Annotated in this window: 200 protein-coding genes, 1 tRNA gene and 1 other RNA gene (2 of these 202 running past the window's edge); 120 read left to right on the top strand and 82 right to left on the bottom strand. The window is 43.8% G+C overall.

Annotated features, from left to right (window positions below):
• From EO130_RS11130 to EO130_RS11105, 6 genes are all read left to right on the top strand, one after another.
• A protein-coding gene (locus EO130_RS11130) for a glycosyltransferase family 2 protein (RefSeq protein ID WP_127141583.1) crosses the window boundary here: on the top strand, positions 1-882 show its 3' portion. 66 nt of this gene lie to the left of the window's left edge; 882 of the gene's 948 nt are visible here — the last part of the coding sequence; its start codon lies beyond the left edge, outside the window; its stop codon occupies positions 880-882.
• A 58-nt stretch (positions 883-940) separates the two neighbouring features.
• A complete protein-coding gene (locus EO130_RS11125; protein WP_127141582.1) occupies positions 941-2,647 on the top strand; it encodes a phospho-sugar mutase in 1,707 nt (568 codons plus the stop codon).
• 4 nt (positions 2,648-2,651) lie between these two features.
• A complete protein-coding gene (locus tag EO130_RS11120) occupies positions 2,652-4,478 on the top strand; it encodes an ABC transporter ATP-binding protein (RefSeq protein WP_127141581.1) in 1,827 nt (608 codons plus the stop codon).
• Positions 4,479-4,825: 347 nt separating this feature from the next.
• Positions 4,826-5,368, top strand: coding sequence for an RNA polymerase sigma factor (locus tag EO130_RS11115; protein WP_127141580.1), 543 nt, complete (start codon positions 4,826-4,828; stop codon positions 5,366-5,368).
• Positions 5,369-5,401: 33 nt separating this feature from the next.
• Positions 5,402-5,929, top strand: a complete 528-nt coding sequence (locus tag EO130_RS11110; RefSeq protein ID WP_127141579.1) for a hypothetical protein — start codon at positions 5,402-5,404, stop codon at positions 5,927-5,929.
• Positions 5,926-6,369 (top strand): hypothetical protein, encoded by a 444-nt coding sequence (locus tag EO130_RS11105; RefSeq protein WP_127141578.1) that lies wholly within the window; start codon positions 5,926-5,928, stop codon positions 6,367-6,369. The genes EO130_RS11110 and EO130_RS11105 overlap by 4 nt, the downstream gene beginning before the upstream one ends.
• A gap of 14 nt (positions 6,370-6,383) precedes the next feature.
• On the opposite strand, the gene EO130_RS11100 is transcribed toward EO130_RS11105, so the two are convergent.
• On the bottom strand, positions 6,384-7,415 hold the full coding sequence (locus EO130_RS11100; protein WP_127141577.1) for a WD40/YVTN/BNR-like repeat-containing protein: 1,032 nt from the start codon (positions 7,413-7,415) through the stop codon (positions 6,384-6,386).
• Between the two features lie 59 nt (positions 7,416-7,474).
• Between EO130_RS11100 and EO130_RS11095 the strand changes: the two genes are divergently transcribed.
• Positions 7,475-8,689, top strand: coding sequence for an RsmB/NOP family class I SAM-dependent RNA methyltransferase (locus EO130_RS11095; RefSeq protein WP_127142077.1), 1,215 nt, complete (start codon positions 7,475-7,477; stop codon positions 8,687-8,689).
• A gap of 114 nt (positions 8,690-8,803) precedes the next feature.
• Here EO130_RS11095 and EO130_RS15475 read toward each other — a convergent pair whose 3' ends face one another.
• From EO130_RS15475 to EO130_RS15470, 3 genes are all read right to left on the bottom strand, one after another.
• Positions 8,804-8,971, bottom strand: coding sequence for a hypothetical protein (locus EO130_RS15475; protein WP_164732921.1), 168 nt, complete (start codon positions 8,969-8,971; stop codon positions 8,804-8,806).
• A gap of 87 nt (positions 8,972-9,058) precedes the next feature.
• The gene (locus EO130_RS11090; RefSeq protein ID WP_127141576.1) at positions 9,059-10,651 is read right to left on the bottom strand and encodes an amidohydrolase; all 1,593 of its coding nucleotides are present in this window, start codon (positions 10,649-10,651) and stop codon (positions 9,059-9,061) included.
• A 74-nt stretch (positions 10,652-10,725) separates the two neighbouring features.
• Complete coding sequence (locus EO130_RS15470; protein ID WP_164732920.1) at positions 10,726-10,884, bottom strand: hypothetical protein; 159 nt, start codon at positions 10,882-10,884, stop codon at positions 10,726-10,728.
• Between the two features lie 195 nt (positions 10,885-11,079).
• Between EO130_RS15470 and purL the strand changes: the two genes are divergently transcribed.
• The 9 genes from purL (at position 11,080) to EO130_RS11045 (ending at position 27,443) form a co-directional block, all read left to right on the top strand.
• A complete protein-coding gene (gene purL / locus EO130_RS11085; protein ID WP_127141575.1) occupies positions 11,080-14,802 on the top strand; it encodes a phosphoribosylformylglycinamidine synthase in 3,723 nt (1,240 codons plus the stop codon).
• A 126-nt stretch (positions 14,803-14,928) separates the two neighbouring features.
• Complete coding sequence (locus EO130_RS11080; protein WP_127141574.1) at positions 14,929-16,698, top strand: AMP-dependent synthetase/ligase; 1,770 nt, start codon at positions 14,929-14,931, stop codon at positions 16,696-16,698.
• 304 nt (positions 16,699-17,002) lie between these two features.
• Entirely contained in the window at positions 17,003-17,452 is a 450-nt protein-coding gene (locus EO130_RS11075; protein ID WP_127141573.1) for a MarR family winged helix-turn-helix transcriptional regulator, read from the top strand.
• 15 nt (positions 17,453-17,467) lie between these two features.
• Complete coding sequence (locus tag EO130_RS11070) at positions 17,468-19,873, top strand: 3-hydroxyacyl-CoA dehydrogenase/enoyl-CoA hydratase family protein (protein WP_127141572.1); 2,406 nt, start codon at positions 17,468-17,470, stop codon at positions 19,871-19,873.
• A 40-nt stretch (positions 19,874-19,913) separates the two neighbouring features.
• Positions 19,914-20,267 carry a four helix bundle protein gene (locus EO130_RS11065; protein ID WP_127141571.1) on the top strand — a complete coding sequence of 118 codons (354 nt, stop codon included), beginning with the start codon at positions 19,914-19,916 and terminating at the stop codon, positions 20,265-20,267.
• A gap of 39 nt (positions 20,268-20,306) precedes the next feature.
• Complete coding sequence (locus tag EO130_RS11060) at positions 20,307-21,497, top strand: acetyl-CoA C-acyltransferase (protein ID WP_127141570.1); 1,191 nt, start codon at positions 20,307-20,309, stop codon at positions 21,495-21,497.
• Positions 21,498-21,519: 22 nt separating this feature from the next.
• Entirely contained in the window at positions 21,520-23,328 is a 1,809-nt protein-coding gene (locus EO130_RS11055) for an acyl-CoA dehydrogenase family protein (protein ID WP_206513147.1), read from the top strand.
• 258 nt (positions 23,329-23,586) lie between these two features.
• Complete coding sequence (locus tag EO130_RS11050; protein WP_127141568.1) at positions 23,587-24,357, top strand: outer membrane lipoprotein-sorting protein; 771 nt, start codon at positions 23,587-23,589, stop codon at positions 24,355-24,357.
• Between the two features lie 53 nt (positions 24,358-24,410).
• Positions 24,411-27,443: a WD40/YVTN/BNR-like repeat-containing protein gene (locus EO130_RS11045; protein ID WP_127141567.1), complete on the top strand. Its 3,033-nt coding sequence runs from the start codon at positions 24,411-24,413 to the stop codon at positions 27,441-27,443.
• A 99-nt stretch (positions 27,444-27,542) separates the two neighbouring features.
• Here the strand turns inward: EO130_RS11045 and EO130_RS11040 are convergent, their stop codons facing one another.
• Positions 27,543-29,342, bottom strand: coding sequence for a glycoside hydrolase family 15 protein (locus EO130_RS11040; RefSeq protein ID WP_127141566.1), 1,800 nt, complete (start codon positions 29,340-29,342; stop codon positions 27,543-27,545).
• Positions 29,343-29,444: 102 nt separating this feature from the next.
• Between EO130_RS11040 and EO130_RS11035 the strand changes: the two genes are divergently transcribed.
• Genes EO130_RS11035 through EO130_RS11020 form a run of 4 tightly spaced genes read left to right on the top strand, consistent with a single transcriptional unit; the run spans position 29,445 to position 36,195 of the window.
• Entirely contained in the window at positions 29,445-31,655 is a 2,211-nt protein-coding gene (locus tag EO130_RS11035; RefSeq protein ID WP_127141565.1) for a bifunctional alpha,alpha-trehalose-phosphate synthase (UDP-forming)/trehalose-phosphatase, read from the top strand.
• Entirely contained in the window at positions 31,652-33,175 is a 1,524-nt protein-coding gene (locus tag EO130_RS11030; protein ID WP_127141564.1) for a nuclear transport factor 2 family protein, read from the top strand. Before EO130_RS11035 ends, EO130_RS11030 begins: the two co-directional genes overlap by 4 nt.
• A 32-nt stretch (positions 33,176-33,207) precedes the next feature.
• Positions 33,208-34,539: a M28 family metallopeptidase gene (locus EO130_RS11025; protein ID WP_127141563.1), complete on the top strand. Its 1,332-nt coding sequence runs from the start codon at positions 33,208-33,210 to the stop codon at positions 34,537-34,539.
• A 45-nt stretch (positions 34,540-34,584) separates the two neighbouring features.
• On the top strand, positions 34,585-36,195 hold the full coding sequence (locus EO130_RS11020; protein ID WP_127141562.1) for a M1 family metallopeptidase: 1,611 nt from the start codon (positions 34,585-34,587) through the stop codon (positions 36,193-36,195).
• Positions 36,196-36,283: 88 nt separating this feature from the next.
• On the opposite strand, the gene EO130_RS11015 is transcribed toward EO130_RS11020, so the two are convergent.
• The gene (locus EO130_RS11015; protein WP_127141561.1) at positions 36,284-39,667 is read right to left on the bottom strand and encodes a ThuA domain-containing protein; all 3,384 of its coding nucleotides are present in this window, start codon (positions 39,665-39,667) and stop codon (positions 36,284-36,286) included.
• 170 nt (positions 39,668-39,837) lie between these two features.
• Complete coding sequence (locus EO130_RS11010; protein ID WP_127141560.1) at positions 39,838-41,106, bottom strand: MFS transporter; 1,269 nt, start codon at positions 41,104-41,106, stop codon at positions 39,838-39,840.
• Between the two features lie 98 nt (positions 41,107-41,204).
• Here EO130_RS11010 and EO130_RS11005 point away from each other — a divergent pair, with 98 nt between their 5' ends.
• From EO130_RS11005 to EO130_RS10965, 9 genes are all read left to right on the top strand, one after another.
• Complete coding sequence (locus tag EO130_RS11005) at positions 41,205-42,614, top strand: amidohydrolase family protein (RefSeq protein ID WP_127141559.1); 1,410 nt, start codon at positions 41,205-41,207, stop codon at positions 42,612-42,614.
• Between the two features lie 14 nt (positions 42,615-42,628).
• Positions 42,629-43,885 (top strand): metal-dependent hydrolase family protein, encoded by a 1,257-nt coding sequence (locus EO130_RS11000; protein ID WP_127141558.1) that lies wholly within the window; start codon positions 42,629-42,631, stop codon positions 43,883-43,885.
• 160 nt (positions 43,886-44,045) lie between these two features.
• A complete protein-coding gene (locus EO130_RS10995; RefSeq protein WP_127141557.1) occupies positions 44,046-47,255 on the top strand; it encodes a WD40/YVTN/BNR-like repeat-containing protein in 3,210 nt (1,069 codons plus the stop codon).
• Positions 47,256-47,261: 6 nt separating this feature from the next.
• Positions 47,262-49,181 (top strand): S9 family peptidase, encoded by a 1,920-nt coding sequence (locus tag EO130_RS10990; protein WP_127141556.1) that lies wholly within the window; start codon positions 47,262-47,264, stop codon positions 49,179-49,181.
• A complete protein-coding gene (locus EO130_RS10985; RefSeq protein WP_127141555.1) occupies positions 49,178-49,876 on the top strand; it encodes a DUF2490 domain-containing protein in 699 nt (232 codons plus the stop codon). Before EO130_RS10990 ends, EO130_RS10985 begins: the two co-directional genes overlap by 4 nt.
• A 76-nt stretch (positions 49,877-49,952) precedes the next feature.
• Positions 49,953-50,540 (top strand): superoxide dismutase family protein, encoded by a 588-nt coding sequence (locus EO130_RS10980; protein ID WP_127141554.1) that lies wholly within the window; start codon positions 49,953-49,955, stop codon positions 50,538-50,540.
• Positions 50,541-50,646: 106 nt separating this feature from the next.
• A complete protein-coding gene (locus EO130_RS10975; protein ID WP_127141553.1) occupies positions 50,647-51,276 on the top strand; it encodes a YceI family protein in 630 nt (209 codons plus the stop codon).
• 76 nt (positions 51,277-51,352) lie between these two features.
• Positions 51,353-51,880 carry an RNA polymerase sigma factor gene (locus EO130_RS10970; RefSeq protein WP_127141552.1) on the top strand — a complete coding sequence of 176 codons (528 nt, stop codon included), beginning with the start codon at positions 51,353-51,355 and terminating at the stop codon, positions 51,878-51,880.
• Positions 51,881-51,882: 2 nt separating this feature from the next.
• Positions 51,883-52,680 (top strand): anti-sigma factor, encoded by a 798-nt coding sequence (locus EO130_RS10965; protein WP_127142076.1) that lies wholly within the window; start codon positions 51,883-51,885, stop codon positions 52,678-52,680.
• A 69-nt stretch (positions 52,681-52,749) separates the two neighbouring features.
• On the opposite strand, the gene EO130_RS10960 is transcribed toward EO130_RS10965, so the two are convergent.
• On the bottom strand, positions 52,750-53,397 hold the full coding sequence (locus EO130_RS10960) for an OmpW/AlkL family protein (protein WP_127141551.1): 648 nt from the start codon (positions 53,395-53,397) through the stop codon (positions 52,750-52,752).
• Positions 53,398-53,531: 134 nt separating this feature from the next.
• Entirely contained in the window at positions 53,532-54,512 is a 981-nt protein-coding gene (locus EO130_RS10955; protein ID WP_127141550.1) for a CorA family divalent cation transporter, read from the bottom strand.
• 71 nt (positions 54,513-54,583) lie between these two features.
• On the opposite strand from EO130_RS10955, the gene EO130_RS10950 reads away from it, so the two are divergent.
• The gene (locus EO130_RS10950; RefSeq protein ID WP_127141549.1) at positions 54,584-55,123 is read left to right on the top strand and encodes a mechanosensitive ion channel domain-containing protein; all 540 of its coding nucleotides are present in this window, start codon (positions 54,584-54,586) and stop codon (positions 55,121-55,123) included.
• Positions 55,124-55,215: 92 nt separating this feature from the next.
• Here the strand turns inward: EO130_RS10950 and EO130_RS10945 are convergent, their stop codons facing one another.
• Positions 55,216-56,505, bottom strand: coding sequence for a tetratricopeptide repeat protein (locus EO130_RS10945; protein ID WP_127141548.1), 1,290 nt, complete (start codon positions 56,503-56,505; stop codon positions 55,216-55,218).
• Positions 56,506-56,667: 162 nt separating this feature from the next.
• Here EO130_RS10945 and EO130_RS10940 point away from each other — a divergent pair, with 162 nt between their 5' ends.
• The gene (locus EO130_RS10940) at positions 56,668-57,858 is read left to right on the top strand and encodes an LETM1-related biofilm-associated protein (RefSeq protein WP_127141547.1); all 1,191 of its coding nucleotides are present in this window, start codon (positions 56,668-56,670) and stop codon (positions 57,856-57,858) included.
• A 91-nt stretch (positions 57,859-57,949) separates the two neighbouring features.
• Here the strand turns inward: EO130_RS10940 and EO130_RS10935 are convergent, their stop codons facing one another.
• From EO130_RS10935 to EO130_RS10905, 7 genes are all read right to left on the bottom strand, one after another.
• Positions 57,950-58,705 (bottom strand): LytR/AlgR family response regulator transcription factor, encoded by a 756-nt coding sequence (locus EO130_RS10935; protein ID WP_127141546.1) that lies wholly within the window; start codon positions 58,703-58,705, stop codon positions 57,950-57,952.
• A gap of 53 nt (positions 58,706-58,758) precedes the next feature.
• Positions 58,759-59,091: a 2TM domain-containing protein gene (locus EO130_RS10930; RefSeq protein ID WP_127141545.1), complete on the bottom strand. Its 333-nt coding sequence runs from the start codon at positions 59,089-59,091 to the stop codon at positions 58,759-58,761.
• Positions 59,081-59,401, bottom strand: a complete 321-nt coding sequence (locus EO130_RS10925) for a 2TM domain-containing protein (protein WP_127141544.1) — start codon at positions 59,399-59,401, stop codon at positions 59,081-59,083. The genes EO130_RS10930 and EO130_RS10925 overlap by 11 nt, the downstream gene beginning before the upstream one ends.
• Before the next feature lie 2 nt (positions 59,402-59,403).
• Positions 59,404-59,748, bottom strand: a complete 345-nt coding sequence (locus tag EO130_RS10920; protein WP_127141543.1) for a 2TM domain-containing protein — start codon at positions 59,746-59,748, stop codon at positions 59,404-59,406.
• 2 nt (positions 59,749-59,750) lie between these two features.
• Entirely contained in the window at positions 59,751-60,029 is a 279-nt protein-coding gene (locus EO130_RS10915; protein WP_127141542.1) for a 2TM domain-containing protein, read from the bottom strand.
• 180 nt (positions 60,030-60,209) lie between these two features.
• Entirely contained in the window at positions 60,210-61,538 is a 1,329-nt protein-coding gene (locus tag EO130_RS10910; protein WP_127141541.1) for a 2TM domain-containing protein, read from the bottom strand.
• Between the two features lie 6 nt (positions 61,539-61,544).
• Positions 61,545-62,168: a hypothetical protein gene (locus EO130_RS10905; protein ID WP_127141540.1), complete on the bottom strand. Its 624-nt coding sequence runs from the start codon at positions 62,166-62,168 to the stop codon at positions 61,545-61,547.
• A 663-nt stretch (positions 62,169-62,831) separates the two neighbouring features.
• On the opposite strand from EO130_RS10905, the gene EO130_RS10900 reads away from it, so the two are divergent.
• Both EO130_RS10900 and EO130_RS10895 read left to right on the top strand, forming a co-directional pair.
• Positions 62,832-63,353: a nuclear transport factor 2-like protein gene (locus EO130_RS10900; protein WP_127141539.1), complete on the top strand. Its 522-nt coding sequence runs from the start codon at positions 62,832-62,834 to the stop codon at positions 63,351-63,353.
• A gap of 125 nt (positions 63,354-63,478) precedes the next feature.
• The gene (locus EO130_RS10895) at positions 63,479-64,114 is read left to right on the top strand and encodes an FMN-binding negative transcriptional regulator (protein ID WP_313781393.1); all 636 of its coding nucleotides are present in this window, start codon (positions 63,479-63,481) and stop codon (positions 64,112-64,114) included.
• Between the two features lie 5 nt (positions 64,115-64,119).
• Here the strand turns inward: EO130_RS10895 and EO130_RS10890 are convergent, their stop codons facing one another.
• Positions 64,120-65,907, bottom strand: a complete 1,788-nt coding sequence (locus EO130_RS10890; RefSeq protein WP_127141538.1) for a PorP/SprF family type IX secretion system membrane protein — start codon at positions 65,905-65,907, stop codon at positions 64,120-64,122.
• A gap of 275 nt (positions 65,908-66,182) precedes the next feature.
• On the opposite strand from EO130_RS10890, the gene EO130_RS10885 reads away from it, so the two are divergent.
• Together EO130_RS10885 and EO130_RS10880 are read left to right on the top strand one after the other, a co-directional pair.
• On the top strand, positions 66,183-66,656 hold the full coding sequence (locus EO130_RS10885; RefSeq protein WP_127141537.1) for a GNAT family N-acetyltransferase: 474 nt from the start codon (positions 66,183-66,185) through the stop codon (positions 66,654-66,656).
• 122 nt (positions 66,657-66,778) lie between these two features.
• Positions 66,779-67,201, top strand: a complete 423-nt coding sequence (locus EO130_RS10880; protein ID WP_127141536.1) for a DoxX family protein — start codon at positions 66,779-66,781, stop codon at positions 67,199-67,201.
• A 1-nt stretch (position 67,202) separates the two neighbouring features.
• On the opposite strand, the gene EO130_RS10875 is transcribed toward EO130_RS10880, so the two are convergent.
• The gene (locus EO130_RS10875; protein ID WP_127141535.1) at positions 67,203-69,368 is read right to left on the bottom strand and encodes a TonB-dependent receptor; all 2,166 of its coding nucleotides are present in this window, start codon (positions 69,366-69,368) and stop codon (positions 67,203-67,205) included.
• A gap of 213 nt (positions 69,369-69,581) precedes the next feature.
• Here EO130_RS10875 and EO130_RS10870 point away from each other — a divergent pair, with 213 nt between their 5' ends.
• The gene (locus EO130_RS10870) at positions 69,582-70,001 is read left to right on the top strand and encodes a DUF2141 domain-containing protein (RefSeq protein ID WP_127141534.1); all 420 of its coding nucleotides are present in this window, start codon (positions 69,582-69,584) and stop codon (positions 69,999-70,001) included.
• 252 nt (positions 70,002-70,253) lie between these two features.
• Complete coding sequence (locus EO130_RS10865) at positions 70,254-71,195, top strand: LysR substrate-binding domain-containing protein (protein ID WP_127141533.1); 942 nt, start codon at positions 70,254-70,256, stop codon at positions 71,193-71,195.
• 34 nt (positions 71,196-71,229) lie between these two features.
• Here the strand turns inward: EO130_RS10865 and EO130_RS10860 are convergent, their stop codons facing one another.
• Entirely contained in the window at positions 71,230-71,427 is a 198-nt protein-coding gene (locus EO130_RS10860; protein WP_127141532.1) for a hypothetical protein, read from the bottom strand.
• Positions 71,428-71,655: 228 nt separating this feature from the next.
• Here EO130_RS10860 and EO130_RS10855 point away from each other — a divergent pair, with 228 nt between their 5' ends.
• On the top strand, positions 71,656-72,831 hold the full coding sequence (locus EO130_RS10855) for a D-alanyl-D-alanine carboxypeptidase (RefSeq protein WP_241244343.1): 1,176 nt from the start codon (positions 71,656-71,658) through the stop codon (positions 72,829-72,831).
• Here the strand turns inward: EO130_RS10855 and EO130_RS10850 are convergent.
• The 3 genes from EO130_RS10850 to EO130_RS10840 form a co-directional block, all read right to left on the bottom strand.
• Positions 72,825-73,412: an NUDIX domain-containing protein gene (locus EO130_RS10850; protein WP_127141530.1), complete on the bottom strand. Its 588-nt coding sequence runs from the start codon at positions 73,410-73,412 to the stop codon at positions 72,825-72,827. The genes EO130_RS10855 and EO130_RS10850 overlap by 7 nt on opposite strands.
• Positions 73,399-73,761, bottom strand: a complete 363-nt coding sequence (locus tag EO130_RS10845; RefSeq protein WP_241244342.1) for a DUF4406 domain-containing protein — start codon at positions 73,759-73,761, stop codon at positions 73,399-73,401. The genes EO130_RS10850 and EO130_RS10845 overlap by 14 nt, the downstream gene beginning before the upstream one ends.
• 66 nt (positions 73,762-73,827) lie before the next feature.
• Positions 73,828-74,385 (bottom strand): Crp/Fnr family transcriptional regulator, encoded by a 558-nt coding sequence (locus EO130_RS10840; protein WP_127142073.1) that lies wholly within the window; start codon positions 74,383-74,385, stop codon positions 73,828-73,830.
• 147 nt (positions 74,386-74,532) lie between these two features.
• Between EO130_RS10840 and EO130_RS10835 the strand changes: the two genes are divergently transcribed.
• Positions 74,533-76,089, top strand: a complete 1,557-nt coding sequence (locus tag EO130_RS10835) for a M81 family metallopeptidase (RefSeq protein ID WP_127141529.1) — start codon at positions 74,533-74,535, stop codon at positions 76,087-76,089.
• Here EO130_RS10835 and EO130_RS10830 read toward each other — a convergent pair.
• Positions 76,086-76,739, bottom strand: a complete 654-nt coding sequence (locus EO130_RS10830) for a DUF2461 domain-containing protein (RefSeq protein WP_127142072.1) — start codon at positions 76,737-76,739, stop codon at positions 76,086-76,088. The genes EO130_RS10835 and EO130_RS10830 overlap by 4 nt on opposite strands.
• A 761-nt stretch (positions 76,740-77,500) precedes the next feature.
• On the opposite strand from EO130_RS10830, the gene EO130_RS10825 reads away from it, so the two are divergent.
• Positions 77,501-78,706, top strand: a complete 1,206-nt coding sequence (locus EO130_RS10825; protein WP_127141528.1) for a BspA family leucine-rich repeat surface protein — start codon at positions 77,501-77,503, stop codon at positions 78,704-78,706.
• 1,089 nt (positions 78,707-79,795) lie between these two features.
• Here EO130_RS10825 and EO130_RS10820 read toward each other — a convergent pair.
• Together EO130_RS10820 and EO130_RS10815 are read right to left on the bottom strand one after the other, a co-directional pair.
• Positions 79,796-80,596 carry a TIGR00266 family protein gene (locus tag EO130_RS10820; protein WP_127141527.1) on the bottom strand — a complete coding sequence of 267 codons (801 nt, stop codon included), beginning with the start codon at positions 80,594-80,596 and terminating at the stop codon, positions 79,796-79,798.
• Positions 80,597-80,761: 165 nt separating this feature from the next.
• Positions 80,762-81,217 (bottom strand): DUF4442 domain-containing protein, encoded by a 456-nt coding sequence (locus tag EO130_RS10815; RefSeq protein WP_127141526.1) that lies wholly within the window; start codon positions 81,215-81,217, stop codon positions 80,762-80,764.
• 169 nt (positions 81,218-81,386) lie between these two features.
• Between EO130_RS10815 and EO130_RS10810 the strand changes: the two genes are divergently transcribed.
• From EO130_RS10810 to EO130_RS10780, 7 genes are all read left to right on the top strand, one after another.
• A complete protein-coding gene (locus EO130_RS10810; RefSeq protein WP_127141525.1) occupies positions 81,387-81,869 on the top strand; it encodes a DUF4870 domain-containing protein in 483 nt (160 codons plus the stop codon).
• A gap of 261 nt (positions 81,870-82,130) precedes the next feature.
• Positions 82,131-82,460, top strand: coding sequence for a PadR family transcriptional regulator (locus tag EO130_RS10805; protein ID WP_127141524.1), 330 nt, complete (start codon positions 82,131-82,133; stop codon positions 82,458-82,460).
• A gap of 9 nt (positions 82,461-82,469) precedes the next feature.
• Positions 82,470-84,206, top strand: coding sequence for a PspC domain-containing protein (locus tag EO130_RS10800; RefSeq protein ID WP_127141523.1), 1,737 nt, complete (start codon positions 82,470-82,472; stop codon positions 84,204-84,206).
• A 148-nt stretch (positions 84,207-84,354) separates the two neighbouring features.
• Positions 84,355-85,077, top strand: coding sequence for a head GIN domain-containing protein (locus EO130_RS10795; RefSeq protein WP_127141522.1), 723 nt, complete (start codon positions 84,355-84,357; stop codon positions 85,075-85,077).
• A 107-nt stretch (positions 85,078-85,184) separates the two neighbouring features.
• On the top strand, positions 85,185-86,195 hold the full coding sequence (locus tag EO130_RS10790; protein WP_127141521.1) for a dipeptide epimerase: 1,011 nt from the start codon (positions 85,185-85,187) through the stop codon (positions 86,193-86,195).
• A complete protein-coding gene (locus EO130_RS10785; protein WP_127141520.1) occupies positions 86,195-87,238 on the top strand; it encodes an aminotransferase class I/II-fold pyridoxal phosphate-dependent enzyme in 1,044 nt (347 codons plus the stop codon). Before EO130_RS10790 ends, EO130_RS10785 begins: the two co-directional genes overlap by 1 nt.
• A 196-nt stretch (positions 87,239-87,434) precedes the next feature.
• Complete coding sequence (locus EO130_RS10780; RefSeq protein ID WP_127141519.1) at positions 87,435-87,878, top strand: hypothetical protein; 444 nt, start codon at positions 87,435-87,437, stop codon at positions 87,876-87,878.
• A 163-nt stretch (positions 87,879-88,041) separates the two neighbouring features.
• Here EO130_RS10780 and trxB read toward each other — a convergent pair whose 3' ends face one another.
• The 12 genes from trxB to EO130_RS10720 form a co-directional block, all read right to left on the bottom strand.
• On the bottom strand, positions 88,042-89,013 hold the full coding sequence (gene trxB / locus EO130_RS10775) for a thioredoxin-disulfide reductase (protein ID WP_127141518.1): 972 nt from the start codon (positions 89,011-89,013) through the stop codon (positions 88,042-88,044).
• A gap of 545 nt (positions 89,014-89,558) precedes the next feature.
• Entirely contained in the window at positions 89,559-90,929 is a 1,371-nt protein-coding gene (gene rimK, locus EO130_RS10770) for a 30S ribosomal protein S6--L-glutamate ligase (protein ID WP_127141517.1), read from the bottom strand.
• An 11-nt stretch (positions 90,930-90,940) separates the two neighbouring features.
• Positions 90,941-91,726, bottom strand: a complete 786-nt coding sequence (locus EO130_RS10765; protein ID WP_127141516.1) for an RMD1 family protein — start codon at positions 91,724-91,726, stop codon at positions 90,941-90,943.
• Positions 91,727-91,752: 26 nt separating this feature from the next.
• A complete protein-coding gene (locus tag EO130_RS10760; protein ID WP_127141515.1) occupies positions 91,753-92,067 on the bottom strand; it encodes a hypothetical protein in 315 nt (104 codons plus the stop codon).
• 2 nt (positions 92,068-92,069) lie between these two features.
• Positions 92,070-93,044, bottom strand: coding sequence for a deoxyhypusine synthase family protein (locus EO130_RS10755; protein WP_127141514.1), 975 nt, complete (start codon positions 93,042-93,044; stop codon positions 92,070-92,072).
• Positions 93,037-93,972: an agmatinase gene (speB, locus tag EO130_RS10750; RefSeq protein ID WP_127141513.1), complete on the bottom strand. Its 936-nt coding sequence runs from the start codon at positions 93,970-93,972 to the stop codon at positions 93,037-93,039. Before speB ends, EO130_RS10755 begins: the two co-directional genes overlap by 8 nt.
• Positions 93,973-93,992: 20 nt before the next feature.
• Positions 93,993-95,444: an arginine decarboxylase gene (locus tag EO130_RS10745; protein WP_127141512.1), complete on the bottom strand. Its 1,452-nt coding sequence runs from the start codon at positions 95,442-95,444 to the stop codon at positions 93,993-93,995.
• A gap of 463 nt (positions 95,445-95,907) precedes the next feature.
• Positions 95,908-98,109 (bottom strand): xanthine dehydrogenase family protein molybdopterin-binding subunit, encoded by a 2,202-nt coding sequence (locus EO130_RS10740; RefSeq protein ID WP_127141511.1) that lies wholly within the window; start codon positions 98,107-98,109, stop codon positions 95,908-95,910.
• An 18-nt stretch (positions 98,110-98,127) separates the two neighbouring features.
• On the bottom strand, positions 98,128-98,583 hold the full coding sequence (locus EO130_RS10735; protein ID WP_127141510.1) for a (2Fe-2S)-binding protein: 456 nt from the start codon (positions 98,581-98,583) through the stop codon (positions 98,128-98,130).
• Positions 98,584-98,765: 182 nt separating this feature from the next.
• Positions 98,766-99,596: an endonuclease/exonuclease/phosphatase family protein gene (locus EO130_RS10730; RefSeq protein WP_127141509.1), complete on the bottom strand. Its 831-nt coding sequence runs from the start codon at positions 99,594-99,596 to the stop codon at positions 98,766-98,768.
• A 94-nt stretch (positions 99,597-99,690) separates the two neighbouring features.
• Complete coding sequence (locus EO130_RS10725; protein ID WP_127141508.1) at positions 99,691-100,302, bottom strand: alpha-ketoglutarate-dependent dioxygenase AlkB family protein; 612 nt, start codon at positions 100,300-100,302, stop codon at positions 99,691-99,693.
• Between the two features lie 10 nt (positions 100,303-100,312).
• Complete coding sequence (locus tag EO130_RS10720; protein ID WP_241244364.1) at positions 100,313-101,275, bottom strand: helix-turn-helix transcriptional regulator; 963 nt, start codon at positions 101,273-101,275, stop codon at positions 100,313-100,315.
• A gap of 226 nt (positions 101,276-101,501) precedes the next feature.
• On the opposite strand from EO130_RS10720, the gene EO130_RS10715 reads away from it, so the two are divergent.
• Both EO130_RS10715 and EO130_RS10710 read left to right on the top strand, forming a co-directional pair.
• Positions 101,502-101,999 (top strand): DinB family protein, encoded by a 498-nt coding sequence (locus EO130_RS10715; protein ID WP_127141506.1) that lies wholly within the window; start codon positions 101,502-101,504, stop codon positions 101,997-101,999.
• 9 nt (positions 102,000-102,008) lie between these two features.
• A complete protein-coding gene (locus EO130_RS10710; protein ID WP_127141505.1) occupies positions 102,009-102,227 on the top strand; it encodes a hypothetical protein in 219 nt (72 codons plus the stop codon).
• Positions 102,228-102,304: 77 nt separating this feature from the next.
• Here the strand turns inward: EO130_RS10710 and EO130_RS10705 are convergent, their stop codons facing one another.
• The 10 genes from EO130_RS10705 to EO130_RS10660 all read right to left on the bottom strand — a co-directional run bounded on the left by EO130_RS10705 (position 102,305) and on the right by EO130_RS10660 (position 112,301).
• Entirely contained in the window at positions 102,305-105,316 is a 3,012-nt protein-coding gene (locus EO130_RS10705) for a VPS10 domain-containing protein (protein ID WP_127141504.1), read from the bottom strand.
• A gap of 190 nt (positions 105,317-105,506) precedes the next feature.
• A complete protein-coding gene (locus EO130_RS10700; RefSeq protein ID WP_127141503.1) occupies positions 105,507-105,959 on the bottom strand; it encodes a GNAT family N-acetyltransferase in 453 nt (150 codons plus the stop codon).
• A gap of 10 nt (positions 105,960-105,969) precedes the next feature.
• Positions 105,970-106,896, bottom strand: coding sequence for a TolB-like translocation protein (locus tag EO130_RS10695; protein ID WP_127141502.1), 927 nt, complete (start codon positions 106,894-106,896; stop codon positions 105,970-105,972).
• The gene (locus EO130_RS10690) at positions 106,893-108,584 is read right to left on the bottom strand and encodes a serine hydrolase domain-containing protein (protein ID WP_127141501.1); all 1,692 of its coding nucleotides are present in this window, start codon (positions 108,582-108,584) and stop codon (positions 106,893-106,895) included. Before EO130_RS10690 ends, EO130_RS10695 begins: the two co-directional genes overlap by 4 nt.
• 46 nt (positions 108,585-108,630) lie before the next feature.
• A complete protein-coding gene (locus EO130_RS10685; RefSeq protein WP_127141500.1) occupies positions 108,631-109,017 on the bottom strand; it encodes a hypothetical protein in 387 nt (128 codons plus the stop codon).
• 22 nt (positions 109,018-109,039) lie between these two features.
• Positions 109,040-109,333 carry a hypothetical protein gene (locus EO130_RS10680; RefSeq protein ID WP_127141499.1) on the bottom strand — a complete coding sequence of 98 codons (294 nt, stop codon included), beginning with the start codon at positions 109,331-109,333 and terminating at the stop codon, positions 109,040-109,042.
• 92 nt (positions 109,334-109,425) lie between these two features.
• Complete coding sequence (locus tag EO130_RS10675; RefSeq protein ID WP_313781390.1) at positions 109,426-110,274, bottom strand: NmrA family NAD(P)-binding protein; 849 nt, start codon at positions 110,272-110,274, stop codon at positions 109,426-109,428.
• Between the two features lie 2 nt (positions 110,275-110,276).
• The gene (locus EO130_RS10670) at positions 110,277-110,687 is read right to left on the bottom strand and encodes a DUF5367 family protein (RefSeq protein WP_127141497.1); all 411 of its coding nucleotides are present in this window, start codon (positions 110,685-110,687) and stop codon (positions 110,277-110,279) included.
• A gap of 23 nt (positions 110,688-110,710) precedes the next feature.
• Positions 110,711-111,208 (bottom strand): anthrone oxygenase family protein, encoded by a 498-nt coding sequence (locus EO130_RS10665; protein WP_127141496.1) that lies wholly within the window; start codon positions 111,206-111,208, stop codon positions 110,711-110,713.
• Between the two features lie 103 nt (positions 111,209-111,311).
• Positions 111,312-112,301, bottom strand: coding sequence for an AraC family transcriptional regulator (locus tag EO130_RS10660; protein WP_127141495.1), 990 nt, complete (start codon positions 112,299-112,301; stop codon positions 111,312-111,314).
• Positions 112,302-112,796: 495 nt separating this feature from the next.
• Here EO130_RS10660 and EO130_RS10655 point away from each other — a divergent pair, with 495 nt between their 5' ends.
• From EO130_RS10655 to EO130_RS10635, 5 genes are all read left to right on the top strand, one after another.
• Positions 112,797-114,608, top strand: coding sequence for a sensor histidine kinase (locus tag EO130_RS10655; RefSeq protein WP_127141494.1), 1,812 nt, complete (start codon positions 112,797-112,799; stop codon positions 114,606-114,608).
• A 9-nt stretch (positions 114,609-114,617) separates the two neighbouring features.
• Entirely contained in the window at positions 114,618-115,031 is a 414-nt protein-coding gene (locus EO130_RS10650; RefSeq protein ID WP_127141493.1) for a response regulator, read from the top strand.
• Positions 115,032-115,139: 108 nt separating this feature from the next.
• Entirely contained in the window at positions 115,140-116,225 is a 1,086-nt protein-coding gene (locus EO130_RS10645) for an efflux RND transporter periplasmic adaptor subunit (RefSeq protein WP_127141492.1), read from the top strand.
• On the top strand, positions 116,222-117,484 hold the full coding sequence (locus EO130_RS10640; protein ID WP_127141491.1) for an ABC transporter permease: 1,263 nt from the start codon (positions 116,222-116,224) through the stop codon (positions 117,482-117,484). The genes EO130_RS10645 and EO130_RS10640 overlap by 4 nt, the downstream gene beginning before the upstream one ends.
• A 9-nt stretch (positions 117,485-117,493) precedes the next feature.
• Positions 117,494-118,171, top strand: a complete 678-nt coding sequence (locus tag EO130_RS10635) for an ABC transporter ATP-binding protein (protein ID WP_127141490.1) — start codon at positions 117,494-117,496, stop codon at positions 118,169-118,171.
• Positions 118,172-118,263: 92 nt separating this feature from the next.
• Here the strand turns inward: EO130_RS10635 and EO130_RS10630 are convergent, their stop codons facing one another.
• Positions 118,264-120,684: a TonB-dependent receptor gene (locus tag EO130_RS10630; protein ID WP_127141489.1), complete on the bottom strand. Its 2,421-nt coding sequence runs from the start codon at positions 120,682-120,684 to the stop codon at positions 118,264-118,266.
• Between the two features lie 559 nt (positions 120,685-121,243).
• Here EO130_RS10630 and EO130_RS10625 point away from each other — a divergent pair.
• On the top strand, positions 121,244-123,628 hold the full coding sequence (locus tag EO130_RS10625; protein WP_241244341.1) for a TonB-dependent receptor: 2,385 nt from the start codon (positions 121,244-121,246) through the stop codon (positions 123,626-123,628).
• 26 nt (positions 123,629-123,654) lie between these two features.
• Complete coding sequence (locus EO130_RS10620) at positions 123,655-124,131, top strand: thioredoxin family protein (protein ID WP_127141488.1); 477 nt, start codon at positions 123,655-123,657, stop codon at positions 124,129-124,131.
• Between the two features lie 212 nt (positions 124,132-124,343).
• Here the strand turns inward: EO130_RS10620 and EO130_RS10615 are convergent.
• Both EO130_RS10615 and EO130_RS10610 read right to left on the bottom strand, forming a co-directional pair.
• A tRNA-Pro gene (locus EO130_RS10615) sits at positions 124,344-124,417 on the bottom strand.
• A gap of 188 nt (positions 124,418-124,605) precedes the next feature.
• Entirely contained in the window at positions 124,606-132,912 is an 8,307-nt protein-coding gene (locus EO130_RS10610) for a T9SS type B sorting domain-containing protein (protein WP_127141487.1), read from the bottom strand.
• Between the two features lie 155 nt (positions 132,913-133,067).
• On the opposite strand from EO130_RS10610, the gene EO130_RS10605 reads away from it, so the two are divergent.
• Entirely contained in the window at positions 133,068-134,186 is a 1,119-nt protein-coding gene (locus tag EO130_RS10605) for a PQQ-dependent sugar dehydrogenase (protein WP_127141486.1), read from the top strand.
• A gap of 1 nt (position 134,187) precedes the next feature.
• On the opposite strand, the gene murQ is transcribed toward EO130_RS10605, so the two are convergent.
• Together murQ and EO130_RS10595 are read right to left on the bottom strand one after the other, a co-directional pair.
• The gene (murQ, locus tag EO130_RS10600; protein WP_127141485.1) at positions 134,188-135,003 is read right to left on the bottom strand and encodes an N-acetylmuramic acid 6-phosphate etherase; all 816 of its coding nucleotides are present in this window, start codon (positions 135,001-135,003) and stop codon (positions 134,188-134,190) included.
• A 7-nt stretch (positions 135,004-135,010) separates the two neighbouring features.
• Complete coding sequence (locus tag EO130_RS10595; protein WP_127141484.1) at positions 135,011-135,760, bottom strand: DeoR/GlpR family DNA-binding transcription regulator; 750 nt, start codon at positions 135,758-135,760, stop codon at positions 135,011-135,013.
• A gap of 184 nt (positions 135,761-135,944) precedes the next feature.
• Between EO130_RS10595 and nagB the strand changes: the two genes are divergently transcribed.
• The 5 genes from nagB (at position 135,945) to EO130_RS10570 (ending at position 143,539) form a co-directional block, all read left to right on the top strand.
• On the top strand, positions 135,945-137,882 hold the full coding sequence (gene nagB / locus EO130_RS10590) for a glucosamine-6-phosphate deaminase (protein ID WP_127141483.1): 1,938 nt from the start codon (positions 135,945-135,947) through the stop codon (positions 137,880-137,882).
• A gap of 89 nt (positions 137,883-137,971) precedes the next feature.
• A complete protein-coding gene (locus EO130_RS10585; RefSeq protein ID WP_127141482.1) occupies positions 137,972-139,456 on the top strand; it encodes a glycoside hydrolase family 10-like protein in 1,485 nt (494 codons plus the stop codon).
• Positions 139,457-139,547: 91 nt separating this feature from the next.
• A complete protein-coding gene (locus tag EO130_RS10580; protein ID WP_127141481.1) occupies positions 139,548-140,828 on the top strand; it encodes an MFS transporter in 1,281 nt (426 codons plus the stop codon).
• Positions 140,821-142,407, top strand: coding sequence for a glycoside hydrolase family 3 protein (locus tag EO130_RS10575; protein ID WP_127141480.1), 1,587 nt, complete (start codon positions 140,821-140,823; stop codon positions 142,405-142,407). Before EO130_RS10580 ends, EO130_RS10575 begins: the two co-directional genes overlap by 8 nt.
• Before the next feature lie 43 nt (positions 142,408-142,450).
• Positions 142,451-143,539 (top strand): anhydro-N-acetylmuramic acid kinase, encoded by a 1,089-nt coding sequence (locus tag EO130_RS10570; RefSeq protein ID WP_127141479.1) that lies wholly within the window; start codon positions 142,451-142,453, stop codon positions 143,537-143,539.
• On the opposite strand, the gene EO130_RS10565 is transcribed toward EO130_RS10570, so the two are convergent.
• The gene (locus EO130_RS10565; protein ID WP_127141478.1) at positions 143,536-144,750 is read right to left on the bottom strand and encodes a multidrug effflux MFS transporter; all 1,215 of its coding nucleotides are present in this window, start codon (positions 144,748-144,750) and stop codon (positions 143,536-143,538) included. The two genes, EO130_RS10570 and EO130_RS10565, sit on opposite strands and share 4 nt — an antisense overlap.
• A gap of 185 nt (positions 144,751-144,935) precedes the next feature.
• Here EO130_RS10565 and EO130_RS10560 point away from each other — a divergent pair, with 185 nt between their 5' ends.
• Positions 144,936-145,997 carry a Gfo/Idh/MocA family protein gene (locus tag EO130_RS10560; protein ID WP_127141477.1) on the top strand — a complete coding sequence of 354 codons (1,062 nt, stop codon included), beginning with the start codon at positions 144,936-144,938 and terminating at the stop codon, positions 145,995-145,997.
• Positions 145,998-146,133: 136 nt separating this feature from the next.
• Here the strand turns inward: EO130_RS10560 and EO130_RS10555 are convergent, their stop codons facing one another.
• From EO130_RS10555 to EO130_RS10545, 3 genes are read right to left on the bottom strand one after another with little or no spacing between them, the layout of a single operon-like run.
• Positions 146,134-147,675 (bottom strand): acyl-CoA carboxylase subunit beta, encoded by a 1,542-nt coding sequence (locus EO130_RS10555; RefSeq protein WP_127141476.1) that lies wholly within the window; start codon positions 147,673-147,675, stop codon positions 146,134-146,136.
• Between the two features lie 4 nt (positions 147,676-147,679).
• Positions 147,680-149,122, bottom strand: coding sequence for an acetyl-CoA carboxylase biotin carboxylase subunit (accC, locus tag EO130_RS10550; protein WP_127141475.1), 1,443 nt, complete (start codon positions 149,120-149,122; stop codon positions 147,680-147,682).
• Between the two features lie 6 nt (positions 149,123-149,128).
• Positions 149,129-149,614 (bottom strand): acyl-CoA carboxylase biotin carboxyl carrier protein subunit, encoded by a 486-nt coding sequence (locus EO130_RS10545; protein WP_127142070.1) that lies wholly within the window; start codon positions 149,612-149,614, stop codon positions 149,129-149,131.
• Between the two features lie 194 nt (positions 149,615-149,808).
• On the opposite strand from EO130_RS10545, the gene udk reads away from it, so the two are divergent.
• From udk to EO130_RS10490, 11 genes are all read left to right on the top strand, one after another.
• Complete coding sequence (gene udk, locus EO130_RS10540; protein ID WP_127141474.1) at positions 149,809-150,417, top strand: uridine kinase; 609 nt, start codon at positions 149,809-149,811, stop codon at positions 150,415-150,417.
• A gap of 1 nt (position 150,418) precedes the next feature.
• Positions 150,419-150,751: an FtsB family cell division protein gene (locus EO130_RS10535; protein ID WP_127141473.1), complete on the top strand. Its 333-nt coding sequence runs from the start codon at positions 150,419-150,421 to the stop codon at positions 150,749-150,751.
• Positions 150,744-152,126 carry a methylmalonyl-CoA mutase subunit beta gene (locus tag EO130_RS10530; protein ID WP_127141472.1) on the top strand — a complete coding sequence of 461 codons (1,383 nt, stop codon included), beginning with the start codon at positions 150,744-150,746 and terminating at the stop codon, positions 152,124-152,126. Before EO130_RS10535 ends, EO130_RS10530 begins: the two co-directional genes overlap by 8 nt.
• Positions 152,119-154,212 carry a methylmalonyl-CoA mutase gene (scpA, locus tag EO130_RS10525; RefSeq protein ID WP_127141471.1) on the top strand — a complete coding sequence of 698 codons (2,094 nt, stop codon included), beginning with the start codon at positions 152,119-152,121 and terminating at the stop codon, positions 154,210-154,212. Before EO130_RS10530 ends, scpA begins: the two co-directional genes overlap by 8 nt.
• A 134-nt stretch (positions 154,213-154,346) precedes the next feature.
• Positions 154,347-155,120 carry a ParA family protein gene (locus EO130_RS10520; RefSeq protein ID WP_127141470.1) on the top strand — a complete coding sequence of 258 codons (774 nt, stop codon included), beginning with the start codon at positions 154,347-154,349 and terminating at the stop codon, positions 155,118-155,120.
• Positions 155,121-156,026 carry a ParB/RepB/Spo0J family partition protein gene (locus EO130_RS10515; RefSeq protein WP_127141469.1) on the top strand — a complete coding sequence of 302 codons (906 nt, stop codon included), beginning with the start codon at positions 155,121-155,123 and terminating at the stop codon, positions 156,024-156,026.
• Positions 156,019-156,675 (top strand): DUF5683 domain-containing protein, encoded by a 657-nt coding sequence (locus tag EO130_RS10510; RefSeq protein WP_241244340.1) that lies wholly within the window; start codon positions 156,019-156,021, stop codon positions 156,673-156,675. The genes EO130_RS10515 and EO130_RS10510 overlap by 8 nt, the downstream gene beginning before the upstream one ends.
• A 3-nt stretch (positions 156,676-156,678) precedes the next feature.
• Complete coding sequence (dapB, locus tag EO130_RS10505; RefSeq protein ID WP_127141468.1) at positions 156,679-157,380, top strand: 4-hydroxy-tetrahydrodipicolinate reductase; 702 nt, start codon at positions 156,679-156,681, stop codon at positions 157,378-157,380.
• A 49-nt stretch (positions 157,381-157,429) separates the two neighbouring features.
• Complete coding sequence (lepB, locus tag EO130_RS10500) at positions 157,430-159,172, top strand: signal peptidase I (protein ID WP_127141467.1); 1,743 nt, start codon at positions 157,430-157,432, stop codon at positions 159,170-159,172.
• Positions 159,173-159,192: 20 nt separating this feature from the next.
• A complete protein-coding gene (locus tag EO130_RS10495) occupies positions 159,193-159,825 on the top strand; it encodes a WbqC family protein (RefSeq protein ID WP_127141466.1) in 633 nt (210 codons plus the stop codon).
• Positions 159,818-160,126 (top strand): DUF6122 family protein, encoded by a 309-nt coding sequence (locus EO130_RS10490; RefSeq protein WP_127141465.1) that lies wholly within the window; start codon positions 159,818-159,820, stop codon positions 160,124-160,126. Before EO130_RS10495 ends, EO130_RS10490 begins: the two co-directional genes overlap by 8 nt.
• Here the strand turns inward: EO130_RS10490 and EO130_RS10485 are convergent.
• The 7 genes from EO130_RS10485 to EO130_RS10455 form a co-directional block, all read right to left on the bottom strand.
• A complete protein-coding gene (locus EO130_RS10485) occupies positions 160,115-161,152 on the bottom strand; it encodes an endonuclease/exonuclease/phosphatase family protein (protein WP_127141464.1) in 1,038 nt (345 codons plus the stop codon). The genes EO130_RS10490 and EO130_RS10485 overlap by 12 nt on opposite strands.
• Positions 161,153-161,155: 3 nt before the next feature.
• Positions 161,156-162,019: a rhomboid family intramembrane serine protease gene (locus tag EO130_RS10480; protein ID WP_127141463.1), complete on the bottom strand. Its 864-nt coding sequence runs from the start codon at positions 162,017-162,019 to the stop codon at positions 161,156-161,158.
• A gap of 3 nt (positions 162,020-162,022) precedes the next feature.
• Positions 162,023-162,757: a rhomboid family intramembrane serine protease gene (locus EO130_RS10475; RefSeq protein WP_127141462.1), complete on the bottom strand. Its 735-nt coding sequence runs from the start codon at positions 162,755-162,757 to the stop codon at positions 162,023-162,025.
• On the bottom strand, positions 162,758-164,608 hold the full coding sequence (mutL, locus tag EO130_RS10470; RefSeq protein ID WP_127141461.1) for a DNA mismatch repair endonuclease MutL: 1,851 nt from the start codon (positions 164,606-164,608) through the stop codon (positions 162,758-162,760). It lies immediately after the preceding gene.
• Positions 164,608-164,892, bottom strand: coding sequence for a riboflavin synthase subunit beta (locus tag EO130_RS10465; RefSeq protein ID WP_127141460.1), 285 nt, complete (start codon positions 164,890-164,892; stop codon positions 164,608-164,610). Before EO130_RS10465 ends, mutL begins: the two co-directional genes overlap by 1 nt.
• Positions 164,893-165,108: 216 nt before the next feature.
• A complete protein-coding gene (gene ribH, locus EO130_RS10460) occupies positions 165,109-165,591 on the bottom strand; it encodes a 6,7-dimethyl-8-ribityllumazine synthase (protein WP_127141459.1) in 483 nt (160 codons plus the stop codon).
• A 3-nt stretch (positions 165,592-165,594) separates the two neighbouring features.
• Positions 165,595-166,356, bottom strand: coding sequence for a tetratricopeptide repeat protein (locus tag EO130_RS10455; RefSeq protein WP_127141458.1), 762 nt, complete (start codon positions 166,354-166,356; stop codon positions 165,595-165,597).
• A 127-nt stretch (positions 166,357-166,483) separates the two neighbouring features.
• On the opposite strand from EO130_RS10455, the gene recF reads away from it, so the two are divergent.
• From recF to EO130_RS10440, 3 genes are read left to right on the top strand one after another with little or no spacing between them, the layout of a single operon-like run.
• On the top strand, positions 166,484-167,563 hold the full coding sequence (gene recF, locus EO130_RS10450; protein ID WP_127141457.1) for a DNA replication/repair protein RecF: 1,080 nt from the start codon (positions 166,484-166,486) through the stop codon (positions 167,561-167,563).
• A 1-nt stretch (position 167,564) separates the two neighbouring features.
• On the top strand, positions 167,565-167,990 hold the full coding sequence (locus EO130_RS10445) for a hypothetical protein (RefSeq protein ID WP_241244339.1): 426 nt from the start codon (positions 167,565-167,567) through the stop codon (positions 167,988-167,990).
• Positions 167,990-168,286 (top strand): DciA family protein, encoded by a 297-nt coding sequence (locus EO130_RS10440; protein WP_127141456.1) that lies wholly within the window; start codon positions 167,990-167,992, stop codon positions 168,284-168,286. The genes EO130_RS10445 and EO130_RS10440 overlap by 1 nt, the downstream gene beginning before the upstream one ends.
• A gap of 189 nt (positions 168,287-168,475) precedes the next feature.
• On the opposite strand, the gene EO130_RS10435 is transcribed toward EO130_RS10440, so the two are convergent.
• Together EO130_RS10435 and EO130_RS10430 are read right to left on the bottom strand one after the other, a co-directional pair.
• Positions 168,476-168,895 (bottom strand): nucleoside-diphosphate kinase, encoded by a 420-nt coding sequence (locus EO130_RS10435; protein WP_127141455.1) that lies wholly within the window; start codon positions 168,893-168,895, stop codon positions 168,476-168,478.
• 48 nt (positions 168,896-168,943) lie between these two features.
• Positions 168,944-169,978 (bottom strand): alkaline phosphatase D family protein, encoded by a 1,035-nt coding sequence (locus EO130_RS10430; RefSeq protein WP_127141454.1) that lies wholly within the window; start codon positions 169,976-169,978, stop codon positions 168,944-168,946.
• Positions 169,979-170,052: 74 nt separating this feature from the next.
• On the opposite strand from EO130_RS10430, the gene EO130_RS10425 reads away from it, so the two are divergent.
• The 6 genes from EO130_RS10425 to EO130_RS10400 all read left to right on the top strand — a co-directional run bounded on the left by EO130_RS10425 (position 170,053) and on the right by EO130_RS10400 (position 178,201).
• Positions 170,053-171,069, top strand: coding sequence for a DHH family phosphoesterase (locus EO130_RS10425; RefSeq protein WP_127141453.1), 1,017 nt, complete (start codon positions 170,053-170,055; stop codon positions 171,067-171,069).
• Positions 171,066-171,614, top strand: coding sequence for a gliding motility-associated peptidyl-prolyl isomerase GldI (gldI, locus tag EO130_RS10420; RefSeq protein WP_127141452.1), 549 nt, complete (start codon positions 171,066-171,068; stop codon positions 171,612-171,614). The genes EO130_RS10425 and gldI overlap by 4 nt, the downstream gene beginning before the upstream one ends.
• A gap of 11 nt (positions 171,615-171,625) precedes the next feature.
• Positions 171,626-172,732: a peptidylprolyl isomerase gene (locus EO130_RS10415; protein WP_127141451.1), complete on the top strand. Its 1,107-nt coding sequence runs from the start codon at positions 171,626-171,628 to the stop codon at positions 172,730-172,732.
• A gap of 81 nt (positions 172,733-172,813) precedes the next feature.
• Complete coding sequence (locus tag EO130_RS10410) at positions 172,814-173,896, top strand: DUF3810 domain-containing protein (protein WP_127141450.1); 1,083 nt, start codon at positions 172,814-172,816, stop codon at positions 173,894-173,896.
• A gap of 50 nt (positions 173,897-173,946) precedes the next feature.
• On the top strand, positions 173,947-176,892 hold the full coding sequence (locus EO130_RS10405; RefSeq protein ID WP_127141449.1) for an amidohydrolase family protein: 2,946 nt from the start codon (positions 173,947-173,949) through the stop codon (positions 176,890-176,892).
• Positions 176,893-176,902: 10 nt separating this feature from the next.
• Positions 176,903-178,201 (top strand): amidohydrolase family protein, encoded by a 1,299-nt coding sequence (locus tag EO130_RS10400; protein WP_127141448.1) that lies wholly within the window; start codon positions 176,903-176,905, stop codon positions 178,199-178,201.
• Positions 178,202-178,367: 166 nt separating this feature from the next.
• On the opposite strand, the gene EO130_RS10395 is transcribed toward EO130_RS10400, so the two are convergent.
• Positions 178,368-179,171 carry a DUF6503 family protein gene (locus EO130_RS10395; protein WP_127141447.1) on the bottom strand — a complete coding sequence of 268 codons (804 nt, stop codon included), beginning with the start codon at positions 179,169-179,171 and terminating at the stop codon, positions 178,368-178,370.
• 70 nt (positions 179,172-179,241) lie between these two features.
• Here EO130_RS10395 and EO130_RS10390 point away from each other — a divergent pair, with 70 nt between their 5' ends.
• The 15 genes from EO130_RS10390 to EO130_RS10320 all read left to right on the top strand — a co-directional run bounded on the left by EO130_RS10390 (position 179,242) and on the right by EO130_RS10320 (position 197,902).
• Positions 179,242-180,042 carry a TrmH family RNA methyltransferase gene (locus tag EO130_RS10390; RefSeq protein WP_127141446.1) on the top strand — a complete coding sequence of 267 codons (801 nt, stop codon included), beginning with the start codon at positions 179,242-179,244 and terminating at the stop codon, positions 180,040-180,042.
• Positions 180,043-180,045: 3 nt separating this feature from the next.
• Positions 180,046-181,278: a M48 family metallopeptidase gene (locus EO130_RS10385; RefSeq protein WP_127141445.1), complete on the top strand. Its 1,233-nt coding sequence runs from the start codon at positions 180,046-180,048 to the stop codon at positions 181,276-181,278.
• A gap of 44 nt (positions 181,279-181,322) precedes the next feature.
• Entirely contained in the window at positions 181,323-183,527 is a 2,205-nt protein-coding gene (locus EO130_RS10380) for a RelA/SpoT family protein (RefSeq protein ID WP_127141444.1), read from the top strand.
• Between the two features lie 41 nt (positions 183,528-183,568).
• The gene (locus EO130_RS10375; protein ID WP_127141443.1) at positions 183,569-184,024 is read left to right on the top strand and encodes a Fur family transcriptional regulator; all 456 of its coding nucleotides are present in this window, start codon (positions 183,569-183,571) and stop codon (positions 184,022-184,024) included.
• A 12-nt stretch (positions 184,025-184,036) separates the two neighbouring features.
• Positions 184,037-185,305 (top strand): adenylosuccinate synthase, encoded by a 1,269-nt coding sequence (locus EO130_RS10370; protein ID WP_127141442.1) that lies wholly within the window; start codon positions 184,037-184,039, stop codon positions 185,303-185,305.
• 96 nt (positions 185,306-185,401) lie between these two features.
• Complete coding sequence (locus tag EO130_RS10365; protein ID WP_127141441.1) at positions 185,402-187,516, top strand: glycoside hydrolase family 97 protein; 2,115 nt, start codon at positions 185,402-185,404, stop codon at positions 187,514-187,516.
• A gap of 81 nt (positions 187,517-187,597) precedes the next feature.
• Complete coding sequence (locus EO130_RS10360) at positions 187,598-188,077, top strand: Dps family protein (RefSeq protein WP_127141440.1); 480 nt, start codon at positions 187,598-187,600, stop codon at positions 188,075-188,077.
• A 5-nt stretch (positions 188,078-188,082) separates the two neighbouring features.
• Complete coding sequence (locus EO130_RS10355) at positions 188,083-188,529, top strand: DinB family protein (protein WP_127141439.1); 447 nt, start codon at positions 188,083-188,085, stop codon at positions 188,527-188,529.
• 35 nt (positions 188,530-188,564) lie between these two features.
• A complete protein-coding gene (locus EO130_RS10350) occupies positions 188,565-190,313 on the top strand; it encodes an OstA-like protein (protein ID WP_241244338.1) in 1,749 nt (582 codons plus the stop codon).
• A 2-nt stretch (positions 190,314-190,315) separates the two neighbouring features.
• On the top strand, positions 190,316-191,512 hold the full coding sequence (locus tag EO130_RS10345; protein WP_127141437.1) for an aspartate aminotransferase family protein: 1,197 nt from the start codon (positions 190,316-190,318) through the stop codon (positions 191,510-191,512).
• 86 nt (positions 191,513-191,598) lie between these two features.
• Positions 191,599-192,999 (top strand): tetratricopeptide repeat protein, encoded by a 1,401-nt coding sequence (locus EO130_RS10340; RefSeq protein ID WP_127141436.1) that lies wholly within the window; start codon positions 191,599-191,601, stop codon positions 192,997-192,999.
• Between the two features lie 22 nt (positions 193,000-193,021).
• Entirely contained in the window at positions 193,022-193,939 is a 918-nt protein-coding gene (locus tag EO130_RS10335; RefSeq protein WP_127141435.1) for a polyprenyl-phosphate transporter, read from the top strand.
• Positions 193,940-193,958: 19 nt separating this feature from the next.
• Positions 193,959-194,996: a DUF368 domain-containing protein gene (locus EO130_RS10330; RefSeq protein ID WP_127141434.1), complete on the top strand. Its 1,038-nt coding sequence runs from the start codon at positions 193,959-193,961 to the stop codon at positions 194,994-194,996.
• Positions 194,950-195,702, top strand: a complete 753-nt coding sequence (locus EO130_RS10325) for a shikimate dehydrogenase family protein (protein WP_164732919.1) — start codon at positions 194,950-194,952, stop codon at positions 195,700-195,702. The genes EO130_RS10330 and EO130_RS10325 overlap by 47 nt, the downstream gene beginning before the upstream one ends.
• Before the next feature lie 142 nt (positions 195,703-195,844).
• A complete protein-coding gene (locus tag EO130_RS10320) occupies positions 195,845-197,902 on the top strand; it encodes a DUF349 domain-containing protein (protein WP_127141433.1) in 2,058 nt (685 codons plus the stop codon).
• Positions 197,903-197,965: 63 nt separating this feature from the next.
• Here the strand turns inward: EO130_RS10320 and EO130_RS10315 are convergent, their stop codons facing one another.
• The 5 genes from EO130_RS10315 to EO130_RS10295 all read right to left on the bottom strand — a co-directional run bounded on the left by EO130_RS10315 (position 197,966) and on the right by EO130_RS10295 (position 200,856).
• A complete protein-coding gene (locus EO130_RS10315; RefSeq protein WP_127141432.1) occupies positions 197,966-198,391 on the bottom strand; it encodes a CBS domain-containing protein in 426 nt (141 codons plus the stop codon).
• 77 nt (positions 198,392-198,468) lie between these two features.
• Positions 198,469-200,040, bottom strand: a complete 1,572-nt coding sequence (rny, locus tag EO130_RS10310; RefSeq protein ID WP_127141431.1) for a ribonuclease Y — start codon at positions 200,038-200,040, stop codon at positions 198,469-198,471.
• Between the two features lie 53 nt (positions 200,041-200,093).
• A non-coding RNA gene (gene ssrS / locus EO130_RS10305) (6S RNA) lies at positions 200,094-200,203 on the bottom strand.
• A gap of 54 nt (positions 200,204-200,257) precedes the next feature.
• Positions 200,258-200,551: a cell division protein ZapA gene (locus tag EO130_RS10300; RefSeq protein WP_127141430.1), complete on the bottom strand. Its 294-nt coding sequence runs from the start codon at positions 200,549-200,551 to the stop codon at positions 200,258-200,260.
• A gap of 14 nt (positions 200,552-200,565) precedes the next feature.
• Complete coding sequence (locus tag EO130_RS10295; RefSeq protein WP_127141429.1) at positions 200,566-200,856, bottom strand: hypothetical protein; 291 nt, start codon at positions 200,854-200,856, stop codon at positions 200,566-200,568.
• 169 nt (positions 200,857-201,025) lie between these two features.
• Here EO130_RS10295 and EO130_RS10290 point away from each other — a divergent pair, with 169 nt between their 5' ends.
• A complete protein-coding gene (locus EO130_RS10290) occupies positions 201,026-202,717 on the top strand; it encodes a M23 family metallopeptidase (protein ID WP_127141428.1) in 1,692 nt (563 codons plus the stop codon).
• A 136-nt stretch (positions 202,718-202,853) separates the two neighbouring features.
• Positions 202,854-203,501, top strand: a complete 648-nt coding sequence (locus EO130_RS10285; RefSeq protein ID WP_127141427.1) for a hypothetical protein — start codon at positions 202,854-202,856, stop codon at positions 203,499-203,501.
• 4 nt (positions 203,502-203,505) lie between these two features.
• Here the strand turns inward: EO130_RS10285 and EO130_RS10280 are convergent, their stop codons facing one another.
• Positions 203,506-204,654: a cysteine desulfurase family protein gene (locus EO130_RS10280; protein WP_127141426.1), complete on the bottom strand. Its 1,149-nt coding sequence runs from the start codon at positions 204,652-204,654 to the stop codon at positions 203,506-203,508.
• Positions 204,655-204,765: 111 nt separating this feature from the next.
• On the opposite strand from EO130_RS10280, the gene EO130_RS10275 reads away from it, so the two are divergent.
• Complete coding sequence (locus EO130_RS10275; protein ID WP_127141425.1) at positions 204,766-205,287, top strand: hypothetical protein; 522 nt, start codon at positions 204,766-204,768, stop codon at positions 205,285-205,287.
• On the opposite strand, the gene EO130_RS10270 is transcribed toward EO130_RS10275, so the two are convergent.
• Positions 205,284-205,826 (bottom strand): Smr/MutS family protein, encoded by a 543-nt coding sequence (locus EO130_RS10270; RefSeq protein WP_127141424.1) that lies wholly within the window; start codon positions 205,824-205,826, stop codon positions 205,284-205,286. The genes EO130_RS10275 and EO130_RS10270 overlap by 4 nt on opposite strands.
• Positions 205,827-205,848: 22 nt before the next feature.
• Here EO130_RS10270 and EO130_RS10265 point away from each other — a divergent pair, with 22 nt between their 5' ends.
• The 3 genes from EO130_RS10265 to EO130_RS10255 are packed head-to-tail and all read left to right on the top strand — an operon-like array spanning position 205,849 to position 206,877.
• A complete protein-coding gene (locus EO130_RS10265) occupies positions 205,849-206,220 on the top strand; it encodes a DUF2752 domain-containing protein (RefSeq protein ID WP_313781373.1) in 372 nt (123 codons plus the stop codon).
• An 11-nt stretch (positions 206,221-206,231) separates the two neighbouring features.
• A complete protein-coding gene (locus tag EO130_RS10260; RefSeq protein WP_127141423.1) occupies positions 206,232-206,555 on the top strand; it encodes a CCC motif membrane protein in 324 nt (107 codons plus the stop codon).
• Between the two features lie 10 nt (positions 206,556-206,565).
• Positions 206,566-206,877, top strand: a complete 312-nt coding sequence (locus tag EO130_RS10255; RefSeq protein ID WP_127141422.1) for a CCC motif membrane protein — start codon at positions 206,566-206,568, stop codon at positions 206,875-206,877.
• Here EO130_RS10255 and recQ read toward each other — a convergent pair.
• A complete protein-coding gene (gene recQ, locus EO130_RS10250) occupies positions 206,874-209,075 on the bottom strand; it encodes a DNA helicase RecQ (RefSeq protein ID WP_127141421.1) in 2,202 nt (733 codons plus the stop codon). The two genes, EO130_RS10255 and recQ, sit on opposite strands and share 4 nt — an antisense overlap.
• Before the next feature lie 195 nt (positions 209,076-209,270).
• Between recQ and EO130_RS10245 the strand changes: the two genes are divergently transcribed.
• From EO130_RS10245 to lptB, 4 genes are read left to right on the top strand one after another with little or no spacing between them, the layout of a single operon-like run.
• Complete coding sequence (locus EO130_RS10245) at positions 209,271-210,236, top strand: KpsF/GutQ family sugar-phosphate isomerase (RefSeq protein WP_127141420.1); 966 nt, start codon at positions 209,271-209,273, stop codon at positions 210,234-210,236.
• Positions 210,236-211,078 carry a twin-arginine translocase subunit TatC gene (tatC, locus tag EO130_RS10240; RefSeq protein ID WP_127141419.1) on the top strand — a complete coding sequence of 281 codons (843 nt, stop codon included), beginning with the start codon at positions 210,236-210,238 and terminating at the stop codon, positions 211,076-211,078. The genes EO130_RS10245 and tatC overlap by 1 nt, the downstream gene beginning before the upstream one ends.
• Positions 211,068-211,418 carry a carboxymuconolactone decarboxylase family protein gene (locus tag EO130_RS10235; RefSeq protein WP_127141418.1) on the top strand — a complete coding sequence of 117 codons (351 nt, stop codon included), beginning with the start codon at positions 211,068-211,070 and terminating at the stop codon, positions 211,416-211,418. The genes tatC and EO130_RS10235 overlap by 11 nt, the downstream gene beginning before the upstream one ends.
• A 57-nt stretch (positions 211,419-211,475) precedes the next feature.
• Positions 211,476-212,216 (top strand): LPS export ABC transporter ATP-binding protein, encoded by a 741-nt coding sequence (gene lptB / locus EO130_RS10230; RefSeq protein ID WP_127141417.1) that lies wholly within the window; start codon positions 211,476-211,478, stop codon positions 212,214-212,216.
• Positions 212,217-212,223: 7 nt separating this feature from the next.
• Here the strand turns inward: lptB and EO130_RS10225 are convergent, their stop codons facing one another.
• Positions 212,224-212,589 (bottom strand): PH domain-containing protein, encoded by a 366-nt coding sequence (locus EO130_RS10225; protein ID WP_164732918.1) that lies wholly within the window; start codon positions 212,587-212,589, stop codon positions 212,224-212,226.
• A 67-nt stretch (positions 212,590-212,656) separates the two neighbouring features.
• Complete coding sequence (locus EO130_RS10220; protein WP_127141415.1) at positions 212,657-213,388, bottom strand: CDP-alcohol phosphatidyltransferase family protein; 732 nt, start codon at positions 213,386-213,388, stop codon at positions 212,657-212,659.
• Positions 213,389-213,491: 103 nt separating this feature from the next.
• Here EO130_RS10220 and EO130_RS10215 point away from each other — a divergent pair, with 103 nt between their 5' ends.
• The 8 genes from EO130_RS10215 to EO130_RS10185 all read left to right on the top strand — a co-directional run bounded on the left by EO130_RS10215 (position 213,492) and on the right by EO130_RS10185 (position 223,077).
• On the top strand, positions 213,492-214,661 hold the full coding sequence (locus tag EO130_RS10215) for a lipoprotein N-acyltransferase Lnb domain-containing protein (protein ID WP_127141414.1): 1,170 nt from the start codon (positions 213,492-213,494) through the stop codon (positions 214,659-214,661).
• 21 nt (positions 214,662-214,682) lie between these two features.
• Positions 214,683-216,554, top strand: coding sequence for an ABC-F family ATP-binding cassette domain-containing protein (locus EO130_RS10210; protein WP_127141413.1), 1,872 nt, complete (start codon positions 214,683-214,685; stop codon positions 216,552-216,554).
• A 39-nt stretch (positions 216,555-216,593) separates the two neighbouring features.
• Positions 216,594-217,058, top strand: a complete 465-nt coding sequence (locus EO130_RS10205; RefSeq protein WP_127141412.1) for a hypothetical protein — start codon at positions 216,594-216,596, stop codon at positions 217,056-217,058.
• 17 nt (positions 217,059-217,075) lie between these two features.
• Positions 217,076-217,237, top strand: a complete 162-nt coding sequence (locus tag EO130_RS15465) for a DUF3810 domain-containing protein (protein WP_164732917.1) — start codon at positions 217,076-217,078, stop codon at positions 217,235-217,237.
• 55 nt (positions 217,238-217,292) lie between these two features.
• On the top strand, positions 217,293-217,850 hold the full coding sequence (locus EO130_RS10200; protein ID WP_127141411.1) for a cob(I)yrinic acid a,c-diamide adenosyltransferase: 558 nt from the start codon (positions 217,293-217,295) through the stop codon (positions 217,848-217,850).
• Between the two features lie 125 nt (positions 217,851-217,975).
• Positions 217,976-218,200, top strand: a complete 225-nt coding sequence (locus EO130_RS10195; protein ID WP_013551418.1) for a DUF2795 domain-containing protein — start codon at positions 217,976-217,978, stop codon at positions 218,198-218,200.
• 135 nt (positions 218,201-218,335) lie between these two features.
• Positions 218,336-221,698: a preprotein translocase subunit SecA gene (secA, locus tag EO130_RS10190; RefSeq protein WP_127141410.1), complete on the top strand. Its 3,363-nt coding sequence runs from the start codon at positions 218,336-218,338 to the stop codon at positions 221,696-221,698.
• Between the two features lie 158 nt (positions 221,699-221,856).
• Positions 221,857-223,077 (top strand): sensor histidine kinase, encoded by a 1,221-nt coding sequence (locus EO130_RS10185; RefSeq protein ID WP_127141409.1) that lies wholly within the window; start codon positions 221,857-221,859, stop codon positions 223,075-223,077.
• Between the two features lie 162 nt (positions 223,078-223,239).
• Here the strand turns inward: EO130_RS10185 and EO130_RS10180 are convergent, their stop codons facing one another.
• On the bottom strand, positions 223,240-223,476 hold the full coding sequence (locus EO130_RS10180) for a hypothetical protein (protein ID WP_127141408.1): 237 nt from the start codon (positions 223,474-223,476) through the stop codon (positions 223,240-223,242).
• Between the two features lie 400 nt (positions 223,477-223,876).
• Between EO130_RS10180 and msrA the strand changes: the two genes are divergently transcribed.
• Positions 223,877-224,572, top strand: a complete 696-nt coding sequence (gene msrA, locus EO130_RS10175; RefSeq protein ID WP_127141407.1) for a peptide-methionine (S)-S-oxide reductase MsrA — start codon at positions 223,877-223,879, stop codon at positions 224,570-224,572.
• Between the two features lie 82 nt (positions 224,573-224,654).
• Here the strand turns inward: msrA and EO130_RS10170 are convergent, their stop codons facing one another.
• The 4 genes from EO130_RS10170 to EO130_RS10155 all read right to left on the bottom strand — a co-directional run bounded on the left by EO130_RS10170 (position 224,655) and on the right by EO130_RS10155 (position 227,781).
• On the bottom strand, positions 224,655-226,103 hold the full coding sequence (locus EO130_RS10170; protein WP_127141406.1) for a hypothetical protein: 1,449 nt from the start codon (positions 226,101-226,103) through the stop codon (positions 224,655-224,657).
• Complete coding sequence (locus EO130_RS10165) at positions 226,075-226,677, bottom strand: hypothetical protein (RefSeq protein ID WP_127141405.1); 603 nt, start codon at positions 226,675-226,677, stop codon at positions 226,075-226,077. Before EO130_RS10165 ends, EO130_RS10170 begins: the two co-directional genes overlap by 29 nt.
• Complete coding sequence (locus tag EO130_RS10160; RefSeq protein WP_241244362.1) at positions 226,667-227,149, bottom strand: RNA polymerase sigma factor; 483 nt, start codon at positions 227,147-227,149, stop codon at positions 226,667-226,669. The genes EO130_RS10165 and EO130_RS10160 overlap by 11 nt, the downstream gene beginning before the upstream one ends.
• A gap of 206 nt (positions 227,150-227,355) precedes the next feature.
• Complete coding sequence (locus EO130_RS10155) at positions 227,356-227,781, bottom strand: Ohr family peroxiredoxin (RefSeq protein WP_127141404.1); 426 nt, start codon at positions 227,779-227,781, stop codon at positions 227,356-227,358.
• Positions 227,782-227,988: 207 nt separating this feature from the next.
• Here EO130_RS10155 and meaB point away from each other — a divergent pair, with 207 nt between their 5' ends.
• The 3 genes in view from meaB to EO130_RS10140 are tightly spaced (at most 35 nt apart) and all read left to right on the top strand, a layout consistent with a single transcriptional unit that may run on beyond the window.
• Positions 227,989-229,032, top strand: a complete 1,044-nt coding sequence (gene meaB / locus EO130_RS10150; RefSeq protein WP_127141403.1) for a methylmalonyl Co-A mutase-associated GTPase MeaB — start codon at positions 227,989-227,991, stop codon at positions 229,030-229,032.
• A gap of 35 nt (positions 229,033-229,067) precedes the next feature.
• Positions 229,068-230,030, top strand: coding sequence for a glycosyltransferase family 2 protein (locus tag EO130_RS10145; RefSeq protein ID WP_127141402.1), 963 nt, complete (start codon positions 229,068-229,070; stop codon positions 230,028-230,030).
• Positions 230,011-230,686, top strand: partial view of a lysylphosphatidylglycerol synthase transmembrane domain-containing protein gene (locus tag EO130_RS10140; protein WP_127141401.1) — the 5' portion only. 197 nt of this gene lie beyond the right edge of the window; 676 of the gene's 873 nt are visible here — the first part of the coding sequence; the start codon lies at positions 230,011-230,013; the stop codon falls past the right edge of the window. Before EO130_RS10145 ends, EO130_RS10140 begins: the two co-directional genes overlap by 20 nt.

The following is a 230,686-nucleotide window of genomic DNA, read 5'->3' as shown; positions in this document are numbered from 1 at the left end:
ATTGTACAAGTGATGCAATCCAATCATTTTTCTTACGAAATCATTTTTATTGATGACGGCAGTAGCGACGGGTCATGGGAGACCATTTCCGAACTTTCCCAAAGCAATGAAAATGTCAAGGGCATCCAATTTTTAAAGAATTACGGCAAATCGCAAGCCCTTCATGCCGGTTTTAAGGCAGCCGAAGGCGAAGTCGTAATCACCATGGATGCTGATTTGCAGGATAATCCCGAAGAAATCCCCGGACTGTATGCCATGATCACCCAAGATGGGCATCATGTGGTCTCGGGCTGGAAAAAGAAACGGTACGATTCCGTCATTACCAAAAACATACCCTCCAAACTCTTCAACTGGGCCGCCCGGAAAACATCGGGCGTAAAGCTCCACGATTTTAACTGCGGTCTCAAAGCCTTCAACCACAAAGTGGTCAAAACCATTGAAGTTTCTGGGGAAATGCACCGCTACATTCCAGTTTTGGCCAAAAACGCAGGGTTTTCCGATATCGCGGAAAAAGTAGTGCAGCACCAGGCCAGAAAATATGGTTCCACCAAGTTTGGTGCGGAACGCTTCATCAACGGTTTTTTGGATTTGATCACCATTTGGTTTGTATCCAAGTTTGGCCGTAGGCCTATGCACCTCTTCGGGGCTTGGGGCGTATTGATGTTTTTTGTAGGTTTTGGATTTGCACTCTATCTGGGGGTTGACAAGCTCTTTTTGAACCCCATGGGGCGACTGATTACGCAACGCCCCCAATTTTATATCGCTTTGACCGCCATGATCATTGGTACGCAACTGTTTCTGGCTGGGTTTTTGGGCGAGATTATGGTTCGTTCCCGAAAAAACGATACGCGATACAATATCTCGGATAAAATTAACCTTTAAGGTGTTTCCAAACCCTCTAAACTTTGTATTTTAGAAATCTAAACAACGATAAACAACTATGGATTCCATTACAGCAACAGCGCAATCTTGGTTAACCGATTTTTTTGACGAAGACACGAAGAAGGAAATCAAACACCTTATGGACAACGACCCCGAAGAACTGAAGGAACGTTTTTATAAGGATCTAGAGTTTGGTACCGGTGGAATGCGCGGCGTAATGGGTGTGGGAACCAACAGGATCAATAAATATACCTTGGGGAAAAACACCCAAGGACTTAGCAACTACCTTAAAAAATCCTATACCGACGATGATTTAAAAGTGGTGATTGCCTACGACTGCCGACATAATTCCAAATCCTTGGCCAAAACCGTGGCCGATGTGTTTTCAGCCAACGGGATTCGAGTGCATTTGTTTTCTGATTTACGGACCACGCCCGAACTGTCTTTTGCCGTAAAGTATTTGGGTTGTCATGCCGGAATTGTGCTTACGGCCTCCCACAACCCACCAGAATACAACGGATACAAAGTATATTGGGCAGACGGTGGCCAGATTGTACCGCCTCAGGACGGGGAAATTATTGCGGAAATCAATGCACTTTCCTTTGAGGACATCAAATTTGACAAAAACGAAAAACTAATTCACCACATCGATGAAGATGTGGACGAGGCCTTTTTTGAAGCATCTGTAAAGAGCGGAAGCTTCGGCGCCAAAGGAAAAGACGATTTTAAAATCGTGTTTACCTCGCTACATGGCACCTCTATCACCGCCATTCCAGAAGTATTAAAACGTGCCGGATATACCAACGTTACCATTATTGAAGAACAGGCAAAGCCTGATGGCGACTTTCCAACTGTGGAATCACCCAACCCAGAAGAGCCGGAGGCACTTTCCATGGCCATTGCCAAAGCCGAAGAAATCGGAGCTGACATGGTGGTGGGTACCGACCCGGACAGCGACCGTTTGGGCATCGCCGTACGCAACCTCGAAGGGAAAATAGAACTGCTGAATGGGAACCAGACCATGGTACTCATGACCAAGTTCCTTTTGGACCAATACAAGGCCAAAGGATTCAAGGGCAATGAGTTCATCGCTACGACCATTGTGTCCACCCCCATGATGCAGCAAATGGCAAAAGCCTATGGCGTTGAGTTCAAAACAGCGCTGACCGGATTTAAATGGATCGGTAAAATGATCAAGGACTTCCCCAATTCCCAATTTATTGGCGGGGGCGAAGAAAGCTTTGGTTATATGGTGGGCGACTTTGTCCGCGATAAGGATGCCGTAACCTCTACCCTATTGGCCTGTGAGATTGCTGCCAACGCCAAAGCCAACGGTAGCTCCTTTTATCAAGATTTGATAGATGCCTACGTGGAATTTGGGTTCTACAAGGAAAAACTGATTTCCCTCACCAAAAAAGGAATGAGCGGTGCGGAAGAAATCAAACAAATGTTGAAGGATTTCAAGGAAAATCCTGTGGACAGCGTTCAAGGTTCCAAATTGCTCTATATTGAAGATTACAACACTTCCATCGTGAAAAATGTTCAGACGGGAGAAGAGTACACCCTTCACTTGCCCAAATCCAATGTACTCATTTACGAAACGGAGGATGGTACCCGGATTGCGGCGCGACCCAGTGGAACCGAGCCCAAAGTGAAGTTTTACATCAGTACAAATGCAAAATTGGACAAGGCAGCAGATTATAAATCCGTAAATTCGCAGCTGGAAACCAAAATAGAAGGTATCCTCTCTGAGCTGAATTTATAAGTGAATGAACTACTTTAAAAAGATTCTTCGGTTTGCGGAACCTTACCGCAGATACGGAGCCTTGAATATTTTTTTCAATATTCTGTACGCGCTGTTTAGTGCCCTGTCCTTTGCGGCCCTGATTCCCATGTTGGATGTCCTTTTCAAACCAGAACAGAAAGTATATACCGAACCCGTTTATCAAGGTTTTTCTTCCCTGAAGGATTATTTGCAGGACTATATCAACTATCGCGTTACCGCCTATTCTGGTGACGATGAAATGAAAGGACTAGTCTTAGTGATTGGATTGGTCCTTGTACTTTTCCTTTTAAAAAATGCCTTCAACTATTTGGCGATGTACTTCATCACCTTTCTTCGGAATGGGGTGCTCAAGGATATCCGAAACAAGATGTACCAAAAAATCGTGGACCTGCCCATATCTTACTTTTCCGAAAAGCGAAAGGGAGATGTAATCGCCAGGATCACTTCGGATGTTTTGGAGATACAACATTCCTTTCTGTCCATTTTGGAATTGATCGTGCGTGAACCGCTTACCATTTTCTTTACGATTTTGGTAATGTTCGGTATCAGTACAAAACTGACCATTTTTGTTTTTGTTTTTATCCCCGTAGCGGGAATGATCATATCCCGAATCGGTAAATCCTTGAAGAAAAAATCCGATCGCGTACAGAAAGAACAAGGCGAATTCCTTTCCATTGTGGAGGAAACCTTGGGGGGACTTCGGGTAATCAAGGCCTTCAATTCAGAGAACCGATTTTATCAAACCTTTAAAAAATCGACCACCCGCTTTTTTCATTTTTCCAATTCACTGCTCAATCGGCAGAACCTTGCCTCCCCCACTGGAGAATTTCTAGGTATTTTGGTTATTGGCGTGTTGTTGTGGTTTGGCGGTAAAATGGTTTTGGTGGACAAAACCTTGGATGCCTCCTCGTTTATCGCCTACATGGGGCTGGCCTATAATATTTTAACCCCGGCCAAGGCCATTAGTAAAGCTTCCTACGGGGTCAAAAAAGGAAATGCTGCGGCAGAGCGTGTCCTGGAAATCCTCGAGTCCGACAATCCCATCAAGGATTTGGAAGGAGCCGAAGAAAAATCATCCTTCACTTCTGGAATTGAATTGAAAGGCGTGAAGTTCAAATACGAGGATGATTACGTCCTCAAAAACTTCAACCTAAAGGTCGATAAAGGAAAAACCGTAGCCTTGGTAGGGCAATCCGGAAGCGGAAAAAGCACCGTGGCCAATTTGGTGACACGCTTTTACGACGTGAACCAAGGTGACATATTGATTGATGGAACCAACATCAAAAACATCACTAAAAAATCGCTACGCGGCTTAATGGGGTTGGTAACGCAGGATTCCATCCTTTTTAACGATTCGGTAAAGAACAATATCGCCTTGGGCAAGGAAAATGCCACCATGGACGAAATTATGGAAGCCGCAAAAGTGGCCAATGCACATGATTTTATCATGGACCTGCCCAATGGATACGATACCAATATTGGCGATAGCGGGAACAAATTGAGCGGTGGTCAAAAGCAACGCTTGTCCATTGCACGTGCGGTACTCAAAAATCCGCCTATTATGATTTTGGACGAAGCTACATCGGCCTTGGATACCGAAAGTGAGCGATTGGTGCAGGATGCTCTGGAAAAAATGATGAAAAATCGAACCTCTATCGTTATTGCGCATCGACTCTCCACCATACAAAATGCGGATACCATTGTGGTGATGAGCAAAGGCGAAATTGTGGAACAAGGCACCCACGAAGAGCTGATGAAATCGGCGAAAAGCTATAAAAAGTTGGTAGAGATGCAATCATTTGCTTCCTAGATAGTTGGATGATTGAATTTTTAGATTTCTGACTCTTAACGTCCTTTCGGTCAGAATGACTCCTGTTAGATCTAATACCGAGAGGTGTTTATTCGTAATAATTCATGAAATTAAGGTCAAAAAGGGAGTTCCTGTATTCCTAAATACCCGGAACCTTTTATCCTGTCTCCCAAACAAAAAATTTCTCGACTGCGCCTGTCTGCCGACAAAGGCAGGCTCGAAATGACAATTGCCCCACCTTTGAACCCTTTACCCCTTAACCATTGCAGATTGATTATTGAAAATTGTTCATTGAAGAATTAAACCTTTTCCTTGTACCTTAGTCTAAGCATCAAACGAAAAGAATATTGATTGCCGAGGAAACTTTGGTTCAAGAGCTCCAACAGGAAGCCAGCCGTGCAAAAGCCTTTGAGGTGTTGGTAAACACTTACAAAGAACGTTTGTATTGGCATATCCGAAGGATTGTCCTCAATCATGATGATACGGACGATGTGCTCCAGAACACTTTTATCAAGGTCTACCGGAACATTGACCAGTTCAAGGGAGACAGCAAGCTATATTCGTGGATGTATCGTATCGCGACCAATGAATCCTTGACCTTTTTAAAGCAACGGTCGAAGAAAATGGGAATCAGCGACCAAGAATTGAAGAACAGAATGGTGGAAAACCTTCAGGCGGATGTGTATTTTGAGGGAGATGAGATACAGTTGAAACTGCAAAAAGCACTTTCTACTTTGCCCGATAAGCAAAAATTGGTGTTCACCATGAAGTATTTTCAGGAAATGAAGTACACCGATATTTCGGAAGCCTTGGAAACCTCGGTGGGCGCATTGAAGACCTCCTACCATTTGGCGGTTAAAAAAATAGAAACGTATCTTAAGGAAAATTAAACCTTTGGCACATTCAGCAGTCAAAACAATACTATGAAAAAGGACAAAAAAAATAGTTTCCATACCCCTGAGGGTTACTTCGAAAGCTTCAACGACCGTTTGATGGATAGAATCCACGACGAAGAATTGAAAGAAGCGGAAAGCCGTATTCCCAAAACCGATGGTTTTGTGGTTCCCGATGGCTATTTGGATGGGCTTACCCCAACTATTTTGTCCAAGTCCGAGGAGAAGGAGCCAAAAGTGATTTCGTTCAAGCCTAACCGTAATTTTTATTACGGAGCCGCAGCCGTTGCTGCCTTATTAGTACTTTTCTTTGGCATCAACTGGAATCCGAATACAGAGCCCATCAGTTTTGATAATTTGGCCAATGCAGAAATAGAGGCCTATTTTGAACAGACCGACCTCGACATGAGTTCCTATGAAATAGCCGAAGTGGTTTCCGTAACGGATATTCAACTCAACGATGTGTTGACCGATGATTTGGAAGATGACATCCTCATGGATTATTTGGATGAAAATGTGGACGATATTGAAGAATTAAATTTAGAAGCGACCCCATGATGACAAAACGAACACTCATAAGCTGTACCCTATTGCTTGTCTCTTTTTTGATGCATGCCCAAGGACCTGTGCGAGATCGCATTAAGACCCTAAAAGTGGCATTTATTACAGAGCGCGTTGGGTTGACCAGCGAAGAAGCGCAGCAATTTTGGCCCATTTACAATGAGCACGAGGATACCTTGGAAGAAATCCGACGTAAAGAACGTGCTGAATTAGAGGGCAATATGGCCCGTGCACAAGACCTTTCCAACAATGAATCTGAACGATTATTGGATAGATTGCTCGAACTACAATTTGAAAAACAAAAGGTAGACCAAGAGTTTTTATCCAAACTAAGAACCGTGATTCCCGCCAAAAAGGTTCTCCTATTGGTCAAGGCCGAAGAAGACTTTAAGCGGCAAATGATCCAAGAATTCCGAAAGCGGCGTGGCGGTGGATAAAATGCTTTTTACGGCTATTTAAAATCCAATCGGGCAATTCTTTTACTTCCTGCAGCGTAAGCTGTGGAATCGTTTAAAAAGCGTATCGTAAAAAAAGGTTCCTCGCTCAATGCCATCCATGTCTCACCTCCATTGGAGGAATATGAAATTCCAGTAAACCCAATGGCCACAAGGCCCTGATCTTCGGAATTGGGTACAAACTGCACACAACTCTTGTAGCCTGGCTCTTGACCGTCAGCTATCAACTGCCATGTTTGCCCACCATCCGTGGTCTTTATCTTATTGGCAATGTTAGATTCAGGTTGGGTGTAATCCCCGCCAATAGCAAATCCAACTTGTTCGTCAAAAAAGTCCATGGAATAGATACCTTGGGTTGATTCATCTGAAATGATAGGGGTTTGCTGTATCTCCCAGGTCATACCCTTATCTCCGGAGAAATACACTCTTCCCGCTGTGGTTCCTATCCAAACCTTGTCGCCTTTCGTCACAATGTTACTGTTGCTGGCAGCGAAGGCACCTTCGCCATCAACACCTTCTGGCAAATCAGAACAGTTTAATTTGGTCCAAGTTTTACCACCGTCCCTGGTGATAATGATGGAAAGGCATCCACCTACACTATCGCCCACGGCAATGCCTTCCACATCGTTCCAAAAAGCCATGCTGTCATAAAATACACCATCGCCCTCTTCGGTGTACACCAATTCCATTTTGCCCTGTTCCCCGGTTTTGTACAGCAATGCCGGGCTTTCTACCGATAGCATAAAAAAATCTTCCGACGTACCGCCAACCGCTCTAAAATTTGGGGTAATGGAATCATAATATTGCGTACTTGTCCGCACCTTATTGGAATTCACGTCCACCGTGCCATACACCCCATTGCTACCAGCAAAGGCCAAGGTTCTACCATCCAGAAAGGTGATGGCCCTAATACTCATGGAGTCCTCGAAAACTGGAGTTACCGTTACCGATTGAAAGGGTTGTTTTTTAGGTTCTTCGGTGCAGGAAACAAAAATTAGGGCTACTAAAAGGGAAAGAAGGGCTCTCATGGTATTTATTTTCTTCAAAAGTAAGCAGAAATCATACCTTTGCAACCTTATTTAAGATGATGCGTTTACACAGAAACTTGGTATTTGCCGTAATTGATGCCCTTCACATGATTTTTAATGAAGGGGAATATGCCGATAAGGTGATCGAAAAAGTATTGCGCTACGATAAACGCTGGGGCTCTCGAGACCGTGGCTTTATCGCAGAGACCACCTATGAGATTGTTCGATGGAAACGCCTGTATTCTGAAATCGCCGAAGTGCACGAACCGTATAGCAGGGAGCATCTGTTCCGTTTGTTCGGGGTCTGGTGTGTGCTTCGCGGCATCCGCCTCCCCGATTGGAAACAATTGGAAGGCACGCCTGAGCGTCGCATAAAAGGCCGGTTTGATGAATTGTCCAAAATCCGAAAATTTAGGGAATCCGTCCCGGATTGGATGGATGAATTGGGAGAGAAATCTTTGGGCAGCGAGCTATGGACCAAAGAAATCGCCGCACAAAATCAGCAAGCCGATGTCATTCTCCGCACCAATACCCTGAAAGTTCCAAAGCCTCAATTAAAATCTTTTTTGGCCAAGGAGGATATTTCCACTGAATTTATTGAAGGTTATCCCGATGCTTTAAAACTCGTTGAGCGCCAAAATGTGTTCGTGACCCAAGCCTTCAAGGATGGATTGTTTGAGGTCCAAGACGCTTCTTCCCAGTTGGTTGCCCCTTTTCTGGAGGTAGAACCGGGCCAGCGAGTTGTGGATGCCTGCGCCGGAGCAGGCGGAAAAACCCTTCACCTCGCCGCCCAAATGCAGAACAAAGGGCAATTGATCGCTTTGGACATTTATGAAAGTAAATTGAAAAAGCTGAAGAAAAGAGCACGTCGCAATGGGGTGCACAATATGGAAACCCGGGTCATCGATTCCAATAAAGTTATCAAAAAATTACACAATAGCGCGGACCGATTGCTACTGGATGCGCCCTGTTCAGGATTGGGAGTCATCAAGAGAAACCCAGACTCCAAATGGAAATTGGAACCGGAATTTGTGGAACGTATTATGGGTGTTCAACAAGACATCCTCCAGAATTACAGCAAAATGGTCAAAAAAGGCGGACAAATGGTCTATGCCACCTGCTCCATTCTTCCCCAAGAAAATTCCGAACAAGTCAAAACCTTTTTAGAATCCGAAAATGGAAAGGATTTCGAGTTTGTGAAAGAGCAAAACATCTATTCTTCGGAAACCGGGTTTGATGGGTTTTACATGGCTTTGTTGAAGAAAAAGGCATGATGTAAGGCTGAAAAGGATGGGATGCTGAAACCAGTTCAGCATTACGCTAAACATTTAATTTGTCACATCGAGCGGCCGCCCGCCGGACTGGCAAGTAGTAGAAATGTTTATTTTTCATTCGTTAAAATTCTTGCCGTTCGTATCTACCAAAAGATGGATTCCTGCTTCCGCAGGAATGACATTAGCCCATACCACCAAGCTGTCTTTCCGCACCTGATGCGGAATCCAAACCAGTTGGGAAGAATACTTAATTTGGATGAGATGCTGAAACCAGTTCAGCATAACACTTTACACCAAGTTTGTCAGTTCGAGCGCAGTCGAGAACGCTTTTGAACATCTCGACTACGTTCGGTGTGACAGATGATTCTATTATTGTTTCACCGTAGGGTATTCCACGCCCAACTGCTCCAAATATGTATCGTATTTGGTTTCATCATAGTAGAATTCCTCCAAAGCGGGCCTAAACATGTCCTGCTTATCTTTGTTCAGATAGGTAGGCGGCATATCATCCACAGCGATCATGGGCTCGTATTTGGTTTCCTTGGTCTGTTCATTATTGAAATAGTCCCAAGCTTGGGTAAGCAATTCCGGTTTCAACAGAAAATCCATCACGGTCATGGCCTCAGCTTTGGCGCCAGCAGTTACCCCCTTGTGCGCAATGGGGGTTGCCATGGCAATGGCATTGGCCCAATGGTGACCTGGCAGTCCAGGAATATTGGAAGGAAAACGCATGGTAACCGTGGGGACTTTCCAAGAAATGTCACCAATATCGTCGGAACCTCCACTCACGGGCTCTAAGACTGGTAGCCCAATTTCAGATAATTCGGTGGGCAAGCCCTCGATCTTTTTGGACTTCATTTCGGTTTGAACGGCTTTGGCCAGTTTTTGATCGGCTTCAGACCATTTAGGGAGCCCTACTTGTTTAATATTCTCATACATGGTCTCTGCGATAACCTTATTAAAGTGTCTTGGCCAAGCGGTTCCCAAAACGCGGGAGGTCATGGTTGTACCTGTCATCAGGGCTGCGCCTTTGGCGATATCGTTGGCCTCGGCATACATTTCCATAATGCCCTCGTAGGTAACGTCCCTAAAATAGAACCAAATTGCCGCTTTTGAGGGTACCACATTGGGTTGGTCGCCTGCATCGGTAAAAATGGAATGGGAACGCTTCAATGGGTGCAAATGTTCCCTTTTGTAGTTCCATCCAATATTCATCAACTCCGCCGCATCCAGAGCACTACGACCTCGCCATGGAGCTCCTGCGGAATGTGCTGCTTCGCCTTCAAACAAATATTCCACTGAGATTAGGCCCGTACCACGGGTAGGTCCCCATGAAACGGACAAATTGCTGCTCACGTGGGTAAAAATGCACATATCGATATCATCAAAAAGACCATCGCGAACGTACCAAGCCTTGGCAGCGACCAATTCCTCGGCGATACCGGGCCAAACCACCAAGGTTCCACCTATACCTTCCCGCTCCATCACTTCCTTAACGGCCAAGGCGGAGGTAATATTCAACGGTATACCGGCATTGTGGCCCTCTCCATGTCCGGGAGCTCCCTCCACAATGGGTTTATGATAGGCCACCCCAGGGTATTGTGAGGCTTTTGGGATACAGTCTACGTCACTTCCCAAAGCAATCACAGGGCCTTCGCCATTACTCCATGTAGCAAACCATGCCGTGGGAATATTGGAAATGGAACGTTCAATGACAAAGCCATTTTCTTCCAAGATACCTGTGAGATATTTGGAGCTTTCCTCTTCTTGGAAACCGAGCTCCGCAAAACTGAAGATTTTGTCCACCATGACCTGTGTTTGCTTGTGGTTGGCTTCCACAAGGGCTTCCACTTCGGCCTTCAATTTTTTAATTTGACTTTTTGAGTATTTTTTTTGTGCACTTGCAGACATTGTGCCTGCGAAAAGAAGTATCCCGCACAATAGGATGTTGGTCGTTTTCATAAGGTTGGTTTTGAGTTAGCTGTAATGCCTCTAAGATAGTGAAACAACTTTAATCTTTACCTTCTTACGGCATATCAGAATACACTCCGAAGGATATTTTTGATCAAGTGCCTGAAAAAATTAACCCAATTGGGGTCGTCATCCAAAAGTATCAAAAGAATACCTCCTACTACCAATACAATGATGCCCGCAATGAGCCTGTCCGAAAACTTTGTTTTTTTGATAGGTTCCATGTCGATTTCGTTTAACCAAAACCAAACGTAGGAAAATGAATGGTTTTATGGGTAGATGAATTGACGGATACCCCTTTTGATCTGACGGATGCGCTATCAACAGTGGTTCGTTAACAAAACCCGCCTTCGGTATCACGAATTACGTCGTAAAATCGTATTTTTGCACTTTCTTAAACCGTTCAACGCAAAGATTGTATGATCCATTTTTTTGGGGACAAGGCGACCAAGGTTTTTGCCGTCCAAACCGCTCAGGAAATCACTCAGGAAGACACTAACAAACTGACATGGTTGTTTGGCAACCAGCCTAAGATTGAAGCGGCGTCACTCGACGCCTTTTTTGTTGGTCCACGTGCCGCCATGGTAACGCCATGGAGTACCAACGCCACCGAAATCACTCAAAACATGGGTATTTCAGGTATTATCCGTATCGAGGAGTTCCATGCTGTTGCGTCAGATTACACCGATTTTGACCCGATGCTCTCCCAAAAGTACACCAGTTTGGGCCAGGATATTTTTACCATTAACATCGTTCCTGAGCCGATTATGGAAATTGATGATATTGCGGCTTATAACGAGAAAGAAGGATTGGCGCTCAGCGAGGAAGAGGTGGCCTATCTGGAAGGACTAGCGAAGAAATTAGGACGCAAGTTGACGGATTCAGAGGTCTTTGGCTTCAGTCAGGTGAATTCCGAGCACTGCCGCCACAAGATTTTCAATGGCACTTTTGTGATCGATGGTGTTGAAAAGCCTTCCTCACTATTCAAATTGATCAAAAAAACATCCGAAGCCAACCCCAACGATATTGTTTCGGCCTACAAAGACAACGTGGCCTTTATCAAAGGACCCAAAGCTATTCAGTTTGCACCAAAAAGTGCGGACAAACCTGACTTTTACGAAGAAAAAGAATTTGATTCCGTTTTATCCCTAAAAGCCGAAACCCACAACTTCCCGACCACTGTAGAGCCATTCAATGGTGCTGCGACAGGTTCAGGAGGGGAAATCAGGGACCGTTTGGCAGGCGGAAAAGGGTCATTGCCATTGGCAGGAACTGCGGTTTATATGACCTCCTATTCCAGATTGGAAGACCCGTTCGACTCCGCTCAGGGCAGGCCGTGGGAAAAGGGAATGAAAGAGCGGGATTGGCTATATCAAACTCCGATGGATATTTTGATCAAAGCCTCCAACGGTGCATCCGATTTTGGTAACAAGTTCGGTCAACCATTGATTGCAGGTTCAGTTTTGACATTTGAGCATGATGAGTCGAAAGATATCTCGCCTGCGCTCGATATGACACCCCGAAAGCTGGGATTTGACAAAGTAATTATGATGGCGGGGGGTATCGGTTATGGAAAAACGGACCAAGCCTTGAAAGACACCCCAAGCAAAGGAGACAGAATAGTCGTTCTAGGTGGGGACAACTACCGAATCGGGATGGGTGGCGCCGCCGTATCCAGCGCAGATACAGGGGAATTCAGCTCCGCCATTGAATTGAACGCGGTGCAACGTTCCAACCCTGAAATGCAAAAAAGAGCCTCAAACGCTGTCCGTGGATTGTTTGAAAGTCACGATAATCCCATTGTTTCCATTCACGATCATGGTGCAGGCGGACATTTGAACTGTCTCTCCGAATTGGTAGAGGAAACTGGAGGTACCATCGATACCGACAAACTGCCTGTCGGCGACCCTACCCTTTCCAAAAAGGAACTCATCGGCAATGAATCCCAAGAGCGTATGGGCTTGGTCATCGGCGAAAAGGACTTGGACCTTTTGCACCGAATTTCGGCTCGGGAACGCTCCCCAATGTACAATGTCGGTGAGGTCACGGGCGACCATACCTTTAAATTCACCTCGGGGACCACAGGTGAAACGCCTATGAATTTGGAACTTTCCGATATGTTCGGAAGCTCTCCCAAAACCATTATGGCGGACAAGACGTCCCAACAGAAATATCCGGCTCTTGCCTACTCCTTGGAGCACTTCCACGAGTATTTGGAGCAGGTGTTGCAACTGGAGGCTGTGGCCAGTAAGGATTGGTTGACCAACAAGGTTGACCGCTGTGTAGGAGGGCGTGTTGCAAAGCAACAGTGTGCGGGACCATTGCAGTTGCCATTGAACAACTGCGGCGTAATGGCACTCGATTTTAAAGGAAAGGAAGGTATTGCCACCAGTATTGGTCACTCCCCTATTTCTGCATTGATCGACCCGGTGGCTGGAAGTAGAAACAGCGTAGCGGAATCATTGACCAATATTGTTTGGGCACCCTTAAAGGATGGGCTTAAATCCGTATCGTTATCCGCAAACTGGATGTGGCCCTGTAGAAACGAAGGCGAAGATGCCCGTTTGTATGCTGCGGTGGAATCCTTGTCGCAATTTGCCATCGATTTGGGCATCAATGTGCCCACAGGAAAGGATTCACTTTCCATGAAACAAAAATATAAGGATGGGGAAGTATTGTCCCCAGGCACCGTTATTATCTCAGCTGCGGCCCATTGCAACAATATCAACCAAGTGGTGGAGCCTGTGTTGCAAAAGAATGGCGGTGACATTTATTACATTAACCTATCCAAGGATGGTCATAAATTAGGCGGTTCTTCGTTTGCGCAAATTTTGAACGCTATTGGTGATGAAGCACCTTCTGTTTTGGATGCCGACTATTTTAAAAGTGCATTCAACACCTTGCAGAAGCTCATCAAAAACAATCAGATTTTGGCTGGTCACGATGTGGCCTCAGGTGGTTTGATTACAACCCTATTGGAACTCTGCTTTGCAGATAATGACTTGGGTGCTGATTTGGATTTGTCCAGCTTGGGCGAACCAGATAGCATCAAACTTCTGTTCTCAGAAAACAGTGGTGTGGTGTTCCAAGCCAAAGATGCTTCGGTGGAAAATGAATTGAAAGCTGCAGGGATTGCATTTGCCAAAATCGGTACACCAACATCACAAAACACCTTGAACATCAAAAATAATGGTGTTGAAATAGGACTGAACATTGCCTCTTTGCGGGATACCTGGTTCAAAACGTCCTATCTTCTGGATAATAAACAAACCGCCAATGGTTTGGCCAAAGAGCGCTACGACAATTATAAGGAACAGCCGCTCCAATATGTTTTTCCAAAAGATTTTGATGGTAAGCTGTCATCTCGAGCGCAGTCGAGAGGTGCCGACAAGCCCAAAGCGGCCATCCTTAGGGAAAAAGGAAGCAATTCCGAGCGCGAAATGGCCAACGCTATGTACTTGGCCGGCTTTGATGTGAAGGATGTGCACATGACCGACCTTATCACGGGGAGGGAAACTTTGGAGGATATCCAATTTATCGGTGCCGTGGGCGGTTTTTCCAACTCCGATGTATTGGGGAGCGCCAAAGGATGGGCAGGTGCCTTCAAATACAATGAAAAGGCCAACAAAGCCCTTAAAGATTTCTTTGCGAGACCTGATACGCTATCGGTAGGAATCTGCAATGGTTGCCAATTGTTCATGGAGCTGGACCTCATCAACCCGGAACACGGAACCCATGGTAGAATGACCTACAATGATTCGCATAAACACGAAAGCAACTTCACCTCTGTCAAAATCCAAGAAAACAATTCGGTGATGCTGTCCAATTTGGCGGGTACTACACTGGGTGTCTGGATAAGTCACGGTGAGGGCAAGTTTAGCTTACCACACACAGAGGATCAATATCATATTGTGGCCAAATATGGTTACGAGGGCTACCCGGCCAATCCAAACGGAAGTGATTACAACACGGCCATGCTTTGCGACAAATCAGGGAGGCACTTGGTGACCATGCCCCATATTGAAAGGTCTACCTTCCCTTGGAACTGGGCCCACTATCCAAAGGATAGAGCAGATGAGGTGTCGCCTTGGCTTCAAGCTTTTGTGAATGCGAGAGTTTGGTTGGAGAACTTGGAAGATTAGGAACCTACCGGGCTACTTTCGGCCGTAAATTGGGAAATTGGTAAAATTTACCTTAGGTAATTGTTAAATCTGTTTCATTCTTAAAGTCTGATTTGCTATTTTGCAAACACTTTACACAAACTTACTATGCAAACTGTTACCCGATTATTTGATTTCCCATACTATCAACTTGAGAAGTATCCCCTAGCAAAATCATTGGTCACCAAAAGTGACGGTAAATGGATAGCGACCTCCACCCAGGAATATGTGGACAAGGCCAACGCAATAAGTCGAGCTCTACTTCGCATGGGCATCAAGCCCAACGATAAGGTTGCGATAATCTCCATGACCAATCGAACAGAATGGAATATTGTTGATATTGGTGTTCTTCAAATCGGGGCCCAAAACGTACCAATTTATCCCACCATTTCTGAGGATGATTATGAATATATTTTGAATCATTCGGAGGCCAAGTTGTGTTTTGTTTCCTGCGAAGAGGTTTTTGAAAAGGTCAAGACTATTCAATCCAAGGTGAAGGGTTTAAAGGAGGTTTTTTCATTTGACGAACTCAACCATTGCAAAAATTGGAAGGAAGTCCTTGAATTAGGAAGCGATACCTCTAATCAGGATGAAGTAGAAACCTTAAAGGACGCTGTTAAGCCAGAAGATTTGGCCACCTTGATCTACACTTCGGGAACTACGGGAAGACCCAAGGGCGTAATGCTTTCCCATAACAATATTGTATCCAACGTTGTTTCCAGCGAAGTGAGGGTGCCTTTTGAGACTGGAGGTACTGCATTGAGCTTTTTGCCGGTTTGCCACATCTTTGAACGTATGATTCTTTACTTATACCAATATTGCGGTATTGAGATTCACTTTGCCGAGGGTCTGGATAAGATCAGTGACAACGTAAAAGAAGTAAAACCGGACGTAATGACGGTGGTACCCCGACTTTTGGAAAAGGTCTACGACGCCATTATTGCCAAGGGAGCCGCACTTACCGGAATCAAAAAGAAATTATTTTTCTGGGCTGTGGAGACAGGGCTCAAGTTTGAACCTTATGGAGCCAATGGTTGGTGGTACGAGAAGAAACTGGGACTCGCACGCAAACTTATTTTCAGCAAATGGAAAGAAGGATTGGGAGGCAACCTTTCCGTAATGGTATCGGGCAGTGCTGCCCTACAAGCACGTCTAGCGAGGGTTTTTGCCGCTGCGGACATGCCCGTCATGGAAGGATACGGTCTCACGGAGACATCGCCCGTAATTACAGTGAATGATCAGCGAAACAAAGGGTGGAAAATAGGTTCCGTAGGTAAAGTTATAGATGGCGTAGAAGTGAAAATCGCCGAAGATGGTGAAATACTATGCAAAGGCCCCAATGTGATGATGGGCTACTACAAAGATCCTGAAAAAACAGCCGAGGTAATGACCGGAGAATACTTCCATACCGGTGATATCGGTGAGATTGACACCGAGGGCTTCTTGCGCATCACGGACCGTAAAAAAGAGATGTTTAAAACCTCTGGCGGTAAATATGTAGCTCCGCAGTTGTTAGAGAATCGATTTAAGCAATCCCGTTTTATAGAGCAAATTATGGTGGTAGGGGAAGGTGAAAAAATGCCTGCTGCCCTCATCCAACCCAATTTTGACTTTGTCAGGGAATGGGCCAAGCGCCATAATTTGGAACTGGGTTCCAATGCCGATATTGTGAAAAATGAAAAGGTGATCGCTCGTTTCCAAGAAGAAGTGGATTGGGCCAACCAAGAGTTTGCCAAATGGGAAAAAGTGAAGCAGTTTAGGCTCACCCCCGATGTTTGGACCGTGGAAGACGGACAGTTGACCCCTACCATGAAACTCAAGCGTAAACCGGTTAAGGAAATGTATCTAGAACTTTACAACGATATCTACGGACACTAAAATAAGGATCTTTAAAAATTAGAAATAAAAAAACCAACGGAAATCCGTTGGTTTTTTAGTTTGAATGAAATGCTTCGGACGACACAACTGACCAACTTAGGTTGGGATGTTGAACAAAATTGAACGAGTGATGAAGCATCGATTCGTTTACCATTTCCAGAACGATTACACCAATCAGAGAATTACGAAATTTTTATCTGACTGACAATCCATCTATTCAGAGAAAAAATCATTTATACTTAACCTAAATTTATTATGCATGCATAATAAATTTTTATATATTTGAGAACACCAAACTAGTTCCATGAAAGATTTGACCATTGATTACGCGCTTAGGGCTACTTGGCAAGCCGTCAGTAAAATGTACAATGAAGAGGCCAAAAACTACGAACTTACCATGGCCATAGGCTTTACACTGTTGAGCATTGACCCCAAAGGGGGCACACCAAGTACCACTTTAGGCCCAAAAATGGGGATGGAAGCTACTAGTTTGTCCAGGATCTTAAAAAATATTGAAGAGAAAGGATACATACTGCGAAAACGTAACCCCAATGATGGACGTGGGGTCCTTATTTTTCTAACCCCATTGGGACTGGAAAAGCGGGAGGAATCCAAAGAAGTGGTGTTACGTTTCAACAAGGTTGTGAAAGAACATACCTCGCAAGAGGATCTATCGGGTTTCTTTAAAGTCATCGAAACCATCAATAAACTTATTTCAGACAAGAAAATCTATCTAAAAACAACTACTAATTAAATTTCAAACGCGCACATGAAAAGGCATATAAACAAAGTTGCCGTAATCGGTTCCGGAATTATGGGAAGTGGCATTGCCTGCCATTTTGCGAACATCGGGGTCGAGGTATTGCTCTTGGACATTGTTCCCCGTGAACTCAACGGCCAAGAAAAGGCCAAAGGACTTACCTTGGAAGACAAGGTGGTTCGAAATCGATTGGTAAACGACTCATTGGCTTCTGCACTCAAATCCAAACCCTCCCCTATTTACCATAAAAAATTTGCAGACCGCATCAGCACTGGAAATTTGGAAGACGATATTTCCAAAGTTGCCGATGTGGATTGGATCATTGAAGTGGTCGTGGAGCGGTTGGATATTAAAAAACAAGTATTCGAAACCTTAGATAAGCACCGTACCCTAGGTACCTTGATCACTTCGAACACTTCGGGAATCCCAATCCGATTCATGAGCGAAGGAAGAAGCGAGGATTTCCAGAAGCACTTCTGCGGCACCCACTTTTTCAATCCCGCACGTTATCTAAAACTTTTTGAAATCATCCCAGGACCAAAGACATCCGAAGATGTATTGGAGTTCTTAAATGGGTATGGGGAACAATTCTTGGGCAAAACCTCAGTGGTCGCCAAAGACACCCCAGCATTTATCGGTAACAGAATCGGAATATTTAGTATCCAAAGTCTGTTCCATGCCGTTAAGGAAATGGGCATGACGGTGGAGGAAGTTGATAAATTGACAGGTCCTGTCATCGGAAGACCCAAATCCGCAACCTTCCGTACGGTGGATGTGGTTGGGCTCGACACTCTTGTGCACGTGGCAAATGGTATCAGTGAAAACTGCAAGGACGATGAACGTCACGAACTGTTCCAGCTTCCAGATTTTATCCAAACCATGATGGACAACAAATGGTTGGGCAGCAAATCTGGACAAGGGTTCTATAAAAAGGTAAAAGGAGATGATGGCAAGAGTGAAATTCTGACGCTGGATTTGGATACCATGGACTACCGTTCCAAAAAGAGTGCGAAATTTGCCACTTTGGAGCTCACCAAGACCATTGATAAAGTCATTGACCGCTTTCCTGTACTGGTGGATGGTAAGGACAAGGCCGGAGAATTCTATCGCAAGAGCTTTGGAGCCCTATTCGCCTACGTTACCCACCGTATTCCAGAAATTACAGATGAATTATACAAAATAGACGACGCCATGAAAGCCGGCTTTGGTTGGGAACACGGGCCATTCCAAATTTGGGATGCCGTAGGACTCGACAAAGGTTTGGAACTCATTAAGGCAGAAGGTTTGGAAGCTGCCCCTTGGGTAGCGGAGATGAAAGCAGCGGGAATGGATTCCTTCTACACCGTAAAAGAAGGCAACACCTACTTCTACGACATTCCTAAAAAAACCATGGAGAAAGTTCCAGGGCAGGATGCCTTCATTATTTTGGATAATATCCGAAAAACCAAGGAGGTCTTTAAAAACAGTGGTGTGGTTATCGAAGATTTGGGCGATGGTATCCTAAACTGTGAATTCCAGTCCAAAATGAACACCATCGGTGGCGACGTGCTCGCTGGTTTGAACAAGGCCGTAGACATTGCCGAAAAGGATTTTGAAGGATTGGTCATCGGGAACCAAGCAGCCAATTTCTCCGTAGGCGCCAATATCGGAATGATTTTCATGATGGCTGTGGAACAAGAATACGATGAGCTCAACATGGCCATCAAAATGTTCCAAGATACGATGATGCGCATGCGCTACAGTTCCATTCCTACGGTAGCTGCTCCCCACGGTATGTGCTTGGGAGGTGGTTGTGAACTTTCCCTGCATGCCGATAAGGTGGTGGCCGCGGCCGAAACCTATATTGGATTAGTGGAATTTGGCGTGGGAGTGATTCCAGGTGGTGGTGGTTCCAAAGAAATGGCCTTGCGTGCCTCGGATACCTTCCGAAAAAATGATGTAGAGCTCAATGTGCTTCAAGAGTATTTCTTGACCATTGGTATGGCCAAAGTATCCACCTCAGCCTACGAAGCCTTCGATTTGGGTATCCTTCAAAAAGGAAAAGACGTGGTTGTGGTCAATAAAGACCGTCAGATAGCAACAGCAAAAGCCTATGCGAAAATTATGGCTGATGCAGGCTACACCAAACCTGTGAAGCGCAAGGATGTCAAGGTCCTTGGAAAACAGGCCTTGGGCATGTTCTTGGTAGGAACTGACTCCATGGAAGCGGGACACTACATCTCGGAACACGACAAAAAGATTGCCGATAAATTGGCCTACGTAATGGCTGGCGGCGACCTTTCTGAAGCGACTATGGTAAGCGAACAGTATCTTTTGGATTTGGAACGGGAAGCCTTTTTATCCCTTTGCACCGAAAGAAAGACCTTGGAACGCATTCAGCACATGTTGAAAACGGGAAAACCGCTTCGCAACTAGTTGCAATTAGATATGAGATTTAAGATAAGAGACATTAGATATGCATAATTTTCAAGAATTACTTGTTTGGCAAAAAGCGATGGCAATAGCAGAAGAAGTTTATTTGCTGTCTATAAGTTTTCCTAAGGAAGAAAAGTTTGGGTTGACAAGCCAAATTCGACGTAGTGCCGTATCCGTGCCTTCCAACATCGCTGAGGGAGCAGGAAGAAACACAAATAAGGAATTCAAACACTTTTTGGGTATCTCTAGCGGTTCTTGCAACGAAATGTTCACTCAGTTGGAGTTAGCGCACCGACTCAAATTAGTACATAAGGATAAAGTAACTCCAATTTTGAACAATTTGATTGAAGTTCAAAAAATCAATTACTCATTAATCAATAAATTTTCGAAGTGAGTCTCATATCTAATTTCTCACTTCTAACATCTAAATAGCATGAAAACAGCATATATAGTAAAAGGATATAGAACAGCCGTAGGCAAAGCGCCAAAGGGACTGTTCCGGTTTAAGCGACCTGACGAACTGGCCGCGGAGACCATCGAGTACATGATGAACGAGTTGCCCCAGCTCGACAAAAAGCGTATTGATGACGTTATCGTTGGAAATGCCATGCCCGAAGCCGAGCAAGGTTTGAACATGGGACGACTTATCTCCCTGATGGGGTTGAACATCGAGGATGTCCCCGGGGTGACCGTGAATCGCTATTGCGCATCAGGGTTGGAAACTATTGGAATTGCTACGGCAAAAATCCAATCGGGGATGGCAGATTGCATCATTGCAGGAGGTGCGGAAAGTATGAGCTACATACCCATGGGAGGTTACAAACCCACACCTGATTATGCCACCGCAAAAGCAGGTCACGAAGACTATTATTGGGGCATGGGGCTTACAGCTGAGGCCGTGGCCCAGCAATTCAAGGTTTCCCGTGAGGACCAAGATGAATTTGCCTTCAATTCCCATATGAAAGCCCTGAAAGCACAAGAAGAAAACCGTTTTCAAGATCAAATCGTACCCATAGAGGTGGAACACACTTTTGTGAACGAGGCCGGGAAGAAAGAGACAAAGACCTACACGGTGAACAAAGACGAAGGTCCAAGGAAAGGCACTAACATTCCAACCTTGAACAAGCTGAGACCTGTATTTGCCGAAGGTGGAAGCGTTACGGCAGGTAATTCATCCCAAATGAGTGATGGCGCTGCCTTTGTAATGGTGATGAGCGAAGAAATGGTAAAAGAGTTGAATCTAGAACCTGTTGCCCGATTGGTGAATTATGCCGCTGCAGGCGTGGAACCAAGAATTATGGGAATTGGCCCGGTAAAGGCAATTCCAAAGGCGTTGAAACAGGCTGGATTAAAACAGGACCAAATAGACCTGATTGAGTTGAACGAAGCCTTCGCTTCACAATCCTTGGCAGTGATTCGTGAATTGGGTCTCAACCAAGACATCGTAAATGTGAATGGTGGAGCCATAGCACTCGGACACCCACTTGGTTGTACCGGAGCCAAATTATCCGTCCAACTTTTTGATGAAATGCGAAAACGTGAGATGAAAGGCAAATATGGTATGGTGACCATGTGCGTGGGTACTGGTCAAGGAGCGGCTGGTATATTCGAATTCTTGAATTAAAAATGACTAAACACAAAATATCATGAGCGAAACAATTGAAAAAGACATACTGAGAGGAGGTCAATTTTTGGTCAAGGAGACCAACTGTGAAGACGTATTTACTCTTGAGGACCTCAACGAGGAGCAAAAGATGATGCGCGAAAGCACCAAGGAATTTGTAGACCGGGAGCTTTGGGCACATTGGGAGCGTTTCGAGAAAAAAGACTACGCCTACACCGAAGAATGCATGAGAAAAGCAGGCGAACTCGGTCTGTTGAGCGTGGCCGTACCAGAATCGTATGGTGGTATGGGAATGGGCTTTGTGTCCACTATGTTGGTCTGTGACTACATTTCTGGGGCCACAGGATCATTTAGTACAGCCTTTGGAGCACATACAGGAATCGGGACTATGCCGATTACGCTATACGGAACAGAGGAACAAAAGCAAAAATATGTGCCCAAATTGGCTACTGGCGAATGGTTTGGCGCCTATTGTTTGACAGAGCCCGGCGCAGGTTCCGATGCCAATTCGGGGAAAACCAAGGCCGTTCTTTCCGAAGACGGGAAATATTACAGCATCACAGGACAGAAAATGTGGATTTCCAACGCAGGATTCTGCAATCTGTTCATTGTGTTTGCGCGTATTGAAGATGATAAAAACATCACCGGTTTTATTGTTGAAAACGACCCAGCAAATGGAATCAGTTTGGGGGATGAAGAAAAGAAATTAGGCATCCACTCCTCCTCTACCCGACAAGTGTTCTTCAACGAGACGAAAGTACCCGTGGAAAACATGCTTTCCGAGAGAGGCAATGGATTTAAAATCGCCATGAACGCCTTAAATGTGGGTCGTATCAAATTGGCCGCCGCCTGTTTGGAAGCCCAGCGTCGTGTGATCAACGAGGCCACCAAATATGCTAACGAGCGCGTACAGTTTAAAACTCCGATCATCAATTTTGGAGCTATCAAAGCTAAAATAGCCGATATGGCCACCAATGCCTATGTGGATGAAGCCGCATGTTACCGTGCCGCAAAGAATATCGAGGATAGAATTGCCATTCGCGAGGCCAGTGGCAACTCCCACCAAGAAGCGGAACTGAAAGGTGTGGAGGAATATGCCATCGAATGTTCCATTTTGAAGGTAGCGGTTTCCGAACACGTTCAGCACACTACAGATGAAGGCATCCAAGTATTCGGAGGAATGGGCTTTAGCGCAGATACCCCAATGGAATCCGCTTGGAGGGACGCCCGAATTTCCAGAATTTATGAAGGAACCAACGAAATCAACCGAATGCTTTCCGTGGGCATGTTGGTCAAAAAAGCCATGAAGGGCCATGTGGACCTTTTGGGGCCAGCTACAAAAGTTGGAGAAGAACTCATGGGAATTCCATCCTTCGACACCCCAGATTTTTCGGAATTGTTATCAGAAGAAAAAGACCTGATTGCGCGATTGAAAAAAGTGTTTTTAATGGTCGCCGGTAGTGCAGTTCAAAAATTTGGACCCGATTTGGAAAAGCATCAGATGTTGTTGATGGCCGCTTCGGATATCTTGATTCAAATCTATATGGCAGAATCAGCCATACTTCGTACCGAGAAAAATGCAAAACGCTTCGGCGCAGAAGCTCAAGCTACCCAGATTGCCATGTCCAAACTGTATTTGTACAGAGCGGTCGACATTATCCAGCAAAAAGCCAAGGAGGCCATTGTTTCCTTCGCTGAGGGTGATGAACAGCGTATGATGTTGATGGGACTTAAGCGCTTTACCAAGTACACTAATCAACCCAATGTGGTGAAACTTAGAACGCAAATTGCCGATAAAGTTGCCGCAGACAATGGGTATACCTTTGACTAATTCAAATAACTGTAGGGAACAACACACCCTTTAAGATTTGAGAACGCCCCATTCGGGGCGTTTTTTTTATTGTTTGGCCTTACACAAACAAACAAAGTAGCTATCTACTATTTCCAATTCTAGACCTAACAGCTTCGATTAGCGTAACCCATATTTTAGAAAAGTAATCAAATCTCATTTTTTTCTATAATCTTTTCAAAAATGATGTAACAATTTCACTATTTTTAGTACTAATCTTTACAACATAAAAACTTAAAAATGAAAGCGTTAAAATTAACCATTACACTAATAGCAGTTGCCCTGGCAATACCGCTTCAGGCGCAAACAGCTGATGAAATCATCGCAAATTATTTTGAAAATACGGGTGGGCTCGACAACTGGAAAAGTCTAGAGGGCATTAAAATGTCTGCCAAGGTAAATCAGGGCGGTATGGAAATACCTTTGGAAATTTACAATTTAAAAGATGGTCGCCAAATGACGAAAATTACCTTCCAAGGTAAGGAAATCAAACAAGGGGTGTTCGATGGAGAAACACTTTGGAGCCATAATTTTATGACCATGAAAGCGGAAAAATCGGATGCTGAACAAACATCCAATTTTAAATTGAACACCAATGATTTCCCTGATTCATTTGTTGATTATAAGGACAAAGGCTATACCGTTGAACTTCTTGGAACGGAAACCATTGATGGAACGGAAACCTTTAAAATAAAACTAGTAAAAGAACCCATTACCGTTGATGGCAATCAACAAGATGATGTTTCGTACTACTTTTTTGACAAGGACAATTTTGTTCCCATCGCAATGCAGTCCGAAATAAAATCAGGACCTGCCAAAGGTCAAGTAAGTGAGGTGACCATGAGCGATTATCAAGAAGTAAGCGGCCTTTACTTTCCCTTTTCAATGACACAAGGGGTAAAGGATGGTCAGGCACAGCCTATCACCATTGATGCCATTGAGCTCAATCCTGCCATTGCAGATACAGAATTTGCTTTTCCGGATGAAGTAGGAGAAACCGAAAAACAATAAAATTTGATACCAGGGGCCCTATGAATGTAGGGCCTTTTTTAAACTGATATGGAATGAAAAAACTACGTTACGTTTGGACCGTTCTTTCGGTCTTCTTTATTTCTGCCGGATACTCCCAAACCTTGGAAGAAATTGACGGCAAGGCTCTTTTCGGTGATTTGACAGCAAGGCATATTGGACCTGCACTGATGAGCGGACGGATCAATGACATGGAAACGCACCCAACCAATAGTCGCATTGTATATGCCGGTACTGCTGGTGGCGGTGTATGGAAATCCAGTGATGGGGGTACTACCTTCAATCCCATTTTTGATGATTACTGCCAATCCATAGGAGCAGTAGCGTTGGATCCCAACGATCCAGACAATACGATTTATGTTGGAACCGGGGAAACCTGGACCAGAAATAGTGTATCCATTGGGGATGGACTTTACAAAACCACGGATGGGGGCGCCAACTGGAACAAAATAGGATTTGAGAAATCGGAACGAATCGCCAATATCATTGTTAACCCAAACAACTCCCAAGAAATTTATGTGGGGGTGTTGGGAGCTCTTTGGGGCGATAGCGAGGAACGAGGCGTGTATAAGTCCTCAGATGGTGGTGCCACTTGGGGGCAGCTTTTGTATGTTGACCCAAAAACAGGTTGTGCCGATTTGGCAATGGACCCTACCAACCCGAATGTGCTGTACGCCTCAATGTGGGAATTTCGCAGAACAGGCTGGTCGTTTGAGTCCGGAGGCGACAAAAGCGCGTTGTACAAGTCCACAGATGGAGGAAAAACTTGGAACAAAATACACAATGGGTTCCCAGAGGGAAAATTGGGACGATTGGCCATTGCAGTGGCACCCTCAAACCCCAATGTCCTCTACACCGTTATCGAAGCAGAAAAGGACGAGCGCAAAGGCCTATACCGTAGTAACGATGCCGGTGCGTCTTGGGAGCAGTTGAACAATGATTTTGGAATCACAGTAAGGCCTTTCTATTTCTCACGAATTGTGGTAGACCCTAAGAATGAAGACGTTGTTGTAAAAGGTGGGCTAAGCGGTTCCATCTCAAGAGATGGTGGAAAAACATTCAAAAACCTCGGTAATATGCATTCCGATATACACGATATTGTCTTCAATATTAAAGATTCCGATATCATGTACGTAGGAACCGATGGAGGTGTTTATCGTACCTGGGATGGCGGTACGACCATGGAAATTGTGGAAAATCTTCCACTTTCCCAGTTTTATCAAGTTAGTGTGGACGATGCCGAACCTTACAATGTATATGGCGGATTACAGGATAATGGTTCCTGGTGGGGACCATCCTCCTCGCCCAATGGTGTTGAGGCACGTGATTGGAATTCCATAGGTGCAGGTGATGGTTTTCGGGTGTTGAAGCATCCCACCAAACCTATCATTTATTCAGAAATGCAGGGAGCAGAAAGCGTTTGGCGAATTGACACGGAACGAGAGCTTACCAAGACCATTCAGCCGCTTCCTGTTAGTGAGGACCAAAAACTACGATGGAACTGGAATGCACCGATGGCCATCAGTGCGCATCAACCAGACCGTTTTTACATGGGCAGCCAATACCTCCATAAATCGGAGGATATGGGAGATACTTGGGAAATCATCTCACCCGACCTGACCACAAACGATCCTGCCAAACAAAACCAAGAGGATTCCGGTGGACTTTCCATGGATAATTCAGGAGCCGAAAACCATACCACTATTTTTACCATTGCCGAATCCACGTTGGATGAAAACGTAATTTGGGTAGGCACTGATGATGGTAATGTTCAAGTGACACAAGATGGTGGCAAAACATGGACAAATACCGTGGCCAATATTCCCGGTTTGCCTAAAAATACGTGGTGCTATCATATTGAAGCCAGTGTTTTTGACAAAGGCACAGCCTACGCCGTTTTTGATGGTCATACCATGAACGATATGACTCCCTATGCCTTTAAGACTACGGACTTTGGCAAGACATGGACCAACATAATCTCTGATGATGTGGTTGGTTTCGCCAGAAACATCCAAGAAGATTATGAAAACCCAGACTTATTGTTTCTGGGAACTGAATTTGGACTGTACATTACCATGGACGGCGGAAAAAACTGGAAAAAGTTCACCAACAACATGCCCGCAGTGGCCGTTCACTTTATCGAACTGCATAAAAGGACCAACGATTTGGTCATGGGCACACACGGCAGAGGGGTAATCATTCTGGATGACATATCGCCGCTTCGCAGTATCAATAACGAAGTGTTGGGAAAGACCCTGCATTTTTTTGAGACACCTGATACCGAAATCAGCGAAACCAGTTCTTTCAGTGGAAATTTTGGAACTGAAACCCAATTTGTTGGGAGCAACAAAACCAAGGATGTCCAAATTAAATACTATCTGAACAAGAGGCATACCTTTGGCAAGATGACCATGGTGATTGAAGACATGGAGGGTAACCAGATTGCCGAATTAGGTCCAGGTAAATCAAAAGGCATCAACGTGGTCAACTGGAACTACACCCGAAAAGTACCTAAAGTCGCCAAAGGAAAAACATTCAGTTTTGGTGGTTTCACAGCACCTCAGGTACCCGCGGGCACCTACAAAGCGGTCATTACGAAAGGGAAGGAAACATTTGAGCATACCTTTAATCTGGTATACGACAAGAATTCACCTTTAACGGAAAAAGACCGTGAACTGAAGGAAGCAACGACCATGAAGCTATATGATATGACCCAAGAGCTTGCCTATTTGGTATATGAATTGGACGAAATCATGGAAAATGCGAATACCGCTGGTGACAAAAAAACAGCAGAGAAATTAAATAGTCTCAAAGAAACCTTGGTCATTACCACAGGCGATAATTATGTTGGGGCGGCTGAACCACAATTGCGCGAGCGCATGGCCGACCTCTACAGCAAAATCGCTTCAAGCTACGACAAGCCTTCCGCTGCGGAGCTTCAAAACCTCGAAGTGATAGCAGAACGATTCAATACCGCTAAATCGGATTTTGCCAAGTTAAAGGACAAATACCTTAAAAAGCAGGCTGTAACCTTAATGACTTTTGAAGATTTCTTGGAAAGCAAATAAGTCAACTTTTGAGCAATACAAAAAGCTGTCTGAGAAGGCAGCTTTTTTTTAAATCCATTGTTCAGGTATCTCTTAATATGGTTCAAATACTCCTCTAACCTACCCTATGGATTCCAATATTCTTTCATCCTTCTGTTTGGTGGAAAAGTTGATCGCACATTCAATCAACGCCAAGTGTGAATATGCTTGCGGGAAATTGCCCAACAATCGCTTGGTTTTAAAATCAATATCCTCACTAAAGAGTCCTAAATGGTTGCTATAACCCAATAAACGCTCAAAGCGCTCCAAAGCTTTTTCCTCTTCCCCAATCTTGAACAGGGCATTGATGAACCAAAACGTGCAGATAGTAAAGGAGGACGAAGGCAATCCGAAGTCATCCTCGTTCTTGTATCGGTACAATAAACCGTCGTTGCTTAAGCCTTCTTCAATCGCCTTAACCGTGTTTACGTATTTAGGGTCCTTGGCATGAATAAACCCGTAGGGTTCCATTAAAAGCACCGAGGCATCCAAGTGACGGGAACCATAGCTTTGCACAAAGGCATTAATGTCGCTGTTCCAGGCATTTTCGTGAATATCCTTCTTTATTTTCTGTTCAAGGGCTATCCATCGCTCCAATTTGCGCGTTTTCCCGAACATATTGGCCACTTTTATGGCCCTGTCCAACGCTACCCAGCACAATACCTTGGAAAAAGTGAAGTGCTTGTCCTCACCTCGGAACTCCCAAATGCCTTTGTCCGGCTCCTCCCAGTGTTTGCCCACAATCCAAACAATACCTTTGGTAATGCTCCACAGTTCCTCGACATTTTCGATATCGTTGCTGAAATTTTTCAACTGCTCATAAATCACATCCATCAAAATGCCATAAATATCATTTTGACGTTGTTTATAGGCCGCATTGCCCACTCGGACGGGTTTGGAACCCTTGTACCCATCAAAATGGCTCAAAGTCCTTTCTGTCAATGTTTTTTCCTTGTTGATGCCGTACATGATCTGAAGTTTTTCGTCCTTGTCGGGCATCAAATCAATAATAAACTGCAGATAACGCTTCGCTGAATTTTTGTGTCCAAGCTCCGAAACCACTTTGATTACCATCGAAGCATCCCTAATCCAACAAAAGCGGTAATCCCAGTTTCTTACTTCACCAATCGTCTCTGGCAAGGAAGTGGTCGCTGCTGCCAAAACTGCTCCAGTTTTGTCATAGGTCAACATTTTTAGGGTAATGGCACTACGGATAATTTTATCCTTGAACTTTTGGTAATCGGGAGTTTTTGCTGCCCAATCCAGCCAATACACTTTAGTGCGTTCCAATTCCAGCCCCATGGTATCGGTAGTGGGCATTATAATTTTTTCATTGTAGCAAATCAAAAAGTAACCATCTTCCTCAAGTGCAATTTCATCTCCAGCCAAAACACGGTTCTTATCAAAGGAGGTATACAGGAAAAGGGTGTCGTATTTTAATTTATGGGTAAGGCTGGCTATAAAATCCTCTTTCACATAATGTTTCGTCTCGCCGAGACCATATTCCAGCTTGGGATTGTAGTTGACCGTGAATTTTGGAGTACCTGAGATATATTTGATATAACGGATGATCTCCGGTTGCGCCTTGTACTTGCCGTTCATTTTGTGGTGGCGCGGCATAAAGTCGTGCAACTCAAAAACATTGTCACCCTCTGTAAATCGTGTAATCAGGATGGCAGTGTTCCGATAATACTCCTGTTCCACCGTATAATCCCCTTTGGGGTGCACCTCAAAACTACCGCCCTTTTGCTCATCCAGCAACTTGGCAAATATGGAAGTAGAGTCAAACTGCGGCAAACAGCACCAGTCTATGGAGCCTTCTTTGGAAATCAATGCCGCGCTTCTGCAATTTCCTATAATTCCGTAATTCAAGTTGTCCATAGCCTAAAAATTCTCAAAAGGGTTCGAATGAATTGGTTTTGCGCTCGAATTTCCCGATTTTTAAAGAAAGAAAAAATTAAAATACGTCAAAATTACCGATTCATGGCCAAAACTATCATAATCTCAAATCGATTACCCGTTCAATTACAAATTAGCAATGGAAGCCTTACTGCGATTCCGAGTGTTGGAGGATTGGCCACTGGAATGAAATCCGTGCACAGCGGAGGGGAAAGTCTCTGGATCGGTTGGTCCGGTCTTACCGACGAAGAAACCCCGGAAGAATTGGAAGGTGAAATTGATGAGGCCCTAAAAGAACATGGTTGTGCCAAGGTAAAGCTCAATTCCGATGAAATCGATGGTTTTTACTATGGATTCAGTAACCGAACCATCTGGCCGCTGTTCCATTATTTTTTGAAGTATTCCGAATTTGAACTCAACTTTTGGGATACCTACAAGGCCGTTAACCAAAAATTCGCCGACGCCATCATCGAAAATTCGGATGAGGACGATACCATTTGGGTACACGATTACCAATTGATGCTGGTCCCCCAAATGGTCCGTGAAAAACGACCCAACACCACTATTGGTTTCTTCTTGCATATCCCCTTCCCCTCATACGAGATTTTCCGGACCTTGCCATGGCGTGAAGAAATCTTGGACGGATTATTGGGGTCGGACCTCATCGGCTTCCATACCTACGATTACGAAAGGCACTTTTTAAGCTCCGTTCGGAGACTTATTGGGTTGGACGTGAGCTTTAACGAGATTTATTTGGATAACAGAGTGATCAAGGTGGACTCCTTCCCCATGGGTATCGATTACAAAAAATTTAGGGATGCCGCCGTTCTTCACGATTCCAAAAGCGTAGAAGAACGTAGTGATTTGCAAGCGCGGTTGGACAGCCACAAGGCATCGGCTCCGGATACCAAGTTAATCCTCTCCATAGACCGTTTGGATTACAGCAAGGGAATCGCCAAACGTATCAATGCCTTCGAATATTTTCTCCAGAAATATCCAGAGTACAAAGAAAAGGTTCGATTGATCATATTGGCCGTACCCTCCCGCTCCAACGTACCACAATATCAATTATTGAAAAGGGAGGTAGATGAGCTGGTAGGGCGAATCAACGGGGAACTCTCCACGGTGAACTGGACACCCATATGGTATTTTTACCGTTCCCTTCCTTTTGAAAGTTTAATTGATCTGTACACCTCTAGTGACATTGCTTGGCTTACCCCGCTTCGGGATGGGATGAACTTGGTGGCCAAGGAATACATCGCTACGCGTACGGATAAATCCGGAGTGTTGATTTTGAGCGAAATGGCAGGTTCTGCCTACGAAATGAACGAGGCACTCCTGATCAACCCGAATAATTTTGAGGAGCAAGCTGATACCCTAAAAAGAGCGTTTAACATGCCATTGGATGAACAGATTTCACGAAACACCTTTCTCCAAAAAAGATTGGAACGGTACAACGTAGAGGTGTGGGCCAATGAGTTTATGAGTGCGCTAAAGGAGAACCGCGACTTGGGAAAAGCCTTTATTTCCGAAAAAATGTCTTCTGAAATATTGCTTTCCATCGAAGAAGCCTATTCAAAATCGAAAAAACGATTACTGTTCTTGGATTATGACGGCACCTTGGCGGATTTCCACAAAGACCCACAGCAAGCCTCCCCGGACGAGGAGCTTTATGAACTATTGGATGCCCTGAACCAGCAGGAAAACACCACAGTGTTTTTGATCAGCGGACGAGACAAGCAAACCTTTGGGCGTTGGTTCCTACCCAAACACTACAACATGATCGTAGAACATGGGGTATGGATTTCCAGAAACGGAGAAGAATTTAAAATGCTGGAGCAGGTAAAAGGAGATTGGATGAACAAAATCCGTCCAGTATTGGAATCTTTCGTGGACCGGACCCCAGGTTCCTTCATTGAAGAGAAAAACTATTCCTTGGCTTGGCATTATCGAAACACAGACCCTGATTTTGGAACAAAAAGAGCCACTGAACTCAATACGGTATTGCGAAGTTTGATCGGCAATGACGATATTAGCGTTTTGAACGGGAACAAGGTCATGGAAATCAAAAGCAGCAATGTAAACAAAGGTAGGGCCGCTACCCGAATGCTAAGCGAAGATGATTACGACTTTGTCTTTGCCATCGGGGATGACTGGACCGATGAGTTTATGTTCCAAGAGCTACCAGATTCCGCCATTACAGTAAAGGTGGGACTGAAGAAAACCCAAGCCAAATACCACGTGGAAAACACCAAAAAGGTAAGGCAACTTTTAAAACGATTTACAAAACCATGAGGAGAGCCATCTTGCTTGTTTGTTTCTTCTGCTCCATCCAAGGATGGACCCAAATGGAGACGGAGGTCTATCTGTTCGACCTCGACTTTAGCAATGGAAAGCCCGTTTTGAGCAACCCGAAAAATATTTCCAACAATCCGGGTTACGACAATCAACCCTCGTTTTGGGAAGATGACCACGTGCTTTTTGCATCCACCCGTTACGATCAAACGGATGTGATTCAATTCAACGTGAGCGAAGGCAGTACTTCTTCGTGGTTGACCTATACCACAACTGGCAGTGAATATTCTCCCCTTCGTGTCCCTGGAAAAAGGGCCATTTCCGCCATTCGATTGGATGTGGACGGACTTCAACGCCTGTATGAGTACGACCTAAAAAACAGCACTTCCGAACCACTATCGGAATTAAAAATCGGTTACCATGTTTGGTTCGATAAAGAAGTGTTGGTCGCAACCGTTCTGGTACAAAATCGAATGGATTTGGTGGTCATCGATTTGGAAGAAGATACCCATACCACGGTTTTTCAAAACGTGGGTCGGTCCTTGCACCGGATACCAGGCTCTGATTTGGTCAGTTTTATCAGTAAAAAGAATTCTGTCTGGGAGATACACTCTTTGGACCCGGCAACCGGTAATACCCAAAAGATAGCGAACACCTATGGGCAGGAAGAGGATATTTCTTGGTTGGATGGGCACACGATCATAACTGGTTCGGGCAAAAGATTATTGACCTTGGATACCAGTGCCGAAGATGCCAATTGGGAGACGGTAATGGCTTTCGGACTGGAGGAAATCAACAACATCAGTCGCATAGCGATAAGTCCCAATGGCAAGCGTTTGGCATTTGTGGCGGAAGATTCTCCCGCAAAAATCATCCAAAAACAAGTAAAGGCCTTTAACAGCAGAAACTTGGATGCATTTGTGTCCTGCTACACCGAAAATGTGGAAGTGCAGCGCTTTCCCAACGAAAAAATGTACCAAGGCAACGACAAAATGCGAGAGAACTATGAACGCTTCTTCGAAAACGTGAAACAATCGAGCGTGGAAGTCGTGAATCGTATCGTTCTCGGAAATATGATAATTGATGAGGAAAGGACCATGGTCGACGGCAGGGAAGGTCATCAAGTGGCCATTTACAAAGTGGAGAGCGGGCGCATAGCTTCGATGACGTTTGTCTTTCCCGACGGACCCTTGACAGATGCGGAAACCATTGTTCAAGAGCAACTGTATGCCTACAACAACCGTGATATTGATGCTTTTGCAGAGACCTATTCGGAAGGTATTGAACTCTACAGTTTTCCAAACTCCCTTAACTCGAAAGGCAAATCCAAGTTAATACAGCAATACGGTGCTTTCTTTGACAGCACACCCGATTTACATTGTGAAATTCAGAATAGAATTTTCATCGGAAACAAGGTAATCGATCACGAATCCGTGACCGTCAATGGAAGAATTATAGAGGCTATTGCCATTTATGAAGTGGAAAATGGCGAAATTGCCAAAGTTACCTTTATTCAATAATTAATTCATAAAACTAACTAAACCTCATGAAAATGAAGAATACACTTATGCTCCTTATGTTGGCCATAGGGTCCATTGGTTTTTCCCAAACCGACACTCGAATTTACGATATCATCAATGCCGTTTCGGCCGAACGCATTGAAAGTGATGTAACCACCTTGGTCAACTTTGGAACAAGACACACCTTGAGCGATACCGTTTCACAAACGCGCGGTATCGGTGCTGCCCGAAGATGGATAAAATCAGAGTTTGAAAAGATTTCAGGCGATTGCAATGATTGTTTGGAAGTGTTTTATCAAAAAAACCTTATCCCAAAAGGCGATAACGCCCGAATCGTAAAGGATGTTGAAGTGGTTAACGTTGTTGCCATTCAGAGGGGAACCAAGTTTCCCAACCGATTTATTATTATGAGCGGTGACATTGATTCCCGTGTGAGCGATCCAACCAACTACACTTCAGATTCTCCCGGAGCCAACGATAACGCCAGCGGTATGGCCGGCACCATTGAAGCATCAAGGGTATTGTCCAAATACCAATTCGAAAGCAGCATTATTTATGTAGGACTTTCGGGTGAAGAACAAGGACTTTATGGCGGAAAAGGCTTGGCCGAGTACGCTGAGGAAAAAGGATGGGACATTGTGGGCATCCTTAACAATGATATGATCGGCAACATTACAGGAGTCGATGGCGTAGTAAGCAATAGGGATTTCCGAATCTTTTCGGAACCGGTACCACCTACCGAAACAGAACAAGAGCGCCGAGCAAGACGTTTTTATGGAGGAGAAGTAGATGGGATTTCGCGTCAATTGGCTCGATATATCTACAAAACCACCAAAACCTATATGCCCGAAATGAACCCCATGATGATCTATCGACTGGATAGATTTGGTAGAGGTGGTCACCACAGACCTTTTAACGATATGGGTTATGCTGGAATCCGAATTATGGAAGCCCATGAAAACTACACCCAACAGCATCAGGACATTCGGGTAGAAGATGGTATCGCCTATGGAGATGTTTTGGAACACGTCAATTTTGAATACGCCAAAAAACTAACGGCGGTCAATGCCATTAGCCTGGCCTCCATTGCCTGGGCGCCACCAACTCCAGAAACTGTTGAAATCGGGGGAATTGTGGAACCAAGCGCCAAATTGCGTTGGAGCAAGGTGGAGAACGCTGTGGGTTATAAAATTTATTGGAGGGATACCACCTCCCCCACTTGGGACAATTACAAGTACGTGGGCGATGTAAATGAGCACACCCTGGAAGGGATTGTCATCGATAACTTCTTCTTTGGCGTTGCTGCCGTGGGCAAGGATGGACACGAAAGCCCTGTGGTATTCCCGAATAAGATATTTAGGTAACGGTTCGCGATCCTCTTTACAGGGACCCATTTGATTTTGGTCAGTATGAAGCATACATGTTATATAGTTTTCTTTTTTGGACTGGGTATTTTATCCGCCCAAAATTTCACCAAACAGGATACACTTCGTGGTAGTATCACGCCCGAACGGGCATGGTGGGATTTGAACCACTACCACCTCAACGTCAAAGTGGAGCCATCAAAAAAGTTTATTTCTGGCCATAATGTGGTGAGGTATAAAGTGCTTGAAGCGGAGCAAACGCTTCAAATTGACCTTCAACGACCCATGGAAATAATTTCGGTTTCGCAGGATGGCAAAAAGCTAAAGTTTACTTCGGAAGGCAATGCGCATTTCATCCAACTGAAGAAAAAACAGGTTCCCGGCGATTTCAACGAATTGAAAATCACCTACTCTGGGCACCCAAGAGAGGCTGTTCGTGCCCCATGGGATGGAGGTTTTTCGTGGAAACAGGATGCGCAGGGCAATCCTTTTGTAGCTACTTCGTGCCAAGGTCTTGGTGCCAGCGTTTGGTGGCCCAATAAAGACCATATGTACGACGAAGTAGACAGTATGCGCATCAGTGTAACCGTTCCCAAGGACCTTATGGATGTGTCCAACGGGCAATTGGAAAGTGTTGAGGAGCAAGACGGTTTTACTACCTACCATTGGGTGGTGAAAAATCCCATCAACAATTATGGGGTTAATGTGAACATTGGCAATTATGTTCACTTTGGAGAAACCTATGAGGGTGAAAAAGGCAACTTGCCCTTGGATTATTACGTCCTGCCCGAAAACTTGGAGAAAGCCAAAAAACAGTTTGTACAAGCTCCTATGATGTTGCAGGCCTTTGAACATTGGTTTGGCCCCTATCCCTTTTATGAGGACGGCTTTAAACTGGTTGAAGTGCCTTATTTGGGCATGGAGCACCAAAGCTCCGTCACCTATGGGAATCAATATCAAAATGGGTATTTGGGCCGTGATCTTTCTGGTACAGGATGGGGATTGCAGTTTGATTTTATTATCATCCACGAAGCGGGACACGAATGGTTCGCCAACAATATCACATACAAAGACATCGCTGATATGTGGGTACACGAAGGCTTTACGGCATACTCGGAAAACCTATACTTGGATTATCATTTTGGAACCAAAGCAGCGGAAGAATACGTGATTGGAACAAGAGCCAATATCCAGAATGACAGTCCCATCATTGGCCCGTATGGTGTGAACAAAAGAGGTTCTGGTGATATGTACTACAAAGGTGCCAATATACTGCACACCCTTAGGCAATTGGTGGAAGATGATGAGAAATGGCGTCAAATCTTAAGAGGAATCAACAAAGAATTTTATCATCAAACCGTAACCTCACAAGAGATAGAACAGTACTTGAGCGACAAGACAGAAAAAGACCTGTCCGCATTCTTTGATCAATACTTACGTACGACAATGATTCCAAAATTGGAATACAAATTGAAAAACGGTTCCATCACCTATCGATACGTGGATATTGTGGAAGGTTTTGATATGCCCATCAGGATTTGGGAAGGAGATGCGGAAAAATGGTTGTTTCCTTCGTCTCAATGGAAAACGGAATCCATCAAGGGAACTGAACTAAAGGTTGACAATAACTTTTACATCGAAACAGAACAACTCTAAGTCAAAAGTCAAACAACATCCGTACAAACGAAAAAAGGGCCAGCAAAAACTGCTGGCCCCTTTTTATGGTTGGTTGGTTATTTACTCTTTAATTAAACTGTAGCTGTGTTATGGCGAATGGACCGAAGGATTCCCCCCCCGCCTTGTAAGTTAGATACAGCTCGGGTTGTACGCCATCCGTCTTTTCAATGGGTATGACCACTGCGGTTCCTTGACCTCCAAGTCCTGAAGGATTTAAGCTTCCAGTACCCAATACTTTACCATCAGGGGCTCCTGCCCTCAATTGCATGGTATAGGGTATGCTGGGTGGCTCTTGCCATCCCACCATGGCCATCACTCTAGAAACTCCCGACAAATCGGTGTTCTCCATTTTCAACCACCCTTCGGCAGCATTCAATAACTGCAATTGCATCCCTCCAAAGGTCATGGCCTGCATTCCTTCCGTGGGCGTACCTTCGGGAAAGGACATACTGTTACTGGCCAAAACTATCGTTTCAGAACCTGTCAATGGCAGTGCTTCTCCAGTACCTTCATCGGTATAGCTAGCGGTCAACAAGAATACTTCTCCGTTTTGCTTGGCTTCCGGGGTAACCTTACCTACCAATGGCAGGGACGGTTGTTTGTTGTCGCCGCCGGCCAAAGACTGGATATACTGAGCAATTTGTCTAGCTTCCAATTGGGTTACATTGGGATGTGCAGGCATTACCACTTCGCCCCAAACACCTGAACCACCAGCTATGATTTTGGCCATCAAGTAATTGGTGATTCGACGATTTCCCTTGTACTTCTCCGAAACGTCATAATAACTTGGCCCAATAGATGCCTCTTTTTCCTTATGGCACGATTTACAATCCAAGCTCTGGGTCAACGCCTTGCCCATCACGGCCCCTGATACTTGTTGATGGCCCAAGTTCATGTTCACCTCATCCATTCCAGAACGATACTCCACGGAAACATACACGTTGTCCTCATCTACCTCACTATCGGCATCGGTCACGGTAACTTTATAATTAATGGGCTGACCGGGAATATAGAACGATGAATTGGCTTGCTCCAGGTCTACTGTGACCTCAGGTCGCTCATTCCCAGCGATTATGGTCTTATCCAAACTGGACACCGCCTCTCCTGCCACATCTTTTGCGGTTACGTTCAATTTATAAGATCCAGCCTTGTTATAGGTATAGGTCAAAGTGGGTTCTTCCGTTTCTTGAGTGGTACCGTCTCCCAAATCCCAAACATAGGTCATGCTATCTCCTTCCCTATCGTACGCTTCAACCGTTGCGGTAAGGGTCAGGGGAAGTGACCCAGCATCTTTGTTTACGATAAAACTGTCGATGACCGGAGCACGGTTGCCCCCGTTGTATTCAATGTAGCTCAATCCGCTATCAGGATTGGCCGAGAACCAACCACTTCCATATTCCAACAAGTAAACGCGTCCGTCTGGACTCATTTCCATATCGATTAGATTGTGGAGCTCAATGTCTTTCGCAAAGGGTTCCATTTTATTGAAAGTACCATCTTCGAACAGGTGCACGGCCATCATCCAGCCACGCATCCAATCATAAATGATTACTTTTCCGTCGTAGTATGAGGGCAGACCTCCTCCATTGGGATACATATCGGACCAGTAGGTTGGTCCTGCCATGGCGTTACGGCTACCTGAACCTACCTGTGGAAAGTCCTGGATTTCGCCATAATGATAGTACACGTAAGCCGGTTTGGCCGGGGGCAATTCCCTTAATCCGGTGTTGTTTTTGGAATCATTGATAGGCTTTTCGGGGTCAAACCGTCGTTCCGTCTCCCCCGTTTCGTAATTGTATTTGCTGTAAGCGAAGTTGTCACCAATGAACATAGGCCAACCAAAATTACCTGCCTCTCGAGCTTGGTTCATTTCATCATATCCTCTTGGACCCCTTGTTTTCAAGCTATCTACACGCGCATCAGGTCCTACATCGCCCCAATACACATATCCACGTTTCATATCCACGGAAATCCGGTATGGGTTTCTATGTCCCATGGTATAGATCTCAGGCCTGGTTTTTTCGGTACCGACGGGAAACAAGTTTCCTTCTGGGATATCGTAACTACCATCCTCTTTTACTTTAATTCGAAGAATTTTACCTCTTAAATCGTTAGTGTTACCAGAAGAACGTCTAGCATCAAAATTTTCCTTTCCGGGCATATCGTTCAATGGAGCATAACCGCTGTTCACATATTTGGCCTCTTTATCATCGAAAGGAGTTGAGTTGTCACCAGTTGACAAATACAGCAGCCCATCAGGTCCGAATGCAATGGAACCTCCGGTATGGCAGCAGATTTCACGTTGGCTATCCACTTCAAGTATCACCTGCTCCGAATCCATATCAAAATTTCCATCTTTGTATTTAAATCGTGATAAGCGGTTCACCCATTTATCGCCTGTTGGCGCATAATAGAGATATATCCAGTTATTTTCTGCATAATTGGGGTCCTTTTGAAGTCCCATAAGACCTTCTTCGGCGTTGACTCCCGGTGTTTCCAATGTTTTGTGGTATACATCCAAAAAGGCGACCTGTTTCAACTCTTGGGTCTCGGCAACATAAAGCATTACCTCTCCCCTACGCTGGGCGACCAGAACATCGTTATTCGGAAGTACGGTCATTTCTGTAGGCTCGTAAAATTGTCCAGTGGAAAGTGTCACTTTGCTAAAACGGTTGGCCTCTGGTGGCACCTGCGATTTGGCTTTGGCGTAATCCAATTCCAAGTTTTTTCCAATGACATAATTGATTCCTCCCAGAACATGGTTCAGAAACAATTCTTCGGTATAACTTTCATCTGTATGCCCTGCAGCTGTGTAAAAAGCACGTCCACCATCAAACTCGTGGTACCAGGCCATAGGATGATAATCGCCGTTTTCACCACCTTCGTAGGTAGATTCATCGACCGTCACAAGAACATTTACATCCTCATTGAAATTTTTGAAATTGTAGAGTTCGTCCGTTCGGTGCCAAATGGAATCCGTAAAAAATGAGGTGGCCGGATGGTTTGTATCCTTAATAATAAAATCGGCTTCCGGGGTGCCTGCCGGGTGGCTGAGGAATTGTGCCCCCACCAGTTTGTTGTACCATCCCCAATCGTATTCGGTGTCGGTGGCCGCATGGATACCCACAAAACCTCCACCAGATTGAATATATCGTTCAAATGAGGCCTCTTGGGCTGCTTCCAAAACGTTACCAGTGGTACTCAAAAATACTATGGCAGAATATTGCGCCAAGTTTTCGTCGGTAAACAAATCCCCGTTCGTGGTCGTATCAATGACAAAATTGTTTTCCTGCCCCAATTTTTCCAACGCAGCAATGCCGGCTGGAATCGAAGCGTGCTTAAAGCCCATTGTTTTTGAAAAGACCAAGAGCTTTGGCGGGCCTTGACGTTTGTTTTCACAGCCAACCAATACAAAAAGGAGACAAAAGGCCCCTAAAATGTAATTTTTCATGTGCATAAATAATTGTTGTAAAGTTTAGTTTTGATTACCAGCAAAATGCTGATGAAGTGGCAATATAATTACAATTTTGCTGAAAACTAGTTTCTATTGTCTCAAATTGTAAAAATAAACGATTTGTTCGCTTTCCTGATGTTCTGTAACTCGTTTAGCGTGGTAATTCCTTAGTTCTTTTTAGGTTCTTTGCCATATTTTCGATGATAGATAAAGGCAGCTACTCCGCCCACAAAAGCAAATATGCTCAACATCCAAAACACGTTTTGATGGCCCAGTTCTTCTCCAGGATGGGCATCCAATAGCATTCCATAAGCTGGACCAGCGAATACATCTGGGGTGTACCCGATCAAGGAAATCACTCCAACGGCGGTTCCCGTAAGCGTCAATGGGATTTTTCCGGCTTGCATCACCCCAAAGTACAAGGCCCGTATGGCATATACTCCAACAGCAATAATCAATACGGAGATAAAAAACAACGTTATGGTAGTTGGGGCTATCACACCGCTGGCAAAGAGCAGTCCACCTATCAAGGCAAAAACAAATCCAACGAACAGCAACCATGTAATCCTCAGTCTGTCTGCAATAAGCCCAAACAGAATGCCCGTGGCGGGCCGTAAAAATTGCAACAGAGTTCCCACCTTGGCCGCTTCTACTTGATTGTACAACATTACTTCTTCTGCATATTGTGAGATAATATCGGTGATTTTATATCCCACATACCCACAAAGAATGATTATCATCAAAAGCCACACCGATGGTAGCTTCAGAACTTGTTTGACATCTTTCCAAGATATTCGTTCAAGGATTACCTCTTTCTCCCCATCCCCGGTCTTCATGAAAAACCAGACCAGAATACCCACCAAAATAATGATGATGGACACAGTATACAGTACATAGGTGAACGCTGCTTTTCGGTCGGGCAAGTCAGCTACATCCGCCGAGGTCGTCAAAAAAAATGAAAAAATCAAAACTCCCAACAAACTGAACAATGCGCCCGTTAGGCCCCGTCCACCGTCTAAAAAACCGAAGGCCTTTCCCTGGGAATCAGTCCCGCCCCAAATTCGGGTTGCCTTGATCATAGGCGCCCAAAAAAGAAATATAGTGGTGAATCCCCACCACCCATAGAGTATCTGAAGCACCCATAATGCTGGGTACTGGGCAAACAAAAAACCTCCCAGTGCTGTCATCCATAAAGCAACGGCTATTAACTTTCTGGGTTGGTACTTGTCGGCCAAAGGACCTCCAAAAACATATGAGACCATGGCAACCAGGCCATAAACCGAAAAGCAAAGTCCCAACTCCACATTGTCCAACTCCAGCACATCCAGAACAGTAGGCCTAAACACGCGGGGCAATACGAAGGGTAGAATAAAAATGGCCTCACCCGAGAGAATCAATAAAACTAAATAGAACCAACTCGGTTTCTTTGCCTTCAAACTTTGGTTTTTGTTAAAAGTCACCAAAAAAGCCGAGAAACACAAAAAGCATCAAAATAAAAATCAGGTATCTTTAAGGATTCTTAAATCAACCACATATGATTCGACTATTCGTTTTCTTCCTAGTTTTTATCCTTGCCAGCTGCAAAAAAGAAAATGTCAACACCTATGATGTGGCCATAACCAACGCGCAAGTGATACATCTGGAAAACGGTACGGTCAAAAATCAAAATATTTTCTTGGTGGACGGAAAAATAGCTGCCGTGCAAGGGGTGGATTCCACTCAAGAATTCAAGGCCAGGACTACTATTGATGCCTCTGGAAAATATGTAATGCCCGGATTTTGGGACAATCATATCCATTTGCGTGGGGGTGATAGCTTGATTGGAAACAACGAGAACTTTTTAAAACTATTCATCGCCAATGGAATCACCACGGTACGTGATGCCGGTGGGGACCTTACGCATGCGGTGATGAATTGGAAGACAAAAATAGCTGCCGGAGAGCTGAACGGACCTACGATTTTTACCGCCGGTCCCAAAATTGATGGGCCCAATGCCAGTTGGGCAGGTTCATTGGAAGTAGAAAACGAGCAAGATGTGTTGCAAGCACTGGATTCTTTGGAAGCCCTAGGTGTTGATTTCGTGAAAATATATGACAGTAGGATTTCTCCTGAAAACTATCTCAAATCCATAGAGGAAGCCAAAAAGAGAGGGTTTACCGTATCGGGACACATGCCGTTTACCGTGACCTTGGAAGAAACAGTGGCTGCTGGCATGGATGGTATTGAGCATCTATATTACATAATGAAGGGCTGTGCTGCTAATGAAGCAGAGGTCACGGAAAAACTAAACAAGGGTGAAATGGGGTTTTGGGATGCCATGCCGGCACTTATGGGTGTTTATTCGGATAGTACGGCCCAAGCTACCTTCAGCAGGTTAAAGCAAAATGATGTTTTTGTGGTTCCCACGCTTTACATTGGCAAAACATTGAGTTATTTGGATGAAGTTGACCACAGTAACGACGAATACCTCGGCTACATGGGCCGCGGCATCATCAAGACCTACCAAGGCCGTATCCAATCTGCCCTTCGGGCATCGGAGGAATCAAGGAAAAACCGAAAACAGTTGGATACTTTTTTTGGCCAACTGGCCAAATCCCTAGACTCGGCTGGGGTTCAACTATTGGCAGGATCGGATAGTGGCGCCTACAATTCCTATACCTACCCTGGGATATCGCTTCACCAGGAGCTGCAAACCATGGTAGCCAACGGAATCTCTCCCTTGAATGCCCTTCGTACCTCAGCAGTTAATGGTGCCAAGTTCCTGAATCAGACCGAAGATTATGGCAGTATTTCCGAGGGGAAAGTTTCGGATTTGGTCATTTTGGAGGCTAATCCCTTGGAAAATATCGAACATACCCAAAACATACATGCCGTCATCAAAGGCCGTCAAGTATTTTCAAAAAACCAACTACAGGAATTGCTCGATAGTTCCAAAATGGATTAACAATCAATATCAATATGCACCCACAACATTTTATCCTGTTTCTCTTTCTACTGATTTTGAATCAAATTCACTCCCAAACCTTATTGATTCCCGATAGGGTATTTGATGGCAAGGAAATGCATATCGATTGGGTAGTCGCTGTTGATTCGAACCGAATTACCCACGCAGGACCCTTGGAAAAACTGAAAAATGCAGGGTCTTACACTGCAATCAAACTTGAGGGAATGACGCTGATGCCGGGCCTCATAGAAGGTCATTCACATCTGCTCTTGCACCCTTACAATGAAACAGACTGGAACGACCAAGTGCTGGAGGAATCACCTGTGGAAAGAGCTATTCGCGGCGTGGTACATGCCGAAAAATCCTTGTTTGCAGGAGTGACAGCCATGCGTGACCTTGGCTCTGAAGGGGCGGGCTACACGGATGTCTATCTAAAAAAGAGCATTGATGAAGGATTAGTTCCAGGACCGCGCACTTTAATGGCCGGGCCTGCCATAGTCGCTACTGGAGCCTATGGCCCAAAAGGCTTCCATGATGCGGTAAAGGTACCCTTAGGAGCAGTTCCTGTAACCGGAAAGGACAGGGCGATGGAAGAAGTCCGCATCCAATTGGGCAACGGCGCTGACCTGATCAAAATATATGCCGATTACCGCTGGGGAAAGGATGAACCCTCCAAGCCTACCTTTTTACAGGAAGAAATTGATGCCATGGTAGCAACAGCAACTACAGCTGGTCGCTATGTGGTGGCCCATGCCAGTACTCCGGAAGGGATGCGCAGGGCAATCCTGGGTGGTGTGGAAACGATAGAACACGGAGACGGAGGCACTGCAGAGATTTTTGAATTAATGAAAACAAAAGGAGTGGCCCTTTGCCCTACCCTGGCCGCAGGTGATGCCATAGAACAATACAAGGGGTGGCAAAAGGGCAAAGAACCCGACCCAGAACGCATTGCCAAAAAGAAAAAATCGTTTGCATTGGCCCTTGAATCTGGGGTGGAAATTGTTTTCGGCGGAGATGTTGGTGTCTTTACCCATGGTGAAAATTATAGGGAACTGGAATTGATGGTCGATTATGGCATGAAACCTTTACAAGCATTGCAATCCGCCACTTCTGTAAACGCAAGGATTCTACATTTTCAGGAATTGGGGATGATTCAAAAAGGATATTTGGCGGACATTATAGCCGTGGAAGGCAACCCCGTTCTGGATATTTCAAAAATACGGCAGGTAAAATTTGTGATGAAGGACGGTACGATTTATAAGAATGAGTAATACTCCTGTCATCAAATCCTAGGTTTCATTAACATCCCTTTAAGAAATGAGGCAAGTGTTTTTGGTATCTTTAGGCGGCAGATTTATTTAGGGGCTTTCCAAAAAAGAATTTAGTCCCATTAACTGCCCAATTAACTCAGAAAAACTACAAACCCAACTAATGAAAAAATCAATCTTCTTTGTATTGCTGCTGATTGCTGCCAGTCTTTCAGCGCAGGAATTCAGTATGGATCTGGTTCAAGACATGAAACCAAGAAACATAGGTCCGGCCGGAATGAGCGGACGCGTAACTGCCATTGATGTGGTCCATTCCAATCCCGATGTCATGTTCGTCGGAACTGCTTCTGGCGGTTTATGGAAATCCACTTCAGGCGGTATCAAATGGGAGCCCATTTTCGATAATGAAGTAACTGGGTCCATCGGTGCGGTGGCCATCCAACAATCCAATCCATCCGTTATTTGGGTGGGTACCGGGGAAGGTAACCCTAGAAACAGTTTGAACGGAGGTTATGGTATCTACAAATCCTTGGATGGCGGAAAGAGCTGGAAATCCATGGGCTTGGAAAAGACAAGGCACATCCACCGAGTAATTATTGACCCCACCGACCCCAACACCGTTTATGTGGGAGCAATAGGGTCCCCTTGGGGCGAACATCCTGAACGTGGTGTTTTCAAGACCACAGATGGAGGTGAAACCTGGGAAAAGGTCCTTTTTGTAAACAACAAAACAGGCGTTGCCGATTTAGTAATGGACCCCACCAATCCGAATAAACTGATAGCTGCCATGTGGGAGCACAAACGTGAGCCATGGTTCTTTACCTCTGGAGGTGAAGGAAGCGGACTGCACATGACACATGATGGTGGTAAAACATGGAAAAAAATTACACCCGAGGACGGTCTTCCCAAAGGAGATTTGGGAAGAATCGGGATAGCTATTGCACGTAACAAACCCAATATTGTTTACGCTTTGGTAGAAGCCAAGAAAAATGCCCTATACAAATCTACCGATGGTGGTTTTACATGGGAAAAAATCAACGATAAGGATGATATAGGCAACCGTCCGTTCTACTACTCCGAAATCTACGTAGATCCCCAAAATGAGAACAGGATCTATTCTGTATTTACCTACATCAATGTTTCGGAAGACGGCGGTAAAAATTTCACCCAATTGATGCCAGCCTATGGCGTTGACAATGGCGTTCACCCCGACCACCATGCGTGGTGGATTCACCCAGAAAACGGCCAATTTATGTTGGACGGTAATGATGGAGGGCTCAATATCACCAAAAATGGCGGGAAAACATGGCGCTTTATTGGAAACTTGCCCGTAGCGCAGTTCTACCATATCAGCACCGATAACGAATACCCCTACAATGTGTATGGAGGTATGCAAGACAACGGTTCTTGGAGAGGGCCTGCCTATGTTTGGAAACAGCAAGGCATTCGCAATAGCTACTGGCAGGAAATCGCTTTTGGCGATGGATTTGATGTGGTTCCCGACCCAGATGATAGCCGCTACGGTTACGCCATGAGCCAACAAGGATATGTAAGCCGTTATGACTGGCAAACGGGTGATGGCTATATCGTTCGGCCTACCCCACCAGATGCGGACACCCAACTTCGGTTCAACTGGAACGCAGCCATTGGTCAAGATCCGTTCAACAACAGCACGGTCTACTTTGGAAGTCAGTTTGTGCACAAATCCACGGACAAAGGTTTGACATGGGAAGTGATTTCCCCCGATTTGACGACCAACGATAAGGAAAAACAAAAGCAGAGCGAAAGCGGAGGTCTTACCATGGATGCCACAGGTGCAGAAAACCATTGTACCATTATTGTTATAGAACCATCCCCTGTAGAGCAGAATATGCTTTGGGTAGGAACCGATGATGGCCGGGTACACTATACCCTAAACGGAGGTGACACATGGGTCGAGGTTACCAAAAACATAAAAGGATTACCTACGGGGAGCTGGATTCCACAAATAAAAGCATCCCAGAACAACAAAGGAGAAGCCCTTTTGGTAGCCAACGATTATAGACGGTTCAATTATACACCCTATGCCTACAGGACCAAGGATTACGGAAAAACTTGGACCCGTATCGTTGATGAAAATGATGTAAAAGGCTACACGCTTTCCATTATTGAAGACCCGAAAAATCCAAATTTGATGTTCTTGGGAACTGATGATGGACTTTATATTTCTTTGGATGCCGGAAGCAACTGGAAAAAATGGGACAAAGGTTTCCCAACGGTATCCACAAAGGATTTGGCCATTCATCCAAGGGAACAGGATTTGGTCATAGGAACCTTCGGTAGGGCCGCATGGGTGTTGGATGATATCCGCCCATTGCGAAAATTGGCAGGCAACACTTCCGTTTTGCAGAAAGACATCAGTTTGTTCGACAGCCCGGATGCCTACCTTGCCGCCTATCAACAGCCTACAGGAGGCAGGTTCGGAGGGGACGCCATCTACAGTGGTGAAAACCGTGAATCTGGGGCGATGATTACCTACTACTTGAAAGAGGGTAGCCAAAAAGACAAGGAAGAGGCCAAAGAAGACAAAGAGGAGGACGAGAAAAAGGCTGATGGTGAAAAATCCAAAGAAAAAACAAAGGATTCCATCTTTTTTGAGTTTTATGATGGCGATAGGCTCATCAGAACCGTGAAATACAAAACTCCAGAGAAGGCTGGTTTCCATAGGATTTATTGGAACTTGGATGAAAAAGGTCCAGACCGCCCCTCCAGAACCATCAGTAAAAGAAACCGGGAGCGCGGTGGCGTAGAGGTAAAGCCCGGCACCTACCAAGTTAAGGTGATGTATGGGGAGTCGACCGATTCCACTTCGGTTACAGTGAGGACCGACCCAAGATTGGATGTAAACCTAGCTTCCATCAATGAAGTGTACGAAACCAGCAAAAAGTTGGAAAGTTATACCCAAACCGCTGCAGATGCCGTAAAACAATTAGTGGAAAGCAAGGATTTGGCCAACAAGTTCAAAAAAGAGCTCAAAGCGTTGGACGAAGAAAAATTTAAAGAACAAATCAAGGCATCAGAAGCCATTGTAAAACAGATTGATTCCGTTGTGGCCCTGTATTTGGGCAAAGAGGACAAACGTCAGGGCATTACGGATGACCCAGAACCCAATGTGATGACCAGATTGGGCAATGCCTCCTATTATGTGGGCACCCGAAAATCTGGAATAACGGCAACTGAACGTAGAATGATTCGGTTTGCCGAAGAAGAACTAAAGGCTGCATTGGACAAGACCAATGCCTTCTTTAATGACGAATGGAAATCGTACCGGACTTCCATTGAATCATTGGACCTTTCTCCATTTAAGGAGACAGAACGCTTTAACCTAAATTAAAGAACCATGAAAAAACTATTGGTCATTGCCCTTATTGCAGGTGTTTGGGCATGCAAAGAAGAAAAAAAGGAGCCTTCCATCGCGGAAACGATGAAGACCTACACCATTTCGCAAATGATGGACAACGAGTCCATCGCTGGCGGAAGCTTTTCACCGGACAAGTCCAAATTACTGGTCTCCAGCAACCGTTCGGGCATTTACAATATGTACACCATCCCTACTTCGGGTGGAGAAATGATGCCTGTCACCCAATCGGACAGTTCGTCGGTATTCGCCATCTCCTACTTTCCGAAGGATGAACGAATGCTGTTCCGAATGGACAATAATGGAGATGAGATTTACCACATTTTTGTCCGTGACATGGATGGAAGTTTCAGGGACCTTACCCCCGAAGAAGGGGCGCGTTCCCTATTTTACCAATGGTCCGATGACAAATCCGCATTTTTTTACGGTTCCAACAAACGCGACAACCGTTTTGTGGACCTCTACAAAATGGATTTGGAAAGTATGACCTCTAAATTGGTGTATGAAAATAACGATGGTTATGATGTTGGCGTGGTCTCCCCTGACGAAAAGTATGTCGCCCTGAGCAAATCCATCAACACCAATGATAGTGATTTATTCCTCTATAACTTAGAATCCAAGGAGCTGACCCAAATCAACAAAAACCAAAGCGGGAATGCACCTCAGGATTTTTCACCCGATGGAACGGCATTTTACTATACTACGGACGATGGAAGCGAGTTTTCCTATTTGATAAAGTATAATCTTGCCGATGATTCCTACGAGAAGGCAATGGAACGGAATTGGGATATTTCCGGAAGTTATTTTACCGATCAGGGAACCTATCAAGTCACCTACATTAACGAGGATGCCAAAAACACCATCGAGGTCATGGAAGTGGCCACGGGGAAGAATATCGATTTGCCTTCTATCGAAAACATGGAGATTACCAGCGTAAGTTTTTCGGATGACGAAAGCATGATGCGCTTCTACGCTGGGGGTTCGCACACACCTTCCAACCTTTATGTGTACAATTTGGAGACCAAAGAGCACAAGCGGTTGACCGATGTTTTGAATCCCGAGGTCCAGGCTCAAGATTTGGTGAAAGCTGAAGTAGTTCGTTATAAATCCTTTGACGGGCTGGAAATTCCCGCCATCTATTACAAACCGTATCAAGCCAGCGCAGAAACACCTGTGCCCGCTTTGGTTTGGGTGCATGGTGGTCCAGGGGGACAATCGCGTCAAAATTTTAGTGCCTTTATCCAATACCTGGTCAACCATGGATACGCCATTCTGGCCGTAAACAACCGTGGTAGCTCGGGATACGGAAAAACGTTCTATCAAATGGACGATTTGAATCATGGCGATAAGGATTTGAAAGATTGCGTGGAGGGAAAGAACTGGTTGGCACAACAACCAGAAATCGATGGCGAGAAAATCGGGATCATTGGAGGTTCTTATGGAGGTTATATGACCATGGCCGCCCTCACCTGCACTCCTGAGGAATTTGATGTGGGAGTGAACCTTTTCGGTGTCACCAACTGGATTCGTACCCTAAAGAGCATCCCACCATGGTGGGAGTCCTTTAAAGATGCCCTGTACAAGGAATTGGGAGACCCCTACAGTGCTGATTCTGTGCGATTAAAGCAGATATCTCCCCTATTCCACACCAGCAAGGTCACAAAACCGTTGATTGTACTCCAAGGTTCACAGGACCCAAGGGTGCTTCAAGCGGAATCGGATGAAATTGTAGCTGGTGTACGCCAAAACGGTGTCCCAGTGGAATACGTGCTATTCGAGGATGAAGGACACGGATTTGTTAAAAAAGAAAACCAAATCAAAGCATACAGCAAAATTTTGGAATTTTTGGATGAGTACCTAAAAGAGGATAAGAGTACTCCTATTGAAGAAGAGAATTTATGATCAAAAGATTTTTGACCTTGATGTTCCTAACCGGAGCATTGAGTACAAACCTACATGCCCAAGCTCCCGGTGAAGAAGAACTGGGAGCTTGGTTCATGTATTTTGGGACCAATCAAATTGCAGAACGTTTTAGCATCCATTCCGAAGCACAGTTCCGGTACTACGAAACTGCGGATAACTTTAACCAGATGCTATTGCGGACCGGTCTCAATTATCACATTAATCCAGACGCTATGGCCACCATAGGCTACGCCTTTATCCAAACGGACACTTCTTTTGAAGATATCATGGGCGAGGTGGACACTAGGGAGAATCGGATTTTTCAACAATTTATTTTAAGGGATAAGGTATGGGAGTTCCTTTTTGAACATCGCTACCGTTTGGAGCAACGCTTTTTTGATTTTGGGGATGTTACGGATACCCAGCACAGGGCGCGCTATCGGCTACAGGTCACCCTTCCGCTTACGGATACTTTTTTCCTTAATTTTTATGATGAACTCTTTATCAACCTACAAGACAACCTTTTTGACCAAAACAGGTTATATGCAGCCTTTGGGGTGAATATTACGGAAAACAGCAATGTACAATTGGGGTACCTGAGAAATCAATTCTCCAATGTGGTGTTTGATAGATTGCAGTTTGCCGTCTTCTACAATCCCGACCTGAGAGGGCTTTTCAAAAAGAAGCAACCCTAGAAATACCAGAGGTAATCCTTGACACAGGCATAAATAATGCCTACCTTATAAGCTAATCTTAAAAAAATCATTTTTAATGAAAAAATTACAGACAACAGCCCTAGCGCTGATATTGATAACAGCTTTTGGCTGTAAACAAGCAAAAAAAGAAGCGGAAGAGACTACCGAAGAGGTGGAAGAAACCGTAGAGCAGGTAGCAGAGAAAATGGACCCTGAGGTAATCACATTTTCCATGGAACCCAAAAGCGACAGCAACGTAAGTGGTGAAGTGGTATTTACACAAGATGAAGGGCAGGTCATCATGCGGGCGACCTTCCTTGGATTGGATGAAGGGGAACATGCCATTCACTTGCACGAGAAAGCGGACTGCTCCTCTCCCGACGGGAAATCAACGGGAGGACATTGGAACCCTACTTTTGAGCAACATGGTAAATGGGGCTCCGAAGATGGTTATCATAAGGGGGATATCGGTAATTTTACCGCTGATGCCGATGGCAATGGCACCGTTGAGTTCACTACGGACGAATGGTGCATTGGCTGCGGGGACGACACGAAGGATATTTTGGGCAAGGCCGTGATTGTGCATCAAGGAGTGGACGACTACACCTCACAACCCTCTGGTGCCGCTGGCGCAAGAATCGCTTGTACTGGAATTATCCAATAAGCATAATAGCATCACCAATCCTATAAAAGCTGTCCGTTGGACAGCTTTTTTTATTGACCCAAACACAATTATGGCCTACCTTAGTACAAAATTAAAATGTACTGAAATGAAAAAACTACACCTTGCAGCCATGGCACTACTATTGGTGACCGCTTTTAGCTGCAAAAAAGCCCAAAAGGAGGAGGAAAAAACAGAAGCCAAGGTATCAACCGCGACCTACAGCCTTGTACAAGATTCCACCGACGTACGTTTTACGGCCTACAAGACCACGGACAAAGTCCCCGTTGGAGGCACCTTCCAACAAGTGAAGGTCACCTATGCCGCAGGAGAAACCCCAAAGGAAACCATCGACGGACTTGAGTTCACCATTCCGGTGAGCAGCCTTTTTACCAATGACCCTACTAACATAAGGGACCCCAAGATCATTGAGTTCTTTTTCAACAAAATGGTGGAGACCCAAAACATAACGGGTAAATTCTCTGTAAAAGATGCCAATAACTGTACGGTTGCCTTGAGCATGAACGGTGTTTCCGCTGAACTTCCCTTGGAGTATGAAATCACGGAGGACAACCATGTCAATTTTACGGGAGTTATGGACCTAAAACAATGGGATGCACTCAATGCACTGGCCTCACTTAACGAAGCCTGCAAAATATTGCATACCGGTGCCGATGGCGTAAGCAAAACTTGGGATGAGGTTGCCATAAATGCCTCGGTATTGCTCAGACAACAATAAGAATTTCCAGTAGGATAAAGATTTACGGAAAGAGCTGCCAATCGCAGCTCTTTTTTTATATATTTAGACCACTTCAATGAACTTGGACAACCTCATACAACAATTTCAAAAAAAGGATAGTGCTGCCTTTGAAGCCTTGTACCATATGTATGCGGAAAACATATGTGGTGTCATTAATGTGATTGTGAAGGATGCCGAGCGTTCCCAAGAGCTCTGCCAGGACGTCTTTGTAAAAGTCTGGGAAAAATCCGACCAGTACGATGCGTCCAAAGGACGTTTTTTTACTTGGATATTGAACATCGCTAGAAACGCCGCCATCGATGAAGTACGCTCAAAAACCCATAAAAACCAAAAAAAGAACCTTCCTGTTGATTCTCTCGTAGGTATTTTTGAAAACAGCGAAGATTTGAACAGTAAAATGGATACCATTGGGCTTCAGTCGCTCTTAAAAGGATTGAAGGAAAAGTGTATTTTGCTGATCGATATGCTTTATTTTAAGGGATATACCCAAAAAGAAGCCGCCAAGGAGCTTAATACACCCATTGGCACCATAAAGACAAGAATAAGAAGCTGTATTTCGAGCATTAGAAAAAATATGGCATGAGCATGGATGTGAAAGAATACATAGCATCTGGAATTTTGGAACTCTACGTAGCTGGAGCCCTGTCACCTGAAGAAAATCTTGAGGTGCAGCACTATGCCATACAGTATCCAGAAATACAAAAAGAAATCGAGGCAATTGAAAATGCGGTTCTCGAGCTAACGGAGGCAGCTTCACCAAAAATGCCGGAAAATAGTTTTGCCAAGATAAAAGCGGAACTGGACGATGTCATTCCGTTTACACCGGAAGCTTCAAAAAGTAGTGGAACTCCTTGGGGCAGCTACTTGGGATGGGCGGCGTCCGTTTTATTGGCCCTAGGCCTGTTTTGGATGTACACGGAAAACAACAAGCTCAAAAACGAAATAGAACTTACCAATCAAGAAAAGCAGAGCTTGGAAGATATTTTATCCGATACCCAAGCGGAAATCACCTCAAAAGAACTGCTGTTGCAAGAAATCAGGGATAAAGATGTGTCTGTTATCGCTCTTGGCGGGCAAGCCGTTTCCCCTTCCTCCTATGCAAAAGCGTATTGGAACAAGGAAGAGCAGAAAGTAATTATCGACGCCCAAGGCCTTCCAGAACCTCCTGAAGGATTTACCTATCAAGTGTGGTCCTTAAAGTTGGACCCGCTCACTCCTACCAGTATCGGGTTATTGGATGATTTTGCGTCACAGGACAATAAACTCTTTACTTTGGAAAACGCCAACGAATCCGAAGCTTTCGGTATCACCTTGGAGCCCGAGGGTGGAAGTGAAACCCCAACACTGGAGCAATTGTATACCTTGGGGGCGGTTGGTGCCTAAAAAAAGAAGGTAGCTCAGTATTGACCGAACTACCTTCAAAACTAGATAACCTAAAAAAACAATCGAATATTAAAGTTTAATACCCACGCCAAATCCAAAAATCCATGGGTTGATGTCCACATCCGCATCTACGGTAGCACCCAAAGCGGTGGTCGCATTTACAGTGGCCGTGGTGTTCAGGAACAGTTTTTTAACATCAAAGTTCAAGAACCATTTATCGTTGAGCATGTAATCAAATCCACCTTGTAATGCAAAGCCGACCGTCGTATCGTATTCAATATCGTCCACAACAGGTCCTTCGTCCACCCCATAAAAGAGCGTAAGGTTTACCCCGGCCCCAAGGTAAGGGACAAAGTTTCCTCCCGTAAAATGGTATTGACCGGTTATTGTGGGCGGTAGTAACCAAACACTGCCCAAGTCAATCTCTCCAGCAGCTGTTTCCACTGCTTTTACATCGTGCTTGGCGGTAGCCAAAATCAATTCCATGGACCAATTCTCGTCAAAAAAGTAAGTGATGTCCAGCTCTGGAACAACGGCGGTGGAAATATCAACATCGCCACCAATGGCTTCAATGTCGGCACTTTCGTCGGGGGAGACCACAATTCCCCTTAACCTAAACTGCCATGTGCCACCATTATCTGCTGGAGCATCCTGTGCCATTGCGAAGTTGGAGAGTCCCAATAGGGCCACTACCGCTACAAGTAATCTTTTTCTCATCGTGTGTTATTTTAATTTGATGAGACAAAACTACCGTCCTAACTTTTCGGAGAATATGATGTTTATCATTGGAAAACATACGAAAATCTCCAACTTCCCTTAGATGAATGGTTATTTTTTTGAAAATAAAACGGTTAGAACCATTTTTTTCTTTTGAAAATGATAATGGAAATAATGGTAACCACCAGCATCAGCCCTAAAAGGACAAAATAGCCATATTTCCATTGCAGTTCGGGCATATTGTCAAAGTTCATCCCATAAATGCCTGCCAAAAAGGTTAGAGGAATAAATACCACGGAAAATATGGTCAGGGTTTTCATTACCTCGTTCAGTCGGTGGCCCTGCACGCTAAAAAACAGATTGATTTGACTCTCCAGTTCCATGATATCGGAGTCAATATCCGTAATCAAACCATTGATCTGCTCACGCAATTCACTAAAATACTTGGTTTGAAATCCTTTTATCTCTACCCTTTCCAATCGGATGATGATATCCCGAAGACCATGCGATGCCTTTTTAAATTCCTGTATCAAAGCTTTTTTCTGTTCCACTTCGAACATGAATTCCGGAGTGGGCTCGCGCTTTACCAGTGCTTCCAAGGCATTCTCCATGATCACGATATCCTCGTACTTATCCTTATAATTGGTGATCAGGGTTTCCAAAATAAAGAACAAGAGGTAATCGGCCTTCTTTTTTCGTATGATGCCCTTGTTCTCAAAGATTCGCTGGCGTATCCAATCAAAATGGTCACCCCACATTTCTTGGATACACCAATTAAAATCTTTGGAAACCACAAAATACATCTGTTCGGACTCCATGCTGTCGTGCTCGGTTTTCAGGATACGTGCTGCGATGAACAATTGATCTTCCAGTACAATGACCTTGTTGCCCATCTTTTGGTTCAGCAATAGGCGCAAGAGAAAATCATCTAATCCATTTTCATTCACCATCTGCCTAAATTCATCCATATACTCCAGGCCATAGGTGTTTACCCATGTAATGGACTTATCGCCCTTGGAGAGCTGCATATCCTCCTGCAGGGAGAACTTTCGGTTGTAGTAATTGTCCGGTGAGTAATTGATCACCCATGAATTTTCTTCGAAATCTGTGTTCATGGCAGTATTGATATGATGGGTTTATTCGTAGTTTAGCTCTATAAGTTAAACCAAATTTACTAAGAACCATCATGATTGAAGCCATGCCCTACAAAACCGAGGTGTTGTTTACCATTATTCTTCTGAGCATACTGATTTTACTGAATTCCCTAAGCAAAAGGGCCATTAGAAGGTTTGGTAGATCTAGTGCAATTGATATGAACAGCAGAAAAATCATATTTTATCTGAGCAACTTGCTGTTTTACCTTCTTGCCTTCATCGGTATTTCTCTGATATGGGGCGTTAACATGAAGGATTTTTCTGTGTTCATCTCTTCGGTGTTGGCGATTTTGGGCGTGGGTTTTGTAGCCCAATGGTCCATCTTGTCTAATTTAACGGCAAGTGTTATCCTCTTCTTTAATCACCCACTCCGCTTGGGCGACAGGATTCGGGTTATGGACAAGGACTTTGATTGGACCGGAAAGGTAGAAGACATCAGCGGATTTTATCTTTTTATGCGGACGGATGATGGAAAACAAATCACCATTCCAACCAATTTGGTGATTCAAAAAGGTATCGAGATCCTGCATGAGGATGCCGTTGAAAAAAAAGAAGCCTTGCCGGAAGAATAGAAAACGCCACGGCAATGTACCGTGGCGTACCTAAAAACAACAACCAAGCCGAGATCATAACGATCTACAACCTTGCTCTTAAAAGGGGAAAACTAAAGACTGGCTATTTGGGCCTCTTTCATGGGCCCAAGTTCATATATAGCTCCCAACAGTTTTTGCTTTAACTCCTGTACCTTTTGAGTTTTGCCATTGGCCTTATAAATTTCAGCTGCCTGATGGAGTACCACAGGCTCAAAAGTGGCCCCTATTACATGTTTTTCCAAGATCTTCATGGCTTTTTCCTTTTCTCCGATATGGAGTAAACTGTAGGCCAACCAGCCATAAGATTCTGGCGTAGGACGATTATCCACCTCCTCCTGTGCCAGTTTATAGGCCTTTTGGTCCACATCCATATCTATTAAAAATTCCACATTGCGCGCATTGTACATGTGGGCATATTGGGGGTTGTTCCTCACTAATTTGTAATAATCGTCCAGAGCTTGTACGCGTAGCATATCGTTCTGCATAAAGTCCGCAATCTCCGCTTTCAATAGGTAATACTCTGGCGATTGATGCTGTTTTAGGATAGAATCGAGTATGCGAAGGGCCTCCGTTCCATTTCTTTCATAGGAGTAAACAATCCAGGCAATGCCCTTTTTGGCGTATGCATTACGTGGTTCAATGTGCAACGCTCGAAGATAGCATTGGTAAGAATCCTCGATTCTTGCGGCATGACCGTAGAAATCGGCCAATTTGGTATAGGCCCATAGGAGCTGAGCTTTGTTCTTTTCCATTTCCGCTACGGCAATGGCCTTCTCAATAAATTGGATGGCACTATCCAGATTTCCCTTGTGGTCATCCCATTTGGCTGCACGGATGAGGTAACCGAAATCGGGCATTGACCGAATACTGTCCAAATAGCGGTCGGCGCGGGAATAATTCCCCAATTCCATATGAAGGTCAAAAAGTAACTTCTGTGATTCATTGATAGCACTGTTCAACCTACGGGATTCCTCGGCAATGGACAAGGCTTCTTTAAACTTATGTTGTGCCATGTGGTTTCGCGACAAAGCCCTCAGGTGTTCTGCTTGATCGGCACTAGATGTTATCAACGCATTTCTAAGATATCGTTCGGCATTCTTTAAAAATTGGATATCACCTGTTTGGCCTAAAAATCGATGGTATTCGCCGGACACCTTGCCCATGCTCAGCAGCCGTAAACTGTCCGATTTGATATTGTTATCCTCAAGCATGGGAACATTATATGTTTCCTTTGCGGGTCGATTGGCCAAGAAGGAATTATAATCCTGACTGTCGGTCTTGAATTCTGTCTCTTGCTGCTGGCACGATATCAAAAAGCATAGCATCAGCACAATACTGCCGTAGGTTCTTGTTACTTTCATGTTGTTGTCTAAAGGTTCATTCACCCTTACCTACGGAACCTTATGGAAAGCGGTTTGGTTTTAAAATGTTAAAATTATTTAACGATATTTTAGCGGTGTGATACCGCTGTCATAAACCAAAGTCCTAGAAATTGTTTTACTTTGACGCCCTAATTTAGTTACATGAACCCTTCTGCCTCAGGATGGATCAACAAGTTTGGTCACCTTGTCGATCAAGAGTCTTCCTATTTCGAAGACTTTGATAGTCTGTACAGGGACCTCAAGGCCAACGGCTTTATCTATGGGGTGCATTTGAACATTCCATCCTTTGTTCCTGCGGAGCATGCCCTTAGCGAGGATGAGATTGCCAAGGTCAACCTATTGACGGCTCTATATTTCACCTACACCTTTAAGGTTGGAAAAACCGATTTTGAAGCCTTCGTCAACAAGGTATTCGAATACTACCAGTCCTTGAACGTAAGCCGAATTTCCTTTTTGAACAAAATATTGACCGGTTCCAAAACGGAATCCCAACTGGAAAAACTTATAGATTCTCGGATATACCTAAGCGACAATACCTTTAGCCGGGCCCTTGGAAACAGTTTGACCAACTCACTGCTGTATGTGGACATTCTCATATTTATTGTTTACCTAAAAGGAGAAAAGAACTTGATGGCACATGCACAACTTTTGGAGTTTGTCACCATCAATATTGTGTACCACGCGCTCAATTCCAAGCAAACCCATGAATCGGATGAAAAATTGATTCAACTTTTGGCCTCCTCCTTAACATATGTTGATTCCGAAAGTGCCAAATTCGAGGGTGATTTTTCCGATTTACTAAACCAAAATTTCAGTCAAAACGAGAAGGATTATTTTCTGGATATGGCCTGCTTGACGATATGGGAGGACAAGGCTCTGGACTACACCGAAACGGATTATATTTTTGGCTTGGGAAGAGACCTTGGAAAGTCAAAAAAAGAGGTGGATTTCGAGCTTCAATTTGTGGAAGGTTTTTTTGAAAAAAACAAGGATAAAGTTGCCTATCTGAACAACAAAAATTTGGCCGTTCAATTTTACGATGGCATGTCCAAAAATGTGAGCAAGCTTATTTTGAGAAACAGCAAAAGACTCAAAAAAGAGCTCACACAGAGTCGTGAATTGGTCACTCTTTTATCAAAATCCACGGTCAAGGATTTGAACGCCGAAGAAAAGAAAAAAGTACAAAATCAGTTGTTGGATATTTTTAAGAGCATACCCTCGCTGGCCATTTTTATGTTGCCAGGAGGAGCCATTCTTTTGCCCATTTTTATTAAATTGATTCCGAAACTGCTCCCTTCCGCATTTGATGACAACCGAGTGGAGGACAACTAACCTTTTTGACCCAAAAAAGCCACTATAAGGAAAATTTATAGTGGCTTTTTATTTTTTATTAAATTACTGGAATCCAAAAATTTAATCGATACTACTCCAACCATAACTTAAAGTCCTTTACCCGCTCCCTGCTTACAATGATTTCGTGGTCATTGAAGCGTTTCATTTTAATCTGGAGCCTTGAATTGGTGTATGAAATGATGTCCCCTATATGATTGATATTCACATAAAACTTGCGGCTCACCCTAAAAAATGTTTGAGGCTTTAGCTCCTCCTCCAACTGTTCCAAAGTGGTGTCGAGCAAATAATTTCTTCCGTCCGAAGTAGCGGCATAGGTTCCCTTATTTTCACTATAAAAACATTCCACGTCTTCGGCGTTTATAATTTTCAAATGCTGTCCGACCCGAGCTGTAAATCGTTTTTTGTATTCCCGTTCCAAGGGGTTCACCAAAAGGTTTTTGATGTCGTTAAAATCGATGGGGATTTTTTGGTTTTCGGGCTTGAAATTCCGGTACTTTTTTACAGCACTTTCCAGCTCTTCCTCATCAATGGGTTTGAGCAAATAATCGATGCTGTTCAGCTTGAATGCCTGAAGTGCATATTCATCAAAAGCAGTGGTAAAAATGATGGCACTTTTTACCTCGATCTCATCAAAAATTTCAAAGGAAAGCCCATCCGATAATTGAATGTCCAAAAAGATGAGATCGGGATGTGGGTTGTCTTGAAACCAAGCAATGGAATCTTCAACGGAATGCAGCATGTTGGAAACCTCGATTTCGAGTTCAGAAAGTAATCTGGACAATCTCCGCGCTGCCGGTTTTTCATCTTCAATGATCAGGACGTTCATGGTTGTTCTTGTATTTGGTTTAGTTTGGACCTAAAATATAAAAGTTAGTCGGCTCATTTGTATTTATCAACATGATCTTTACCCTCATCCATATATTTTTGTATCTGTCGTTTCTCCCAGTTTTTGAAAAAGGACAATTTATGACGAAGTATAAGTAGTGTGTGCACAAGCAATATCACTCCCCAAATCAGGATGTTTCCGTTGATCCAATCGTAATAATAGGATTCCTTTGGGAAAGCCTCTGGTAAAAAAGAGGTTAGCACACCCAACTTGAGCAATAACAACATACCATTCACAATGACAAAAATGGCGATATGGCTATAGTAGCCCTTAAGTTCCTTGACACGCTTCTCCGCGGCTTCCCGAGCAAAATTTCTATCTGTCATGACCTTGTTTGAATTTCTTCATTTCTTCCTTGTCCTCTTCCATGTATTTTTTGATTTGGCGCTCTTCCCAGTTCTTTCCCAAGAAAGGATTGAATTCAAACGTTTTGGAAGCATGGAAGAACAACCCAATGCCCCATGCAAACAAGGTGATGAAATGTTCCCATCTCCAAAAATCATCGTTCCTAAGAAAAATATTGATCAGGATGAAGGTGTTGATCACGATATAAATGGATAGGTGAATATAAAAACCTTTGAGTTCATCGACCCTTTTTTTGGCCCTATTGTATTTTTCGGTGTTATAATTTTCCATGATTATTTCCATTTATCGTTCTGTTCCTCATTGCGCATAATCTCCTCGATCTTGCGCTTTTCCCATTGTTTTCCAAAAAATGGGTTTAGGTCGAATGTCTTTATAGCGTGAAAAAGAACGCCGATTCCCCAACCAAAAGCGGCCCATAAAAACCACATATAGCCAAAACCGTTGGTAAAATAATTGATAAGTGCCAAGCCAGAGATTACCAAAACATAGGAAGTCAAGTTCCCATAAAAGTTTTTAAGCTCGTCCACGCGCTCGCGGGCCCTAATATATTTGTTTTCCTTGTTCGACGTATCCATGATATTGCTATTTGGTTGCATGTTGTAGTTAAAAGTACTCATTCCTAAAATTCTTTGTCGTTCATAAACTCCTGAATCTTACGCTCTTCCCATTCCTTGCCAAAAAGGGGATTGAATCCGTAAGCGGACATCCCGTGACCTATCAGTCCGAGTCCCCACCCTACGGCGGGAAATATGATCCATGGAAAGCTGGTTGTCCTGTAATTAAGATATCCCAGCAAAGGAATCACGATTAGGTAGGCTGTAAGATTGTAGTAAAATGATTTGATACACTCCACCCTTTCCTTGGCTTTGGCATATCGAAGTTCTGTTGAGTTTTCCATGACTGTTCGTTTTTATTTGATTACACACCAAAATTCGGCATAGCGATCGGCAAAAAGAAAAACGAATTCCCGAACTGTAATTATATTGGGATGAGTTGTATGAGGGAGAGGTTAAGGGTGAAGGGTCAAAGCCAGGGATTCTAATCTAAATCAGGGGGTACTCGATTCCGGTCTCCAATCTTAGAAATCGTCCTTGTCCATCAATTCCTTGATCTTGCGTTCTTCCCAACGCTTACCCCATAACGGATTAAATCCAAAAGCCGCCATCCCGTGGGCCGTTAACCCAAATCCCCATCCAATGGTAGGGAAAAAGGCCCATAAAAATTCGGTGGTCCGTAAATTAAGCCACCACAGAAAGGGAATCACAATACAATAGGCCATTAGGTTCCCATAGAAGTCCTTAATGGCCTGAACGCGCTCTCTAGCCTTGGCATACCTTTTTTCTTCGATATAGTTCTCCTGCGTCTCCATAACCGTGTATTTTTGGGTGAGCATGGGGAGTGAAACGCTAAAGTCCTCTGCGGTCTTGTTGATGATCATTTCGCGGTCCGTTAAAATGCGGTAGCGCTGTGTGATGTTCTGCAGTCCCACCCCACTGCTTTTTTTGACCACCTGTTTTTCCTGAAGATTATTACTGACCACCAACATTCCCTTGTCTTCAAAAACTCGAATGTGCAAAGGTCGCGATGAGGTCACCACATTGTGCTTTACCGCGTTTTCCAGCAATAATTGCAGAGATAGCGGTACAATTTTAGCATCGGGTTGGGAGGATTGGTCGGGAATATCAAAAATGATACTGTCCTCAAAACGCATTTTAAGTAAACGGACGTAGGTACGGGCAAATTTGAGTTCCTCATCCACAGTGACCAAATCCTTGTTCTTCTGCTCCAATACGTAACGATACACCTTGGAGAGTGAAGTGGTGAAATTCTGTGCCTGATGTGGGTCTTCGTCTATCAAACTAGTCAACACGTTCAGACTATTGAATAAAAAATGGGGGTCCAATTGATTTTTAAGAGCATCAAATCGGGCAGATGCCGAACCAGCGATAATTTTCTGCTCCTTTACCTGTCGTTCCTTATAATATTTGTAGTAGTAGGCCGCATAGAACATAAAGGCTACGGCCATCGCAATAATAAAAGAGCTCACATAGAATTCAGGTCGTTCCTCTGCCAAAAACTGTGCGAACGATTGTTGGTTGATGAGTACTTTGAGCACAAATCTAGACAACAAAATGCCTAAAATGGAGGCTACAATATTGCCGATAACGCCGTAGGCAATATACTTTTTGGTAAACAACTCCTTGTCGTATTTTCGCATCAAAAGAATAAAGGAGGCCGCATTCAACATATAAATGATGATGGAAAAGATCATACTTTCCCAAAACTCCACCCACAACTCTTGATATGTGAGCTCCCACCCCTTGATAAAGAAGATGATGAGCAACACTATGAAAATAGCGATGCCCACTAAAAATCCTTTTAAAAGTTCTTTGAAAAAGCGTTTCATAGGTTTTTATTTACCACAGTTCTCGAGGACTTCCTTGGCCCTTTCCTCTCCCCATGTAGGGTAAAATGGTATTTCGGAATTAAAGGTAGCAAAAAGTTCCAAGGCTCTTTCCACGTCTTTGCAATAAGGTGTTATGTCCTTGCCAAAATAACGGGCCGAACCCATATCCCATTCTGCTTTGGAAAGGATGACCCTTGGATTTTTTGGAGCGATTTCCAAGGCTTTTTGGTACAATTGAGCGTTTTTTGGGGAAAGTGTCATTCCATAGGTGGCCCCATCAAAAGCAATCCATGCTGTATTGATAAGCGCTTCCTGGATCAAGAGCTCGGGATTATTGGGAGAGATGGCCTTGGCCACATCCAAAAATTCTTTGGCTTTTTCCAATTGGTTGCTCAGTTTGGCTTCGTCCGTTTCCCCAAAAGAAATCAAGGTGTTGATTTGCGACACATAATAATAGGGCACCCATTTATCCGGCTCAGCGGTAGCGATACGCTCGAATAAATGGGAGGCTTCCATCATTTTTTGCTCTTCCCACAAGGCAAATGCCTTTTCCATTCCTGTGGCGTAACGGTCTTGCGCGTTTGCAAAGGATACGGCGAATAGAAATGCGGCCAACAATAGTTTTTTCATGACTGTTCTTTTTTTTGATGCTGGATGTATTCCAGGATTGATTATTGATGACACAAAGATGAATCGACCAAGGTGCCTTCCAAAAGAAGTTTGACCGAACTGTACTTTTTTGGGGATAGACTGTAGATTTTACTCCCAATTATCCGCTGACAAGTCATGAAAACAACTATTGTATTCAACTATGGTAGAATGCTTTCTTGGCTACACTAGCACTATCATACTGACTCACTTCCTTCACCTATTTAATCTCAAGGTTAGATTTTCGACTTCCTTTCCGTACAAGATTGGAAAGGCAATAGTCCCATATTGTCAGAAAAACATCTTAACAACGCTTTTTTTACCACAGTACCTGTATTGATTTTATTTTTAAGCCGCTCTCTTACAGTTTTTTACTACCTTTATAAAGGCCGTAAAACACTAATCAAACAAAACACTTACGGCGTATTTCCTTTTTCAATAGACCCAAGTACTTGTCACTGAATTATCCTTTGTGGATGAAAAGGCAAGTTGTATCCCCAATAAGCATTCGGTTGCTTCGCAACCACCTTTATCATTGCCAATCTGTACACCTATCTGTGTAGTTCTGGCTATTTCTTTGGAAAAATTCCGGTCAACGGTTGACCGTGTTTTCACTATAAATAATTAACCTTAATTCAAAAGACAATGAAAAAAGTAATTTTCCTTTGCGCTATTGCTGTACTGGCCTTCAGTGCATGCCAACAAGGTCCTGTAAGGTATACACAGGATTCACCGGAAATAAACACCGTTAAAAAACTGATTTCCAATTACAACAGTAAAACGTACGATACCAGTATGTATGCCGACACCTCCAAAACCTACTACAACACCATTAACAATCCTATGTCCCCTAGCGAGGCCATGGACTATCACAAACAATCGGATCAGAATTATGCCTCCAGAGGTTTTGGTGGAGACAACATGGAATATGAAATGGTGGTTACCGACGATGGGGAAACTTGGGTGAATTGTTGGTTGGGCTGGAAAGGAACCCTGGCCGCCAATAACAAGGATATCTATATCCCCATACATTTGACCTATCAATTTGTGGATGGGAAAATAGTGAGAGAGCATGGCTATTGGGACCCTTCTGAAATTGTGATGGAACTTCAAAAAATAGAAGCCGAAGCCAAAATGGCAGAGGAAGAAATGGAACCCATGGAATAAATTAGGTTCCACAGATACTATTGACAGAAAAGGCCCTTAATTGGGTCTTTTTTTATGACCCTTGAATCAGGGCATCAAAAATCCTATGGCAAGAAAGCTTATTTACTACCTTTACCTTTTTACATTTGAAAACCATAGGTTCAATCCATATGTACATCCCACCACATTACCAAAATCACGATACTGAAGAAGTCAAGAAGTTTATTAAAAAAAACAGTTTTGGCATTCTCATCAATGTTATGGAAAACAAGCCTTGGGGCACCCATATTCCATTGGAATTGGAAGAAGATGAACATGGAAATGATGTTTTGGTCGGGCACATAGCCAAAGCCAATCCACAATGGAAATATTTCAGGAACGAAGCAGAAGTGCTCTGTATTTTCAACGGTCCCCACGCTTATGTTTCCTCTTCATGGTACAAGGAAGAAGAGGTACCCACCTGGAACTACGTTGCCGTGCATGTTTATGGAGCTCTTCGGGTATTGAGCGAAGATGAAACCATGGCCTCAATGCATCGGTTGGTGAACAAATATGAGAGAGACTCCAAAAATCCTATCTCCTTGGACCACATGTCGCCGCAAACCCTTCGCCAAGTAAAGGGAGTGGTTGGTTTTGAGATACGCATATCCGATATTCAAGCCACTTACAAACTTTCGCAGACCCGTGCTGCAGATCATAAAAAAATCGTCTCGGAGCTAAAGGAACGCCCCGACTCGGGGAGCCAGGGCGTTGCGTCTTTGATGCAAAACAACAAAGAGTAAAGGTCTCATTCAATATCTTGGAAAATGGCGTCCGCCCAGTTGGCATACCTTGAATTTTCCACATGCATGATCCAAATTTCATCTCGATATTTCCCTTCCATTTTGGATCGGTAAGCCTCATAGGCCAGTTCATTCTCTTCAAATTTGGCCAAGTACACATAGTTGAGTCCGTTTTCTGGATTCTTGAAGTATTGTGCCTCCAATCCTTGGCTCTTTAACTCTTCCATAAAGTTTTTAAGGTAAGTCTCGTTCTTGAACACATTGGCCACAATGTAATGCCCTTGCCCAACTCCTTCCAGACTGATGTATTTTTCAATCGGTTCAAAGGCGCCACCATGAAAAGACCCTTCTTGTATTGGTTTAGCGGTTGCACTTGCTTTTTTCGTTTGCTGCGCCAAAGCAGTGTTCATGGAGTTTTCAATGGAATTGTAAACGGAGTCCAATTGCTGGCTATCGACGGTGTATAATTTTTGTGCTTTGGCTTCAATCCCGGGAATGTCATCGCCGTTATGGCGTTTTACCAATCGCATCACCATTTCAAAGCGTTTTTCCATATCCTCTTCCCTACTCTGCTTCATGGAATCCATTTTGTACAGCAGATCATCGATTACGGCATAGCTATCTTCTTGCTCTTGCTGCAATTGGGCAATACGCTCTTCCCAGTAGGCCCTATCCTCCTGATTGGTCGGTCTCAAGGTAGTTTTTGCATCCAGCTTACTGTTCGTTTCGGTTTTCTTCGTTTCTTCACCAGCATCAGCCACACTATTATTTTCCAACTTGTTCTCTTCATCCTCATTGGAAACCATAAAGGTGTTCTTGGACAAATTGGGCACAAAGGAATAAGCGATTGAGATTTCGTGGGTCACCCCAAGATTGGCAATACTATTGTTGAGACTTTTCTCAAAATTATAGCCAAAGGATAGCCTTTGGTTCAAGTTAAAACCCGTTCCTGCCGAAGCACCATAAAATTGGTCATATCCACCTTGTATCCATCCCAGTTTAGGTAGGTCAAAAATCACACCTCCACCAAAAATCGGGTCTTCGCCGCCTTCAAAACGCACACGCGCCAAAGGCATTAAACGGGCATCCTCAAAAATACCGCTTCCACTTGCCATGTCCTGTACGTATTGTACATGACCGGAAAAGGTCTTTTGGTTGAAATTGGTCAAGGATTCCCCGGATCTTAAATTGAAATCCACCAAATTTTGGGCAAAGACACCAAAATCAAACTTGCCTATGGTTAGATTGAGACCTGGCTGAAAGGAAAGAATGGAACTTTCGCTTGCTTCGTTGAGCACTGGGTCTTCCTCCAAGGCAACTGCCCTGCTGGGATCATAACTGCTCACATAATAAGGGATATTTACCCCAAATGTTAAACTACTCTCCTCGCCTAACTGGATACCGTGGGAATAATTGGCCATGACACCAAGGTTGGAAATTACCCCCTCACGTTGGTTGTAAAGACTGAAACCTAGGCCGATCTTATCGCTCAACCTTCCGCTATAACTCAAAAAATAGTTCTGGCGGTTGTTGTCGAAATCTGCGCTCTGGCTTCGGTGAAAGAAATTGATATACGATTTGTCCTCGCGTATGGACGAAAAGGTGGGGTTGATCAAAAATCTATTGAATTTCAACAGATTTTGAAACGGGACATCGTAGCTCACATAAGGATTGTTTTCCTCCTGTGCCTGAATGGGAAGGCCAAGAAAAATAACAATGAAGAACGCGTAAAGGAAGCGCTCAACTTGGGACGGGAATACAGTTTGGGGAAACTGGGGTAGTTTTATCTCCATAGCCGATTGGGGTTTGTAGGTTAATGCGCCCGATGGGAACAGGCTGATATGTTTTTAAGTTCTTTATTTGCAAGATTTGGGACCTTGTAAGAATTTTACCACTAAAACGTAATGTAAAACTAATTATTTTCTCGACCAAAAGGTAATTTTTTCGTTGAATGGAACGCCCAATTGACGGATAGGCCGTTTCAATCCATGAATACCCCATTTCAATTGACGGATGTTACTGGAATTCAATTTATTTTTGACGGTAAAAATCAACAGAAACCTCTCCAATGGATACAATTCCCTTGATAATTCCGTATTCTGATGCCTATCAGGATGATTTTAGGCGACTGAACGAAGAATGGATCCTAACTTATTTTGAGTTGGAAGAGATGGATAAACGAGCTCTCAACCATCCAAAGGAATATATATTGGACAAGGGAGGCTATATCGCTGTTGCCCTATGGGAAGGAGAGGCGGTGGGTGTATGTGCCTTGATTCCCTGCATCCATGAAGGTTACGATTTTGAGCTGTCCAAAATGGGAGTATCCCCAAAAGCACAGGGAAAAGGCATTGGAAAGCTGTTGGGCGAGCATGTTATTGCCAAAGCAAAAGAATTGGGCGCAAAAAAACTGTTCTTGGAAAGCAACCGAAAACTAGGACCCGCCTTGTCACTTTATAAAAAATTGGGCTTCCGGGAAATGGTCAGGATAGCTTCACCGTACAGCCGAAGTGATATTCAAATGGAACTAAACATCATCTGAGCCTTACCCATTTCGCAAGGGAAGTTGTACAAATCCCCGTTCATGGAGAGGTTTAATCACTTTTTCTACCATATATCACTAAAAATGAGTACCTTATAAAGACACTTTTAAATTTCTTCGTCATGGGTCTCATCAAAAAGCTCAATAAATGGGCGAATGCCCATACCTACCTCCTACTGGACCTGATACGGATCTTGTTGGGTGTTGTCTTTTTTATAAAAGGCATCGAATTTATGAACAACTATCAAGAGATGGAGCGACTTGCCAGTCCTTTTCAGGAGTTACCTGGTGGTATGATCTTTCTACACTACTTGATTCCGGCCCACTTTGTGGGAGGTTTGCTCATTGTTGTGGGATTGCTAACGCGCTGGGCCGCCATTGCACAATTGCCCATCCTGTTTGGGGCCATCCTTACCAATTTTTTGGGCCAGATGGACACCAATAACCTTATACTGGCCATTATTGTACTTCTTACCACACTCTTCTTTATTGTATACGGTTCGGGAAAACATTCGGTGGATTATTACCTGAAAATGCAGCAATGATCTAAAGATTGTCCAATTGATTGCTCTTTCCATCCGTGCTTATGGTCCAGAAAAAGCCAACAAAGAAAAAACTATCCGCTGGCGGAGTAATGGCCCTTCTGTCGAAAACACCATCCGCATTGGGTGTGTTGGCGTATTGATAGTTGCTAATATTGTTTGTGCCCAAAAGGTTGTTCACTGAAAAGTAGAGTATTTTTTGTTGGTCTATCAAATAAGCCCAGTTAAAGCTCAAGTTGCTAAAAGACCTTGTTCGTTCCCCCATAAAATCCGCGGTATTGGGGTTATTATACGGTCTCCCCGTAGCATAGGCATAGGAAAAACCAATTTGTGACCTCAAATCGTTCACCCAATATTTGGTAACCAACGATAGGTTGTGCTTTGGCGCAAAATTAGGTGTGGCCCTTTCCGGAAAGTTCCTGTACTGTCTTTCCGTATCCAAATAGGAGTAGGATGCCCAATAATCCAAGTTTTCTATGCTTTTGCTGTCCCTCCAAAATATATCGATTCCCATCGCATAACCATCCCCAGCATTGGAGTATGCGGAATTGAACTGTGGCATTTTGGTATCGAATCGTATCAATTGGTCATAATCCTTATAGTAGCCTTCCGCCCTAAAGGTTTTGCCATTGTTGATATATTGATAGTTAAGGATATAATGGGATGCCTTCTCCATGCCCACCTCCGTATTAAACTTCACTACTTCAGTGAGCGGTCGTTGGTAAAAATCTCCATAAGCCAACGAAAATTGCCCGTTTTCCCAGGGTTTGTAAGCCAAGGAAGCCCGCGGGGATACCCGAAATTCATCCAAGAGACTTGTCTGCTCGGCCCTAACACCTAGTTTCATCGCAAATTGATTGGACAAAAAGATATCGGATTCCGCAAAAGCGCCCCAAAGACCGTCCACAAAGCCATTCTCGAACTGATTGTTGGCCGCATCCTCGTAGGTTTCTTCATAATCGGTATGGAAATACTCCACCCCAAAACTCAAATCGAACCGATTGCTAAAGTTTTTTCTAGCTTTCAACTTCAGATGGGACGAAGTGTCCTTGGTATCGACCTTGTCTTCAATAATACCGATATCGTTGGTGTCCCAAGCAATGGAAGCTCCTGAGGTAAGGCTCCAATCATTTTCAAAATAGTACTTGTAGGAAGCATTGAAGTATAAATTACTGTTCCTTAATCGAAACCGTACAAAGTCATCAAAATTGATGTCCTCTTGCTCTATGTCCAAATTGGCATGGTTAAAACCCGTGTAGAGTTTGAACATGCTTTTTTCGCCCTTGCTCCGAAACACAGTCTCACCAGAAATGGATTCAAATGGACTTATCCAGCGCATACCTTGGGTGGATGGTATCAACTCTTCATAGGGGGCAAGGTTCAGGTAGTTGACATTGAGGCTCAAGGATTGGTCTTCGTTCCATATTTTGGTATGCCCAACACCCCCTCCTACGCTCATGACTGAAATATCCGTTTGCTCCTGAACCGGAACATCGGTAGTGTTCAGCAGAAGCACACTGGACAAGGCTTGCCCATATTCGGCGGAATACCCACCCGTGCTAAAAGAGATGCCCTTAAACAAAAAAGGCGAGAACCTGCCTCGGGTCGGAGTATTGTTGGCAGTGGCATTAAAGGGTTGAAAAACCCGGAGTCCGTCAATAAAGACTTGCGTTTCATCGGCGGTACCACCTCGTACAAACAACCGGCCATCTTCGTTAACCGTTGTGGTTCCGGGCAAGGTCTGCAATGCAGCCACAAAATCTCCAGCCGCACCCGCGGTGGTCACAATATCCAAAGGCTTCAATACCGATGCCTTTGAATTGTCCCCGGCTTCAAAAGTACCAGCGGTCAAGGTAACCCCATCCAACGAATTGAAGGACTCCGACAGCTTTATTTGAATATCGGTGAAATAGGAGATGTCTCCTGCCTCGTAGTGCGTTTCATAGGACAACATGGAAACGACCAAGGTTTGCAAACCCTCCTCCTCCGTTTCAAAAGTGAATTTTCCTTGGGCTTCGGAAGATGCCCCGTCATAGGTGCCCTCCAAATAAATGTTCGCCCCCTCGATAGGATTGTTCTTGGCATCCGTTACCGTTCCTGATATCGTTTGTTGCGCGAGAAGCGTACCAGAAGTAAGCAGTAAGAGGATAAGAAGAATGCTGTTTTTCATGACTGTTCGTTTTGTTTGATGCCACAAAATTGCCTCGCTCTTGGAAGGCAAACCAAAACGAAATACCCAATTGTTATTTTTTACACCTGAATTGAAATCCTATTTTCCCCTTTGCAATTCACTCCTTAAATTCCACATTTCAGTCATCTTGAATTTGTTACACGAATCACTTGCAGCAACTTTGTGGCATACAAATCATCAAAAACAAATCATATGAAAACTGTAACACTAGCTTTAAGTTTTTTCTTGGTAAGTATCATCGCCAGTGCGCAAGACAAGGATGGGGTGGATATTACCGTAACCATTGACAACGTTCAGAGCAATGAGGGTCAAGTTCTTCTGGGGCTGCACACCGCCGACACCTTTATGAAAGGTCCTGGAATACAAAACCTCCAAAGCAACATTGAAGATGGAAAAGTTACCGTGACCTTTACCAATGTTGCCCCTGGGGCTTATGCCATCATGGCCCTGCACGATGCCAACGGAAACAAACGTATGGATTATGAGCCAAACGGAATGCCCAAAGAGAGCTACGGAATGTCCGGCAACGATATGACCATGGGTCCGCCAAACTTCAACAGCGCCCAGTTCCAAGTTGGCGAGGAAAATTTGGAGTTCAACATCCGGTTCTAAGGATAATAGCTGAACATTGAACGATTAGGTCGTCTAAAAAGCGATAATATTTGAACTTTGTCAGGTTGAGCGCAGTCGAAACCCATTGATTATCAATGTATTTTAAGGTCTCGACTGCGCTCTAACTTACAGTTAATCAGCTTTTTAGACAGCCTTTTTGTTTTAAAACCACTGTCATCCACGATTTCAGTTTTTCTTCTATAGATTAGACTGATGGTTTTTTATACTTTTATGTCCTAAACTTATTATTGGATGACCATTACCCAACTACAGTATGTATTGGCCGTTGCGGAACACAAGAACTTTACCTTGGCCGCAGAGAAAAGTTTTGTGACCCAGCCTACCCTGAGCATGCAAGTTCAGAAGTTGGAGGACGAACTCGACATTCTCATTTTTGACCGCAGCAAAAAGCCCATCACCATCACGGAAGTCGGAAAGAAAATCGTGGCACAAGCCAAAAATATTGTGGCAGAAGCGGAACGCATCAAAGATATTGTAGATCAGGATAAAGGGTACATTGGAGGAGACTACACCTTGGGCATCATTCCAACGGTAATGCCAACACTGCTGCCCATGTTCCTGAACGCCTTTATCAAAAAATATCCCAAAGTAAACCTTATTATCAAAGAGCAGTCCACCCAAACCATGATCAAGAATATCTTGGACGGTCATTTGGATGCTGGAATTGCCGCTACTCCTTTGGAAATTGAATTTATCAAGGAGCGCCCCCTCTATTACGAGCCTTTTGTGGGATATGTCCCAAAAAACCACCGTTTGGCTGCAGAGGAACAATTAACCACCGAACATTTAGACGTAAGTGATGTTCTTTTGCTACAAGATGGACACTGTTTTAGAGAAGGGGTCATCAATCTATGTAAAGCATCGCAAAACCTAAGTGGCGAACATTTTAAGATAGAAAGTGGCAGTTTTGAAACCTTGGTGAGCTTGGCCGATGAGGGTATGGGCATGACCCTCCTTCCCTATTTGAACACCTTACATTTGGACAAACAAAAGACCGTAAATTTAAAATCATTTAAAAATCCTGTGCCCGCTAGGGAAATAAGTATGATCTACCATAAAAGCGAGCTAAAAATACAGATTACGGATGCCTTGAGGGAAGTCGTTTCCAGTATAGTACGAGGGGCCATTGCCTTTCAGGATGTCAAAATCATCAGCCCATTGGCCAAAAATTAAAAGAGCCGCTTTTTAGCGGCTCTTCGGTTTGTGTTTACTTTTTTAACAGTAGTAATGTTGGACGTAATTCTGGTTTATCCACAATATAAAATTGCAACCAGATTTTCAGCTCTTCTACTTCGTTGGGCAACAGTCTCGAAATTGCCTTTTGAAGTTCCCTAGCAAAAAGTTTCGCATCAAAACTCACCTTTTGAAGGATTGTTTTGGTGTATTCTAACATAGCTCTAGGCATAATAATTTGATTAAATTGGGTCAATAGGTTATGTTCTAAATTAGCAAAAAAGCCGTTTAAAAAACTTAACTTCCAGTTAAAAAATAAATATGTTGTTGTTAAAATCGATGAAGATAACCGATGCATAAACCCCCCAAAAAACCAATCAACCCACTGATTATCAAAACATTGTTTATTGCTTTTTTGATGACGGGTTGCTCTTCGCTGAAAAGGACATTGAATCAACGAATGGCGGATGAATCCTTTCGTCATTCCTTTCATGGGCTTGTGATCATCGATGCCAATACCGATAAGGAAATTTATGCAGTGAACGGTGATGCTTATTTTACCCCTGCCAGTAACACAAAGATTGTAACCTTTTATACCGGGCTCCGTTTGCTGCCCAAAAACATACCTGCATTGCGGTATATGGTCGCAAACGATACTGTTTTTTTCGAGGGAACCGGCGACCCCACTTGGCTACATCCTTACTTTAAGGACAGTACAGCAATCCATTGGCTCCAAAAACAAGGAAATCTGGCCCTTTTCACCAAAAACCATCAAGAAAAACGGTTCGGACCCGGCTGGGCATGGGAGGATTACGACACTTACTTTTCACCGGAAAAATCCATGTTGCCCCTTTATGGAAATGTGGTCATGATGTCCAACAATGACGCATTGGAGGTTTCCCCTGGAAATTTCAAAAATCAGATTACCCTAAAGGATACGACGATACATCGCGAAGAGTTTCAGAATAGGTTTTACATATCCCCAACCGAACAGGATACGTTGGAAATCCCCTTCATCACCAATGATACCCTAAGCAAGGGATTGTTGGAATCAGTTTTGGGCAAGGAGATTGTCTTGGCTAAACAGTTTCCCGAAGGGAAAAAACAGGTGATTTATGGTGTGGACACCGATTCCATATACAAACGAATGCTATTTGTAAGCGACAACTTTTTGGCCGAACAATTGTTGTTGGCAGCCTCTGGTATGATTTCCGATACCCTGAGCACCCAAAAGGCAATAGACTATATGTTGGGAAATGATCTAAAAGACCTTGCCCAGCAGCCTCGCTGGGTAGATGGTTCTGGGCTTTCGCGCTACAACCTGTTTACCCCACGTTCGTTTGTCCACATCCTTCAAAAATTACACGATGAACTTCCAGAGGACCGCCTGTTCGCTATTTTCCCCATGTGGGGTCCGGATAGCACGGTCGAAGAATGGGAGGACACGACCACGGAGCCTTTTCTTTTTGCGAAATCCGGTTCTATGGGCAACAATTATAATTTGAGCGGCTACATCAAAACAAAATCGGGCAAATTGCTCATCTTCAGTTTTATGAACAATCATTTTAGGGTGCCTTCCCAAGTCATCAGGGAACAAATGTATACTACCCTAAAGCATCTCTACGAGCATTATTGATTAAAAATTCCCTCAATCTGGGCGTATTGCAACAACATTATGGTCTTGGCATCTCTAATCTCTCCAGATTTTACCATACCCAAGGCTTCATTAAAACCCATCTCCAAGACCTCAATGTTTTCCGTTTCATCATCGGCACCACCCCCTTCGCTAACTTTCATCCCATCTTCGTAAGCGCCAATAAAAAAATACAGGATTTCGGTAACCGAACCTGGCGACATGTAGGACTCAAAGACCTTCTTTACATGATCAATCTTATAGCCTGTTTCCTCCTCTACTTCCATTTTAATGGTTTCTTCGGCATTGCCTTTTTCTAAAATTCCAGCACAAGCTTCAATCATCATTCCATCCGTATTGCCGTTCACATAGGTGGGCATTCGAAACTGTTTGGTAAGCACCACCGTTTCTTTTTCCACGTTGTACAATAAAATTACTGCTCCATTGCCACGATCGTAGGCTTCGCGAATCTGCTTTTCCCAGACCCCATCGTCGCGCAGATATTCAAAGGTGATTTTTTCTAGGGAATACCAGTTATCCGAAAGCAATTCCCGTTCTATGTTTCTGACTCTATTGTTCTGCATTTGGGATGTCATTGATATCGTAATAAATTTTTAGTCCAAGTTTTTTGGCCAATTCCACATCCTGATCAGCGCCTACCGATTCCCCTTCAATGCGCAAAACGGCGTCACACTTTCGCAACAATCGATGCGCCACAGGATATTGGATCTCATTGAATATGTCATCCCCTACTTCTTTGGAACCCGCAAGTTCAATGAGTGGATTGGCTGCCCATTCCCCGATCATGGGAACATGCCCCTTGCGGAATACGGGCAAAGCTTGGGCTTCCAATTTGTCCATGTTTTTTTTAATGCGTGCCGGATCATTTTGGGTGCCACTCCTGTAAGGTCCAGCGATTAGAATCATCATCATTTTAGAAAGTTTTTGGTAAATAAAATCAAATACCTTGAATTTAAACTTAAGATAGTTTAAGCCCAACTATTTCTTTTTTACCGAGCTCAAAAATTCTGGGGTTACCCCAAGATAGGAAGCAATTTGCTTTTGCGTTACCTTCTCCGCCAAATCGGGGTACTTGCGAATAAAGTTGAGATACCTTTCTTCGGTTGTCAAAGATATATTGTCCAAAACTCTTAATTGTTCCCTGATGTAGGCCTTTTGGAAAAGAATTCTGAAAAAGCGTTCCAACTTGGGTATTTTATTGAGCAAATCATCAAAATTTGACCGACTTAAGGTGTATACCATACTATTTTCCAAAGCTTCCAATGAAAGTAAAGAAGGTACTTTGTTCAAAAAGGAATTCATGTCGGTAACCCACCAATCCTTGGGTGCAAACATGATGGTGGATTCCTTGCCGTCCTTGTTAAGGTTATACGCCCGAAAACTTCCAGATTCCACAAAAAACAGGGTGTCACAAATGCGCCCTTGGTCAATAATGATTTCCTTTTTCGGAACGGAGATGGATGGTAGCAAGGAGAGTAACTGGCTTTTTTCTGATGGATTGAGCGATATATGCTTACCGATGTTCTTCAAGATCATGTCCACCTGCTATGCTATTTTGATAGTTTAGTCATTTTTTAAATATAATGCTTATCCCCGTATCATTCCGAGACACTCCTTTCTTTTGATACCTTACCAATAATGTCGATATTTAGGTCTTACTGAAAATCAACCAAACCTGATAAAATGCGTAACCCTTTACTTTTATTGTTGTTTTGTGCCTTGCTGATGGGCTGTGAAAAAAAAACGGAACCACAATTGCCCCGAATAGCCATAGCCGGACTGGGCATTGAGTCCAGTACCTTTTCACCCGCGCTCACCCACGAAGAAGCGTTCCATGCGAAAATAGGTGATTCTATTTTTAACCGTTATCCTTTCATGGACGCTGATTCCACGTTGAGGCAACGAGCCGAATGGGTTCCCACTTTAGTGGGAAAATCGTTGCCCGGAGGCACGGTGACCCGAGAGGCTTATGAATCCTTAGTAGGTCAAACCTTGACCCTACTGGAAAAAAACCTGCCGTATGATGGACTTTTCTTTGATATTCATGGTGCCATGAGCGTGGTGGGGCTCGATGACCCAGAAGGTGACCTCATCCGACGAATTCGTCAAGTGGTAGGGCCCGATGTATTGATTTCCACTTCCATGGATTTACATGGAAATGTTTCCAAGCGCCTAGCTCAGCATACCGATTTAATCACCTGTTATCGGATGGCCCCGCACGAGGACGCCATCGAATCCAAAAAACGTGCTGTTGAAAATTTGGTGTCTAGGCTGGAAAACGGAAAAGGCAAACCCAAATACAAGGCTTGGATTCCGGTGCCGATTTTACTGCCTGGCGAAAAAACAAGTACCCGAGTAGAACCCGGAAAAAGCCTGTATGCCCAAGTTCCTGATGTGGAGCAAAAGGAAGGCGTTATCGATGCCGCTATTTGGATTGGATACGCATGGGCGGACGAGCCTCGAAACCATGCCGTAGTCATGGTGACAGGAGATGACAAAGAACAGGTTACCGAAGGGGCTGAAAAACTGGCCAATAGTTTTTGGGATGTCCGCGAAGAATTTGAATTTGTTGCTCCCACCACATCCTACGAAGAGGCTTTGGGACAAGCCCTTGCCAGCGACAAAAAACCGTTTATCCTTAGCGATATGGGCGACAACCCCACCGCAGGCGGTGCCGGCGATGTCACGTGGACGTTGACAGAACTTTTAAAACGAGAGGAATTCCATGCACCCCATGGCAAATCTTTGATTTACGCCTCCATTCCTGGGCCAAAACTCGTAGAAGAGGCTCTTAAAGTGGGTGTTGGTGGAAAAGTCAGTGCGAAGGTGGGTGCTGAAATCGATGACCGATATGCCCCACCGCTGTTATTAACTGGCGAAGTAACGGCTATTCGGGAGGGAGATGTGCATGCCGAGACCGAGGTGGTGGTAAAAGTGGACAATGCCCATATCATCGTAACCCAAAAAAGGAAACCCTATCACAAAAAATCGGATTTCACCAACTTGGGACTGCATCCAAGTGAAACCGATATCATCGTGGTCAAAATTGGGTATTTGGTACCCGAACTATACGATATGAGAGGGGACTGGGTCATGGCACTTACTCCAGGGGGCGTCGACCAAGATCTTCAACGTTTGGGACACAAAAGAATCATACGCCCAATGTTTCCCTATGATGAAGATATGGAACGACCAGACCTATCAGCCCGTTTGATACAAGCTTCGGATGAGTTGGACTAAACGGTGACCGCCTGGTTCAAATATTGACGGAACGGAAGCATTTCTCTATACACGGCAATAATCTTTTCCTTGAAATCAGGGCTCAGTACCTCTGCCTTGGATAATTTGTATTCCACGGCGAAGGTTTTGTTCCGCAGCAAATCAATTTGTGGATGGTCATTGGAAAAACCTTTTGGTGATGACACCAATTTTTCATCTTCGTAGAGGCCACCGAACATTTTTTGGAAGGAAGGTTTGTCCAAAATCTTTTGTAATTCCTCGCCATTGTAATCGATGGCATCCCTGATACTCCGTAGCGTTTTGGAGTCGGGTCGCCAACGACCTCCGGCCAGCAAGCATTGTTTTAGACCAATTTCGATATAAAAATCGGCGGAATTGGGCGCTTTGTCTAAACCAGCACCAAAATGATCTTTATAAATGGGTTTGTTTGAGTGGAACATCAAATTATTGTTGATTCTGTTGATGCCTTTTTTTCCAGGAGTTGGGTAATAATCATCATGGAGCTGGCCCATGGTCATATCCAAATCATCCAACCAAGTGATGAAATCGTTGCGGAGAGATTTGTACCATTTTCGGTTGGTATCCATCCATTCCTTGTTATTGTTTTGTTGCAATTCTTCCAGAAAATGGAACAGGTCGTTGAAATCCATATCCACAAAAGAAATGATTTTTTTTGGGATTTGAGACAATGGATGTTGGATTGACGGATGATTGGATTTTGTATGGTTATGTGGTTTTAAGGTTTAGAGTTTGTTATTTTAGGGTTTGGTGTTCACTGCCTATTACCTAATGCTAACTGCTCACTGTCCAACTAAACCAAGTCTATTTGCTATCGTCTTTTCTCTCCTTATTCTTGATTCTTAGCTCCCCACTGCACAAGGTTCTCGATACATTTTTTGTCTTGTTTTTTTAAAACCGCTAAAAAACACTCGAACTGACAAACCCTCTTACAAAAACAACAATTTCAACTGCGTACTGCAAACTGTAGACTGACTCCCAACTCTTTACCCGTAACCCGTAACTCTCAACTCTAAACTCCAGGCTTCGGACTGCAAATCATCTACTGTCCCACCAAATAAAGTCTATTTTATATTGTCTTTTATCTCCTTATTCTTGATTCTTGCCTCTTGGTTCCTATCCAGGTTTCTCGACTGCCTACTGCAAACTGCCAACCGACTCTTTACCCGTAACTCATAACTCTAAACTCCTAACTTCTCTTTTCTCTCATCTAATTTCTCCATTCTACTGTCTAAAATCTATTTTCTGTCCTCAAAAATCCATCTCCCCAAAAAAATCCGTCAGATCAAACAGGGCATCCGTCAGATCGTAGCCTGCATCCGTCAGATCGTAGCCTTGACGTGGGCTTATACAATGTAATTTGGCCGCCTATTAAATTTTTAAACAATAAACAATGAAAAGAATTTCAAAAATTTCAGTCTTAATGCTCGCGACATTTGCGTTGATGTATACGACATCATGTAGCAAAGATGACGAGCCGACCCCTTCACCACTAAACAACGAAAATCCTATTGAAAATCAAGACAATAAGGATAGTGGCAATTCCAATCAGCCTCCTACCGCCAATGCGCAAAAGTTTGAAGTGGCCGAAGATGCGGTCGCAGGAGACGTAATTGGTGTAGTAGAAGCTGAAGATCTTGAGGGAAATCCCCTAACCTACACCTTGGTAGCAGATGACAGCGAACTTTTCCAAGTCGCGGAAAACGGTGAGATTACCTTAGCCGAAGGTAAAAATCTAGACTTTGAGACCACCATTGGTTATAGTCTCACACTCAATGTAAGCGACGGTATCAACGAACCTGTTGAGTTTACGGTTAATATTAAAGTGGTTAATGTGATAGAAACCCTTTTTGAGGATCCCGAATCATTTATTCTAAAGTTTGATGTGGCGGAAGGACAACAACTGACCATTGGAACTAACGAGAACTATGAATATGACTATATTATTGATTGGGGGGATGGAACAGATGAAGAAGAGTTAACCGTTCATTATCCCACACATCAATATGGTACTGGTGGAATCCATTTTGTAGCGATAAAGGGTGTGTTCCCAGCCCTTAGAATGGGTGGAGCTTTAGTCATTGAGAGTCGTCAGGCTTTATTGGATGTAGTTCAATGGGGAACAATTGAATGGAAATCATTTGAATCAGCGTTTTTTGGATGTACCAACTTAGAGGGGTTTAGTGCGACAACTACTCCCAATCTTTCAGAGGTCAAAGACTTCCATAATATGTTTTTTAATGCAACAAAATTCAATTCGGATATAAGTGATTGGGATACTAGTTACATAACCTCCATGACATCTATGCTTAATGGTGCTACAGCCTTCAATCAAAGTTTGGCTGGATGGAATATTGGAAGTGTCGTGGTAATGTCCAATATGCTTAATAATAGTGGGATGAGCGCAGAGAATCTAAACGCTACGCTTATTGGTTGGAATAACTTTGTAGAAACCAATGATGCCCCTAAGAACATCAAACTAGGTGTAGATAATCTTACGGTTTGTGGAGAAGAGGTTATCACTGCTATCCAAAACTTAGAAGCCAATCATGAGTGGACTTTTGATGGTAATCTTTCCATAGAAGCCAACTGTCAATAACATCATACAAAATAAGATCTTGTCCTAATCCCCAAAGCACAAACAGAGCCACTGGCGGCCTTCGGGTTTCCGGTGGTTTTCTATTCCGTGCGGTTGCTGAGCGGTGGTCATTTCGACATGAGGAGCGAAGTGACAATTGAGAAATCCGACGGAAAAACTCAAGTTCAAGTGTCAAGTTCAAAAGATGACTGCCCTCTTGGGTCTTGATTCCTGTTTCTCGGCTCCTGAATCTTGGCTCCCCACTGAACTAGGCTGTCATTCCGCACCTGATGCGGAATCAATTTTAATGGGATGCTGAAACCAATTCAGCATGACGGTAAGAGGTCATTTCGACATGAGGAACGTAGTGACGATGGAGCAATCTGATTGAAAAACTCAAGTTCAAGTGTCAAGTTCAAATAACTGCACTCTTGGCTCTTGATTCCTGTCTCATGCCTCCTGATTCTTGGCTCCCCACTGAAATAGGTTCTCGATACATTTTTTGTCTCTTTTTTTTAAAAAAAATCGCCAAAAAACACTCGAACTGACAAACCCTCTTACAAAACCAACAATTTCAACTGCCTACTGCAAACTGCGGACTGATTCCCGACTCTTTACCCGTAACCCGTAACTCGCAACTCTAAACTCTAAACTCATAACCCCTAACTCCCGACTGCAAACCGTCTACTGTCCACCAAATCAAGTCTATTTTCTATCGTCTTTTCTCTCCTTATTCTTGATTCCTGATTCTTGGCTCATGGCTCCTGTAAAGATTTCTCGACTGCCTACTGTTTCCCTATTTCAGTCCTTACTGTCGCTTCGACTCCGCTCAGCGACCCCTGCCAACTGACTTCTGACTCCCGATAGATTTCTCACTTCGTTTCGAAATGACATCATAAATCCTGACTTCCGACTTCGGACTCAAACAAAAGATTTCTCGACTGCCCCTCGACTGCGCTCGGGGTGACAGTTCGAAATGACATCCTAACTCGCAACACGAAACACGTAACTCTAAACTCCTAACTTCCGACTACTAACCCACAACACGAAACTCGTAACTCTGAACCCATAACTCAAAACTCCTAACTCTCCTCTCCTGTCTCCTAAAAATTAAAACCGATTATCCCCATCGAGCAAATCGCCCAAACCACCTAAAATGCTGCCTTCACCTTTGTCTTTTCCGCCACCACGGGGCGCAGCGGCCCACACACGGCTAGCCAGTCTGCTAAAGGGCAAGGATTGCACATATACCGTTCCTGGGCCACGTAAGGTAGCAAAGAACAATCCTTCACCGCCAAATACGGTATTCCGGATGCCTCCTATAAATTCAATATCATAATCCACAGTCTGGGAAAAACCAACAATGCAACCTGTATCGACCTTTAAGGTCTCGCCAGGGGCCAGTGTCTTCTTGGCCATGGTTCCTCCCGCATGCACAAAGGCCATTCCATCACCCTCCAATTTTTGCATGATGAATCCCTCACCACCAAAGAAACCGCGGCCCAAGCGTTTGGAGAACTCAATGCCAACGGAAACACCTTTTGCGGCACAGAGGAAGGCATCTTTTTGGCAAATGAACTTCCCTCCTTTTTCGGATAAGTCGATAGGTACTATTTTTCCGGGATAGGGCGAAGCAAAGCTTACCTTCTTTTTCCCCTGACCGATATTGAGGAAAGCCGTCATAAACAGACTTTCGCCGGTAAGCAAGCGTTTCCCCGCGGAAAAGAGTTTGCCCAAAACCCCGGTGTCTTGATTGGAGCCATCACCAAAAATAGTGTCCATTTTAATGTCTTGATCCATCATCATAAAACTGCCTGCCTCGGCCACAACAGCCTCTTGGGGGTCTAGTTCTATTTCCACATATTGCATTTCTTCGCCATAAATGTGGTAATCAATTTCGTGTGCGTTCATTTTTTGATTGTTTTTATGCTCAGCTTGACTGAGTATCTCTCAGCTTCACTGGGTATCTTGTTATTGTGTTTATCTGTTGCTTTGTTTAGGGTTTTGTTACACTCAATAAAGAATCCTTTCATAATTAATGAAAGTTTGACCTTTAAGCATTCACCCTTTACCCTGCTACGCCTTCACCTTGACCGTCCATTCAAAATGAAAAGTGGATACCTCTACCCCATCTTGGTTGATCCCTACCGCTTTCATCCAACAGGTTTGTCCTTCCCCTGTTTCCACGGTTTTTTTTATCGCATCGGCTATCTGTTCGCCATCCTCACAGGTAAAATTGATGCGTCCCGTAGCCTTTTTTGTAAAGGTGGCTTTATTATTCGCTACGAGCATGGATACTTTTTTGCCACTCTTTTGGATTTCGTTCATCACCAATGCACCCGTACTTAGTTCAGCGGCCATTCCCTGAACGGCCCAAAACATGGATTTAAACGGATTTTGGTTGATCCATTTATGCTTTACCGTGGTCGTTGCTTTTTTTTCATCAATATATTGGAGCCGTACCCCGCACCACCATGCCGAAGGGAGCTTCATAAAAGTAAACATATTGATTTTACTGGGTGTCAGTGCCATATACGTTGTTTAAGTCAGTCTAAAAATAGGTAAAAAGAAGTTATCTATTATTGTTAATTTTATGTTAAATTATAGTACTTTGTTTTGCATAGTACCATCTTTTGGATATATATTTGCATCGTAAGCTAATAGGTTAACCCCTTTACAATCAAAAAACATCAATCAAAAAATGGCAACTACTATCACCAAACACGAACGAAATTTATCCGCGATCATCCACGCGTCCATGTTCTCGAAGTACTTTATCCCGTTTGGGAACTTTATACTTCCCTTGATCTTATGGACCGCCAACAAAAAAGAGCACGCGTTTGTCGATTACAATGGCAAACAGGCGCTCAACTTTCAAATTAGTATGTTGCTTTACTCCATCGTGGCAGGTTTGGTCACTATTCCGTTTTTTATCGGGTTTTGGCCAGACTTGTTCGATTGGAATTTTTTCGGGTTCCATGGGTTGAGCGACCTCAACAACCTAAACATTCACATTGATAGTGATGATTTTAGGTTAGGTAGACTGATCTGGCCCGTAGGCATATCCGGGTTTTTACAAGTGGCCTTGGCCGTGGTCAACATCGTATTCACCATCTTGGCCACCATACGTACCAACGAGGGGGAATATTTTAAATATCCATTTACCATAAAATTCATCAAATAACTATAGGAGCTTCATCACCTCCAAAACATTCATCAGCAATCAAAGAAAAACGGAGTTTAACCACTAGCCCTGAGCGAAGTCGAAGGGTCAATCAAAAAACGAAAAAAATCATCAAATCATCAATCAAAGAACCGTTTCCACTCCCCTGCCCAATTCAGGGGAATGGAGTGGAAACGAAACCAAATCAAGTTTGGAAGAACAAAGAAAAACTGTTAATCAGATGCCGAACCCAGTTCAGCATAAATTTAGAACCATGAAATTATGAACATAGAAAACACAAAAGCACAAATGCGCAAGGGGGTTCTGGAGTATTGCATCTTGTCCATCCTAAAGGGTGACGACAAGTATGCCTCAGAAATTCTGGAAGCCTTGAAAGACGCAAAGATGTTAGTAGTGGAAGGTACCATATACCCTTTGCTCACAAGGCTAAAGAACGCGGGACTGCTCAACTACCGTTGGGAAGAATCCACATCGGGACCTCCCCGCAAGTATTATGCGCTCACCGAAACAGGCCAGTTGTTCCTTAACGAACTCAACGGGACCTGGGATGAACTTAGAAATGCAGTCAATCTGGTAACCAACACAAAATAGAATCAAAAAATGAACAAGACAGTAAATATAAATCTAGCAAATACGCTCTTCCACATAGACGACGATGCGTACAATAAGCTCAGACGGTATCTGGAGTCCATAAAGCGCTCCTTTTCCGGCACCAAGGGCAGCGACGAGATCATTGCCGATATTGAGGCAAGGATCGCAGAACTCTTTCTGGAGAAAATGGAGAACGAACGCCAAGTGATCACCAATAAAGAGGTAGATCAGGTAATCGATGTGATGGGACAGCCCGAAGATTACATGGTGGACGAGGACATTTTTGAAGACGAACCCAAAAAGAGCTACGCACAACCCGTAACCCGTGCCAAAAAACTGTACCGGGACATCGATCACAAATACATTGGTGGCGTCTGTGCCGGTTTGGAGCATTATTTGGGCATCGATGCCCTTTGGGTAAGGCTTATCTTTATCCTATTGGCCGTATTTACCAGTGGTTTTGGACTCATTGCCTATATCCTTTTATGGATTTTGGTTCCCGAGGCCGCCACTACCTCCCAAAAATTGGATATGCGGGGGGAGCCCGTCAACATCAGCAATATAGAACGCAAAGTTAAAGAGGGGTTTGATGATGTTGCGGACAAAGTAAAAAACGTTGACTACGAAAAAGTGGGCAACAAGGTCAAAAGCGGCTCCAAGACCTTTTTTGATACCATCGGGGACATTATCCTGTTCCTGTTTAAGGTATTCGGTAAGTTCATAGGCATATTATTGATCATCATCGGGGCATCCACCTTGGTAGGCTTGTTCTTCGGACTGTTTACCGTAGGTATGTTCGATGCAGTAAATGTGCCGGGCGTAGACTTTTACGAAATCGTGAACACCTCTGGCGCACCAGTTTGGTTGGTATCCATCCTGTTGTTTTTCGCTGTGGGGATTCCGTTCTTCTTCGTCCTATATTTAGGTTTGAAGATTTTGGTGAACAACCTGAAATCCATTGGAAACATTGCCAAATTCGCTTTGTTGGGTCTATGGTTGATTTCCGTGGGCACCTTGATTGTGTTCGGAATACGGCAAGCCGCTGAGTTCTCGTACACCGGAAGTGTGAACGATAGGGAGCAACTGGTCTTTGAAGTGCCATCCGATACCTTGATGATCACCATGAAAGATGCGCATAGCGAGTATGACCGTGATGACATTCATTTTGGTAGAATGACCTTTGGGTATGACGACAATGACAACCGGATTTTGATATCGGACGAAGTGGATATCAAAATACGTAAGGCGGATAACGACTCCATCAGCATCAACATTCGAAAAGATGCCGATGGTAGTTCTACGCTGGCTGCCCGCGACCGTGCCAAGAACATTACTTACGGATATAGCATTGATGGTAATGCAATAGTACTCGACAAATATTTGACCACAGAAACATCCAACAAGGCGAGAAATCAAGAGGTGACCGTTACCATTTATATTCCCGAAGGGAAAACGGTGTATTTTGATGACAACACCAGCCGCTATATTGGCAGGGGAATCGATAACGACCAAGGCTATTACCGAAGTGGTATTGCTGGCCAATACTGGTTGATGGATGACGACGGAGAATTGCAATGCTTGGACTGTCCAGAAGATGATGACGATGAGGATAGCAATGGCAAGGGCAAGATTATCATTAACGAAGATGGTATTGATATCGACATCAAGGATGACCAAGATTCCTTTGAAATGAAGATCAATGAAGACGGCGTAAAAGTGAAGGCCAATGAAAAAAGTAACAATTGAGTCGCTTATTTCGTCAATTCAGAAGGTTTTATTGCCAAAAAAGCACACATAATCAGACATTTACACTGAATTTATTCAGTAATTTTAAAATCAAATCTCAAAATCAATCAAGATGCCCAGTCAAGCTGAGCATAAAAAAACAACAATCATGACAACACTAGCAAGATTAGCAATCGCCGCACTCCTATCCCTCTTTGCATCCTCATGCATGATGGATATGAATTTCGGCAACGGAAAAACCGGTAACGGTGAAATCGTGGAAGAAAGCCGCGATGTAAAAGAAGACTTTGACGTGGTGGCCGCCTCGGAGGGCATCGATGTATTTGTGACCCAAGGCTCCGAATTCAACATTACCGTGGAGGCTGACGAGAACATCATTGACCTTATCGGAACCGATATTAAGGACGGACGATTGAGAATCCATGCCATCGAAAACATTGGCAGGGCTACCAAAAATGTTTACGTGACCTTACCCGAAATCACTGGTTTAGAAAGTTCCAGTGGTGCCGACCTCATCGCTCAAAACGTGATAAAGGCCCAGAACATTGAACTGGACGCCAGTAGCGGTTCTGATCTGCACGTAGAGTTGGTTGCCGGAGAAGTTTCCGCCGATGCCAGTAGCGGTGCCGATATCAAAATATCCGGTCAGGCCGATGCCCTTTTTGCGGATGCCAGCAGCGGTTCCGATATTAAAGCGCAAGACCTTATGGTAAAAAGATGCAGTGCCGACGCCAGTAGCGGTTCCGACATTTCGGTAAACGTTTCGGAATCCCTTGTGGCCGATGCCAGCAGCGGAGCAGACATCAGGTACACCGGTGATGCCAGCGTACAGACCAAAAAATCCGTGTCTGGTAGTGTAAGCAAGTATTAATCCAATTCCCTTTAAATATGCAAAGGCCCGCCGAGTTTTCGGTGGGCTTTTGTCTTTATTATGTTTGGGTGAAATCCTATCTTAGCAAGACGCAATACAAACCAACGATGCAGATAGTCCTTAAAAAATACATACTCCAACTTGCCCATACCTTTACCATTTCAAGGGAATCAAGGGACGAACAAGACACCTTGATCGTCGGACTTTCCTTGAACGGCAAAACCGGCTATGGGGAAGCCACCTCCAACGATTACTACAAAATTACCATTGAAGGGATGATGGCCGAAATTGAAGCCGTTAGAGGTCAAATTGAAGCCTATGATTTTGATACTCCAGAAAACTTTTATGAATTTTTGGAATCGCTCCATCTCCATAAATTTACGCTGTGCGCCTTGGATTTGGCCGCGAACGACCTGTACGGAAAGCTTCAGGGAAAACCGCTTTATGAGCTATGGGGTACCTCGATTGCAACATATCCAATGACCAATTATACCATTGGTATCGACACCGTCGAAAAAATGGTGGCCAAACTACGGGAAAAACCGTGGCCCCTTTACAAAATCAAATTGGGTACTTCTGATGATGTTGCGATAGTCCGTGAACTCCGCAAGCACACCGATAGTATTTTCCGAATCGACGCCAACACCGCATGGACCGCTGAACAAACCATTAAAAATGCACCATTATTGAAAGATTTGGGAGTAGAATTTTTGGAACAGCCGCTAAAAGCGGATGACTGGGAAGGCATGGCATTGGTCAAAGAAAAATCGGTGCTTCCTGTGATTGCCGACGAAAGCTGCATTGTAGAGGAAGACGTGGAACGGTGCGGGCCTTATTTTCATGGAATCAACATTAAACTGACCAAGTGCGGTGGACTGACCCCTGCAAGACGGATGATCAACAAAGGACGGGAGTTGGGGCTACAGCTTATGGTGGGTTGCATGACGGAATCTACGGTTGGCATATCGGCCATTGCGCAACTGTTGCCCCAATTGGACTATGTGGATATGGACGGTGCCATGTTGCTTAAAGGAGATATTGCCACTGGCGTATCCATTTTGGAAGGTGGACGAGTAGTTTTCCCGGAACTACCCGGTAGTGGTATAGCTCTGCTCTAATGGCGCATTCTGTTCACCGCATACCGGATAGGGAAATGGTAATTGATGGACAATCCTACCTCTATTTTGGAGGCACGGCCTATTTAGGGCTTCAAAATTATGCCCCCTTCAAGGAGCTTTACCTTACAAATGTTTCCAAGTTTGGCATGCACTACGGCGCTTCACGAAAAGCGAATATTAAATTGAACATTTACAAGGAAACGGAAGACCATTTGGCCCATTGGGTAGGCAGTGAAAGTAGTCTGACCATGTCCAGTGGCTATTTGGCCGCACAATTGGTCGTTCATAGCTTGATAAAAAAAGGCCATCCGGTGATAGCAACGCCTGACGCACATACGGCGCTTCGCATTAATGGAGTATTGACCACGAAAAGTTTCGATGAACTGGAAACCTTGGTGACCAAACACCAATCAAGAAACGCATTGTCGCCCGTAATTCTCTTCGACACCATTGATTTTTCGGGAAAACTATATCCTAACTTCGACGGGGTACGAAAATTACCCTTGGACCAGTTGATTTTGGTGGGAGACGACTCTCACGGTATCGGTCTCGTAGGAACCAATGGAAACGGTTGCTTTGGGATGCTTAAAGCCTTGGGCGCACAGAAGCTTTTGGTCTGCTGTTCACTTGGAAAGGCCATGGGCATACAGGCTGGAGCTGTTTTTGGGGATACGGAAGATATTCAAGAACTGGAGGCAACACCCTTTTTTGGAGGGGCGAGCCCTGCCTCCCCAGCATTTATGGCCACACTTTTGGATGGTAAAAGATTGTATTCGCAACGTTTGGAGCTTTTGAAAGAAAACTATCGTTATTTCAATTCCCAGTTGAAAGACCCGAGCTTCTTTGCTCATTTACCGGGTCACCCGACGTTTGAATTTGAGAACAGTACATTGGCTTCGCGATTGGAAAAAAAGGGTTTTTTGTTCACCAACTTCAACTACCCAGATGCGAACGGACCTTTAGTCAGCCGCATTGTGCTATCTGCATATCATAACAAAATTGATGTCGAGCAACTTTGCGCTGCCCTTAATGGTTTATTGTAGCCATCAATGACCAAACAGGCAATGTTCAATTTTCACTTATTGATTTTTCCGAAGAAATTCAATTTCATTGTGATTTTAATAAAAATAGAATCTATAAAATGAATCATGTGTAATTTATAGAGCTAATAATTTAATATTATTAAAATTTATTCTTACCTTTTAGATATCACATTTAGAACCAAAAAGGTAGGGCACTATGAAAAAATCAGTTTTACTTTTCACATTTATCCTGGTTCTCTTGATGGCAGGAAGCTTTACAGGACCTTATCCAAACAGCCCTAGCATTGAAGGAACGTGGGAATTAGAGAGTTTTTACAACTATGACGGTGAAAACGTCATAGATACGATTGAAAAGTCGGATGGTTACCGGCAGGTTAAGATGTATTCCAAGGAAAAAATCATGTGGACCCGATATGTACCCGACGAACCCAACGGAAGATTTGGTTATGGTTCGTACAAAGTAGCGGACAACTCACTGGTAGAAGTTATTGAATATGGGGACGACGATATGATGAAAGCTTTGGATACTATGAGGAATTTTACCTTTGAACTCATTTTAAACGAGGATTCCTTTAGTCAAATTACGGTCGATGCAGACGGTAACCGGACATTTTCCGAAAATTACAAGCGGATTGATTAAGTTACAATCATAAAAAAAGCGGTCTAAAAAGCGAGTTATCTGTCAGTTCGAGCGCAGTCGAGAACTTAATAGGCATTCATAACCATTGGGTTTCGACTGCGCTCAACCTGACAATGTTCAAATATTACAGCTTTTTAGAGCTTTTTTTGAGGAAAACTCTAATTTATTCTGAAACCTGAAGCTCTTTGCTTTCCACAGCGGCCAAATAGCGCTCGGCATCCAAGGCTGCCATACAACCCGTACCGGCAGCGGTAACCGCCTGTCTGTATATTTTGTCCTGTGCATCGCCACTGGCAAAAACACCTGGCCTATTGGTTTTGGTGGATTTCGGCTGGGTAATGATATAACCCGTCTCATCCATGTCCAGCTGTCCTTTAAACACATCGGTGTTCGGTTTGTGACCTATTGCAATAAACAATCCCGTTACAGGAATGTCCTCCTTCTCTCCGGTTTCGTTGTTCACCACACGAACGCCTTCTACAACCTGTTCTCCCAATACTTCTTCCACTTCGGTGTTGTATCGGATTTCAATATTATCGATGCTATTGACACGGTGCTGCATTGCCTTGGAGGCACGCATATAATCTTTACGGACCAACATGGTCACTTTTGTACAGATATTGGCCAAGTATGAAGCTTCCTCTGCTGCGGTATCCCCTGCCCCAACAATGGCGACCTCTTGTCCTTTATAGAAAAAGCCATCGCAAACGGCACAGGCAGAGACCCCTCCACCCCTTAATCGCTGTTCGCTGGGCAAGTTCAAATATTTAGCAGAAGCCCCGGTTGAAATAATAACGGTTTCGGCCTCCAATTGGGTACTATCATCCACCGTAATTTTATGGATACCCCCAACTTCTTCGCTCAGCTCGACTGCGGTAACCATACCAATGCGCACGTCCGTACCAAACCTCTCGGCCTGTTGTTGCAACTGCATCATCATGGTGGGTCCGTCAACCCCTTCGGGATACCCTGGGAAGTTGTCCACTTCGGTAGTGGTGGTCAACTGGCCACCGGGTTCCATTCCTGTATATAAAACTGGTTTTAAATCCGCCCTGGCGGCATAAATGGCCGCAGTATATCCTGCTGGGCCCGATCCAATAATCAACGTTTTGATTCTTTCCACTTGTTCTGACATAAAAATCTTCCTCTAATGTTACTTTACAAAAGTAGGGTTTTTGTTCAAAAACTTACTTCATCGTAATATTACGTTTAAAGGAAAGTTGTCAACAATTGTGTATGAAATGCGTTCTCTGGCGCAAAAAAGGATTTATAACAAAAAAAGGAGCCGAATGGAACGGCTCCTTTCCGAAAAAGTAGGTCAAATTTATGGGAACATATATTTGATCTTAGAAACCGTTACAACCAAGGGGCTCAACCTCAAAAAACCCCTTGGAGCAACGTAAACCTTGTTAACAAATAAGATGTCAGGTAAAGAACACTTAGTACCCTATAAATCACCCCAATCCTATTTAAGGTTTTAACTCAAGCTTAGCAGCTTTCGTTATCTGGTACAAACATAGTGCTGCCCTTTGGATTTTTAGGGGGTGAATTTACGGATGGGCCTTCTGAATTGACGGATGCCCCTTTTGAATTGATCGATGCGTTTTTTGGACCTTGCGTAGGAAAATATGACAAAAATAGCAAAATGTTGAATTACAGCTATTTAATCAAAAAATGAAATTATTGCTTGTATTTCAATTTGCGTTCAATGGTCTCGATCATCACGTTGGCAATATCCTTTCCAGTCGTATTTTCGATACCCTCCAAACCGGGAGAGGAATTTACTTCCAATAACAATGGCCCTTTATTTGAACGAATCAAATCTACACCGGCCACATCCAAATTAAAGACCTTGGCCGATTTGATTGCCAATTTGCGCTCCTCTGGAGTGATTTTCACTTTTGAAGCTGCTCCTCCTTGATGGATATTGGCACGGAATTCCCCCTTTTGAGCGGTTCGCTGCATGGAGGCCACTACCCTGCCATTCACCACAAAGCAACGAATATCGTGTCCGTTGGCCTCTTTGATAAACTCTTGCACCAAAATGTTGGTCTGAACACTCTTAAATGCGTTAATTACACTTTCTGCCGCCTTGTTTGTTTCGGCCAATACAACGCCCTTGCCTTGGGTGCTTTCCAATAATTTAATGATCAATGGGGCACCGCTCACCATACGGATAAGGTCCTTGGTGTCCATTGGGGATTTGGCAAAGCCGGTCGTTGGGATATGAATATCGTTCTTGGAGAACAACTGTGAAGCAAATAGTTTATCGCGGGACCTGCCGATAGAGTCGGCCGAATTCAAACAATACACGCCCAAGGTATCAAACTGTCGCAAAAGCGCACAACCATAAAAGGTTACGGCGGGCTTAATCCGTGGGATCACAGCATCAAATTTGTCCAAAATATTCCCCCCACGATATCTAATTTCGGGGGTGGCAGCATCCAACTTCATATACACATGCTCCACATTCAGAAAAACCACTTTGTGACCTCTCATTTCACCCGCTTCTATAATCCGTTTGTTGCTGTACAGATTGGGATTACTGGCCAAAAGTCCTATGCGCAATCCCTTTTTTTCTGTGGTGTAGGGCTTGTACTTCTGTTCCAACTCATCATCCGTAATATCCCCTTGAAGAAAACTTTGGGAAGGATCTACAAGATATCTTCCGTTCATGGCTTCACGGCCCAGTAGCATACGATACTCCATCGTATCCCTGTTGGCCAAGGTAAGGTCTATTTCAAACACATTACCCGCGATATTGACTTTAGTTCGTATGACCGGTCGTTCCTCACCAATGCCCAATGAGCTTTTCACGTTCCGTACATCGACCAGTTTGGCTTGGCATAGAATCCCTATGCTCCTATTGTCCTGAACGGGGTTAACCTCAAACCGGACCCATTCCTCCAGTCCTTTATTGAATACTTTGATCTTACTGGCTTGGATGGATGACGTTTTTGCGCCGGAATCCACTCTGGCCTTTATGGCTGGAATTCCCAAATCATCGAAACGGCACCATTCTTCGCTGCCCAAAACTTTAAAATCGCTCAAAATATCTTTTTTTAACTGATTAATCGCATAATGAACAAGTCCACGACCTCCACCAAAATCAGGATGATAATGATCCACTCGAGTCTACTGCTCTCACGGTGGTCCATTATATTCATGAACAGGCTCAGGTTTTCCTTGATAACATATCCTTGTTCCTTAATGTTCCTATATCGCTCCTTTAGGTCAAAGATTTGTTTCAGTCCCTTGTCCAATTGGTCCAATTCCAAATCTTCCCAAACAGCTTCATGGGAATCAAAAATATACAGGTTTTCGGAAATTTGGTTGTTTATGTTCAAGACTTTTGCAATATGGCGCTTTAGTTTTTTACCGCCAATGTCCAATTTCCCTTTTTCCTCCAAATAAGTAGTATGCTCCCGGGTCTCTTTCATGGCCTGTTCCGACAGACCGGCATAATAATCCAGTGCTACGGACTGCGACAAATGCAGTAACGCTAAGCGAATACCCTCTATGTTCGATTTTGGCAATAGCACCTTCTCATTCTCAATGGTTGCCCTTTCACGGTCTGATACCAATTCCATTTCCATGGTTTCGTTGATGTCGGATGGACACCATTCTTCACAATGGGGCTCGATTTCCTTCAGAAGTTGTGATACTTCGACTTCGGTATACCCAAAAAATGAAACCACCCCATACCTGAAGATATAAAGGTAGCGTGATGCATCGAAATAGAAAAGCTCATCCCTGTCCCCTACTATCAGCTCTTTATCCAAGGCCTTCTTGCAGGCTGATATATTGATACTGTTTGCAAGGTGCAGGGCTGATGCCTCTGATGCCATATCGGTAACGTATTTTGGTGTTGTGATTATTCTTCCTCGGAATCGGAATTTTCCAATTCGTCCGTATTCAAATCGGACTCATCATCAGTATCGTTGTCCGAATCGTCAAAATCCTCCATGGCCATGACCAATCGTTTGCTCACCTTAACCAAATAGGCAGTGTCTTCGGTACGGACCTCAACACACTCGACCACCTCGTTATTGGCATTTCTGTAGGTTACGATATCGTCGTCGTCGTAACCATCGGGAAATTTTTCCACCAAAAGGTTGAGCATGTTTTTGTCCAGTTTTTTGTAATCAACGATTACTCTTTTCAATGCGGGGGTTTGTCCTTTTCTCATGACTACATGTCTAGTAAGTAAGCAAAAATCAACGGCGCCACGATGGTCGCATCGGATTCTACAATAAATTTAGGGGTGTCGATATCCAGTTTGCCCCAGGTAATCTTTTCATTGGGAACCGCACCGGAATACGATCCATAACTGGTGGTGGAGTCACTAATCTGACAGAAATAGCTCCAGAACGGGGTTTCGGTCTGTTCCAAATCTTGGTACAGCATGGGCACCACACAAATAGGGAAATCCCCTGCGATACCTCCGCCAATTTGGAAGAAGCCAATTCCATTTTCAGAATTTTTTTGGTACCAATCTGCCAAAAATGTCATGTACTCGATCCCCGATTTTACCGTGCTGGCCTTCAACTCTCCTTTGATCACATAGCTGGCAAAGATGTTCCCCATGGTGCTGTCTTCCCAACCAGGAACCACAATGGGCAAGTTCTTTTTGGCCGCAGCGTACATCCAAGAATCCTTGATGTCTATTTCGTAGTACTGCTCCAACACGCCGGACAACAATAGTTTGTACATAAACTCATGAGGAAAATAGCGCTCTCCCTTCTCGTCGGCTTCCTTCCAAATATCGTAAATGTGCTTTTGCAGCCTTCTAAAAGCCTCTTCCTCTGGGATACAGGTATCGGTAACACGATTCAGTCCATTTTCCAAAAGGTCCCATTCTTGCTGTGGGGTCAAATCCCGATAGTTGGGTACCCTTTTATAATGGGAGTGGGCCACCAGGTTCATAAGATCCTCTTCGAGGTTGGCTCCCGTGCAGGATATGATGTGTACTTTATCGGTACGGATGATCTCTGCGAAAATTTTTCCCAGCTCTGCTGTACTCATGGCGCCTGCCAGGGAAACCAACATTTTAGAACCTTTCTCCAGTTGGTGCTCGTAACCCTTGGCGGCATCCACAAGGGCTGCCGAGTTAAAGTGCAAAAAGTATTTTTGTATGAATTGTGATATTTCTCCTTTGTTACTCATCGTAATCTTCTAAGTTGTTTTTGGATTTTTTGAAGTCGTCATCGTCTTCAAAATTCTCATCCATGAATTCGTTATTGTTTGAAAATTTATAGCTCAACATCTTGTAATAGAGCTTGGCTGCCAAGAAATCGGACGATCGATCTACATCGTTGGGGCAGAGCTCCACAATGTCAAAACCGACCACATTCTTTTCACTGAAAACCCTTCGTAAAAAGTCCAGGGTCTCGTACCACAACAGCCCTCCTGGCTCAGGGGTCCCGGTGGATGGCAATATGGATGGGTCAAAAGCATCCAAATCGAAGGTAATGTACACATTATCGGTCATTAAGTCCAAGGCGGCATCCATCCAAAAATCATCGGAAACCATTTCATGGGCAAAAAATACTTTGTCCCTATCCATCACCAAGGTTTCGGTATGATCCATACTACGAATCCCAACTTGCACCAAATTGGTGGTTTCGTTGGCCTCGTACAAGGCACAGGCATGGTTGTATTTAGTCCCTCCATATTCTTTCCGCAAATCGGCATGGGCATCGATTTGTAACACGGTAAGGTCTTCAAAACATTCGTTGAATGCCCTGATCGCCCCAATGGAAATAGAATGCTCCCCACCGAACATGGTCACCAATTTATTACGATTGATATAGTCCTTCACCGTTTTGTGCACGGATTCCACCATGGCATCCGGTGTTTCAAACCCATCTAAGGTATCGGCCAAGTAGATACCCTCTTTGTACACCTCGCTATCGGTTTCAATATCGTAGATTTCCATGTTTTCCGAGGCTTCCAAGAAGGCTTCCGGCCCTTTGTCCGCACCTTTTCCCCAAGTACTGGTACCATCGTAGGGAACGGGCAACAATACTACTTTAGCCTTCTCGACCGTGCCGTATTCCTTTGGAATACCTGCATATGTTCTTTCTGTTTTCATTTTTTAAGTTACTTTCTTTTTCAATTATTGCTAGTTACCGAAACATCGTCGGCTTCGACCAATACATCTTCTTTTTTGCCACCGTACCCTAGTATGGATAAAAACTCGCCCGCAGTCTGCTGCTCAGCGAAAACCGATGTTTCCAAGTTGCCTTCTTCATCCCTTTGGATAAGAACGTGTTTGGGATGTGGAATCAGGCAATGCTGTAACCCACCAAATCCACCAATGGTTTCTTGGTAAGCCCCCGTATTGAAAAATCCAATATATAATGGCCTATCCTTACGGTATTTGGGCAAATAAATGGCGTTCATATGCTGTTCCGAATTGTAATAATCATCACTGTCACAAGTAAGTCCGCCCAGAAGCACGCGCTCATATTCATCGTTCCAACGGTTGATGGGCAGCATGATAAATCTTTTACTTATAGCCCAAGAATCCGGCATGGTGGTGATGAACGAAGAATTGATCATATTCCATTTTTCGCGGTCGTTCTGTTGCTTTTGGTATAAGATCTCGTAAATGGTTCCTCCACTTTCGCCTACGGTAAAGCTTCCAAACTCGGTAAAAATATGGGGAGGTTCCACCCCTGCTTCTTGACAGGCCTGACCGATTTGATGGATGATTTCGTCCACCATGTACTCATAATCATACTCGAATGCCAGCGAATTTTTGATAGGGAATCCACCTCCAATATTTAGGCTGTCCAAAGTTGGGCATACTTTCTTTAGGGCGATGTACACCTTCAAACACTTCAATAGCTCGTTCCAATAATAGGCAGTGTCCCGAATTCCGGTATTGATAAAGAAGTGGAGCATTTTGAGCTCTACTTGCTCATTTGGTTTTATCGACTGATTGAAGAAGGGAACAATATTCTTGTAACCGATACCCAGTCTTGAGGTGTAAAACTCAAACTTGGGCTCTTCTTCGGATGCGATTCGAATCCCGATTTGGAACTTACCATCAATAGCTTCGCCCAACAGGTTGATTTCCTCATAATTATCGATAATGGGAATGCACTTTTTATGGCCATTATTGATGAGTCCAGCAATATTGTTGATGTATTGGTCTCTTTTAAAACCATTACAAATCACGTAAGTATCCTTGGTAATTTTACCGGCCTTTTTCAAGTGCTGCACAATATTGATATCAAAGGCAGACGAAGTCTCGATATGAATATCGTTTTTCAAAGCCTCTTTGAGAACGTGCTCAAAATGGGAACTTTTGGTGCAGTAACAATAGTGGTACTTACCTGCATACTTATGTTTTTTAATGGCGGTATTGAACCATCCCTTAGCTCTTTGGATATTATCTGATATTTTGGGCAGATAGGTGAACTTTAAGGGGCTACCGTATTTTTGGACCAGTCCATAAAGGTCGACGCCGTGGAATTCTAGTCTGTTGTTGTTCAATTGAAATTCCTCTTGGGGGAAATCATAGGTTTGCTCGATTAAATCGATGTACTTTGTTTTCATTTAAATTTCGTTGTTGAATATAAGATACTGAGAAATATAGAATCAGAAAAATCCAAGTATCTCAAATACGAAATTCAAATACGGTATACGGTACAAAGTAGGGAATCCGTGATATGTCACGGTTTATATCATGTGGTTTTTCGAAAGTCAGCCCGTGTATCCGGTGTCTTTTTCTTAAGACGGCTTGTTGGGTAGACTTTCTTATCCCCAAAAGCCCGAACATGAAAAAAGTCTTCAAAGCTTATAGGCAATGCGTCCAATTTAGCCGGACTCATTTATGGGGCAAACATAACTAAAAATCCAATACTGCAAGTTTTTTTGAAAAAAAAATTTACCATCATAATGTTTTGTTTTTCAGTTGTTTGCATTTAAAAAATAGACCAAAAGAGTAGACAAAGAAAAACTGGTCCGTAACAAAACGCTACTGACCAGTCCATATTTATAAATTTTTAATCGTAGCGGACTATCCTACCAAAGGTGGCTTGTCGTTAATGAACGGCTGCTTATAAAAGCGTCGCCCAGTCGCTTGGTACAAGGCATTGGACAATGCGCCGATTACCGGTGGCAGTGATGGTTCTCCCAAACCTGTTGGGTCGATTCCGTTGTCCACAAAATGTACTTCAATATTCTTTGGTGACTCCGAGTGACGAATCAGTCGATAAGTATCAAAGTTGGATTGCTCTGGTCTGCCATTTTCAAAGCTCAACGCACTGTAAGTTGAGTGACCGATACCATCGATCATACCACCTTCAATTTGGTTTTTGGCAGCGATCGGATTGATCACTATTCCGCAATCTACGGCACAGGTTATTTTATCCACTCTTGGCATATCTCCGCCATCTTCCAGTTCCAATACTTGTGCAACGTAGGAATTGTGGCAGTAGTAAGCCGCTACTCCACGAGCTTTGCCTGTATCTGTACCCCAATTGGATTTTTCCTTCACCAGTTTAAGTACTCCTGCATATCGTTCAGGGTCATAATCATTATTTTCGGGGTCTCCTACTGGATTATTGATGGCCCTATCGAAAAGTTCCAATCGGAATTCCAAGGGGTCTTTTCCAGCAGCTTCTGCAACCTCATCCATGAAGGCCTGTTCGGCTCCCGCAATAAAGTTGGAGCGTGGTGCTCTCCACGCACCCGTGGTAACATTTGTAGTCAAGCTGTGCTTTTCGGCCAAATAATTGTCAACAGCTCCCGCTGGAAAACGATTTTCAAAGATAAGGTCGTCGTTTGTTCCTGCTCCACGCACGTGCCATGCAATCAAGTTACCGCTTTCGTCAAGCCCAGCTTTGTATTTTACTTTATAGGATGGACGATAGGTTCCTTGGGTCATGTCATCTTCCCGAGTATACACCAATTTGATGGGTGCATTCATCTTTTGGGAAATTACGGCCGCTTCAATCACAAAAGGCCCATAAAGACGACGGCCGAAACCACCTCCCATTCGGGTCATCATGATATCTATTTTTTCCAAAGGCATTCCTAAACGAGCTGCCAATGTTTTTTCTGCAAATTCAGGTGTTTGTATGGGACCCAACAATTCAGCCTTTTCTGGTGTAACATGGGCAAAAAAGTTCATGGGCTCCATCGTGTTGTGGGCCAAATAGGGTGCGGAATAGGTACTTTCCACTATTTTGGCAGCACTTTTAAATGCTGATTCTACATCGCCATCTTGCCGTGCAGGTGCTTCTGTTGGTTTTTCCAGAAGTTCCGCTAAAGCTTTTTCGTGATAGGATGTGCTTTCGGCCATGGAATCTTGCTCCCACTCTACTTGAAGTGCTTTTTTGGCCTGCATGCACTCCCACGTGCTATTGCCGACAATGGCAACCAATTCTGGTATACCACCGCCATCCGACCATTGTTTTTCCATTCCTTCGGGATATACCACAAAATGGAATACATCTTTGATGCCAGGCATGGTTTTTACGGTATCGGCGTTCATTCCTTTGTATTTCATGCCAAAGGCGGGTGGATGCACAATCATGGCTGTCAACATACCTTCTTTGTACACGTCCAATCCAAACAATGGTTTTCCTGTGACAATATCCTTTCCGTCAACGTTCCTTTTGTCCGTACCGATAATGGAAAAACTTCCATTGTCCTTTAGTTCCACCTCTTCGGGCACCTCGATGTTGGTTGCGGCAGAGGCCATTTCGCCATATCCTGCCGAGTTTCCACTAGCTTCATGGGTCAACATTCCATCTTTGGTGGTGATTTCATTTGCGGGCACGCCCCATGCTTGGGCAGCGGCCTCTTTTAACATGTGCCTTGCCGTAGCTCCGGCCATACGTAAACTTTCCCAACCTTGTCGGATGGATTGGCTACCACCGGCCAATTGCCTGGTAAAAATATCGGTGTTGAGAGGCGCTTGTTCCACAATTACATCTTTCCAGGCCACATCGAGCTCTTCGGCCACAATCATGGGCATGGATGTCTTAACGTTTTGTCCTATCTCTGGGTTTGGGGACATAATGGTCACCAAACCATTGTCGCCTACCTTTAAAAAGCCGTTCAATTCAAACCATTCTTTGGGCAGGTTATTGACCTGCTCAGGTGTCATTTTACAAGAAGCCAACCAATTAAACCCAATAACGAGTCCACCACTGGCCAATCCTGTATTCCGAATAAAGGCACGTCGTCCTATTTTTGTCTTTACAAGTGTCATGATTTCTGTTTTATGGGTTTATGATTTAGCCGCTAATTTGACGGCTTTCTTGATTCTGGTATAGGTTCCGCAACGGCAAATGTTACCATTCATGGCCATTTCAATTTCTTCGTCGGTCGGATTCGGATTCTTTTCCAAAAGTGCCGAAGCGGTCATAATTTGGCCGGCTTGGCAATACCCGCATTGTGGCACATCCACTTCCAACCACGCCTTTTGTACCGGATGGTCACCTTCTTCCGATAACCCTTCTATCGTAGTGATTTCTGAATTCCCTACAGATGAAACCGTAAGCATACAAGCTCTGGTTGCCGTGCCATCCAAATGTATGGTGCAGGCACCACATTGTGCGATACCACATCCGTATTTTGTTCCCACTAAATTGAGGTGATCTCTCAACACCCAAAGCATGGGTGTAGATGGATCTACATCCACCTCCTGTTGTTTTCCGTTAATGTTGAGTGTAAATGAAGCCATATGAGTTGATTAATTGTCCTTGAAGTTAAAGATTAATTGTCTAAAATGACGGGTAAAACCTAAAGATCCTGTTAAAATTAACATTGTTTTTTAGTTTTTCAGGGTTACCTGAAATCAGTCTAAATAACTATGGTTGATTTCAGGGTTTAAAACTAGAAATAGGTCGTGTCCTATGCTCCATTTCAATATTTCAATCTGGCAAAAACCGGAAGGTGGTCCGATGGATATCGGGTATCCTTGGAATCGCTTAAAATGGCACTTTTCAAAACTTTAAAACCATCAGAAATAAAAATATAGTCAATTCTTCGCTCCACGGGTTTATCAAACTCAAACCCATTGAAGGTTCCCCTTGGTCCAAAGGCATTGGTTCCCGCAGCAATATGTGCATCGGTCATTTCGGTCAAAATAACCTGTACTCCTTTACTATCACTTTCCAGATTGAAATCGCCCATGACCACGACCGGGAGGTCTTCGGTATTCAACTCCTTGACTTTCTGCAATATCAATTTGGAACTTTCTTCCCTAGCTTGGGCACCCACATGGTCAAAATGGGTATTGAAGGCCATGAATCGGTTTCCATCTGCCCTATTTTCAAAAACACCGTAGGTACAAGTTCGAGGCAATGCGGCATCCCAACCTTTTGATGGTTTTTCTGGGGTGAGAGACAACCAAAAGGTGGATTGTTCAATGAGTTTGACCGTTTTTGTATTGTAAAAGACAGCGGTATGCTCCCCTCGCTCATCCCCATAGTCGCGACCTACCCCAAAATAGGTATACTCCTCTAGGCCCTCTTCAATTTCCTTCACCTGATGAATCAATCCTTCTTGGACACCAAATACATCAGGCCGGTAAAAGTTGAGTTGGGAGATCAAAAAATCCTTCCGGTTGTCCCAATGATTGGGTGCATCACCCGGATTATCGTAACGGATATTATAAGAAATCACGTCGATGGACTGTGCTTGCATGTGGAACATCAACCCAACTGAAAAAAGAATTAAAAGAATGTGCTTCATTGTATTTGCGATTAGCCGTGCTGCAAGATAAATGGACCATTGAAAATACACGGCATTTTCCCGTTACCAAATGATTAAAACGTTCCTTTTTGTTTTAGATGGAGATTATTGTCCGAAACGTGAGATTGATTCTTGGGACTAACACTTTTTTGGTGGGTGGTAAGCGGTGTAACCAATGCGTTTGTGTTGCGCCCTTCATCACCAGCAGGCTCCCATGGTCCAAGAACAACTCCACCTTTTCCTTGGTGGTTTTGTGCTTAAAGACAAATTTGCGTTCTGCCCCAAAGCTAAAGGAGGCAATGGCCCCTTTTTCTTTCAGTTCCTTTTCATTGTCCGTGTGCCAGCCCATTCCCTCTTCCCCGGAATGGTATAAATTGAGCAGACAGGAATTATAGGTTTCATTGGTCAGGGTTTCGGCGATGTCTTTGAGTTTTTGTAGCGCTGGAGTCCAAGGCAAAGCCTTTTTGGTGCTATTGGAATAGGTGTAATCAAAAGGTTTGTCGCCATACCAGGCCACTTTTCGCTTGGTTACGATTCGTTTACCGAACATGTGCACCACATCCTGCTCCCAAGGTATATTTTCAAGTAGTGTTTGATAGTACTGGTCCGCTTCTTCCTTTGGCATAATGGTACCAAAATATTGCACCGCGCCATCCATGGGGAGCCAATTTTTCGAAGGGTCAATCTGGTCCGTGAACAAATCCATTCTTTCTTTATCAGGTTAGCAATCTTTTTTGGCTGTTGGTTAGTATTTCAGCTACGCGATTCTTGAGTTTCTGGGGTTCCAATATGGTCGCATAATCTCCGAACATCAGATACCAACGGGCAAAACCATTCTCCCAGTCAGTGGTCATAAAGGTCATTTCCACCTCTTCCTCCCCGGTTTCTTCGGAAATCAGTCCGTAATACTTGCACTGTCCCCGAATAAACTTAGCAACGGACTTATCCACTACAATCCTCACCTTGGTCTTTTCCACTGCTTCACTCTTTTGACGATGTTCGTCCATAGTGCCGTGCTCCAGTATAAAATCCAAGGATGTCCTCGTTATTTTGTGGATTCTATCCGTTCTAAAGTGACGATAATCGGTTCTCAGGTGACAGTATCCCAAAATATACCAAAAACCGTTTTCATGAAAAAGACCGACTGGCTCTATCTGCCGTTCGGATGGTGTTTCTTCCCGAAGGGATTCGTACCGCAGGAATACCTGCTTGCGTTCGGCAATGCTCTCGAACAATATTTCTAGGGCATCGGGCACATCAGCATTGAACAACACCTGACCGGGAACGATGGATACCTGCGACTCCAACGCTTCCACCCAATCCTTTTCCTTTCCACGAAGTACAGATTTAAGTTTGAACATGGCCGACTCGTAATAAGCACCAAGGGATTTATCGGTGAATTTTTGCATGAGCTTTTCTGCAGCCACAAAACTTCCGGCTTCTTCACGAGTAAACATCACCGGGGGCAATCGGTAGCCTTCCATAATGGAATACCCTACTCCTGCCTCACTTACAATGGGTACGCCCGAAGCTTCCAAGGTTCTAATGTCCCGATAGATGGTCCGCAGGCTCACATCAAATCGGTCTGCAAGTTCTTGGGCCTTTACAATACGCTTGGTCTGTAACTGTATTAAAATGGCTACTATTCTATCAAAACGTTTTACGGTGTCCATTCCCATAATTGCGTGAGCTACTTCCCAAAGATAGGATTTCAATCCAAGGATGGGAGGACTTTTCAAGCTCATGTGTTATCATTTTTACATGGACAAAACTATGCTTGACTTCTGACAACGGCTTGTCAACAACATTTTTTGGGCTTCGATTTTTACTACTGACATATGGCTGTCACTCCCCCCTTTTACTTTTGGATTCAGAAACAATAAACCTTTAAAAAAACAAAACGTCATGGAAAACACCATTAAAAATCAAGCTGAGGCACAAGTAATTACACCCACACAGTTTTTGGAACATTATCAAGGTCACAGGCGACTTACCCGCAAAGTTATCGAGGCCTTCCCCGAAAAGGATTTTTTCAACCACAGCATTGGTGGGATGAGACCCTTTTCCGAGATGGTGAAGGAGCTCTTCGCCATTGCCGTTCCTGGACTCACCGAAATTGTTTCCGGCAAAATCGGTGATTTTGATGAGCATCGGGATTATGGTGCCACGAAAGCTCAATTTTTGGAGAAATGGGACCAGGACACGGAGGAAATCAATACACTATGGAGCCAAATATCTTTGGAGCGTTATCAGGAGCACGTAAATCTTTTTGGGCAATACGAAGGCACTGTGCAATCCTCCATCCTTTATTTTATTGATAATGAGATTCATCACCGGGGACAAGGGTATGTTTACCTGCGTTCCTTGGGCATTGAACCACCGTTTTTTTACGATCGCGATTAAATCGGAGCTATGAAGACCATACTCGTATTCAAAACCTCAGTTCATCAAAAAGATGAAGTAAAAAAGCTACGTCCTTGGTTGAACAAATTGGTCAACACCAATGGATGTTGGAACTTCGACTTGGAGGATTGCGACAAAATTCTTCGGGTGGAAACACAAAGCCTTCATGCCCCTGCGATTACTTCTCTCCTGAAAAACCAAGGGTTTTACTGTGAAGAACTGCATTGAAGTACATCACAAAATGATGAAGCCCTGTCTTTCGGCAGGGCTTCAGAGTGATGTTTTGCTTTTAAAGAATGTCCAAATTATAAATTGGCTTTTGCCTTAAGTGCGTTGAACTGGGCCAACAGTTCTTGGTATCGGTCCTTTTCTTCTTGCCCCGGTGCCTTGTCCCCACTGCTCAAGATGTAATACAGATAAGAAATTTGGGCTACCATTACCACTTCGGGGTAAGCCCCTTCATCATTTTTCAGCTCTTTCAGTATATCCTTGTAGGGCTGAAGCTGACTTTCGCTGGCGTTGGCCTTTTCAAGTTCCTTTATCTTTTCCTCTACCTTATCCTGCAACATTCGAGCGTCGGACAACAGGTCTATAACCTTGAACTGAAGTGCCTGTTGCGCCTGCAAATCGGCCATGGTAACGCCATCGCCTTCCAGTTTTGGGTCCATCAATATCTCAAATGGCTTTTCGAAAGACTGGTCTCCAACGGTCAACTTGGCGGTGTATTTGCCCGGCAAGGCCATGGGGCCATTTCGATATCGTCTTCTTTTATTCTTTGCCCAAGCGCCTTTTTGCTCTAGGTTCCATGCAAAACGATTGATACCCTTTTTGGTTTCCAATTTTTCATCCATGTACACAAAGGTCATGCTCAGGCTCATGTCCTCCACTTTTTCCGTGGTGGATTTGAGCTGCGTGGAATCGCTTACAATGGTGGCAACTTCTTTGCCTTGGGCATCCAAAATTTGCAGGCTCACTCCGTCCTTGATGTTAGAAGGCAAGTAGTAGTCAATAATTACGCTGGTCGATGGGTAGTTTGGAAAATCGCCTCCCCAAGGGGTTTGATATCGGTATGTATTATCCGGTTGGAACAATACCGGGCTATCGCCCAACTGCGTAATTTTTTCATCTTGAAGCGTGGTCACCTTGTCCAATATCCAAAAACCACGGCCCATAGTGCTCAATACCAAATCCCCTCGGAACAGGGTAATGTCGGTAATCGGAGTAACGGGAAGGTTTTGCTGAAACTTTTTCCAAGTCCCTCCATCGTCAAAAGACACAAACATTCCGTATTCAGTTCCCGCATACAATAATCCTTCGCGCACAGGGTCTTCACGCAAAACCCTTGTTGTGTAATCGGATGGGATTCCGTTGGAACTTGTACTGATCAATTCCCAACTTTCCCCATAATTATCGGTTTTGTAGAGATAGGGTGTTTCATCGCCCAATAAGTGACGGTCTACCGCAATATAGGCCTTGGCGGGATTAAACTGTGATGGCTCCACAGACTCCACTCTGCCACCTTTGGGCATTTTTTTTGGCGTTACGTTCTTCCATGTTTTGCCGCCATCTCTAGTCACGGAGATGACCCCATCGTTGGAGCCGGTCCAAATCAAGCCCTTACTAATTTTCGATTCCCTGATGGAATAGAGGGTGCTGTAATATTCCTCACCTGTAATGTCGCGGGTAATTGGATTACCGGAGATTACTTGCTTATCGGGTTCGTTGGCCGTAAGGTCGGGGGAAATAATCTCCCAATTTTGACCGCCATTGTTGGTTTTGTGCAAAAATTGGGACCCCATGTACACGGTTTTGGGATCGTAAGGGGACACATGTATGGGCGCTACCCGCTGAAATCTATATTTTAAATCCTTCGGATTATGTCCATAAATGTTGGATGCACCAATGGAATATTCACGGCTTTGTCCTGTTTTTTTGCTGTAGACGCTAAAGCGGCCTTTACAATTGTTGTAAACGATGTAGTGGTTGCCGGGCATTGGGATTACGGGTCCGGTTTCACACCCTCCTACATCCAACATCACGGGGCCGTTCACAGGGGAAGTTGCCGAAGGAGCCCTACTAGGAATGGCCAAGGTGGTATTGTCCTGCTGAGCACCATAGACCCAATAGGGATATTGGTCATCCACCGCTACTTGATAGATTTCCGCGGTAGGTTGGTTGTATTGTGTGGACCAGGTTTTTCCGCCATTGTGGGAAACATTGGCGCCACCATCGTTACATTGGATCAACAAATCTGGATTATGGGGATTCAACCATATATCGTGATTATCGCCATGGGGTACACTCATGCGTGTCCAGGTTTTACCACCATCTGTCGACTTTATTAATGGGTTAGCATTGGAATACACAATGTCTGGATTGGTGGGGTCCAGCTCAATATTGGTATAGTAAAAAGGTCGGTTTACCAATCGCTCATCATCCGAAACGTGGACAAAGGATTTTCCTTGGTTTACCGATTTGTACAATCCCCTATCCTCTCCCGGGGCTTCAACAACAGCATAAAGTATGCTGGAATCCACTGGCGACACGGCCAAATCAATTTTACCGATCAATCCTTTTGGGAGTCCTTCTTCCAGTTTTATCCAATCTTTCCCTCCGTTCACGGACTTATAAATGCCGCCCTCGCTGTTTTTACCTCCTGAATCTATGGTCCATGGTGTTCTTCGTGCTTTCCATGCAGCCGCATATACCACGTTCGGATTGCCCGGTAACAGCTCCAAATCGGCAAAACCGGTTTCTTCGGAGACATATAAGACTTTTTCCCAGGTTTTTCCGCCATCGGTGGTTTTAAAAATACCTCGTTCTTCGTTGGGTTTAAATGCATTTCCTATGGCAGCCACCCAAACAATGTTACTATTGGTAGGGTCGATTTCCACGGCACCGATTTGGCCTACATTTTCCAGGCCGATATGCTCCCATGTTTTACCCGCATCTATGGATTTGTATACTCCCTTACCGGCAATGATATTGCTTCGGATACCATCGGAACCGGTTCCCACATATACGATATTGGCATCGTTGGCAGCGATTTCAATCGCACCGATGGAAGGTGTTTTGAAAAATCCGTCCGACACATTGTGCCAAGAGGTTCCATAATCCTCGGTTTTCCAGACACCGGCACCAGAAGCCCCAAAATAAAAGGTTCCCGGTTGCAGAGGAGTTCCAGTTACCGTAGTTACACGGCCTCCTCGTGAGGGACCTATGGTACGGTATTGCAAAGCTTCAAAATCTTGTGCGAAAAGGGCACAACTCAGTAAAAATGAAAAAAGAAAAGAAAAAGAACGTTGCTTTAAGCTCATGAGTCAGTTGAATAGTTTGGTTGAACCCCAAATCTACTAAATACCTAGCCAATCTGAAACGGTCGGGAATAGAATTGCCGAATTTTTATAGAGCACATTTAATTTGAACTGACTTCAACGGGCATACACATTTTTAGGTGGAGCAAAATGTTTTTTGGATTCACTCAAGGCAAAATCAAAGTGGCAACTACTAAAAATGAATCTTCATACCTTCATGGCTGGCCTTAAATCCAAGGGATTCATAAAACCGAATGGCGTCTGGGCGTTGTTTATCGGTGGTCAACTGCAATAGATGTGCGTTACGTTCCTTTGCTCTTTGGATAGACCATTGAAATATGGTTTTTCCAACACCTTGATTGCGATACGTCTTGTGCACGCGTACCCCTTCAATCTGGGCCCGAATACCACCTTGATACGTTAAATAGGAAATGAACGTAAGTTGAAAAACTCCAACAACTTCATCTTTTTCATCTACAACAACGGTGAGTTCTTGGTTGTTATCAAAATCGATACGTTCAAAAGCATCAAAATAGGTTTGTGGCAGTGGGATGGTATAATTTTCTCTTGCTTGACCTAACTCATCATCTGCGATCATTTCTACGATTGCTTGAAGATCATGTCGTGTTGCCTTCCTGAATTCCATAATAACCTTATTAATTATTCATATTTTTTAGCATATTTTCTTGTATGGGTTTAAACGCTACCCAATACATGTTGCCCTCATTTTCATTTCCTCTATGGAAAAACAAATACTTGCCATCAGGAGAGACGCTTGCTGCCATTTCTGTTTGGTCAGTGTTTATTTTAGGTCCTAGATTATAAGACTTTGTCCATTTGCCATTTTGGTTAAAACTGATGTATAAATCACTTTCGCCATAACCTGAATCACTTTTAAAATCGTAGATGAGATAGCTTTCGTCTGGGGCAATGAAAGAGTGGGCTATCCAATTACCGGTAGCGTTAATTTCTGTTCCCATTCTATCAATGCTTTGGTATTGACCATCTTCTTTGATTGACTTATAAATGACCCAATCTTCGGGTTTATCCCCTTTTTCTCCAGTCGTAAAATATAGGTTCTCATTTTCTGATGAGGTTAAATACATGATGATGGATTTATCCATAAATGGACTTTCTAACGGAATAGGATTGCCCCATCCATTCGCAGTTTTCGTACTATACCATTGATGCAAACCATTGGATTTTAAAGAGTCAGGCAGTGGTCTAGTGCTGCCAAAATATAGCTTATCACCTTTCGGACTGATATGAGGCTCAAAATCCCAGCCTTCAATTGCTGTGAAAAATGCGGGTTCTGGATTCGACCACTTACCATCAACCAATTGCATGGTATAAATTTTATTGTCCTCATTTGGTTTCCTTCTTGTAAAGTAGAGTTCATCCATTTTTGGAGAAAAAGTGATGGCAAACTCATAGTTAGTGGTAGAAATAATTCCTTCCCCAAAAATTAAAGGGGTGTCTGTTGGAGTATTCGCATCCAAGAGCATCAAATTTGACGGACATTCCTTGGTGCAAGAAAACAAAAGGGACACTAAGAATAATAAAGATGCTTTGATAGCTTTCATGATTTCAATTTTGAGAACAATACATTTTTAGCCCTGCTGCTCGATACTTCAAAGCCTATGACCTCATTAGACGAGTTTCTTACAAAAACCACTTTTAAAAAAGACCCTTTATTACCAATGAAATAGTCATTTTTGATTGCTTTTAGTGGAAAGTCTCCAAGTCTTGCATGTTTTGCTATTAGCTGGTCTTCTTCAATATAAAACGAGTAATAGGCGTTTAACTCAGAACTGTAATACCTTCCGGTGAATTCTTCAAGTGTCGTTGCATTGTAATGTGCTGGTATATATTTTTCCGTAGAAATCTGATAGCCATCATCCAGTGTGATGATCATTTGGTTGTTTGCAAAGGAGATACCCACATAGTCATCAATATCCATTTCAAAAGCATCTTCGTCCACGGGCACTAAAGCAGTATTTCCATTCTTTGTAATGAAACGTAAGGTGTCGTTTTCTACTTTTATTTCTCTTGAATAGCTATCGCCTTCATCCCAATAATGGCCTTCATAACGTCTTAACTCTGCGGGTGTTTTTGCAATTGCTTTTTGATGGGTCAATTTCTCTACAGATGGGTTTTTGGTCGTTTCATCGGTAACATATTGTTCCAAACAAATATCCATGATATCATACACCATCCTGGCACCATTGATTTCGCCATTTATATTGGTGAAAATCACGCTCAAGTCCAATTCTGGAAACCTTGCCAGATAGGCTTGATAACTGGCATCTTGTCCACTATGCTCTATGCGTCGGAACCCTCTATAGGTATTGATAAACAAACCATTGGCATAACCATAGGTTTCCCCATTATTTAAATGCTGTAAGGTTTGCATTTTAGTAAAGATGGTTTCACTACCCACTTTTTTTGTATTATAATTAATGGCCCATTTGCTTACATCTGTAATTGTGGTGTTTAGATTGGTGGCGCCAACGCTGAAATTATTAAATAGATCTTCCACATAAGTTGAATCGACTTTAACATAGGAAAGACTCCTATTTTTAACCACCTGTCCTTGTTGATCAACGAATTTAGAATCCTCCATTTGTAGCGGTTCAAAAATGCGTTGATGCGTAAATTCTGCAAAGGACATCTTCGATACGCGAGCCACTATTTCGCCCAACAATGCATAATTGGCATTGCTGTACATATGTTTTTCGTTGGGTTTAAAGTTTAAGGTCTTTTGATTGAAAATTAGCTCCAAAACCTGTTCGTTGGTAATCACATCATCCAGCGTCCATCCTGAGAGGCGCAATAGGTTATACTTGTCTTTTAGTCCGCTTGTGTGATTTAACAGATGGGCAATGGTTATTTTAGGCTCAAATTCATGCATCTCCGGAAGATAGATTCTAATATCATCGTCTAAAGAGAGCTTGCCTTCATCTTCTAAAAGAAGAATGGCAAATGCGGTAAATTGTTTAGATACGGAAGCCACATGAAAAGAAGTCCCTTTGTGAATCGGTATCTCATAATCAAGATTGGCCATTCCAAAGTACTTTTCATAAATCAATTGATTGTTCTGTACAAGACCAATCGCAATGCCTGGTTCGTTCTCATTATAATGACTTAAAAGGCTATCTATTTTAGTGGCTATGTGATGGATGTTAATTTCCTCTTTATTGTTTTGAGCAACACCAAGTGTGGTGCATAAAACAAATAGGATAGTAATTATTATTTTAAAGGTTGTTTTCATTTTAATAAACTTAATGTTGCAATTAAAAATCCCCTCATATTAGTGTTTAATTGTAGTTTCGTTTACTTGTAGCTAACAATAGGATAAAAGCCAAGCCAAACCCCACAACACCAATATTGATTCCCAGAATTGTTTTTTCACTGCCATCTAAATATTTCATTGAGCCACCATATAAATTTTGCAAAGAGTAAGCCAATAGAAAGCCTCCAGTCACCAACATACTCAATAGTGCGCTTAGCCGAAACTCCTTTTTAACCCACACCAACCAAAGACACAATACACCTATAGCAGAATTGGTGATGAGTTGCCATACTTCATGAATTTTGGCATGAGGTGTCCAATCGGGATTAAAAACGTGGGTGTCGTTGATCTCCAAAAATGGGACAACAATGGCATATAGCACAATACTAAAGGTTATTATGGTCTTCTTCATTTTAGTAGTCTTTTCATAGTGCCTATTTGTCTTTATATAGATTCGCTGTCGCTCCTTTTAAATCTGCATCGGGCAAAAACTGATCTGAAATAGTCAAAATCGCATGCAAGTTGTCCCGTAATCGATCTAACCTAATCTCCTCGGGATTTATAGAAGTTTGTAAAAGATGAAGGGCCATATCGGCAAGAAGCAAACGCTGTTTTTCCAACCAGGCTTCATCATTTTTTTGGGCAGGATGCTGTACATAGGCCGTTTCTATTTGATTGTGCAGCTCCCAGCTAACTTTTATCATTGCAATTCGTTCCGCTTTGGTCATAAATTTGTGTTTAGCACGTACCAAACAGGATTGGTACGTGCGTGATGAATTCAACGGTTATGTCGAGTTGCCATTTTAAACATTACCCTCACTTAAACGGTATGTGAAAGGTCTTGGTTCCAAATCCCCGTGGCCACGGTTTTTTCCACATAGGTATTAAAATCAGTGGCAGGCCGTCCCAAAACTTTTTCAACATCATGCGATATTTCCTGATTATCCGGATTACCCAGTACTTCTTGGAACAAGTATCCGAAGAGCCAAACATAGGAGTCGGGCAATCCAGCCTGCTTCATTCCCGCTTTAAACTCCTCAATGGTGATGTGATGAAAATGGATATCCTTTCCAATCCCTTCGGCCATGGCAGCCACCACTTCTCCAAAGGTCATTTTTCGGGGTCCGGTCACGGTAATGGTCTCGCCGTTGTAGCGATCATCCACTAACACTTTGGCTACTACATCGGCAATGTCGTCGGCATCTACAAAGGGAATTTCCGCCTCTGGCATCGGCAGGGCTACTTGCCCGTTCAATACGAATTCCAAAAAAGCACCCTCACTAAAGTTTTGATTGAACCATGAGGCTCGAACCAAGGTGTAGTTTAACCCTGAGTTTGCGACAATGTCCTCGCAAGCCTCGGCCTCGGTTTCTCCTTTACCTGATAGCAAGACCACTTTTTCCAAGCCTGCTTGCAACGCTTTTTCAGTCAATGTGGTTATAGCCTCTCTTGAACCTGGTACAGCCAAATCCGGATAGTACACGATATATGCCCTGTCCATATCTTTTAATGCCGCATCATAGGTCTCGGGATTTTCCCAATCAAAAGCAGGAGAAGTATTTCTACCCACAACACGGACATTGTGTCCTTCTTGAATTAAGTTTTCTGCAACGCGGCGACCCGTTTTTCCGGTTCCTCCGATAACTAAAATGTTTTCTGTTTTCATCATATTTACGTTTTATATAGTTTGATTTTTTTTTTCTTGGTAGCTGTTTTGATATACCAATACAGGACTGTTATGGTTAAAAATTCGAACCCAATAAGCCAAAAGCCTAAATCAGTAAAAAATTGATAATGGGAACCGCCATTTGGGATAATAAATACAGGAACCGTAATCATGGCATCTAACGCAGTGGCAGTTAGAAAGAAAGTTTGGCCTACCCAATACCCATGTGTATCGCTATCTTTTTTGTAATACAGCTTTGCTCCAAACCAGACCAATGGTATGACTGCCATAAATAGCAGCATGTTGGCTTGCTGTTGTGCATCTTCTAAAATCGAGAGATAAAAAGAGAGATTATAAACACTGACCCCTACAATCCAGATTAAAATACCTATTCCAATAGCTCTTACGTGATTCATGACTGTTCGTTTTTTGATGATTATTATTTGATTTGCGTAAATACCGTGATCAGCGATATCAAAAAGGAAACTATGGCCCAAAAGGTGCGGATGGTATGAAAACGATTCCATTTGGTTTCGTAATAGTTCCTAAACGCTTTAATTCTTTCCAAATCAAATGTGGAGAGGTCCATAGCTTCCAACTCGTTGTTCAAAGGGACATTCCCCATGCCTGTTACCGCAACGGTGCCAAAAAGATATAGTAAGGATGACGCCAACAATAAGCCAAAAGCCAGCTTATCGGTTCGAATGTGGTAGCTGGTAGCCACTCCCAGAGCGACAATACTTCCAAAGAAAACAATGAAAAATAAGGGGTTGAGTATGGCCCGGTTGATGGATTGCATGGTCTCTAGATAAGACTGGTCCGATATTTTCAGGGTCCCAGGGATTACCGATACCGACCAAGCATAAAATAAACCCGCCGATAACCCGGTAAACACAATCGAAGTAAATAGCGTTATTGTTTTGATAGAAACATCCATGATACACCTGTTTTTGATTCTGGGTGTAAAATTGGAATGATTAAGTCTGCCATGCTTGACCCTTTTTGCCAATCTTTTGACATTTTAGGCCAAACCAGCTGTTTTACTGTTGGTTACGAAATTCGATGGGCGTTTGACCTGTCCATCTCTTAAAGGCTCGATTAAATGCACTCTGCTCGGAAAAGCCAGTTTCAAAGGCGATTTCGGCAATACTTCGTGAGGTGTTTTTTAATAGGTCTATCGCAATACTCTGCTGTGCTTTTTGAATTAAATCCCTAAAGGATACCCCATTTTCCGCAAGTCGACGGGCCAAGGTCCTATTGCCCATTCCCATAAGACCAGCAATATGATGAATGCTCGGGATTCCGCTGGGTAAGGCATCCGCTATCAAACTTCTACAATCGCTTGCGATTCTATTGGCACTGATTTCCAACCCTTTCGTTTCTTCCTCCACACGCTCCACCAAAAAGCGGTTGATGCTCACATCGGCCTTTGCTGTTCGCATTTCCAGATCAGCCGTAGTGTAAGTAATGGAGTAATCCTGCTGGTTGAAATGTATGGGACAATTAAATGCGCTCTCGTAACTACTGATATCCGGGGGGGCACTATGCTTAAAACTAACTTGGACAGGAGAAATATTGGATTCCGTCATGGCCCGAAGCACCACAACCGTTGCCGAAAGAGTGGCTTCGTTGGACAACTCCAACCCTCTTCGATGGGGTTCCCTCAATAGATGTATCACAGAAAAGGGATTTCCCTTCTCCACCTTAAAAACATAGGTATTGGACAGCATTTTAAAATACCGTTCCGAGCGCTCAAAGATTTCCCCAACATAAGAACAAGTCCGCCAAGAAAGACCTAAAACCCCATAATCCTCAATCTTCATTTGCTGTCCTACCCTTATGGAAAAACCAGGACCCAGCGTATCATCCAAGCGTTCGTGGAGTTCAAAGAATTCCTCTGCAGGAATCGCTTTAATGGCTTCCAAGTCCTTGTATGGTGTTTTGAATGTATTGAGATACGCCATGTCCACACCCTCTTTTAGGGCACAGTCCATCATTTTCCGATATAGGCTTACGGCAGTATACTTCATCAAGGTTGGAGTTCTGAATGCCCAGCAGGTTTATGTGCCAAATTTGCAATGGATTTCCAAATAGTCCACATACGCGGCACCCACCCCCTAACTTTATTGAAAATCAAAAAAGGTTCCATAGCCCAATATAAGCATCTTTGGGATTATAAAGCCCATGATAGGGTTGATGGAACAAGGGACCAATCCCTAAAAGGCGCACAACGATCCATACATACATAGGGCGCAGGATAACCTTTCTCAACATCAATAGGCGCTATCGTCCCTGTTTCTACTTCACAAATCATTAGAGGCCGCTAGATTTTCTACATAATTGCAACTGTATACGCAAGAATAGATTACAATATCCATCTTTTTTAACACATCTAACCGATAGGATTTATTTTTCATGGAAAATATTCATACCTTCAACAATAGTTCTCCTACAAAAAAGTAATCAAAAGGTTTACAAATATGCCAAGTACCGATTGGGATAGACATGATTCAAAATAGCTCTTTATGTGGAGAAACATACTAAAAACAGGCGCTGCGCTCTACATTCCACTTCTCATCTTCTCTTTGTATTGGGGTTATATGCAAAAACAAAGCCTAATAAAGAGTATGGGGAGCATACAGCAGCGGAACATTCTCAATAAAAGCTACCACTTGATTGATCAAAGTATCAATTTGATCAGTATCACTTCCTTTTGGTCGGATATCAACTTCCCTGAAGCCTTTTCAAAAACCAACACCCTTGATGCTACCTTCGTCAACAACTACATAAGAATTATGCAGGGTTACCCCATCTACGACCAATTTCGGCTTATCGACTTACATGGGGACGAAATATTGCGATTTGAAAGAATAGCCCGCGACAGTATGGCTCCAATGGAAACACAAAATAAGGTCGACCGGGAATACGTTAACAGGGGATTGGCCTTGGAAAGGGGTCAGGTCTACGTGAGCCCCATAGAATTGAATAAAGAAAATGGCGTGATTGAGGTTCCCCATAAACCAGTGTTGCGGGGAGTGACCCAAATTTTTGATGGCAATGATGTGCAAGTGGGATTGGCAGTGGTCAATTTTAACATGGACAATATTTTTAGTTTTATGAAGACGAGGATATCCGAGGATAACTTTTTCCTGCTGGATACCGATGGTAAAATCATTACTTCCAATCTTGACTACAATACCCTTGCACACCAAAATATAATGAACGGAACGGACTCCATGATTCAAAAAAGGTTGGAGCTGAAAAACCTGATTTTTAAAAAGGATACCTTTTTTATGGAAAATGGAAGTCTATGGACCTACCAAAATGTGAGGACCGGCTATGAAAAGGATGTGGGCATGAACCGCTATGCAGGTATGGCGGAAATTGTCAGTAATAATGATTGGGCCATTTTACAGGAAATCCCGCCCACTTATATTAACAGTAGATTGGCTTCCATTCGAAAAAACCTGATACTTTTTAATTTACTCACCCTGTTTGTGATTGCTTTGATAGGATTTGGGTATGCCATGACCCAAAAGGAGAAGCAAAACTTTGTAGCCCGGCTCAAAAGAAAAAACAAGGAGCTTACAAGCAGTCAGGAGGAACTCCATGAATCCAACAGACGGGTGGAACGTTCGAACCAGCAACTACAGGTGCGCAACAAGCAACTGGAAGACTTTAACTATGTGGTGGCACATAATCTGAAGGCTCCAGTGAGCAGTATGAACATTATCGTGGATCTCTTGAGCAAATCCAAAGACCAAAAAACGTTTGAGGAACTGTTCCCGAAATTGGAAACCATTTCGTCCAACATCCAAATCCTAACAGATGATGTGCAAACCTATGTTTCCATTTTGAACAACAGGGAGCTGGAGCTGGAGAACGTCAACCTCCTTTTAAAGTTGAAGGACGTAGAAAAGGATTTTGTGGAACGTCTGCTCGATGAGAAAGAGCAAAACTTTACGATCGAATATCGTCTTGATGAATGGCATGCCATAAAATGCAATAGATTCTATATGAGGAGCATTTTGCACAACCTGTTATCCAATGCCCTCAAATTCCGACGACCCGATGTAAAATCCCATGTCATTTTTGAAACCGCTTGGGAAGATGGCAAGAAAGTTCTTTATGTGAAAGACAATGGTCTTGGCATTGACCTAGAACGGCATGGCGACAACCTTTTTAAGTTGTATAAGCGGTTCCATCGCGATGTTTCCGGTAAGGGAATGGGACTTTTCATCGTAAAATCCCAATTGGAGGCCATGAACGCTTCCATTGCTGTAGACAGTGAGATCGGTGTTGGTACCACATTTAAAATTAAATTCAACAATTCGTAATAAGAAGAAATGAGAAATCCCAGTATCCTTTTAGTGGATGATGACGAAGTCTATATCTACGTGACCAAGAAAATCTTGGCCAATATGTCCGATGATATTTCCGTAAAATCCTTTAATGATGGGGAACGGGCCATCGAATTCATCCAAACTTGCACACAGGAAAACACCCCGCTGCCAGGAGTTATTTTGCTGGATATCAATATGCCCTATTTGGATGGGTGGGGCTTTTTGTCGGAGTTCAAAAAATTGGTGCCCAAACTGTCGGAAAGAGAAGTGAACATTTATATGGTCACCTCCTCCAATGACCCGCATGATATGGAACGGGCCAAGGAATTTGAACAGGTTACCGGCTACGTGGTAAAACCTGTTTTTGAGGACAAGTTGGCAGAAATTCTAACAGATGTATACGATGAAAATTGGTAGATGATGTTTTGACCCTGTTTTAGTGGGATTCTAAGATTTTGCTGATTTTGCTCATATCCCAACTCGGGATTTTGTTGGTACTTTGAGGAATATACCATCTTAGTTCCCATGAAGTACCTTGTGTTTTCGGTGATTGGCGCCTACCTCCTACTGGCTTGTTCAGGGCCAAAGGAAAAGATATACCCGCAAAAACTGCCCATGACGGAATCCGTTTATGCTTCGGCGACCGTTCAGCCGGACAGTCTATATCAGGCCTACTCTGTGGCCACAGGCATTCTTGAAAAAATTTGGGTGGAAGAAGGTGATAAGGTCTCTAAGGGTGATTCATTACTGCAAATCAGCAATACCTCTCCAGAAATGAACAAGGAAAATGCGCGATTGGCCCTTGAATTAGCACAAAAAAATTACACCGGTACCTCTGCCGTACTGAACAGCATAAAAGATGAAATCCAAGCGGCAATATTACAGTTGGCCAACGATTCCATCAATTATTACCGACAAAAAAAGCTCTGGGACCAAAACATTGGATCAAAAGTAGAATTTGACAACAAAAAGCTGGCCTATGAACTTTCCCGTAACCGACTGGACGCACTAAAAAAGAAGTTTGACCAGACAAAAAACGAACTTGAAACACAGCTAAGGCAAGCTGAAAACAACTACAGGTCATCGCTTACCAATACCAACGATTTCACCATTACCAGCAAGATAAACGGAACCGTATATGCGCTGTACAAAAATCTTGGGGAAATTGTTAATACCATAGAACCTGTGGCAACTCTGGGTATGACCGATAGGTTTGTTGTAGAGTTGTTGGTCGATGAGGTGGACATTATCAAACTTCGCACGGGACAAAAAGTCTATATTACATTGGACTCCTATGGCGAAACCGTATTTGAAGGCACGGTAAACAAAATCTACCCCAGAAAAGATGAGCGATCTCAGACCTTTAAAGTAGAGGCAACGTTCAATAAACCACCAAAAACCTTATATCCAGGGCTTTCAGGAGAAGGTAACATTGTTATTTCCGAAACGAAGGAAGCATTGGTTATTCCAAAAACATATCTCATTAATGGCAATACGGTTTTAACGGATAAAGGAGAAACACGAGTAACCTTAGGTCTTGAAAACATGGCCATGGTTGAAATCCTTGATGGTATCGATGAACATACGGCCATATATTTTCCTGAACCATGATCAATTGGAGCATCATACTGGGCATAGCCAAAACCCATCTTCTTACCAAGATGAAGTCCACCGTAACCGCTACCCTAGGAGTTACTTTTGGAATAGGTGCCTACATTACCTTGGTGAGTTTTATGACCGGGCTCAATACCATGCTAGATGATTTGGTACTCAACCAAACGCCGCACATCCACCTGTACAACGAAATCCGTCCCTCGGATGATCAGCCCATCACCTTGAACAATGATTTTCAAAATGTGTTCAACGTAGTTCACTCCATTAAGCCCAAATTGAGCCAAACTAAAATCCATAATGCCCTTCCCATTCTCAGTTATCTCAAAAAACAACCCAATGTAGATGGAGCGACCCCACAACTAAGGGCCCAGATATTTTATCTCTCGGGTTCCATGGAACTGGGAGGAAACTTGGTAGGTGTGGATATTATGGAGGAAGTCCGCTTGTCCAATCTTCAGGACAATATAGTGGAAGGCTCCCCGGAAGACTTAAAAAACAGCGCAAATGGAATTCTATTAGGCGCAGGTTTAGCCGAAAAGATGTCGTTATCAACAGGAGACAGAGTACAGATCAGTACGGTATCCGGTACCGTGTTCCCATTAAAAATAGTGGGAATCTATCAAAGTGGTATTGCAGAAGTGGACAATGTACAGAGCTTTGCAAACCTAAAAACGGTACAGCGTATTTTGGGAGAAGCAGAAAATTATGTTACGGATATCAACATCAAATTGGTGGATATAACCAAGGCACAATCCATGGCCAACCTATTGCAAAACCAGTTTGATGTTAAGGCCATGGGAATCAATGAAGCCAACGCCCAGTTTGAGACAGGTTCGAACATCAGAAATCTTATTACCTATGCAGTTTCCATCACATTGCTCATTGTAGCTGGATTTGGTATCTACAATATCCTAAATATGCTGATATATGAGAAAATGAAGGATATTGCCATACTCAAGGCTACAGGATTCTCTGGAACCGATGTACAGCTCATTTTCATGGGGCAAGCCATGATTATTGGAATAGTTGGAGGTGTTTTGGGTCTATTGATTGGATTTTCACTTTCTAAAATTATCGATCAAACTCCTTTTGAAACTGACGCATTGCCCACGATTACCACATATCCTGTTAACTACGACCCTGCATATTATATCATCGGGATAGTCTTTGCCCTTTTATCCACCTTTATTGCGGGCTACCTGCCCTCGCTTAGGGCCAAAAACATTGATCCCGTAAAAATTATCCGAGGAACTTGATATTGGGCTATGGAATTTGTGCTGGAAACCAAACATATCAATAAATACTTTCGCAAGCCAAAGGAATTCCATGTCCTCAAGGATATTTCCTTTGGAGTAAAAAAGGGAGAATTTGCCTCTATCATGGGCAAGTCAGGATCTGGAAAATCCACTTTGCTCTACATCCTCTCTACCATGGATACCGATTATACTGGTCAATTATACCTCAACAATGAACTTGTGACCAGCAAATCGCACAAGGAGCTTTCTCGCATACGTAATAAGAATATTGGTTTTGTATTTCAGTTCCATTATTTATTGTCCGAATTCAGTGTTTTGGAAAATGTGATGCTCCCTGCCAAAAAACTTGGGGAAAAATCATTTGCCGAAATTGAACGTAATGCACAACAAAAGCTGGAAATGCTACATATTGGTCATTTGGCCCATCAACGCGCCTCCAGAATATCGGGAGGGGAAAAACAACGTGTGGCCATCGCTAGGGCGTTAATCAACGACCCAACAATTTTAATGGGCGATGAGCCTACCGGCAATTTGGATAGTCACAACTCGGACAATGTGTTCAATATCTTTAAAAAACTCAAAGAGGAACAAGGACTATCCCTCTTGGTTGTGACACACGACGAAGATTTTGCTAAAAGAACCGACCGCCTAGTTCAATTGGAAGATGGTAAAATCATTTCACAGTGATAAATTTCTTTACTTGGATTTGGGCGCTTGCGCAATAGCAAGTAAGGTTAGGGCACGTATTTAGGTGGAACATTTTCCTATATAAACCCTGGCTACTGTGCGGTGGATGATACCATCACACGTTCGATCGTGGAAGTCAATCTTCCATCCTCGTCCATTCCCTCTACGAACAATACAATTTCGTCGTATCCATAGTCGGGTATTTTTAGTTGACACGTTCCGTTTTTATCAATGGTGAGGTCTGGGTACCAACCAATACTTCCAAAATACCGGAAGGATTCACTGGATAGATTATTGTACTTGGGGGTGTAGTACTGCTTTGCGGGCATAAACCCATTTGAAACGGTATGCGTAAAAAATCTTTCGTCCGGGGTAAATTTATCGGAGTGTCCAGCACCAACATCCCCCTCTTTTCGGGTATAAACGCGAATAACACCTCCTGCTCCACCAGCTTCCATGAACCCAGAGCGATCTATATAATAACTTTCCACCCGAGATGTGGGGAAATCCATCAGAATATTGAAATCTGAATAGCGGACATCATCAATGTAAAGAATTGGAGATGGTTGCACCAATGAAAAGGACAGTTGTCTTTTTGTTGTGATACGTATCCTTTCATAACCGGTATTTGGCATCTCCCATACATTGAAGCCGCTGGAGCGGATAATATCCAATAGTCTTGGGTAAAGTCCCTCTGTCTCCTCGGTCACAACCTTTAGATTACCTTCAGATACAAAGGGTGTGGTAATTCTTCTGCCAGTCCTATTTTCACTGACCACCACTTCTTCAAGATCAATAGTGTTTTGTTCGGGGAGCACAAAGTTTTGGAACTCGTCTTTGCCCAAACCTTTAACCAACATGTCATGCTCGATTCCTTTGGCTGGTTGCAGTTCATATATTCTATCCGTGGATTGCCCTGTATCCAACCGCAAAAAAAGATTGGGGAGAGCAAGTTCTCCCCGCTTATTGAGCAAGGTAAGCCTGAGCTCTTCGCCCTGTTCTACAAAATAGTTGTCCAGACTAAATGTTTTGGATTGTTCCGACAAAGGAACAATGGTAGGGTCACTCTGGTTGCCTGCATAAACCAAAAGGTCTGTATTCTTTGGTATCTTGGAATTAATGGTACCAAAAACATCGATTCCTGCCCTATATTGTATCTTCTTTTCTGGGGATGCATCGAAGATATGGTCCCATTCATATCTTGACCAACCCTGAGTCAACAATAACATATCCAAGTTTTCCATGGAACGCTTTGAAAAATCAGCAAAATACTGGTCGGCTTCTTCTACAAAACCACGCACGTAGGGTTTGAGCAAAAATGAGCTCAAAATGTTGGAATTGAAATTGTAGGCCTTGGTATCTGCTGGAAGCACCGAAATACTAGCATAGGAGGTTGTACGCTTTTTAAAACCAGCTAGGGAAACTTGGACTGAATCATTGTCCACTTTTTGAACGTTGGTGGCCAATGTAATGCTTTCCATCCCCTTATCATTAAAAAACAGCCGCTCCGCAAGGGGTACTCCGCGATTATCTATCAACGTAAGGATGTTCATACCCGTATGGAGTTCACGCTTATCCAAGATATGGGAAGCATAAAGCTGATTTTCTTTGAAAACCACATCCAAACTTTTGAGCAATCCATCCCTATGGATAAGAATACTATAGGGTTTTTGGCCAATTGCTCGTTTTGTCTCGGCATTGGTCCCCACCAAAACCAAAATCCTGTCATCCGCTATATTTCTGGTGGACAGTACAAGCCCCAACGAATCTATAGCTGGAAGCGGGACCTTCCACTCCTTTCCGGCAGGGTTTGATACAGAAGCCCAATACCGTTCCTTCTCGGAGGGAGTCATTACAGCCTTGGCGAAACCAAATCGATTTGTCTTGAATCGAACAATTTCCTCTCCGCTCTCGTTCCTAATGATACCCACCACATTGGCAGCTGCAGTTCCATTGTCGTTCGTTATTTTGATGCCCACCACACTTTGGACATTGGAGACCCAGTGTCCACTTTCGGGAAGAAATTGAATATCGTATGCTTTCGAAAAATCCTTGTTTTCCAATACCAGTTCACTGTTCAGTACCGTAAATTGCTGAACAAAGGAATCATCCTCCTTAAAGTCCTTCATCCAACTGGTGGAGGCTTTGATGTAGTATTGTCCATCGACGAAAGAGGAATCTATGGCTATTTGCCCCTGCAGCTGCCCCTCTTTGCTGAGCACCAAGTGTTTTTCCTTCTGGTTGCCATCACTATCATAAATACCCACATACACATTTACCGATTCCTTAAAGGGCTTTGCCTTCACTCTATTATACATATATCCCTTGAACCAAATATGCTCCCCACTAACATAAGTGCTTTTGTTCATGTGCAAGAAGATGGATATGCGGGGGTTTCCAAAATAATCCTGGAAAGCAGGCTTAATCTTCCCTTCAACCGACATATTTTGCCCAAAAAATGGTATGGCAAGGAGGAACAGTAATAAACTCAACATGGAATTTTTGAATGACATTGAGAGGTTTTTACAGATTCGACGTTTTTTAAAGATACTACTTTCGGTATTGATACGAGTTAGTGAAAAGTTAATTTGAAAATGGAACAGAAATCCTGATCATAGGGTTTCCATTTCAAACTTTTTGATAGTCATTCAATCTGCTAAGGGCAAAACTTTTGATTATCTCTTTAATGGCGAACACCTTGAGCAATGTGATGTTTGCGATATGGTAATGGCTAGCCAATATGTACCCATTACATGCTGTCCGTCCAAAGAAATTCCCAATTTCAATGAGGAAAGGTTGATTTTAAAAGCAAACCCTGAAGTCAATTACGCTGTTCCCATCAAAAGGGTTACTGTAAATCTCTTATGTTCAAGGGACTCCCTCCTTTTTCATCTAAATAAAGGAACAGATTGACTTTTACCATTGAGCTATAGTTTTTAAGCCTACGAATTCCATCCTCACACATTCTATTTAGAAACTTGTGTTCCAACCACAATTCTTTTTTTTAGATTTATTAAAACCATTTTTTATTTTTGATAAATAATTTATTTAGTTTTGTCTAAATTTAATTTTATGCCAATAAAAATAATGGTACTCAAACATATTCCACTAATATTATTTGCTATACTCCTGCCATTCACCTCACTATTTGGACAAGAAGAAATGGGCATTGTAGTGGGTCAAGTAACCTCTAATGGCAAACCTGTTCCATTTACGGCCATTTATGTTAAGAATGGAACCCAAGGAACCAACACGGACTACAATGGAAATTTTGAACTCAGAGTTCCCATTGGGAAGCAAATCCTTTCGGCCGCTTCACAAGGGTTTAGGACAGCAACACAGTCCATAATTGTTAGTCAAAAGCAAAAAATAGCAGTCAATTTCGAACTTATAGAAGATGCGCTCGGCCTCAACGAAGTGGTGGTCAGTGCCACCCGAAATAGAGTGGAACGACGAAGCGCCCCTGTGGTCGTATCTTCCTTAAAGCCCAGATTGTTAACGGCCACCCAATCGATTTCAGTAGCCGAAGGGTTAAGCTTTACGCCTGGTGTACGTGTGGAAACCAACTGCCAAAACTGCGGATTTACCCAAGTCCGTTTAAATGGCCTGGATGGTGCCTACACACAAATATTGCTCAACAGCAGGCCCATATTTACTTCATTATTGGGTGTTTACGGATTGGAACAAATTCCAACAAACATTATAGAGCGTGTAGAAGTGGTTCGCAGCGGCGGTTCAGCACTTTACGGTTCCAATGCAATAGCGGGGACCGTCAATATCATTACCAAAGATCCCATTTTAAATACATGGGAAATTGGCAGCAATTTGGCAATTGTGGGGGGCGAAGCCTTGGACCGGGTGGTCAACTTCAACAGTTCCATTGTGGCCGATGACCTTAAAAGTGGGGTAACCCTTTTTGGTGCTTATAGAAACCGTGAAGCCTATGATGCAAATGGCGATGGCTTTACAGAGCTTGTGGAGCTTAGAAACACTACCGTAGGCGCAAAGGCATTTGTAAAGCCTACCGACAGGAGCCGCGTCTCATTGAATTTAAATGCCATTCGAGAGTACCGTAGAGGTGGTGATCGGTTGGAACTGGCTCCCCAATTCACGGATATTACCGAAGAATTGGACCATGATACCTTTATCGGTGGCGCCGATTATGAATTGGACAGCAAGGATGGTAGTCAAAAGACGCAAATTTATTCCTCCGCCTCCTATACAAATCGTGATAGCTATTACGGTGGCTTGGGAGGTGCCAGAACCCAACAAGATAGTCTTTTGGCCAACAATGCCTTTGGCACCACCAAAGACTTGGCCTGGGTAAATGGGGTGCAGTTGACCAAAACGTTCAACAACAATGATGTATTGACCGTGGGCGCGGAATACAATTATAGCACCACAGAAGATCAAATCCCAGGGTACGACCGGCTTGTTGACCAAAATGTGAACACCTTGGGCGGATATGCGCAGTACGAATGGAAACCTTCAGAGCAATTTTCTGCCCTGCTCGGGACCAGATTGGATAATGTGAATGTTTTTGGGAATTATTCGGTAGGAGGTATCGAAAGGGATTTGGACCTCAACCAAACGGCCCTCTCCCCCAGAGTAACCCTCTCCTATAAAGTAAGTGAAGCGTGGCGCCTTAGGGCCGGATATGCCAGAGGATTTAGGGCGCCCCAAACATTTAATGAGGATTTGCACATCTCAAGTGTGGGCGGCGAACCCCAGTTTGTTATTTTAACTGAGGATTTGGATACCGAGTTTTCAAACGCATTTACAGGTTCCGTAAACTATTCAAAAACGAAGGATTTACTCCAACTGGATGTATTGTTGGAAGGGTTTTACACTGCTTTGGAGGACCCATTTACCTTGGTAAGCACAGGAGCTGTCCTTTCCAACGGGTCCATATTGGAAGAAGTACGGAATGGGGAAGGTGCCCTAGTCTATGGCTCCAACTTTGAACTGGGCCTTTCACCCGATCCAAAATGGCGTTTTCAAGTCGGTGGAACTTTACAGCAAACCAAATGGAATGAACCTCAAATTCTGTACGAGAGCGACGGAACACCTGGGGAAAGTGACATCGTCATCGATGAATTTGTTCGCGTACCAGACTTTTACGGCTATCTCAACACTACCTGGATTCCGAGCGAAAAGTTTAATGTGGATGTTACAGGTACGTACTCTGGCAACATGACCGTTCCGAGGGTCATCAGTGACAATGGTTTTTTGGAACTCAATGATTCAGGTTCCTTTTTTGATATGAACATTAAACTGGAAACCCATTTTGATTTCAACGAGTCCTTTATGGTAACGCTATCGGGCGGGGTCACCAATATTTTTAATAGTTTTCAGGATGATTTTGATGTTGGGCCCGGCCGGGATTCTGATTATGTTTATGGCCCAGATGCACCACGTGCCATCTTTTTTGGGTTAAAATTTGGTAAGCTTCATTAACTCGTTGACCACTCTAAACTTTGACAATGTTCCGTACCACATTCTATTTCAGCATTTGTTTGATTTTTATGGTTATCCCCTGCCTTTTCGCGCAGAAACAAGAGGTGGAATGGCTTAGTTTTGAGCAATTGGAAGATTCCCTTTTAATAAAACCAAAAAAGGTTTTGTTGTTTTTCAATGCGGACTGGTGTGCCTACTGTAAAAAAATGGAGAAGGCCACATTCAAGGATTCTAAGGTGGTTTCAAAGCTCCGTTCCAACTACTACGCGGTAAAAATGGATGCCGAAGCCACGGATACTATCTACTTTGGTGGACAACGCTATATCAACAGTGAAGTTGGCAAAAAAAGAAATCCCATACATCAAATACCTAAATTATTGGCCTCAAGAGAAGGCATACCTTTCTCGGTACCTGCCATAGTTATACTGAATACCAAATTCAAGGTAATCAGCAGATATTTTGAATATCTTTCACCAAAAGGAATGTACAGCGTGCTACCTTAGTTAAAGTGGTATTGGCTTCCAAGAGCCTTTATGATCTTGGCCACCATTTGCACCTTATTGGTCGGTATATTGGGAACAATGACAATCATCTTTTGAGCGTCTTACCCTCACCTGTTCTATGGTTTACATGATATCGGATGAACGTATAAAAAACAAAAAACACTGAAAATCATAAGATTAACAGTGTTTTGATTTTACTTAAATAAGGTAAGTCGGGATGACTGGATTCGAACCAGCGACCACACGCACCCCATGCGTGTACGCTACCAGACTGCGCCACATCCCGGAATCAGCTAAATGCTGATAAAATTCAAAAAAACAAAACCCAAATTCAATTCCGCCTTACTGCCAAGCAGTCTGGGTACCAGACGGAGCATATCCTGAGCGTAGCCGAAGGGCCACATCCCGAAAAGGGACTGCAAAAATAAAAATTTTGGTGATATTTAAGCCTTGTGTTTGAAAATCTTTTTCACCTTATTCCCGGTACAGAGTGAAGTGTCCCACAAACTGCTGGTTATCACTATCATTGGCATTTACAACATACCAGTAATCCCCGGTAGGCAATGGTTTACCATCATAGTTTCCGTCCCATTTCTTGACTTGGTCCAGTCGGGCCACTACCCTACCGTAACGATCATAAATGATGACGTCGATAAAGGGGAAGTACTCCCTATTTTCCGGATACCAAAAGTCGTTTAGGTTATCTCCATCAGGCGTGAAAAAATTGGGCATTTCGGGCATACCTTCAAAATTAAAGGGCATAACCAAGGTGGCCTCACAACCATTTTGGTCGCGCACCCGAATACTGATATTGGAGTCCTGTGTTACGTTGAACGTATTCACTTCTCCAAAAGATTCTCCTTGGAAAAAGTATTCATACCCTCCAAATCCACCGGTAGCGATTGCAGTAATCTCATCGGGACCGGTCTTGGTTGCTTCCAAGGTCAAGGGTTCGTAGGCTTCTACTTCAAACTCAACAAAAGTGACACATCCATTGGCGTGATAGATATAAACGGTATGCATCCCAGCTGGCAAATCCCCAAAGGTTCTTTGGGTCGTTGCTTGTTGAATATCATCCACATCCAAGGCGAACAGTAAATTGGGCAGTTGGGAACCGTCAGCAATGTTAATGGTTACCGTACTATTCGGGAAAATTCCTTCACAACCATATTCCACCAAGGGTTCGGCGACAATATCTACGCCTATCCCAATTTCTGCCACCACATTGGTCTGGCATCCGTTGGCATCACGAATAAATACCACATAGGTTTCACCACCTTGGAGATTATCGAAGAATAGGCTATCGTTCTGAACAAAATCGGCATCATCGGCAGAATTCACGCTTGTGTAATACGGAGCTGTTCCGCCGTTAACCTCCAACGTCATGCTACCATCCCCATCTCCCAAACAGGTTTCTGGGGTGGTATCCACTACCCCCGCCACCAATTCCATCGGTTGGGTAATTTCTACTGTTCTGGTGATGGTGCAGCCCAAATCATCTTGTATGATAATATCGTACGTTCGTGGGGCCAAATCGTTAAATGTCTTTCTATTCGGATTGTTTGGATCATCTCCTTCAAAAAACTCGCTCAGGGTATCGGAAATCGAATACCTAATCTGGCCTGTTCCACCGCTCGCTTCAATGATGATCTGTCCGTTCATATCTCCGGCACATTGCACGGGAACTGCTTCCAGATAATCTAATACCAACGGATCTTTGGGCTCTATCACAATCGGATCTGAAATGGCCTCACATCCACCACTTTGTGCATATACATAATAGGTACCGGGGTTCAACTCCCTAAAAATACCTGAACTTTGGGCCGGACGTACAATCGATGCCGCGGTTGGTGGCACTGTATTCGAATTAACAAGGGTGTAGATATAGTTACCTATACCTCCAAAGGCTTCGGAGCGAATGATTCCCGTCGCCTCGCCCGCACAGTTAATGGTGGCGTTGGTCAAATCCAAAGCGATTACCAAAGGTGCGGCAGGATCTAATGAAATCTGGTTGGATTTCTCAAACGGACAACCATTGGAGTTTTGCACATCGTATTGGAAGGGTCCTGGGTCAACTGTAATGTCCGCAGCAATTTCTATACTGGTCATTCCTGCTCCAAATGGGATAAATGGATCCGTAGTACCCGCTCTGCGGTAAAAATAGTCCACGCCGGGTTCGGGGTTGGTCACGGTAAGTTGCATTCTACCCAAATCCCCACAACCTGGAGGTTGCAGCTCCACAAGTTCCGCTACCACAATCTCTGGGTCTTGCACCTCAATTGGAATCGTGGTAAAGCTACAGTTCCAGCCATCAAAAATGGTAATGGTGTATTCTCCGGCAGATAAATTGGCAAACCTTGGAGTAGTCTGCAAACCACTATTGGTGCCATCGGTAATTCTGTTCAATTGATATAGATAATTTCCTGGACCTTGTCCCCCGGCTTCATTATAGGCTTCGATCACCGCATCATTATCGTTGTTACATGCCAAGGGGCTTACTACTCGAATATCAGCGGAAATTGGGATTGGCAAGGGCAAATTAATATCCATGGTAGCCTCACATCCTCTCAAATCCCTAACGTTTACCGTATAGGTATCGGTTGATAGGTTTTCAAATACGGGATTGGTGTTGGGGTAATCCACGAGAATGGTACCGTCCGACGCTACCAACTGGTACTCGTAGGTGCCCCATCCTCCGTCGCCCGAAGCTGTAATCTCCCCAAATCCGGGAACATTACAGGTCACTGGAGAGGTTTGCACCGCGTCCACAGTCAATGGTCGATCGGGCGAACGCACCGTTGTTACATTGCTCACGGCATCGCAAAACGGTGAATCCAAGGCTTCAATTCGGACCACCAAATTACCCGCTGGAACATTTTCAATACTCTCAGGTGAGTTGATAGGTGCATTGGTATCGAAAGTACCGGTTACCCCAGTAGATGTTTCAACGCCTGCGTTATCTCTTGAAAAGACCTCATAATTATAGACGCCTGCATAATTGGAAATATCCAGACTGATGACGCCATCATTACCGTTAAAGCAGGTGACGGGTTCCACCTCAGCAATCACTGCTTCAATAGTGTTGTATTCCGGCATATTTACAGTGGTCGTCAAATAAGTACAACCTCCGCTACCAATATCGGTTACTGCAAAAATATAATCGCCTGGGGTTGAAATATCCCACGTCACCCTGTCGGTTCCACCTGAGCTTCGAGCAGGCTCTGAGCCCAAGGGCAAAATCTCCACTTCATAATTTCCTGGACCTTCGTTGATAATGATATCGATAGTTCCTGGGGTTACGCCGCTGCCGGATGCATCACAACTGATTTGATTGACATTGTAGCTAAACGTGATATCCGTTGGGGTATTGATGTTCACCGTTGCGGTTTGCTCACAGCCGTTTTGATCGCGGGCCGTCAAAATTATCGACTGATTGGTTCCATTGTCAATTACCTCAAAAGTATTGCTCGTCTGGAAGTTGGTTCCGTCAAATTGAGGTGTCCCATCATTCATGCTATAGGTGTACGAGCCCGAACCTGTTGGGGTTCCTGTTCCGTCGCCGTTATCATCAGTATAAATGGTGATCGTAGCCGTACTGAATTGGTTACTGGATGGATTGCAACTGAATTCCGTGTTGATGGCATTGACCATCAATTGAGTGGGTTCGTCGATAATGATATTTCCAGAGCGGTCGGTACATCCCCTGTCCGATACGGCTTCCACTTGATACGTACCCGGTAGTAGGTCATCAAACACAGGGGAACCTTGGGGTCCCGCGATTACCGTAGCCGTTGCCCCTTGATACAGCACATAATTGATAGGTGTATCCGTATCGGTTCCGGGTTGTAGTTCCACGGTTATGGTTCCATCATCCGCACCAAAACAGGTGACATCGCTGCTTGGGGTTGCTGAAATCACTGGGGTATCGACTGTGGAAACAATTACCTCTGCTTCATCCGAACACAAAGGTGAAGTATTCGAGTCCAAATCGGTTACCAAAATATTGTAATCTCCGGGCATCACATTGGTAAATACATTGGTGGATTGGGCTGGGCCAATATTGGCCAAGGTGCCCGCATCCCTCAATTGGTATTCAAAATTACCGCTACCCCCAGTGGTATTTACCGTAATTTCACCATCTCCTGCATTACAGGTCGGATAGGAAGTAGCATCGGCAGAAATTGCAAAGAAATCAAATACCTCGGCTGTGACGGTATTGGTACAGCCATTTCCGTCCCTTACCGTAATCACATAGCTTCCTGGATTGGGGACGATAAAAGTAGTTCCTGTTTGGAAACCGCTTCCAATATCGTATTGGAAGGTTTCTTCTGGCAGACCTGAACCTGTGGACAATGGGGATACAATATCAATCTGATACCCACTGGTCGCAGTACACTGGTTCACCACGTCGATAACAGGGTCTGGCACCCCAGCTTCTTGGGTTACCGTTAAAGTGGTCAGCGCAGTACATCCGTTTGCATCCTGAACATAAAAATCGTAATCCGCAGGGTATGGTCCGGGAATTTCAAAGGTGGTTTCCGAAGTAAAGGTGGTAGGTGCGGGAGCTCCCGTAGGCACGTAGGCATAATTATATGGCCCAGTGGTTCCAAAACCTCTAACCGTTACCAATGCGCCGACGTTGCACGTAGCCTCCACAAAGTTATCAATGGCAATGGATACCGAACTGATATCGATAAAGGCCAAAGTGCTGCCACTACATCCATTGGTATCGTCCCGAACAATGATTTGATAATTTCCCGGTGCCAATCCATTAATGGTTCCATTGTAGGGAATGGTTTCCCCAGTGAACGAACTGCTGGATATAGTGGCACCCGTATCCGTATTTTGAACAGTGATGGTAAAATCCCCTGGTGCTGAAATACCGGCCACCTCATAGTCAATGGAGCCGCTGCCGGCGACATTACAGGAAGCCGACAAGGATGTTGCGGTCACCGCTACTGGATTAATTGGTCCAATAGGGTCAATTTCTTCGATATAAGTACAACCCAAAGCATCCCTTACCTCCACAAAATAGGTAACGCCTGGCACTACCTGACCTGTAAAATCATAGGTGTCACCTCCTGATGTTGCAGGATTGAAAGTGGGTTCTCCCACCAATCTAAATTCGTAAGGTGCCGTTCCTCCTGTAGCCCTTACCCGATAGGGAAACGAGGTATCCGAACAAATGGCAGGGTCAGGATCCAAAGGTATAAGGTCCAACTGATTTTGATCAATGACCACCGGGTCTCGGTCTTCACAACCTTGTGCATCGGTAGTGATAAGGGTATAGTTGCCCAATGGCAAATTAGGAAAGTTTACAGTGGTACTGGCTGTTCCTGTTGATGCTGCCACAGTTCCGCCAAACTCATCCACCAATACATAGTCGAATGGCGCTACACCATTATTGATGGTGGCCAAAATGGAGCCGTTCACCGCGCCAGCAGAACAAACGGCATCTGTTGGTGTGGCGGTTGCATCCAATGGGTCGCTGGAACCTATGGTCAAGGAATAGGCGGGACTCACACATCCCCTGCTATCACGGATAACAAAACCACCATGGGTTCCAGCTCCGTAGCCTGAGAATATATTTTGTGTGCTAAATGTCGCACCATTATCATTACTGAACTCGTAAGGTGGTATCCCTTGGGTGGTATCGGGAATCAGCTCCACTACCCCACTGGCATTGTCACCACATTGGGTGTCGGTGGCCACAGCGGTACCTGCGATGGTTTCGGGTGGAGAAATGGTCACGGTGTTGGTTTCGGTGGTACAACCTCTTGCATCCGTAATCATAAACTGGAAGGTCGTATCGGAGATGATGGAACCATCATTTGGGATACTGTATATAAAAGAGTTTCCAGAAATATTATTGTTATCCGAAGTGTACGGTGCTCCGTTGATACTTACTTCGTAAATATCATAATCACCTGAAGAGGTATAGCCATTGCTGATGTTTACCCGAATTTGCGCGGGAGGGCCAGCACAATCCAATTCTTGAATCGTAGTCGCATTGGCCATTACCTGTGGTTCGATGGTCGCTGTTACTGTATCCCTGCAATCATTGGCATCTACTACCTCAATGGTGTATGTACCTGGGGTAAGGCCGTTAAAACTGGCACTGGCACCCAAAACCCCTCCATTAATTCGGTATTGATATGGGGCCAAGCCTCCAGTGGCATTTACCGCAAGGGTGGCCGCGGTAAAATTGTCATAACAAAAATCGGAGGATGCAGCATCCAAGGTTAAGGTCGGGGCATCCAAACGGGTCAAGGTGAAACTATCGGTCACGGTACATCCATTGGCATCGGTAACACTCACTTGATAGCTGCCATCTTGTGAAAGATTGGAAAAAGTACTTCCATTTTTGGGACCACGGGTGGAACCATCGGGCTGTGTCAACGTATATCGGTTACCGCCCCAGCCGCCTACGGTGTTAATACGAACAGCTCCTGTATTCCCGTTCTGACAGCTCATTGCGGTCACATCAAGACTGGAAATTGCGAATGCCGTGGATGGTTCTTCAATGACCAGGGTAGCCGTATCAGTACAATTGGTCTCTTCATCGGTCACGGAGATCACATAACTTCCGGCAGCCAAGCCTGTCAACGGAATGATACTGTTATTTTGTCCAGCGGAAACGGGCCCACCATCGATGCTGTAGCTATAGGTGGTATTGAAACCGTCCACCAAAAAGCGCCCCTCTCCGTCGGAATCTCCAACGCAGGTCACTACGCGAGTCTGCTGCCCCTGAACACCAATGGAACTGATATCCGTAATGGCATAGTTTTCATCGTAGGAACATCCTTCGCTATCGGTGACCCTAAAGGTATAGGTTCCTAGGCCCAAACCGGTAAAGGTACTGTTGCTTCCATTGTTTATCGCGCTGGCCGCTGGAGCGATAATCTCATAAGTATACGTTCCAGAACCTCCAGTTACCGTCAAATCCAAAGATGCTGTGGTGGTAATGCAGTCCAAACTGGAAATACTGAAATCCAAATTGGTAGGCTTGTTCAGGGTATTGAACACGATATCGGGAAGTGCTTGCACACATCCATTGGCATCCCGAATCATGGGAGTGTAGGTTCCAAACCCAAGGCTTGGGAACACTGGGTTACTGCTAAAGCCTGCCCCGACGCTGTATTCATAAGGTGCGGTTCCTCCGGAAACCCCGGAAATGGTAATCTGTCCTCCATTCTCATCACCACAAGTCGGCATAGCGTCTGGCGTGGCAGTTGCGGTAATCGTAGAAGGTGTGCCTATGGTAGCTGCTTGAGGTGTTGTGGTACAGCTAAAAGAGTCTTGCTCATAGCGCAGTACCACGTCATAATTGCCCGGAGCCAAGTTGGAAAAGGTATTACTTATCTGGAACGTCGCTCCGTTATTGACACTATATTGTATTTCGTAACCATATCCATTGGTCACGTTCACGGTAATCCTACCATCATTGGCGCCACCACAGTTGGCATCCTCTTCGGTAAAACTGAACACCGGGGGTGGTATATTCTCTACATCGACAGCTGCTGTGCGTTGACATCCGTTGGCATCCTCTACCAAAATATTATATGTTCCTGCGGAGGTTACAGAAAAAGAAGAAGTACTGGTATAGGTAGAACCAAATGGCCCTCCATCTACACTTAATCGATATGGCGCCGTTCCTCCACTCGTGGTTACATTGACATTGACGGATGTTGCCCCACAACCAAAACTATCTGAAGCCGTAGCTGAAACTGCCAGCGGACTAATGCCTCCACCGATAACGATAGGGTCACCATTAATATCCGTAGTAATGGTTTCGGAACAGGAATTGGTTTCAACACGAATAGCATAAGTACCTGGACTTACATTGTCAAAAGAATACGAATCAGCACCATTGGGTCCGAATGTATCCACCGATACTCCATTTTTTATAAGCCGATAAGTGTAAAAACCAGGAACCCCAGACACCGCAACATCAATACTACCTAATTCTCCACTACACAAAATATCGTTGGCGGTAACGTCCACATTGATATCCAAATCACCTACGGTGACCAAATTGGACGGGAAAACACAAGCGGTCTGGGACACATTTTTCAATCGTACAAAAACTCGATAATCCCCAGATGCGGTAATATCAAAGAAAGGATCATCTTGATAAGGTCCTGCGGAACTGTTCAAACTGTATTCGTACCCTGCTGGAACATTGGTTACCTCTACCCTGCCCGGATTACCACAAATAATATCCTCTTTAATAAGTTGAGGGTTGAGCGGGTTAAGTGTTGATTTAAAGTAATAGTATTGTCCTGAATTGACCCGGACCCTATATTCGCCAGCTGCCGCCAAATTAAAAGTGGAACCCGTTCCCACGGTGTTCCAAGTACAGGCGTTGTTGATGGTGGGACAGTCGTCCACTACGGTAGGAGCACAACTGTTAGGATCTAATCGCTGCCATTGATATGAACTTCCGGATTGACTTAGGGTAAGCGTCCGAACATCACTGGTACCGCAAAGGAAGAACTTGGCCAAGGTGCTTCCATCGTTGGGACAAACCACTTCCTCGTTCGCACCATTGATGATAGTGGAGAACATAGGGGCTGTTGCGAGCAGTTCATTGTTTTCGGTAGACAATTCCACGGTGGCAACATCGGGAATCTCGTTTTGGGTATCCGACACTGCATTACTGGAAACGATTTTGGTAAGTATCCGAGTAACGTTTGTTTTTGCTAATACCGTGGAACCGAATATTGATATGAACACCAACAACACGACATATAGCAAATGCCTTGTTTTTTGTGGGAGCATAGGGTTAAGTCTTGTTTGGAAGAATACTTCAGATTTGGGACCTTAATATTCTAGATAGTAATTTTCTGTTCGTATAAAATTCTTTTTATCTTCAACACACCCAACCATCAAAAATGGTCGTTTATCTATTAAATCTGTTATTTCAACGTAAAATTATGCAAAATAGTCTCTTATTCCCCATTTTTTTCGTTGTACTGCTTAGTACATCTTGCGCACAAACTTTGGATAAAGAGATAAAAACTCCCGAAACCCTTGATTTTACTGCGGAACTCGTGATTGACGACATTGAGAACGCTTGGGGCATGGTTTTCTTGCCCAAAGGCGGTATTTTGTACTCGGAAAAGTCCGGAAAGCTAAAACTTTATAAATCTGGGAGGGTAAGCGAAATTGAAAATCCAACGAACGTTTACAACCGAGGACAGGGCGGTTTAATGGATATTGAACTACATCCCGATTACGAAAACAATGGTTGGATTTATTTCTCCTACGCCTCGACCGCGGGAGACGATAAAGGAGGTAATACTGCTATCATGAGGGCCCAACTATCCAACAACAAATTGGTCCATATAGAAAAACTTTACAAAGCATCTCCCAACTCCACACGTGGGCAGCATTTTGGGTCCCGAATTGAATTTGATAAGGATGGCTACCTCTTTTTTTCCATTGGAGAACGTGGAAACCGGGATGTCAATCCACAAGATATCACCAGGGATGGCGGTAAAATCTATCGCCTGCACGATGACGGGCGTATCCCCAGCGATAATCCATTTGTAGATAAAGCGGATGCCAAACAAGCAATTTGGAGCTATGGGCACAGAAATCCTCAGGGATTGGCACTTCATCCAGATACCGGTAAGCTTTGGGAACACGAGCATGGTCCAAGGGGCGGGGACGAAATCAACATCATTCAAAAAGGGAAAAACTACGGATGGCCTGTAATCACTTACGGTATTAATTACAGTGGCACCCAGATTACCGATGAAACTTCAAGGCCAGGAATGGAGCAACCCCTCTACCAGTGGACTCCGTCCATTGCACCATCTGGAATGGCATTCGTTACATCGGACAAATATCCCAAATGGAAAGGAAGTCTCTTGGTGGGATCTTTGGCCTTTCAATATTTGGAACGCTTGGAATTACAAGACAACAAAGTGGTGTACCATGAAAAATTAATGGACGGTATGGGCAGAGTACGAAATGTAAGGCAGGCACCTGATGGGTTTATTTATGTGAGCGTGGAAGGCAAGGGCATTTACCGACTGCTTCCCAAATAACCTACTTTTTTAAGGCATCGACGGCCAATTTTACGGAGCCATATTGTTTGAGCGCCTTTTCGGCTTCTTCGTAGTTGAGGCCCAACTCTTCCATGATGTAACGCGTTCCCCGGTCCACCAACTTGGTATTACTCAATTGCATGTTGACCATTTTGTTGCCTTTTACCCTTCCAATCCGAATCATCAATCCAGTTGAAATCATATTGAGCACCAATTTTTGACTGGTCCCGCTCTTCATTCGGGTACTTCCGGTTAAAAACTCTGGTCCCACGTTTACTTCAATCGGGATATCGGTGGCTTTGGCCAAGGGAGACCCAGGGTTATTGGTTATACCTACCGTTAAAATTCCATGGGCCTTGGCATCTGCAATACCTCCCAAAACGTAAGGGGTCGTGCCCGAAGCTGCGATGCCTACCAAAACATCCAAAGCATTGATTTTATGGTCATTTAAATCTTTCCAAGCTTGTTGTGTATCGTCCTCAGCAAACTCCACAGCTTTTCGTATCGCTTGGTCGCCTCCTGCGATAAGCCCGATTACCCTCTCGTGAGGCATTCCAAACGTAGGTGGTATTTCCGATGCATCCAATATACCAAGCCTTCCACTGGTTCCGGCTCCAATGTAAAACAACCTGCCCCCTTTTTGGAAGCGTTTGGCCGTTTCATCGATTACCAAAGCTACCTGCGGAAGTACCTTTTCCACGGCATCTGCCACTTTTTTGTCCTCATTATTGATACTAGTAACAATTTCCAAGGTGTCCATTTTTTCCAACCCATCATAGTTGGATGGTTTTTCAGTAATCTTTTGATGCTTGTCCATTTGTTTGTTAAAGTATTTGCGTGTTCTGGTTTTTAAAGGGCGTGAGTTTAGTGTCCCAGGGCTCCAGTTCCGTAATCATGGTATTGATTACGTTTAAACTACATGTTTTGAAACGATGCTGCGAATTCAATTTCTCCGAAATACACAAGAGCACTGCTTTCTTGGAGGCATTGATCACTGCTTTTTTGGTTTGGACCACATCCCAGTCAAATTCAGTAAGACCAAATTCGGTATCCACATAGCCTGTGCCAATAAAACTGTAATCCACCTTGATTTCGGATAAGGCATGAATGGCACTGGGGCCCATGGAAATCTGAGAATCACGTGACAAGGTACCACCAATAAAGATAGTCTCCACATTAGGCTTTCGGAGCAATTCCATCGCCACGGGAAGACTTATAGTAAAGCAGGTCAGCTTCAGGTTTGTTGGCAAAAGTTTGGCCAATTCCAAGCAGGTGGTTCCGCCATCGATTAAAATCACGCTATTGTTACGAAGCAAGGCAATTGCCTTTTTGGCAATAGCCACCTTTTTGTCCAAAGCATACACATTGTTCCGCTGTGGACTATGGTTGGCAAAGCCAAGGGAAACCGCACCGCCATGCACTTTCACCAAAAGGTTTTCTTCATCGAGCTCCTTCACGTCCCTCCTTACCGTATCCACCGAAACGTTAAGCTTATCCGCCAAATCAGTCAGCAAAACTTTGTTGTGGAGCTCCACCTCGTTCAATATGGCATGTTGTCTCTCTTCTTTCAGCATGGGATTGCTATTTTCATCCAAAAATCAAAAGTATAAACAATTGCAGAAAACAAGGTTCATGTAAACAGAATGTTATGTACAACTCTAAAACTGCAATTAAATGCAAATATATTGCAAATTATTGCAAGTATTTGCTTTTTTAGTGTATATTTGCTCCGTAAAACTGGTAAAAATCGAAACAAACATGCAAGAATTAGCCAATAATCCAATCAAAAGAGAGCCCTTGGATGCCGAAATAGTGAAGTTCGAAAAAATCAACACTCATATTTATCAAGATTCACAAAGTGCATCCTGGTATGTGGCCAACGAAATTGCCAGCTTGATCAAGCAAAAGCAAGAGCAAGGGCAAAAGGCAGTTCTTGGACTTGCCACAGGATCTACGCCGACAAAGGTGTACGACTATTTGGTGCAATTCCATAAAGAAGGTAGGTTGAGCTTTAAAAACGTGGTCACGTTCAATTTGGATGAATATTTCCCAATGGAGCCGGACTCCATTCACAGCTACGTGCGGTTTATGAACGAGCATCTGTTTGACCATATCGATATTGAGCCCCACAACGTACATATTCCGGATGGCAGCTTGCCCAAGGAAGAGATTCGAAAATATTGTTTGGATTATGAGGAAAAAATCAAAAATGTTGGTGGAATCGACATACAAGTTCTAGGTATCGGCCGAACCGGACACATCGGTTTCAACGAGCCTGGTTCGTCCCTCAGTTCCAAAACGCGTTTGGTACGTTTGGACAGAGTGACACGATTGGATGCTGCCAGTGATTTCTTTGGTGAGGAAAACGTACCGCGTAGAGCCATCACCATGGGTGTGGGCACCATTATGGATGCCAAAAGAATCATCATCATGGCATGGGGCGAAGGTAAGGCCCCTATTGTGCAGCAAGCTGTTGAAGGCGAAATAAAGGAATCCGTTCCCGCTACATTCTTGCAACACCATCATAATTGTGACTTTGTGCTGGACGACGCTGCCTCCTCTTACCTCACAAGGGTTAAGACTCCATGGTTGGTGAGCGAATGTGATTGGGATGAAAAACTCATCAAAACAGCCTCCATATGGTTGTCCGAAAAATTGAACAAAGCCCTGTTAAAACTGACCAACGAGGACTATAACGAACATGGTATGGGCAACCTCATCGCAGAAATTGGGTCAGCGGAGCAAATCAACCTTTCCGTCTTTAATCAGTTGCAACGAACCATTACCGGATGGCCAGGCGGAAAACCAAATGCCGATGACAGCCAAAGACCGGAACGGGCACAGCCACATCCGAAAACATCTTTGATCTTCAGCCCGCACCCGGATGATGATGTCATTTCGATGGGAGGTACATTGTTGCGATTGGTAGACCAAGGCCACCATGTGCATGTAGCCTACCAGACTTCTGGAAATATTGCGGTTTTTGACGATGAAGTCATCCGTTTTCTGGATTTTGCCACCGATGTGCAGAAAGACAATAAGGAGCTGCACAAAAAATTCAAAGAGGTACGAAAGTTCTTGGCCAACAAAAAACCCGGAGATCTGGACAGTCCGGAGGTACAGCAGTTTAAAGGACTCATCCGAAAAGGGGAAGCCTTGGCTGCATGCAGATACTGTGGTGTACCTGAGGAGAATGCCCACTTCCAGAATCTTCCCTTTTATGAAACCGGAGCAGTACGGAAAAAACCACTCTCTGAAGAAGATGTGCAAATCACCTACGACCTGTTACAAAAACTCAAGCCACACCAAATATTTGCGGCAGGGGACCTTTCCGACCCTCACGGTACACACCGGGTTTGTTTGGATGTGATATACAAAGCCATACAGCGTTTGGTAGACGAAGGTTCCGATTGGATCAGAAACTGCTACGTTTGGCTCTACCGCGGAGCTTGGCAAGAATGGGACATTGCAGATATGGAAATGGCAGTGCCCATTGGCCCTAAGGACATGACCCGAAAGATCAACGCCATTTTTAAACATCAATCCCAAAAGGATAGTGCCATGTTCCCTGGAAACGACAAAAGGGAATTCTGGCAAAGGGCGGAACAAAGAAACAAGGATACAGCAAACCGTTACAATCAACTTGGCATGGCCGAATATGAGGCCATGGAAGGTTTTGTACGCTATCGTTTTTAAGATAACACTCTTTTAAGTTGTTAGTTGTTTAATTTAATCTAGCAAAAAGGCCTACATTTAATGCACGAGTAGGCCTTTTACTTTTTTCCATGCATCGATTTTTATATGTAATCCCCATACTTATTCTCTTATCCTGTGCAACGACCAAACCGCCCAAACAAGAATTTAGAGGCGTTTGGATAGCAACAGTGGCCAATATCGATTGGCCCAAACATCCCCAAGACAACGTAGCCAAAAAAAAGAAGGACTTTATCGATATTTTGGAGTTCTACAAAAATTTGAATTTTAATGCCGCCATAGTTCAAGTGCGAACTGCTGGAGACGCACTTTACCCTACAGATTTGGCCCCATGGTCCCGGTACCTCTCAGGAACCGAGGGCGAAGCCCCAAAGGGATTTGACAAACCCTTGGAGTGGATGATTTCCGAAACCCATAAACGGGGCATGGAGTTCCACGCATGGCTTAACCCCTACCGGGCCACCGTAAACTTGGACACCTCCAAATTATCGGAAACCCATGATTATTTTCAACATCCCGATTGGATTGTTTCCTACGGCAACAAGAACTATTACAATCCGGGACTTCCCGAAGTCAGGGAAAAATTCAATCAAATCATAGAGGAACTAGTCACCAATTACGAGGTAGACGCCATCCATTTTGACGACTACTTCTATCCCTACAAAGTTGAGGGTAAAACTTTCGATGATGCTGAAGCCTACTCCACCTATGCGCTACCGGGACAATCCTTGGAAGATTGGCGACGCAGCAATGTGGATTCACTGGTAAAGAGCGTTCACAGCACCATCAAAAAATACAAACCTTGGGTACAGTTTGGAATAAGTCCATTTGGAGTCTGGAAAAACAGGGATACCGACCCACGAGGTTCAGATACCAAAGCTGGACAAACGACCTACGAGGACCTTTATGCCGATCCTATCCTGTGGGTTCAACAAGGCTGGTTGGACTACTTGGCACCGCAAGTGTATTGGAGTATGGACTATCCTGTGGCCTCGCACAAGGTTATCACCACGTGGTGGGCTGAGCATGCCCCCAACACCCATCTGTACATTGGCAATGGCACTTACAAAATCAAGAACAATGCAGATAAGGCTTGGGAAAAGACCCGTGAGATACCAAAACAGCTCACCTTTGCCAGAAATTTGGAAAATATCGATGGAAATATCTTTTTCAGTGCCAAGTCCTTGATGGGTAAGCACCAAAAGGTGAATCAAAAATTACAAAAGAAATTATATAGGCTTCCTGCCGAAAATCCAGGTCCATTGAATCAGGTTGTCCGGCAATTACAGCTTCCCGCCATTAACTCGGCAACCTTAAATAGTCAAACTTTGAACATCTGCATCAGCCATGTGGATGGGATTCCAAGATTTTTGAATCTTTATAGACCAGGAAAGGAAGGCCCTCAACTCATTGGAAAGCAATATCTTTCCGAAAATGACATCGAGGGTTGTTATGGATTTGATTTGGATAAAAAATATCTTCGAGAAGACATAATGATTGGGGTAAGTGACGCCTATGGCAATAAAAGCGGTTTACAAATCATCCAGATGAACTAAATCTCGACAAATAAATAAGGAACTTATGCGGAAAAGTAGCTCCCTACCGACCTGAACGGAAATTAACATCATAACCTAAAAAACAAACAAAGTGAATGTAGCACCGAAAGACAAAAACGCCTGGCTATGGATTCCTCTCCTCTATTTTACCCAAGGCATACCCTATATTTTAGTGGTTACCGTCTCCGTAATCATGTACAAACGCCTCGGTATTGGCAATGCCGAAATAGGATTGTATACGAGTTGGCTCTACCTCCCATGGGTTATCAAGCCTTTATGGAGTCCACTTGTGGACCTGAACGGCACCAAACGAAAATGGTTTTTGGGGATGCAGTTGCTCATATCCTTTGCTTTTTTGGGTATTGGTCTCTTTTTACCTTCCTATTCGTTCTTTACCATCACATTGGCCTTTTTCTGGATGGCCGCTTTCGCCTCCGCTACCAACGATATCGCCTCCGATGGCTATTATATGATTGGCCTCACGCAGAAAAAACAATCCTTCTTTATTGGGCTTAGAAGTACTTTCTACCGATTGGCCATGGTAACGGGACAAGGACTATTGGTCATTTTTGCTGGCTTTTTGGAAAAGCAATACGGTGACAATACGAAAGCATGGTCAATCACTATGATTACCGCTTCGGTGCTCATGATCGCTTTGACCGTTGCCAATTTTTTATCAGCACCAAAGTTTGAAACCTCCATACCAGCATCATCGGAAAAACCAGCAAGTTTTTTCGAAGTTTTTGCCACTTTTTTCAAGAAACACCAAATCGGCATCGCTTTGCTGTTTATCCTCACCTATCGATTGGGCGAATCGCAATTGGTAAAAATGGCCTCCCCTTTCCTTTTGGATGCATTGGAGGTGGGCGGTTTGGCCTACTCCACCGAAGCGGTAGGGACCATTTATGGTACTGTCGGCGTAATCATGCTGTCGCTCGGCGGTATCTTGGGCGGTATTTTGATATCGAGGGATGGTCTAAAAAAGTGGATGCTTCCCATGTTGCTTTCCTTGAATCTGCCCAATGCACTCTACGCGCTTTTGGCCATAACCCAAACTACCAGCATATATGCTGTTGTAGGTACCGTGGTATTAGAACAGTTTGGCTACGGGTTTGGTTTTGCGGCTTTTTTGATGTATCTCATTTATGTGGCCGAAGGAGCCTCAAAAACATCGCATTATGCCATAGCGACAGGCTTCATGGCCTTGGGGATGATGCTTCCGGGAATGCTGAGTGGTTATATCCAGGAATGGTTAGGGTATGATGGCTTCTTCATTTGGGTAGTGATTGCGGCCCTACCTGCATTCCTAGTGCTCCGCTATTTAAAATATCCCGCAGATTACGGTAAAAAAACGGTAGAATCCAATGAATAAAACCATTCAAACCTATATACTTCCAAAAGAACCTTTGACCTTAAAACAAAAGGTGGGACAGCTGTTCATGCCAGCCGCCTTTATCAACGATACAGAAGAAGAAGTGCAGCAAATGGAACAACTCATCAAAGAATACCATGTGGGTTCCATTTGTTTTTTTCATAGTCGGGCCAGTGCGGCCACCAATTTTGAGGGAAAGAAAGCAATCGTGCACAACGAGAAGAGCTACGACAGATTACTGGAGCTCATCAAACTGTATCAAAAAGCCGCGTCCATCCCTTTGTTAATTGCCATCGATGCCGAATGGGGACTCGCCATGCGCATAGAAAATACGGCCCAATATCCCTACGCCATTACCCTTGGGGCCTTGACCCATGGGAACGACCTTATCCATCAAGTGGGAGAAGCCATTGGAAATGATTGCAAACAAGCGGGAATCCAATGGAATCTGGCACCCGTGGTGGACATCAATAACAATCCGGAAAACCCGGTCATTGGCTACCGGTCTTTTGGTGACAATAGGGAAAGTGTCGTTGAGAAGGCAGAAGCTTTTTTAAAAGGGATGGCCATCAGCGGAACCTTGAATTCCATTAAACATTTTCCAGGGCACGGTGATACCGCAACGGATTCCCACTTAGGACTTCCCGTTATCGATAAGTCTTTGGACGAATTGCTGCAGAACGAGCTATATCCTTTCAAAAAACTGATTGAAGTGGGGGTTGACTCGGTTATGGTTGGGCATTTGCTATTGCCACAGTTGGATACGGAGAATCCCTCGACCACCTCACCAAAAATAATCACGGAGCTTCTTAGAAAGCAACTGGGTTTTGCCGGCGTTGTCATTTCAGATGCGTTGAACATGCATGCCGTTTCCAAAAAATTTCCCCAAAAAGGAACATTGGAGAAAGCGGCTTTTGATGCCGGGATGGATGTGCTATGTTTTAGCGAGCACGTAAAAGAAGGTGTGGATGCCATCCTTTCCGATGGATCGGAACAACGCATTCAAGAGAGTTTTGATAGGATTTGGAAGCTCAAACATAACGTATTTTCCGAAAAAGAAAACCCCAAAGAAATTGAATCCAATTCTTGTTCCCAATTGAACCGTATCATAGCGGAAAACACGATTACGGAACTGTATGGAGACAAAGTCATGGCTGACCATATTAAATCTTCCAACTTTTTGAACGTTTCTGTTAGTTTTGGGAAGAAAAACTGGTTTGCCGAAGAGATTTCGATACAATTTGGTTCAAAAACAGTTGATTTGGATGCCGCTTTGCTTTCCGACAAGGAAAATCTTGTGATCAGCCTATTTCCGCCTGTGGTAAAACCCAAAAACCAGTTTGGCATGGATGAAAAGACCGTGGATTCCATTCAAAAACTGATTCGGAAAAAAAACGTGCTGCTTTATCTCTTCGGCAATCCATATGTGCTGGATATTCTAAAGTTGAAACCTGAGTCGAACGTGGTTCTGGTATATCAAGATTTTGAAGAATTTCAAAAAGTAGCCTTTGATCATTTTTCTGGTAAGTCAAAGGCAAAAGGACAACTTCCCATTCAACTAAAAACTTTTCGGTCATGAGCCCACAATTTGTTATTTTTAATTGTCTCAAAAACCATTGGGTATGAGCACTTACAAAGTTTTAGGGCTGATGTCCGGCACCTCGCTGGATGGCTTGGACATGGCCTATTGCCATATTTGGGAAGAAAACGAAGCGTGGAATTTTCGCATTAAGCATACGGCCGAAATTGAATACTCGGGCGATATGCGGGAGTATCTCAAAAATGCCATCCATCTTTCCGAGGAGGAGCACGCGCAATTACACAAAGATTATGGCACTTGGTTAGGGCAACAGTGCCGTTTATTTTTGGACGAACTTGGCGAAGAGGTGGACTTTATTGCAAGTCATGGCCATACCTCCCATCACCGGCCGGAGGATGGCGTCACCTTTCAATTGGGTGACGGACAGCTTTTGGCGAATGTTTCCGGCAAGCAAGTGGTCTGTGATTTTCGCACCAAGGATGTTTCTTTAAAAGGGCAAGGTGCTCCCTTGGTACCGATTGGGGACAAGTTATTGTTCCATGAATACGATTTTTGCCTAAATCTTGGAGGTATCAGCAATATATCCTTTGAAAAAAATGGGGAACGCATCGCATACGACATTGGAATGGCCAACATGCCGTTGAACTATATCACCCATAAAATGGGTATGGCCTATGATGCAAATGGTCAACTGGCACGATCGGGGAAATTGGACAAATCACTCTTAGATCAGCTTAATGCTTTGGAATATTATAAGCTCCCCTACCCCAAATCAACAGGTTACGAATGGTTCACTTCGAAGATTGTTCCACTAATTGAAAATTCATCGGCCTCTAATCAAGATTTGCTGCATACGTTTATCCATCATAATTGCGAGCAGATTGCATTGGCCGTACATCAGCATAAAACCAACAAGTCCAACAAACACCAACTATTGGCCACTGGCGGTGGCGCACTCAACCAGTTTTTTATGGATACCCTTCAAAGCGCATTGGGAGCAAACGTGAAAGTCGTGGTGCCCGACAAAACTTTAATTGCATATAAAGAAGCACTCGTATTTGCTTTGATGGGCGTTCTTCGTCTGCAGGGAAAGACCAACGTCTTAAAATCAGTGACCGGGGCCACTTCGGATTCCTGCAGTGGAGAGGTGTTTTTCCCTAAAGAAGCCTAAGTGGTTACGACCCTTTTCCGTTTGGGTTTGTTCACCAATAGAAAAATGGCAAGGGCACACAGACCGCAAATGGCCAAACCTGCAAAAAGCGGCCAAACTGTTTCCTTTACAAATTCACCGATAAAGGTAGCTATGGGAATGGACAACAAAGTGGATACAAATCCATTGATAGCCGCACCAATACCAGCTATATGACCGATAGGCTCCATGGCAATGGAACGGAAGTTACCCCACATAAACCCAAGGCAGAAAAATTGAATGGACAAGAATCCTACCAATACATAAATGCTGGGATTTGGGCTATTGAGGAACACAACGGAATACGTCAAAGCGACTGCGCAAAAAACAATCGTTGCCATTAAGGACAATTTTCGCATACCGAATCGCATCACCAAGGTCCCGTTTAAAAAAGTGGAAAGTCCGATGGAGATAGCCAATCCTGCGAAAATATAAGGGAACATTTCCTTGAGGGCATATTGGTCTTCAAAAATATGCTGGGCTGAGCTCAAATACACTAAAAATGCGCCTGTCACCAATCCAGATGTCAACGTAAAGGCCACGGTTTCACGATATTTCACAAATTCCTTTACCCCATCGATAAACACATGCCGCGTGAAGGGAATTTTATACTCGGGGTGCAGGGTTTCCTCTTGACGTTTCCAAAACCAGATGGCAACAACCAAAACGAAAAACATCTGCACGTAAAAAATAGCTTGCCATCCAGCTGCATCCAAAATCAACTTACCTATGGCCGGGGCCACAACAGGAACCAAAATAAAAAAGGCCACCACAAAAGACATGATTTTGGCCATATAGTCACCAGCATAGGTGTCGCGAATAATGGAAATGGAGATAGTCCGAGGCGCAGAAAGGCCAATTCCCTGAAAGATGCGTCCGATGACCATCACTTCCAAAGAAGGTGCGTACAAACAAACGACACTTGCGATCAAAAAGATGATAAAGCCAATATAGACTACTGGCTTTCTACCAAAACTGTCGGATATGGGACCAAAAAACAGTTGCCCTACCCCAAGCCCCAAGAAAATCATGGTCACCAGTAGCTGGTTATCTGTTGGGTCAGTGCTGTTGATAGCCGTTCCAATATTGGAAATGGCGGGTAATATAGCATCAATGGCCAATGCTACGATGGACATCAAAGCGGCCATTAGGGCCACAAACTCAAAGTTGGGTTTTTGATGTTGTTTTTGCATCAGGCAAAATTAGGCATACCCATTGGACTAGTAAAGCATTTAAGAAAGGTTTAATGTAAAGAAAACACATACAACGTTGTAGTTGATTACTTTATGTGTCTTTCAAGGAAATGTGAATCGAAAATCTGTCCAATCACCCAGAAAAATAAGATAATCCTATATTTAGGCTTAAATAATCACAAGCAATGGAAACTTTAAAGGTTTTAGTAGTAGGATGTGGCAACATGGGAACCTCCCATGCTCGAGCCTATCATCAATTGGAGGGTTTTGAAATTGTAGGGTTGGTCAGCAGAGGGGCCAAAAGTCGTGAGCGGCTTTCCAGAGAGTTGGACGGGGCAACCACATTTTCGGACTATGATCAGGCACTCCGAGCCACTCAACCGGATGTAGTGTCCATCAACACCTATCCTGACACCCACTTTAGCTATGTAAAAATGGCCTTGGAAGCCAATGCCCATGTTTTTGTAGAGAAACCGCTTGCCTTGACTGTGGAGGAAGCCCAAAGCTTAGTGGAATTGGCACAAAAGCAAAACCGAAAAATGGTGGTAGGTTATATTTTAAGGGTGCATCCTACGTGGGCCAAGTTTACCAAAATGGCTCAGACATTGGGGAAACCTTTGGTAATGCGCATGAATCTGAACCAGCAAAGCTCAGGGGAGCAATGGTACACCCACAAGCAGTTGATGAAATCCATGTCGCCCATAGTGGATTGCGGCGTGCATTATGTGGATGTGATGTGCTCCATGACCCGTTCCAAACCAATCAGTGTTTCTGCAATCGGCGCCCAATTATCGGACGAAGTGGATACCGAGATGTACAATTACGGACAGTTACAGGTTCGTTTTGAGGATGGTTCCGTAGGATGGTACGAAGCAGGTTGGGGTCCCATGATGAGCGAAACCGCCTTTTTTATCAAAGATGTAATAGGTCCAAAAGGCTGCGTCTCCATTAGTGATTTGGACAAAGGCTCATCCGAGGATATTGAGGGGCATACCAAAACAGGAAGTCTAAAACTCCACCACAGCGAACTCAATGCAGAAGGCAATTTTACCAAAAAGGATGAAATCATCAGCACTGCGGACGAACCGGACCATGACGGGTTATGCCTATTGGAACAAGAATTTTTGCTCGATGCCATTGTTAACGACCGTGACCTCACCGACCATTTGAAAGATGCTGTGAACAGTCTTAAAATAGTACTCGCCGCCGATGAATCGGTTAAAACGGGAAAGACGGTGATGTTGTAAATAAAATGTCAGGTTACACGGTCTTAGGAAAGGCAGGTGCTCGACCTGACATCTTGCAAAATTTAAAAACTACGGTTTTAGATAAAATTCGTGCCTTTTGTGTCAAACCTTAAAACAATGTCTTTAGAAACCCGAATTACAACGGAATATTCCCATGCTTTTTCCAAGGGGTTTGTACCTCTTTTTTCTCCAACATGGCAAACGTCTTCAACAATTTGCTTCGGGTATCTTTGGGCAGAATCACCTCATCAATAAAACCACGCTTCGCGGCCCTGTAGGGATTCGCAAACTTATCCGCGTACTCTGTTTCCTTTTCCTTTAGTTTGGCTTCTGGGTCGTCGGCTGCGGCAATTTCCCGTCTAAAAATGATTTCACTCGCGCCTTTTGCTCCCATTACCGCAATTTCGGCGCTCGGCCAAGCATAGTTGAAATCGGCACCGATATGTTTGGAGTTCATTACATCGTAAGCACCACCATAGGCTTTTCGGGTAATAACGGTGACTCTGGGCACAGTAGCCTCGCTCAAAGCGTAGAGCAGCTTGGCACCATGGACAATAATCCCGTTCCATTCCTGGTCCGTACCGGGCAAAAATCCGGGTACGTCCACCAAGACCAATAACGGAATATTGAACGAATCACAAAACCGTGTAAATCGGGCCGCTTTTCGCGAACTTTTCACTCCCAGCACCCCTGCCAAGAACATGGGCTGGTTGGCTATAATCCCGATACTTCGTCCGCCCAAACGGGCAAAGCCAGTAATGATATTTTCCGCATAATCCTTATGGATTTCATAGAACGAATCCGCATCGATGATTCCATTGATCACATCATGCATATCGTAAGGCTTGTTGGGGTTGTCGGGAACAATGCTGGACAGTTCCTCTCGCGTTTCATCCCCAAGCTCGTAAGGCAATAGCGGTGTAGTTTCCTTATTGTTTTGGGGCAGATAGTCCAAAAGTTTTTTGATATCATCCAAACATGTGGCATCATTGGCCGAAGTCCTGTGCGCCACCCCTGATTTCACGGCGTGCGTACTGGCACCTCCCAATTCTTCCGAGGTTACCGTCTCATTGGTCACGGTTTTCACAACGTTCGGTCCCGTAACAAACATATAACTGGTTTCTTCCACCATGATGATAAAATCGGTCATAGCAGGCGAATACACGGCACCACCGGCGCATGGCCCCATAATGGCCGAAATCTGTGGAATCACCCCAGATGCCTGCACATTCCGATAAAAAATATCAGCATAACCGCCAAGCGACCGCACTCCTTCCTGTATCCGGGCTCCCCCTGAATCGTTGAGTCCGATGACCGGCGCTCCCACCTTCATGGCCAAATCCATCACCTTACAGATCTTTTCCGCATGGGTCTCCGAAAGGGCTCCCCCGAAAACGGTAAAATCTTGCGCATATACGTACACCAACCTTCCATTTACGGTTCCGTAGCCCGTGACCACGCCATCTCCATAGTACATCTCCTTGTCCATACCGAAATCGGTGGTACGGTGGGTCACCAAAATGCCCATTTCCTCGAAAGAGCCTTCGTCCAAAAAGTAGAGCACACGTTCGCGGGCCGTTAATTTTTTCTTCTGATGTTGTTTTTCGATGCGCTTTTCACCGCCGCCCAAATGGGCCTGTGCAATTCTGTCCTGTAGTTCTTTTATTTTGTGATCCATGGATTCAGTTTGAAGGTAATCGTACTATTTTTTTGTCTTCCAAAAATTGATAAAGGGCCATCATGGCGGCAACTTCCGCTTCGTTGGCCGTTTGTTCCTTTATCATTTTGGGCGCATAATAATTCTTGACGAAGTGGGTGTCAAAATTCCCTGTCCGGAAGGCTTCGTGGGCAAACACAAAACTGCCAAAAGGCAAGGTAGTCTGCACTCCTTTCACCTTATAATTTTGTATGGCATCCAGCATCAGTTCAATGGCTTCCTCTCGGGTTTTACCATAAGTAATCAGCTTGGATAGCATGGGGTCATAATAAATTGGAATATCCATGCCTTCCCTAAAGCCGTTGTCTACCCGAATTCCCTCTCCAACAGGCAGCTGATACGTTTCCAGGTTCCCAACACTAGGTAAAAAGTCGTTTAGAGGGTCTTCGGCATATACCCGAAGTTCCACGGCATGCCCATTTATGGTAAGATCTTCCTGTTTCATCGGAAGTTCTTCTCCACGGGCTACTTTTATCTGTAATTCCACCAAGTCCACCCCGGTAATCAATTCCGTCACCGGATGCTCCACTTGCAGACGGGTGTTCATTTCCAAAAAGTAGAAATTATGGTCGGCATCCATCAAAAATTCGACGGTACCCGCTCCAATATAGTCACAGGATTTGGCCACTTTACAGGCCGCTTCGCCCATCTCTTTGCGCAATTCGGGCGTTAAAATGGCGGAAGGTGCTTCCTCCACCACCTTTTGGTGACGCCGCTGCACGCTACATTCCCTTTCAAAAAAGTGCAATACATTGCCGTGGGTATCGGCCATCACCTGTACCTCGATGTGCCTAGGGGAAGTCACATATTTTTCCACAAAAACGGAACCGTCGCCAAAGGCGGAGGTGGCCTCACTAATGGCACGCTTCATTCCGGATTCCAGATCTTCCTCTTTTTCTACGATTCGCATTCCCTTGCCCCCGCCACCTGCTGATGCTTTAATCAATACAGGATAACCGACCTCATTGGCAATTTCATGGGCTTTGGCCACATCCGAAATGGCCTCATCGATTCCGGGCACCATCGGAATGTCATAGGCTTTCACGGCTTCTTTGGCTGCTAGTTTGCTTCCCATAATTCGGATGGCCTTGGATTTTGGACCAATAAAGGTAATTCCGCTGTTTTCTACGGCTTCGGCAAAATCAGCATTTTCACTCAAAAAGCCATAACCGGGATGGATGCCATCCACGTTCAGCTTTTTGGCCACTTCAATGATTTTGTCTCCCTTAAGATAGGATTTGTTTGAGGGCGCTTCGCCGATAAGGACCGCTTCATCGGCAAACAATACATGGGGTGCGTTCCTGTCGACTTCTGAATACACAGCCACGGTTTTTATCCCCATCTTTTTAATGGTTTTCATTACCCTGACCGCTATTTCGCCTCGATTGGCAATTAATATTTTTTTCATGTTGCGTTATTCAAATTCAATCAACAATTGCTTTTTCTCCACCGCATCGCCTTTGGACACGCCGACGCTTTTGACCACCCCTTTTCGAGGTGCGGTGATAATGTTCTCCATTTTCATCGCCTCCAAAATCAATAATTGGTCTTCTTCGTTCACCTCCTGCCCTACTTCCACCAAAATATCCAAAATCAATCCCGGCATTGGGGCCGAAATGGAATCTATGTTTTTTCCGGCATTGACAGCAAAGCCCATCTTTTTGATGAGTTCATCCAAAGGAGTCTGTATCGAACATTCGAATTCAGTCCCATTGATGCTGACGGTATAGGTTCCATTATTAAAATGTTGATCTAGGACTTTAACATGGTATGATCTGCCGTCTTTCAACAAATGATAGGCCCCATCACCAGTTTGGATCAAATCCAACGAAGAAATCGTGTCCTTGGAAAGTGTAAAGTCAAAGTCATCCCCAACCTTGACCGAATAAGAATCATTCATATCAAAAAATTCCATTGGTTAGCTTGATAAATATAAGGGTATTGCATTAGAATTCATACAAAGCTATGCCCAACCAAAGGGAATATTTATGACAATGATCATTAATTCCTATCTTATTATTCCTTAATTATGTTGTATCGTAATTAGGCAGGAGATATAATCATTTGTTTATTTTTGATGCCAAAATTTGAACTATGCTGATCTTAGGGATTGCAGGCGGCACAGGGTGCGGTAAAACTACGGTGGTAAACCAGATTGTGAAGCAGCTGCCCACTGAGGAGGTTGGGGTAATTTCCCAAGATTCCTATTACAATGATCTCTCCCATATGAGCAAGGAGGAAAGAGCCAAAGTAAACTTTGACCATCCCAACTCCATAGATTTTGATTTATTGATCGAGCATATTCACCAGTTGAGGGAAGGAAAGACCGTGGAAACCCCCATTTATTCATTTGTAGAGGAAACACGGATGAAAGAAACAGTTTCCACTACCCCGCGAAAAGTAATGATCGTGGAAGGCATCTTGGTGTTGAGCAACCCCAAATTGCGCGATCTGTTCGATATAAAAATATTTGTGCATGCAGATTCGGACGAACGTTTGATACGAAGACTGCAACGGGACACACAGGAGCGCGGGCATGATTTGAACAAAGTGCTCACGAGGTACCAAACCGCCGTAAAGCCCATGCATCTTCAATTTATTGAACCCTCGAAAGAGTTTGCGGACATCATAATCCCTAACAATCGCTACAACACGGTTGCCGTTGATCTGGTTAGGACCATCATTCACAATAATCTTTCATAATATGGGCCTAAAGGAATGGAGAAAAAAGAAATGGTTCAAAATCATGACCAACACCTATATTTTGGTACTGACCATTTTTGTGATTTGGATGGCCTTTTTTGATACCAATTCTCTTTTGATCCATTTGGAACTGGAGAGCGAAATCGATAAGTTGGAAAAGGAAAAGGAATTCTTGAAAAGCGAGATTGCCAAGGACAAGGAAATCCTGAAAAAGATGTCCAACGAGAAGGAACTTGAAAAGCTGGCCCGCGAGAAGTACTACATGAAAAAGGACAACGAAGAAATATTCTTGATTGAATACGAAGACAGCCTAAAGCAAAAAAACGATGAATAAATCCGGCCTATTTAACGAATTTCCCGAAGTTACTGCCAAACAGTGGAAACAAAAGATACAAATGGACCTGAAAGGCGCCGATTACAACGAAGCCTTGGTCTGGGAATCTTTGGAAGGCATCAACGTTAAGCCTTTTTACCATCAAGAAGATTTGGAGAACATACCCACCTTTTCCTTATCAAAAGACCATTCCTGGTCCGTGGGACAATCCATTTATGCAGGAGATGCAGAAAAAGCAAATACGAAGGCAAAAGAAGTCCTGAATAAAGGTGCGGAAAGTTTGATTTTTACAATTCCCAAGGAAGAAATCGATGTTGAGGCTTTGTTGTCGGGGATAAAGCTGGAAGAAATCCAACTCTATTTCCATTTTGATTTTTTGGCCTTGGAACCCATCAAAAAACTGGTGTCCCTTCTCAAAGAGAAAAATGGGAAAGCCCATTTAAATTTGGACATCATCGGACATTTGGCCAAAGATGGCAACTGGTACCATAATTTGGAAAAAGATCATGAAATTTTTGATGAACTGGTCCATCTTGGCACATCGGATGTTTCAATCTTGGGGGTCGATATCTCACAGTATCAAAATGCCGGCGCCAATATGGTACAGCAATTGGCCTATGGTTTGGCACATGCCAATGAATATTTAAACCATGTCTCTTCGAGCGCAGTCGAGAAGTCTTTTCCAGTTACCTTTACCGTAGCTGTGGGCGGCAACTATTTCTTTGAAATAGCCAAATTGAGGGCCCTACGCTGGCTTTGGAATAGCCTAACGTCCGAATATGGGATTAAAAGTGAGTGCAAAATCCTCGCATTTCCATCCAAGCGGAACAAAACCCTGTACGATTACAATGTAAATATGCTCCGAACCACTTCGGAATGCATGTCGGCGGTCCTGGGCGTAGCGGATACGGTTTGCAACCTACCCTACGATGGCCTATACCACAAAGACAACGAATTTGGGGAACGCATTGCCCGAAATCAATTGTTGCTTTTGAAAGAAGAAAGTTATCTGGGCGAAGCATCCCAGATTGCAGCAGGCTCCTATTACATTGAATCGCTTACCCATCAATTGGCAGAAAAAGCACTGGCACTCTTCAAACAATTGGAAAAAGGGGGTGGTTTTTTGGATGGGCTGAAAAAGGGAACCATCCAACAAAAAATAAAGGAAAATGCCGAAAAGGAGCAGGAACTTTTTGATGAAGGAAAAATCGTTTCCTTGGGCACCAACAAATACCAGAACCCAGCAGATCGGATGAAGGATAATCTGGAACTCTACCCTTTCGTAAAAACAAAGGCAAGGAAAACCATTATTGAACCTATCATCGAAAAAAGGTTAGCTGAAGGTTCCGAACAAAAAAGATTGAACGATGAGTAGAAAAGACCTCCAACAATTGGAATTGGCTGTCCGGTCGAGCGCCCGCCTGACGGACGGGCAGGCCGTCAAGACCCAAAATTACGAGCACGAAAATTTCGCAGCAGGTATTTCCCCGTTCCTTCGTGGTCCCTATTCCACGATGTACGTTCGCCGGCCTTGGACCATTCGCCAATATGCCGGCTTCTCTACCGCCGAGGAAAGCAATGCGTTTTACAGAAGAAATCTGGAGGCTGGGCAAAAAGGTCTTTCCGTAGCTTTTGACCTCCCTACGCACCGAGGATATGATTCCGACAACGACCGCGTAGTAGGTGATGTGGGCAAAGCCGGTGTTGCCATAGATTCCATTGAGGACATGAAGATTTTGTTCAACGGTATTCCCTTGGACAAAATGTCCGTTTCCATGACCATGAACGGAGCGGTAATCCCGATTATGGCCTTTTATATTGTGGCCGGTTTGGAACAAGGGGTATCCATGGAACAACTGTCCGGAACCATACAGAACGATATTTTGAAGGAGTTTATGGTGCGTAACACCTACATTTACCCGCCTACTCCGTCGATGCAGCTCGTTGCGGATATTTTTGAGTTCACCAGTAAGAACATGCCCCGTTTCAACAGCATCAGTATTTCGGGCTACCACATGCACGAAGCAGGAGCTCCAGCAGCTATGGAATTGGCCTATACTTTGGCCGACGGTGTCGAATACATCCGAACCGGAATACAGGCCGGCCTCAAAATTGACGAATTTGCCCCAAGACTTTCCTTTTTCTGGGGAATTGGAATGAACCATTTTGTGGAAATCGCCAAAATGCGTGCGGGAAGGATGCTTTGGGCCAAGTTGGTGCAACAGTTCAACCCTCAAAACGAGAAATCCTCCATGCTCCGCACGCACAGCCAAACCAGCGGATGGAGCTTGACCGAACAGGACCCTTTCAACAATGTAGCCAGGACCACCATTGAAGCGATGGCAGCTGCCTTTGGGGGCACACAAAGCCTGCACACCAATGCGTTGGACGAGGCCATTGCACTCCCAACGGATTTCTCGGCCCGTATTGCACGGAATACACAGATCTATCTACAGCAAGAAACCTATATCACAAGAACGGTGGACCCCTGGGCAGGCAGCCATAAGGTGGAGCAGCTGACCCAAGAGATTGCCCAGCATGCTTGGGAACTGATTCAGGAAGTGGAAAAATTGGGGGGAATGACCAAAGCTATCGAAAAAGGCATCCCCAAAATGCGTATCGAGGAAGCCGCAGCCAAAAAGCAAGCGCGCATCGACAGCGGTAAAGATGTAATCGTAGGGGTCAACAAATACCGATTGGCCAACGAGGACGACCTGCAGATTTTGGAAGTGGACAACGCCAAAGTGCGCAAACAGCAAATGGCCAGATTGGAACAGATTCGAAATAGCAGGGATTCCAAAAAAGTGGAAGAAGCCCTTGAGGCCATCCGAATAGCTGCCAAAAAAGCTTCGGACCATAACACCGACCGTGGAAATTTATTAGCTTTAGCCATAGAAGCGGCCAAACAACGTGCTACGCTTGGCGAAATCAGTGACGCCATGGAAAGTGCATTTGGACGTTACAGAGCAAAAATCCAATCCTTTACTGGAGTGTATTCCAAAGAAATCAAAAACGACGAAAGTTTTGAAAATGCCCGCAAATTAGCCGATGCCTTTGCGGAGCAGGAAGGCCGTAGACCACGCATCATGGTGGCCAAAATGGGGCAGGATGGCCACGACCGTGGCGCCAAGGTGGTGGCCACAGGCTATGCCGATCTTGGTTTTGATGTGGACATTGGCCCCTTGTTCCAAACCCCTGCCGAGGTAGCCAAACAGGCCGTGGAAAATGATGTCCACGTACTCGGGATTTCCTCTCTCGCTGGCGGACACAAAACCTTGGTTCCCGAAGTGGTCCAAGAACTCAAAAAATATGGTCGTGAAGATATAATGGTCATTGTTGGAGGGGTGATTCCAAAGCAGGATTACAAGCATTTGCTGGATAATGGCGCTGTCGCCGTTTTCGGGCCAGGCACCAAGATTGCCGATGCTGCCACCGAAATCCTTAACATTCTAATGGATTAGTATTCATAACCCTTTTGCGTATAAAAGTTTAACTTTATTTAACGTGGCGTGGCAGGTTTATTCACCCCCTGTTAACAAATTACATTTTATCGCATCTTAAATAATCGTATTTTTAACGCCTAACTTACTATGAAATGGGCAAGATTATTGCAATAGCAAACCAAAAGGGTGGTGTTGGAAAAACGACCACTACAGTAAACCTTGCAGCCTCCTTGGGCGTATTGGAAAAAAAGGTTTTGTTGATCGATGCAGACCCCCAGGCCAATGCCACCTCAGGATTGGGCATTGACGTGGATTCCGTGGAAAACGGGACTTATCAGCTTTTGGAGCACACGATGAGTGTGGAAGAAGTGACCGTTACCACAGACTCCCCAAATGTAGACCTAGTTCCCGCTCACATTGACCTTGTGGCTATCGAGATTGAATTGGTGGACAAGGACAATAGGGAATATATGATGAAGGAAGCCCTAAAGAATTTGGGCGATAAATACGACTTCGTATTGATTGATTGCGCCCCATCTTTGGGATTGCTTACCTTGAACGCACTCACTGCAGCAGACTCCGTAATGATTCCCATTCAGTGCGAGTATTTTGCTTTGGAAGGTCTCGGCAAATTATTGAACACCGTAAAAAGTGTACAAAAAATACACAACAACGATTTGGACATTGAAGGCATGTTGTTGACCATGTACGATTCTAGGTTACGACTTTCCAACCAAGTGGTTGAAGAAGTGAAAAAACACTTCGCGGATATGGTTTTTGACACCATTATCCAGAGAAACGTTAGGCTGAGCGAGGCCCCAAGTTATGGCGAAAGCATTATAAAATACGATGCAAGTAGTAAGGGAGCCTCCAATTACCTTAACTTGGCCAACGAAATTTTGAAGAAAAACAAGGAGAAAGTTTAGATGGCGAAAGCAACAAAAAAACAGGCGTTGGGAAGAGGCCTGTCCGCGCTTTTAAAGGACCCGGACAATGACATTCAATCAGTTTCGGACAAAAATGCGGACAAGGTTATAGGTAGTGTAGTTGAACTGGATGTCAATTCCATTGAGGTAAACCCATTTCAGCCCCGCTCCAATTTTAATGATGAAGCTTTGGAAGAACTGGCCAGTTCCATTCGCGAACTTGGTATAATTCAGCCCATCACCGTGCGGAAACTGGATTTCAACAAATTCCAGTTGGTCTCCGGGGAGCGTAGGTTCCGTGCCTCCAAGTTGGTGGGATTGGAAACCATACCTGCCTATATCCGTATAGCCAACGACCAAGAATCCTTGGAAATGGCCTTGGTGGAGAATATCCAAAGGCAAGATTTGGACCCCATTGAAATCGCTTTGTCCTATCAAAGACTTATCGATGAAATTGAAATCACCCAGGAAAAATTGAGTGACCGGGTTGGTAAAAAGCGTTCCACCATTACCAATTACTTACGTTTGCTCAAGTTGGACCCCATCATCCAAACAGGAATGCGCGATGGATTCATCAGCATGGGGCATGGCAGGGCACTTATCAATATTGAAAGGAAAAAAGACCAGATTGCCATTTACGAGAAAGTGGTTTCCGAAGGTTTGTCCGTTAGAGCTACCGAACAACTGGTAAAGGCTAGAAAAGAGCCCGAAAGCACAGGCTCGGCCAAGAAAAAAAGCAGCCAAGACATACCGGAATTCGTTTCCAAAAGTCTCGATTCCATCAAAGAACGGCTTGCTACCAAAGTAGATATAACCACATCCAAAAACGGAAAAGGAAAAATTGTGATACCCTTCCACTCGGAAGAAGACTTTAAGCGTATCAAAAAATTATTGACTGGTGAATAAAAACCTCCTTTTACTGCTCTTTTCCTTTTTGTGGTTTCAGTTAGGTTTTTCTCAGGAAGAAGAGAAAACGGAAAACAAGAAGCAACCTCAGCAGACCCAAGAGGTAGATTCCCTTGCACAAAACATGAATGGGAAAGGCGTTACTTTTGAAGAAGTCACAAAACAAGAAAACATCAACCCGCTAGCGCCAAGCAAAGCTGCCTTCTATTCAGCTATTCTGCCCGGTCTTGGTCAAATTTACAATAAGCGATATTGGAAAGCCCCCATCGTTTGGGGAGCTATGGGAACCGGGATTTATGTGTATTCCTTCAACAATACAGAATATAGAAGGGCCCGAAATGCCTTTAAACGTCGCCTCGCCGGATTTGAAGATGACGAGTTCTTTGACCTGAATGGTGATGGCGTAGGTCCGGATGTATCTTCCGAAGCCTTGCAATCGGCTCAAGAAAACGCACAACGGGACAGGGACCTGGCTTTGGTGATCACCATAGCACTCTACGCCCTAAACATTATCGATGCCAACGTGGACTCACATTTAAAACAGTACAATGTTAGTGATGACTTGGCTGTGGATTTTAACCCTGTAATTGACATCAATCCATTCACAAACGACCTTAACTATGGCATGGCCATGGTGATAAAATTTTAGCATATGAAGATTGCTCTTTTCGGATATGGCAAAATGGGAAAAATGATCGAGCAAATTGCTCAAGATAGAGGCCATACCATTGTAGCAAAAATTGATGACCCTGCACAATACGTGGACTACAGCTCCATGGACGTAGCGATTGATTTCAGTACTCCAGAAGCTGCTTTTGAGAATATATCCAACTGCTTTACACACCAAGTACCTGTGATCAGTGGTACAACGGGGTGGTTGGACCAGTATTCGCAAGCGGTCCGGATTTGTGAAGAAAACAAGAGTGCTTTTATCTATGCCTCCAACTTTAGCCTCGGTGTAAACCTTTTTTTTGAACTCAATAAAAAGTTGACCCAAATGATGGCGACCGTGGACCAATATAATGTTTCCATGGAGGAGATACATCATACCCAAAAACTGGATGCACCTAGTGGAACGGCCATCACCTTGGCCGAAGGTATCATTGAAAACAGCTCCTACGAAAACTGGAAATTGGATGAATCTGGGAATAAAACCATCCCCATAAAATCCATAAGGGAGGGCATGGTACCGGGAACCCACACCATTTTTTATAAAAGCCCCGTGGACACCATCGAGATAAAGCACGAAGCCCACAACAGGGAAGGTTTTGCCTTGGGAGCGGTCATCGCCGCCGAGTGGATTCAGGGAAAAGCAGGCGTGTTTACCATGAAGGACGTGTTAAACCTAAGCTAAAAAACGTAACAACTATTTAGGCCGCGAGTCTAACAAAGAAATATGTATTATGGACGGAATTCAGTGGATTATTTTTATTCTGATAATTCAGGTCATCCATTTCTTGGGAACTTGGAAACTCTACGTTAAAGCCGGCAGAAAGGCATGGGAGGCTGCCATACCCGTGTATAATGGGATTGTTTTGATGAAAATCATCAACAGGCCTTGGTGGTGGGTCATTTTATTGTTCATTCCCATCATCAATTTATTGATGTTCCCCGTGGTATGGGTGGAAACCATCCGAAGCTTTGGTAAAAACTCGCTGGTCGATACTTGGCTGGTCATATTGACACTTGGTTTTTATATTTTTTATATCAACTATGCCGAAGATGTACAATATATTGAAGACCGAAGTCTAAAACCAAAAACAGGTTTGGGCGAATGGGTGAGTTCCATCGTATTTGCAATCGTAGCCGCAACTTTTGTCCATACCTATTTTATTCAACCCTACGTAATCCCAACAGGATCCTTGGAAAGAACCTTGCGGGTAGGCGATTTCTTGTTTGTGAGCAAGTTCCATTATGGGGCTCGCGTACCCATGACCACCTTGGCCGCCCCCATGGTGCATGATACACTTCCTGTGCTCAAGACGCGTTCTTATTTGGCCGACGTTAATCCAGAGACCTACAAGACTTCATGGATCAATAAACTACAATTACCATACATGCGCTTGCCCGGGTTCGAAAAAGTGGAAAAAAACGATATTGTCGTCTTTAGTTTGCCAGCGGATACCTTGTATCAGTTTTTCAAGGCACAAAAAGCGGTCATCAAACCCATCGACAAAAAATCGAACTACGTAAAACGATGCGTGGGAACCCCTGGGGACTCTTTGGAAGTCATCAACGGATATGTGTACATTAATGGAGAAAAGCTTCAGCTGTCTGACAGGGCAAAACCGATGTATCTATACGAAATTTACGCTAAAAATGGCGTCTCCAGTAGATATTTGGAAGAAGTGGACGCATCAGATTATGTTCGCAAATACATCGCCACGAACATCAATGAAGCGCAGTACAATGCATTGGCTCCTTTTATTTCAGGTGGAAGGCCAGCTGGAGATGGAAAAATTGAATTGTTCACTCAGGAACGAGGTATTCCTACGGAGGTAATCCGCCAATTGAGGCTTTCCCTTAGCGAGGAAAAACCGCGATCCCGTATGGCGAACCTCACCCACGACATGGTGACAGCGCTTAGAAATAATCCTGCTATTGATTCTGTGGTTCAAACCGTAGAACCGAAAGGAATGTATGGAGGAAATACATTCCCGCAAAAGCCCAACCTTTACCCATGGAACAACGACAACTTTGGTCCTATTTATATTCCAAAAGCAGGAACCACCGTAGCCATCAATTCGAGGACCATCCCCTTGTACAAGAAAATCATTCGCGATTATGAACACAACGATGTGAAGGTTACTGGTACCAAAGTGTTCATTAACGGGGAGGAGGCCGACTCCTATACCTTTAAGCAGGACTATTACTGGATGATGGGTGACAACCGCGACCATTCCGAGGACAGCAGGACTTGGGGCTATGTACCAGCAGACCACATTGTGGGCAAGCCCGTATTCCTTTGGATGAGTTTTGATAATTTTAGGCAAGGCATCGCCAATTGGAGAGTGCGTTGGGACCGTGTGTTCACCACCGTTGGCGGTAGTGGTAAGCCTGTCTCGTATTTCTGGTATTTCATTGGGCTTTTGGCCGCTTGGTTCATTTTTGATTTCTTCCGAAAGAAAAAGAAGAAAAACGCATAAGAAACCTAAATTCCAGTTCTTTGAAAATTCTTGTCCATCCTTCCTATTTTCCAAGCATCGCCACCTTTGCGGCTATGGTTCAGCATGAAATAATTTGGGAGGCAAAGGACAATTTTCAAAAGCAGACCTACCGCAACCGTTGTTATATCGCGACGGACAAGGGCAAGCATATGCTCAACATTCCCATACAACATGTAGGCGGCAAAGAAGGGCGTCAAAAATATGCGGATGTCACTACCGAGAATAGTTACAATTGGAAAAAGGAGCATTGGCGGACCTTGGAAACGGCTTACCGAACCTCCCCTTTTTTTGAGTTCTATGAGGATGACATCAAACCACTTTACGAAGGAGATGACGACGCACTATATGATTTCAACCTAAAGACCATTGAAGCCGTCGCAGGGTGCATCGGGATTACAGTGCCAAAGGGACAAACAACGGTTTACGAAGTACAACCAACTACATACCTCGACGCCCGATTTTTGGTAGAGGCGAAAAAAGAACAAGACTGGCCCATGCAGCCCTATCCCCAAGTTTTTGAGGAGCGCCATGGCTTTATTCCCAACTTGAGTATCTTGGACCTGTTGTTTAATGAAGGGACCAATACCTTATCTTACCTAAAAGATTTCCCTTTACATTTGCAAAATGCTTAGGCACTTTATCCATTACAGCATCCATTTTTTGGTGCCCATACTTATTGCGTTCTGGTTTTTTAAGGACCATCGCTTGAGGGTTGCCCTGATTCTTCTAGCAGGAATTTTGATTGATGTAGACCATTTTTGGGCAAACCCTATGTTTGACCCGCAGCGATGCAGCGTGGGATTTCATTTATTGCACAGCTATTGGGCCATTGCCCTATATTGCATATTACCCTTTTTCAAAAATACCCGGCTCATTGGACTGGCATTGATTATCCATATTATTGCGGATTCCGTGGATTGCCTATTGATGTGATTTCAATCGCAAGGTCGCCATTACCGGATAGTGGTCGGATAAGTGTTGGTCAAAGTTTTGATGGGAAAGCACCTCGAAGTTCTCATCGGCCAAGATGTAATCAATACGGAGAGGAAATTTAACAAAGTCATACGTTCGCCCCCAACCCTTTCCCATTTCCAGAAAACTGTCTTGTAAATCCCCTTTGACTATTTTGTATATATTGGAGAATTGGGTATTGTTCAGGTCACCACAAACAATATTGACATAAGGGCTTTTGTTAAAGTGTTCCCTAAAAATCTCGGCCTGCTCCAGTTGTTTAGCGAAGGTGGAAACCAATCTTTTATAGGTTCTTTCCGATTTCTCCCCATCGGTAAAGTTATCGGTGCTAGGTTTGAGTTTAAAAGATTGTAAATGCAGATTGTACACTCGAACGGTATCCATTTGAAACAGAATATCAGCGTAAATAATATTATTTTGGGTATGGGGCAAATCCAAAGAACCGTTGTTCACTATGGGGTATTTGGAAAAAATAGCTTGAGTGGCCCTTCTGTTGAAATTCGGCGTCTCACTGCGGTACGGATATTGCTGCAGCTGCTTGTTACGTCTTCTATTATGTTCTTGAACACAGAGAATATCAGGATTTACTTTTTCAACCAGCTCAATGATGCTATCGCCGATACCGGCATCTGGCATCCATCCATTCTTGTTGAAGCCCCAAACGTTGTAGGACATGATTTTTAAGTCTGACGCTGTTTCTTGGTAGGGTTCAGCCTTATCAAAACCATAAAATGGGCCGAACATGAGGTAGCCAAAACCCATCGCCAGTAACGACAGGATAAACCGACGTTTAAACTGTATCGCCCAATACAAAAAGAACAGCGCATTGAGAGCGAAAAGAAAAGGTACGACCAAACTCAATACTGAAATGGCAGCAAAAAATCGCAACGGCACGTAGGAAATGAGTCCTGTGACGATTAATAGTAGTGCAAACAATACATTGATTGCATAGGCTACCCTATCAAATATGGAGGTAGATTTTTTCACACGTCAGTCTTCCTTGCCAGCCTTGAACAAAAAGTCCTTTTCTTCTTTAGATAGGCTTTCGTAACCAGATTTGCTGATTTTATCGAGTATGGAGTCTATCTTCTTTTGCTTTGCTTGCTTGTCATAATCCGCTTTGCTGGTAGTTGATGCCCTGTTTTTGTACACCGTTTTCAATGGGGCCTTCTTTTCTTTAGGTTTGAAAAAGTTGGCAATACCATTTCTTAGGGTAGTGAAGCCAGCGCCAATGTCATTTCCTTTGAAGAGCTGACGTGCATACACGTAACCTAGAAAAGCTCCGCCTAAATGCGCCATGCCCCCGCCAATGTTATCACCCATACCGATAAGCACCAAATCCTTGACCACCAAGGCCACACCGATGTACCACAGTTTGATATTGAAGAAAATCACCCGCACCTCTTGATTGGGAATATAGGCACATACAAAAATCAATACGGCATTCACCCCCGCCGAAGCACCTACCAAGGCCGTATTGGAGTTGACCAAGGTGGGAAAGACATTGTAACTTAGTAAAAATAGGAGTCCGCCCAACATCAACCCCAAAAAGTAGACATTGATAAAACGTTGTTCATCGAACAGGTTCAAGAAAATCCTACTGGCAAAATAGAGTATGATCATATTCCAAAAAATATGCCCCAGACCCGCGTGGAAAAAAGAATAGGTCACCAACGACCACGGCTGTACCAAAAACTCGAAAAAATCCTTGGGCAAGTGGAACCATTTGGAGAAAGAATAGCCCAATAGCGCACCGGACAGGCCGTTAAGCAGAAATATGAGCACATTGACGGCTATTAGTTTTTCCGCAATACTCAGCCTAGCAAATTGGTATCGAAGTCCTCCGTTCATCATATATTAATCCCACCGATTATCGTTGAACTGGTTCTTTTTCCAGTACCACATCATTATAAACCCTATTAATGCTCCACCAATATGGGCAAAATGTGCCACACCGGTATTTACGTTGCCTATTCCGAAAATCAAATCTACAGCAATCAGAATAGGTACAAAATACTTCGCTTTTATCGGAACCGGTAAAAATATCAGCATCAATTTAGCTTCGGAATACATAAAGGCGAAGGCGACCAAAATACCATAAATGGCACCGGATGCTCCTACTGCTGGCGTATTAAAGGCCATCAACATGCTGTCTACAGTGCTCTTACCTACAATATCGTACCATCCTGGGCTGTATTGTCCATTGGCGATAATATCCAAAACCTGGGTCCGTGCAATTCCAGCCGCTTCCAAAGCGCTCATTCCTTCGTTGAATAAAAAATAATTTACTCCGGTGTGCAGCGCTGCGGAACCTAATCCTGCAGAAAAATAGAAAAACAAAAATTTGTTCTTGCCCCATATCCGCTCCAAAGGTGTTCCAAAGGCCCAAAGTGCATACATATTAAAGAGGATATGCATTAAGTTACCATGCATGAACATATGGCTTACGACCTGCCACCACTCAAAATTTGGATTTTTGGGAAACCATAATGATAGCCATTGGTACATTTGGTCTCCATATAATTGTGTGGCAAAAAACAGGATCACGTTTATGATCAACAAATGTTTTACTGCCTCGGTCATTCTACCCATCTAGTTGAATTTTTTATCAATATCTCCTTCGGAGATAATGGTGTAAGTTATTTTTTGAAAAGGGCTAAGCGTAGGTTCCTTGCAAGCAAAAAGATTATTCACCAAAGTCAATTGGGACTCTTGGTCCAGCACATCGCCCGTGCGAACGGCTAAATTTCTGCTCAAGGCCTTGGCCAGCATTTCGGCTTGCGAAATGGAGCCATCGGCAAAGCCTTCGCTATAATCAGAAATCAAACGATCCAATACCATGCCAATCCCACTCTCTGGAACCATCATCGGAACTCCTGTCACTTTTACAGTTTCCTCCTCCAAACTCTCAAAAGCAAAACCAATATTTGTCAGGCTCTCTTCAATTTCCTTCAAAATGGTCAACTCCTGTTTGCTAAAGGTCAGTTCCAATGGAAATAACAGTTGTTGACTTACGCCCTCCTTTACGGTAATCTCTCCCAGAAACTTTTCGAACAAAATGCGTTCATGCGCCCTGCTTTGGTGTATCACCAGCATTCCTGATTTTACAGTGCTCACCACATACTTTCGTCGCAACTGAAATGTGCTGGCCAAGTGTTCCTCAACACTTTCTTCGGAATATAGGGTACCCTGTCCGTCATTTTCGGATTCGATCACAACGCTGCTAAACCCATCTGTTTCACTTTGATGGCCAAGACCTTCATAGAGGTTTTCCCAACCTCTGCTTGACTGTTTTTGAAAACCACTTCCTGAATGATTTCGTTTGGTCGTAGCCTCTTCAAACGGATTGAAGCTGGCATCCACGGTCACTTTTGGAAGTACGGCTCCCTTCTCTTTATAGGAATAGGGCGTATCCAAATTGGGATCATGGTCAAAATCCAGAATGGGGGCCACATTAAATTGTCCTAAGCTATGCTTAATGGTAGACCTTAAAATGGCATATAGCGTGTTTTCGTCATCAAACTTCACCTCTGTTTTTGTTGGGTGGATATTGATGTCTATGGATGAAGGGTCAACCGCGAGAAACAAAAAATAACCAGGATACACATGGGATTTGATCAAACCCTCAAAGGCGGCCACTACGGCGTGGTGCAAATAGGGGCTTTTGATAAACCTGTTATTGGCAAAAAAGAATTGTTCTCCCCTACTCTTTTTAGCGAACTCAGGTTTGCAGATAAAGCCCGAAATGGTTACCACTTCGGTCTCTTCATTGACAGGAACCAACCGACCATCCATTTTACTGCCAAAAATATGGGCAATGCGCTGACGGTGCTTGGCTATGGGAAGGTTAAATATCTCGGAACCGTTGTTATAAAAGTGAAATTCAATATTGGGGTGCACTAAAGCGACCCTATGAAACTCATCTGTAATGTGGCGAAGTTCCACTTGGTCCGACTTTAAAAAATTACGTCGGGCAGGAATATTGAAAAATAAATTTTTGACGGATATGGAAGTGCCTTTAGGAGTGGCTACCACTTCTTGGGATACGATTTTGCTCCCCTCAATTTTTATGTGGGTGCCTACTTCATGGTCGGCGGTTCGGGTCTGCATGTCCACATGCGCAATGGCGGCAATCGAGGCAAGGGCCTCTCCCCGAAACCCTTTGGTCTGCAAGTTAAACAGGTCTTGGGCGGATGATATCTTGGAGGTCGCATGCCGCTCAAAGGAAAGTCGAGCATCCGTTTCGCTCATACCTGCACCATTATCCACCACTTGGATTAGCGTTTTGCCTCCGTCCTTAATGATCAATTTTATGGTAGTAGATCCGGCATCGATGGCGTTTTCCAAAAGTTCCTTTACCACGGAGGCCGGTCTTTGGACCACCTCCCCTGCGGCTATCTGGTTAGCGACATGGTCCGGTAAAAGTTTAATAATATCCGCCATTATGGATTTAGGAATATTGATAGGTCAAAATCGATGATAAACAGGAACACCAGCACCAACAAGGCCACGATGATCCAAAAACGAAGTTTTAGGTTTCTATCCCCTTCGGTCTGCAAATCGTCCATTGCAGAAGTAACCTTGTTTTTGAGACCTTTGGTGGAATGTGCCGTAGTCCTGAATTTATCAAGTTTGTGTTCAATTTTATAAGGATTCCCCTCGCCCTTGTAATACCTCGGGGAGTAATCGAAGCTCTTGTTTTTTCTAAGTTTTAAAGGGTTTCGCATGGTTTCCTTATCACTGTAACCTCAAAGGTACTCAAAATAGAAAAAAAGGGTCGGGACATCCTCCCAAAAAATGTTAACAGGGAAAAGTTCAAGTGCAAGTTCAAGAAACAAGAGGCAAGAACAGATACTATACAAACTAGCTCTTACTCCTGGGCAGTTGAAATCATTGGACTATTTTATTTTTCGAGCTTTAGTTTTTTCCTTGAACCTAAAGGATTACTTACCCAAAACCGCCATTTGAATAGCGGCAATAGCAGCTTCTGTACCCTTGTTCCCGTGTTTACCGCCACTTCTCGCTCTTGACTGCTCAATGTTGTCGTCTGTCAACACACAGAAAATTACGGGAACATCATAGGCCACGTTCAAGTCCTTAATGCCTTGTGCAGTGGCACTGCAAACAAAATCAAAGTGACTGGTTTCCCCACGGATTACACTGCCAATGGCAACAACAGCATCCAGCTTTTCCGTTTGAATCATTTTCTTGCACCCAAATGTCAGTTCAAAACTACCGGGTACATTCCATCGCAGAATATTTTCAGGCAGTGCCCCACAGTCCAAAAGTGCCTCTTTGGCTCCTTGGGCCAGAGCCTCTGTGATTTCATCGTTCCACTCAGAAACAACAATCCCAAACCGAAGGTCCTTCGCGTTTGGGATTTTGCTTTTATCGTAAACGGATAAGTTTTTATTCTCTGTGGCCATCTTTTAGTTTTGCGCCAATCCAATCAGGGCGTCAACACCATTGGCTTCCTGTGAATCTGGATATTCTTCCTTGATTCGTTCAAAGAATTCCAATGCCTTTGCTTTTTCGTTCAAATCCAAGGCAACTACTCCTGCCTTGTACAAGAATCTTGGCGCAGTAAATTCGTTGTCGCTATGTGCAATTGCCTTCTCGTAGTAATCCAAGGCATCTTCGGGCTGGTTCAATTGGGAAAAAGCATCACCAATGCCTCCTTTGGCCATGGCTCCCATAATATCGTCGTCGGATGAGAAACTTTCCAAGTGCTCAATGGCAAGATCATATTGCTTTAGGTTCAAATAGGTCATCCCTGCAGAGTACTTGGCCAAATTGGCTGCTTTTGTACCGCTATATTCCTCGATAATGTCCAAGAAACCATATTTTCCTTGGGCACCGTTCAAAGCCAAGGTGAACAATGAATCCCTCTCGGTTTCGCTGGCCAAGGCCTGATCAAAATATTGTTGTGGATAAAAAAGCTCGTTTGCAGCGGAAGCCTCTTTCGGGTTTTGGATAAATTGATGGTACCCTAAATAGGCCAAAACACCAAGAGCTACCACTCCGATAACCCCCAAAATATAGTTTTGGTTCTTCTGAACCCACTCTTCGGTCTTGGAGGCACTTTCGTCCAAAGTATTGAATACTTCGGCCGTAGTGCTATCGTGTTCCTCTAACTGAGCTTCTTCTTCCTTGTTTTTTGGCTTAAAGCCTCTCTTCTTGTATGTTGCCATCCGTCATTTAATTGGTCGCGCAAAAATAAAGTTTTTATCCAAAACCAAAAGCTAATTTATTCGTTATTTTTGGATTCCCGTTTTGGAGGGCTACCTTTTTAATTCCAAATTGTTTCTCACGATTTTTATGTTTTTAAGACATTTATCCTTAGTCAATTACAAGAATTTCGATTCCAAGACCTTGGAATTCGACCCTGTGATCAACTGTTTGGTAGGCGATAACGGGGTGGGCAAGACCAATGTTTTGGACTCCATTTACCATTTGTGCTTTGGCAAAAGCTACTTTAACCCGGTATCCACACAAAATATAAAACACGACACCGATTTCTTTGTAGTCGAAGGTGAGTTTGAGAAACAAGGGCGGACTGAAAAGATACTGTGCTCCTTTAAAAAAGGCACAAAAAAAGTGATCAAGCGCAATGGGAAACCGTATGAAAAGTTTTCGGAACACATCGGCTTTTTGCCGTTGGTCATCATTTCCCCTTCGGACCGCGACTTGATTTTGGAGGGCAGCGAAACCCGGAGAAAGTTTATGGATGGAGTCATTTCGCAGTCCGATAAGGTGTATCTGCAAAACCTCATCAAATACAACAAGGTAGTTTCGCAGCGGAATTCCTTGCTAAAGTATTTTGCCGCCAACCGGACATTTGACAAAGACACCTTGAGCATTTACAATGAGCAGATGCATACCTTGGGAACGGCCATCCATCAAAAAAGAGTGGAATTTATCGAGGCTTTCCTACCTATTTTCAAGGAGCAGTACCATAATATTTCGGAAAAAGACGAACAAATCGACCTCACCTATGATAGCCAGTTGAGTGATGACTCGCTTTTGCACCTTCTGGAAAAAAATATTGAGAAGGATCGCGCTCTCCAATATACTTCGGTAGGTGTGCATAAAGATGACCTAAACTTTACCATTGCAGGTCATCCCATTAAAAAATTCGGTAGTCAAGGTCAGCAAAAATCCTTTTTGATTGCCTTGAAATTGGCTCAATTCCATTTCATCAAGCAATTGGCAGACACTACCCCCATTCTCTTGTTGGATGATATTTTTGATAAACTGGACGAAAACAGGGTATCCCATATTGTTGGTTTGGTCAAGGATGAAAATTTCGGTCAAATCTTTATCAGTGACACCCACGCCGACCGCACCGAAAATGTCGTCAAGAACATTCACCAGAGTTATAAAATTTTTACCTTGTAACATGATGCAAAGATTTCTTTCCATTTTGGTTTTTTTGATGTTTTTGGCTTGCGGAGATTCGTCCGTGAACCTAGAAGATGTCCACTATTTAAATGGTTATTGGGAAATCACGGAAGTGGAATTTCCCAATGGCACCACCAAGGAATATGGCATCAATTCCACCATTGATTTTATCCACCTTGAGAATGGAAAAGGATTCCGGAAAAAGCTGAAGCCCCAATTTGATGGCACTTATGACACATCAAAAGATGTAGAAACCTTGTCCACCGCCACCACCAATGGAAGCGTCCTGTTACGTTATAAGACACCATTGAGCGAGTGGGAAGAAAAATTGGTGGAGTTGGACTCCCTTTCCTTCGCTGTAGTCAATGACGAAGGGGTGACCTACAAATACAAACGCTTTGAACCCCTAAAAATCCCGCAATAATGGCCAAAAGACACAGTTCACATATACCATTGAGCGAAGCTTTGAGTGAGTTTATACAGGAAAACAAGTTGCAAAAGGGCATGGACAGGGTAAATGCCCGGGATGCTTGGGCAAACCTTATGGGAAATGGGGTGAACAACTACACTACCAGTATGGAACTGAGGAACGAAACTTTGTATGTGTCCTTGTCTTCCTCGGTACTGCGTGAGGAACTGAGTTTGGGCAAAACCAAAATCATTAAAATGATCAATGAGGAGTTGGGCAAGGAATTGGTCAAAAAATTGGTGTTGCGGTAACTCGATGACATGCTGAACTTGCCTGCCTAACTAAAATGACTGGTTTCCGAGTCTCACCCTTATAGGGTTCCGAAAGAAGTTAGGAATGACGGTTCATTCAAATACGATGAGGGAGATTCCCCAACAAGTACAGCATAAAAAAAGCCACCCAAATAGGTGGCTTCCCATAAAAAGTATGTTGTAGGCCGATTAGTAGATTTCCCTTCCTGAAAAGTGGAAAGCTCCCTCGATAGCCGCATTTTCGTCGCTATCAGAACCATGTACCGCGTTTTCGCCAATGCTGGCTGCGTACAATTTTCTAATGGTCCCCTCGGCAGCCTCAGCTGGGTTCGTAGCCCCGATCAAGGCACGGAAATCATCCACGGCATTATCTTTTTCCAAGATGGCCGCCACAATGGGACCTCTTGTCATAAAATCCACCAATTCGCCAAAAAACGGACGCTCTTTGTGGATGGCATAGAATATTTCGGCATCCCTTTTGCTCAACTGTGTGTACTTCATGGCCACAATTTTAAATCCAGCAGCCGTAATTTTATCCAAAATCGCACCGATGTACCCGTTTTCAACGGCATCAGGCTTAATCATGGTAAATGTTCTATTTCCAGTCATTTTTTAAATTTTGCGCAAACTTACGCTTTTTCGACCAAGGTGCAAGGCTCAATAGCCTTGTTTTAACTCTTGCAGCACCTCTCCATTATCTCCCATCATCTTAAATTCCGCTTCTTTACCTTTGATATAGAGGTTAATGATACCATAACTTTTATCGGATACTACCTCGCCCACCCGATGTTGGTTGGGCTCTCCACTAAAGCTGGAATAGGAATGCGTAAGTCCGCTGCTGGTAAAATCGACCAACGGATACGAAAGGCCATCGATATCGGTCTTGGAGAACTCCGAAATATGTCGGTCACCGGATAAGAGCACCACACCCTTCGCCCCAGATTGAACGATTACATTTTCCAGTTTTTTCACTTCTAAAGGAAAATTACCCCAGGTCTCAAAACCGTGCTCTCCAGACAGTACCTGAATGCTGGACATAATTAAATTGAAATCGGCATCGGACTGGTTGAGCTCATTTTCCAACCATTGCCATTGTGTTGCCCCCAAAATGGTGGCCGTAGAGTCCATAGTGGGTTGGTAACGCCTTTTGTTATCTTCATTTTTGATGAGTTCACTTCTAAAATATCGAGTGTCCAGCACAATGATTTTTACTTTTCCAGCAGGTACCTCATACTCATGGGAAGCATAAACACCCTCTTGATTTCTCCGCTCACTATCGGCAGGTACGTCCATAAAATCTAAAAACATTTGCTGACTTTCAGCCTTAATGGTAAAATCGGCGCCTCCATCGTTCACACCAAAATCGTGATCGTCCCAAGTTCCAATAATCGGCACTTCCTTTTTCAGTGCGGCATAGCCAGAAACCGTATCCTGCATGGCATAAATGGCTTTCAACCGTTCCACGTCGTCAGTATCCGCGTAAACGATATCCCCGCCCCAAATCCAAACATCGGGCTGCTGTGCCAAAATATCGTCCCAGAAAAGATTGGGTTCCTGCGACATGTTGCAAGAGCCAAAGGCCACCACAAAATCGGGGGTCGGCGTCTCTTGGACCTCCTCCTTTTTCTCGGTTTTTTGTTTGCAGGCTGATAGTATAAGTGCCGCTGCCAGAAAGATGTAATATTGCTTCATGATGACTATTTAGTGAGTCAAAAATACACATAAACCAAGTTACCTCTATATTATATTATTGTATATTTGGCCGCATGAATTCAGCGGATATCACTACAGTAAAGTCCATTCTTTCCCAACCCCAAAAGATTGCCATCATACCCCACAGAAACCCTGATGGGGATGCCATGGGTTCCTGTTTGGCACTTTATGGATTTTTGACCAAAAAGGGGCACACGGTACATGTTGTAGCACCCAATGATTATCCAAAATTCTTGAAATGGATGCCCGGTAACGATAGTGTTATCAATTTTGAAAGGGAAAATTCAAAAGCCAAGGAAATTATTGATTCGGCGACCGTAATTTTCACGTTGGATTTTAACGATTTGTCGCGCGTAGGGCAAATGGAGAGCATACTCCAAGAGGCCAAGGCCGATTTTATTATGATTGACCATCACCAGCAACCCAGTGATTATGCGAAGGTGACCTATTCCGATGTAACCATGAGCTCTACCTGCGAGATGGTGTACAACTTCATCGCTTTTTTGGGGGAAACGGACCAGATAGATGCGGATATCGCCACCAATCTATATACCGGAATCATGACGGATACCGGTTCCTTTAAATACCGCTCCACCTCCAGCAAAACGCACCGCGTTGTAGCGGAACTGATTGACAAGGGAGCGGACAATATGGAAATTCACCAGGAGGTTTTCGATACCAATTCCCCGTCCCGTTTGCACTTGTTGGGCGTTGCACTGAGCAACATGGTCATTTTGCCTGAATACAGGACGGCCTACATCACCCTGACACAGGATGAGCTAGATCAATACGACTTTAAAAAAGGAGATACCGAAGGGTTCGTAAATTATGGTCTAACTTTGGAAGGCATTATTTTCGCGCTGATTTTTATTGAAAACCGTGAAGAAGGCATTATCAAGATTTCGTTGCGATCTGTTGGTGATTTTTCCGTGAATGAATTTGCCCGAGAGCACTTTAACGGAGGTGGACACAACAATGCAGCTGGGGGTCGAAGTGAATCGGGCATGGAAGAGACCATAGCCCGTTTCAATGAAATTTTGAAATCCTATAAAAGCAAATTGAATCCATGAAATATTCTATCGTTTTACTTTTGATGGCTTTTTTCGTAGGCTGTGGAGGCCCGGAACCCCGAAAACCCGTAGAAGTCAAATCGGGCAGTTTTTATAAGGAGTCCATAGAACGCACCAAAAAATTATTGGCCGAAGAAGAAAAGGCCATCCGTGAAATCATGGAAAACGATACGGTTCACGAATACCTGTCCAGCCCCAATGGATTTTGGTATTTTTATGAAACCAAAAATGATACCGCCACTTATCAATTAAAGACAGGCGACCAAATCTTGTTTTCCTACAATTTGATGACCTTGGGCAACGATACCATCTACACGGCCGAGGAGATAGGACCGAAATCCCATGTAATCGACAAGCAGCAATTGTTTCCGGGACTTCAAAATGCGGTGAAACTTTTAAAAATAAATGAAAAAGCGACTTTTTTCTTCCCCTCTCCCCTTGCCTTTGGGTATCAAGGAGATAATAAGGCCATTGGCCCAAAAACACCGTTAAAATCATCCGTAGAGTTACATACCATAATCATAGATAACGACAGTTTAAACTAAATTCATAAGCAATGAAAAAACTATTTTACAGCATACCCCTATTTCTCCTAGTGATCATAGGATGCAAATCGAGCAAATACGCCGATTTGGGCGACGGTATTTTTGCCGACATCCAGACCACCAAAGGGGATATCATCATCCAATTGGAATACAAAAAGACTCCGGTAACGGTGGCCAACTTTGTATCCTTGGCCGAAGGAAACAATCCCTTTGTAAGCGAAGAGTACAAGGACAAAAAGTTTTATGACGGCATCGTTTTCCACCGTGTCATCAAGGATTTTATGATTCAGGGCGGTGACCCAACCGGATCGGGAAGTGGCAACATTGGCTACACCTTTAAGGATGAATTCAATGATTCGTTGCGTCACTCCAAAAAAGGAATTCTGTCCATGGCCAACAGAGGTCCAAAGACCAATAGCAGCCAGTTCTTTATCACCCATAAAGCCACCCCGTGGTTGGACGACAAGCACACCGTTTTCGGGGAGGTTGTAGCGGGGATGGATGTCGTGGATACCATTGCCAATGTAAAAACTGGACAACGCGACAGGCCTGCCACCGATGTGGTGATCAACCATGTGGAAATTGTTCGCAATGGCAAAGAGGCAAGACAGTTCGACGCCGTTAAGGTCATGAGCGACTATTTTGAAGAAGCCAAAGCCGAAGAGGAAGCCTTCAAAAAAATGAAGGAGGATTTGGTGGCACAGTTCAACGAACAAATCAATGAAGCCGAGGAAACCTCTAGTGGTCTTCGCATTCTAAGTTTGAAGGAAGGCGATGGCGAAGAGCCCAAAGTGGGACAGATGGTAATGGTGAACTACGCAGGTTGGTTGTTCAATGGCGATTTGTTCGATAGCAACATTGAGGAGGTAGCGGAAAAATTCAACCAATTGAACCCTGGAAGAAGGGATCAAGGCGGTTACCGACCTTTCCCTATGTCCTATAGCCCAGATGCACAACTGGCCGCAGGTTTCCGAGAAGGATTGTTGACCATGAAAGTGGGCGACAAAGTTCGTCTGTTCATCCCTCCACATTTGGGATATGGAGATAACGATTACGGTCCTATTCCAGGAGGTTCCACCTTGGTTTTTGACGTGGAAATTGTTGGAATTCAAGAATAGCTATGATAAAACATCATATAAAAAAGCCGTACTTTTCGTGCGGCTTTTTTAGTACCCTAACATTTTTGCCTTTCTTGTTCCATGCGACAAAAAACTAAGACCATCATCGCCATTGCCCTCCCCATTCAGGTCATATTGGTCCAGTGGATAGGTAGCTATCCACAGCTTGTTGAAGACTACTACAGCAATGGTCTTTACGTCTACATTTCAAGGTTCCTGAGGATTTTGTTCGGTTGGATTCCGTTTTCCTTTGGAGATATCATCTACACCATTTTGACCATCTTGGCTATCCGATTTATATATAAAAACTGGAGAACCATTATAAAAAAACCGCTGCTATTGCTTAAGGATATCATGGTGGTCTTTTCCATTGTGTTTTTCGCATTTCACATCCTATGGGGCATGAACTATCATCGCCAGCCCATTACCTGGAAACTGGGTATAGAGCGAGAATACACCATTGAAGAATTGGTAAGTTTTACACGGTTCATTGTAGCCCAAACAAATCAATACCAAGAGGAGCTTACTGGAGATACGATTTCGCCGGTGCACATCCCCTACACCAAAAAGGAAATCTTCGTCAAAACCAATGAGGCCTATCGTCACTTTGCAAAGCAATATCCCGATTTTACATATGACCATCTCAGTCTAAAATCGTCCATTTACAGCGTGCCGCTCACTTTTATGGGCTATGGCGGATACCTCAACCCCTTTACGAACGAGGCACAAGTGAACGGAGTTACGCCCAAGTTCAGGTTGCCCACAGTAAGTTGTCACGAAGTGGGACACCAAGTGGGCTACTCTGCTGAGGGAGCAACCAATTTTATTGGGTTTTTGGTAGCTTCGGATAGTGACGATTCATATTTTAAATATTCCGCTTACAACCATGCCTTGGGGTATTGTTTAACTGACCTGTTTTACAAAGATGAGGAACGGTACAATGAGATAGTGGCCACGATAAACATGGGGGTCAAGGAAAATTTTAATGAATTACGTGATTTTTGGAAAAAATATGAGAATCCGATGGAACCCTTATTTAAATCCGTGTTCAACACATTTTTAAAGGTGAACAACCAAAAAGAAGGCATCAAAAGTTACAATGGCGTCGTAGGGCTCATGATTAACCACCGAAAACAGCAGATGGGCCACCTTTCAAACTTGTAGAGTCCTTTAAGTTAGGTTATATTTAGTGCGACTAATTCAATTCAAACCTTATGAAAATTAAACTTTTAGCGCTGCTTTTCTTCATGGGCAGTGTTTCTTTGTTTGCACAGGATTACTTTCCGATAAATGACGGTGTCAAAGCAAAGAAAAACAACAATTACACGGCATTCACCAATGCCAAGATCTATGTAACCCCCACCCAGGTTATTGAAAAGGGTACTTTGCTCATTCAAAATGGGAAAGTGGTACAGGTTGGAAAATCCGTGACCATTCCCAAGAATGCGGTCGTAGAGGACCTAAGTGGAAAATCCATTTACCCATCGTTCATCGACATCTACTCGGGCTTTGGGGTAAAGGTTCCCGAAGAAGCAAGGGGAGGCGGCAGGTCCGCACAATACGAACCTTCAAGAGAGGGCTTTTACTGGAACGACCACATTATGCCAGAAAAAGACGCCATTAACAGCTTTTCATATGATGCCAAAGCAGCTGAAGAACTCAGAAAAGCCGGATTTGGTGCCATCAATGCCCATATTGAGGATGGTATCGCAAGAGGAACCGGATTATTGGTCGCATTGAACGACGAAGCATCCGAGGCACAGCGCATTCTTTCCGATAGGTCCGCACAATACTTTTCTTTTGAGAAAAGTAGGGCATCGCGTCAGTCCTATCCAAGTTCACTCATGGGTGCCATGGCCTTGATGCGCCAGGTGTATTACGATATGGATTGGTACAGCAAAGGCAATGTAGATACCAAGGACCGTTCCTTGGAAGCGTTGATTGCCAACCAAGGCCTTACTCAAATTTATGCCGCTGGCGACAATGGCAATGTGTTGCGTGCCGATAAAATCGGCGACCTCTTCGGTATTCAGTATACCATTTTGGCCGGGGGCGATGAATATGAGCGCATAGATGACATTAAAGCAACCAATGCAAAATTGATCTTGCCACTCAATTTCCCAGATGCTTTTGATGTATCGAATCCTTACGAAGCAAAATACATTGCTTTAAAAGATATGAGACATTGGAATTTGGCACCATCGAACCCAAAGGTGTTGGCAGACAATGGTGTGGAATTTTCCATTACCCTCCACGGTCTTAAATCGCCAAAGGATTTGAAAGAAAAAATCATGAAAACCATCACTTACGGACTTTCCAAAACCAAAGCTTTGGAAGCGTTGACTACGGTTCCAGCGCAAATTTTGGGGAAATCCAACGAAATAGGCTCATTGCAGGCAGGAAGCCAGGCTAACTTTTTGATTACTTCAGGCGACATCTTTGACAAAGGGACCACCCTTTATGAAAACTGGGTGCAGGGCACAAAAAATATCGTAGAGAGCATGGACGTTATCGACATTCGCGGTGATTATGAACTCGCTGTCAACGGTACCACCTATAAAGTTTCCTTGACCGGCGACGCCGGTAAGCCAAAGGTTGAAATCAAAAAAGGAGAAACCACTGTAGATTCCAAAATCAATTATTCAGCAGATTGGTTGAACATCTCCTTTAGCGAGGACTATGTGGGCTCTTACCGAATGGTGGCCCAGGTAATGCCAAATACCAAAACAATCAAAGGAAATGTAGTGCTCCCCAATGGAGATGAAACATCGGCAACCTTGACCCAAACTGCTGCTTTTGAGGAGAAGGCCAAGGACGAAAAAGGGGCTGAAAAGCCAGAGCTTATCGCATTGACCTATCCTAATGTGGGCTATGGCTACAAGACCAAGCCTAAGCAAGAGGACATGCTTTTCAAAAATGCGACGGTTTGGACAGGTGAAAGCATCTTGGAAAACACCGATGTACTCATCAAAAAAGGCAAGATTGCCAAAGTAGGCAAAGATCTTCGCGCTGGTGGCGCCACTGTTGTTGACGCTACAGGAAAGCACCTAACCGCAGGAATTATTGACGAGCATACGCATATCGCGGCCCTTTCTATCAACGAGGGAGGTCAAAATTCATCGGCAGAAGTGCATATGGAAGATGTGGTAGACCCCAAGGACATGGATATTTATCGCAACTTGGCTGGTGGTGTAACCACAGCCCAATTGTTGCACGGTTCCGCTAATCCCATTGGAGGGCAATCAGCCATTTTACGATTTAAGTGGGGCGAAAATGCCGAAGGATTGATTTTTGAAAACTCACCCAAGTTTATCAAGTTTGCCTTGGGCGAAAACGTAAAACAATCCAACTGGGGAAGTTACTCCCGTTTTCCACAGACCAGAATGGGCGTGGAGCAAGTTTACACGGATTATTTCCAACGCGCCAAAGAATACGATGACCTGAAAAAGAGTGGACAACCGTATCGATATGATGAGGAAATGGAAACCTTAGCGGAAATTTTGAATGGGGAACGTTTCATTTCTTGTCACTCCTACGTACAAAGCGAAATCAATATGATGATGAAGGTGGCGGAAAAGTTTGGTTTCCGTGTAAACACCTTTACCCACATCTTGGAAGGCTACAAAGTAGCGGATAAAATGGCCGAACACGGCGTTGGAGGGGGAACCTTTAGCGACTGGTGGGCATATAAATACGAGGTAAACGACGCAATTCCATACAACGCGGCCATCATGACAAGTCAAGGGGTGACCGTGGCCATCAACAGTGATGACGCCGAGATGTCACGAAGACTCAACCAAGAAGCTGCCAAAACAGTTAAATACGGAGGGATGTCAGAGATTGAAGCTTGGAAAACAGTCACTTTAAACCCAGCCAAATTGTTGCATTTGGATGACCGTGTAGGTAGCATCGAAGAAGGCAAGGATGCCGATGTGGTGCTTTGGACGGACCACCCCCTATCCATTTATGCCAAAGCTGAAAAAACCTTGGTGGAAGGAGCGGTTTATTTTGATTTGGAAATGGATAAAATGATGAGGGAATCTGTTAAAAAAGAGCGCAACAAACTGATTGGAATGATGCTGAACGAGAACAAAAAGGGAGGTGAGTCCCGAACTCCGGTTCAGAGCAAGAAAGAACGATTTGAATGTGACACCCTTTAAAAAGTAAGACATGAAAAAAATAATTTTAATCATAACATTAATTTTTGGGGTTTCACTGAACGCACAGCAGACCCCTGCCCCTCCACAATCCGAGCAAATTGCCATCATAGGGGCCACAGCTCACATTGGTAATGGAGAGGTAATCGAAAACTGCACCATCATTTTTAATGATGGAAAAATTACGGCCATTGGTGCAGGTTTAATGGCCCCTACCGAGGGCACCACCATCAATGCCCAAGGCAAACACGTATATCCAGGGTTTATCGCACCATCCAAATCATTGGGATTGGTGGAGGTAGATGCTGTAAGGGCGAGTGACGATCAGGACGAAATCGGGGAAATGATTCCCCATGTTCGTAGTTTGATCGCCTACAATGCCGAATCCAAAGTAGTGGAAAGCATGCGCCCCAATGGTGTTCTCATTGGACAAATCACTCCTCAGGGCGGTACCATTTCGGGAACCTCCAGCATTGTACAGTTCGATGCTTGGAACTGGGAAGATGCGGCTCTAAAAACGGATGATGGTATCCACATGAACTGGCCCAATTTCTTCCGAAGAGGTCGTTGGTGGGCCGGTGAGGAAAGAGGATTTATTCCGAATAAAGAGTATGCCAAGGAAATGGATGACATCAAAATGTTTTTCCAGAATTCCATCGCTTATGGAAAAACTGGGGCAGGTGACAAAAACTTACCTTTTGCGGCCATGCAAGGACTTTTTGATGGGTCCCAACGGCTATACATCCATGCCGATGGCGAAAAGGAAATAACCGATGCTGTTACCTTTGCGAAAAACATGGGAGTGAAACATCCCGTTATCGTGGGAGGATACCGTGCCAATAAAATTGTCGGATTCCTAAAGGAACACAACATTCCCGTATTGGTAAATGTGACCCATTCCCTACCTGAGTTCGATGATGACGATTACGATTTGACCTATAAATTGCCTAAAATTCTGGTAGATGCTGGATTATTGGTTGCCATTCAGAACGAGGGTATGGCCAATTTCCAGACCCGAAATATGGCATTTTATGCAGGACAGACCGTAGCACAAGGATTGGATACGGAAACTGCCTTACAATTGATTACGGGCAATACTGCGAAAATTTTGGGTATTGACGATATGTACGGAACTTTGGAAGAAGGGAAAAGTGCCACCTTGTTCATCTCCGAAGGAGATGCTTTGGATATGCGCACCAACAAACTCTCCAAAGCGTACATAGATGGGAGGGATATTTCGTTGGAAACCCACCAAACCGAGCTTTGGAAACGGTATATGGGAAAATATGAAAGACAACAAGAAGGCCAATAGGTCTCGAAAATAGAAGAGAGGCTGTCTGAAAAGTATTGAAACACGTCATTCTGAATTCATTTCAGAATCTCACCATACTGATAAGCAAATCATTATGAGAACCTGAAACAAGTTCAGGTTGACAAAAACTGACTTTTTAGATAGCCTTTGTTTTTCATGTTCCCTTTTAATTCATTTGGATGGTTACATACTCCCCTGTTTCAGGCTTGGCATAAAATCCATCCGGCTTGGGGCTTCCATTGACTAGAACCTCATCAAAGGTAATAGAGCTAACCGGGTCTAAAATAGTTCTTCCTTCATACTTGTGCCATGTAATGGTTTTTGGAAGTATCAGCCCATTAACTTCTTGCCAATCAGCATAATTAATCCATTTTACATTATCCGAACTTTCCCCGGAACGGTAGGTCACCGTATATCCCAACCATGCCATTTGATGGGTTTCTGGGTCAAAATGGATAAAATACTCGTCTTTGGACGAAGCCCCTACCCCAGACTCGTAGGCAATTTGAATCCCTGGGTATTTTTTTCCATCGTATTCCAAATCGGGCGTGGCGGAATACACGATTCCATCATCAGCCAACACAAAGGGCATGGCATAAAAGTAGAACATCAAATTATGGTAAAAGCCTACATCGCCCTCATACTTTCCGCTATCGTTCATTAACCAAGCCTGTTCCCCATCAAAACCCATTGAAAATTGTTCGGTATCGATTCTGTCCTTTCTGGACCAAAGATCAATGGTATGGGTTTCGGACAAATTTGGTTTGGGAATCACAAAGGACAATGTGCGCTGCGTTTTCCACTGTTCCAACCCTCCATGGGCCTCAAAAACTTGGGTCAAAGCATCGGGATAAATCGTTTCGCCTTTTACACTTTCCTGAGGAACAGAACCCTCTTTTTTATCGGTTTCCGGATTTTGTTTACAGGCAACGACACCCAATAACAGCAATAGAAAGGTCAATTTATTCATGGTTTAAATTTAGCCAGTTGGTCGAAAACCCCTTTTATTAATTACAGGAATAGCTATTTTTACGAAGCCTATGGAAGCCAAAGTAATCAGTAGTGCCCAAAATCCGTTGATAAAAAAAATCCTGCTGCTCAAGGAGAAATCCCGCGAACGTAGGAAGAGTGGGCTTTTTGTTGTGGAAGGTCAGCGCGAAATTGAATTGGCGCAAAAAGGAAAGTACCGATTGCAAACCCTTATTTTTTGTCCAGAGATTATGGGTACCATTTCCATTGAAGCATTCACTACCGGAGCAAATCCTGAAATGGTACAAGTTTCCGAAAGCGTTTACGACAAAATCGCGCACCGTGGTACTACCGAGGGTATTATTGCCATCATGGAATCCAAAAATCATGGGTTGGAGCACATTTCCTTTTCCAACACATCACCTTTGGTGTTGGTTGCCGAAGCTCCTGAAAAGCCTGGCAATATTGGTGCCTTGTTGCGCACTGCCGATGCGGCGGCCGTTGATGCCGTTTTGATTGCAAATCCCAAATCCGACCTATATAGTCCGAACATTATCCGTTCCAGCGTGGGTTGTCTTTTCACCAACCAAATTGGCGTAGGAACTACGGACGAGATCATTTCATTTTTACAAACCAACCAAATCAAAATTTACTGTGCTGCCTTAACCGCTTCCAAAAATTATGTGGATTGTGATTTTAAAGCTGCTTCTGCCCTCGTAATGGGTACAGAAGCTACTGGATTGACAGAAAAATGGCTTCAAAATTCCGACCAAAACATCATTATACCGATGCAGGGAGAAATAGACTCCATGAATGTTTCGGTATCCGCTGCAATACTTATATTTGAGGCGAAGCGCCAGCGCGGATTTTAAGCTATGGAAAAAAACTTGCTCTTTTATGTCATCCTGGCCATCCTAGTGGTCCAATACCTGGCTCACCAATATTTGGAGTACCTGAACGCCAAGCGTTTCAAATCGACCGTACCCCCAGAACTTGCCGATGTTTTTGACGAGGCAGAGTATAAAAAATCCCAGCAATACAAACGGACCAATTATAAGTTTGGAGTGATTTCGGATGGCTTTTCCTTGGTCCTTACCCTATGTTTTCTTGTTTTTGGCGGTTTTGAGTTGGTAGACCAACTTACACGTTCCTTCACCGAAGAACCTATCCCAATGGCATTGATCTTCTTCGGAATCATTATGCTGGGGAGTGCTATTTTGGGATTGCCCTTTTCCTACTACCGAACTTTTGTGATTGAGGAGCAGTATGGATTCAACAAGACCAGTACATCCACCTTTTTCTCTGACAAGATAAAAGGGGGTATACTCACTATCCTTTTGGGAGGGGGTATTTTGACATTATTTATGTTGTTTTATCAATCCACAGGACCCTATTTTTGGATCTATGCGTGGGTTGCCGTCGGTATTTTCATCTTGTTCATCAACTTATTCTACAGTCGATTGATCGTTCCTTTGTTTAACAAGCAAACGCCCTTGGAGGACGGAAGTCTTAAAAGCTCCATCGAAAATTACGCCCAAAAAGTGGGTTTTGAGCTTCAAAATATTTTTGTGATCGATGGTTCCAAGCGTTCCACCAAAGCGAATGCCTACTTTTCCGGTTTTGGAAAAGAAAAACGCATCACCTTGTTCGATACCTTGATCCAAGATCTGAACGAGGATGAAATCGTTGCAGTTTTGGCACACGAGGTCGGACATTACAAACGCAATCACATCATTGTCAACTTGATAGTATCCTTATTGACAACCGGCCTAACCCTTTATATCCTTTCGTTGTTCATTAACCATCCCGAAATCTCGTTGGCTATAGGGGTATCCACACCAAGCTTTCATGCAGCTTTAGTAGGATTCGCATTGTTGTACAGTCCCATATCGGAGCTCACGGGACTGCTCATGAACTATGTATCGAGAAAATTTGAATTTCAGGCCGATGATTTTGCCAAGACTACCTTTGCTTCCCAACCGCTGGTCTCTTCCCTAAAAAAGTTGTCCAAAAAGAGCTTGAGCAACCTTACACCCCACCCCGCATATGTTTTTGTGCATTACTCCCATCCGCCCTTAGTGGAGCGCATCCGAAACCTTAAGGCATAGATTTTGTTGGTTAGATAATAAGATTGTAGTAAATTTAATATACTATGACAGAGGCTGCTATTGAAAAAGAGAACAAGGAGATTGCGAAGCAGTACAAAGAATTGCTTCGCATAAGCTACCAGACGTTGACGGATGAGGACAAGAAGTTGATTCGGTCTGCATTTGATGTGGCCGTTGATGCCCACAAGGACCAGAGACGCAAATCTGGCGAAGCCTATATTTTCCATCCCATTGCCGTTGCCAAGATCGTGGCTTCGGAAATAGGCTTGGATGCGGTCTCCATTGCATCTGCCCTACTGCACGATGTGGTGGAGGACACCGCCTACACCCTGGCCGATATTGAGCGGATGTTTGGGGAAACCGTAGCCCGGATAGTGGACGGACTCACCAAAATTGCCCACCTTAAGAAGGATAAGGACATCAGTCAGCAAGCAGAGAACTTTAGGAAAATGCTGCTCACCCTTCATGATGATGTACGGGTCATCATCATCAAGATAGCCGACCGTTACCATAACATGCTCACCATGGACTCCATGCCAGAGCACAAACAGGTAAAAATCGCCTCGGAAACCCTGTACATTTATGCCCCGCTCGCCCACCGTATCGGCCTGTATAACATCAAAACCCATCTGGAAGACCTCTCTCTCAAATATACGGAGCCAGAAGTCTACCATGATATCTATGCCAAAATAGAGGATACGGAAGAGGAAAGCTTGGCCTATATCGAGGATTTTTCCAATGTGATCCGAACCTCTTTGGACCGGGAAGGTCTTAACTACGACATTAAGGGTCGAATGAAGTCCATTTTCTCCATCAGACGGAAAATGAAGGCCCAAAACGTCACTTTTGACGAAGTGTACGATAAGTTTGCTATCCGAATCATCTATAAATCCGACCGAAAGAACGAGAAATTCCTTGCTTGGAAGATTTACTCCATTGTTACGGACCACTTTACCCCCAACCCCATTCGTTTACGCGATTGGATCACTTCGCCCAAATCTACAGGTTATGAAGCGCTCCATATCACCGTAATGGGCCCTAAGGGAAAATGGGTAGAGGTACAGATACGAAGCGAGCGCATGCACGAAATCGCAGAAAAAGGCTATGCCGCCCACTTTAAGTACAAGCATGGCAACCAAAAGGAACAAGGTATTGAGGAATGGTTGAACAAACTCCAAGAAGCCTTGGAAACTGCCAATGGCAATGCCGTAGATTTTGTGGAGGAATTCAAATTGAACCTGTACGCGAAAGAAATATTCGTGTTCACGCCCAAAGGGGACTTAAAATCCATGCCAAAAGGGGCAACCGCCCTCGATTTTGCCTTTAATATCCACACGGAAATAGGCATGAAAACGCGAGGAGCCAAAGTCAACGGAAAATTGGTGCCACTGGGAACAAAACTTAGAAGTGGCGACCAAGTGGAGATCATAACCTCCGATAGCGCCAAACCTACGCAAAGTTGGTTGGATTACGCAGAAACAGCGAGGGCACGATCCAAGATCAAATCGTCGCTGAGCGAGGAGAAAAAAGAGGTTGCCGAAGAAGGCAAGGAAATACTGCGGCGCAAACTCAAGGCACAAAAAATCAACCTGAACGAGGACACGGTCAATAAATTGGTGACCTTTTTCAAATTAAAGACCAGTTTGGACCTGTTCTACCGCGTAGGTATCGGTGTCATCGACAATGAAAAATTGAAGGATTTTGCCTCTTCCTATCACAATGCGTTCATCAATTTCTTTAAAAACAGGATTCGAAAGACCCCTGTGCCCAAAGACGTGGACAAGAACGAAATCACTACCAAATATGACCTGCTCGTTTTTGGTAAGGAAGAAGAAAGGCTCAACTATAAACTGGCCCAATGCTGTAATCCTATTCCAGGCGATGATGTATTTGGTTTTGTAAGCGTAACCGACGGTATCAAGGTGCATAAAAAGAATTGTCCCAATGCCATTTCCCTGCAATCGAACTACGCCTACCGTATTATCAGCGCCAAGTGGATAGATTCATCGCAAGAAGAGTTCTCGGTAGATATTAAGCTCACGGGTATCGACAATATGGGATTGGTAAAAGATATCACCAAAATCATTTCCGAAAACATGCACGTAAATATGCGGAACCTTAACTTTAGCGCGGACGGCGGCACTTTTAAAGGAAAAATCACTTTGGTGGTGAAAAATAACAATATCCTTAAAAAATTGATGAACAATTTAAAGCAGGTCGAAGGAATCGATAAAGTAACCAGAATTTAATTTTTAACTGTACCTTTGTGCTTTAGCATAGGTAGAAAGCCATGGGAAACAATAAAAATCAGGAAATTGTAAAAAACGTGTTCACGTCCTATCTTGAGGAAAAAGGACACCGCAAGACCCCTGAACGCTACGCTATTTTACAGGAAATATACGATAGTGAAGACCATTTTGATGTGGAATCCCTTTACATCAAGATGAAAACCAAAAACTATCGTGTGAGCCGCGCTACGCTCTACAATACCATCGAACTTTTATTGGAGAGCAAATTGGTTCGCAAACATCAATTTGGCAAAAATCAGGCGCAATACGAAAAATCCTATTTTGATCGCCAGCATGATCATGTCATCCTTACAGATACGGGCGAGGTGGTTGAATTTTGCGATCCTCGCATCCAATCCATCAAAAAAACTATCGAAGAGGTGTTTGACATAAAGATCAACAACCACTCATTATACTTCTACGGAACTCGAAACAAAGAAAAAAACCTAACTGAATAACCCGAACATTACATGGTAGATTTATTGCTTGGACTCCAATGGGGAGACGAAGGAAAAGGAAAAATTGTTGATGTACTGACCAAGGAATACGATATTATCGCCAGATTTCAAGGAGGACCTAACGCAGGCCACACACTGGAATTCGATGGCATAAAACATGTTTTACATACCATTCCCTCTGGAATATTTCATAAAAACGCCATCAATGTCGTCGGGAACGGAGTTGTAATCGACCCCGTTATCTTCAAAAAAGAATTGGACAATCTGGAAAAGTTCAATATCGATATTGAGTCCAAGTTGTTGATTTCTCGTAAGGCGCATTTAATCCTGCCTACGCACCGCTTGTTGGATGCCGCATCCGAAGCCTCCAAGGGAAAGGCCAAAATAGGATCTACCCTAAAAGGAATTGGCCCAACTTATATGGACAAGACCGGCCGTAACGGCATGCGTGTGGGGGATTTGGAATTTGACGATTGGAAGACAAAATACCGTGCCCTGGCCAATAAGCATGAAGCCATGATCGATTTTTACGATGTGGATATTGAATACAATTTGGAAGAATTGGAGGCCGAGTTCTGCGAAGGGGTAGAAACATTGAAAAAACTCACCTTCATCGATAGTGAGGAATATATCTTCAAAGCACAAGCCGAAGGCAAAAAAATCTTGGCCGAAGGCGCCCAAGGGTCCCTCTTGGATATCGACTTCGGAACCTACCCTTATGTAACCTCCTCCAATACAACGGCAGCTGGAGCTTGCACCGGATTGGGCGTAGCACCGAACAACATAAAGCGGGTCTTGGGAATTTTCAAGGCATATACCACGCGTGTGGGCAGCGGACCTTTCCCTACAGAACTTTTTGATGAGGATGGAGCTACCATGGCCAAAGTGGGCAATGAGTTTGGAGCTACCACAGGAAGGCCACGCCGCTGCGGCTGGTTGGATTTGGTCGCACTAAAATATGCCGTTCAAATTAATGGAGTTACCGAGCTGATGATGATGAAAGCCGATGTACTCAGCGGTTTTGAAACCATTAAAGTGTGTACTGCTTACAAGTACAAAGGGGAAGAAATCCAACATTTGCCCTACAACATTGAGGAGGAATACGTAACACCCATCTACAAGGAAATGAAAGGATGGTCCCAAGATTTGACCAAAATGTCAAAATCAGAGGACTTGCCCGCCAATTTGAACGACTACATCGCCTTTTTGGAGGAACAATTGAACGTGCCGATTAAAATTGTATCCGTAGGTCCGGATAGACTCCAGACCATCCATAGGTAACCCTCGGTTTTTTGTTCATTTTTCAGTATCTTTTTCGTCCGATTGAATTCGGGATATAATCCCTTTTCACCCATCGAATTGAAAAAAATCTGTACCATGAACAAAATTTATACTCTTCTGCTCCTGATAGGACTAATGGTTTCGTGCACAAAAAAACCTGCCGCGTTGACCGTAACGTCACCTAGTAGCACCAACACCATCGATTTTCATCTTTCAGAAGATGGAACACCCTACTATTTGGTACGTCATGATGATAAAACGGTTATCGATTCCTCCGCCATGGGTTTCGATTTTAAAGATCAAAGCCCCTTAAAATCAGGATTAAACCTGGTCAGCTCCACTGAAAATACCGTCGATGAAACCTGGGAAATGCCTTGGGGCGAACAGAAAGAGGTGGTGAATCAATATAATGAATTGGTCATCACCTTGGAAGAATCCGAAGCCCCCAACCGCCAATTCAATATCTATTTTAGAGCTTATGACGACGGAATTGGATTTCGGTACGAGTTTCTTCCTCAACAAGATAGAGACAGTATCATCATCATGGACGAAAACACCCAATTCCAACTAACCGAGGACTATACCACTTGGTGGATTCCTGGTGACTGGGATATTTACGAACACCTGTACAATACTACCAAAGTTTCTGAGATCGATGCCCTATCCAAAAGAAACAATGCCGACCTTGCCGCAACCTATATTCCTGAAAATGCAGTGAACACCCCCATAACCATGCGAGGCGAAGATGGGCTGCACCTAAGTTTTCACGAAGCCAACCTAACGGATTATGCCGGAATGACGTTGAAAGTGGATACGGAATCTTTACTATTGACCAGTGAGTTGGTGGGTTCCGACCGATCGGGGTACAAAGTGAAGCGGGAACTTCCCTTTAAAACACCATGGCGAAGCATTCAGATAGCGGACAAGGCCAGTGAACTTATCGAATCCAAATTAATTGTCAACTTGAACGAACCCAACAAACTTGGGGATGTAAGTTGGTTCGAACCTAAAAAGTATGTTGGGATTTGGTGGGAAATGCATGTGGGCCAATCTACTTGGGACTATGCCGGTTCGCAGGATATGAACACCTTTACCCAAGATTTAAAACCTACCGGAAAGCACGGGGCAACCACTGAAAATACCAAAAGATACATCGATTTTGCCGCCAAAAACAACATCAAAGGCGTGTTGGTCGAAGGCTGGAACACCGGATGGGAACATTGGATAGGTTTCGAGGACCGTGAAGGCGTTTTTGATTTTGTGACCCCCTACCCCGATTACGACTTGGATGAATTGAACCGCTACGCCAAGGAAAAAGGGGTGGAAATCATCATGCACCATGAGACCTCAGCTGCTCCAAGGACTTACGAGCAACAATTGGATACAGCTTTCCAACTGATGAAGAAATATGATATGAGCTCGGTCAAGACGGGGTATGTGGGAGAAATTATTCCCAAAGGAGAATACCACCATGGCCAGTGGATGGTGAACCATTACCGAAAAGTGCTGGAAACAGCAGCTGGGTACAAGATAGCCATCAACGCCCATGAACCCATCAAAGCTACAGGAATCCGAAGAACCTATCCCAATGCCATTGCCAGGGAAGGGCTTCGCGGTCAGGAATTCAATGCGTGGTCGGCCGATGGCGGGAATCCACCAGAGCATTTACCCATTGTCGCCTTCACACGAATGTTGGCAGGCCCCATAGATTTTACACCTGGTGTTTTTGATATTGAAATTCCCGGTAAGGAAAATAATCGGGTGAGTACCACAATAGCCCAGCAGTTGGCTCTTTATGTAGTCATTTACAGTCCAATCCAAATGGCCTGCGATCTCCCTGAAAACTATGAGAATCAGCCCGCTTTCCAGTTTATTCGGGATGTAGGTGTGGATTGGGACGAGACCCATGTGCTCAACGGGGAAGTGGGCGATTACGTGACCATTGCCCGAAAGGAACGAAACACGGGAAACTGGTTTGTTGGCGGCATCACCGATGAAAATGCCAGAGAGGTAACCATCGACTTTGATTTTCTTGAAGATGGCACAACCTACCAGGCCATCCTTTATAAAGATGCAGCAGATGCTCATTTCAGAAATAATCCAACGGCCATTTCCATTGAGGATGTTGACATTAGCAAAGGGACCTCATTGACCATTCCAATGGCTGAAGGTGGTGGTTTTGCCATCAGTTTGATGAAAAGAAATGATTGATGCCCTATTCTTATGTGACCAGGGTCACTGTACCGTTGAAAGAACCTCGCTATTTTTGAGTAAAATCAAAATTAGTAAGACATGACACATCATCTCAACAGAATTGGACTGGACAAACAGGCATCCGGTGAACTAGCGCAGAAGCTTAATGAACTTTTGGCGAACTACCAATTATTTTACATGAATGCCCGCGGTTTCCATTGGAATATTAAGGGTGAAAAGTTTTTTGAGCTTCATCTAAAGTTTGAAGAACTCTACAACGATTCATTGATCAAGATTGATGAAATTGCAGAGCGGATTCTGACCTTGGGCTTTACCCCTTTACATAGTTATGCCGATTATTCAGCGTTATCCAAGATTAAAGCTGCAAAGAACGTATCAAATGGCAAGGAAGCTGTCCAGGCCATTCTAAATGGCTACGAAGTGCTATTGCCCTTGGAAAGGGAGCTTTTGGAAATGTCGGGAGATTCAAACGATGAGGGCACCAATGCGCTGATGAGCGATTACATTCGTGAGCAGGAAAAATTAATTTGGATGTACTCTGCTTACTTAAACCAATAATTTATATGACCAAACACCTTCTTAAGGATTTATTGGAACAAAACCAGAAAACCTGCAGTTTTACGTTCAAGGAAATCACCCAAAACAACAGTTCCTTAAAATTGAACGAGGATACCGCTTCAGTAGGTTTCATGTATCGCCATATAGGTGAAATCATGCACTTGATCAGTCAGTTTTTTGGCATCCCCACCACGGTTCAGAATACCACCATGGGTGAAAAGGATACGGGCAAGGTCTATCAATGGGAAGAAAGCAAGAAATTGGTGGAAGAAGGATATCAATTACTGGAAAATCTTATCGAAAACCTATCTGAAAAGGAGTGGACGGAAACCATTGACACTCCATTTTTCGGATCTATTTCGAGAGTCAAGTTGTTTGGACACATCCTATATCACAATAGTTATCATTGCGGACAGATTACGCTCACCCTCAAAAGGGGAAGCTACCTGTAAGCCTAGGGGGTGCAATTGCCAAAGCTTTCTAAAGGATGTATGCCACTTCCGGTAAAAATCCTACTTTTGGGCAAAATTCATTGAATTTGAAAAGCATTTCATTTTTCATTTTGTTTTTTGCTGTTATCTGTTTGTCGGCCCAAAAGCAACAGCCCGAAGGCGGAAGACAAATCAACATTGTTTACGGGGCCAACTTCACCAAGGATGAGGCCCAATTCCCTGGTGCTTCCATTTTTAGCAAGGACGATGAAAGACAGGTGCAGTTTGAACATCAAGGTGCCGATCTTTGGTGCGATATTGCCATTTTTTATGCGGAGGAAAACCGTTTAAAAGCCATTGGAAACATCCGCCTGCAACAGGGGGATTCCATTGAAATGAACAGTGGGAAGATGGACTATGATGGGAACACCAAACTAGCCAAAGCTTGGGAAAAGGTAGACCTTACGAACGGACAAATGCGTTTGACCACCGACACCCTTTATTTTAATAGGGAAAAACAAGAGGCCTACTATAATTCGGGCGGTAAGGTAGTGGACTCGGCCAACGTCCTGACCAGTAAAGTGGGTACCTATTTTATGACCCCGAAAAAATATCAATTCCAGCGCAATGTACATATCGATAATCCTGACTACATCATCGATTCCGAACAGCTGGATTATTACACCACCTCAAAAAACGCTTATATGTACGGTCCGTCCACAATCACGGGAGAGGAGTACAAGATTTATTGCGAGCGCGGTTTCTATGATACCAAGATAGAGCAAGGCTATGGCATCAAAAATACCCGTATTGATTATGACAATAAAATAATCGAAGGGGACAGTCTTTACTTTGATAAGGTGACAGAGTTTGCCTCGGCCACCAACAATATCCAGATTACGGACACCATCAACAATGGAGTGATCAGGGCGCACTATGCCGAAGTGCACAAAGCCAAAGATTCCGTTTTTGCCACCAAGAGAGCAGTTTCCATCAGTCTGGTGGAGAAGGATTCCCTGTACATGCATGGCGACACCTTGATGGTGACAGGAAAAGAAGAAGAACGCATACTCAGGGCATTTAGAAATGCCAAATTCTACAAAACAGATTTGAGCGGTAAATGCGATTCCATCCATTTTGAGGAAAAAACGGGAATCACCCAATTGATCACCGACCCCATTTTATGGAACGTGGACAATCAAATTACGGGCGATAGCATTCACCTGATATCCGATTTGGAAACGGATAAACTGGATTCCCTTAAAGTGATAGAAAATGCCTTCATTATTTCGTTGGACACGATTAGCAGAACTGGATACAATCAAGCCAAGGGCAAAAGTCTTTTTGGAAAGTTCATCGAAAACGAACTGAAAATCATTGATTTGGTCCAAAATACCGAGGTTATTTACTACGTCTACAACGACGATGAGGAACTTGTGGGCATCGACAAAACCATTTGTAGCAAAATCAGGCTGCTGATGGCCAATAACGATATTGAGGACATTACCTTCTTTGTGAATCCCGATGGTGATATTTTCCCAGAGACCGATTTACCCGTGGAAAGTCGGAAACTGAAAGGCTTCGTATGGCGTGGTGATGAACGGATCATGTCCAAAGAAGAAATTTTTGATGAAGACGACAACAGCATTGAATTGGTCAAAATTCGTGGTATAGACAACCCGATAGATATTGATGCCGAGGAAAACGAGCGGCAAAACAATACGAACGACCCTATAAACGCACCTAATACCAAGGCGACAAAGCCAAAGAAACCGGTGCTCAAAAAGAAGGCACAGACCCGGTAGCCATGTCGAAAAACGATTTTTTCACATACCAAGCCCAAACCACACCACACCCACTGGCCTTGGAAGTTTCCCATGCCAAGGGAAGCTACATTTATGACAAGGCCGGCAATGCCCATTTGGATTTTGTGGCAGGCGTATCGGCCTGTAGTTTGGGACATGGGCACCCAAGGGTGGTAGAAGCCATCAAGGCACAGGTGGACCAATATATGCACGTTATGGTCTATGGGGAGTATGTACAGGAGCCTGCCGTGGAATATACCAAGCTGTTGGCCTCACACCTTCCCCAAAAATTGAGCACCACCTATTTGGTCAATTCAGGAACAGAAGCCATGGAAGGAGCCCTAAAATTGGCCCGAAGACATACAGGCCGCTCCCAAATTATTGCCGCCAAGAACGCGTATCACGGCAACACCATGGGAAGTTTGAGTTTGATGACCTACGAAGAGCGCAAAAGTGCTTTCCGCCCCTTGATTCCCGATGTGGGTTTTATTGAATTCAATTCGGAAGAAGATTTGGAGCGAATAACTGAACGTACTGCCGCAGTGGTACTGGAAACCATTCAAGGAGGGGCTGGATTTATTGTGCCCCAAAATGGCTATTTGGAGAACGTAAGGAAACGCTGTGACGAAGTCGGTGCCCTGTTGATATTGGATGAAATACAACCCGGATTTGGACGTACGGGCAAGCTATTCGCTTTTGAACACTTTAACTGTGTTCCCGATATTATGGTCATCGGAAAGGGAATGGCCTCAGGTTTGCCAGTCGGCGCTTTTGTGGCTTCGCACGAATTGATGAGCGATCTGATGGACAATCCAAAACTAGGGCACATCACCACATTTGGGGGAAATCCGGTCATAGCCGCGGCAAGCTTGGCCACTTTAAAAGAAATCACCGAAACGGACCTAATGGCACAGACTTTGGAAAAGGAAAAACTGTTCCGAAGACGATTACAACACCCATTAATAGAAGAAGTTAGAGGAAAAGGGTTGATGCTGGCACCCATCATGAAAAACAAGGAAATAGCCAATTATGTAGTGCTGGAAGCCGCAAAAAAAGGACTTATATTATTCTGGTTGCTGTTTGAGCAGCGAGCGGTTCGAATATCCCCACCACTCACCATTTCCATGAAAGAAATTGAGCAAGGTTGCGACTTAATCATTAGTATTTTAAACGACTGCCCAACCCCTACTGTTAACTAATTTGTTGATAACATACCCTAAAAATGGACTTTAAGAGCAACCCAAAAGGTTAATTTTAAGTCCATAGTTCAACCAAAAACGTTCCTATGGCGTTAGAATCTAACGAATATCCTGACAAATCGATAAGCAAATTTGAGTCCATGCTCAAGACGGATGACGTCTACTTCTTCGATGCGGAGGACTTTGAGGAAATCATCCATCACTACCTGAACAACGGCAAAATATCCCTAGGCAAAAAAGCTATTCAAATTGGTTTGGAACAACATCCCAATTCCATGGAATTAAAACTTTTGCAAGTGGAGGTTTTGGCTTTTGAGGACAAGTTTGAAGCCGCGGAGACGCTCTTGGACGAGATTCAGAACATTAATGCGGCCAATGAGGAAATCTATATCCAAAGAGCCAACATTCGCTCCAAACAGGACAAACACCAGGAAGCGGTGAACTTACTCCTGGAGGCCCTTAATGTGACCGACCACTCCTTCGACATTCACTCCCTATTGGGAATGGAATACCTTTTTATGGACAACTACGAGCAGGCCAAGCTCAGCTTCATGCGTTGTGTGGAAATGGACGACACCGATTATTCATCACTTTATAATGTGGTGTATTGCTTCGAGTTCTTGGAGGACTTTGATGGGAGCATTTATTATTTGAACGATTATTTGGACAGAAATCCTTACTGTGAGGTGGCCTGGCATCAGCTTGGCAAAATGTATTTGGCCAAAAATTTATATCTGGAAGCATTGACCGCCTTCGATTTTGCGGTGATTTCGGACGATTCTTTCATAGGCGCCTATTTTGAAAAGGGCAAGGTGTTGGAAAAATTGGGCCGGTACAACGAGGCCATTGAAAATTACGAGTCTACCATATCCATAGAAGACCCAACATCCTATGCGTATCTGCGCCTTGGCAAGTGCCATGAAAAATTGGGAAATTACGATTTGGCCAAGTATTACTATTATCACACCGTGCACGAGGATCCTTTATTGGACAAAGGCTGGCTGGCCATCACCGATTTTCATTTTGGGCAGAAGAATTATGAAAAAGCCCTGTACTACATCAACAAGGCCATCAATATTGATGGGGAAAACCCAAAATACTGGAAAAAAGCGGGCAAGATTTATGCCGCACTTGAAAACTACGACGAAGCTGATTTTGCCTACAAGCAAGCAGTGGATTTGGGTAATTACGAATTGGCAACTTGGAGAAACTGGGCAGAAGTCCTCAACCAAATCGGGGATTACAACTCCGCCATACAGGTACTAATTCAAGGTTTGGAGTTTTATCCCGATAATTCCGACCTCACCTACAAATTGGCGGGTCTCCATTTAAAAAATGATGACTTGGATGAAGCAAAAACCATTTTGTCCAAGGCCATGAAATTGGATATTGGTAAATTGCGGCAGTTTGAAAAAGAATTCCCAGAATTCATAGAAGTTGATTGGGTGAAAGCGTTGGTTTCCAAAATCAGGAAAACGGCCAAGTAACCCCACCATAGCCCAAAAATTCATGCAAGCACGTCGTACACTGGACTACGTATTTATCACCCTTAAAGGTATGGCCATGGGAGCCGCTGATGTAGTCCCAGGAGTATCAGGAGGAACCATAGCCTTTATTTCAGGCATATATGAGGAACTCATCACCTCCATCAACAACATAGACCTTTCGCTCATCAAAATGTTGCGAAAAGAAGGTATCAAAGCGGTCTGGAACAAGGTCAACGGCAACTTTCTTTTGGCATTATTTGTTGGTATTTTTATCAGTGTCCTCTCCTTGGCCAAATTCTTGAGCTGGCTTTTGGAAAATGAACCTATTCTGCTCTGGTCGTTTTTCTTTGGGCTTGTGGTCGCTTCCATTTTTATGGTGGGCAAGGAAATCACCCGATGGACCATGGGTTCCATTGTAGTATTACTTTTAGGTGCCGCACTTGCATTTTTTATAACAGAACTGCCCGCCAGCGACAATGTGGATAGTCTCCCCTATCTGTTCCTTTCTGGTGCCTTGGCCATTTGCGCCATGATCTTGCCCGGAATCTCAGGGGCATTCATTTTGGTACTGCTAGGCTCCTACAAAACCATTTTGGACGCCGTTCATGAAAGGGACATTAAAATTATATTGACCGTGGGCGTTGGAGCCATTTTTGGCCTTTTGAGTTTCGCCCGCTTGCTCAAATGGATGTTCAACCACTACAAGAACATCACCTTAGCGCTTTTGACAGGGTTTATTTTGGGGTCGCTCAATAAAATATGGCCTTGGAAAAAGGTACTGGAGACCAAAACATTTGGCGAAAAAATCGTTGTGGTGGATGATATGAACGTACTTCCCGGAGCATTTGAGGGCGATAGCAAATTAATGCTAGCCATTGTATTAGCCATCCTAGGTTTTTCACTTATTTTTATCCTGGAAAGATTAGCTTCCAAAAAATAAGGAAAACCCATAAAGGCGCATGCAGCAACCTAGAACACTTCTGGACAATTTTTTCTTGGTCATCAAAGGACTGTGCATGGGTGCCGCGAACAAGGTTCCGGGAGTTTCCGGAGGTATTGTCGCCTTTGTGGCCGGTTTTTATGAAGAATTTATCTACTCCCTACAAAAACTCAATTCCAAAGCCGTAAAACTACTGTTCAATGGGAGGTTCAAAAGTTTTTTTAGGTATATCAACGCCAAATTTCTAGGACTTTTACTCTTTGGAATGCTGGTCAGCTATTTTAGTGTTTCCCGTATTTTGGATTACTTTCTGGACCATAATGAGCTCTTTGTCTGGGCCACCTTCTTTGGTATGGTCATCGGGTCCATTTACTACATCGGAAAAGATTTTTCTCCATGGAACCAACGTACCATCCCAGCTGCAATTATCGGTTTGGCGGTAGGGGTTTCCATCAGTTTTTTGAATCCGGCAAGGGAAAACGACAACCTACTGTTCATCTTTTTTTGCGGAATCATCAGTGTTTCCGGAATGACGCTTCCAGGACTTTCCGGTTCGTTTATTTTGATTCTGTTGGGCAATTATGTCCTCCTCTTGGTTGATTCCGTAAATGCTCTCTACGATACATTTTCCGAAGTTTTTTCGGGCGATTTCAGCTTTGTCAACAATAGGGAACGTATTCAGATTCTAAAAATTTTGGGCGTGTTCACGTTGGGCTCTGTAACCGGCTTGGTAACCTTTTCACATCTGCTCAGTTATGTATTGAAGCACTTTAAAGCAACTACCACAGCGGTACTGTTGGGTTTCATCACAGGGTCTTTGGGGGTTCTTTGGCCATGGAAGAGAACTATTTTTAAGTTGGATGATGCGGGAAACCCGTTATTGGATTCCAATGGAGACAAGATTATTCTGAATTATACCCGGCACTTCCCGAACATGGCGGAAGTTGAAACTTGGTGGGCCATCCTTTTTATTTTGATGGGGATTTTGGTATTATTGATTTTGGATTGGTATGGCAACAATAGAAAAAAGAATGAACAGGTACGGGCTGCTAGGTAAAAATATTTCCTATTCCTTTTCACAAGGATACTTCACCCAAAAATTCAAGGATTTGGGCCTTCCAGACCATAGTTACGAAAATTTTGATATCCAGCATATTGATGATTTCAAGGAGGTACTGGCACAAGAAAATCTAAAGGGCCTTAACGTTACCATTCCCTACAAGCAAGATGTAATTCCATTTTTGGATGAATTAGACCCTAAAGCAGCACAAATTGGGGCCGTCAATACCATACAGTTCACGGAAAAAGGTCTCAAAGGCTTCAATACTGACGCTTTCGGATTCCGAACATCCCTGGAACCCTTTTTAAAAACGCATCATACCAAGGCATTGATTTTGGGAACAGGAGGCGCCTCAAAAGCCGTACGTTTTGTATTGAACGAATTGGGAATAGTGGGCACCTATGTATCCCGCAGCAACAAAGAAGGACAGTATACCTACGATAACCTGAACGAGGACATCATCAGGGAAAATACACTGATCATTAACTGCACACCCTTGGGAACCTACCCTAATATCGAGGATAAACCCAACATTCCCTATGAATGTATCGGTACCGACCATTTGTTGTACGACTTGATCTACAATCCAGAGCAAACCAGCTTTCTGGCCGAAGGCGAAGCTAGGGGAGCCACTACAACCAATGGACTAAAAATGCTCCAGCAGCAAGCTGAAAAGGCTTGGGAAATATGGAACCAAGGTTAAAAACCACCTTTGGTAAAAGGATTCAACCCTTCCACACATCCATCAAATCGTGCAAAAGAAGAATCAATACTTTTGCTATTAGACAATTAAGTTGTTAAATTGGCTATAACTTTCATCAATCAATTAGGTAAACTAGCAACTAATGCAGGAAAAGGATCGTAAACTTCAGCAAGCTGAAGGTGACAAAGAGGAAACAACGGAAAAAACAAAGGTACATTTGGAAGAAGCGACCCAAGCTGAACCAAAAGTAGCTGAGGAGGGTTCATCCGAGACCGAAGGAACTAACGAACCCGAATCCAAAGCCGTTCCAGAAAACAATAGTGACGATAAGAGCGCTGAAAAGGAAGAATCCAATGATCACTTGGACGAAATCGACGAATCCAATGCCGAGGATGCCGAGGATACCGAAAATGAAAAACGCCATACCATCCCCATGTTGGACTATCACTCCATGTCCATGGAAAACCTCGTTGGGGAACTGCAGCGCTTGGTCAAGAATGAGAAAGTACAGGCCATTAACAAGCACGTTAGTGCCATAAAATATGAGTTCGACCAAAAATTTCAGGATTTTCTGGACGAAAAAAAGGAAGAATTCATCTCCAAGGGAGGCAACGAAGTGGATTTTAGGTACAACTCGGTGGCCAAAAGACAATTCAACGAAGTCTATTCGGATTTTAGGGAAAAGCGGGACCAGTACTACAAACAACTGGACCAATCCCTAAAGACCAACCTACAACAACGACTTGAAATTATAGAGGAATTAAAGGGGCTCATCGATATCGAAGAGGATATCAATACGACCTATAACAATTTTAAGGGCCTCCAACACCGGTGGAAAAATGCAGGGCCCATTCCAAGGGCCAGTTACAATGATGTATGGCGCACCTACCACCATCACATGGAAATCTTTTACGATTTTCTTCATCTCAACCGTGAACTGCGTGACCTGGATTTTAAGCACAATCTCGAAGAGAAGCAAAAACTGGTGGAGCGTGCAGAAGCTTTGGCCGATGAACCAGACCTGAACAAGGCCTTTCGTGAATTGCAAACGCTGCATAAGATTTGGAAAGAAGATATTGGCCCTGTTGCCAAGGAACATCGGGAAGAAATTTGGGAAAAGTTCAGCAATGCCACCAAAGCCATGCATCAGCGAAGGCAAGAACATTTCCAAGAGTTGGAGAAAGTCTACGAAAAAAATCTTGAGAAAAAACAGGAAATCATAGCGGGCATAGCCAAGATTGCTGAAAATGTTGCCGATAATCACCGGGGCATTCAGCAGCAGATCAAGGAAGTCGAAGCCCTTCGCGAGTCCTTCTTTAAGGCAGGAAAGGTGCCCCAAAGAGTAAACGAGGAAACTTGGGGGCAGTTCAAGGAAACGGTACGCAAGTTCAACCGTACCAAAAATGCTTTTTATAAAAATCAAAAAAAGGAGCAACAGCAAAATCTTGAAAAGAAAAGAGAACTCTTGGAGTTGGCCGTTTCCTTAAAAGATAGCGATGACTGGGCCGAGGTAACCCCACAAATGAAGCGTATTCAGCGCGACTGGAAAAAAATTGGCCACGTACCCAGAAAATATTCCGACAAAATATGGAAGGAGTTCAAAGATGCCTGTAACCATTATTTTGACCGATTGCATGCTGAAAGAAACGATGCCCATAACGAAGAGTTCGAGAACTTCAAAAAGAAAAGCGAATGCCTCGACCGATTGAAAGCATTTCAATTGAGCGGGGACAAGAAAAAGGATATTGAAGCAATTAAGGGATTTCTGGCCGAATGGAAACAGTATGGCCGCATTCCCTACAACAAAAAGCACATTAACGGGAAGTTCAATAAAATTGTGGATGCCCTTTTCAAAAAAATGGGAATCGCAAAAGAACAGTCCGAATTGCTAAAATACGGAAACAAGGTACAGGAACTAGCCAAAACAGAGGATAATTATGCCATTGGCAACGAACGCGTCTTTGTAAAACGTAAAATTGACGAGGTTAAGTCCGAAATCCGCCAACTGGAAAACAACCTGCAGTTTTTCTCCAACGATTCAGAAGACAATCCGCTGGTGAAAGAGGTGGTCCAGAAATTGAACAAGCAAAAAGAAGCCCTTCAAACTTGGAAGGAAAAAATGAAGAACCTCAATATCTTGGAGCACAAGCTCAATAAAGAAAGCGAAGAGGAAGAAACCGAGGCAAGTGAAGAGGAATAATAATATACCCATTAGAAATCATAACAAAGGGCCGCTTTTAGCGGCCCTTTGTTATGATTTCGTCTAAGCTTCGATACATTCGAGTAAATAGTTGATCAAATCCGTAGTGGTAACGATCCCCACAATTTTTCCGTTATCCACAACGGGCAATGCATGAAACTCCTTTTTAGAAAGAAAACGTGCCACATCCTTAATGGATGTTGTAGAAGATACCGTAACCACATCGCTCACCATCACTTGTGGAATGGTAAACATATTGTACACAATGGTATCTACGTATTCCTCGTGTTCATCTACCGCATCAGCGAAGCTTATCCGCAATAAATCCGTATAGCTCAACATGCCTTTGATGGTGTTCCCCTCAACAACGGGGATATGTCTTATGCGATGCTTCTTAAACAATCGCTCCGCAGTTACCAAATCGTCTTTGGTAGAGAGGGTGACCAGTTTTCTGGTCATTATTTTTGAGATAGGTACACTATTTTTCATCACTCCAGTAGTTTATCAATTCCTGAAATGAAGTTACCCCAATCTTTAGTGGAAAAGTATGATAATTGTCAGCTGTCCTATTTAGCTACGTTGACAGATCTGGTTTCCCGGATTACGGTGACCTTAACTTGACCAGGGTAGGTCATGTCGGTTTGGATTTTCTGCGAGATTTCAAACGAAAGCTCAGCAGCCTTGTCATCGTTCACCTTTTCACTCTCCACGATAACGCGCAACTCCCTACCAGCTTGAATGGCATAGGCTTTCTGCACCCCATGGAAACCAAAGGCGATATCCTCCAAATCTTTCAAACGTTGGATGTAAGAATCCAATACCTGTCTTCTAGCGCCAGGGCGTGCTCCACTAATGGCATCACAAACTTGAACGATGGGCGAAATCAAAGTCGTCATTTCTACTTCATCGTGGTGAGCCCCAATGGCATTGCAAACTTCTTCTTTTTCCCCATATTTCTGCGCCCATTGCATTCCCAAAATAGCGTGTGGGGTCTCCACCTCTACTTCGGCCATTGGTACTTTTCCAATATCATGCAACAATCCAGCCCTTTTTGCCAGTTTTGGATTAAGACCCAGTTCTGCTGCCATTACGCCACAAAGCTTGGCCACTTCCCTCGAGTGCTGTAACAGGTTTTGTCCGTAGGAGGAACGGTATTTCATTCGGCCCACCGCCTTGATCAGTTCGGGATGTAACCCGTGGATGCCCAAATCGATTACGGTGCGTTTCCCAATTTCCGCTATTTCCTCATTGATTTGCTTTTCGGTCTTTTTAACGACTTCCTCGATACGTGCTGGGTGGATTCGACCATCAGTTACCAATCGGTGTAAAGACAATCTGGCGACCTCCCTTCTTACGGAATCGAAACAGGACAAAATGATGGCCTCGGGCGTATCGTCCACAATTATTTCAACCCCTGTGGCAGATTCCAAGGCACGGATGTTTCTTCCTTCACGTCCAATAATCCTTCCTTTGACGTCATCCGATTCCAAATTGAATACAGAAACACAGTTTTCGACCGCTTCTTCGGTTCCAATTCGTTGGATGGTATTTACCACAATTTTTCTAGCCTCTTGCTGTGCCGTCAGTTTGGCCTCTTCCAAGGTGTTCTGCAGATAGGCCATAGCATCGCTTTTTGCGGTTTCCTTTAAGGATTCCATCAATTGTGCCTTGGCATCCTCAGCAGAGAGTCCAGAAATGACTTCCAACTGCTGCACCTGGCTTTTGTGCAATTTTTCAACCTCGGATTGTTTTTTGTCGAGTATCTCACTTTTGTACTCGACCTCTTTTATTTTCTGTTGCAGTTGATCGTTCAGCTTTTTGTTCTTGGCCAGTTCACTGCTCACCTGCGATTCTTTGTCCCTAGTTCGCTTTTCGGCCTCTGCAATCTTCTTGTCCTTGTTGATAATGACCTTTTCATGTTCTGCCTTCAATTCCAAAAACTTCTCCTTAGCCTGAAAGATCTTATCCTTTTTGATGCTCTCCCCTTCTTTATTGGCCTCCTTTACTATATTGGCCGCTTCCCTCTTTGCATTTGCAATGGTCTTGGACGCCTTTCCCTTCTCCATCATTTTGGCAATGGCAAAACCAACTGCCAGTCCCACGACCGCTGCAACAACAATCAATATGATATTATCCATGTTTAGTTTGTGTTTAGTTAAAAAAAAAGCCCACATCGGAAGAAGTTTTGTACAAACTCCAAAATACAGGTTTAGGGCTAACAGACTGATCAAGGATCCCTATGCAAGTAGGGCCTGCTTTTACAACCTAAACTCACCCTCTCTAATTATATTAGTGTTGAGTTTGTCAAAAAATATTTACCAATGTGGGCAGTAACAATATTTTATTTAAAAGAACTTATTCTCCCAATTTGGAATGGACCAGTTCGTCCAAAGCCCTAAGACGCTGCATAGCGGCTTCTGCGTTTTCGGAACGGTCTATCCCGCCTTGCTCAATTTTGGATGCAAACTGCAGGGCACACATGGCCAATACATCTTGCTTGTCCCGAACGGCATAGTTTTGCTCAAACTTTTTTGCCAGATTCTCAATATTCTTGGCTGCCTTTCGCAACCCCTCCTCCTGCCTTGGGTCAATCGTAAGTGGATATACCCTATCAGCAATCGAAAGCTTTATTTTGAGCTTCTCGTCCATAATTTCGGTAACCGTTAATCCGCTAGTTTTGCAATGCAAACATCCAATTCGCGGATCAATGTATTTATTTTGAGCTTAGCTTCTGTTTTACTCGAATTACTACCCAGCATTGTGTTCGCCATTTTTAAGGAGTCATATTTTTCCTCCCATTCCTTTAGAGCATTCTGTTTAAGTTCGTTTTCCTCCTTCAGAAGTTCCAAATCGTTTCTCAATTTGGCGTTCAATTGGAGCAACAGCTCCATTTTGTGCAGCAGTTTACTCACCTTGTTCTCCAAAGAATCCACAATCTCAACAAGTTCGCTCATAGATGCAAACAACAATACGTCTTACACAAAGTTAACCAACCTTGCACAACCTCGCAATACTTTTTGGATTTATTCTTAAAGTGTAGCTTTAAGCAAAATGGGGGAGTTCAAATCCTTTCATCAAAACAAAACATTGGTTACTTTCGTAGATAATTTTTTGAATCGCCCTATGCGCCAAACCTGCTTCTTAGTCCTTTTATTCTTCATATTCCACCTACACGCACAACAAGAGTATCCACAAGATGCGTTCCGTTCTCCTTTGGATATCCCATTGGTCTTGGCTGGAACCTTTGGAGAGCTGCGGTCGAACCATTTTCATGCAGGAATGGACATTAAGACCCAACAGCGAGAAGGGCTACCCGTTTTTGCTATTGCAGATGGCACTGTAACCCGGATAAAAGTATCGCATTGGGGCTACGGCAAAGCGCTGTACATAGCACATCCCAATGGGTACACTTCGGTGTATGCACACCTTCAAAAGTTTGGACCCGAAATAGAGGAATACGTCAAAAAGGTACAGTACAGGGAGCAGTCCTATGAAGTTGAAATATTCCCCGATTACGGGGACCTAAAAGTTATTAAAGGGAATATCATTGCCTACGCAGGGAATACCGGTAGTTCTGCCGGCCCACACCTACATTTTGAAATACGGAACAGTGTAAACGGCAAACCCACCAACCCGCTTCTTTACGGCTATGAGGTTAGGGATGCTACAGACCCTACACTTTTGGAACTATACGGATATCCCGTATCCGATGATGCCCTGATCAATCAGAGCGCCGAAAAAATCCAGTTGAACTTCACACGCCAGACGGACGGGTCCTTCCTGGCCGACCCCGTATCCGCCATCGGCACCATTGGTTTTGGTATCAATACGTTTGACCGTTTGGATATGGCGGCCAATAAAAATGGTGTCTATGCCATAAAGCAAACGGTGAACGGCAGGGTATATTCGGAGTTCGACTTTGAAACCTTTTCTTTCGGAGAATCGCTCTACATCAATACGCTCATCGATTACGAACATTATTACAATAACAGGGATCGCATTCAAAAATGCTTTAAGGAACCCTACAATTATTTGAGCATCTACAAATCCCTCTACAACGATGGTGAAATCGATGTGGAGGAAGGCATGTCGTACAAGGTGGAATTGGAAATTTCTGATTTGGCTGGCAATACCACAAAGCTGATTATACCGGTAGAGGGAAAACAGCAGGAGAAAAAAATTGACAAAACGGACAAAACCACGGATCACTACGTAATTGCGGACAAGCCCAACAACTTTGATTTGGGAGTGGCCAAGGTATATTTTCCTGCCAACACCTTTTACGAAGATTTCTTTATCCACTTGGAAAAAGGCTCGGATACGGTCACCATTCACGATAACAGTGTAGCGGCTCATCGTAACTTCACCATCAGTTTTGACCCCTCCAAACATTCGGAAGCGGATAGAAAACAACTCTTCATAGCCCACTTGGAGCGCGGGGGTCGCCCCTCCTATTCCAAAACGTACAAAAGGGATGGCTCTTTTACCACTCGGACCAGGACCTTGGGTACCTATACCTTGGTGAAGGACAGCGTTGCTCCACAGATTAGGCCCAAGAATTTTAAGGCCAAACAATGGTTGAGCAATTACAGCTATCTCAGTTTGACCATCTCCGATGACCTGAGCGGCATTGACACCTATTCGGCCACCTTGAACGGCAAATGGATATTGATGGAGTACGAACCCAAGACCAATACAATTACCTATGATTTTGATGATAATGTCGTGACCGATACCGAATGTGAACTTAAAGTTATTGTTACCGACAATGTGGGCAATTCAAGCACCTTTACGTCCAATTTTTTCAGGAAATAGCCTTATTTTTGTGGACGTAATTTCGGCCTCCGTCAAAAATGGGTCATTTTTATATGACCAATACCAACACCAATTAGGTCGACCATCAAAAAAACAACCTTAGCCAAAACATAATTTGTTGAATTAAAATATATCAATGAAAAAAATTGTCTTTGTGCTTGCTCTTTTTGCCACCACTTTGGGAATGGGCCAAAAGAACATTTATGAGAGCATACGGTTCGACGAATACACGGAGGATCATGAGGTACTTGCCATAGTTCCCTTTATTGCCAATTTGGAACTTAAAAAAGCCGTAGATCAAGATGAGCTCGACGTATTGGCCCAAAAGGAAGGATATGCAGTGCAAAATGCCTTGGAAACCTATTTTTCCCGACGAAAAAAAAGGAAAAAATTTAATGTTGACTTTCAAAACATAGCCAATACCAATGCTATTTTGGCACAGAACAATATCACTTACGAGAACATTGACACCTATACCACCAAGGAGTTATGCAAAATATTGGAGGTCGATGGTATCATCAGCGGAAACCTGAACCTTAATATCTTGCTCTCCGAAGGAGTCCCTACAGATTTCAGCATCTTGGATTATTTTAGCGGCAACGCCAATTATGGGCGTATTGGGGTAAAAATCAGTGATGGCGAAACCGGAAAGCTATTATGGAAATACGAGAACGAAATTTCCAAAAAGACGGGAAAAAACACCAATGAGCTCATCGACAAGATGATGAAGACCGCCTCCAGAAAATTTCCATACGATAAAGAGAAAAGGAAAAACAGAAATTAAACCCCTAGCTGTTGGCGAATTCCTTCAGCACCTCGACCGTATAGTCCAGCTCTTCCTTGGTATTGTACCTGGAGAACGAAAAGCGAAGGGATGGCTTATCCAGCTCCTCTCCCGATAAGATTTCGTTGAGCACATGGGAACCTTGATTACTTCCCGATTGGCATGCACTTCCTTTGGAACAGGCAATACCTTTCATATCCAAATGGAACAATAGCATCAATCCTTTTTGCTTATCAAAAGGCAAACGGATATTGGCCAAGGTATAGGTACTCTTTTCCATATCCCCAGAAAGACCATTGCATTCGGCTCCGGGAACCTCTTTTAACACTTTTTCCACAAAGTACCTTTTGAGTTCCTTTATGGCTTTGGTCTCCTCTTCCAAATGCTCGTACGACCTCACAAAGGCTTCTTCCAATCCAACGATATTGTGAAAAGATTCAGTACCGGCGCGATAACCTCTCTCCTGGGACCCACCAAAAATCAAGGGCTTTAATCCTGAATTTTTGCGGATGTAGGCAAAACCGATACCCTTGGGCCCATGGAACTTGTGTGCTGCCGCTGCCAAAAAATCGACATGGACCGCCTGCACATCCCAAGGATAATGTCCTATGGACTGCACTGTATCGGAATGAAAAAAGGCGTTGTTCGCCTTGCAAAGCTCCCCAACTGCGGCAATGTCGATAATATTGCCGATCTCATTGTTCACATGCATAAAACTGACCAACTTTTTGGTGTCATCACCTTTGAGCAATTCTTCCAAATGGCCCAAATCAGGATTTCCAAACGCATCCAAATCCACAAACCAAAGCTGGATACCATACTCTTTCTCCAATTCCTCTGCTGTATGCAACACGGCGTGGTGTTCTATTTTGGACGTAATGATGGTCTCAATTCCCAAATCCCTGACTGCACAACGCAAAATCATGTTGTCGGCCTCAGTTCCACCCGATGTAAAAATGATTTCGGAAGGTTGGGCGTTCATGGTTTTGGCAATGGTTTTTCGAGCCTGCTCCACCGCAGTTCTTGCGGAACGTCCAAAACTATGGGTAGACGAAGGGTTACCGTAATGCTGGGCCAAGGCGTCCTGCATCCGTTCGATTACCTCTTGCCTTACTTGGGTGGTGGCGGCATTGTCCAAATAGACTTTTTGCATGGTCGAGTTCTTTTTTTTGAGAGGAGCAAAAGTACAGGAAATAAAGTTAATTTCTTTTAAACTATTCCCAAGGATTGGCGTAGTAAAATTGATTTGCGTTAAATTTGGCGCATGAGAAAATGCATCTTTTCAATACTTGTTTTAGGTATGTTGGGGTCCTGTAGCGATGGTGACCTTCAAATTGAGACCATCGATTTTGATAGTGCTTCCCTTCAGTTTTGTGCCAATCCAGTCGCAAATGCCAAAAACCTAATGTTCAAAATAAACGATAGCGAGGCGCTCATCCTCGAGCTTCAAAGTGAAACGCTCAACAAAGGTGTTGTTGGAGAAACAGTGACTACCGAGAGTGCGGTGCCGGGCCAATCCCAAGTCACCTATCGCGTTTTTTCCGGTACAGTGAACAAGGATTATTTCTGTGATGAAATACCAGTGGTGGAACCTACAGTGATCCAAGAAGTCGTGGCACAGGATGGTGCGGTGATCGTAGAAACCATGCGCTCTGCAAGTGACACTACCCGCTTTGTGCACAAAATTAGCCTTAGTGGAATATCGTTTGTGACGAGCAACGGGGAACGCATCACCAACCTGGCCATCAATGAGTTTGGTGAAGTGACTACACCGGTGCCCAACTAAGCATTTTGATAAATGTACACTTCGGTGGCGCCCAACCCATACTTTTGATAGTCTGCATCGTAAAATTTAACGTTATCGTACCGGTTGAACAGATACCGCAATTCCTCCTTTAACACGCCTTCGCCCACTCCGTGGATAAACACCACCTTTTGGATGCGTTTGTTCATGGCAAATTCCAATTGTCTTTTGGCGGTTTCCAATTGAATATTGAGCATATCGTAATTGCTCATCCCTTTGCTCGATTTTACCAGTTGATGAATGTGTAAATCAACCTCCATTTTTGGCGCACTCCGTTCCCTAGGTTTCACGGTGGGCATTTTTCTTTTTTTGGAAGCGGCCTTTTCTTTTTTGACTTGGGCCACCTCGTGATTGCTCACTGGGATGTCACCTTCAATCTTCACCAAATCGCTTTCCGTAAAGTGCATGGGGAAACCATCCTCGGTAATCAAGGTTACCCTATCGCCGTCCACTTTTTGGATAACGCCCGATATGGCTTCATCCAGCACCTCTGCCCTATCCCCTATTGAAAACTTGCCCATATTCCCTTTCTTCTTTTAAAAAATGAGGCGAAAATTAATCACAGATACAAAAATAATAGTATTTTTCGGGTGCAACAGGATTATGCTCAACCTTATGCCAACCATAACCGTCTTTAGTCTAGAGGACTATATGCTGCCCTGCCTAAATAAGCAACTTTTGGGTGTGGACTGTCCTGGTTGCGGTTTACAGCGATCGGCTCACCTCCTCTTGCATGGAGAATTTGTGTCCGCTTTCCAAATGTATCCTGCTATTTACACGATTATTCCCCTGTTTGCACTTGTAATTAGCAGTAAGATATTCAATTTATCGGTGAACCATCGGTGGATATCTGTATTAGGAGTGACTACGGTAGCTTTGATTTTAATAAATTATATTCTAAAATTCTTATACTAAACATTTAAACCATGGAACAAAAGAATCTTCCAAATGTGACCATCGCCTTAGTTTTGGCAATTTTATCATTCTTATGCTGCTGCTTTGGAGGAGCACCTGGCCTTATTTTTGGTGGAATAGCTTTTTTACTCGTTAGAAAAGATGAAAAAACCTATGCCGAGAATCCAGAGCTTTACAAAAACTACAAGACTTTAAAAACCGTTCGCACACTGGCCATTATTGGTATGGTACTCGGTTTGTTATACCTATTGTATACTTTCTGGTCCATTAACCAAATGGGAGGCTGGGAAGGCTATATGCAAAAAGTACAAGAAATGACGGAACAATATCAATAACAAAAACTATATGAGCCAACAACCCTTACCTGGGGCAAGCACTGTGTTAACGATGGGGATACTCTCCATCGTTGGCACGTTGTTTTGTTGTGGCCCTTTTGGTGCCATTTTTAGCATTATCGGATTGGTAAAAGCTAAAAGTGCGGACCAATTGTACCAAGCAAGCCCTGAAAATTACACGGATTACAGCAATGTGAAAACAGGCAAAATCCTTTCCTATATTGGATTGGCCCTATCCCTGATTTCCTTGGTGCTGTTTATTCTCTACTTTGGATTTATCGTAGCGGCAATCACTACAGGAGAATTGAGTGGCGAATTTTAATTCGCCACTTCACTTATAAATTTAAGACGGTACAAGCGAAGTTCTTCATCTTCGTAGTCGCCATCGAATTCTTCTATGGCCGCTGAAATGGAATCAGTATCAGCCTCTAGGAAGTAATCGTGAATTTCTTCCTGTTGGTCCTCATCCAATATTTCGTCTATCCAATACCCAATATTGAGCTTGGTTCCACTGAACACGATTTGTTCCATCTCCTTGATCAGCTCGGGCAATTCCAATCCCTTGGCAGAAGCGATATCATCCAAAGGCAGTTTTCTATCCACACTTTGGATCACGTACAGTTTTAGACCGGAATTGGCCCCCGTACTTTTTACCACAAGGTCATCCGGCCTCACAATATCGTTCTCCTCTACATACTTCGAAATCAAATCAACAAAGGCCTTTCCATATTTTTTTGCCTTGCCCTCGCCTACTCCCTGAATGTTGATCAGTTCTTGCATGGTAACAGGATATTTCAAGGACATATCATCCAACGAAGGGTCCTGAAATACCACAAAGGGTGGGACCCCTAATTTCTGCGCCTCCTTTTTGCGCAGATCACGAAGCAGTTTCAATAATTGTTCATCGGCTACTGCACCATTCGATTTTTCGGAGGTGACAATGTTGCCCGTATCATCTTTGGAGTACACATGGTCCTTCGTCATCATGAACGAAGTAGGTTTCTCCAAGAATTTTTTTCCTTCCTCGGTTACATGAAGTATCCCGTAGCGCTCAATTTCCTTTTTTAAAAGTCCGGCCACTAGCGCCTGCCTTGTTAAGGCCATCCAAAACTCCTTGTCCTTGTCCTTGCCTATTCCAAAGAAACCCTTCTCGTCTGTTTTATGGGAAGAAATCATGGCATTGGTCTTGCCCACCAATACACGCACAATCTCCTTGGTCTTAAACTTTTCTTTGGTGTCCCGAACTACGCTCAGTAATTTGACAACATCATCCTTAGCCTCCTCCTTGGGTTTGGGATTTCTGGCATTGTCGTCCATATCCGCCCCTTCACCGTTTACCTCATCAAACTCTTCGCCAAAATAGTGGAGGATAAATTTTCTACGGGACATGGATGTTTCGGCATAGGCCACGATTTCCTGCAACAGGGCATTGCCAATTTCCTGCTCGGCAACGGGCTTTCCTGACATGAATTTCTCCAGTTTTTCCACATCCTTGTAGGCATAATAGGCCAAACAATGACCTTCGCCCCCATCACGTCCGGCACGTCCGGTTTCCTGATAATAGCTTTCAATACTCTTGGGAATATCGTGGTGGATGACAAAACGTACATCGGGCTTATCGATTCCCATACCGAAGGCGATGGTGGCCACCACCACGTCCACTTCTTCCATCAAGAACATATCCTGATACTTGGAGCGTGTCTTGGCATCGAAACCTGCATGATACGGAACAGCACTCACTCCATTGACCTGAAGTACTTGCGCCAGTTCTTCTACCCTTTTTCGGCTAAGGCAGTAAATGATTCCCGATTTTCCCTGATTCTGTTTTACAAAACGGATGATGTCCGCATCCACATCCTTGGTTTTGGGACGTACTTCGTAAAACAGATTGGGCCTGTTAAAAGATGCTTTAAAGACCTTGGCATCCGTCATACCCAAGTTTTTAATGATATCTTCCTGCACTTTGGGAGTAGCCGTTGCGGTAAGCCCAATGATGGGAATATTGTCCCCCAACCGATTGATGATACCACGTAGGTTACGGTATTCCGGCCTAAAATCGTGTCCCCATTCTGAGATACAGTGAGCTTCATCCACGGCCACGAACGAAAGTTTTACTTTCCGCAAGAAATCTACATTTTCTTCCTTGGTCAATGATTCTGGAGCCACATATAGCAGTTTAGTCACGCCATTTACAATATCTTCTTTGACCTGCTTGACCTCAGTCTTGGTCAGAGAAGAATTAAGAACGTGGGCTATGCCGTTCTGTTCGGATATGCCCCGTATGGCGTCCACTTGGTTTTTCATAAGGGCAATCAGAGGGGAAACCACAATGGCAGTACCTTCCTTCATCAAGGCAGGTAGCTGATAGCAGAGGGATTTTCCTCCACCAGTGGGCATGATGACAAAAGTGTCATTATCACTAAGTACATTTTGGATTACACCTTCCTGTAACCCTTTAAACTTCGAGAAACCAAAATATTTTTTTAGCGAGGAGTGTAAATCAGTATTTGTTAGGCTCATTTCCGCATTTTCAATTTATTACAAGCAACCTAAAAGGCAGTTGAGGCTTTACTTTTTAAACGCTCTTTTACAGAAGTATCTATTCTCACTTCCATAATAGTCTGTAAAAGATAGTTTGATTAGTTTTGTAATCTTAAAGATAAGATATTCTTTTAGGAATACAATCAGTTAATCGGTTTATTACTTTTTAATACTTTGAGCGATACCAAATCCATTTTATCCATAGCAAAACGGACCCTTGAGATAGAGAGCAAGGCCGTGGCAAACCTGATCGGTCTTCTGGACGAACAATTTGCACAAGCCGTACAGTACATCTTGGCATCCAACGGGAGGGTCATCGTTTCCGGGGTGGGCAAAAGTGCTATTGTGGCCTCCAAAATTGTGGCCACCCTCAACTCCACAGGTACCCCGGCCATTTTTATGCATGCTGCCGATGCCATTCACGGCGATTTGGGCACCATTCAAGAGAACGATGTGGTCATCTGTTTGTCGCAAAGCGGAAATACTCCGGAAATCAAAGCGTTACTCCCCTTAATCAAAGTGGGAAACCACAAACTCATAGGTATCACTGGAAACATGGAATCCGTGTTGGCCAAACAGGCTGATTTTGTGCTGAACACCTACGTGGAAAAAGAGGCTTGTCCCAATAATTTAGCTCCTACCACCAGTACTTCGGCCCAAATGTCAATAGGCGATGCACTCGCTATTTGCCTGTTGGAGCTCAAAGGATTCAGCAGTGCCGATTTTGCCAAATATCACCCTGGCGGAGCATTGGGAAAGAAACTATATTTGCGCGTCGCCGATATCGTGGTGAACAACCAAAAACCCCAGGTGGACATCAATGCCGACATCAAGGAAGTGATCATTGAAATTTCGGAGAAAATGCTTGGTGTTACCGCGGTGCTTGACAAAGGCAAAGTGGTAGGTATTGTAACTGATGGCGATGTACGAAGAATGTTGAGCAAATACGATAACATAAGTGGGCTGACCGCAAAGGACATTATGACCTCCAATCCAAAGACCGTAGATGTGGACACCTTGGCCGTAAAGGCCTTAAAACTGCTCCAGGAAAAGAGCATATCCCAACTATTGGCTTTTGATGGTTACAGCTACGCGGGAGTAGTCCACATCCATAACCTTATAAACGAGGGAATCCTATAATGGCTAAAAAACAGAGAAAAAATCCAGATGAAATGTCCTTTTTGGACCATTTGGAAGAATTACGTTGGCATTTGGTACGTTCCACCTTGGCTGTGGTCATCATTGCTTGTGCTGCCTTTGCTTTCAAGGGCTTTATTTTTGACACGATATTGTTTGGTCCAAAAAACATGGACTTTCCCACTTATCAGTTCTTCTGCAACATTGGAAAATTATTTGGGATAGATTCCGAATTTTGTGGGGAATCCTTGCCCTTCACCATACAGAGCCGTTTGATGGCCGGACAGTTTTCCGCCCACATCTGGACTTCCATTTGGGCAGGTGTAATCCTAGGTTTCCCCTACATTTTGTGGGAGCTTTGGAAATTCATCAGCCCAGGGCTTTATGAAAATGAGCGAAAGCATTCCAAAGGCTTCATCATCACGGCGTCTGGATTGTTTTTCCTTGGGTTATTATTCGGGTACTACATCGTTGCCCCGTTGTCCATCAACTTTTTGGGGTCGTACCAAGTAAGTAAGGAAGTATTGAACGAAATCGACTTGGCCTCCTACGTAGGTACGGTACGGGCCTCGGTCATCGCCTGTGGAATCATGTTTGAATTGCCCATCGTGATTTTCTTTTTGACCAAGGTAGGATTGGTGACCCCCGAAATCTTGAAGAAATATAGAAAAATAGCCTTGGTTATCATTTTGATACTGTCGGCCATCATTACACCTCCCGATATCACCAGTCAAATCATAGTGTGTATACCTGTTCTGGTCCTGTATCAGGTGAGTATATTTATTTCCAAAATGGTAGTTAAAAGAGAAGCAAGAAAAGAGAAAGCTAGACAAAATGTCAAATAAAGTAGAAGAGTTCAATGCTTATCGTGCCAAGATGAACGATAAGCTGCTTGGGGATAACAACAAGCTCATTAAACGTATTTTTAATCTCGATACCAACGCCTACATGGCCGGTGCATTGGATGTGAAGACCAAGGAATTGCTAGGTTTGGTGGCTTCTGCAGTACTCCGTTGCGATGATTGTGTAAAATATCACTTGGAAAGTTCCAAAAAAGCAGGCGCCAACAAAGAAGAGGTTATGGAAACCCTAGGCATTGCCACTTTGGTGGGCGGAACCATAGTAGTGCCCCATTTGCGCCGTGCGTACGAATATTGGGAAGCATTGGAAGAAAACGAAGCCTAAAAAAATCCAAAAGAGCATTCGCTAGACAAAGAATATGTTTAGTTTTGGCACATTCCTATGAAGCTACGTGCAGAAAATATTATGAAGGCCTACCGTGGCCGAAGAGTTGTTAAAGGCATTTCCCTAGAGGTCAATCAAGGTGAAATCGTTGGTCTTTTGGGCCCAAATGGGGCAGGAAAGACGACCTCTTTCTACATGATTGTGGGCCTTATCAAACCCAACGGTGGACACATTTACCTCGATGACATGGATATTACCAGTTTTCCCATGTACAAACGGGCACAGCACGGAATAGGCTATTTGGCGCAAGAAGCATCAGTTTTCCGAAAATTGAGCATCGAAAAAAACATTCTCAGTGTACTCCAGCTCACCAATTTGAGCAAAAAGGAGCAGCACATGAAAATGGAATCCCTTATCGATGAGTTTGGTCTGGGACACATCCGCAAAAACCGTGGGGATTTGCTTTCCGGGGGTGAACGCCGCCGTACCGAAATTGCTAGGGCCCTGGCCACCGACCCCAAATTTATTTTGTTGGATGAACCCTTTGCCGGGGTAGACCCCGTAGCGGTTGAAGATATTCAGCGAATTGTGGCACAATTGAAGAACAAGAATATCGGTATTTTGATCACCGACCACAACGTTCAGGAAACCTTGGCCATTACCGAACGCTCATATCTCATGTTTGAAGGGGGAATCCTGAAAGCTGGGGTGCCTGAAGAGCTCGCCGTGGATGAAATGGTACGAAAGGTATATTTGGGCCAAAACTTTGAGCTGCGCAAAAAGAAGCTCGATTTTTAGCTTTTCCCTATTTCTTCTTTTTTAGCTCCACTTGAATAGATGGAGAAAGGCGTTTCAGATGCGCAATGAACCCCATTTTGTCTTTCGGGGAGATAATGACACTGCTGTATTTGCCATAATACACCTCCAATCTGTCCAAAGAGGCAGCCGGTGAACTTATGGGGTTGTTTGACTCCACTATTCCTGTGATATCTTTAATCAGAATATTTTTCTTGATAAAGAAAAACGTAATTACCGTTAGAACTTCATCGGTCACCTCATAAGAAATCGAGAAAAAAAGGGCAACAAAGCCGAACATTAATCCGAACTGCAGCACTACGCCTATAAGACTGGCTTTTTCAAAAGTGCTTACAAATAGTATTGCAAAAATCAAAATTATGGGAACAAGTAACTCCAATCCAACTTTGGATGGATAAACAACTTTATTCCCCTCCTGATTGCTATGCAGTTTTTTTCCCTCCATCGATCAGTGACATCAAAATATACACGAAAACAATGACCGGGATGGCCAAAAAGCGAAGGGTCAACAACAACACTAAGCTACCGATGATGAACAAATAACGAATTCCATTCTCTTTAAAGCTCCAATTTTTAAACTTAAGGGCAAATAATTTGATTGGCGAATTGAGCAGATAAGCGCTCACAACCGTCAAAATCACCAAAAACCATGGATTGAGAATAATGTTGTTCAATGCCTCATTGTTATGATATAAAAGTATCATGGGCAACGACAGGATCAAAAGGGCATTGGCAGGTGTTGGAAGCCCCACAAACGAGGAAACTTGATTTTCATCCACGTTGAACTTGGCCAAACGGTATGCCGAAGCCAAGGTAATAGCAAAACCCATAAAAGGCAATAGGGTAATATCCGCATCATGCCCAATAAACCCAAGGTTCCATCCGCCCCGTTCCGCCATACTCAACAATTGAAACATCACTACTCCCGGCACCAGGCCACTGGTAATCACATCGGCCAAAGAATCCAGCTGCACCCCGATTTCACTCTGGACCTTCAAGACCCGTGCTGCCAATCCATCAAAAAAATCAAAGAAAATCCCGATAAACACAAATAATGCGGCCCACTCCAAATGATTGAGCACCGCAAATACCGTGGCAATACAACCACTCAACACATTGAGCAGGGTCAGGAAATTGGGAATATAGGACTTCATGTATCTTAAGATTTTGGTAAAAATAAAGGAAAAATTGAACTGTGGGCAGCCTTAAGCAAAACGTGCCATTTTTATTCAGATATTTGCCCTGATAAAAACCAAAATGAATCGAAAACTCCAACTTTTAGTATTTTTCTTCGCTTTAGGAAATTTCCTTTTTTCCCAAACACCAACACTTACGGAAAATGCAAAAGTAAGCGTGATCACTTGCGCTTCGGGGGACGCACTGTACTCTGCCTTTGGACATACGGCATTTAGGGTACAGGATACGGCTCTGGGCATCGATGTGGTATACAATTACGGAACGTTCGATTTTAACCAGCCCAATTTCTACCTTAACTTTACCAAAGGTAAAATGATCTACTCCCTTTCGCGCAGGAGTTTTGAGGGCTTCTTGTACGAATACGAACTGGAAAAACGGTGGGTAAAGGAACAGATTTTGGATTTGACCGTAGCCCAGCGCAATCAGCTTCTCCTTTTTTTTGAGGAAAACTACTTGCCCGAAAACCGGGATTATCTATACGACCCCCTGCTGAACAATTGCTCCAGTATCACGGGCGATATTTTAAAGGAGCAGTTTGGGGAGGCTATCGTTTTTGACGGCTCCCATTTGGAAAAGCAATACACCTTTAGGCGGTTGGTGCGGCAATTTATGCCCGTGAACACTTGGTCCATGTTTGGAATCGATTTGGCCTTTGGGTCACCTGTGGATCGAAAGGCCACCGTACAGGAGCATATGTTTTTGCCCTACTATGCCATGGAGCAATTGCGGAATACCACATTTAACGGCAAACCGCTCGTAAAAAGGGAACGTACCATTTTGGATTACAATGAGCACCTACAACGTGGGTTTTTCCCTTTGTCCCCATTGTTTTGGTTTATTTTATTGCTGGCATTTACCGGAACCATCACCTATTTCGATTTTAAACACAAGGCACGGAGCCGTTGGCTAGACTTTTCACTTTTGTTCTTGACTGGTTTGACCGGTACCTTTTTGTTTTTGCTTTGGGTGGCAACAGACCATACCTCTACCCCTTATAATTACAATATTTTATGGGCATTCCCGGTCAATCTGGTGATTGCTTTCCCTTTTTTGTTTCAGGATAAGGTTCCCGTCTGGGCTCCAAAATATTTTGGACTGACTCTCGGGTTGATGGGCATCATGCTTCTCCTTTGGGCCTTAAAAGTCCAGATTTTTTCTCCTGTATTGATTCCATTACTTTTGACCCTGGCCATACGATACGGCTATATGATCAAGTACTCCAAATTATAAGAAGGCTCACAAACCAAACACATGAATCTATTAACGGTCGAAAACATATCAAAATCCTATGGGGAGCTGGTGCTCTTCTCGGACATTTCCTTTGGAATCAACAAAGACCAAAAAATAGCTCTCATTGCCAAAAATGGGAGTGGAAAAACCTCCATTCTCAATATCATGTCTGGGAAAGATACCTCCGAAACTGGACAAGTCACCACTCGTAAGGGTATCAAAATCTCATTTTTGGAACAGGAACCCGACCTGAACCCTAATTTGACCGTTGAGCAGACCATTTTCACCACGGACAATGAAATTCTGAAGGTGATTGCCGCATATGAAAAAGCTGTAGAGAATCCTGAGAATACAGCGCAATACCAAAAGGCCTTTGAGGCCATGGAGCGACTCAATGCATGGGACTTTGAAACGCAGTACAAACAAATACTTTTTCAATTACAGCTGTCCGACCTTGGTGCCAAAGTGGGTACCCTCTCGGGAGGACAAAAGAAACGTTTGGCATTGGCCAACGCCCTGCTCAACAAGCCAGACCTTTTGATTTTGGACGAGCCGACCAACCACTTGGACTTAGAAATGATCGAGTGGCTGGAAGCCTACTTTGCCAAAGAAAGCATTACCCTTTTCATGGTCACTCACGACCGCTATTTTTTGGATAGGGTGTGCAACGAAATATTGGAACTGGACAATAACCAACTCTACACCTACAAAGGCAACTATTCCTACTATTTGAACGAAAAAGAAGCCCGTATGGAGCGTGAGGCCGTGGAGCAGCAAAAAACCAAGATGCTGTACAAAAAAGAGTTGGAATGGATGCGAAGACAGCCAAAGGCACGTACCACCAAATCCAAATCGCGTATTGATGACTTTGCCGAAATCAAACAACGGGCCCACCAACGGCGCAAAGACCACGAAGTGCAGTTGGAACTGAACATGGAACGCTTGGGAAGCAAGATCCTGGAGCTTCACAATATCTCCAAATCCTATGGGGACAAAACCATCCTGAACAAGTTCGATTACAATTTCACCAAAGGTGAGCGTGTGGGCATCATCGGGAAAAACGGAACGGGAAAATCTACCTTTTTAAATATCATCACTCAGCAGGAAAATGTGGAAGGTGGCAAAGTAGTGGTCGGGGACACCGTAAAATTTGGCTACTATACCCAAAAGGGTATTCCCAACAAGGAAGGGCAAAAAGTAATTGATGTAATCCGTGAGTTTGGGGATTACATCCCTTTGAAAAAGGGCAAGCAAATTTCCGCACAACAATTACTGGAACGTTTCCTGTTCGATAGAAAAAAACAATACGATTTTGTTGAAAAACTTAGCGGCGGGGAACGCAAACGACTTTACTTGTGCACAGTGCTCATTCAAAATCCCAACTTTTTGATTCTGGATGAACCTACCAACGATCTGGACATCGTGACTCTAAATGTGCTCGAAAGCTTTCTTTTGGATTTTCCCGGTTGTTTGATCGTGGTTTCCCACGATCGCTATTTTATGGACAAAATCGTGGACCATTTATTTGTATTTAGGGGAGAAGGCGTCATCGAGGATTTTCCGGGGAATTACTCGGACTATAGGATCTACGAAAACAGCAAAGTAATCGAAGAACGCGAAACCAAAAGCAGTGCTTCGGAAAAAACTGAGAACAATTGGCGGGATACCAGTGGTGGAAAACTATCCTATTCGGAACAAAAGGAGTACAAACAACTGGAAAAGGACATTCAAAAACTGGAAGAAAAGAAAGTGGTGTTACAGAATAAATTCACCGATCCTGATTTGGATGGGGATGAAATTGCCCAACTATCCATCGAGCTCAAGGAAGTAACCGATGCGATAGAAGAAAAAACAGAGCGCTGGTTCGAGCTTTCTTCCATTTTAGAAGGATAGACCATGTGGTTCCGATTCATTTCATACCTCAAATTTTTAATGGCATCCACCAACCAACACGGTGTGCACTCCCCTTTTGTGTTCAAGTATGTAACCAAGTGCCTCTATTCCAAGAATAAACTGCACCAAAACAAGAGTTTTAATGTCTTGCTCAAAACCATTGCCTACTTTGGTTTTGAAAAGATCTGTGTTAAAAATAAAATAGAGGCAAAAGAGTGGGTTCAACAATCCTTCCCAAAAATTCAATTTGACAGGTATCCTTGTGACCTATTTTTCACAAAAAAATTGGATATCCCCACCTTTCAGCAATTGCTTTCCGAAAGGAAATTGCATAACGACAGTATTATTTTAGTGGATTCCATTCATCGCACGGCTGAAGATTGGAAGCAATGGAACCAGTTAATAACCTTACCGGAAATCACGGTAAGCATCGATATGCTTCATTGCGGCCTGCTCTCCATACGTAGGGAACAGGTAAAAGAACATTTCACGATTCGGATATAAAGCGGTAATTTTAGGGTATGGAAAATGTAACATCAGATAACACCATTTGGTACGTATTGGGCGTTTTGGGCCTTATTTATTTGATTATTCTGTTCCGGAACAAAAAGGCGACAAAACGCAGAAGGTCCCGAAGATTTATGGAAGGCAAACGCCAACGGGACAAAGACCATGAACAATAAGCAAACTGTTCCGAAAATTGAATATTGACTTCTTACAACTCACTACCAAAAGAAAATGAAGATATACACTAAGACTGGCGACAAGGGAACCACAGCATTATTTACAGGAACCCGCGTACCCAAACACCATGCTCGCATAGAAAGTTATGGCACCATGGATGAGCTCAACTCCCATTTGGGGTTGCTGCGCGATCAGGATATGGACGAGCACTCCAAAAAAACACTCGCCTTGATCCAAGAAAAGCTTTTTACGGTCGGTTCTATATTGGCCACGGAGCCCAAAAAGGACAATAGGCTAAAAATTCCACGCATCAGTGCCGAGGATATCGAACTTTTGGAGCAAGAAATGGATAAAATGAATGAAGCGCTACCAGAAATGACACATTTTATCTTGCCGGGCGGACACACTACCGTGTCATACTGTCATATCGCCAGAACCGTTTGTCGACGTGGCGAGCGAATGATTTCCTATCTACATGAAAATGAACCAGTTCCAGATAACGTTTTGTCGTACATCAACCGACTGTCCGATTATTTATTTGTATTGGCACGCAAGTTGTCAAAAGATTTGAATGCTCAGGAAGTCAAATGGATTCCTGAGAAGTTGGACTGAGAAAATCGTTTTTTTGACCCAAATGTTTTGCCAACAATAAAATAATTTTTAAATAATACTGTTTTTACTTGGCAAATTGGGTTTAAAAATTATTTTTGCAAAAAATTTAAAATCAAACCGTTACTATGTACTGGACTTTAGAATTAGCTTCATATTTAAGTGATGCGCCTTGGCCAGCAACCAAAGACGAACTGATAGATTACGCCATTCGTACAGGAGCGCCGTTGGAAGTTGTAGAGAATTTACAATCTATGGAAGAAGAGGGTGGCGAAATATACGAGTCGATTGAAGAAATCTGGCCCGACTATCCTACCGAGGAAGATTACCTCTGGAACGAGGATGAATATTAAAATGGAAACACATAAACCACGTTAAAAAGTCTCTTTTGAGGCTTTTTTTTATGTAATTTTGACAGCCTAGCGAAAGATTTTCATCGCAATCCCATCGATGGAACAACTTTTGACAATCAATAGAAAACATATTTCATGAGTTTTATTAATTCCGTACTGAAGGTATTTGTAGGAGACAAATCGGAGAAGGATGTAAAATCCCTTCAACCTTTGGTGAAAGAGATCAAATCCTTTGAGCAGCAGCTGGAAGGGTTGTCACATGACGAGCTAAGACAGAAAACAGCCCAATTTAAGGCCCGAATAGCCGAAGACTGCAAGGAAATCAATGACAAAATAGCCGAGTTACAGGCAGAGGTCGAAAATTCCAGCGACATTGACCGCAACGAAGAGATCTATTCCGAAATCGACAAACTCAACGAAGAAGCCTATAAAATATCGGAAAAAACCCTGAACGACATTCTTCCCGAAGCCTTTGCCGTGGTCAAGGAAACTGCAAAGCGATTTGCCGCCAACGAAACTCTGACGGTTACTGCAAGCGAGTTTGACCGTATGATTTCAGGAGAGAAGGAATATGTTACCCTTGAAGGGGATAAGGCCATTTGGTCCAACTCCTGGGATGCGGCCGGTAAAGAGGTCACCTGGGACATGGTCCACTACGATGTGCAGCTGATCGGTGGTATTGCCCTGCATCAAGGAAAAATTGCCGAAATGCAAACAGGTGAGGGTAAAACATTGGTAGCCACCCTCCCACTCTATTTGAACGCTTTGGCAGGAAAAGGCGCTCACTTGGTAACGGTGAACGATTACCTCGCCAAAAGGGATAGCGCTTGGATGGCCCCTATTTTTGAATTCCACGGGCTCTCTGTAGACTGTATTGACAAGCACAGGCCCAATTCTGATGGAAGAAGGGCTGCCTATAATGCCGACATTACCTACGGTACCAACAACGAATTTGGTTTTGATTACCTACGGGACAACATGGCGCATACTCCAGATGATCTAGTGCAACGTCCACACCATTACGCCATTGTGGATGAGGTGGATTCGGTATTGATCGATGATGCCCGTACCCCTTTGATCATCTCAGGTCCAGTTCCTGAAGGAGACCGACATGAATTCAACGAGCTAAAGCCTCAGGTTGCCGATATTGTACAAAAGCAGCGTCAGCACTTAACAGGCGTACTGGCCGAGGCCAAAAAATTGATCAAGGAAGGCAACACCAAGGAAGGAGGCTTCCTATTGCTCCGCGTACACCGTGGACTGCCAAAAAACAAAGCGCTCATCAAGTTTTTGAGCGAAGAAGGTGTAAAGCAGTTGCTTCAAAAAACGGAAAACTTTTACATGCAGGACAACAATAGGGAAATGCCCAAAGTGGACGAAGACCTATTGTTCGTTATCGATGAAAAGAACAATCAAATCGAATTGACCGATAAGGGAGTTGAGTATATCTCTGAAGATCAGGACAAGGAATTCTTTGTGATGCCCGATATCGGAAGTGAAATCGCAAAAATCGAGAACCAAGGGCTGGAAATCGAGAAAGAAGCCGAGCTCAAGGAAGAATTGTTCAAGGATTTTGCGGTGAAGAGCGAGCGTATCCACACCATGACCCAATTGTTAAAAGCCTACACCCTCTTTGAAAAAGACGTGGAGTATGTGGTGATGAACAACAAGGTAATGATCGTGGATGAACAAACCGGTCGTATCATGGACGGTCGTCGATACTCCGACGGTCTCCACCAAGCCATCGAGGCCAAGGAGAACGTGAAAATTGAGGCGATGACCCAGACATTTGCGACCATCACCCTGCAGAACTATTTCAGAATGTACAACAAGCTGTCCGGTATGACAGGTACAGCGGTGACAGAAGCAGGTGAATTCTGGGAAATCTACGAATTGGACGTGATGGAAATCCCGACCAACCGACCCATCGCACGTGACGACAGACACGATTTGATCTATAAGACCAAACGTGAAAAATATAATGCCATCATCGATGAAGTAACCAAACTATCGCAAGCAGGAAGACCTGTACTTATCGGTACTACTTCTGTTGAAATCTCGGAGTTACTTTCGAAATTATTGAGCGTACGCAAAGTACCGCACAACGTATTGAACGCGAAGCTCCATAAAAAAGAGGCGGATATCGTTGCCGAAGCTGGTAAAGCTGGAGTGGTCACCATTGCCACCAACATGGCCGGTAGGGGTACCGATATTAAATTGTCTCCAGAGGTGAAAGAAGCCGGTGGTTTGGCCATTATTGGTACGGAACGCCACGATTCCAGACGTGTGGACAGGCAGTTGAGAGGTCGTTCAGGACGTCAGGGAGATCCAGGTAGTTCGCAGTTCTATGTTTCGCTGGAAGATAACTTGATGCGTTTGTTTGGATCGGACCGTGTGGCCAAAATGATGGACCGCATGGGCTTGGAAGAAGGAGAAGTGATCCAACACTCCATGATGACAAAATCCATAGAGCGTGCCCAGAAAAAAGTAGAGGAAAACAACTTTGGTATCCGTAAGCGTTTGCTGGAATATGATGATGTAATGAACGCCCAGCGTGAGGTCATCTACAAGAGAAGACGCCATGCCTTGGAAGGGGAACGCCTAAAGGTGGACATCGCCAACATGATCTACGACACCTCTGAAGCCATCGCGGAAACCAACAAAATGGCCGATGATTTCAAGAACTTTGAGTTTGAGCTCATCAAATATTTTTCCATTACATCACCCATCAGCGAGGAAGAGTTCAAAAAAATGAGCTTCCAGCAGATCGCGATGAAAATCAACGATGAGGCCTACACATTCTACAAGCAAAAAATGGAGCGTAGCGCCAGTGTGGCTTTCCAGGTCATCAAAAAGGTGTATGAGGACGAATCCAATAAATTTGAACGCATTGTGGTTCCTTTTACCGATGGCATCAAATCGCTGAATGTAGTGACCAATCTGGAAAAGGCATACAATACCAATGGTAAGCAGTTGATTACCGATTTCGAGAAAAACATCACACTGGCCATTATTGACGATTCTTGGAAAACACACCTACGCAAAATGGACGAGTTGAAGCAATCCGTGCAATTGGCCGTCCATGAGCAAAAAGATCCCTTGTTGATATACAAATTTGAAGCTTTCGAACTTTTCAAAGAGATGATGGATAAGGTGAACCGCGAAGTAATCTCCTTCCTTTTCAAAGGGGAATTGCCTTCCGAAAACACCGCTCAGATTCAAGAGGCCAGAAACGTTCGCAGACCAAAGGAAAATATCCAGACTTCAAAAGAAGAGATTCCCAATAGCGACGAACTAGCGGCCCAAAACAGAGCCGCGGGGCAAACGCAAAGGCAACGTCCCCAGGTTACGGAAACCATAGTTCGGGAAAAACCGAAAATTGGCAGAAACGAGAGGGTAACCATTAAAAATGTAATGTCCGGTGAAAGCATGATCGTAAAATACAAACAGGCCGAACCCTTAATAGACAAAGGGGAATGGGTACTGGTCAACGACTAGTAAAAGCCTTCAAAACACACAAAGTGGTAGTTATTATAGCTGCCACTTTTTTTATATCAAAAACATAGTTAGATTTACAGCTTGAAACACCCCAACAAGCAGCTCTACCACACACCATTCAACCTATTTTGTGGTCAGGGCATATTCACGCGCAGCATATGAAAGTTCCTAGAAAGGATACATATCGATTACAAGATAAGATTGATTTGATACTCAAGGTAAACTACAATTCATCATTCTTTGCTGCCATTTTCGGATTGGTGTGCTATTTCTTTTTACATATTGAAGGGGTCATCCCCTACACTTTCTTGGTGTATGCGTTCATCAATATTTTGAACACCCTTCTATACAAGCAGCACCAAAGATTGGTACTGACCTACAATTTAACCTCAATTTTATCGATGTTGGGCGCCATTGTAATCACCATGTACAGCGGCGGTATCGAAAGTCCGTTCATTTTTGTGTTGGCCATTATTGTTTTTGCAGGATATGTGACCACAAAGGTATTTGGCCAGTTATATCTCATCCTGAATTTAGCGGTACTCACCCTATTGTTCCTTTATGATATCGGGGACTTCAAAATATCTGAAAATACCGTTCCAGAAGCATCCAGAACCTGGTTTGCCTATTTGAGTGCTGTTTTTGCCGTATATCTTTTGGGAGGTGTTTTTGGAAAGAACCTGTTAAGGGCACACCACAAGTTATATAAATCTCGCAACGAGATCCAGCTTCGTATCGATGAAAAGGAAACCTTGTTGAAAGAGGTCCACCACCGGGTAAAGAACAACTTACAGACCGTTTCCAGTCTGCTGAGCCTTCAATCCCGCTCCATTGACGATAGCAAGATCAGCAACATTATAAAAAGTAGCCAAAACCGGGTGGTATCCATGGCCATGGTGCACGAAATGCTCTATAAACGCGACGACTACCTTTCCAAAATTGAACTGGAACCTTATGTAAAGGAACTGTGCGATTATTTGGTACGATCCGTGGAAGGAAGCGGAAGAGACGTTAAGGTAAACTTGGATATCAAGAATTACAAACTGAGCATCGATACGGTAATACCTTTGGGCCTTATCATCAACGAAACCATTACCAACGCCCTAAAATATGGGATTGCCGAGGTGCCGAACGGTGAAATCCATGTTTCTGTGGAAAAAATCAATGACAACCGCTATAGCATGTATTTGGGCGACAACGGAATCGGATATTCCGAGGAAATCAACCCTAAAACATCCAACTCTTTGGGGCTAAAGCTTATTTACAATCTCGCTAGGCAGTTAAGAGGTTCCATTACCCGCGACTACTCCAAAAAAGGGACCCACTACACCATCGAATTTGAGGAAGTGATAGAGCAATTCAATTCCGTAGACAATTAAAAAACAGAAAAGTCGGTGTAAAACACCGACCTTTTGATACCTATTCCACTATAAACTTAAACTTCTAAAACTTTTTTTCCCTAAAAGAGAAAGCAATACTGGCCAAAACAAAGGCAGCACTTAAAAACAAAACGGAAGGTATCAACATCTCCAACATCATAATTAAGCCAATTTAGCTCTATCCTTTTTAGTTTTGAAAGAAAGCTCTTTTTTGATTCTAGAGTTTTTGAACTTGTACAATCTTGCTGTCTTTCTGTCCTTCCTTACTGTATGGTTAATTTCAACCTTCAACTCAACACCCATGGCAATGGTTTCCACTTTAACCTCTTTGGAAAAATCCTGGGCAGAAGCCATGGTTCCGAAAAAAGTGATTGCGATGATGGTGAAAATTGTCTTCATTGTTCTGATTTGTTTACGATGTAAAATTAATTTCAGTCACAAGCTCGAATCGATTTCCTTCGCTCAACGACGCCTTTCTTTCGGTGAATACATTTTTTTCAGATGAAGTGTTTTTTATCGTCGACGAACGTTTTTGACCCTAAAAACAGCACACCGAACGCATGTGCATTTCATCGATCATCCTACTTTTGAAGCACACATAACCTATTGAATTTCAATAAATTATTTGTAAGAAAAAGATTATTTTTTGTAGGATGTATGTAGGAAATAACAACAATAACCCCTGTGTGTCTAGGAAGATGGGAGTAGCCTCATGTGTCGCTCAAATAAAAGGTTAACAAATTTTAACGGCTATCCGTGTAATAGTTGGTATCTTGATACTACTAAACAAGAAACTAAAATGAACACCGTGAAAACTCCATTTTTAATTCTGCTATTACTGGCATCCATCAGTTGCCAGCCCAAAAACAAATCCAATAAAGAAGAAGTTGCCCAAAAAGAATCATCTGAACCACAATTGGAGGCCAAATTAACGGCCGAACAATTGCAGGATTACGAGACCGCCTATTTTGCCAGTGGATGTTTTTGGTGCGTGGAAGCCATTTTTGAAAGTGTCAAAGGTGTAAAAGAGGTCTATTCCGGATATGCAGGAGGCACCGAAAAAAACCCTACCTATGAGGAAGTGTCCTATGGAAGGACCACCCATGCCGAAGCAGTAAAGATCTTTTATGACCCAAAAGTTATATCATTTACACAATTGGTTCAAGTATTCTTTGGTTCGCACGACCCCACTACCCTCAACAGACAAGGCCCTGATCGTGGTGCGCAATACCGCTCCATAGCCTTTTACAAAAACGAAAAGGAAAAGAAAATCATTCAAGATTACATGGATAAGTTGGAAACTGAAAATGTATATGGCAATCGCCCCATAGTAACGGAAGTAAAAGCTTTTGATACTTTCTACATGGCTGAAGAATACCATCAGGACTATGAAAAAAGAAATCCCAACAATAGTTATGTCCGAAATGTTTCGATTCCGAGATTGAACCGTTTCAAAGAAAACTTTCCTTCCTACCTAAAAGAAGATGCACATTGATGTAATTAAGGTAGGCAGAAGGCCGCTAGGAGAATAGATGGCCTATGAAATCAGAGGTGGTACTTGGGAATAGCTTATCAAGCTAGTTCTTTAGAACCACCTCGCTGTATTTGGAGTTAATGCTGATGGTCTTGCCGTCCACTTTGTTCAAATGGTAGCCCGTATAAGCGTTCCCACCATTCTTTTTGGTAGCGGTTAATTTGAGGGATTTGGGATACTGAAAACCAGAGGTAGTCTCATTTACCGAAATGGCGTAAGGCGCTTGTGGCAATGTACAGTCTACTTCCCCATTCTCCACCGAAATATCAATGGTCTGGAACCCATCAGATATCTGATCTATGCTCAAGGTGCCAAAATTATTGGTCACCGTAGCCTTACCAGCAACTTTGCCCAAGACAACGTTTGACGATACCGAATTTAACTTTAACTCCCTCACCTCCTTTAAATTGACCTTATCGGAATAATCCGCACTAAGTCTGCCATAGTTCCAGTGTTGCACCACTACGGGCGAATAGGACACACGAATATCCGTATTGGCCCCTTCAATGGTGGAGGCAAGCAAGCTTGCGTAGGACAAGCTTGCATTGATGTTTTTTGTGTTTTCGGCGAGTTTTACCTCACCGTGCCTCACGTTCATGTTCAACTTAATGTACTTGGGCATTTTAATGATTATCCGTTTTTTTATCTTATACTCCTTCTGCTTTCCATCCGAAGAGAAATAGAATACATTGGGGCTGCCATGTATGGTCCTGGCCTCTTCCCTTAGTTGTTTCCTAAGTTCTGCCTGTTCGCTCCTGAGCTCCTCCCTTTGCGCACGAAGTTCTTCGCGCTGCTCTCTCAACTGTTCGTGCATTTCCTCGCGCACCTTCTCACGCTCTTCCCTGAGTTTTTCGCGTTCTCCCATCAACTCTTCCCTTCGGGCATCGCGTTCTTCGGCCATCTTCTCCATTTCTTCGCCCCATTTTTCAAAACGCTCCTTATATTCCTTATCAAAGGTTTTCTCAAACTCCTTTTGCCACTCCTTCATATATTTCTCTCCATCCTTTTTATAGGCATCATAGTCAAACTCGATGGGCGGCAGGGGTGGCAAAGGTGGCATGGAAGGCATTACGGCGATTTCCGGCAGTACAATTTCAGGAATCTCCACATTGGCCATAATTTCGGCTACCGATGGCATATCCGGTACACCAATGCTTACCGTATTGAAGTCAAACGAATAAGGAGAGGCTCCTTTGGTACTGACTTCAATTTCCTTACTGTTTCCCATAATTTTCACCAAATCCCTATCAAAATAAGAATCGGCTTCCTTTTCATCTACGCCTTCCAATTCAATGACCGCGGTGATTTCCACTTCGTCCTTGTTCCATGTTTGGAACTCAATGTCCGCATAACTGGTATTGATGTTCAGTTCCGTGTCTTTGTTGACATTGAAAGTTTCCTTGTAGGTTTTTGATTTTTCCTGCGCCAGTCCGGTAAACCCGACCAGCATCAGTAGCAATCCACTACACCATATTTGATGATTCCTGTTCATTTTTTGATGATTTTAATTGATTTAACTTTGATTTTAATTTTTGCAACAATTGCAACCGTAGCTGTAGATTGTTCACCAAGGCACTGATGGTCTGGTCGTTGGGACCCAATTCGTTCAGCTCTTGGTTCAATCGTTGGTATTCTTGGTTCAACTCGGCCAAACGTTCCATATAACTGTCCACCAATTCCTTGTTTCCGGGGTCGTCGGCCAAATCGGACAATTGTAGGTTGATGTTGGTCGTGTAGTAGGTTTCAATCTTTTTGAGGTCTGGGGACAAATCACCCAATGAAATGCCCTGCACCTCTCCGCTCGGATTGTTCCTATCCACCACCGTCACCTTTTCATTGGGAAGTGGTTTGGTATCCGAACTGGAGAAATAATAGATGGACAACCCAAGTACCACCACCACCGAGGCGGCTATCTGCATCCATAGGGAAAATACCTTTTGCTTAGGTGGGTTTTTGGGAAGTTCCTGCTCCAACTTGGCAAAGAACCTATCCTCATGCCCCTCTTTCATGGTAAAGCTTTGCTCTTTCCTTTCCTCCTCAAACAATTTTCTAAGATCACGTGCCATAAGCCAAATCCTTTAATTTTTCTTTCAGTTGTGCCTTTCCCCTCAAAAGCCGGGTTCTGGATGTTGTTTCGGTAATGTCCAGAATTTCGGCTATCTCACTGTGGTCGTATCCTTCCGCTAGGAATAATTGCACTACGTATTTATATTTTGGTGGCAGTTCGTCGATAGCATCCTTGACCTGTTCCATCGAAATTCCTTCTTCGACGGACCAATCATCATCCGCAGCGACCTGCATATAATTCTCGTTCAACTCCACCGTTCGTTGGTGTTTCGACTTTAAAAAGTCGATACTGCCATTCACCACAATACGTTTCAACCAAGCCCCGAACGTTACATCCCCCTTAAATTGCTCAATTCGCTGAAATGCCTTTATAAAAGAATCTTGCAACACATCTTCCGCATCATCCGCATTTTTGAGGAACCGCATGGCCACACAGAACATCCCATCGCAATACTGACGGTACAGTTTCATTTGTGCATGACGGTCGTTTGCCTTGCACTGCTCTACAAGCTCAATATGGAGCGCACTTGGTTCTATGTTCGGTTTTTTTAGTGGTTCTGTACTAAGGACGATGCAAAAAATGCAACGTTGCAAATTAGGTAGTTTTTGACTCATTTTTAACAAAAAAAGCTCCGCTGTACACAACAACGGAGCTCATTTTTAAAAAGTTACACAATTTATTCGTCCAACATTAAATTTAAGTGAACGGTGATATTATCGCGGGTGGCCTTGCTATACGGGCACATCTCGTGGGCTTCCTTAATGATGGTCTCGCCCATTTCCTTGTCCACTGTAGGCAGATATGTATCCAAAGTCACTTCTAAGAAAAAACCTTCCTCTTCCTTATTGAAGGCTACAATGGCGGTTACATTAAAATCCCCAAGGTCATCTATATTATGATTTTTGGCTACGGCCTCCACGGCACCGGCATAGCAGGTGGAATAGGCTGCCGCAAAGAGTTCTTCGGGGTTGGTGGATTTGGGGTCTGGTTTTCCTTTGGAATTGGGCATGCTTATCGGAAAATCCAAAACACCGTCCTCACTCTTTACGTGTCCTGACCTCCCGCCAGTATTGGTGGCCTGGGCCTCAAAAATAGTCTTCATCTTTTAAATGTTTATAGGTTCATAAAAATCGGTTCGTTCAATACAACCGATAGTTTACCGAATAAGGTACCAATTTGTAGGCGGAAGTGAGAAGAAATAGATATTAAATTTTTGTGAAATGGAAGTATGGAAAAAGTATCTATTTGCCCGCCCATGGAATCAAACCCGTAAAATCTTTATAAATTCGTGATAAACCAATGAATCCCCTTGGCAGACGATAACAAAACACCCGAAAACACCATTTCCAAGATCAAGGCACTCCGAAAACAGGAACTTTCGGCAGATGCTTTGGCCCAAGGGATTTTTGATGGAAACAAAGCGATGTTGGCCAAAGCCATAACGCTTTTGGAAAGCACCAATCCCGACCACTATGAAAAGGCCAACGCCGTTATCGAAAAATGTTTGTCCCAACCCGCCAACAGCATTCGGTTGGGTATCACAGGCGTTCCAGGAGTGGGCAAAAGTTCCTTCATTGAAACCTTGGGAAAAACCTTGACCGAACAAGGCAACAAAGTGGCCGTTTTGGCCGTGGACCCGACCAGCTCTTTGAGCAAGGGAAGCATTTTGGGCGACAAGACACGTATGGAGACCTTGGCCAAGGACCCCAACGCCTTTATCCGCCCCTCCCCTTCTGGCAGCTCTTTGGGCGGAGTGGCACGAAAAACTCGAGAAAGCATCATTCTCTGCGAGGCGGCAGGGTACAACGTAATCTTAGTGGAAACCGTGGGCGTTGGCCAAAGTGAAATTGCCGTGCACAGTATGGTGGATTTTTTTCTGTTGCTCAAATTATCGGGGGCTGGCGACGAACTGCAGGGCATCAAACGGGGCATTATGGAAATGGCCGATGCCATTGCGATCAACAAAGCGGATGGCAGCAACAAAGAACACGCACAATTGGCCGTCACGGAATTTTCCAGAGCCTTGCATCTGTATCCCCCCAAAGCCAATAGCTGGACGCCCAAGGTAAAGAAATGTTCCGCTGTGGAAAATACGGGAATCACAGAAATCTGGAAAATGGTTCAGCAATTTGTACAGCATACCAAGGAAAACGGTTTTTTTGAAAAGAATCGGCAACAACAGAACAAGAATTGGTTCCTTCAGACCGTGGATGAATATATTAAGCAATTTTTTCATCAAAAGGAATCCTTTAAAACGGAACAGGCCAAATTGTTGTCGGATATCGAAGCGCATAAAATATCCCCCTTTTATGCTGCAAAAATCCTGTTGGACAAGATTACCAAGGAACTTTAAATAAAAGCAATAAATTTGCACAGATCTTAAACTGAATGAGCACCGTTACCGATTCCCTTTTATCCATAGTGGTTCCTTTGTACAACGAGGAGGACAATGTGGTCCTTTTGACCCAAAAAATCAACGAAAGTCTGGAAGGGTACAACTACCAAATTGTGTATGTGGATGACTTTTCCACTGACAAAACCCGTATTAAGGTCAAGGAAATGGACGATAAGAAAGTCCACTTGATCGAACTGAAAAAGAACTATGGCCAAAGTTTGGCACTTGCTGCCGGAATCGATTATGCAGAAGGAGAATACATCATCACCATGGACGGTGACCTGCAAAATGATCCCTCCGATATTCCGGGCATGTTGGAATATGCCATAAGCGAAGAATACGACCTCGTCACGGGGATACGTCAAAAAAGGAAGGATTCCCTTGTTAAAAAAATACCATCCAAAATTGCCAATTTTTTGGTGCGCAGGGTAACGAAGTTGGACATTAAAGACAACGGTTGTGCACTAAAGGTTTTTACCAAGGATATTGCCAAAAGCCTTAATCTCTATGGGGAAATGCACCGGTTTATTACACTTTTGGCCTATTTGGAAGGCGCACAGATCAAACAAGTCCCTGTAAAACATCACGCGAGGCACGCCGGAGTTTCCAAATATGGTTTGGAACGTGTTTTTAAGGTGGTGGCCGATATGATGCTATTACTTTTCATTAGAAAATACTTCCAACGCCCTATCCACTTGTTTGGGATTTTTGGGGTGTTGTTGGTGATTCTCGGAATTTTGATCAATGTATACCTGTTGATTGTTAAACTCGGCTTTGGACAGGACATCGGCACCCGACCTTTGCTCATTTTCGGGATGATGTTCATTGTGGGGGGAATCCAATTGTTTACCATCGGTATTGTGATGGAACTCTTGATCCGTACCTACTACGAATCCCAGCAAAAACGTCCGTATCGCATCAAAAAAATAAGCATAGGTGACGGAAAAGCTGCGTAAAAAAGGAATCACCGTCCTAAAAATTGTGGTCAGCGCAGTGCTGATCTACTTTATTTTCACCAAAATAGAGCTGAAGGATGTACTCCAAACGCTAAAAAAAAGCGACCCGCTATACTTATCCTTTGCTATACTATTTTTCGTATTGTCGAAGGCAATTTCGGCCTTTCGAACCAACTTATATTTTCACCAAATTGGGGCGCCTCTTACACAGTCGAGCAATCTAAAATTATCCCTTTTGGGGATGTTCTACAACCTGTTTTTGCCGGGTGGGATTGGTGGTGATGCCTACAAGGGCTATGCGGTCCAGAAAGCGTATCAGCCGGGAACCAAAAAAGTGGTATCAAGCATACTCTTGGATCGTTTGAGCGGAATGCTACTGCTTTTTGTGTATGCCTGCTTGCTGGCCATACTATCAAAGAACGCTTTTTTCCAAAAGTTTTACGGTCTATTTATAGCTGCCATTCCCCTGAGCGTTGTGGTGTTTTGGTTTGTAAACAGAACCTTTTTTGCATCGATTCTACCCATTTTTTGGAAATCTTTGGGATTTTCGGCAATGGTGCAATTGGCTCAGCTTATCAGTGTTTTGTTTATTCTGAAGGCCTTGTCTGTAAGTTTGGACACTGTTGAATATTTGTTCGTATTTCTAATTTCTTCCA

The sequence above is a fragment of the Flagellimonas marinaquae genome (assembly GCF_003992675.1).
In the GTDB taxonomy this organism is placed as follows: domain Bacteria; phylum Bacteroidota; class Bacteroidia; order Flavobacteriales; family Flavobacteriaceae; genus Flagellimonas; species Flagellimonas marinaquae.
Note: the sequence above shows the minus strand (reverse complement) of the source record. Positions and strands in the feature narration are given on the sequence as shown.

What these genes read in the sequence shown, in the direction of transcription:
- EO130_RS11125 (WP_127141582.1), top strand. Translation starts at nt 941, where the DNA reads ATGGATTCCATTACAGCAACAGCGCAATCTTGGTTAACCGATTTTTTT.
- EO130_RS11120 (WP_127141581.1), top strand. Translation starts at nt 2,652, where the DNA reads ATGAACTACTTTAAAAAGATTCTTCGGTTTGCGGAACCTTACCGCAGA.
- EO130_RS11110 (WP_127141579.1), top strand. Translation starts at nt 5,402, where the DNA reads ATGAAAAAGGACAAAAAAAATAGTTTCCATACCCCTGAGGGTTACTTC.
- EO130_RS11105 (WP_127141578.1), top strand. Translation starts at nt 5,926, where the DNA reads ATGATGACAAAACGAACACTCATAAGCTGTACCCTATTGCTTGTCTCT.
- EO130_RS11100 (WP_127141577.1), bottom strand. Translation starts at nt 7,415, where the DNA reads ATGAGAGCCCTTCTTTCCCTTTTAGTAGCCCTAATTTTTGTTTCCTGC.
- EO130_RS11095 (WP_127142077.1), top strand. Translation starts at nt 7,475, where the DNA reads ATGCGTTTACACAGAAACTTGGTATTTGCCGTAATTGATGCCCTTCAC.
- EO130_RS15475 (WP_164732921.1), bottom strand. Translation starts at nt 8,971, where the DNA reads ATGCTGAACTGGTTTCAGCATCTCATCCAAATTAAGTATTCTTCCCAA.
- EO130_RS11090 (WP_127141576.1), bottom strand. Translation starts at nt 10,651, where the DNA reads ATGAAAACGACCAACATCCTATTGTGCGGGATACTTCTTTTCGCAGGC.
- EO130_RS15470 (WP_164732920.1), bottom strand. Translation starts at nt 10,884, where the DNA reads ATGGAACCTATCAAAAAAACAAAGTTTTCGGACAGGCTCATTGCGGGC.
- purL (WP_127141575.1), top strand. Translation starts at nt 11,080, where the DNA reads ATGATCCATTTTTTTGGGGACAAGGCGACCAAGGTTTTTGCCGTCCAA.
- EO130_RS11080 (WP_127141574.1), top strand. Translation starts at nt 14,929, where the DNA reads ATGCAAACTGTTACCCGATTATTTGATTTCCCATACTATCAACTTGAG.
- EO130_RS11075 (WP_127141573.1), top strand. Translation starts at nt 17,003, where the DNA reads ATGAAAGATTTGACCATTGATTACGCGCTTAGGGCTACTTGGCAAGCC.
- EO130_RS11070 (WP_127141572.1), top strand. Translation starts at nt 17,468, where the DNA reads ATGAAAAGGCATATAAACAAAGTTGCCGTAATCGGTTCCGGAATTATG.
- EO130_RS11065 (WP_127141571.1), top strand. Translation starts at nt 19,914, where the DNA reads ATGCATAATTTTCAAGAATTACTTGTTTGGCAAAAAGCGATGGCAATA.
- EO130_RS11060 (WP_127141570.1), top strand. Translation starts at nt 20,307, where the DNA reads ATGAAAACAGCATATATAGTAAAAGGATATAGAACAGCCGTAGGCAAA.
- EO130_RS11055 (WP_206513147.1), top strand. Translation starts at nt 21,520, where the DNA reads ATGAGCGAAACAATTGAAAAAGACATACTGAGAGGAGGTCAATTTTTG.
- EO130_RS11050 (WP_127141568.1), top strand. Translation starts at nt 23,587, where the DNA reads ATGAAAGCGTTAAAATTAACCATTACACTAATAGCAGTTGCCCTGGCA.
- EO130_RS11045 (WP_127141567.1), top strand. Translation starts at nt 24,411, where the DNA reads ATGAAAAAACTACGTTACGTTTGGACCGTTCTTTCGGTCTTCTTTATT.
- EO130_RS11040 (WP_127141566.1), bottom strand. Translation starts at nt 29,342, where the DNA reads ATGGACAACTTGAATTACGGAATTATAGGAAATTGCAGAAGCGCGGCA.
- EO130_RS11035 (WP_127141565.1), top strand. Translation starts at nt 29,445, where the DNA reads ATGGCCAAAACTATCATAATCTCAAATCGATTACCCGTTCAATTACAA.
- EO130_RS11030 (WP_127141564.1), top strand. Translation starts at nt 31,652, where the DNA reads ATGAGGAGAGCCATCTTGCTTGTTTGTTTCTTCTGCTCCATCCAAGGA.
- EO130_RS11025 (WP_127141563.1), top strand. Translation starts at nt 33,208, where the DNA reads ATGAAGAATACACTTATGCTCCTTATGTTGGCCATAGGGTCCATTGGT.
- EO130_RS11020 (WP_127141562.1), top strand. Translation starts at nt 34,585, where the DNA reads ATGAAGCATACATGTTATATAGTTTTCTTTTTTGGACTGGGTATTTTA.
- EO130_RS11015 (WP_127141561.1), bottom strand. Translation starts at nt 39,667, where the DNA reads ATGAAAAATTACATTTTAGGGGCCTTTTGTCTCCTTTTTGTATTGGTT.
- EO130_RS11005 (WP_127141559.1), top strand. Translation starts at nt 41,205, where the DNA reads ATGATTCGACTATTCGTTTTCTTCCTAGTTTTTATCCTTGCCAGCTGC.
- EO130_RS11000 (WP_127141558.1), top strand. Translation starts at nt 42,629, where the DNA reads ATGCACCCACAACATTTTATCCTGTTTCTCTTTCTACTGATTTTGAAT.
- EO130_RS10995 (WP_127141557.1), top strand. Translation starts at nt 44,046, where the DNA reads ATGAAAAAATCAATCTTCTTTGTATTGCTGCTGATTGCTGCCAGTCTT.
- EO130_RS10990 (WP_127141556.1), top strand. Translation starts at nt 47,262, where the DNA reads ATGAAAAAACTATTGGTCATTGCCCTTATTGCAGGTGTTTGGGCATGC.
- EO130_RS10985 (WP_127141555.1), top strand. Translation starts at nt 49,178, where the DNA reads ATGATCAAAAGATTTTTGACCTTGATGTTCCTAACCGGAGCATTGAGT.
- EO130_RS10980 (WP_127141554.1), top strand. Translation starts at nt 49,953, where the DNA reads ATGAAAAAATTACAGACAACAGCCCTAGCGCTGATATTGATAACAGCT.
- EO130_RS10975 (WP_127141553.1), top strand. Translation starts at nt 50,647, where the DNA reads ATGAAAAAACTACACCTTGCAGCCATGGCACTACTATTGGTGACCGCT.
- EO130_RS10970 (WP_127141552.1), top strand. Translation starts at nt 51,353, where the DNA reads ATGAACTTGGACAACCTCATACAACAATTTCAAAAAAAGGATAGTGCT.
- EO130_RS10965 (WP_127142076.1), top strand. Translation starts at nt 51,883, where the DNA reads ATGGATGTGAAAGAATACATAGCATCTGGAATTTTGGAACTCTACGTA.
- EO130_RS10960 (WP_127141551.1), bottom strand. Translation starts at nt 53,397, where the DNA reads ATGAGAAAAAGATTACTTGTAGCGGTAGTGGCCCTATTGGGACTCTCC.
- EO130_RS10955 (WP_127141550.1), bottom strand. Translation starts at nt 54,512, where the DNA reads ATGAACACAGATTTCGAAGAAAATTCATGGGTGATCAATTACTCACCG.
- EO130_RS10950 (WP_127141549.1), top strand. Translation starts at nt 54,584, where the DNA reads ATGATTGAAGCCATGCCCTACAAAACCGAGGTGTTGTTTACCATTATT.
- EO130_RS10945 (WP_127141548.1), bottom strand. Translation starts at nt 56,505, where the DNA reads ATGAAAGTAACAAGAACCTACGGCAGTATTGTGCTGATGCTATGCTTT.
- EO130_RS10940 (WP_127141547.1), top strand. Translation starts at nt 56,668, where the DNA reads ATGAACCCTTCTGCCTCAGGATGGATCAACAAGTTTGGTCACCTTGTC.
- EO130_RS10935 (WP_127141546.1), bottom strand. Translation starts at nt 58,705, where the DNA reads ATGAACGTCCTGATCATTGAAGATGAAAAACCGGCAGCGCGGAGATTG.
- EO130_RS10930 (WP_127141545.1), bottom strand. Translation starts at nt 59,091, where the DNA reads ATGACAGATAGAAATTTTGCTCGGGAAGCCGCGGAGAAGCGTGTCAAG.
- EO130_RS10925 (WP_127141544.1), bottom strand. Translation starts at nt 59,401, where the DNA reads ATGGAAAATTATAACACCGAAAAATACAATAGGGCCAAAAAAAGGGTC.
- EO130_RS10920 (WP_127141543.1), bottom strand. Translation starts at nt 59,748, where the DNA reads ATGAGTACTTTTAACTACAACATGCAACCAAATAGCAATATCATGGAT.
- EO130_RS10915 (WP_127141542.1), bottom strand. Translation starts at nt 60,029, where the DNA reads ATGGAAAACTCAACAGAACTTCGATATGCCAAAGCCAAGGAAAGGGTG.
- EO130_RS10910 (WP_127141541.1), bottom strand. Translation starts at nt 61,538, where the DNA reads ATGAAACGCTTTTTCAAAGAACTTTTAAAAGGATTTTTAGTGGGCATC.
- EO130_RS10905 (WP_127141540.1), bottom strand. Translation starts at nt 62,168, where the DNA reads ATGAAAAAACTATTGTTGGCCGCATTTCTATTCGCCGTATCCTTTGCA.
- EO130_RS10900 (WP_127141539.1), top strand. Translation starts at nt 62,832, where the DNA reads ATGAAAAAAGTAATTTTCCTTTGCGCTATTGCTGTACTGGCCTTCAGT.
- EO130_RS10890 (WP_127141538.1), bottom strand. Translation starts at nt 65,907, where the DNA reads ATGGAGATAAAACTACCCCAGTTTCCCCAAACTGTATTCCCGTCCCAA.
- EO130_RS10885 (WP_127141537.1), top strand. Translation starts at nt 66,183, where the DNA reads ATGGATACAATTCCCTTGATAATTCCGTATTCTGATGCCTATCAGGAT.
- EO130_RS10880 (WP_127141536.1), top strand. Translation starts at nt 66,779, where the DNA reads ATGGGTCTCATCAAAAAGCTCAATAAATGGGCGAATGCCCATACCTAC.
- EO130_RS10875 (WP_127141535.1), bottom strand. Translation starts at nt 69,368, where the DNA reads ATGAAAAACAGCATTCTTCTTATCCTCTTACTGCTTACTTCTGGTACG.
- EO130_RS10870 (WP_127141534.1), top strand. Translation starts at nt 69,582, where the DNA reads ATGAAAACTGTAACACTAGCTTTAAGTTTTTTCTTGGTAAGTATCATC.
- EO130_RS10865 (WP_127141533.1), top strand. Translation starts at nt 70,254, where the DNA reads ATGACCATTACCCAACTACAGTATGTATTGGCCGTTGCGGAACACAAG.
- EO130_RS10860 (WP_127141532.1), bottom strand. Translation starts at nt 71,427, where the DNA reads ATGCCTAGAGCTATGTTAGAATACACCAAAACAATCCTTCAAAAGGTG.
- EO130_RS10855 (WP_241244343.1), top strand. Translation starts at nt 71,656, where the DNA reads ATGGCGGATGAATCCTTTCGTCATTCCTTTCATGGGCTTGTGATCATC.
- EO130_RS10850 (WP_127141530.1), bottom strand. Translation starts at nt 73,412, where the DNA reads ATGCAGAACAATAGAGTCAGAAACATAGAACGGGAATTGCTTTCGGAT.
- EO130_RS10845 (WP_241244342.1), bottom strand. Translation starts at nt 73,761, where the DNA reads ATGATGATGATTCTAATCGCTGGACCTTACAGGAGTGGCACCCAAAAT.
- EO130_RS10840 (WP_127142073.1), bottom strand. Translation starts at nt 74,385, where the DNA reads ATGATCTTGAAGAACATCGGTAAGCATATATCGCTCAATCCATCAGAA.
- EO130_RS10835 (WP_127141529.1), top strand. Translation starts at nt 74,533, where the DNA reads ATGCGTAACCCTTTACTTTTATTGTTGTTTTGTGCCTTGCTGATGGGC.
- EO130_RS10830 (WP_127142072.1), bottom strand. Translation starts at nt 76,739, where the DNA reads ATGGATTTCAACGACCTGTTCCATTTTCTGGAAGAATTGCAACAAAAC.
- EO130_RS10825 (WP_127141528.1), top strand. Translation starts at nt 77,501, where the DNA reads ATGAAAAGAATTTCAAAAATTTCAGTCTTAATGCTCGCGACATTTGCG.
- EO130_RS10820 (WP_127141527.1), bottom strand. Translation starts at nt 80,596, where the DNA reads ATGAACGCACACGAAATTGATTACCACATTTATGGCGAAGAAATGCAA.
- EO130_RS10815 (WP_127141526.1), bottom strand. Translation starts at nt 81,217, where the DNA reads ATGGCACTGACACCCAGTAAAATCAATATGTTTACTTTTATGAAGCTC.
- EO130_RS10810 (WP_127141525.1), top strand. Translation starts at nt 81,387, where the DNA reads ATGGCAACTACTATCACCAAACACGAACGAAATTTATCCGCGATCATC.
- EO130_RS10805 (WP_127141524.1), top strand. Translation starts at nt 82,131, where the DNA reads ATGAACATAGAAAACACAAAAGCACAAATGCGCAAGGGGGTTCTGGAG.
- EO130_RS10800 (WP_127141523.1), top strand. Translation starts at nt 82,470, where the DNA reads ATGAACAAGACAGTAAATATAAATCTAGCAAATACGCTCTTCCACATA.
- EO130_RS10795 (WP_127141522.1), top strand. Translation starts at nt 84,355, where the DNA reads ATGACAACACTAGCAAGATTAGCAATCGCCGCACTCCTATCCCTCTTT.
- EO130_RS10790 (WP_127141521.1), top strand. Translation starts at nt 85,185, where the DNA reads ATGCAGATAGTCCTTAAAAAATACATACTCCAACTTGCCCATACCTTT.
- EO130_RS10785 (WP_127141520.1), top strand. Translation starts at nt 86,195, where the DNA reads ATGGCGCATTCTGTTCACCGCATACCGGATAGGGAAATGGTAATTGAT.
- EO130_RS10780 (WP_127141519.1), top strand. Translation starts at nt 87,435, where the DNA reads ATGAAAAAATCAGTTTTACTTTTCACATTTATCCTGGTTCTCTTGATG.
- trxB (WP_127141518.1), bottom strand. Translation starts at nt 89,013, where the DNA reads ATGTCAGAACAAGTGGAAAGAATCAAAACGTTGATTATTGGATCGGGC.
- EO130_RS10765 (WP_127141516.1), bottom strand. Translation starts at nt 91,726, where the DNA reads ATGGCATCAGAGGCATCAGCCCTGCACCTTGCAAACAGTATCAATATA.
- EO130_RS10760 (WP_127141515.1), bottom strand. Translation starts at nt 92,067, where the DNA reads ATGAGAAAAGGACAAACCCCCGCATTGAAAAGAGTAATCGTTGATTAC.
- EO130_RS10755 (WP_127141514.1), bottom strand. Translation starts at nt 93,044, where the DNA reads ATGAGTAACAAAGGAGAAATATCACAATTCATACAAAAATACTTTTTG.
- speB (WP_127141513.1), bottom strand. Translation starts at nt 93,972, where the DNA reads ATGAAAACAGAAAGAACATATGCAGGTATTCCAAAGGAATACGGCACG.
- EO130_RS10745 (WP_127141512.1), bottom strand. Translation starts at nt 95,444, where the DNA reads ATGAAAACAAAGTACATCGATTTAATCGAGCAAACCTATGATTTCCCC.
- EO130_RS10740 (WP_127141511.1), bottom strand. Translation starts at nt 98,109, where the DNA reads ATGACACTTGTAAAGACAAAAATAGGACGACGTGCCTTTATTCGGAAT.
- EO130_RS10735 (WP_127141510.1), bottom strand. Translation starts at nt 98,583, where the DNA reads ATGGCTTCATTTACACTCAACATTAACGGAAAACAACAGGAGGTGGAT.
- EO130_RS10730 (WP_127141509.1), bottom strand. Translation starts at nt 99,596, where the DNA reads ATGAAGCACATTCTTTTAATTCTTTTTTCAGTTGGGTTGATGTTCCAC.
- EO130_RS10725 (WP_127141508.1), bottom strand. Translation starts at nt 100,302, where the DNA reads ATGGATTTGTTCACGGACCAGATTGACCCTTCGAAAAATTGGCTCCCC.
- EO130_RS10720 (WP_241244364.1), bottom strand. Translation starts at nt 101,275, where the DNA reads ATGGGAATGGACACCGTAAAACGTTTTGATAGAATAGTAGCCATTTTA.
- EO130_RS10715 (WP_127141506.1), top strand. Translation starts at nt 101,502, where the DNA reads ATGGAAAACACCATTAAAAATCAAGCTGAGGCACAAGTAATTACACCC.
- EO130_RS10710 (WP_127141505.1), top strand. Translation starts at nt 102,009, where the DNA reads ATGAAGACCATACTCGTATTCAAAACCTCAGTTCATCAAAAAGATGAA.
- EO130_RS10705 (WP_127141504.1), bottom strand. Translation starts at nt 105,316, where the DNA reads ATGAGCTTAAAGCAACGTTCTTTTTCTTTTCTTTTTTCATTTTTACTG.
- EO130_RS10700 (WP_127141503.1), bottom strand. Translation starts at nt 105,959, where the DNA reads ATGGAATTCAGGAAGGCAACACGACATGATCTTCAAGCAATCGTAGAA.
- EO130_RS10695 (WP_127141502.1), bottom strand. Translation starts at nt 106,896, where the DNA reads ATGAAAGCTATCAAAGCATCTTTATTATTCTTAGTGTCCCTTTTGTTT.
- EO130_RS10690 (WP_127141501.1), bottom strand. Translation starts at nt 108,584, where the DNA reads ATGAAAACAACCTTTAAAATAATAATTACTATCCTATTTGTTTTATGC.
- EO130_RS10685 (WP_127141500.1), bottom strand. Translation starts at nt 109,017, where the DNA reads ATGAAGAAGACCATAATAACCTTTAGTATTGTGCTATATGCCATTGTT.
- EO130_RS10680 (WP_127141499.1), bottom strand. Translation starts at nt 109,333, where the DNA reads ATGACCAAAGCGGAACGAATTGCAATGATAAAAGTTAGCTGGGAGCTG.
- EO130_RS10675 (WP_313781390.1), bottom strand. Translation starts at nt 110,274, where the DNA reads ATGATGAAAACAGAAAACATTTTAGTTATCGGAGGAACCGGAAAAACG.
- EO130_RS10670 (WP_127141497.1), bottom strand. Translation starts at nt 110,687, where the DNA reads ATGAATCACGTAAGAGCTATTGGAATAGGTATTTTAATCTGGATTGTA.
- EO130_RS10665 (WP_127141496.1), bottom strand. Translation starts at nt 111,208, where the DNA reads ATGGATGTTTCTATCAAAACAATAACGCTATTTACTTCGATTGTGTTT.
- EO130_RS10660 (WP_127141495.1), bottom strand. Translation starts at nt 112,301, where the DNA reads ATGAAGTATACTGCCGTAAGCCTATATCGGAAAATGATGGACTGTGCC.
- EO130_RS10655 (WP_127141494.1), top strand. Translation starts at nt 112,797, where the DNA reads ATGTGGAGAAACATACTAAAAACAGGCGCTGCGCTCTACATTCCACTT.
- EO130_RS10650 (WP_127141493.1), top strand. Translation starts at nt 114,618, where the DNA reads ATGAGAAATCCCAGTATCCTTTTAGTGGATGATGACGAAGTCTATATC.
- EO130_RS10645 (WP_127141492.1), top strand. Translation starts at nt 115,140, where the DNA reads ATGAAGTACCTTGTGTTTTCGGTGATTGGCGCCTACCTCCTACTGGCT.
- EO130_RS10640 (WP_127141491.1), top strand. Translation starts at nt 116,222, where the DNA reads ATGATCAATTGGAGCATCATACTGGGCATAGCCAAAACCCATCTTCTT.
- EO130_RS10635 (WP_127141490.1), top strand. Translation starts at nt 117,494, where the DNA reads ATGGAATTTGTGCTGGAAACCAAACATATCAATAAATACTTTCGCAAG.
- EO130_RS10630 (WP_127141489.1), bottom strand. Translation starts at nt 120,684, where the DNA reads ATGTCATTCAAAAATTCCATGTTGAGTTTATTACTGTTCCTCCTTGCC.
- EO130_RS10625 (WP_241244341.1), top strand. Translation starts at nt 121,244, where the DNA reads ATGCCAATAAAAATAATGGTACTCAAACATATTCCACTAATATTATTT.
- EO130_RS10620 (WP_127141488.1), top strand. Translation starts at nt 123,655, where the DNA reads ATGTTCCGTACCACATTCTATTTCAGCATTTGTTTGATTTTTATGGTT.
- EO130_RS10610 (WP_127141487.1), bottom strand. Translation starts at nt 132,912, where the DNA reads ATGCTCCCACAAAAAACAAGGCATTTGCTATATGTCGTGTTGTTGGTG.
- EO130_RS10605 (WP_127141486.1), top strand. Translation starts at nt 133,068, where the DNA reads ATGCAAAATAGTCTCTTATTCCCCATTTTTTTCGTTGTACTGCTTAGT.
- murQ (WP_127141485.1), bottom strand. Translation starts at nt 135,003, where the DNA reads ATGGACAAGCATCAAAAGATTACTGAAAAACCATCCAACTATGATGGG.
- EO130_RS10595 (WP_127141484.1), bottom strand. Translation starts at nt 135,760, where the DNA reads ATGCTGAAAGAAGAGAGACAACATGCCATATTGAACGAGGTGGAGCTC.
- nagB (WP_127141483.1), top strand. Translation starts at nt 135,945, where the DNA reads ATGCAAGAATTAGCCAATAATCCAATCAAAAGAGAGCCCTTGGATGCC.
- EO130_RS10585 (WP_127141482.1), top strand. Translation starts at nt 137,972, where the DNA reads ATGCATCGATTTTTATATGTAATCCCCATACTTATTCTCTTATCCTGT.
- EO130_RS10575 (WP_127141480.1), top strand. Translation starts at nt 140,821, where the DNA reads ATGAATAAAACCATTCAAACCTATATACTTCCAAAAGAACCTTTGACC.
- EO130_RS10570 (WP_127141479.1), top strand. Translation starts at nt 142,451, where the DNA reads ATGAGCACTTACAAAGTTTTAGGGCTGATGTCCGGCACCTCGCTGGAT.
- EO130_RS10565 (WP_127141478.1), bottom strand. Translation starts at nt 144,750, where the DNA reads ATGCAAAAACAACATCAAAAACCCAACTTTGAGTTTGTGGCCCTAATG.
- EO130_RS10560 (WP_127141477.1), top strand. Translation starts at nt 144,936, where the DNA reads ATGGAAACTTTAAAGGTTTTAGTAGTAGGATGTGGCAACATGGGAACC.
- EO130_RS10555 (WP_127141476.1), bottom strand. Translation starts at nt 147,675, where the DNA reads ATGGATCACAAAATAAAAGAACTACAGGACAGAATTGCACAGGCCCAT.
- accC (WP_127141475.1), bottom strand. Translation starts at nt 149,122, where the DNA reads ATGAAAAAAATATTAATTGCCAATCGAGGCGAAATAGCGGTCAGGGTA.
- EO130_RS10545 (WP_127142070.1), bottom strand. Translation starts at nt 149,614, where the DNA reads ATGAATGATTCTTATTCGGTCAAGGTTGGGGATGACTTTGACTTTACA.
- udk (WP_127141474.1), top strand. Translation starts at nt 149,809, where the DNA reads ATGCTGATCTTAGGGATTGCAGGCGGCACAGGGTGCGGTAAAACTACG.
- EO130_RS10535 (WP_127141473.1), top strand. Translation starts at nt 150,419, where the DNA reads ATGGGCCTAAAGGAATGGAGAAAAAAGAAATGGTTCAAAATCATGACC.
- EO130_RS10530 (WP_127141472.1), top strand. Translation starts at nt 150,744, where the DNA reads ATGAATAAATCCGGCCTATTTAACGAATTTCCCGAAGTTACTGCCAAA.
- scpA (WP_127141471.1), top strand. Translation starts at nt 152,119, where the DNA reads ATGAGTAGAAAAGACCTCCAACAATTGGAATTGGCTGTCCGGTCGAGC.
- EO130_RS10520 (WP_127141470.1), top strand. Translation starts at nt 154,347, where the DNA reads ATGGGCAAGATTATTGCAATAGCAAACCAAAAGGGTGGTGTTGGAAAA.
- EO130_RS10515 (WP_127141469.1), top strand. Translation starts at nt 155,121, where the DNA reads ATGGCGAAAGCAACAAAAAAACAGGCGTTGGGAAGAGGCCTGTCCGCG.
- dapB (WP_127141468.1), top strand. Translation starts at nt 156,679, where the DNA reads ATGAAGATTGCTCTTTTCGGATATGGCAAAATGGGAAAAATGATCGAG.
- lepB (WP_127141467.1), top strand. Translation starts at nt 157,430, where the DNA reads ATGGACGGAATTCAGTGGATTATTTTTATTCTGATAATTCAGGTCATC.
- EO130_RS10490 (WP_127141465.1), top strand. Translation starts at nt 159,818, where the DNA reads ATGCTTAGGCACTTTATCCATTACAGCATCCATTTTTTGGTGCCCATA.
- EO130_RS10480 (WP_127141463.1), bottom strand. Translation starts at nt 162,019, where the DNA reads ATGATGAACGGAGGACTTCGATACCAATTTGCTAGGCTGAGTATTGCG.
- EO130_RS10475 (WP_127141462.1), bottom strand. Translation starts at nt 162,757, where the DNA reads ATGGGTAGAATGACCGAGGCAGTAAAACATTTGTTGATCATAAACGTG.
- mutL (WP_127141461.1), bottom strand. Translation starts at nt 164,608, where the DNA reads ATGGCGGATATTATTAAACTTTTACCGGACCATGTCGCTAACCAGATA.
- EO130_RS10465 (WP_127141460.1), bottom strand. Translation starts at nt 164,892, where the DNA reads ATGCGAAACCCTTTAAAACTTAGAAAAAACAAGAGCTTCGATTACTCC.
- ribH (WP_127141459.1), bottom strand. Translation starts at nt 165,591, where the DNA reads ATGGCCACAGAGAATAAAAACTTATCCGTTTACGATAAAAGCAAAATC.
- EO130_RS10455 (WP_127141458.1), bottom strand. Translation starts at nt 166,356, where the DNA reads ATGGCAACATACAAGAAGAGAGGCTTTAAGCCAAAAAACAAGGAAGAA.
- recF (WP_127141457.1), top strand. Translation starts at nt 166,484, where the DNA reads ATGTTTTTAAGACATTTATCCTTAGTCAATTACAAGAATTTCGATTCC.
- EO130_RS10445 (WP_241244339.1), top strand. Translation starts at nt 167,565, where the DNA reads ATGATGCAAAGATTTCTTTCCATTTTGGTTTTTTTGATGTTTTTGGCT.
- EO130_RS10440 (WP_127141456.1), top strand. Translation starts at nt 167,990, where the DNA reads ATGGCCAAAAGACACAGTTCACATATACCATTGAGCGAAGCTTTGAGT.
- EO130_RS10435 (WP_127141455.1), bottom strand. Translation starts at nt 168,895, where the DNA reads ATGACTGGAAATAGAACATTTACCATGATTAAGCCTGATGCCGTTGAA.
- EO130_RS10430 (WP_127141454.1), bottom strand. Translation starts at nt 169,978, where the DNA reads ATGAAGCAATATTACATCTTTCTGGCAGCGGCACTTATACTATCAGCC.
- EO130_RS10425 (WP_127141453.1), top strand. Translation starts at nt 170,053, where the DNA reads ATGAATTCAGCGGATATCACTACAGTAAAGTCCATTCTTTCCCAACCC.
- gldI (WP_127141452.1), top strand. Translation starts at nt 171,066, where the DNA reads ATGAAATATTCTATCGTTTTACTTTTGATGGCTTTTTTCGTAGGCTGT.
- EO130_RS10415 (WP_127141451.1), top strand. Translation starts at nt 171,626, where the DNA reads ATGAAAAAACTATTTTACAGCATACCCCTATTTCTCCTAGTGATCATA.
- EO130_RS10410 (WP_127141450.1), top strand. Translation starts at nt 172,814, where the DNA reads ATGCGACAAAAAACTAAGACCATCATCGCCATTGCCCTCCCCATTCAG.
- EO130_RS10405 (WP_127141449.1), top strand. Translation starts at nt 173,947, where the DNA reads ATGAAAATTAAACTTTTAGCGCTGCTTTTCTTCATGGGCAGTGTTTCT.
- EO130_RS10400 (WP_127141448.1), top strand. Translation starts at nt 176,903, where the DNA reads ATGAAAAAAATAATTTTAATCATAACATTAATTTTTGGGGTTTCACTG.
- EO130_RS10395 (WP_127141447.1), bottom strand. Translation starts at nt 179,171, where the DNA reads ATGAATAAATTGACCTTTCTATTGCTGTTATTGGGTGTCGTTGCCTGT.
- EO130_RS10390 (WP_127141446.1), top strand. Translation starts at nt 179,242, where the DNA reads ATGGAAGCCAAAGTAATCAGTAGTGCCCAAAATCCGTTGATAAAAAAA.
- EO130_RS10385 (WP_127141445.1), top strand. Translation starts at nt 180,046, where the DNA reads ATGGAAAAAAACTTGCTCTTTTATGTCATCCTGGCCATCCTAGTGGTC.
- EO130_RS10380 (WP_127141444.1), top strand. Translation starts at nt 181,323, where the DNA reads ATGACAGAGGCTGCTATTGAAAAAGAGAACAAGGAGATTGCGAAGCAG.
- EO130_RS10375 (WP_127141443.1), top strand. Translation starts at nt 183,569, where the DNA reads ATGGGAAACAATAAAAATCAGGAAATTGTAAAAAACGTGTTCACGTCC.
- EO130_RS10370 (WP_127141442.1), top strand. Translation starts at nt 184,037, where the DNA reads ATGGTAGATTTATTGCTTGGACTCCAATGGGGAGACGAAGGAAAAGGA.
- EO130_RS10365 (WP_127141441.1), top strand. Translation starts at nt 185,402, where the DNA reads ATGAACAAAATTTATACTCTTCTGCTCCTGATAGGACTAATGGTTTCG.
- EO130_RS10360 (WP_127141440.1), top strand. Translation starts at nt 187,598, where the DNA reads ATGACACATCATCTCAACAGAATTGGACTGGACAAACAGGCATCCGGT.
- EO130_RS10355 (WP_127141439.1), top strand. Translation starts at nt 188,083, where the DNA reads ATGACCAAACACCTTCTTAAGGATTTATTGGAACAAAACCAGAAAACC.
- EO130_RS10350 (WP_241244338.1), top strand. Translation starts at nt 188,565, where the DNA reads ATGTATGCCACTTCCGGTAAAAATCCTACTTTTGGGCAAAATTCATTG.
- EO130_RS10345 (WP_127141437.1), top strand. Translation starts at nt 190,316, where the DNA reads ATGTCGAAAAACGATTTTTTCACATACCAAGCCCAAACCACACCACAC.
- EO130_RS10340 (WP_127141436.1), top strand. Translation starts at nt 191,599, where the DNA reads ATGGCGTTAGAATCTAACGAATATCCTGACAAATCGATAAGCAAATTT.
- EO130_RS10335 (WP_127141435.1), top strand. Translation starts at nt 193,022, where the DNA reads ATGCAAGCACGTCGTACACTGGACTACGTATTTATCACCCTTAAAGGT.
- EO130_RS10330 (WP_127141434.1), top strand. Translation starts at nt 193,959, where the DNA reads ATGCAGCAACCTAGAACACTTCTGGACAATTTTTTCTTGGTCATCAAA.
- EO130_RS10325 (WP_164732919.1), top strand. Translation starts at nt 194,950, where the DNA reads ATGGCAACAATAGAAAAAAGAATGAACAGGTACGGGCTGCTAGGTAAA.
- EO130_RS10320 (WP_127141433.1), top strand. Translation starts at nt 195,845, where the DNA reads ATGCAGGAAAAGGATCGTAAACTTCAGCAAGCTGAAGGTGACAAAGAG.
- EO130_RS10315 (WP_127141432.1), bottom strand. Translation starts at nt 198,391, where the DNA reads ATGAAAAATAGTGTACCTATCTCAAAAATAATGACCAGAAAACTGGTC.
- rny (WP_127141431.1), bottom strand. Translation starts at nt 200,040, where the DNA reads ATGGATAATATCATATTGATTGTTGTTGCAGCGGTCGTGGGACTGGCA.
- EO130_RS10300 (WP_127141430.1), bottom strand. Translation starts at nt 200,551, where the DNA reads ATGGACGAGAAGCTCAAAATAAAGCTTTCGATTGCTGATAGGGTATAT.
- EO130_RS10295 (WP_127141429.1), bottom strand. Translation starts at nt 200,856, where the DNA reads ATGAGCGAACTTGTTGAGATTGTGGATTCTTTGGAGAACAAGGTGAGT.
- EO130_RS10290 (WP_127141428.1), top strand. Translation starts at nt 201,026, where the DNA reads ATGCGCCAAACCTGCTTCTTAGTCCTTTTATTCTTCATATTCCACCTA.
- EO130_RS10285 (WP_127141427.1), top strand. Translation starts at nt 202,854, where the DNA reads ATGAAAAAAATTGTCTTTGTGCTTGCTCTTTTTGCCACCACTTTGGGA.
- EO130_RS10280 (WP_127141426.1), bottom strand. Translation starts at nt 204,654, where the DNA reads ATGCAAAAAGTCTATTTGGACAATGCCGCCACCACCCAAGTAAGGCAA.
- EO130_RS10275 (WP_127141425.1), top strand. Translation starts at nt 204,766, where the DNA reads ATGAGAAAATGCATCTTTTCAATACTTGTTTTAGGTATGTTGGGGTCC.
- EO130_RS10270 (WP_127141424.1), bottom strand. Translation starts at nt 205,826, where the DNA reads ATGGGCAAGTTTTCAATAGGGGATAGGGCAGAGGTGCTGGATGAAGCC.
- EO130_RS10265 (WP_313781373.1), top strand. Translation starts at nt 205,849, where the DNA reads ATGAGGCGAAAATTAATCACAGATACAAAAATAATAGTATTTTTCGGG.
- EO130_RS10260 (WP_127141423.1), top strand. Translation starts at nt 206,232, where the DNA reads ATGGAACAAAAGAATCTTCCAAATGTGACCATCGCCTTAGTTTTGGCA.
- EO130_RS10255 (WP_127141422.1), top strand. Translation starts at nt 206,566, where the DNA reads ATGAGCCAACAACCCTTACCTGGGGCAAGCACTGTGTTAACGATGGGG.
- recQ (WP_127141421.1), bottom strand. Translation starts at nt 209,075, where the DNA reads ATGAGCCTAACAAATACTGATTTACACTCCTCGCTAAAAAAATATTTT.
- tatC (WP_127141419.1), top strand. Translation starts at nt 210,236, where the DNA reads ATGGCTAAAAAACAGAGAAAAAATCCAGATGAAATGTCCTTTTTGGAC.
- EO130_RS10235 (WP_127141418.1), top strand. Translation starts at nt 211,068, where the DNA reads ATGTCAAATAAAGTAGAAGAGTTCAATGCTTATCGTGCCAAGATGAAC.
- lptB (WP_127141417.1), top strand. Translation starts at nt 211,476, where the DNA reads ATGAAGCTACGTGCAGAAAATATTATGAAGGCCTACCGTGGCCGAAGA.
- EO130_RS10220 (WP_127141415.1), bottom strand. Translation starts at nt 213,388, where the DNA reads ATGAAGTCCTATATTCCCAATTTCCTGACCCTGCTCAATGTGTTGAGT.
- EO130_RS10215 (WP_127141414.1), top strand. Translation starts at nt 213,492, where the DNA reads ATGAATCGAAAACTCCAACTTTTAGTATTTTTCTTCGCTTTAGGAAAT.
- EO130_RS10210 (WP_127141413.1), top strand. Translation starts at nt 214,683, where the DNA reads ATGAATCTATTAACGGTCGAAAACATATCAAAATCCTATGGGGAGCTG.
- EO130_RS10205 (WP_127141412.1), top strand. Translation starts at nt 216,594, where the DNA reads ATGGCATCCACCAACCAACACGGTGTGCACTCCCCTTTTGTGTTCAAG.
- EO130_RS15465 (WP_164732917.1), top strand. Translation starts at nt 217,076, where the DNA reads ATGGAAAATGTAACATCAGATAACACCATTTGGTACGTATTGGGCGTT.
- EO130_RS10200 (WP_127141411.1), top strand. Translation starts at nt 217,293, where the DNA reads ATGAAGATATACACTAAGACTGGCGACAAGGGAACCACAGCATTATTT.
- EO130_RS10195 (WP_013551418.1), top strand. Translation starts at nt 217,976, where the DNA reads ATGTACTGGACTTTAGAATTAGCTTCATATTTAAGTGATGCGCCTTGG.
- secA (WP_127141410.1), top strand. Translation starts at nt 218,336, where the DNA reads ATGAGTTTTATTAATTCCGTACTGAAGGTATTTGTAGGAGACAAATCG.
- EO130_RS10185 (WP_127141409.1), top strand. Translation starts at nt 221,857, where the DNA reads ATGAAAGTTCCTAGAAAGGATACATATCGATTACAAGATAAGATTGAT.
- EO130_RS10180 (WP_127141408.1), bottom strand. Translation starts at nt 223,476, where the DNA reads ATGAAGACAATTTTCACCATCATCGCAATCACTTTTTTCGGAACCATG.
- msrA (WP_127141407.1), top strand. Translation starts at nt 223,877, where the DNA reads ATGAACACCGTGAAAACTCCATTTTTAATTCTGCTATTACTGGCATCC.
- EO130_RS10170 (WP_127141406.1), bottom strand. Translation starts at nt 226,103, where the DNA reads ATGAACAGGAATCATCAAATATGGTGTAGTGGATTGCTACTGATGCTG.
- EO130_RS10165 (WP_127141405.1), bottom strand. Translation starts at nt 226,677, where the DNA reads ATGGCACGTGATCTTAGAAAATTGTTTGAGGAGGAAAGGAAAGAGCAA.
- EO130_RS10160 (WP_241244362.1), bottom strand. Translation starts at nt 227,149, where the DNA reads ATGAAACTGTACCGTCAGTATTGCGATGGGATGTTCTGTGTGGCCATG.
- EO130_RS10155 (WP_127141404.1), bottom strand. Translation starts at nt 227,781, where the DNA reads ATGAAGACTATTTTTGAGGCCCAGGCCACCAATACTGGCGGGAGGTCA.
- EO130_RS10145 (WP_127141402.1), top strand. Translation starts at nt 229,068, where the DNA reads ATGAGCACCGTTACCGATTCCCTTTTATCCATAGTGGTTCCTTTGTAC.